The organism is Paracoccus indicus (genome assembly GCF_003056335.1).
Taxonomy (GTDB): Bacteria; Pseudomonadota; Alphaproteobacteria; order Rhodobacterales; family Rhodobacteraceae; genus Paracoccus; species Paracoccus indicus.
Genome location: NZ_PYWA01000006.1, coordinates 1 through 230,117 on the forward strand (window position 1 = coordinate 1; position 230,117 = coordinate 230,117).

Below are 230,117 nucleotides of genomic sequence, written 5' to 3' on the forward strand. Positions count from 1 at the left end.
TGACCCTCCTCACCCTGGCGCAACTCTCGGTTCTCCCGCTCCAGCGCCTTCATCTTCTCGGCCATGTCTGCCGGGATGCCAGCGCGCTTTCCGCTGTCGACCTCGGCCTTCTTGACCCACTCGTTCAGGGTCTGGGGCGCACAGCCGATCTTCGCGGGAATCGACATGACTGCCTGCCACCGCGATTCATGGCCACCCTCGTTATCAAAGACCAACCGCACCGCGCGTTCACGCACTTCGGGGGAAAACTTGTTCGTCGTCTTGCTCATGATGCTCCATCCTACTCAGGAGTTGGAGCCTCCGGCAAACCCGGCGCGGTTCAGGGAAGCGGCCACTTGCGTAGCGGAAGAACGAAAGGGCTGCAAGAGCGACCCAAGCCGTCATTTCAGCCGCTGGCAGCCTTTGCGTGAAATCTCCAGCGCTACCGGCTGCCGCCCCATACTGCGACCGCTGCGGCCTTCGACAGGTGCCGCCGGGGTCATTGCACCCGAGCAGGCCCCGCAAAGGCCCAATGGCGGGACAGCACGAAGGTCGAGGCTGCGGCGCATCCCGTGGACACGAAAACAGCGGCTTTGGCGTCAAGCGGACCCGTGATCAGCATCAGGAACAGCAGGGTTTCGTTGACCAAGAAACCGACAGCGGCCACCACGGCGAAGCGCCGCAGCGTCCTCGACGCCGCATCGCCATGACCGGCGAAGGTGAACAGGTGATGTCCCAGAAAGCTGACCATGAAGGCAATCGCGAAAGCGACCGCATTGCCGACAAGCGGCTGGACATCAAGCTGGATCAGCAGCATGGCCACGGCCAGATGGGCAAGCGTCGCCACGCCTCCGGTAAGGGCAAAACGCATAAACAAGCCTAGCATTCGGGCAAGGCCAGGATCGTGGTATCCTCGGCGATCACATAGCCCGGACGGCCCTTCACCTCACTGAAGACGCGGGCGAGGTATTCGCCCAGGACGCCGATCGACATCAACTGGATCCCGCTGAAGAAGAAGAGCGCCACTGCCAGCGTGGACCAACCCGGCACGTCATGGCCCAAAAACAGGGTGCGGCCGGCCAGAAACAGCCCGTAGAGAATTGACAGGCTGGCAAGCACCATCCCGATGCCGGTCCACATCCGCAAAGGCCAGTCGGTAAAAGCTGTCAGCCCGGTCATTCCCAGCTTCAGCAGTCGCGGGAAGCTGAACTTCGTGCTGCCACCGCCGCGCGGCTGAAGCTCGACAGGGATTGCGAGCGAGCGGAAGCCGACCCAGGCATAAAGCCCCTTCATGAAGCGGTTGCTTTCGGGCAGCGAACACAGCGCATCGACGACCTTGCGGTCCATTAGTCGGAAATCCCGCGCGCCCGCCGGCATGGGCACGTCGCTGCCGAAGTTCAGGAAACGATAGAAAGTGGCCGTGCAGCGGCGTTTCAACCAGCTTTCGTCATCACGATGGGCTCGCACGGCATAGACGATTTCATAGCCTTCGCGGTAATGTTCCAGCATCGTGTCGACATAGCGCAGGGGCTCTTGCAGATCGGCATCAAGGATCACCACGGCGCGGCCCGCTGCATGGCGAAGCCCGGCCATGATCGCCTGTTCCTTGCCGAAGTTGCGCGACAGGCGCAGCAGGCGCACGGGCACCTCCCAATGGCCGGATTCGACGAGGCTCAAGGTCTCATCGGTGCTGCCATCATCGACGACCAGGATTTCGGCATGCTGCACCAGCCTGCGTGCTTTACGCGACACGCGGGTCAGCGTTTCCGTGATCGTTTCCGCCTCGTTATAGGCCGGGATGACGAAGGACAGATCCGGGATGGCCGACCCGGGATCAGGCGCGGTCGACAGCAGGTTCGCTGTTTCGCGGTCGATGTCTTGCATGCGGCCCATCACTTCACCTCTTTGACGGGCTGCGTCACAAACAGCACATGCCGTCCATATTCGCCCATGTTCTCAAGCCGCAACCCTTCGGCCGTCGTCGTCATGGATGGCGGGACCGAGAATGCGGAGGGCGCATCACCGCCGGCCAACCGGGCGAAATCCGCCTCATCGATGGCCCGCGCCCGACCGTGCGAGTAAAACTCGGCCGAGAAGCTGCGTCCGCCCACGGTATAAAGCGGCGCGTCGGGATGTGCGGTCATCGCCGCGGCGACCAGCCCTTTGTCGGATTTCAGCCGCATTTGCTGCGGGGCAAAGACCAATCCGATGGTCAGCGCCAGAAACAACGAACACATCGCCAAGCCCGCAACCGTGAACCCGATCCGCGACGCGCGGGTGGGGCGCAGGCCAAGAACCTGTGGCAGCAGAACGACCAGCAGGATGGCCGCCGCCGGCAGGCCGGGCAGAACATAGGCCGCAAGGATGTTCGAGGCTGGCGTGAACAGCATCAGCGGCGACAGCGACCAGAGCAGCAGATAGACAAGCCAACCCGATCGGTCTCGCCGAAAGGCACCTGCAAGCCTCTTCGGCCGCGCCAGCAGCACTGCGGGGATCAGGCTCCATGGCAGGGCCGCCATCAGCCAGAACAGCCAGATGGTGCCCATCGCCTCTTGATGGCCCGATCCATAGAGATCGCCCTGCCAGCCGGGCGTCAAAAAGCGCTGAACATGTTCGCCGATCAAAAAGTAATGCAGAAAGCCGGGGGTCGCGATCTCGGCCGCAAGATACCACGGCACGATCAGCACCATCAGCAAAGCCATGCCGCCCGTCCAGGGCATGCGGCGCAGCACCCCCCAGTTCCAGGTTACCATCAGCCAAAGGGTGATGGGGATGGCGCACAGGACCACGGCCACAGGCCCCTTGGCCAGCATGCCGATTGCCAGTCCCAGAAACACGGCATAGCCCCAGTGGCTGTCCGGGTCCGTGATCGCCCGCCAGAACCCGATCATGACCAGCGTCGTGCCCAGAGTCATCGGCATATCGGTCATCACGAAGGCCGAAGCACCAAAGAACATGGCCATCGTCGCCAGCACAACCGTCGCCACAAGTGCCGTATTGGTCCCGACAGTATCGCGCACCCAAGCCCAGACCAGAAACAGTATCGCCAGCGCCGTCAGAAGAATCGGCAGGCGCGCTGCCGCCTCGGTCGTGCCAAAGACCTGCATCCCGGCGGCCGACAGCCATGTATGCAGCGGCGGCTTGCCCCAAAAGGGAACGCCATAATCGAATTGCGGGATCAGCCAGTTCCCGGTCTCGACCATCTTGCGGGCCATCTCGGCATAGCGCGCCTCCGTCGAGTCGGTGAAAGGGACTGCAAAAACCGCCCATAGCCGCAAGAGCGCAAAGGCCGACGCGAGGGCGATCAGAATTCGTCGCGTTGCTTGCTCAAGCTGCAGATCTGGCAGCGCGGGCAGCGGAAAAGATCGGTCTTTTTTGGGGACCGATATGCGGCCTGTTTCGGCCTCGTTCAATGTCATTCTTGGATCCTGCCCGATAGGCTTCTTTGTGATGTCGACCACTCCCTAGCAGTCGCGATCTGTCCGGGTGGTTGCCGGAACTATACCGATTGGTAATCTTTCGATCTCTTGACCCACGCGCGCATGTCGCTATGCCTTCGGGTCAGACAACAGAAAGCTGGTCCCATGCGTGTCCTTGTGGTCGAGGACCATGCCGAAACGGCGGAATATGTCACCTCCAGCCTGCAGGCGCAGGGCCATCTGGTCGATCATTGCAGCAATGGTCGCGAGGGGTTTCTGTCGGCGCTGGACAATCAATACGATGTCATGATTTTCGACCGGATGTTGCCTGGTCTGGACGGGCTGACACTCGTCAAATCCGTGCGGGGCGCAGGCGTCGAAACGCCGATCCTGATCCTCAGTGCCATGGATGGGATCGACGACCGGGTTCAGGGGCTGGAGGCCGGATCAGACGATTATCTGGTCAAGCCGTTTTCCTTTCAGGAATTGTCGGCCCGCTTGGCCGCCCTGACCCGAAGGCCCCCGCTGAGGGTCGAGGAAACCGTCCTTCAGGTTGCCGACCTGGAAATGAACCTGATCCGCCGCACGGTCGTGCGCGCAGGGGTGGCGCTGGACCTGCAACCACGCGAATTCAGTCTGCTGGAATATCTGATGCGCAATGCCGGTCGCGTCCTGACCCGCACGATGCTGCTGGAATCGGTCTGGGACTTCCACTTCGACCCCAAGACGAATGTCGTCGAAACTCATATCAGCCGCCTGCGCAACAAGATCGACAAACCCTTTGATACCGATCTGATCCACACGATCCGCGGTGCGGGTTACAGCCTTCATGGCTAGAGCCGCAGGTATATCGGGCTTTCTGCGCTCGACCTCGGCGCGGCTGTCGCTGCGTTTCGCGGTGCTTTATGCGGTCATCACGGCGTTGGTCCTTGGCTTGACCTATCACTTCGCGGATCGCGAGTTGAGACAATGGGTGGCGGATCAACTGGCCCAGGATGCGGTCGGCTTCGCGGACCTTTATCAAGGCGAAGGGCTGGATGCGGTTCAGGCCAAGTTGGCCGGATTCGCAGGATTCAATTTCGAGGATTACCGGATTTATCTGCTTGTCGATGCGGAGGGCCAGGTTCTGGCCGGAAACGTCGACGCCATCGATCTGTCGGGCGACAGCGGTTACATCCCCGTCGACGCAATCCATGCCCAAACGCCGCGCTATAAGGATGTCACCGGGTATCTGCTTCACTCGGTGCAACTCGGGCAGCATCGCCTGACGTTGGGCAGCAGCACCTATTACCAGGAGGAACTGCGCGAGGTTCTGGGTCGTGGGTTCCTTGCAGGCTTCGTCCTGATGCTCATGACGGGTCTTCTTGCGGGGGTCATTGTCGGGCATAGAACCGAGCGGCGGCTGACCCAGATTTCTGCCGCGCTGAAAGCGGTCTCTGACGGGCAACTGGATCGTCGCGTTCCGACCACGGGGGGCGATACCAACGACCTTGCGCGCATGGCGGATGACATCAACCGCACGATCGCCCAACTTGAGCGAATGGTCGATAGTCAGAAGCAGATCTCGGCCGACATCGCTCATGATCTGCGCACCCCCATGCAACGGCTTCGGCAAAGACTGGATGCGCTGCAAGCCGCGCCCGACCTGCCCGACCCGATCCGCAGCACTGTCGATGAAGCGCTCGAGATCGCCGATGATCTGATCGAGACCTTCCACGCCCTGCTGCGGATCGCCCAGATCGAGGCAGGCGCGCGCGCAGACCGCTTTGCCGATGCCGCGCTTGCGCCGATCCTTGAGCGTATCGAGGACGCCTATGGCGCCGTGGCCGAGGAAAACGGCCAGTTCCTGACGGTCGAGGTGACAGATCACGAAGGTCTGGTTCAGGGGGATCAGCAGCTTCTGACCCAGATGATCTCCAACCTGCTCGAGAACGCCCTGCGCCATTGTCCCGCCCAAACCAGAATCAACCTGTCGCTATCGCAGCTGGATGGCCGTGTCCTCCTCGAGGTTTCCGACAACGGCCCCGGCATCCCCGAGGGCGAACGCGACAAGGTCCTGCGCCGCTTCTATCGGCTGGAGAAAAGCCGCACGACACCGGGCAACGGCCTTGGTTTAAGCATGGTGAAGGCAATAGCCGAGCTGCATGGCGCAACATTGCATCTGGAAGATAATCACCCGGGCCTGCGCGTTCTGATCCTTTTCCCGCCGGCCAGTCGGAAGACGAGCTGACTGCGGATCACTGCCTTGACTGTCCGAAGGCAACTTCTGCAAGTCGGTGTAGCCGCTATGCAGAGATAGCAGACGTGCCGCCATCAATCCGTTGCCCTGTTTGCCCAGCCCCGGCATCTGGTGGATCAGGTTTAGAATGAACCTAACCGGATTCAGAAGACTATTCGTGGAGCCTGAGCCAGCTGTAGGTCTTGCGCTGGCGCGCGAAGTCGCATGCGGCCATGAAACCCATGCGTGGTTGATCGAGGCTGTGCGCATGGATGCTTGTTTCACTGCCTTTTATGGTCAACCGGTTCATCCGCACGACCTGGCCATCGGTCCCTGTGTTGCTTGGGTTTGGCCAGTCGGTGCTCAATCCCGTTTGCCTCACGGATCGTGTCAATGCTCGTCCACCGTGGATACGCGTTGCGCCGGTTCCGAGGCTGCCTAGCGTATGGACCGCCTGTCGGCTGCACCACGCCGCACCCGCTTCGGATTGTCCCGAGCTTCCGGCTCAACCTGGCGAACGAAGCCTGCGATCACTCGGGGCAGGCGATCGGACCGGTCGCTGGCACACACTTACTGTTGCAGGTCTGATTGTCTGCGCGGTCGTGGCGCTTTCGCAATGAACTCGCCCCGTGGGGCATCTTTCCGCTCCTTGGGAAGCACCAGACAATCAAACCCCGTCAGCATGCCCTTGGGCAGTACGACGCCCTCGGTCGGCTGTGCCGAACCTGGTTGATCGCAGGGGGCAAAACGCGCTTGCATGACGTCGCAGATGGCTTCCACCAGCGGCAGCGGGAAACCGACCGGGAAGTCCGCAAGCGTCGTTTCCAGCGCGGGGTCATGCGGAAAACCGCCGGGGCGCAATGCGATCCTGACTTCGGCACCCGGCATTCAACGCAGCGTAGCTCCCAATCCCGCGCATCCATAATCGTGCTGACCAGAAAAGCCCGAACCGTCAGGATCGCTCTATTCCAATGCCACGCCCGCACAGCAAGCGGTGTTGCGGATATGAGATCGCATCGCAGCGCGGGCGGTCTCAGGGTCGCGGCTTTCCAGCGCCTTCAGGATCGCCTGGTGTTCGGAAATGGACTGGCGCATGCGGACCGGATCGGTGTTCGGAATGGGCTGGCGCTGCGTCTCGCTGAGAAGGTGCTGCATGTCGGTGTAGATGCCCACCAACAAGCGGTTCGGGCACAGATCGGCGATGCCGCGGTGCAAGGCCAGATCTGCCTCGACATGGGCGACCAGATCGCCGCTTTGCCATGCCTGCTCGAATTTCTGCACCGATGCCGCCAGATCGGAGAGAGCTGCGGGCGTCATGACCGATGCGGCACAGGCAGACAGCTCTCCCTCGATCAGCAACCGCGTCTGGAAGACGTCGCGCAGATTATGCGCATTGTCGTAACGCCAGCCTGACCGTTCCGGTTGGTTGCTCGGGTCCAGCACGAAGGTCCCGCGCGCTGGCAGCGTCTGGATCAGGCCCAGGGTTTCAAGCGTCAGCAGCGCTTCCCGCAAGGTCGGACGCGACACGCACAGCTGTTCGGAGAGGATGCGCTGCGAGGGCAGCTTGTCCCCCGGCTTCAACTCGCCCGAGCGGATCATTTCCTGCAGTCTGCTTGCCACACCCTGCGCGACCGGCCCCTTATCCCACATCAACGACTTGCCTTTCCTTTTGGCAACCTTCTTCGAGCATCGCGAAGATCTGTCAATCCTATTGCAACAAAAGCGCTGCCATGCTCAAACTGGTCATACCGGTTTGTCCGGTCAATCCAAAAAAAGCAGCAACGGGGAGTTTGAAGTGACAGGATACAGCATCAGAACAGCAATGATGGCCACCGTCGTGGTCGCGGGAACCGGTTTGGCGGCGGCGGCGCAGGACACGCTGACGGTGGGCGCCAATATCGGCAATATCCCGTGGGAATTTCAGGATGAGTCCGGCGCATTCGTCGGCTTCGAGATCGACCTGGTCGCCGCCGTGGCAGATCGCTTGGGCGCAGAGGTCGAGACGGTGAACATCCCCTTCAACGGCCTCTTCTCGGCCGTGCAGTCGGGGCGCATCGACATCGCCACCTCCTCGATCACGATCACCGACGAGCGTCTTGAATCCGTCACCTTCGCCCAGCCCTATTATGACAGCGACCAGTCGCTGACCGCCCTGGCTGCGGGTCCGAAATCCCTGGAGGAGATGGAGGGCAGGGTGGTCGGCGTCGATACCGGCTCGACCGGGGACATGTGGGCAAGCGAGCATCAGGGCGAATACGGTTTTGCGGATATCCGGCGCTACGAAGGGTTGGCCCCGGCCATGCTGGACCTGACCGCAGGCCGCATCGACGGCTACATCTCGGACATTCCGGCACTGCAGTATTACGTCGTGGACAAGCCCGAGCTTGCCGTGGTCGAGCGTATCCCGACCGGCGAAACCTATTCGATGATGTTCGCCAAGGATGCCGAACTTGCCACGCAAGTGAATGCCGTCATCGACGATCTGAAGACCGAGGGCGTTCTGGCTGAGCTGCACGAAAAATGGTTCGGGGTCGCGCCGGACGAAGGCTCGTCCACCGTCTCCGTCCTGCCGATGCCGTCGCTGGACTGATCCGAAGCCCGGGTCCGGGTGCTTGCCGGGCCCGAAAGGACGTATATGGACATCTTTGAAACCTTCCTGAACGCCGAGGTGATGCGGCGGACCTTTCCGCTGCTGATGAAGGGGTTGTGGATCACGCTGCAACTGGGCGCGGCCAGCATCGTCGCCGGCTTGGCACTGGGTCTTGGCCTGGCCATGGCGCGGCTTTACGCACCCGCGCCGGCGCGCTTCCTGACGCGCGTCTATATCGATATCTTCCGCTCGATCCCGCTCTTGGTGCTGCTGATCATCGTCTATTACGCGCTGCCCTTCGTCGGCTTGCGGCTTTCGCCCTTCGCCTCGGCGATGACGGCGCTGACGCTGGTCTCGGGCGCCTACACTGCCGAGATATTCCGCGCAGGCATCGAGGCGATCCCCAAGGGCCAGTTCGAGGCATCGGCCGCGCTTGGCCTCAGCGGGCGGCAGACGATGTCCGACGTCGTCCTGCCGCAAGCGGTCCGCATCGTCATTCCGCCCCTGACCAACAATTCGATCAACGTGGTGAAGGACACGGCACTGGCCTCGGTCGTCGCGATGCCGGACCTGCTGAAACAGGCGACACAGGCGCAGGCCTTGTCCGCGAACCCCACACCGCTGATCGTGGCGGCGGCCATCTATGTGGCCTTCCTCTGGCCGCTGGTCGCGCTGGTGTCCCGCATGGAACGCCGCTTCGCGGCAAGGAGGCGCTGAGATGAAGAGCTTCGTCAGCATCCGCAATCTGCGAAAGTCCTATGGCACGTTCGAAGCCTTGCGGGGCATCGATCTGGATGTCGCCAAGGGCGAGGTGGTCTGCATCATCGGGCCTTCCGGCTCGGGCAAGTCGACGCTGATCCGATGCATCAACCGCCTCGAAGGTTTCTCGGCCGGCAGCGAGATCCGGGTGGACGGAACGCCCGTCACCTCGGGCCGGGCGCTGGCCAAGGTGCGCGCCGAGGTCGGGATGGTCTTCCAGTCCTTCAACCTCTTTCCACATCTGACCGTGCGCGAAAACGTCATGCTGGCACCGCGTCGGGTCCGCGGCACATCGCGCGCCGATGCGGGCACGCAGGCCGACCGCCTGCTGACCCGCGTGGGCATCGCAAGCCAGGCGGACAAATACCCCGAGCATCTGTCGGGCGGTCAGCAGCAGCGCGTCGCCATCGCCCGCGCGCTTGCCATGGAGCCGCAGGTGATGCTGTTCGACGAACCGACCAGCGCCCTCGACCCCGAGATGGTGGGCGAGGTGCTGGATGTCATGCGCGATCTGGCCCGCACCGGCGTGACCATGATCGTGGTGACCCACGAGATGGGCTTTGCAGCGCAGGTCGCGGATCGGGTGATCTTCATGGATGACGGACAGATCGTCGAACAAGGGCCGCCCGCACAGGTGCTGTCGGCCCCGCAGGAACCCCGCACGCGCAATTTCCTCGGCGCAGTGCTGAACCACTAAGGAAAGACCGAAAATGACACAGCTGGACATGGCCTGGGTGCAGGCGCAGTTTCCGGGCCTGACCTCGGATTGGGTATTCTTCGACAATGCCGGAGGCGCGCAGATCGCCCAGCCCGCGCTGGACCGGATGGTCGAATTCCTGACCCATCGCAACGTCCAGACGGGCGGCAGCTACGCGGTTTCGCAGGCCGCCGCCGAGGCGTTGATGACGGGCCGCAGGGCGGCTGCCACCCTGGTGAATGCCGCCCGCCCCGACGAGATCGTCTTCGGCCCCTCGACCACCGTTCTGATGGGCAACCTGATGCAGGCCATGCGCCGCCAGTTCGCGCCGGGCGACGAGGTGATCGTGACCATGGCGGATCACGAAAGCAACATCGGCCCGTGGCGGCGGCTGGAGGAGTTCGGCGTCACGATCAAGGTCTGGCCGCTGAACGCCGATACGATGGACCTGCAACTGAGCGATCTGGAACCGCTGATGACCGACCGGACGCGTCTGGTCTGCGTCACCCATGTGTCGAACATCCTGGGCAAGGTCCATCCGGTCGGCGATTTCGCACGGTTCATTCATGATCGTGGCGCCCTGATCTGCGTCGATGCCGTCGCCTATGCCCCGCACCGTCTGATCGATGTCCAGGCGTGGGACGTCGATTACTATGTCTTCAGCCTCTACAAGACCTATGGTCCGCATGGCGCGCTGATGTATGGCAAATACGACCTGCTGGCGGAATTGGACGGCCTCTATCACTACTTCTACGGCAAGGAGAAGGTGACCGCCAAGCTGGAGCCCGGCAATCCCAGCTATGAAGCCGCCTATGCCACCGATGGCATCCTGTCCTATCTGACGGGACTTGCCCGCCATCACGGCGCGGACGGCGATGACCGGACCCTGCTGACTGCGGCTTTCGACCTGATCACGGGGCAGGAGGATGCACTGACGGACCGACTTCTGGCCTGGCTGTCGGCGCGCAACGACTGTCGCATCATCGGCGAGGCCTCGAACAAAAACAGCACCCGCGTCCCCACGATCGCCTTCAAGTTCGACGACATGGATTCCGGCGTCGTGGCCCGCGCCATGGATGATTACGGCATCGCCATGCGCTTTGGCGATTTCCACTCGCGCCGGCTGGTCGAACATCTGGGCGAGGACGAGAACGGCGGCGTCCTGCGCGTCTCGATGGTGCATTACAACACGCCGGAACAGGTGGACCGCCTGACCGAGGCATTGGCGCAGATCGTCGCGCGCGAGGAAGCATGAGCGATCTGGACCTCGTCATCGCCGGCGGCACCGTGGTCACCGCTGCCGACAGCTACGCCGCCGATATCGGCGTCAGGGACGGGCGCATCGCCCAGATCGGCACCGGCCTGACAGGGGCCGAACGGATCGACGCCGCGGGTCTGCTGGTAATGCCGGGGGGGATCGACGCCCATGTGCATCTGGACCAGCCGACGGCCGATGGCACGGTCATGGCCGACGGCTTTGCCAGCGGCACCCGCTCGGCCGCGGCCGGGGGCAACACGACGGTCCTGCCCTTTGCGTTGCAGATCAAGGGCCAGTCCCTGCGCGCCTGCGTCGAGGACTATCGTCGCAAGGCCGATGGCAACTGCCACACCGATGTCGCCTTCCACCTGATCGTCAGCGATCCGACCCCGCCGGTCCTTGGGCAGGAACTACCCGCCCTGGTGCGCGACGGCTATACCTCGTTCAAGGTCTTCATGACCTATGACGACCTGGTTCTCAACGACGCCCAGTTGCTGGACGTCTTCGAGGTGGCACGCAGGGAACGCGCGCTTGTCATGGTCCATGCAGAGGGCCATGATGCCATCAAGCACCTGACCCGACGCCTGGAAGCGGGGGGTCATACGGCGCCATATTATCACGCCGAGGCCCATGCCCAGATCGCCGAACGCGAGGCGACGCATCGCGCCATCAGCCACGCGCAGCTGATCGATGTGCCGATCGTCATCGTTCACGTCTCGGGCCGCGAGCCGATGGAGCAGGTTCAATGGGCCCGCGCACGGGGCTTGAAGGTCTTTGCCGAGACCTGCCCGCAATATATCGCGCTGACCGCCGAGGATCTGCGAGGGCTGAACATGGATTTCGAGGGGGCCAAATATGTCTGCTCGCCCCCGCCGCGGGATGCGGACAGCCAGGCCGCGATCTGGCAGGGCCTGCGCGACGGCACCTTCGACATCTTCTCGTCCGACCATTGCCCCTTCCGCTTCGAGGGCGAGGCCAGCAAGGACAATCCACGCGCGCGCACCTCGTTCAAATGGGTGCCGAACGGTATTCCCGGCGTCGAGACCCGCCTGCCGATCCTGTTCTCCGAAGGCGTCGGCAAGGGCCGCATTAGCCTGCAGCGCTTCGTGGCCCTGACCTCGACCAACCCGGCGCGGCTCTACGGGCTCTATCCGCAAAAGGGCAGCATCGCGATCGGGGCGGATGCGGATCTGACGCTTTGGGACCCGCAGCTGACTCGTCGGATCAGCCAGGCCGATCTGAACCACGGCTGCGATTATACGCCCTATGAAGGGATGCAGATCACGGGCTGGCCCGTCAGGACGATCCTGCGAGGACAGACGATCGCGCTGGCGGGGCATCCGACAGGTGGCATATGCGGCCGGGAACTGAGCCGCGACATCAGCGATGTCTATGCAGACAGGGTCTGAAAGATCCTGGCCGAACTGATCCTTGGTTCGGCAGGTCATCCGCCCTAAGCCTCTTCGTCAGCTTGCCTGAAGCAGTGGTGTCGCTGTTTGACCCCGTCCAGACCCGGGAACTGGTCGAGCGGATTGGCGGCTTAGGTCCAGATAGAGGCTGCAAATGCGGGGTGGGTAGGGGCGCCATCCGTGTCCTTGACCGGCGATGTCCGCCGAACATGGGTGCCGCCACCTCAGGCGCCGATTGGAAAGCCGACGAAAGGGGATCAGCCCGCCCCCCTTTTCGCTTGGCAACCAGCTTGGCGTATGGGGTCTTCGCAAAACCACGCGTGGTCATACCGCTGGCCCAAGTTCCCGACTCAGATGCTCTTTGCCAAGTTCAGAGAACGAGTCGCACCGTCGAACTGTGGAACCGGATACCCGGTTCTCTCCATCCGGCATCGGTCGTCATGTCGAAGCCCTCTCATTCACCATAACCCCGGGTTAGAACCGCATCGATATGGATCAGGGCATCTTCCAGTGCGGCACGCCAGAAGGGCCAGTCATGGTTGCCCTCGGACACCTTAAAACGGTGGCGCAGCTTCGCCTCGCGGAGGATCAGGTGCAGGTCGGTCGTCGCCTCTAGGAAGGGGTCATCGGCACCGATGTCGAAATACATCCTTGGAACGCGCGCGAAGCGCGAGGCATCCGTTGCCGCGATCATGCTTTGCGGGCGAAGCAGTTCCCATTCATCGGTCAGGCGATCTGCTCCGGACAGGTCGGGACCAAGGACGGTGCCGAAGCGTGCGGCATAGGCCTGATCCGAGAGTTCCAGCAGTTGCTTGTCGGTCCTGAACGAGGCGCTGAGCGCGGCGATCCCCGCGAATTGGTCGGGGTGGCGCAACTGATAGACGGTGGCGGCCATGCCGCCCATCGAAATGCCAAGGATCGCCCGGGTGTCGGGGCTGGCAAGCGTGCGATAACGGCTTTCGATGCCGGGGATGAAGTCCTGCATGAACATCCGCTGCCACTGCTGCTTATCATCGGCATCATCCAGGAAATAGGTGGCCACGGCTTTCTCTGCGTCTCGGCGCCCGTCCGGGGCCACTGCAATCAGGGGCCTGATTCGCCCGGCAAGGATCAGGCGGTCCAGCGTCTGATCGATCCCCGCCAGCGTGAACCAGTCCGACGGTTGGCCCGTCCCCCCGCCATGAAGCAGATAGAGCACCGGGTATTCGCGCCCCTGATCCTGATAGCCCGGCGGCAGATAGACGGAATAGGCGACCGGCCGATCCAATGTGCTGCTTGGCAGGACGTTCTGCATGCGGACGTCGGCCCTTGATGGCGCGGCTGTCAGAAACAGGGCCGTCATGACGGCGATCAGGGTTTTGACGGGCATCCGACGCTCCTTCAGAAAATCAGCTTGTAGGACAGCGACAGGCTGCCCCCCAGCAAGCCCGGGCCCGGGTTCGACCCGCGGTTCCAAGGCCAGCGGTTGCTGCTGTAGTTGGAATAGTTGACCTGCATGCGATCGTTGACCTTGTAGCTGGCGGTATAGGTGTAATCAGGGTTCCAAGGTTCCTGCTTGCCCGAGGGATAGAGATAGGTCGTCAGCCCGACGCGCAGCTTTTCGGTCACCGACATTCCGCAGGCGAGGCTGAGCGATTCATTCGTCGGATTGGGCAGCCCGAACCCAAGCGAGCAATCGGCCGTCTTCTGCAAGGGCAGCGGCACCTTGGGCAGCTTGTAGCTGCCGCGGAAACTGCCATCCAGCAGCGACGAGACGATGTCCGAACCCGCGGCCGAGAACCTCGCGCTATAGCTGGAGTAGCTGATGTTCAGCTTGTCTGTGGCCTTGAAGTTGAAGGCATAGGTGAAGTCGGGATCCCAGGGCGCCTGCTGCCCCGAGATCGGGAAATGCACCAGCGCAAGGTTCATCGACAGGCGGTCGTTGATCCGGGCGGAACATCCCAGGCTGACCCGCAGCTTGCCATACCGCGTATCCTGGTTGCGATGATCCACGTATTGCAGGCCCGCGCCGGTGCTGATCGAACAGTTCAGGCGAAACCTCTGGGCCAGGGTCTGCGGCTTGTCCGGTTCTGGCTGGGGATCGGGTGCGCTTGTGCCCGTCGGCGCACGCGGGGTCCGGGGGGGCGTGTCGTCGCGTGCAGGCTGCGGCGCGGGCGCGACCGAAGGGCTGGCGGGGGGCGTGCATGCGTCGGGATAATAGGGATCAGGCTCGGTGCAATCGATGTCGCCCGACAGGAATGCCAGCGTGACCGCCGTTGCCGAGGGTTCCTCGGTCTCTTCGGTCTCTGGCAGGTCTTCCACCTCGGGGGGCGGCGGCTCGGCGGGATCCGTGGTGGGCTGCTGGGGTCCCTGCAAAGGCGGCGGCGGATCGGGAGCGGGGGGCGGCGGGGGCGGCGTTCCGCTGCCTGCCAGCACCCATTGCGCCAGATAGCGTGCCAGCCCCAGGCCGTCGATCTGTTCCGGCAACGCGGGCTTGGGTGCCCCGATGGCAGGAACCGTCATCAACACCCCGACATCGTTCGAGATCGAGCAGGATTGCGCCAGCGTGCAGCGGACTAGGTATTCGCCATAGGGCCGATCATCCTCGGCCAGCACGATGGCCGAACCATCGGGAAACAGGCGATAGCTCCAGCCGGACAGGCTGCCCGATTGCGCGCGCGACCATGCAAAGACATTGGGGGTGTCGGTCAGAACCTCCTGCGCGCCGGGCACGGCAGGATCGTCGGTTCGCACGATGTCCTGGCCGGGCAGGTCGAGCTGCCATGATAGCGGCGGCGAGGGGGGCAGGACCGGACCCGGCAACGGGTCGGCGCTTTGGGCGATGACCGGCTGCAGGCTGGCCCAGAACCCAACCGCGCCATACTGCACCATGCGCCTGATCCGCTTCATGCCCCTAGTCTTTGCACATCTTCGCGTTCAGGGCACGAATTGCTTCCTCGACGGCCAGCCCTGCGGCATCGGGCCCAAGGGCCGCTGCCAGGGCATTGCGCGTCCGGTTGCCCATGACGCCATCGTCTCCGCCCGGATCCTGTCCGTCTTCCGCCAGCAGTCGCTGCAGCGTCTGCACGGCCGAGGTGCCCGGCGTGATCCTGGACAATCCGCAATCGGCGTCGGGCAGGATCGTCGGGCCAAGATCGCCCGTTGGTTCGGCCGGGGTTGGCGCAGGCGTGGCCTGCGTGGGGTCCGGTACGGCCGAGGGGCGGTCGGCCTCGAAGTCGGGACCGGTCTGCGCGGTCGGCTGTGCCGGGTCGGGGGTCAGGGCGCGTTCTGCGCCCGCCGCCGTCGCCAGTGCCGCGCCCGATGACAGGCTGCGATCCTGATCGGTCACGCCCGCATCCTCGGGCAGGCCAAGATCGGCCTGCGGTGTATCGCGACGGAAATCCGCGGCAGTCACCGGCTGACCCAGCAGGCACCGGCCCAGTGCCGTCGCGACATCGGATGCCGTGGGGTCCGGCGTGCCCTTGGTTTCCAAGGCGCAGCTGTCGGCCTCGGGGTCGCAGAGCACGTCGATCTGCCACTGGGGGGCATCGCGGCTGTCGGCCAGGTTTGCCGTCAGATCGGGGAACAGCCTATAGGCGAAACCGGCGATCCGCCCTTGCTGCCACACCCCCGGATAGCGCGCGGAGGGCACATCCGCGTAATCCCGTTCAACCTGCTGCGCGCCCGGCAGAGGCATGTCGAACCCTTCGCCCACGCAGGGTTCGGCCAGCGCGGTTCCCGGCAGCATCAGCGCGGTGGCCGTGATCAGCGCCCTCATTTCGGCACCCGGATCAGCGGGCCGGTCGCCTTGAACGACAACGCGGCCAATACGACGGCATTGGTGTTCGCCGTGACCGAGCCGTTGACCCCGCCCGTCGTCTCGTAGATGCCCTCGGGCCAGCCCTTCTGCGGATCGACCAGCGGGGTGATGGCCTGCACCAGCTTGGCGGTGTATTCGGTGCCGAACAGCGCGTCCCACCCGAAGGCGGCCTTGGTCGCCATGGTCCTTCGGCTGTCAATACGTTCGCCCTGGAAGGTCAGCACCGCCCATTCCGCCCCCGCGCCCCAAACGGTGGCATAGGCGAAATAGGGTTCCTCGCTCAGGTGCGATTCCGTGACGGCGGTCAACTGGCCCGTCTGTTCGAAGCGCGCCTGCTGGGCCTTGTAGATGGCGGTGGCAAAGCGGTGCGAGCGGGCGTCGAAGCCGAATTCCAGCCCGTCGAACAGATAGGGTTCGCTGACGACGAAGGCGGGCGTGGTGGCGCGGTGCATGCGGGTATCGACCGGGATCGGCTGGTCCAGCACGGTGCGGATCATCAGGTTGTCGCGGACCTCATAGGCGCGATAGACGTCATAGCCGTGCAGCATCATCGCCTTGGCGGCGTATTGTTCGTATCCGACGCGGCCCTCCTGATCGTGGCGCACCTCGTTTCCGGCGATATTGGTGCCGATCAGCTCTCCGTCGCGCACCATGCGGTCCAGCGCCCATCGGTCCGTCACCGCCGCGATGGCCGGCGCCAGATCGGGATGTGCCTGCTGCGCCAGTCCGAATGCCGACATGATCCGCGCCACGTCCAGCGCCGACCATCCAAGCCCCAGATCGGACGGCTTGTTGGCGTAATCGACCAGCTCCTGCGTGCGGGTGTTGTAGGCCTTGTTGGGCAGGGCGTCCTCGAACAGGCGCATCTTGCCGATGCTGTCCAGCACCCGTGCGATGCGGTCGCGGGCCTCGGGGGCCTCAATCAGGGCCAAGCGTTCGGCCGAGAGGATCGCCACGATATAGGACCCGGTTTCCCACATGGTGGTCGAGGGATAGTTGTTGACCGAATTGGCAAGGCCCGTGGTGGCATCGGTGTTGTTGACGAAATAGGTCCAGGCGATGCGCGCATGTTCCAGATCCTGCGCGCTGCTTTCCCCCCTGACGGCCAGCGGCAGGGGGGTGATCTCGTCGAACGTCTGCATCAGGTCGTGCCCCCCTCCGGCGCCTCCCCGGGCGGAACGCTCGCCCAGATCTTCAAGCCATATCACCAGGAACAGGCCCGCGATCAGGCCGAGGATGAAGATGATATGTCCACGGGCGTGGACCAGGTTCCGGCGAAAGCCCATCAAGTTACCTCCGGGGTATCGTTTGTCGCGGATGGCTGCCAGATGGCGGCGCGGATGATGCCGGCCATGGCGATGCAGTTGTTCAGCCCCCACAAGGCATTGGTCACGACGCCGGTCGCGCTGTGGCCGGTATCGGCCAGAAGCAGCGCGCCCGCCCCCCAAAGCACCCCCGCCGCCGTCAATCCCACCACCGCCAGCTGCGCGCGCACCAGCTTCAGGAAGCGTCCGGCATTGCGGTCCTTGGGCGTGACCTTGAAGACGATGCGCTGACCACGCAGGACCGTCCAGATCGCGCGCAGCCCAAGCGGGAAGAAGGCCAGGTAGCTGGCCTTGGCGGCATATCCCGGAATGCCCCATGTCCCCACCATCATCGCCAGTTCAAGCGAGATGATGAAGGGAATGACGTGGACGTAGAACTGGTCGGAATAGGCCGACACCGGCGCGATCCCCGTGAACAGATAGACAACCGGCGCAAAGAGGAAGATCACGTTCCATATCGCCCCAAGATAGGAATAGAAGGTCGCCCCGTACATCAGCCGCTGCGGGATGGTCAGGCCCCGGCGGAACAGCGGGTTGTCGTTGACCAGGATGTCGACGCTGCCGCCGGCGTATTTGAAGCGCTGGATGGTCCAGGTCATCAGATCCTGCGGCGACAGCATCTTCGATTCGACGTAAGGGTGTTGCCAAGACTTCCAGCCGCGTTCGCGGTCCGAATGCAGCACGATCGACGTGAAGATGTCCTCCGAGACGTGGAAGCGATAGGGTGCCAGGATCTCGGCGCTGACGGCCTCGGTGCGGATGGCGTCCAGCAGGTCGGGGGCGACGTTGCGCTCGCGGGTTTCCAGGGTGATCTCTTCCTCGGCGGCGATGACGCGGCGTTCGACCTTGGCGCCGAAGGCGCGCAGGGCGGCCTCCATCACGGCCTCGCGGCGGTGGATCGATCCCGCGCCGCAGCAGAAGGATGCATTCACGCGGTTCCGGCGGCGCTGGATCACGTCATAGAACATCTGCGGGTCGTTGACGAAGGGATCGCGCCCGACCCACCATTCCCCGGCAACGCGTTCCACGGCATTGCCCAGCCTGCGGCCCCAGGTTCCGAGGCGATCCGACAGCACATCGGGCAGGCGGCGGCCCTGCGGCAGGTCGTAGAACCATTGCGGCGTCTGCACCCAGGCCATCTGCGGGTCGCGGAAATAACCCAGGGTGCGGGACAGCATGGTAGGGAAGGGCCGGGTATCCGCGTCGCAGATCAGCAGGAAGTCGCCCGCCGTCTGTTCCATCGCGTTGCGCAGGTTGCCGGCCTTGTAGCCTTCGTTGGTGTCGCGGGTGATATAGCCGACACCTTCCTCCGCGGCGACAGCGCGCATCTGGGGGCGCCGGCCATCGTCCATCACGTGGATGCGGATGTCGATGGGGTGCGGATATTCCATGGCCTTGGCGTCGATGATCCCAAGGCGCACCAGTTCGGGATCCTCGTCGTAGGTGGCGAACAGCACATCGACCGAGATCGGGCGGCCCGCCTCGGGCGAGGCGGGATCGACATCCTCGATCAGGGCGGGCGCGTCGCGCAGGCGGATCGGCTGATCGCGCCAGAGGTTGTAGACGAACAGCAGCAGCCCGACATAGGCCAGCGTCTCGGCGATGGCCAATGTCGCCGCGAACCACAGGGCTTCGGGGTTCAGCGACGCCGTCCAGCGCCAGACGATGTACCAGCCGCCGATCACCAGGGATATGGTTGCCAGAAACTGCCACAGCATTTCCCGACGGGGGGAATAGGGCAGCGGAGGGGGCGGGCGCCGATCCTCGAACGCGCGGAAATAGTCGTCGGTCATTCGGTGTTCATCCATTCGCCGTACCTTGGGCGCGGTTGCGCGCCCAAGGGGTCGGTCCAAGTCCGATCGTCCAGGCCGTCAGCCTGATGCGTTCCAGCAGCATCGAAAGCGCCAGCGCGGCGGGCAGCACCACGATGAAGCGGCTGACGACCAGAACCGAAGGCGTCATCATCCCCGCCAGACCCGTCTTGATCACGGCGATGTCGAAGAGGTCGATGATCAGCGGATGCACCAGGTAGACGCCGAAGGTGTATTTGGCCGCACGCGACCACTTGGGGGACCAGGTGCTGAACTGGCTGCCCATGAAGATGCAGAAGATCAGCAGCGGCATCAGGAAATGACCATAGTAGTCCCACCCCGACCGCACCGGGAACTGTCCCTGCAGCAGCGCATGGCCGAAGAAGGGCAGGGTCGCCAGGTAGGCCAGCGACACGAGGTAGAAGGCCCCGCGGCGGATCAGGCGGGTCTCTCCGCGCGGCAGTCCGTCCTTCCACAGGGAATAGAGCGCGAAGGCCGCCAGCCCATAGCCGATGTATCCCCAGACCTTGGCGATTCGGACAAGGTAGTCGCGCGCCAGGGGCGCGATGTCGATGGAATAGAGGAACGTTTGAACGTGATCCATCGCCCCCAGGGTCGCAAACAGCAGCACCCCCAGGATCGGATAGCGCAGGGCCAGCCGCATCACGGGATAGAACAGGAAGATCGCGAAGAGCGTCGGCAGGAAATGCATGTGATACTGCGACTTGCCCAGCAGGAAATAGGCCACCCAGGTCTTCAGTTGGGTGATCTGTTCCAGATATTGCGGCGCATAGTTGAAGGCCTGCGCCTTGACCAGGCGGAACAGCCCGTAGAACACCGTCCAGAAGGCGAAAGGCACCAGCAGCCGTTGCGCCTGCGTCAGGATCGCATCGCGATAGCTGGGGCGGTGGCGATCGATCCGCATCGCCATCAGGAACAGCGAGAAGAAGAAGAACATCTCGGATCCCGAGAATTCGCCGATGGAACGCAGCAGAACCGGGACCGCCCGTTCGCCGACGGTCGCATCGGGAAAGGGCCTGCCGGCGAAATCGGTGGTCGAATGGATCAGCACGACGCCCGCCGCCGCGCAGACGCGGTTGGCGTCGAACCAGACCATCCGCGATCCGGGTGCGCTCATGGTGCCACCTGTCCGGCGCGGCATTCGCGGGGCAGGACCAGGCGCGGTTCCGGCTTGGCGAAGACCTGCTCCTCGGGGCGGCAATCGGTGGCCGAGATGCCGGTGTCGCGATCCAGCGGCTTGCAGTACTTGAACTCTTCCCACGGAACGGCGGGCTTGATCTCGACCGCATCGGCGCAGGCGCAGCAGGTGACCTCGCGGACCATCGGCTCGGGCAGGCATTTGTTGGCGCGGATGTCGGTGCCCGAATAGGCCATGTCCCAGACCGAGGTGTTGGTGTTCTTGAACTGCATGATCGGCCCCTGCACCTTGTAGAGCAGGGCTGCCAGGATGATGCCGTTGTTGTTGGCGGTCTGCAGCGGGATATAGCCGTTGCCGTTCTCGTAGAGACCCTCGTAGAAGCCGCCATCCTCCTCGGACAGGTCGGCGACGGTCTCGAACAGCAGGTCGGTATAGGGCACGTCCCACAGCGCCCACATGCCGATGGCCGCCTTGGCGGCGACAGCGGCGCGATCGGGCTGATAGACGTCGCTCGGGTCCAGCGTGTTCCAGGGATAGCCGTCCGCGAAGATCGAGTCGTAGACGAAATAGGGTTTGCCCTCGACCTGGTGTTCGGACCGCGCGGTGATGATGCCGGTCTGTTCGAAGCGGCGCTGCTGGACAAGGAAGATGCGGTGCGCGAATTCGGCCCGCCAGCCCTGCGATGCCACGCCCGGCCCGTCGGGATCGTCGATGGGCAGGTCCCAGCCCATTTCCAGCCCGTCCAGCAGATAGCTTTCGGTCAGGACATAGTTCTGGTTGTGGAAGACCCGCGGGTCGCGACCGTCATATGGCACGTCGACGTCATAGATGTTGGTATAGGCCAGCGGCGCGGGGTCCAGCGCACCCGCCACGTCGAACCCCCAAAGCGCAAAGCCCTTGGCGGCATATTCCTCGTATCCCAAGCGGCCTTCCTGAACATAGCGGGTTTCGCCCTGGCCGTTCACGATGGACCCGAACAGCCGGCCGTCATCCTCGACGATGTTGCAGTAGTTCCAGCGCATCGGGACGTTGTCTACGCTGTTGGCCAGATAGGGATAGCGTTCCTTCAGGATGCGCAGCCAGACCAGCATGCGGCCCATGTCCAGCACGGAAAAGCCGACCTCGCCGGGCTGGTTGGCATAGTTCACCTTTTCGCCCGTCTCGGTGTTGTAGACCTTGTTCGGGGCCTCGCCGCGGTAAAGGTCCAGATTGCGCAGGGTGCTGATCAGCTTGGTCGCGCGCCGGTCGAATTCGCGCTTGTCGATGATGCCCAACTCATGCGCGGCCACCAGCGCGCTGATATAGGATGCGGTGTCCCACAGCGTCGTCGAGGGATAGGACCCCACCGCGTTCACCAGTCCCGTATCCGGCTGGAAACGCTTGACGAAATAGCTCCAGGCCGAACGGGCCATGGCCATCTCGCGCTCGGTCAGGGCGCCGTGGCGGCCAAAGTAGTCGCCTGCCGTCGGACGAGCCGAAAACATCAGGTCGCGCCGTTCCTGCGCGCCGGGATCCGTCAGCGCCTTGGGCAGTTCGGCGGAGGGCGCCGGCAGCGGCGTTTCGGCGGGGTCCGTATCGGGCTGGACCGCTTCGGACAGGGGCGTGTCCGGACCGGGATCGGCATCCTGCGACAGGGCCGGGTGGGAGAACCGATCCGTCGTCAGCAGGATCAGCACGAGGCAGGTCAGCACGGCAGAGCGTAGCAGAGGCATGACTATCCTTTCCAAGACGCCGCGGGCGATGCGGGCGGATCACGGTCCTGAAGCGCGGCCAGGCCCGCGCGCAGTTCCTGCATGTCGGCGATCAGGTCGTGCAGGGCCGCAGGGCTTTCCGAGGCGGCGTCCTCCAGCGTATCCAGCACGCGGGCGCGATCGGACAGTTCGGTGCATCCAAGCGTTGCGGCGATGCCCACCACGGAATGCAGCGACCTGCTGCGCTGCTGTGCTGCTGTCTCATCGGGCCCGGACGGTGCGGTGCCGCGCAGGACGGCCAGATGGCGGTCCAGATCCTCGATCGCGGCGGTCTGCATCAGGCGGGCGACCTCATCTCCGAACTCGGCGCGCAGTTCAGCCACGCGTTCGGCAAGCCGCGCCTGGTCGATGGGGTCGGGGCGGGGGGCAGGGGCCGGTGCGTGCAGCTGTTCGGCCACCCGCGCCGTCAGTCCCCTGCGGCGAAAGGTCAGCCCCGCGACCGCGATGGCCAGCATCAGCAGGCACAGGGCGATTGCGGCCGTTGCATTCATGGCGACGGATCCTTGTTGAAGACCATCTGCAGACGGTTGCCGCCCTCGCCCGGCTGGAACAGGACGTCGTCCGCCAGCATGCTGATCAGCGGGATGCCCCGTCCGCTTTCCGACATCTCGTCGATCTCATGGGGCTGGGGAACATTGTCATAGAGATCGTCCGGCGCGCGCGCACCGGCGTCGAAGATCACGACCCGCACGCGGTCGGGCTGCACGTCGATGGTGATGGCCACGGGCTTGTCCGGCGCGGGCGAGATGGCGTGCTGGACGGCGTTCGTCAGCGCCTCCATGACCGCGATCTCGAATGATGTCAGCTTGTCCTCGGACAGCGTGGGCGATGCCAGTTCCGTAAGCTGTGCGACCATTCCGTCAAGCTGATCCAGTTCGGTCGGCATGTGCAGGACCCGGGTCATCACAGCCGCTCGCTGAGTGCGGCCGCGGCGGCGGCGGAATCACGATAGGTCGGGAAGACCTTGTCCATCCGCGTGATGCGGAACATCTTCTCGACGCTGCCCGACAGGCCGCAGACGACGATCTCTCCGCGGTTGCCAAGGCGCTTGAGCACCCCGACCAGCGCCCCGATGGCCGAGGAATCCACGAACGACACCCCTGTCAGGTCGACGACCAGCCGGTATTCGCCCTTGTCGATCAGCTGCCACATCTCGTCCTTGAAGGTCGTGGCATTGGCTGCGGTCAACCTGTCCGTGGCGGGGTCGACCACGCAGATCTGCCCGTCGCCCCCTTGCTTAACCTTGATCATGCTGCGCGCATCCTTTCGCAAACGACGATCGACAGATCGTCCTCCAGTTGCGCCCCGCCACGCCATTGCAGCAGGGCATTCCTCATCTGGACGGGAATTTCCGACGCCTTCCGGTCCGTGGCGGTCAGGAACGCCTGCACCCCGTGGTCGTCGAAGGGTCGGCCCGCGGCGTCCTCGGCCTCGAGCGCGCCGTCCGAGACCAGGACCAGCAGGTGGTCGGATGGAAATTCGATCCGGTCCGTTTCGAAATCGACATCGGGCATCAGGGCCACCGGATAGCCGCCCCGCCCGACCGGATGGCATGCCCCCCCGGGGCCCAGCATGAAGCCCGAAGGATAGCCCGCCTGGCAGAAATGCAGCGTATCGGCCCCCTGGTCCAGAACCGCGCAGAACATGGTGAAATATTCCTCGCCGTCGCTTCGCCAGAAATGCCTGTTCAGGAAACGCACCAAGGCTGCCGGATCGGGCCGCCCCTGCGCATCCAGCGCCCGTTGGCGGAAAAGTTCGGCGGTCAGCATATGTCCGAGGGCCACCGACATCAGCGAGGCATGCACGCCGTGCCCGGCCACATCGATCGCATAGAGGCCAAGGAACCCCGGCGCCAGTTCGAAGTATCCGAACATGTCGCCCGCAAGGAAGTTCGAGGCCAGCAGCGCGGAATGGAAACGGCACCGGCCGATCTGGACAAGGGGGTCGGGCAGCATGCGGCGCTGTGCATCGGCGGCGGCGCGAAGATCACTTTCGATCCGTTCCTTGGCCGCAACAAGGTTCCGCTCTCGCTCGGCCAGGATCTCCTCATGCTCGATCAGCCGCCTGACCGATCTGATACGGGCTGTCAGGCTGACGGTATCCAAGGGCTTCGCCATGAAGTCGTCCACACCGGCTTCCAGCGCACGCTCGCGCTCGGGACGCTGGTTGCGGCCCGTCACCATCAGGATGTGGATGTAGAAACCGGTCTGCTTGGCTCGGATCCGACGTGTCAGTTCGATCCCGTCAAGGCCCGGCATGTCCAGGTCGCAAATCAGGATCTGGACATTCAGATCGGTCATCAATCTCAGCGCAGTGTCACCATTGTCAGCTTCATGCGGTTCATAGCCAAGCTTGCGCAGGATCGCCGATATGTATGCACGTTGAAGGCGATCATCGTCAACGACGACCACTTTGATGCCCGATTGCAGCAGAGCATGGTCAAAAGCCGACATTTCTTTCCAAGCACAATAAAACGATGATGTGATCCGACTTTAGCCAAAATTCTGTCCCATTGTAGGGTGAAATTTCTTCTAACGTGAAAAAATCACTGCAAAAATCTGCAAGTTTTGCCTGCGCAATAGTCAGTTCCGCGAGGAAGAAGCAATGCCAACACTACCAAGGGTTGTCCTGGCAGGGGGATTCACGTTCGATTCCAAGCATGGAGCAAACTTCTGTCTGCGATAAGGACCGGCTTGGCCCGAGACCTTATGTCGCGCCGGGAAGAGGCCTCCCCTGGTTGGTTTCATCCCCATCATTTGCGCTTGCAGTGAAGCAGACCCTTTGTCTGCCGCTTTGACTTCGGTCCGGATGTGCCAAGGTGCCATGGCGCGATCTGTTCAGGCAGTTAGGCATTCTCGACGCTGGATGTCGACCAGCCTCCGGGCGGTCCTCATGGCGGCTTGGAACAGGCGCAGGACCTTGCAGGGCCGTCTTCAAATGATCGAGCCGGTGAACGCGACGGGTTCGAGTGCAGCGGCCAGAATGATCCGCGCCCGGTATCAGGCAGAGGGCCTTGAATCGCAACGCGCGTCAGGGACGAAGGTCTGCGCCGATCAGAGTTGGCCACCGCCAGCTCCTCGATCGCCGGATGCGGATCCCGAACCCGAAGCTTGTCGATGACAGGTGGCTTGCGGCAGCCGCCTTCGAACACATCAGACACGCCATGCCGCAGTGCAGGTTTCCACTGTCTGGTCATCGTCGGATGCACGCCGAACCTGCTCGCTGGCTCCGACATCGGCGACATCATGCCTAAAGCCGCCGAGCGTCGCATCGGGAGATGCCACGCGCTTTCCGTGGTCAAGATGCCGGCCGACGACGGCTATACGCCACATGACGTGCATATCGTCGCTTGTCTTTTCTGGTTGCGCCTTGCTTCAGCCATCCTGGATGCCCCCGAGAGCAATGGCCTGCCAGAGGCATTTGCGTATGATCACGTCCGGATGGCACCGGCTCCAGATGCCTGAACCGTCCAGCGAATGTTGCAGGAAGTCACAGCACTGCGACCGGGTGGCGTCAGCTGCCTCCGGCCCCCACTGAAATGCGAAGAAAACGCCCGTGATAATGGCGGGCAACGCTCGTCCTTGGCATGATAAAATGGCGTTCTCCGCGAAGCTTCCGGTAACTGCATCGCACCGAAAATCGGATGTTCCGAACGGTCGGCTTGGGATGGTTGAAACGTGCCCGTGCGACCATCGTCGTTCAATCATCCGCCGGAAATACAGCCCTGCACCCAAGCGCGACCGCAAAGCGGTCGGAAGCGCCTCCAAGACCCTTACTGCGGTCACTTGTTAGGATCCAAGAGCAGTTCGTGTGCCAGTCCGGTCTGATCATATCCGAAACGGTTTTTGCCGAAGGCGGGCTGACCGTTCATCGCAGTCTCAGGCAATGCCTTTTGCGGTTCGGTGAACATGGCCCGATGCGATCCATTCACATCGACGGCGACATTACCGACAGGGTTTGCACGACAGCGGGACAAGATCGTGGACGGCCCTTCAGAAGTGGACCCCTTAATGGTTCTGCATCAGATGTCATGGCTGCTCGTCAGTTCCACGGGCACCGCCGTGGTCGGTGACGGCAGAGGTTGCATCGGTTGCCTCGTTCGTGGCGCCGATGGCCTGCGGCAGAACGGCGGACAGCTTCGATGGGGCGCGATGGTCGGTCAGCCGCGCGATGCGACCAGCCTGTCGGCCAGCAGCGCCGCCGAGGTCCGGTTGTCCACCCCCAGCTTCAGATAGATCTGCTCCAGATGCTTGTTCACGGTGCGTGCGCTGAGGTCCAGGATCTCGGCGATGTCGCGATTGGCCTTGCCTTGGGATAGCCACAGCAGGACCTCGGATTCGCGGGCTGTCAGGCCGAAATGCTGGGCCAGCGTCACCTCGGGGGACCGGGATTGCGCGCGCTCGATCCGGATCAGCAGGTCGCCCCTGCTGCTTCGCCCGGTGTAATGCAGGCCAAGCGCGCCCGTCTGCAGGGGCGGGGCATGGGACACGGGCTGTCCCGTCAGACGACCCAGCCATGCCAGCAGGTCACCTGCGGCTTGTCCATCGGTGGTCAGCAGACCGGCCTCGCCAAGGCTGGCCAGCGCGCCCGGCGAACCCCATGCGACCCGCCCGGACCCATCCACCGCAACCAGGGCGCGGTTCTGCACATCGAAGGCATCGCGCAGGTCGCGGATCTGGCGGGCGTTCAGGATATGGGTGGTCACGCGGGCGATGAGTTCGTCGACCTTGACCGGCTTGGTGACGTAATCGACGCCCCCGGCCTGCAATCCGCGGCGAACATCCTCTGAACCGGTAAGCCCGGTCATGAAGATGATCGGGGCATCGGTCATGACGGGGGCCGATTTCATCCGGCGACAAGTCTCGAAGCCGTCCATGCCGGGCATCATGGCATCCAGCAGGATGACGTCGGGATCGACGCGCCCCAGCAGGTCCAACGCGCGCTGGCCGTCGCGGGCCACGATGACGGTGGTGCCGCTTTCCTCGAGCGCCGTCGAGACCATCGCGACCGAGCCGGGATCATCGTCGACGATCAGCGCCATGGAGGCGATGGCCGCGTGGTCTCGGGTCATGCGTTCATCCACGTGTTCACGGTCTCCTCGATGGTCGTCAGGTCGTAGTCGTCCAGATACGCGCGCAAGCGGCGCGTCATGTCGGATGGGCCGCCCTGTTCGGTCTCGATCCGGTCCAGATGGGTTGCGACGCCGCGTGCGTGGCCGATGCGCGCGCTGGACAGCAGCCCTTCAAGGTCGAGCGGCAGAGGCGCGGGCGCGTCCTTTGTGGCGGGCGGCTGGCGGTCGTAGGTCAGGTCCAGCCGCAACAGGCTGGCGATCGTTTCGAGCATGTCGATCAGGGTATAGGGTTTGATGACGAAGCCGTCGTGGACCTTCATGTCACCCTGCACGGGCCGTGCTTCGGGCGCATGGCCGGTGCACATCAGGATGGGGGTCGTGTGGTGGGTGTGGTCGCGCAGCCATTGCGCAAGGCTGAGGCCGTCCTCGGCGGGCATGTCGACATCCAGAACGAACAGATCCGGCGTGACGTCGCCCAGCATGGCGCGCGCCCCATCCGCATCCGCAGCGCCCACGACGTTGAAGCCCATGGGGGAAAAGAAGCTGTCGAACAGGTTCAGGTGGTTCAGGTCGTCGTCCACGATCATCAGGGTCCGACGGCGGCCCGCATAGCCGGTGGGACGGACCTCCTCGTCCAGGTCGGCCTGCCTGCCGGGGCGGGCGGCATGGTCGGGCACCGAGGGCAGCATCAGGCGCACGCGAAAGCTGCTGCCGGTGCCGGGGGTGCTTTCGGCGGTGATCTCTCCGCCCAGGATGTCGACCAGCAGCTTGGTGATGGTCAGCCCCAGCCCCGATCCGCCCGGCTGCCGGTCGCCGCCGCGTTCGAAGGGCCGCCAGATGCGCTTCATCTGTTCGGGCGCGATGCCCTGTCCGGTATCGGTGATGACGATGGTGGCGACCTCGTTGCGATAGGAGAACGACATATCGACCGAGCCTTGCGCGGTATAGCGCACGGCGTTGGTCAGCAGGTTGATCAGGATCTGGCGCAGGCGCTTTTCGTCCGACATCACCCAGACAGGCAGGCTGCCGCTGGTGGTGATCGACAGCTGCAGGCCCTTCTGCGCGGCCTCTTCGCGAAACAGGGACCCGATCTGGTTCAGAAAACCGGGCAGGTTGATGCGTTCCCGCGCGATCTCGATCTGGCCGACCTCGATCTTCGAGATGTCCAGCAAACCTTCAACCAGCCCCGCCAGATGTTCGGACGACCTGCGGATGGTGCGCACAGCCTCGCGGCGGCGGGCGGGGATGTCGGGGTCGGCCTCGATGATCTGGGCAAAGCCGAAAATGGCGTTCAGCGGCGTGCGGATTTCATGGCTGAGACCGGCCAGATAGCGGGTCTTGGCGGTATTGGCGGCCTCGGCCTGTTCCTTGGCATCCTGCAGGGCTAGGTCGGTGCGCTTGTGCGCGCGGATTTCCTGCAGCAGGCGCAGCGTCTGGCGGTCGGCCTCGTCGCGGGCGTTGCGGCGGCTTTCGCGGCCCAGGATCAGCATCCAGATGCCGACGCCGATCAGCACCACGGCCCCGCAGAACAGCGCCCCCAGGATGGCGCTGAACCCCGGCGACATGCGCGCGCGATAGATGAAGGTCAGCAGCAGCGCCAGGGCCGCCACCGTCCCCGTGAAGCAGACCGAAAAGATCCCCGCCCGCGACAGAAGATGCTGGGCGACGGTGGGGGGCATGCTGCGTTCGATCGCGTGGCGGATGGTGGCGGGCGCGCGACCGTGCGGCTTGCAGCGGTCCCCGCACCCCCCCTCCAGCGAACAGCAGAGCGAGCAGATCTGACCCTCGATGAAGGGGCAGGTGGCCATGTCGGGCGCCTCGAAGGCATAGCCGCAGGTGTCGCAGACATGCCGCCCTTGGGTGAATTCCGACGGCTGGCGCGCGATGTAGAAGCGCCCGCCGCTGAGCCAGGCGATCAGCGGTGCCAGTGCGATGGCCGTGCCAAGCGCCACGAAGGCCGACAGCGCCCCCGCCACCTGACCCAGCAGCCCGTGACCGGCCATCAGCCCGACGGTCACCGCCCCCAGCATCGCGCCCAGACCCACGGGGTTCAGGTCATAGAGATAGGCCCTGCGGAACTCGATCCCCCTGGGGCTGAGGCCCAGGGGCTTGTTGATGACCAGATCGGCGAAGATCGCCCCGATCCAAGCCAGCGCCACGGTGGAATAGAAGCTGAGCGTCGCCTCGATGGCGTGAAAGACGCCGAACTGCATCAGCAGGAAGGCGATGGCCACGTTGAAGATCAGCCAGACGACGCGACCGGGATGGGCATGGGTCAGCCGCGAGAAGAAGTTCGACCAGGCGATCGAGCCTGCATAGGCGTTCGTAACGTTGATCTTCAGCTGGCACAGGATGATGAAGACGCCCGTCACCGCCAGCGCGATGCGCCCGTCCCCCAGGGCCAAGTCGAAGGCCGCGAAGTAAAGATGGGCGGGGTCGGTCAGATCCGCCGTCGCGGTGCCTGCCGAGATCGCAAGCACCGTCAGGAAGGACCCGGCCAGCATCTTCAGCCCGCCCAGGACCGCCCAACCGGGGCCCGCCGCGATGACCGCCGCCCACCAGCCGATGCGCTGTCGGCGGGTGACGGGCGCGGGAAGGAAGCGCAGGAAATCCACCTGCTCGCCGATCTGCGCGATCAGCGACAGCCCGATGGCCGATGCCGCACCGAAGGACAGCAGGGTCAGCTGCGACTGGCCATCCAGCCCCATGAAACCTGCCCAATCGACGTCGCCGCGTCCCATGACCGCGATCAGCACGAAGGGCAGCAGGTTCAGCGCCAGCCACGGGATCTGGGTCCAGGCCTGAAACCGCGAGATGCGCGAAAACCCGTGCACCACCAGCGGGATCACCACGACCGCCGATGCCATGTAGCCCACCCACAGCGGCACGCTGAAGCAGAACTGCAGCGCCAGCGCCAGGATCGCGGCCTCGAGCGCGAAGAAGATGAAGGTAAAGCTGGCGTAGATCAGCGACGTCAGAGTCGATCCCAGATATCCGAACCCCGCCCCCCGCGTCAGAAGGTCGATATCGACCCCGTAGCGCGCCGCGTAATAGGCGATGGGAAGGCCGGTGACGAACAGGATCGCGCAGACCGCCCCGATGGCCGCCGCCGCCGTCGCGAAGCCGAAGCCCAAGGTCAGCGCGGCCCCGATCGCCTCGAGCGCCAGGAACGAGATTGAACCGATCGCCGCGTTCGCCACCCATGCCGCAGACCAGCGCCGCGCCCGATGGGCGGTGAAGCGCAGGGCGAAATCCTCCAGCGTCTCATCGGCGACAAGGCGGTGGTATTCGCGCTTGACGGTGGTGGCGTGCAGCAGCTCGCTCATCCCGGGGACCCCTTTGCCATGCTCTCATGCAGCGCCGCTGCGGTCCTGGGCAGGGGTAAGGGGAAATTATGCGTAATCATATACGTCAATTGACGTATTCCGGAATGACGCTGCGCCGATCAACCTCTGGTCAACCACGATGTGAACCGACGAGGGCAACATGGCTGACAAGAAGACGTTCCCGATCAATCCGCTTTCCCGGCGCGCCATCCTGGCGGGCGGGGCCGCGCTTGGCGCGACGCTGTTCCTGCCGAAAGGACTGCGCGCGCAGGATTTCCCGACCGACCAGGTGAACACCACCGGGCTGGCCGTGACCGATGACACCGTGCAGGTGGGCATCCTGCATTCCATCAGCGGCACGATGTCCATTTCGGAAACCGGGTCGGTGCAGGCCGAGAAGCTGGCGATCGAGCAGATCAACGCCCAGGGCGGCGTCCTTGGCCGCAAGATCGAGACCATCCAGGAAGACGGCGCCTCGGATTGGCCGACCTTCGCGGAAAAGGCGCGCAAGCTGCTGGTCAACGACAAGGTGGCCAGCGTCATGGGCTGCTGGACCTCGGCCAGCCGCAAGGCCGTGCTGCCGGTCTTCGAACAATACAACGGCATGCTGTATTACCCGACCTTCTATGAAGGCTTGGAGGAAAGCCCCAACGTCATCTACACTGGCCAAGAAGCCACGCAGCAGATCATCGCGGGCCTTGACTGGGTCGCGCGCGAAAAGGGCGCCAAGTCCTTCTATCTGCTGGGGTCGGATTACATCTGGCCGCGCACCTCGAACAAGATCGCCCGCAAGCACATCGAGGACAAGCTGGGCGGCAAGGTCCTGGGCGAGGAATACTATCCCCTCGGCCACACCCAGTTCAATTCGGTCATCAACAAGATCCGCCTGAAGAAGCCCGACGTGATCTATGCCATCGTCGTCGGCGGATCGAACGTGGCCTTCTACAAGCAATTGAAGGCCGCCGGCATCGACATGACCGAGGAAGCGCCGCTGCTGCTGACCATTTCCGTGACCGAGGACGAGATCCGCGGCATCGGCGGCGAAAACATCGAAGGCGCCTATGCCTGCATGAAGTACTTCCAGTCGCTGGAGAACGAGAACAACCGCGAATTCGTCGCCGCCTTCAAGGAGATGTGGGGCGACGACATGGTCATCGGCGACGTCACGCAGGCGGCCTATCTGGGACCGTGGCTGTGGAAGGCCGCCGTCGAGAAGGCCGGGTCCTTCGACGTGGACAAGGTGCGCGAGGCCAGCCCCGGCATCGAGCTGGCCAGCGCCCCCGAAGGCTATGTCAAGATCCACGAGAACCATCACCTGTGGTCCAAGACCCGCGTGGGTCACGCCAAGGCGGACGGTCAATACGAGGTCGTCTTCGAGACCGGCGACCTGGTCGAGCCCGACCCCTTCCCCGAAGGCTATCAGTAAGCCCGCCCCGGCGGTCCGGCCAGGACCGCCGCCCACCCCCTTTTTCCAAGGAGAGTTCCGATGTTCTCGGACTATTCCCTGTCAGAGCTTGGCGCGATCTTCGCCATGCAGGGCTTTGCCGGGCTGATCCTGTTTTCGGTCTTCGTGCTGATGGCCCTTGGGCTTGCGATCATCTTCGGCCAGATGGGCGTCATCAACATGGCGCATGGCGAATTCATGATCCTGGGCGCCTATGTCACCTATCTGGTGTCGAACGCCTTCGCGGCCTACATGCCGGCGCTGTTCGGCGCCTATTTCTTCGTGGCGATGGTGCTGGCCTTCTGCGCCTCGGGGCTGTTGGGGATGGCGGTCGAATGGGCCATCATCCGGCATCTCTACAAGCGGCCGCTGGACACGCTGCTGGCGACCTGGGGTCTCAGCCTGATGCTGCAGCAGGCATTCCGGTCGCTGTTCGGCGCGCGCGAGGTCGGCGTCACGATCCCCGACTGGATGATGGGGTCGATGGCCGTGACCGACATGATCGAGGTGCCGATCAACGGCATCTTCGTCATGGTGCTGGCCTTGGGCATCTCGGCGGCGATCTATGTGATGATGTATCGGTCGGGCTGGGGTCGCCAGGTGCGTGCCGTGACGCAGAACCGCGTGATGGCGGGGGCCGTGGGCATCAACACCGAACGCACCGACCGCATGACCTTCGGCATCGGCTGCGGGGTCGCGGGCGTCGCGGGTGCGGCCTTCACCATGATCGGATCGACGGGGCCGACCTCGGGTCAGGCCTATATCGTGGACACCTTCCTTGTGGTGGTCTTCGGGGGCGCGGCCAGCCTGCTGGGCACGATCGCCTCGGCATTTTCCATCAGCCAGGCGCAGTCGATCCTTGAATTCTTCCTCTCGGGCTCGATGGCCAAGGTCATCACGCTGCTTGTGGTGGTCGGCATCCTGATGCTGCGCCCGCAGGGCCTGTTCGCCATGAAACTTCGGAAATGAGGGATCGGACAATGACCAGGACATCCTTCCTGAAGCGCGACGAGGCCGTGGGCCTTGCCATCCTGGCGCTGATCATCTTCGTGGTCTTTCCGGTCATGCTGGACGACTTCCGGCTGAACCTGTTCGGCAAATACCTGACCTATGCCTTCGTGGCGATCGGGTTGGTCCTGTGCTGGGGGGCGGGTGGCATCCTCAGCCTGGGGCAGGGGGTCTTCTTCGGGCTGGGGGGCTATTGCATGGCGATGTTCCTCAAGCTCGAGGCATCGACCCCCGAGGCGACGGCCATCCAGTCCACCCCCGGCATTCCGGACTTCATGGACTGGAACCAGATCACCGCTCTGCCGGTCTGGTGGCAGCCCTTCGACAGCTTCGCGCTGACGCTGGCCGCGATCCTGGTGGTGCCTGCCGCATTCGCCTTCGTCATCGGCTTCGCGATGTTCCGCCGCCGGGTCAGCGGGGTCTATTTCGCGATCATCACCCAAGCCATCGCGGCCATCGTGACGATCCTGATCATCGGCCAGCAGGGCTATACCGGCGGTGTGAACGGCATCACCGACCTGCGAACGCTGATGGGTTGGGACATCCGCCCCGACGGGGCCAAGACCGCGCTTTACTTCGTGAACGGCGTCCTGCTGTTCGTCTGCCTGCTGGTCGCCATGGCGATCCGCAAGTCCAAGTTCGGCCGCGTCCTGGTGGCCATGCGCGACGCCGAGGATCGGGTCCGCTTTTCCGGATACGACGTGGCCAGCTTCAAGATCTTCATCTTCTGCGTCGGCGCGATGATGGCATCCGTCGGGGGGGCGATGTTCACCCTGCAGGTCGGCTTCATGTCGCCCACCATCGTCGGCATCGTCCCTTCCATCGAGATGGTGATCTTCTGCGCGGTCGGCGGGCGTCATTCGCTGATGGGCGCGGTCTATGGCGCGCTTCTGGTGAACTGGGCCAAGACCACATTCTCGGAGAGCTTCCCCGATCTGTGGCTGTTCGGGCTGGGCGCGCTGTTCATCGCGGTGGTCATGGCGTTCCCCAACGGGCTGGCCGGTCTTTACGACGACTACGTCAAGCCCCGCCTGCCAATGCGCCGCACGGCCCCCGCCACCCAACCGCAGCCGGCAGAATAGGACAGCGATCATGCAGGAAAATCACAACTTTATCCTGGCGGTCGAGGATCTGACCGTGTCCTTCGACGGGTTCAAGGCGGTGGACGGCCTCAGCTTCTATATCGAGCCGAACGAATGCCGCGTCATCATCGGGCCGAACGGGGCGGGCAAGACGACGGTCCTGGACCTGATCTGCGGGCGCACCCGTGCCACCGCCGGTTCGATCGACTTCAAGGGTTCCGAACTGACCCGCATGCGCGAAGACCAGATCGTGCATGCAGGCGTGGGCCGCAAGTTCCAGACGCCCTCGGTCTATGAGGATCTGTCGGTCTTCGAGAACCTGGAAATCAGCTATCCGCGCGGACACACGGTCCTTGGCGCGCTGACCTTCCGGCGCGACGCCGAGGTCGAGGCTCGCATCCGCGACATCGCCGAGACGATCTTTCTGGGCGACATGCTGCAGGAACGCGCTGCCATCCTCAGCCATGGTCAGAAGCAGTGGCTGGAGATCGGGATGCTGCTGATCCAGGACCCGCAGCTGATGATGCTGGACGAACCCGTCGCGGGGATGTCGGTGGCCGAACGCAAGAAGACGGCCGAACTGCTGAACCGCATCATCCGCGACCGCGCGGTCATCGTGATCGAACACGACATGGGCTTTGTCGCCGACATCGCCACCCGCGTGACGGTGATGCACCAGGGCAAGCGCCTGTCGGAAGGGTCCATGGCCCATGTGCAGGCCGATCCCAAGGTCGTCGAAGTCTATCTGGGACATTGAGGAGCACATGATGCTGACCATCGAGAACCTGACATCGGGCTATGGCGAATCCGACGTGCTGCGCGGCCTGGACCTGCAGGTGCCCAAGGGGCAGATCGTGGCGATCATGGGGCGCAACGGCATGGGCAAGACGACCCTGATGAAATCGCTGATGGGCATCGTGCCCGCGACCGGCGGGACCATCACGGTGGACGACCGGCAGGTGGGGGGGCTGAAGTCCCACGCCCGCGTCGCCGGCGGTCTGGCCTATGTCCCGCAGGGCCGGCAGATCTTTTCCGCCATGACGGTCGAGGAGAACGTCGAGACGGGCCTGACCGTCACCGGCAAGAAGACCGTCCCCGCCGACATCTATGAATTGTTCCCCGTGCTGCTGGAAATGAAGCACCGGCGCGGCGGCAACCTGTCGGGCGGTCAGCAGCAACAGCTTGCCATCGCCCGCGCCCTGGCGTCCGACCCCAAGGTCCTGCTGCTGGACGAACCGACCGAAGGCATCCAGCCCTCGATCATCCGCGACATGGCCCGCACCCTGCGCCAGATCCGCGACGAACGCGGCCTGACCATCATCGTCTCGGAACAGGTGCTCAGCTTCGCGCTGGACGTGGCCGATCGCGTGATGGTGCTGGAAAAGGGCGCCTTCGTCCACGACAGCCCCCGCGCGGGCGTCGACGAGGCGCATGTCTCGAAATTCCTTTCCGTCTGAACCCGCAAGAAGAAGGAGGCCCGCCATGGCCGACACGCTGATTTCCGTCAATCTGAGCGAGAACCCCCATACCAACGAAGCCGTCCACAACCGCTGGCATTGCGACATCCCCATGGCCTGCTGGGTCGAACCGGGCGACGACTTCAAGGTCGAGACCTACGACTGGACCGGCGGTCAGATCGGCAACAATGACGATGCCTCGGACGTGCGCGACGTGGAACTGGAACAGGTCCACTATCTGTCCGGCCCCATCGGCGTGAAGGGTGCCGAGCCGGGCGACCTGCTGGTCGTCGACATCCTGGACATCGGCGCGAAAGAGGAGATGAACTGGGGCTTCAACGGCTTCTTTTCCAAGCAGAACGGCGGCGGCTTCCTGACCGATCACTTCCCCTCGGCCCAGAAGTCGATCTGGGACTTCGAGGGGATGTTCACCCGGTCGCGTCACATCCCCGGCGTGCGCTATGCGGGGCTGATCCATCCGGGCCTGATCGGCTGCCTGCCCGACCGCAAGATGCTGGACATGTGGAACGAGCGTGAGAAGGGGCTGGTCGCGACCGATCCCGACCGCGTGCCGGGGCTTGCGAACCTGCCCACCACGCAATCGGCCCATATGGGCAAGCTGAAGGGTGAGGCCCGCGACAAGGCCGCCGCCGAAGGTGCGCGCACGGTGCCGCCGCGCGAACACGGCGGCAATTGCGACATCAAGGACCTCAGCCGCGGGTCCAAGATCTATTTCCCGGTCTATGTCGACGGTGCGGGCCTTTCGATGGGCGATCTGCACTTCAGCCAGGGCGACGGCGAGATCACCTTCTGCGGCGCCATCGAGATGGCAGGCTGGCTGCACATCCGCGTCAGCCTGATCAAGGGCGGGATGGAGAAATACGCCATCCGTAACCCGATCTTCCGCCCCTCGCCCATCGTGCCCAAATACGACGACTTCCTGATCTTCGAAGGCATTAGCGTCGACGAGGGCGGCAAGCAGCATTACCTGGACGTGCATGTCGCCTATCGGCAGGCCTGCCTGAACGCGATCGAGTATCTGAAGAAGTTCGGCTATTCCGGCGCGCAGGCCTATTCGATCCTGGGGACGGCGCCGGTGCAGGGGCATATCTCGGGGGTGGTCGATGTGCCGAACGCCTGCGCGACGCTGTGGCTGCCCACCGACATCTTCGAGAACGGCTCGGCGCTGATGCCCTCGGTCGACGGTCCGACCAGGCTGGTCGACGGCTCGGTCGACATGCCCATCGCCCACGATCTGTGATGCAGCCGGGCCGCGCGGGGGATCGCGCGGCCCCATCCGCCCCGAAATGGAAGGAAAGCCCCATGCCCGTCTATGATTACGCCTGCCCCCAATGCGGCCCCTTCGAGGCGCTTGCCCCGATGTCGGCCTTTGCCGATCCCTGCGATTGCCCCGCCTGCGCGACGCGTGCACCCCGCGTGCTGCTGACCGCACCGCGGTTGGCCAAGATGGACGGGGGCCGCCGCACTGCCTTTGCCACCAACGAACGCAGCGCCGACAGCCCCAAGCGTCTCAGCAGTCACGGCCCCGGATGCGGCTGCTGTTCGGGCGGCAAGAAGAAGGCCAGCCGCACGCTGCACCGCCCGGACGGGTCGAAGTCGCTGACCGGTACGCGACCCTGGATGATCTCTCACTGAGCGATGACGAAAGGGCGTGACGCAGGCCGGTCGGTGACCGGCCTTTTGCCCGTTTTCAAAGGTCCCCTGTTTGCCGCCCATGGCAGAGACCCCTGCGGCCTGTTCCCGCAGCAATGGCGCACGTAAGCTGGGCGATGATCCGGCGACCGGCAAGGCCGGATCGGTGCATTGGCGATCCGTTCGGCCATACTTCGGGGGAATGCCATTGCAACGCAGGGTTGTGCGATTCCGCATGGATGTCGATGCTGTTCAGGAGGTGGCGAGGTGCGGGCAGGGGCATCGCGGCATCCCTCGGCACGGCGCCCAGAATACGCGTAATCAGCATGATTTGCATGCACATAAGCGCTTGTGCCGATTGCCTATGCTGCTGAACTTGCCGGCAATCCCGCCCGGGATGGCGGATATCCGCCCATTATCACGGGTACGTGACGTTCTCATGCATACTGGAAACTTAAGGCGAAACTAAACTTCAAATTGAACGTATCTGATGTTATGGGACGGTTAATCTTGGTTAAATCCATTTCCCCCCGCGCGAACTACCCTCCACAACTCTTCTTTCAGGGAACATGACATGGCAACCACCTTCAACGTTATCAATCTTGGCAGTTTCACCAACCTTGATGCAACAGAGGGTGGTCAGCCCGAAAATGCGCCCTTGCTGAACAACCAGACGTTCGGCAGCGCGGGCATCCCGCTTTACAACAGGATCCAGACCTTCGCGCCCGCAGGAAACGGACCGACCGGAACGGGTGGTTCGGCGGTCTACGATGGAAGGGGCGATCTCAACCAGTTCTCGATCAACGGCGGAGCAGTCCAGACGGTCGAGGCTTTTGCCGTCATTCCCGTGACGCTGACCTATGCCGATGGCACGACCGCCACGATTTCGGGTCGGGTCATGCAAAGCACCGATCTTCAGCTGTACCTGGTGCCGTCGGTCACGCAGGATGCGTCGCAGAACGCGTTGGAAGCCAAGCCGATCCAATCGTTGACCTTCGGCACATACACTCCGCCAGCGAACGGGAATGTGTCGGTGATGGCGGCCGATCGGGATCCGAACGAACTTGTTCCCGTGATAGATGGATCCGCCGGCAACGACACGATGAACGTCGGCTTCACGGATCTGTTGAACAGCAATGCGACCGTGCCCGCCATCGACGGCAACGCCAACTATATCTCGGGCGGGGCGGGGAATGACTCTATCGAGGGTGGCGGCGGCAACGACACCATTCTGGGCGGGGATGGCAACGACACGCTTCAGGGTGGCACGGGCGCCGACAGTCTTGTGGGCGGCGCGGGGTCGGATACGCTGGATTATTCCGAGAATACCGCAGGCATCAATGTCAACCTTGCCACCAACTCCGCTTCGGGCGGGACGGCGCAGGGCGACGTCATCAGCGGCTTCGAGAACGTCGTCGGCGGATCGGGGAACGATACGCTGACGCTGTCGAACACCGCCGGTCTGGCCGAAGGTGGCGCGGGCAACGATACGATCACGGGCGGTACGGGCAACGACACCCTGGATGGCGGCATCGGTGCGGATTCGCTTGTCGGCGGAGCGGGCAACGACAGCATGCTTGGCGGGGCAGGCGATGATACGCTGGACGGCGGTGACGGCGCGGACGTCATGCGCGGCGGCGACGGCAATGACACCTTCCTGAATGGCGGTGGCATCGGCAACGATACCGTGTTCGGTGGCGAAGGCGATGACATCTGGCGCGCCGGTGCCACCGACAGCGGCAGTGATCAGGTCTTCCTTGAAGGTGGCAACGACTTTGCCGAGGTCGGTTTCTTCACGCCTGGCACGCCCGAGATCCTGGACGGGGGTGACGGGCAGGATACCATAGCATTCGACGCGCCTGCCGCGGACGGATTCGGCATCGGCATCACGTTGAATGACGATGGTTCGGCCACGAACATCGGGTTCTCCCCCGAGTATGTCATCCGCAACTTCGAGAACGTCCGCGGCAACAGCGCGGCGAACGAGATCAACGGCAACTCGTCTGACAACGAACTGGTCGGCCTGGCCGGCAACGACACGATCACCGGCGGTGGCGGGAACGACACGCTGCTGGGGGGCGCGGACAACGACCTGCTGGACGGCGGCACGGGCAATGACACGTTGGATGGCGGCACGGGCAACGACACGCTGACCGGCGGCACCGGCGATGATGTGATCACCGGGGGAAGCGGCTCGGACAGCTTCGTCTATGCGGTCGGTGACGGCCTGGACACGATCACCGACTTCAACCAGAATGGCGAGACCCTGGGCGACGGCAATGCGATCGACAACGACTTCCTGGACCTGTCGCAATATTACGACAAGCTGGGCGAGATGCGTGCCGACCTTCTGGACGACGGGATCCTGAACCAGTCCAACAGCGTCGAGAACGGCGGGACGGTCGATTACAGCAACAACACCACCTTCGCCGCCAACCAGGGCATCGTGCTGACCGGCATCAACGATACCAACGTCAACCAGCTTCTGGCGGGCGAGACCACCGGCGTCGTCTGCTTTGCGCGCGGTTCGCTGATCGACACGCCCTCGGGGCAGGTCGCGATCGAGGACCTGCAGGCGGGTGATCCGGTCCGCACGATGGACCGCGGCTTTCAGGCGCTGCGCTGGATCGGCAGCCGCAAGCTTGATGCGATCGACCTGCAGCAGCACCCCAAGCTGCGTCCGGTCCGCATCAGGGCCGGTGCTTTGGGCCAGGGGCTGCCGGTGGCCGATCTGGTCGTCTCGCCCCAGCACCGCATCCTGGTCCGGTCCAGCATCGCCGAGCGCATGTTCGGCACGCAGGAGGTGCTGATCCCGGCCAACAAGCTGTTGATCCTGGACGGCATCGACGTTGACGAGGACGCGACCTCGGTCGAATACTTCCACATGCTTTTCGACCAGCATGAGATCGTCTTCGCCAATGGATCGGCCGCGGAAAGCCTGTTCACCGGCACCGAAGCGATGCGTTCGCTGTCCGATGAGGCCAAACGCGAGGTCTTCACCCTGTTCCCCGAGTTGGAGAACCCCGAGTTCGTCGCAGCGCCCGCCCGTCTGATCCCGCAAAAGGGCCGGGTCATGAAAAAGCTGGCCGAACGTCACCAGCAGAACCGCGCGCCCCTTTTCGGGTGATGCGCTGAAGGCAAAAGGGCGGTCGTCGCGACCGCCCTTTTGCAGCCATCAGCCGCCCCCGCGCACCTGCGGCGCTGATGCAGCGGCCTGCCGAGGTCGCGATGGACGCCATGCCACGGCGCTTTGGACATTGGCGGGCCATAATAGTTTGCCCCCTGACAGTGTGCCGCCACGGACGTCTGATCCGGCCTGCAAGTCGATCGACGACGGTCCTTCCCTCCGCCATCCCATTCAGCTCTGTCATATTTCTGTCATGAATCCGGGTACTTGATGCCCTTGCGGTTCGTCGCCCATTCGTGACATCATGACGTCATATCAATGGGTGTGCAGCGTGGCGAAAAACAAGATCGACAGTCCCAAATCCGACGACGCCAAAAAGGCGAACACGTCGCTGCGGCTTCACCGCAAGACCCTCAAGGCACTGAAGACGCGCGCCATCGAAGAGGACACGAGCGTGCAGAAAATCATCGAGGATCTGGTGAACGGCTATCTGAAGAAGACAGGGACGAAGAAGACATGAAGCAGCCGCAGCGCAGCATCATGGTGCTGACCGGCGATTTGCCCGATGCCGATCTGACCACAGGGATCGAGCCCCTGCGCCTTGAGGTGCGCAGCGATGGCGACACCGCCGCCTTCGAGGTTCTGGACACGCATGTCGGCTCGGTCCGCCAGGCGGATCAATTGCTGTTGCGGTCCGGCAAGCGGTTGACCGTGCTGTCGGGGGGCGACCATGTGGCGTCGCAGGATGCATTGCCAAAACACAGGTTCGTCGACGACCTTGATGATGGGCCGGTGAAATCCGCGTTGCAGCACGCTCCGCGCCTGCGCAGCCTGCTGAGCACGGGTGCCGGAACCATCAGCCATCGCGATATCTGGGTGAGGGATGACGATGACAAGACGCTGGCCCGCGCGCGGCTGACGACGCTTTCCCCCGAGGGGGACGGTCAGGCGATCACGATCACCGATCTGCAGCCGTTGCGAGGCTATGACAAGGCGATGGACTGGTTGCGCGCCCATCTTGCCGCCGTGGCGGAGAATGCGCCGACGGGTGCGTCGAACCTTGCCGACATGCTGTTTCCCGATCAGCCCCGATATGATGCCAAGCCCGATGTCGCGATCACCGCGGATGATACCGCCTGGCACACCGCGAACCGGATCATCGCCGCCTATCTGCGCGTGGCGCGCCTGAACGAGACCGGCATCATCGCCGACCATGATACCGAATTCCTGCACGACTATCGTGTGGCCCTGCGAAAGGTCCGCTCGGTCCTGAGCCTGTTCAAGGGTGCCTATTCGGATGACGCGACGGCGGCGTTCAAGGGCGCCGCCTCCGAACTGATGGCCCCGACGGGTCGGCTGCGGGATCTGGACGTCTATCTGCTGGCGCAGGACGATTATTTCGCGATGCTGCCCGAAACCCTGCACGATGGTCTGGAACTGATGTTCGGCATGTTCCGCAAGGAACGCCGCAAGGCCCATCGCAGCTTGTCGGCCCGCCTTGCCAGCGATGACTACGACAACATGATCCGTGCATTCCAGGCCGCAGTCGAGGATCCCGACAGGGCGGGCCAAGGCCCCGAGGCCCATGTCGGCATCGGCGATTTCGGCAGCCGGCTGATCTGGAAGCGATACCGCAAGGTCTGCCGCCTTGCCCGGACGATCACGGCCGATACCCCCGACGAACAGGTCCATGAACTGCGCATCCTGTGCAAGAAGCTGCGCTACCTGATGGAATTCTTCGCGCCGCTTTATCCGGCGTCGGCGGTGAAGCCGGTCCTGAAGCCCCTGAAGCGGCTGCAGGACAACTTGGGCCTTTTCAACGACTATTCGGTGCAGCAGGCGTTCCTGCAGGACTTTCTGGACCGACACGAACCGCTTGGTCACAAGCGGGATCTTGCATTGGCACAAAGCATCGGTGCCCTGATCGCGGTTCTGCACGAGCGCCAAAAGGAGGAGCGCGCGCGGATCATGACCAGCTTCTCGAAATTCGACGGTCCCGAGATCCGCTCGCGGTTCGGATCGTTGTTCCACGACAAGGAAACCTGAGATGAAGATCGTCGCGTGCTATTCGAACAAGGGGGGCGTCGGGAAGACGGCGGCCTCGGTCAACCTGGCCTATGCCTTTGCCGAGGCGGGCAACCGGGTGCTGCTGTGCGACCTGGACCCGCAGGGGGCCGCCAGCTTCTATTTCCGGGTGAAGCCATCCCAGAAGCTGCAGAACGAGGCCTTCTTCGAAGAAAGCAAGCAGGTGGCCAAGGCCATCCGCGGCAGCGACTATGAAAACCTGGACATCCTGCCGGCCAACATGACCTTCCGCGATTTCGACATCTTCCTGTCGCGGATGAAGAACAGCCGGTCGCGCCTGAAGAAGGCGATGAAGGCCGTCGGCGCAGACTATGACATCATCGTTCTGGACTGCCCGCCGAACATCTCGACCCTGTCGGAAAGCGTGTTGCAGGCGGCGGACCTGATCGTGGTGCCGGTCATTCCGACCACCCTGTCCGAACGGACTTTCGAACAGCTGCTGGAATTCGTCGAGGGTCAGGACGCGCTGAAGGTGTCAAAAAAGCAGATCGCGGCGTTCTTCTCGATGGTCCAGCGCCAGAAGGCGCTTCACGGTGAAACCATGACCCGCATGCGCGAAGCCTATCCCAAGCGAATGCTGGACGCGGTCCTGCCCTTTGCGACCGATGTCGAACGGATGGGCGTCAACCGCGCGCCGCTGCTGGCCTTTGCACCAGATCGTCCATCGGCAAAGGCCTACAGGGACGTGTTCCGGGAATTGCAGCAGCGGCTGAACAAGGATTGATGTCATGACGAAGGCGATCGAGATCGAACGCAAGTTCCTGGTGGCGACGATGCCCGACCTGTCGACAGCCAGCCGGTCCTCGCTGCGCCAGGGCTATCTGACCGTCCCCGAGGACTCGGTCGAGGTCCGGCTGCGCCAGTCCGACGATCGTTTCGTGCTCTGCGTGAAGACCGGCAGCGGCATCATCCGCGGTGAGCGCGAGATCGAGATCGACGGCAGGCAGTTCGACACGCTGTGGCCGCAGACCGAAGGACGGCGGATCGAGAAGACGCGGTGGACCGGCCCGCTGGACGACGGGCTGACCTTCGAGTTGGACGTCTTTGCCGGCGATCTGGAGCCGCTGGCCGTGGTCGAGGTCGAATTCGCCTCGGCGCAGCAGGCCGAGGCGTTCACCCCGCCCGACTGGTTCGGTCGCGATGTCAGCCTGGACAAGCGGTTCGGCAACAAGTCCCTGGCGATTTCCGGGGCGTCTTTCGTGAAGGACCTTCCCGATGCCTGAGAAACGCTATGGAGTCATCTGCCGGTTGCCTGGCACGAAGAAGATCGTCCTGGTCAGCCGACCTGACGGGAAGGAATGGATCCACCCCAAGGGACGCCGCATTCCGGGCATGTCGGGGCGCGACTCGGCCCGGCGCGAAGCCTATGAGGAGGCCGGCCTGAGGGGGCGGGTCCATTCCAAGCACAAGACGGTCGTCATCTGCCGCAGGGGTGGCAAGAAGATCCATCTGACGCTCTACCAGATGCGCGTGACCAAGGTGCTGAAGCGTTGGCCCGAAATGCGCAAGCGCGACAGGATCGTGATCTCGGCTGCCGCGGCTGCGAACCTGTTGCAATGCCCGGGCATGCGGAAGGGACTGCGCGATCTGGTTGGCAAGAAGGGCTAGCCGCTGGTAGACCGCAAGCCGGACCCGACGACCGGCGGTTTCTGCCAAGGCCCCAGACCAAAGAGGTTTCCATTGGCCATCGAGATCGAACGAAAGTTCCTTGTCCTTGGGGACGACTGGCGTGGCCAGGTTTCCAGGTCGCATCTGATCAAGGACTATCTGATTGCACGGTTCGAGACGGGCAAGGCGCGCATCCGGGATTGCGACGGCAAGGCGACGCTGACCGTCAAGGGCAACCGCACCGGCGTCTCGCGCAGCGAGTTCCACTTCGACCTGTCGCCCGATCAGGCCCGGGACATGATCGCCGAACTGCCCAGCTCTCCGGGGTTGGAGAAGCGCCGACACGAGGTTCTGTTCGCGGGGCTTCTGTGGGAGGTGGACGAATATTTCGGTCCCCTGTCGGGGCTGGTCACCTGCGATGTCGAACTGCCACACGAGCAGCACGATTTCTGCCGTCCCAGCTGGGCGGGCCCCGAGATCACCCACGACAGCCGATACAGCTCGGCCCAGCTGGCGCGCGCGATGCATGCGGACGGCTTCGAGCTGACCGAGTTCCTGACCGGCAGCTGATGGTCCGAAGCTGGTTCTGGTCCCGGTGCGGTTGGGGCATGCGTCCGACCCGACAGGTCGACACGCGTGGTTCGGCGGTGGAAAGATGACATGACCGCCGCGGGTGGTTCGGTTTTTTTCCGATGCCGGTGGTCGGAAGGTTCAGGGTGCCTGCCTCCTTGTCGAAGACCGATGCCCGACGGGCACCGACCGCGCGCTGAACAGATGTCTGTCGGACGATGGATGGTCTGCGTGGGCATCGCGAATTTTCCAGACTGTCAATGATGCGGGCTGACTGCCTTGGCATATCGGTTGGCGCGGCACTGCAAGAACTAACCCTATCGTCAATTTCCCGCGCTGCCGCTACGGAAACATGGTATGATGGGACATGGGACACGCGTTCCTTGCGGTCCTGAATTTCCATGCAGTGGCATGATCGGCAGCAAAGGGGAGGTTACCATGAAGAAGCATCTTTTGACGGCCGCCGGATGTCTGGCGCTGATGACGGTCCCGGCCTTGGCCCAGGATTGGACGGGGTTCTATGCCGGCGCCGGTATCGGGAAGATCGAGGTTGATACCAGCGTCGACGGCGTCAAGGAAAGCGACACCTCGTACGGCCTGCACGCCGGATACCGGTATGATGCCGGACAATGGGTCGTGGGCGGCGAATTCGAACACGACTGGACGGATATCGAACTGGTTCCCGGCGCCATAACAGTCGATCGCGTGATGCGCCTGAAGGCCACCGCCGGCTATGATTTCGGCCAGGCATTGGTCTATGTCGCCGCGGGTGCAGCGCAGGTCGATGTCGATGGGCTGGGCGACGAATGGGGCGGCTTCTACGGCATCGGCGCGGCCTATGCCTTCAGTCCAAGGGCCAACGTCAGCCTTGAACTGTTGGAGCACAACTTCTCGGACATCGGTGACAGCGGGATCGATGCCGACGCCTGGAGCGGCAACCTGCGAATGTCCTGGCGGTTCTGAGCGTCGGTCGAACGGACGGGATGATCTGTCTTCGCGGGCATGCCCAAACGCGGTCGGTCGGATTGACCGCCGCGGCATTTCCGGTCATGACGGTTCGCGATGGTTCCCGTGTCGGCCAAGGCTCCGACCGGGTGAAAAGGGAACGTGGTGCGGTGTAGCCATCAGGCGCCAAATCCACGACTGCCCCCGCAACTGTAAGCGGTGAGCCGACCCCATGATGCCACTGGCGCTGCACGCGCCGGGAAGGCGGGGAAGGCCGCGATCCGCGAGTCAGGAGACCTGCCATCATGATCGAAACCAACCCGGGCGGGGTGCCCCGGAGAAAGACCGCATGCGCCGAACCCCGGCAATGATCCAGCTTGACCGCTTGACGCGGCAGAGGCCAAGGCCACAGCCCTTGCCCTGCCGATGCGCCTTCTTCTGCCCCGTCCTTCGCATGATGAAGGACGACCATGAACCGACTGACCTTGGCCGCGCTGATCGCGCTGGCAGCGCCTGCCGCATTGGCTGCGCCGACCGAATATCCCCTGATCATCGACAATTGCGGGCACGGGCTGACCTTTCCGGCACGCCCCGACAACGTCGTCTCGATCGGGCAGACCACGACCGAGATCCTCTATGCCCTCGGGCAGGCCGACCGCATGGCGGGCACCGCATTGTGGTTCAACGATGTCCTGCCGCGTTTCGGGGAGCAGGACGCGAAGGTCGCGCGGATCAGCGACAATACTCCCAGCTTCGAGGGGGTGGTCGCCGAGCGCCCCGGCTTCGTTCCGACCATGTTCGAATGGATGATCGGTGAACAGGGCGCGGTCGGTACGCGCCAGCAGTTCGCCGATCTGGGCATTCCGGCCTATGTCATGCCGACCGATTGCCAAGGCAAGGACAACCTTGTCGGTGCAGACGGCACGCGCCTTGCGCCCTTCGACATCCAGACCCTGTGGGACGGCATCGACCAGATGGCGCAGGTGATGGACGCGCAGGATGCCGGCGATGCGCTGATCGCCGACCTCAAGTCCCGCGAGGCGGCGGTGGTCCGGCGTGCGGCGGCGATGGATCTGCCGGATGCCTCGGCGGCGGTCTGGTTCTCGTCGGCGGATCTGGAACTTGATCCCTATATGGCCGGGGCCATGGGCATTCCCGCGTGGATGCTGGATCGGTTGGGCCTGCGCAACGTCGTAACCTCGGACGAGGAATGGCCGACCGTGGGGTGGGAGACGATCGCCCGCGCCGACCCGTCCGTGATCGTGATCGCCCGCATGGACCGCCGCCGCTTTCCGGCCGACGACTTCGAGGCGAAGCTGCGGTTCCTGAAGTCCGATCCCGTCACCAGCCAGATGACCGCCGTCAGGGAGGGCCGCATCGTCATCCTCGACGCCGAGGCCATGCATCCCAGCATTCGCCTGATCGACGGATTGGAAGCGCTGGCCCAGGGCATGGACGGGCTGTCCCGGTGAGCGGCCATGTCGACGTGGCCGCGATCCGGCGGCCACGGGCTCCGGGTTGGATCTGGGCGGCGGCGCCGATCATGGCGGCGCCCCTGATCGGCGCCGCCTTGGGCGAAACGCCGATCCCCATCGCGACGGTCTGGCAGGCGCTGGCAAACCAGCTTTTCGGGGCGGGCTATCCGGTCGATCCCATCGATCAGGGGATCATCTGGTCCTATCGGCTGCCGCGCGCGCTGGTCGCCGGGGCCTGCGGGGCGGGACTGGCGATCTCGGGGCTGGTGCTGCAGACGCTGCTGCGCAACGCGCTGGCCGATCCCTATCTTCTGGGCATTTCGGCCGGGGCTTCGACCGGCGCGGTGCTGGTCGCCGTCGCGGGTCTGGGCGCGGCCTTTCTGCCGATGTCGGTCGGGGCGCTGCTGGGGGCGCTGGCGGCATTCGCGCTGGTCGCGGGGCTGGCGCGGCTTTCGGGCGGTGGCCCAAGCGCGCGGGGTGCCGCGCAGATCGTGCTGGCGGGCATTGCGGGGTCGCAGCTGTTCAACGCGCTGACCAGCTTCATCATCGCGCGCTCCGCCAGCGCCGAGCAGGCGCGGGGCATCATGTTCTGGCTGCTGGGCAACCTGTCGGGCGTCAGATGGGACGACGTCTGGCTGGCCGCTGCGGCGGTGACGGTCGCCTTGGTCACGGCGCTGTGGCATGTGCGGTCGCTGGACGCCTTTGCCTTCGGCACCGAATCCGCGGCCTCGCTTGGGGTGCCGGTGCGGCGGGTGCAGGGCATCCTGATCCTTGCGACGGCGGCGGCGACGGCGGTGCTGGTCTCGATCACCGGGGCCATCGGCTTCGTGGGGCTGGTGGTGCCGCATGCGGCGCGCTTTCTGGTCGGCAGCAGGCATGCGCGTCTGGTGCCGGTCTCGGCGCTGATCGGGATGGTCTTCCTGATTGCCGCCGATGTCATCGCACGCATGCTGGTGCCGGGCCAGACCCTGCCCATCGGCGTCGTGACGGCGCTTGTGGGGGCGCCGGCCTTCGCCATCATCCTGATCCGCGCGGGGTCCGCATCATGATGCTGCAAGCCATCGATCTGGGTCAAAGCCTGCGCGGTCGGGACGTGCTGGACGGCATCAGCCTGACAGTTGGTCCCGGTCAGGTGCTGGGGCTGGTCGGGCCGAACGGTTCGGGCAAATCCACCCTTCTGCGTCTTCTGGCGGGGCTGGTGCGGCCGGACCGTGGCCGCGTGCTGCTGGACGGGCAGCCGATGGCTGCGATGCCGCAACGTGGGATTGCCCGGCGGATGGCGCTGGTCGCGCAAAGCGCCGAGACCTCGGACCGCATCAGCGTCCGCGATGCGGTCGCCCTTGGCCGCACGCCATGGCTGGACGCCTTCAGGCCGTGGTCGGCCCGCGATGATGCCCATGTCGACCGCGCCCTGCGACGTGTCGATCTGGGCCATCTGGCCGATCGCGACTGGTCCACCCTGTCGGGAGGCGAACGTCAGCGCGCCCATATCGCGCGCGCCTTGGCTCAGGACCCGCAGATCCTGCTGCTGGACGAGCCGACGAACCATCTGGACATCCGGCACCAACTGTCGATCCTTGAACTGGTCGCCGGCCTTGGCATCGCGGTCGTGATCGCGCTGCACGACCTGAACCATGCGATGCATTGTGACCGGCTGGCCGTGCTGCAGGACGGCCAGCTGCAGGCGCTAGGGTCGCCGGAGAAAGTCCTCGACCCGGCGCTTCTGGCCCGCGTCTTCGGCGTGCGCGCCAGCGCCCTGATCGACCCGCATGACGGCAGTCGCGTCCTGCGCTTTCACCCATGTTGAGCTGACGAACGCTTCCAAGCGTTGCTTTTGTCCGTCGATGACCTCGGTTTGCAGGTCAATCAGGATGGTCGGCCTGCGTGCAAACATTTCGAACCCGCCATTCGTCGTGCGAGTTCGGGTGCTGCGCGGGGATGATCCGGCCAAGGCATCGCAAGCCGCCGGATCGCCCCTTGCCCTGCGTCATGCGGCTTCGGGGCTGCGCCGCCAGGCGGGGAAGGGGTCAGGCAGGGCGGTCCAGCCTGCGGGATGGTTGCCCCATTCCTCGCCCAGAAGGCAGGCGTCGAGGCGGGCGCGGATGCGGTCCTCATCCATGCCGGTGCCGATGAAGACCAGCTCCTGCCTCCGGTCGCCGAAGGGTTCGGACCAATGCGCGTCCAGATAGGCGCGTCCCTCGGGGTGGGTGGGCCAGCGATCCTGCGGGACCGAGGCCCACCATTGCCCCAGGGGACGAATCGTGGACAGCGCCCCGGCAAGCGAGAATTCGGCCACCCAATCGGGACGGGTGGCGACCCAGAAGTGCCCCTTGGCGCGGATCACGCCGGGCAGGGGGCCGTTCAGCAGCTCGTGGATCTTGCGCGGTTCGAAGGGCAGGCGGGCGCGATAGACGAAGCTGGCGACGCCGTATTCCTCGGTTTCCGGCGTATGGTCGGCGTGGCCGTAGAGTTCCTTGGCCCACATGGGGTGGGTATGGGCGCGATCGAAATCGAAAAGGCCGGTGTTCAGGATGTCGCGCGGTGCCACGCGGCTGTGATCGGTCTCGATGATGCGCGCATCGGCGTTCAGCGCGCGGATGATCTTGCGTGCCGCATCGACACGGGTCGCACCGGCATCGGCGCATTTGTTCAGCACGATCACATCGGCGAACTCCATCTGGTCGGTCAGCAGATCGACCAGCGTGCGGGCATCGCCCTCGCCCATGACCTCGCCCCGGTCCGAGAGGAAGTCGTGGCTGGAGAAGTCGGCCGTCAGGTTCACCGCGTCGACCACGGTGACCATCGTGTCCAGCCGTGCGACATCCGACAGGCTGTTGCCGGTTTCATCGGCAAATTCGAAGGTGGTGGCGACGGGCAGGGGTTCGCTGATCCCCGTGGATTCGATCAGTAGATAGTCGAAGCGCCCGGCCTGCGCCAAGCGGCGAACCTCGACCAGCAGATCCTCGCGCAGGGTGCAGCAGATGCAGCCGTTCGACATCTCGACCAGGGTTTCCTGGGTCTGCGACATGCCCCCCTCGGCGCGGATCAGGTCGGCGTCGATGTTCACCTCGGACATGTCGTTGACGATGACGGCAACGCGCAGCCCTTCGCGGTTGTTGAGGACGCCGTTCAGCAGCGTGGTTTTTCCAGCGCCCAGAAAGCCGGAAAGTACGGTGACGGGCAGGCGGGTATCTTGTGACATCATTCGTCCCCTTTTGCGGATCTAAGATGTAATAACATAACAATATTGCTGCCGTCCAGTGGGGGTACGCATGACGATCCTGGCTTGCGGTGGGACCGTTCGAACAAGGTCATCTCGGGGTGGTCGCAGGTGGGCCGGGCCCTCCGTCAGGTTGCGCGGACGTCTTGACGCTGCCGGAAAGAGCCGCAGGCATGGGGTCCGGACCCATGATCATTCGGGTCCGACCCCTTCGGCATCACTGCTCATGGCGGCAAGTTGACGGCTGGCAACTGCCATCATCAAGGGGCCGGTGCCCTTGGCGTCATCGGCCACCACCGGCTCGGTCAGGTAATAGCCGGGGGTGCCGTCGCGATAGACGCCTGAGAAACCGCCCAGACCCGCCACAAGGCAGATACCGCCGAACCCCGCGCCCGCGCCGTCGTGCTGCAGGCGCGATGCCAGGAAAGCCATCGCGCGATCGGCGGCACCGACGGCCCCGGGCAGGTCCTTCGCGGCATGCAGCGCATAGGCGAACATCGCCGAGGCCGAGCTTTCGGTATAATTGCCGGGCAGCTGCGGTTGGTCGATCACCTGCAGCCAGCCGCCATCCGGGCGTTGCAGACTGATGATGCGCGTCAGCAGGTCGCGCGTCGGACGTGCCAGCCCTGCGGCGGCGAAAGCATCCTGGCCGACCAAATGGGCGGTATCGACCAGCGCCATCGCCTGCCAGCCAAGCGCGCGCGCCCATGCCGATGGAGATTGCCCCGTCACGGGATCGGCCCAGTCCTGCGCGCCTGATGTGTCGCAACCGTGGGCGTAAAGCCCGTCGGGCCGCGCCGTCATCGTCAGCGCGTCGCGCAGCTGCGACACCGCATCCTGCACCAGCCGCTGATCGCCCTGCTGCTGCCCCAGCTGGATCTGGAACGGCAGCCCCATGTACAGCCCGTCCAGCCAGACCTGATGCGGATAGATGCGCTTGTGCCAATAGCTGCCGCCCGCCGTGCGGGGGTGGTTCGCAAGCTGTTCGCCCAAGCGCCCTGCCGCACGCATCCATCGCGGATCGCCCGTCCAGCGGTCCAGCGCGAAGAGGACCCGCCCCGAAAGGATGTTGTCGATGTTGTAATCCGTGGGGTCGTAATTCGCCAACCGGCCGTCGGGGTCGATTTGCGCCTGCGCCAGCCGCAGCAGGTGGTCGCGCCAGCGGTCCTCGCCTGTCGCCTCGAACAGCAGTTCCAGACCGCGATAGATGCAGCCGTCTTCATAGCACCAGGCGCCGCCCTTGTAGGGGCGGTATCGGGTGGCATAGGCGTCGAAATAGCTCAGCATGGCATGAAATCCTTGGCGGTCAGGGGGCCGTGGGGCAGGTCTGGCGGGGCGTCGATGGCGCAATGCTCGGCCAGGATGAAGGCGCCGCTAACGGGCATGATGCCGTCGGCCATCAGCGGGGGCGCGGGCGGCGCGGGGGCGAAGCTGGCCGTGACGTCGCGCAGGGTGACGCCCTGCACCGGTGCCTCGGGCAGACCGAGGCAGGCGGCCACGGCCAGCCGCACCCCTTCGGCATGCAGGCGCGTCACGGTGATGTCGCGGATCTGCGGGGTCAGCGGCGTGACGGGCAAGTGGGCGCGGGACTGGACCTGCAGGTCATGGCCGTCATGGTCGCAAAAGTAATGCGCGTTGATGGCCAGCACCGTATCGACATCCGTCATGTGGCAATCGGCGAGGGTGATGCGGGCCACCTCTCCGCCCCGCCCGCGGCGGGTCTTGATGCGCAGGCCACGGTCGGTCTGCGCCATGCGACAATGGCTGACATGGACATCGGTGACGCCGCCCGACATCTCGGATCCGATGACGACGCCGCCGTGGCCCCGCTCCATCAGGCAGTGGCGGATGGTGATGTTGCGGGTGGGGGCAAGGTGATCGCCATTGCCGTCGTCGCGCCGCTTGCCCGCCTTGATGGCGATGCAATCGTCGCCGGTCGAAAAGCGCAGGCCCTCGATGGTGACGCCCTGACAGCTTTCGGGGTTCAGCCCGTCTGTATTGGGGCTGTCGGGTGGGTTTTCGACGGTCATGGCCGCGAAGGTCAGGTCGCGCGAGCGATAGGGGTGGATCGTCCAGCTGGGCGAGTTGGCGACGGTCGGGCCAAGGACGGTGACGCCCTGACAGCCGACCAGATGCAGCAGCCTTGCGCGGCGTGCGCCGTTGTGGGTGTCCTTGGGCCATGACCACCAGTCGCCGCGCGACCCGCCGCCGTCGATGCGGCCCGGTCCGGCGATGGTGATGTTGCGGGCTTCCAGCGCGGTCAGGATGGCGCGGTGGCAGGTCTCGGGCAGACCCTCCCAGCTGCCGCCCTGGGTGGGGTCCAGCAGAGGCCAGCCGTCGCGATGGTCGGGGGCGGCCAGCTCTGCCCCCTCGGCCAGATAGAGATGGCGGTGCGACGGGATCAGCAGCGGCGCGACCTGCCAGCGCCCCGCAGGCACGATCAGCGTGCCGCCATCGGGCAGTGCGTCCAGCATCGCTTGGGCGCGGGTGGGATCGCGCAGCGTGACCGCCCCCGCGCAGGGCGGGGTGGTCAGCATCATGGGCGCGAAACCCTGAACCGCAATGCGCAGGGGGGTGCCGGGGGGCAGGTCGTGGAAGGGCGTCACCACGCGGTCGGTCGTGCCGCGACGGTCCAGATCCGGTCCGGTCAGATGCCAGTCCAGCGGTCGGGGCAGGTGATACAGCCCCCCCGGCACCGACAGGCGCAGGGCGACCGAGCGCGGCGTCGCCGCCACGAGATGCAATGTCATCGGATGCTCCTTGCGGGGTCCGGCGGCGCGGGGCCGCCGGATCATGGCGTGACGGGGATCAGCGGAAGCTGCGCAGGGCGCGGTCGATCTCGTCGATCATCTCGGCTGCGGCGTCATCGGGGCCGATCTGGTCATAGGCGACCGCCTCGAGGTAGTCGCCGAAGATGCCGCGCACCTTGGGGTGTTCGCTCAGGGGCGAGGGCACCGGCCCCTGTCCCTGCTGCACCAGGTCGTGGGCCGCGACGACATTGGCGTCGATCAGACCTTCGGCGGTCAGACGTTCGGCGGCGGTGCGGCTGGCGGGGATGCCGCGCGAATCCGACAGGATGTCGATGGCATCGGGATCGTTCAGCAGGCAGTCGATGATCTGGGCGGCGGCCTTGGGGTGCTGCGACCGCGCCGAGATCGCGAACAGCATCGAGGGCTTGCGATAGGTGCCGTCGTTCACCGCGCCCTCGACCTGCAGCATCGGCACCGGGACCAGTTCCTGATCGCCAAGCGGATCGGCGTATTTGGCATAGGCCGAGTCCCATTCGTAGGTGCCCGCGATCCGGCCCTCGGCCCAGGGGCGCATCTCGAACAGCTCGATGTTGCCTTCCGAGGCGACCTGCTGCCAGCTGCGGATGGTGCCATCCTCGACCAGCGACAGATAGAAGCGGATGCCCGCGGCCAGTTCCTCGGGGGTCCAGGCGACGGTGGTGGTTTCGGGGTCGATCAGATCCTTGCCCGTCATCTGCGTCACCGTGGTCGAGACGAGGAAGATCGCGTTCAACCCCTGCGCCTCGAAGGGCATGACGCCATCGCCCAGCTTGCCCGCCGCGGCGCGGACCTCGTCCCAGGTCGAGGGCAGCGGCAGGTTTGCGGCATCGAAGACGGTCTTGTTGAAGAAATAGACCGGCCCCGTCTCGGCCACGGGCAGGCCGTTCAAGACGCCGTTCATCTCTCCTCCGGCCAGCTGCTCGTCGGTCCATTGCGACAGGTCGATCGTGTCGGCATGATCGCGCAGATCGGCGAACCCCGTCCCATCGGGCGAGAAGAGCGGCAGCCACGGCCAGTTGATCTGCATGATGTCGGCCTCGGTCCGGCCTGCGATCTGGGTGGTGATGCGTTCCTGGTGGCCCGCCCATCCGGTGAATTCGGCGGCGACGGCATGGCCGTGCTTTTCGCCGCAGACGGCCAGCGCCTCTTGTGTCTGGGCGTGGCGGGCGTCGCCGCCCCACCATGACATGCGCAGGTCTTCGGCCTGCACCGCGCCAGCCAGCAGGCCGGTCGCAAGGATCGTCGTGGTCAACAGCTTCATCGGGTTCCCCTCCCTCAGTTCAGCACCGGCAGCGAGACATTCTCGTCCGCGCCGTCGAAGACATGTGCGCAGCCCGGTTCCGGGCTCAGCGTCACCTCGGCGCCGCGATCCAGCGCGGCGTAATCGGCGGCGGGCAGGACGGCGACCATGCGCGTGCCCGCCACGTCCAGATGCAGCACGACCTCATGGCCCATGAACTCGGCCCCCGCGACGCGTCCGCGCAGACCCGGCCCGGCGTTCAGGCGCAGATGCTGGGGGCGGATGCCCAGCCTTGCCGCGCCGGACCAGCCGCGCAGGCGGTCCATCAGCTCGGCGGGCAGGGTCAGGCTCTGGTCGCCCACGCGGAAGGTGGACCCCTCCAGCCGACCCTCGATCAGGTTCATCTCGGGGCTGCCGATGAAGCCCGCGACGAAGGCGTTGGCGGGGCGGTCGTAAAGCGTCTTTGGGTCGGCCACCTGCATGATGCGGCCGTCCTTCATCACGCAGATGCGGTCGCCCATGGTCATCGCCTCGGTCTGGTCGTGGGTGACATAGACCACGGTCGAGGGCATGCCCTCGTCCTTCAGGCGGCGGTGCAATTCGGTGATCCGGACCCGCATCGATGCCCGCAGCTTGGCGTCAAGGTTCGACAGCGGTTCGTCGAACAGAAAGACCTTGGGTTCCTTGATCAGCGCCCGGCCCAAGGCCACGCGCTGCGCCTGACCGCCCGAGAGTTCCTTGGGCAGGCGGTCCAGAAGCGGCTCGATTTCCAGGATGCGGGCGACCTCGGCGGTGCGGCGCTCGATCTCGGATCGGGATGCGCGTTGCAGGCGCAGCCCGAACGAGAGGTTCCGGCGCACCTTCATGTGCGGATAGAGCGCATAGTTCTGGAAGACCATCGCGATGCCGCGCTTGCCCGGTTGCAGGCGGTTCACGACCGTGTCGCCGATCATCACCTGCCCGCCGGTGATGCTTTCCAGCCCCGCGATCATGCGCAGCGTGGTCGATTTCGCACAGCCCGAGGGGCCGACGAGGACCATGAATTCCCCGTCACGGACGTCCAGGTTGATCCCGTGGACGGCCTTGAAGCTGTTGCCATAGGTCTTTTCAAGATTGCGGATCTGCAGACGAGCCATCGGATTATCCTTTCACCCCACCGGCAGAGATGCCTTCGATGAAGTATTTCTGGGCCATGAAGAAGACGACCAGCGCGGGCAGCAGCGCCAGGACCGACATCGACAGGATGCGGTTCCAGTCGAAGGCCTCGGTCGTGTCGATCGACAGTTTCAGCGCCAGGCTGACGGGGAACTTATCGACCGAGGACAGATAGATCAGCGGTCCAAGGAAGTCGTTCATGGTCCACATGAACTGGAACAGCATGACCGAGATCAGCGCCGGGACCAGCATCGGCACGACGATGTAGACCAGCGTCTGCAGGCTGTTGGCGCCGTCCACGCGGGCGGCTTCCTCCATGTCGCGGGGGATGGCGCGCAGGAACTGGACCAGCATGAAGACGAAGAAGGCGTCGCCCGCAAAGGCCGAGGGCACCCAGAGCGGCAGATAGCTGTCCAGCCAGCCCATGTCCCGGAACAGGATATATTGCGGGATGCGGGTGACGACGTTCGGCAGCAGCAGCGTCGCGATCAGCGTGGCGAACAGCACGCGCTTGAAGGGAAACTCGAAGCGGGCGAAGCCATAGGCGACCAGGGCGCAGGAAATGGCGGTGAAGATCGTCTTGGGCAGGATGATCAGGAAGGTGTTCCAGAAGAACCGCCCGAAGGTATAGGGCGTCGAGGTCTGCCATCCCTTCACGTAACCCTCCAGCGTGGGTTCGCGCGGGAGGAAGCCGATCGAGCCGAAGATCTCGGAGTTGGTCTTGAAGGACGCCCCGATCAGCCAGATCAGCGGATAGAGCATGATCAGCCCCACCACCGTCAGCAGCGTATAGCGGACGACGGCCTGCAGGCGGGCGGCGCGGATCTCTCGGGGCGGGACGGGGGTGGCGGGAATGGCGGTGGTGATATCGGCCATGTCAGCTCCTCTTGTCGCCGGCGTAATAGACCCACTTCCTCGACGACCAGAAGGCGATGACGGTCAGCGCCATGATGATCACGAAGAGCGCCCAGGCCATCGCCGAGGCATAGCCCATGTTGAAGTTCTTGAAGGCCTCGTCATAGATGTAGAGCGGCAGCAGATAGGTCGACTTCAGCGGCCCGCCCCCGGTGATGATGTAGGGGCCGTTGAATTCCTGGAACGCCTGGACCATCTGCATGATCAGGTTGAAGAAGATCACCGGCGTGATCAGCGGCAGGGTGATGTGCACGAAGCTGTGCCACTTGTTCGCCCCGTCGATGGCTGCGGCCTCATAGAGCGATTTGTCCACGGCCTGCAGGGCGGCCAGGAAGATCACCATGGCGGACCCGAACTGCCATGTGCGCAGCAGGCTGATGGTGAAGAGCGCGTTGACCGGATCGCCGAACCAGTTCAGCGGCTCGAGCCCGATGCCCGACAGCACCATGTTCACCAGCCCCGCATCCGCGAAGATATAGCGCCACAGCACCGCGATGGCGACCGAACCGCCCAGGATCGAGGGCACGTAATAGGCCGTCCTGAAGAACCCGATGGCGCGCAGCCGATAGTTCAGGATGACCGCGATGAACAGCGCGAAGGCCAGCTTCAGCGGCACCGTGATGAAGACGTATAGCAGCGTCACCCGCAGTGATCGCATGAAGGTTCGGTCGTTCAGCAGTTCTCGGAAATTGTCCAGCCCGGACCAGCTGGGAGATTGGATCAGGTTGTAGTCGGTAAAGCTGAGATAGAGCGAGCCGACAAACGGTATCGCGGTAAAGACCAGCAGCCCGATCAGATAGGGGGCAAGGTACAGCAGACCGATGCGCGGGCTTTCCATCACAGCCCCCCGCGAAGGCTGCATGGCCTTGGTTCTGGTTGCGTCATCAAATCGCTCCTCCCTCGATTCGAACGGCGTCGATCGCGACATGCGCCATCTGATCTGCTAGTATGCGGGTAATATGACGGGGTTGAATTGACGTTAATGCAGAAAATGATGGACGAAACCGAACATGATCACAGGGTGGCCGAAATCAGGGCCGGGGTCCTGGCCGGCATTCCGCCGCGCGCATTGGACCTGACACTGACGCGATCGGCCATCCGCATGCTGCATTCCCACAGCTGGTCCATCGACAAGGTCAACACCGTCCATGATCTGGTCGTCTGCCTTCAGGGTACGGGGGAATACATCATCCAGGACGAACGCATCCGCCTGACACCGGGCATGGCCATGCTGATCCCCGCGGGCACGCGCTTTCAGGGTCGCAACCCGGACCCCGACAAGGTCTATGTCGGACTTGCCCAGCACTTCCGGCTGGACCTGTTCGGACGTCACGACCTGCTGGGGCGGATGCGGCACAGGCGGGTCATCCGCTTTTCACGCTGGCCAATGATCGGGCCGCTGGTGCGCCATTACCGCGCCACCGCGCCCTCGGGTTCGACCACGTTGGTGATGCATCACGCCTTCATGGTCATCCTGACCGAATTCATCGAGGATGCCTTCATCGCCTGGACCACCCCGGGCGATGCGGCCCTGGATGAGACCGAGGGGCTGTCCATGGCCATCACCATGGCCGCCACCCAGATCGCCGCCGATCCGCTGCAACCGGGACTGGCCGAACGTGTCGTTTCCGCCGCCCCCTACAACGCCGAATACTTCCGGCGCGAGTTCCGCCGCAAGCTGGGCAGCACCCCTGTCAAATATCAGGAATTCAAGCGGATGGAGGTCGGCATGCAATTTCTGGAGGGTGGTTTCTCGGTCACCGAGACGGCCCACAGGTTGGGCTTCTCGGACAGCTACTACTTCTCGCGCCTCTTCAAGCGCCATATCGGCATCAGCCCGCGCGGGTGGCAGGATCAGGTCAGGCTGCGGCGCGACGGCCAATGGCCTCGTGGACAGGAGGATGGGCAGGTCATCTATCCCCTGCGCGACGATTGATGCCCGGGGGGCCGGATGCGGGGCACGGGAACCACCGCCATCGAGGGGTTCCCGATCGGCAGCCAGGCCTTGATGCATGCCCGAAGCGCATCTGGGTTGGCATTCAGGGATTGTATCGGGCTAAAGCGCCTGCTCGATTGAAGATGCCGCGAGACTCCGACATCGGCCGTCGGTCGCCGCAACACGCTGCAAATACCGGATGGAAAGCCGGTCGGCACTGGTCGCGCTTTGTTCAGAGGACTTCGCCAGCCAAGCCGCAATTCTCGACCGCGACAAGGCACGCGCTAACATGCTGCACAGCATGCAAAAAACCACCTTGCCCCCAGAACGATCCCCAAAAATTGTGGATATCTTGGGATATGTCGTCGTGACGGGACCTACAACTTCGTTGTCAATCGTCAAGGAATGCCAGATCGGGCGCGCCTGCTTTTCGCCCTGACGATCAATGGGGCTGCAAAAGCCCCTTGTCGACGGCGTCGAGGAAGTTGGCGATTTCGAGGGTCCGACGCTCGAAGGCGGCAATTTCGGCGTTCAGGCCCAACTGCCATGCAAGGTCGCTGCGCGTGGGCGATGCGTCGAGGTCGCGCAGACGGGCCGTCATATCCCTAAGGTCGCGTTGATCGCGGGCGAGTCCCTGATCGATGATGTCATCCGCCTGATGCATCGTCGAGGCGGCAATCTCGCCAAGCGACAGCTCGGGATGATACTGCACGCCCCAGAAGACGCCTTGCCCATGGCGGATCTCGGCGGCCTCGATCGGCGTATCGGGGTTGGCGGCCAAGGCGGTCCCGCCGGGGGGCAGGCGGGTCACGACGCTGGAATGCATCGCGGGCGCGGTCCACGTCGCTGGCCTGCCATCCAGCACCGGATGGCGCAGGCCCGCGTCCGTGCGGGTGATGTCGCGGGCAAAGGCGACCTCGGCGCCGGGGCGGCGCGGGCCGGTCGCGCCCCCTGCCGCCACCGCCGCGATCTGCAACCCCGCGCATGATCCGAAGGACGGCACGCCCGTCTGGAAGACCTGCGCCATGAAATGGGCGGCTGCGCGGGTTTCGGGGCTGTCCTCGTGCATCTGGATCGGAGAACCGGCGAAAATGATCCCCTTGTGTCGTGCCGGATCGGGGATTGCGCCCTCTTCAAGGCAGGACATCGTCTCTAGGCTGATCCCGGGGCGCAGACGCCGCAGCGCCGTGGCATAGCTTTCATGCGAGGCCTGTCCGGCATAGCTGCGACGCTCGGCCCGTTGGTCCGGTGTCTCGCTGCAGACGACGAGGATGATGGATGACAATGGGGGGCCTTTCACGACGGGAACGTCCCGGCACAACCGCCATAGGGGGCGATGCGTTCAACGGTGCGGCGATCGGCCACGTACGCGGCGTGTCCCAACGGGACCGCGGTGCCCGGGGATGCGCCCTTGGGCTGCCCGGCGACGGGCCGAACCGTTTGCTGGGCAGGGTGGCCCGCATTCATTCCAGCAGGTTCCGGATCACGGCGCGCGGTTTGCCATCCTCCTTCCACAGGTAGGCCAGCGTGATGGGCAGGCGGAAACGGCGTGGCCCGGCGGCGCCGGGGTTCAACCACAGCGTCGCATCCGTGTCTTCGATCCCGGGTTTGTGGGAATGGCCCGAGATGACGACGTCCCACCCCTCGGCCTTCGGATCGGCCTGAAGGGTCTTGCGGTCGTGGATCATGTGGATCTGCAACCCCCCGATCATCAGCGAGACCGCTTCCGGCAGGGCATCGGCCCAGGAACCGCGGTCGATATTGCCGCGGATCGCTGTCACCGGGGCGATCCGCCCCAGAACCTCAAGGTGGTCGGGGTCGCCGATATCGCCCGCGTGCAGAATGCGGTCGACCCCCTCAAGCGCCGCCAGCGCCTCGGGGCGCAGCAGGCCGTGGGTGTCGGAGATGACGCCGATGCATCCCTTGGGCGGCGTCTGGTCGAGGGTCGTCAAAACAGGCTCCTGTCACTGGTCCGGGGGTCAACGGCGTGGCCCGTATGGCGGTTCAGTCCCACCGTGAAGCCCCCCGAAAGGGACGCCGGGCCGATGCTCAGACCGCCTTGGATTGGTTCACGCGCTTCGACAGCGCCGCGTGGCCTTCCACGCGTTCAGAATAGCGGTCGGTCAGGGTATCCTTGATGTCGCGGGTCAGCAGGGTGAAGCGGACCAGCTCCTCCATGACGTCGACGATCCGGTCGTAATAGGGCGACGGCGTCATGCGCCCGTCCTAATCGAATTCATCCCAGGCCTTCGCCACCGAGGATTGGTTCGGGATGGTCAGCAGCCGCATCCAGCGGCCCAGGATGCGCAACTGATTGACGGTATTGAAGCTTTGGCTAACGCCGCAGACCTGCATCACCGCCAGCGTCTTGCCTTGCGTCGGGCGAACCCCGCCAAGGGACAGCGGGATCCAGTCGATCTGCGCCTTCATCACGCCGGTCATCGCACCGTGGCGTTCGGGCGAACACCAGACCATCCCCTCGGACCAGGTGACAAGGTCGCGCAGCTCGGCGACCTTGGGGTGATCTTCCGACGCGGCGTCGGGCAGCGGCAGGCTGGTCGGATCGAAGATGCGTGGTTCGGCCCCGAATGCCGTCAGCAGGCGCGCGGCCTCTTCGGTCGCGAAACGCGAGAAGCTGCGTTCGCGCAATGATCCATACAGCAGCAGGATGCGCGGCGGATGCGTGCTGCGCTTGGGCGGAAACAGGCTGTCGGCGTCGATGGACGGGGCGCAGGCGGGGTTCAGGTTCGGCAAATCAGTCAAGGATCTCTCCGGTTTCGTTCAGGATCATCTGTCCGTCCTCCTTGCAAAGCGGACCGTCCGGCAGGCGGTCCAGCAGCGGCAGCACGGTTTCGGACGGGCGGCAGAGGCGCACGCCCTTGGGCGAGGCGACGATGGGGCGGTTGACCAGCACGGGATGGGCCAGCATCGCGTCCAGGATCTGTTCGTCCGTGACCTCGGGTGCCAGCAGGCCCAGATCCGCCGCGGGCGACTTCGACGTGCGCAGGGCTTCGCGCGGGGTCAGATCGGCCGCCGCCAGCAGGGCCAGCAGCTGCGGTCGGGTCCAGCCTTGCGCCAGATAGTCGATGACGACGGGATCGGCCCCTGATGCCCGGATGAACCGAAGCACGTTGCGGGATGTGCCGCAGTCGGGGTTGTGATGGATGACGATCACGGATTGCCCCCCGGGAAATGGGCGCGGGTGCGGTTGGCAAAGGCGACCAGCGACAGCATCACCGGCACCTCGACAAGCACCCCGACCACGGTGGCCAAAGCTGCGCCCGAATTTAGCCCGAAGAGGCTGATGGCCACCGCGACGGCCAGCTCGAAGAAGTTCGACGTGCCGATCATCGCGCAGGGCGCCGCGATCCGGTGCGGCACGCGCATCAGCCATGCAGCGCCATAGCCTATGACAAAGATCAGATAGCTTTGGATCAGGATCGGCACGGCGATCAGCGCGATGATCGCGGGGCGGTCCAGGATCGTCTGTCCCTGCAACCCGAAGAGGATGGCGACCGTCGCGACAAGGCCGATCATCGACCAGGGCTTCACCCGGCCCGAGAACGCCTCGATCCGTGCGGTGCTGCCAAGGGCGCGCCGCGTCAGCAGCCCCGCCGTCAGCGGCAGCACGACATAAAGCACCGTCGCCAGAACCAGCGTCTGCCAAGGTACCACGATCTCGGTCACGCCCAGCAGCAGGGCGACGATGGGGGCGAAGGCGACGACCATGATGATGTCGTTTACCGAGACCTGCACCAGCGTATAGGTCGCATCCCCGCGCGTCAGCTGCGACCAGACGAAGACCATGGCGGTGCAGGGCGCGGCCCCCAGCAGGATCAGCCCGGCGATATATTGCTGCGCATCCTCGGGGGCGATCCAGGGGGCGAAGACATGATCGAAGAACAGCACCGCCAGCAGCGCCATGGTGAAGGGCTTGATCAGCCAGTTGACGGCAAGGGTGATCAGCAGGCCCTTGGGCTGTCGGAACGCCCCGCCGACCGAGGCGAAGTCGACGCCGACCATCATGGGATAGACCATCGCCCAGATCAGCACCGCGACGACAAGGTTGATCGAGGCGACCTCGGCCGCGGCGATCGCCTGCACCAGCCCGGGTGCCAAAACGCCCACGACCAGGCCCGCCACCATGGCCAGCCCCACCCACAGCGTCAGCCAGCGCTCGAATGTTCCCAAGGGCGTGGGCCGGTTCGATGTCATGTCGTTCATCACGGGTCGTCTTTCGTTTGTTCAGGGAAAAGGCGGGCGGCGGTTTGGGTCCAGGTTTCCGGGGACGGCCCGCGCAAGCAAGGCGTTCGATCAATCGGTCATCGGGTTCATATGTCCCCAAGCATTTTCAGGCGAAGGTCCTGCGGTGCCGCGCCTGACTGCACCGAAGCCCAGTCATTTCTATATTTCATGTTTATTAGAATAAATGGGACAGTGCAAGCGCGTCCTTGGCATCGGACATGGGCAGGCACAGCGTATCATCGCAGGACCGATGCGCGCTGGCCCGGCGCCCATTCCGCATCTGCCTTAATTACAGGCAGCGACGTCGAAACTTTGATCACAAGACTGCATCTGCACGAATTATATACTCGTCCCCGGAACGGCACGGTAGAAAACTCGATCATGATATATGAAGCGCAACCGCGCCGTCTGCCGGTCACGGAGGGGCGGTCGCTCTCTTGAACACGCAAGGAAGACACCGAATGTCAGAAGAGAACAAACTTGGTCCACCGATGACCGAACTGGACATCAGGACATCGACGAATGGCTTCTACAACGGATTTTCGACCTCGGTGGCCGTTCCGGCCAAGATCGTCATCTCGATCCTCGTTGTCTGGGCCATCTTCTGGCCCGTGCAATCCGGCGAGGTTCTGAACAACCTGAACGCCGTCATCCTGGACGCCTTCGCGGCCTGGTACATCTGGGTCGTGGCCTTCTTCCTGACCACATGCATCGCCCTGGCCCTCTGGCCGGCGGCTGGACGTCTGAACCTTGGGATCGAAGACGACAAGCCCGAGTTCAACAATTTCTCGTGGTTCTCGATGATGTTCGGGGCGGGGATCGGGGTCGGCATGCTGACCTGGGCCGTGGCCGAGCCGGTATCGCACTTCGGTTCCAACCCGCAGACGATCATGGGCCTGGCGACCGCGCAATCCGAGGACAACGTCCGCAACGCCTATCAGTGGTCGTTCCTGCACTGGGGCTTCAGTGCCTGGGCCTGCTATGCGATCTGCGGATTGTCGCTGGCCTTCTTCAGCTATCGCCGCGGCCTTCCGCTGACCATCCGGTCCGGCCTGACGCCGCTGTTCGGCACCGCCCTGGCAGGCCCCCTGGGGCATGTCATCGACGTCGTCGCGGTCGTCGCCACGATCCTTGGCGTCGCGCAGACCCTGGGCTTCGGCGTCGATCAGTTCGTCGCGGGCCTGACCCGCATCGGCATCGGCGGCATGGTGAACGACGAGGGTGGCGCATCAACTGTCGGCGTCATCGTCTCGCTGTTGGTCATCATGGGCCTTTCGACCCTGTCGGCCCTGTCCGGCGTCGGCAAGGGCATCAAGTGGCTGTCGAACCTGAACATGGTGCTGTCGATCATCCTGCTGGGCTTCTTCATCATCTTCGGTGCGACCTGGTTCGGCTTCAGCGCGATGTTCCTGGGCCTGTGGGATTACGTCATCGCCCTGCCCTGGATGAGCGTCAACGTCTTCCAGAGCGACGGCGTCGAGGGATCCGAGGCATTCCTGCTGGCGCAATGGCAGGGCTGGTGGCCGGTGTTCTACTGGGCCTGGTGGATCGCCTTCGCGCCCTTCGTCGGCCTGTTCCTTGCCCGCATCTCGCGCGGGCGGACCATCCGGGAATTCGTTCTGGGCGCGCTGATCGTGCCCGCGCTGATGTGCTTCGTCTGGTTTGCCTGGGCTGGCGGCACCGCCATCTACCTGGAACTCTACGAGGGTGCGAACGGTGTCATCCTGGACGCGGCGAATGGCGACAAGATCTTCGCCATGACCGAGTTCATGCTGTCCCCGGTCTCCGAGGCGCTTGCCTATGGCTTCGTTCTGCTGATCGTCGTGCTGCTGCTGACCTTCCTTGTCACCTCGGCGGACTCGGCGGTCCTGATCGTCAACACGATCAACGCGGCCGGCGACGAAGGCCCCAAGGCGCGTCCGCACATCCTGTTCTGGGGCATTGCCCTGGCGATGGTCGTGGCGGGTCTGCTGATCTCGGGCGGGACATCGGCGATCCAGACGGCGATGGTGATCGGCGCGCTGCCGTTCTCGGTCGTGATGGCGCTGATGACAGTGGCGCTGCTCAAGGCGATCTACAACGACACCCGCCGCGTGAAGGCAGGCGTGCCGACCACCTTCGACAACATCGAAGGCGCGACGGGCAACAGCAATCTGACCGACCAGTTTGCCGAATAGGCCGACGGGCAGACCAAAGGGGGCCGCCGTTTCGTTCGGCGGCCCTTTTTATAGGGGGGCCTGCCGGATCAAAGGGCGATCCCGGCCGGTTTGGACAGCGCCATCCATGCGTCGTATTGCGACAGGAAGACGCTTCCGTTCAGCTGATCCAGGAAATGCGTCTTGCGCAGGCGGTCCATGACCGGTCCCTTCACCTCGGACAGGTGCAGCCCGACACCCAGATCGCCAAGCCGATGGTTGATGGCCTCGAGGCTTTCGAGGGCCGAGTAGTCGATCTCGTTCACGGCCGAACACATCAGGATCACATGGCGCAGGGACCTGCCGTCGATCACCCGGTCCTGGATCAGATCCTCGAGGAACCTGGCGTTCACGAAATACAGGCTCTCGTCCACGCGCAGGGTCAGGATCTGGGCATCCGTGGCGACATCATGCCTGCTGATATTGCGGAAATGGTTGGTGCCGGGAATAAGCCCGACCTCGGCGACATGGGGCCTCGAGGTCTTGTAGAGGTGCAGCGCGATGGACAGGACCACCCCCGACGCGACGCCGATCTCGACCCCCAGGGTCAGTGTCACGAGGATGGTGGCGGCCACGGCGGTGAAATCGGTGCGCGAATAGGCCCAGGTCTTTCGCAGGATCGAGAAGTCCACGAGGCTGAGGACGGCGACCACGATCGTCGCGGCCAGCGTGGCATTGGGCAGGTAATAGACCAGCGGCGTCAGCGACAGCGCGGCGATGGCAAGGCCGATGGCGGTGAAGGCGCCCGCGGCCGGTGTCTCGGCGCCCGCGTCGAAGTTCACGACCGACCGCGCAAAGCCGCCGGTGACCGGATAGCCCCCGGTGAAGGCCGCGCCGATATTGGCGGCGCCAAGGCCGATCAGTTCCTGGTTCGGGTCGATGCGCTGGCGTTTCTTGGCCGCCAGCGTCTGCGCCACGGATATGGATTCCACGAAGCCGATGACCGAGATCAGGATCGCCGGGACCAGCAGCTGGCCGATCAGGTCGGGCGAAAGGCTGGGCAGGGTCAGCGGCGGCAGGGCCTGCGGCACCTGGCCCACGATCGAGACGCCGTGACCCGCCAGATCGAAACCCCATACGGCCAGCGTCGTCACCACGACCGCGGCCACCGGCCCCGCCTTGGCGATGATGTCTGCCAGAAGCGGCCCCGCGCCCATCCTGCGAAGCAGGGGCTTCAGCCCCTTGCGGACCCAGAACAGAAAGACCGTCGCCGTGACCCCGATGATCACGGTGATCGGGTTCGTCTGGCCCAGATGCGTCAGGATGGACCCCGCCATCTGGATCAGCGTATGGCCCCCGGCCTCGATGCCCAGGATGTGCTTCAGCTGGCTGGTGGCGATCAGGATGCCCGAGGCGGTGATGAACCCCGCGATCACCGGATGGCTGAGGAAGTTCGCCAGAAACCCCAAGCGAAAGATCCCCAGCAGCAACAGGATGCCGCCCGAAAGACCCGCCAGCGTCAGGGCGGCGACCGCATAACCCGCCGTTCCCTGCTGCGCCACCTGGCCCACCGCCGATGCCGTCAGCAGCGAGACGACCGCAACCGGCCCCACGGCCAGCGCCCGCGACGTGCCGAAGACCGCATAGAGCAGGATCGGCGCGATCGAGGCATAGATCCCCGCCTCGGGCGGCAATCCGGCAAGCAGCGCATAGGCCAGCGACTGCGGGATCAGCATGATTGTCACGATCACCGCCGCGACCAGGTCGTTCGTCAGCGCGGAACAGTCATAGGTCCGACCCCATGTGAGGATCGGCAGATAGCGGGTAAATCCTGGCTTCATCGCATTCTCTCTGGATTGTGGAAGAGGGGCGCAATTCCCGCGCCCCCTTCGCCCATGCATGGACCCAAGGGTCCGGACCGCCCCCGGGTCATTCGGCGGCGGTTCCCAGCCTTTCGGGCCTGGCCATCCATTCGTGTCCCCGCAGCATCGCCCGCCAATAGATCGGCGGCAGCAGCCTTTCCTTCAGGAACCACGCCGCGCGGCTTGGCCTTGTGCCGTCGATCAGGAAGGACGGAAAGCTTGGCTTGACCACCCCGCCATAGCCGAATTCGGCCAAGACGATCTTGCCGCGCTCGACCGTCAGCGGGCAAGAACCATAGCCGTCGTATTGGGCGACTGCCGATTTTCCCGCGATGTCGGCCACGATGTTCTCGGCCACCGTCGGTGCCTGCTTGCGCGCTGCGGCGGCGGTCTTGGCATTGGGCGCGTTCATCACGTCGCCAAGCGCCCAGATGTTGTCGAAGCTCTTGTGGCGCAGCGTCGCCTGGTCAACGTTGACCCAGCCTGCCGGATCGGCCAGCGGCGAGACGCGAATGAAGTCGGGCGCGCTTTGCGGCGGGCAGACATGCATCATGTCGAACGACATCTCCACGCGGCGCGGGTCTTTGTCGGGTTCGTTCACTTCGAAGGTGGCCTTCTTCGCCGGACCGTCGACCGCCACCAAGTTGTGGAAGAAATTCAGCGTCGCGTCGTATTTCCTGACATAGTCCATCAGCGCCGGGACATAGTCCTTGACCCCGAACAGCACCCCGCCCGCATTGCAGAAGCGGATGTCGATGTCCTTCAGGTGGCCGGATCGGTGCCAGTGATCGGCCGAAAGATACATGGCCTTCTGCGGTGCGCCTGCACATTTGATCGGCATGGGTGGCTGGGTGAAGATCGCGGTCCCGCCCCGCATCCGCTGGACCAGCTGCCAGGTATATGGCGCCAGGTCATAGCGGTAGTTCGACGTCACCCCGTTGCGGCCAAGCGTTTCCACAAGGCCCTCGACCTTGGCCCAATCCAGCTTCAGTCCCGGACAGACGACAAGCCGGTCGTATTTCACGACCCGGCAGCCATCGAGGATGACGGCATCCTTGCCGGGTTCGAATGCGGCGACGGCGGCCTTGATCCACTTGACCCCTTTCGGGATCAGGCTGCCCATCGTCCGCGCGGTTTCATGCGCCTCGAAGATGCCGCCGCCGACCATCGTCCAGCCCGGCTGGTAATAGTGGACCTCGGCGGGGTCGATGATCGCGATCCGAAGGTCCGGCCTGCGCGACCAAAGGCTTGCCGCGACCGCGATGCCCGCTGCACCCCCGCCGACGATGACGACCTGGAAATGCACGTCGCCCGTGTCGGTCGGGGTCTTGCCGCCGTTGGCGATGCGTCGCGCGACGCCGCTCATGTCATGGCCCGCCGCCTTGGTCATGGACAGGATCTGGGCAAGGGGGCGGTCCTTCGCCTCGTGCAGCGACCAGAGCGTGGCCGAACGTGTCCCCGTCCGGCAATAGGCCAGCACCGGACCCTGCATCTGTTCCAGGGCCATGCCGAAGTCTGCGACGTCCCGATCGGTCACCATGCCCGAGGTCACCGGAAGATAGCGCGCCTCGAGTCCGGCGGCCTTGGCGGCGGCCTCGATCTCCTCGAAGCTTTGCTGGTCCGCGCCTTCCCCGTCGGGGCGATTGCAGATGATGGCACGATAGCCCGCCGCCTTGATCGCCGGCATGTCCGCCGCCGCGATCTGCGGCGATACCGCGACCCATTGCGAGATCTTCCTCGGTTCCATGTTGCATTCCTCCCGTGTGGTATCGATCAGAGCCCGTTCAGCGGCACCTTCAGCATCGGCCTGCCGTCCTTGTCGGTCGGAACCTCGCCCGCGCGCATGTTGACCTGCAGCGACGGGATGATCAGCCGGGGCATGGCAAGGGTCGCATCGCGTTCGGTGCGGAACCTGACGAAATCCTCCTTCGTGCTGCCTTGGCCGACATGGATGTTATGGGCCTTTTCATCCGCCACGGTGGTTTCCCACTGGATGTCGCGTCCGTTCGGCCCGTAATCATGGCACATGAACAGCCGCATATCGCCGGGCAGGGACAGCACCTTCTGGATCGAGTCGTAGAGCGTCGCCGCATCGCCGCCCGGAAAATCGGCGCGGGCCGAGCCGCCGTCGGGCATGAACAGCGTGTCGCCGACGAAGGCCGCATCGCCCATGACATGCACCATGCAGGCGGGGGTATGACCGGGCGTATAAATGGCGAAGGCGGGCATGGTCCCGATCATGTAGGTATCGCCATCCTCGAACAGGCGGTCGAACTGGCTGCCGTCGCGCTGAAACTCGGTGCCCTCGTTGAAGACCTTGCCGAAGGTTTCCTGCACGACCATGATCTTGGCGCCGATGCCGATCTTGCCGCCCAGCTTCTGCTGGATATAGGGGGCGGCGGACAGGTGATCGGCGTGGACGTGGGTCTCGATGATCCATTCCAGTGTCAGGCCTTGGGATTGCACCTGCCGGATCAGCTCGTCCGCGTGGTCATAGGTGATCCGCCCGGCGGCATAGTCGATGTCCATCACGCTGTCGACGATGGCGCAGGACTGCGATGCCGGATCCTTCACGATATAGCTGATGGTGTTCGTGGCCTGGTCGAAGAAGGCCTGAACCTGGGGCTTGATGGTCATGTCGACGGGATAGGTCATGTCGTTCCTTCCTTGGATGAAAGGCATCTGTGGATCATCGGATGCTGCAACGGCTGTGAAGACGGCCCGCGTCTCAGCAGGCGCGGCATGTCCTGATGCCAAGCGCACCATAAAGCGGGCATATCCTGAACGCCGATGTCGCCAGCATCACGATGCCGATCAGGATCGCGCCGTATCTGAACAGGGGGCCGTCGAAGACAGGCAGGCCGCTTGCAAGGGCCAAATAAAGCAGGACCACCCCAACCACGGCGCGCAGCATCCGATCGATGGTTCCGACGTTGGTTTTCATGGCGTCCTCCGAGGCTGAAAGTTCACCATGGTTTATAACTTATAGGGCGGGGCTTCAGTGATAATGTCACCGAACGTCGATTTTCCACGCGGGTCCGCTAGGTGCTTGCGGCAAGGGACTGCAATGCGGGCTTGTCGAGGATCTCGATCCTTCCGCGCGACTGCATGATGAAGCCGCGCTTGTGGAAATCATGCAGCACGCGGGACACGACCTCGCGTGCGGTGCCCAGTTCGCTGGCGATCTGCGCATGGGTCGCGGCGATTTCCCGATCGCCGCCCGCAAGCGCAAGCAGCCGTTCGGCCAGCCTGACGTCGATCCGCCCGAAGGCGACGTCGTCGACGACGCGCAGAAGATCGATCAGCCGCCGCGAATAGGCCGCAAAGACGAAGTTGCGGAAGGTCGCTTCCCCGGCGACCAGGGCGTCGAAGGCCGGTCTGGACAGGACGACCAAGCTGATGTCGGTCTCGGCCAGGCCCTCGGCGTTATAAGCCTCTTCTGCCAGCATGCAGGCGGTCGTCAGCACGCAGCTTTCACCGGCATCGACACGATACAGGACGATGTCGCGACCGTTCCCCGATGTCTGCGACACGCGGATCGTTCCTTCCAGCAGAAACAGCAGGCTGTCGGGGATGTTCTGCGGACCGAAGACCTGCCGACCCTTGGGGTATCTGCGGATCTGCGCCACCTTCAGCAGCCGGTCGCGCACGGCACGCGGCAGGCTTCGGGTCCCTTGGAACTGCTCGGTCCAATCGCCGGTCTTCATCGCGTCCTCCGCATCGGGGACAGGATGCCGTCCTGCAGCGGCGCGATGCGGGACAGCAACTCATCCCTGTTCGAGGCGATATCGGCCAGCGTCAGACCATCCAGAACCGCCATGAAGGCGGCTGTCGCCTCGCGCAGCGCCCGCGACAGCTTGCAGATGCCGATCAGCGGGCAGGTGTTGCGGTCGGGGTTGAAGCATTCGACCAGTTCCAGCCGCCCTTCGGTCAGACGGATGACATCGCCTATGACGATATCCGCGGCAGGACGTGCCAGCGTGAAACCGCCACCCCTGCCGCGCCGGGTTTCCACGATCCCTGCCTGCCCCAGTTCGTGCACGATCTTCACGATGTGCGGCCGGGCCAAGCCGTGCACGCGGACAACGTCATCCACGCACACCAGGTCGGGCGACCGCAGCGCGGCAAGCTGCAGCGACCTGAGCGCATAGTTCGAATATGCCGTAAGCTTCATCCGCGACGCCCCGCAAAAGTTTCATCTCCAGTATGAGTTTGTTCCGAAAGGCTGGCAATGGTTCCGTATCGACGGGGCCACGGGCGAAGATGGCTGCCGGTGAGAAGACTGATATTGTTCCGCTCGATGATCGGTTCTTTTTCCGCCATCCGATCAGCCTTGGCCGTTACCTTGATGCGGAATCCTTCATGAGGGGCGTCCAGCCCATCGTGCGAAGCTGTGAATGCTCGCGGCGGATCACCCAAGGCGATCACGGCGTTCGTGGAAACTTAGGCAACGCGCATGGATTGAACAGGGTGAACCATCAGCCAGCCCATCTTGCGGGTGCTGGTCTGGAACAGGTTCGAAAGGAAGCACGATGCCACGCCATTCGATAAGGACCGCCCTGACGCTGATCGCTGCCCTCGCCTGCCTGCAGGCCGGACCGGCGGCGTCGCAGGATGCGGATCGGCTGACCGAACTGCGCAAGGCGGCCTTGGCGCGGACCAATGCGTCGCGGCAGGATGCCGGGCTGGGGTCGCTGTCGCGCAGCACGGTTCTGGATGACGCCGCGCAGGGCCATGCGGAAGACATGCTGAGGCGGGATTATTTCGATCACGTCTCGCCCGATGGGACAGAGCCCTTCGATCGTTTCCTTGATGCCGGCGGAAGCCGCTAGTCCGTCAGCGGCGAGAATATCGCCACCTGCACAGGGTGCGCGGTTCCTCCCGATACCGCCCGCGTGGATGCCTTTCACGAAGGTTGGATGGACAGTCCGGGTCATCGGAAGAACATCCTGACGGAGGGCTTCGACAGTTTCGGCTTCGGCGTGGCAAGCAGGAACGACACCGTCTATGCCGTCCAGACTTTCTCGGGTCCCGGGGATGACGGTGCCGCGGGTGATGCGCTGGCCGGAACGGAATTTCCGGGAACGGCACTGCGATTGGTGAATGATCGCCGCGCCAAGGCCGGACTGGAGCCGCTTGCCCGCGACGCAGGTCTGGAACAGGCGGCGCAAGGCATTCTACAGCAAGGCACCGAGACGCTGCCCGACGATATCTTCCGCTTTCTGCCAGAAGGTTCGACGGGGTGGACAAGCCTTCAGGCGCAGATGGCCGCAGCAGGTGGATCGGGCACGACGGTGACCGGGGAAGACCTGTCCACTGTCATCGCGGATTGGTCGGATGCTGCGGATGCGGAAAGCATCCTCGGCGGCGGCGCCGCGACCCACCTGGGGTTTGCCGCCGAGGCAGGCGACAACGGCCGCCTGTCGGTCGTCGCCCTGTTCGGCGCGAAATGACCGGCTGACCGACGGTACTCATCACCGACAGGCCAGCCGGGTTCCGGCATCCAGCTGCCGCAGAAACATACGGTGTGCAAAACCGGCGCCTGACGCACCATGCCATGAATGCGGATGCCGCGATCAGTACGTCGGGGCAAAAGCTCGCCATGTGTTGGCTGCAGGACGACCGTCAGATCGCCGATGGAACTGGCGAACCCCGAACCGCTTAATCAGCCCTGCCGTCGCGTGTGCCAGGCATGAAGTTGCCACAAGCTCATCGAAAAAACACCAAACCCGAGCGTTTCGGATCGAAAGCAACCCCCGCGGCCGCGAACCCCGCGGACGAAAGCATGGCGAATGGGCGGATGTCTTGGTTTTGATATTATCGGTCACCCGCTCATCAGTGCACTTATCACGCGATCTATAAGCCCTGCAAAATGAAAACCATTATTGTGAACGTAATTGGACCTCGATGACACGCGCGGCCGGCCGCATGACTGTTTCAGCTGACGAACATATTAGCAATTCCGGCAGTCTTGCGCCGATTTGGTTGATCTATGTTTGCCCTGGGAACATGGCGGCCAAGATGAAAGTTAATGGGCCATGGCAGCAAGATAATGCCAGGTGCTATTATCAAAATCAGGAAATGAACCATGTTCCATCATTCGAGCAAGCTTCAGTATCAGGTGCGCGTGGATCGCCCGGACCCTCAGTTCGCCAAGTTCCTGCAGCAGGCCATCGGCGGAGTCGAAGGTGAAATCCGTGTTGCAATGCAGTATTTCTTCCAGGCCATGGGCGCCCGTGGTGACAGCAAGTACCGCGACATGCTGATGATGACCGCAACCGAGGAATTGTCGCACATCGAATTTCTTGGTCATGCCGTGGCCCTGAACCTGGAAGGGGCACCGCTGACGGTTCAGGAAGAGGCCGCCAAGGACCCTGTCGTCAATGCGATCATGGGGGGTGCGAACCCGCGCCACATCCTGTCCTCGGGCCTGTCGGCGATGCCCGTCAACGCCAATGGCGTTCCCTTCGACATGAGCCACGTCTACGCCACCGGCAACTTGGCCGCCGACATGATGGCCAATGCCACGGCGGAAAGTGGCGGTCGCGTTCTGGCATCGCGTCTGTACAACATGACCGATGATGCCGGGATGAAGGACATGCTGTCCTTCCTGATCGCGCGGGACACGATGCACCAGCAGCAATGGCTGGCGGTGATCGAGGAATTGGGCGGTTGGGAAAAGGCCCTGCCGGTTCCGAACTCGACCCCGCAGGAGCATGAAGCAACCGAGCATTCCTATTACTTCCTGAACACCTCGCTGGACGAGCCGACCCCCGAAGGGCGCTGGACCTCGGGTCCGTCGCTGGACGGTGGCAGTGAATTCTCGGTCCGCGAAAAGCCCGAGCCCTTGGGACAGAAGCCCGATCTTGGCAAGGCGCGTCCGAACAGCGGCACGCAGGTCGAACAACAGTAATCCCATCAGCAGGAGGGAAGAATGCCGCGTGATAAGAGTGATTTCTCGCATAAGGATAGCGCCACCGACAGATCCGCGGGCGAAGGCGGTCTTCCCTCCGATGACGGCTACCTTCGGACGCAGGGTAAAGAACAGGGGCAATTGATCGGCAGCGCACTGGCGTTTCCGGTCATCGCGATCCTGGTGATCGCGGGCGCTATCCTCTGGTTCGCCCTAAGCTGATTTCACAGTTGCACGATATAAAAAGGACCATGACATGGCTACCACAGTTGGAACTGAAAGCGACTTCAAGGATCTGGTGACCAACTTGATCTATCTGGAACATGATGCAATTGCAGCCTATGACAGCACGATCGAGAAACTGTCCGATCCCTCGCTGTCGCAGCAGGTCATCCAGTTCCGCGACGACCATCAACAGCATCTGCGCGTCCTCAGGGACATCGCGGCCCAATCCGGGGCGACTTCGCCGAACGAGGGCGACATGAAGCAGATGCTGACGACGGGCAAGATCGCCTTGGCAAACCTGATGGGTGATGGCGCCATTCTGAAGGCGATGAAGACCAATGAGGATGACACCGTGACCGCCTACGAGAGGGCGCGCGACCATCAGGATGCCATCCCGGCATCACGTGAATTCTTTGCCAAGGCTCTTGCCGATGAACAGCGCCACCGCGAATGGATGCAGGGTACATCGGGACAGCTGTGAAGACACGGGGCATCCATGCTTGATGGATGCCCCCTCCTTATCTGACACGTGATGGTTGGATGAACTATGACCGGTATTCGTTCATAATTATCAAATGTGAGCGAAGAATAAACAGCTTCTTATCTCATCTTGCACAGTCGGTGCCGAAGAACATTCATTGGTTCTGATGAATAAGGTTGTATTCTAAAGAAGGTGCGGTTTGGTTGATTTCGCGGGGCTGTTTACTTTACATCAGCTCATTCGAAATTTCGAATGAGCTGCTATATTTGATTGTGGAAACTTTCGATTTCATATTTGTGCTCGGCGGATCAAGCATATAATGGCGTTGCGTAAGAATTTACGGGTATGCCTCGGCAAGACCTAATCGCTTTATGACAGCGCGAAGGGTAAGAGTATAAATCGCCACCTTGCTTGTATGGTCAAGACGATAAAAAGTAACCTCAGGCAGATCCATCATTGAGGACAGTGATTATCGTGAAAACGGCCTGTCGCTGATGCCCCCCTTCGATGACCAGCACGACGGTGCTATCGGTGCCATTTCTGGCGCGGCAGTCATGTTTCGGGCTGATGGTTCTCGCGCGGTGGAAACATTCGCCGGTATCGGTTCTCTTAGGCCCGGCTACCAATTGCCATCGTCTTGTTCGTTCAAGCAAGCCCTGATCCGCTGACAAGCATAGCGCGTATCAAGTCCAAGAGCACGGTCCATGCTCGATTCGTCTGCCCTCTTTCGACCTAAAGAACGATCCGAACCCAACCAACACCGTGATCGTTCAGATTCTGATCGTCACCGAACGTATCGCAGTCAACCTGCGCACAACCCAAGGTCAAATGATCGACGGCCTTTGGGCAAGCGCAGCCCAAGCATGAGGGTTCAGGAATGAAGACATATCTGCCGGCCGTGATACTGGGGTTTGCCCTGGGCGGGTTCTTCGATGGTGTGCTGCTGCATCAGATCCTTCAATGGCACCATCTTCTCAGCTTGGTGCCGGGCATCGACGACATGCGGATGCAGATCCTGTGGGACGGCTATTTCCACTTGGCGATGTATGTCGTGGCGCTGGTCGGGCTGATGGCCGTCTGGCGTCATCGGGCGGTGATCGGGCAGGATCCAAGACGGCGTCTCTGGGCGATGCTGCCGGTTGGTTTCGGTCTGTGGCACAGCATCGATGCGGTGCTTTCGCATTGGGTTCTGGGCATCCACCGCATCAAGGTGGACAGTGCGGTGCCGCTGGCATGGGATCTGGGTTGGCTGATCGGCTTTGGCATCCTTCCGGCCGCGGCAGGCTTGTACCTTGCGTTGGGTCCGCGCGGTCCGGGGCGGCCATTGGGCGGGATCGTCGCCCTGTTGTCGGCTCTGACCATCGGCATCGGCACATGGGCCGCACAACCACCCGCAAACAGCACGCTGACCTCGGTCGTCTTTAGTAAGTCCCTGTCCGAGGCGCAGATCCGCGAAAGGCTGGCCTCGGTCGGGGCTTCGGTCGTCTGGCAGGACGATGCCATGTCGATGGCCGTCGTGGACATGCCCGACGGCGGAGGGTGGCGTCTTTACGGGCAGGGTGCCTTGCTGGTCGCCGGTGCGGGGTTGCCCTCGGGCTGCTTCGGTTGGAGCCGCGCATGACCCGTCAAAGCGTCATCGGACGGGCGCAACGACATGGAACATCGGGCATCCTTGGAAGTTGTAGGCAACGATCCCTTCAACGCTGAAAACGAATGGTTCAGGAGACCGCGCATGACCGATTATCCCCATCCGCCCTTTCCCGAACAGGAACAAGAATTGCCCGGCAGCTTTCGCAAGATGGACCCTGTCCCTGATCATGGCGAACAGACATGGAAGGGCGCCAATCGCCTCGAGGGGCGCATCGCGCTGATCACCGGTGCCGACAGCGGTATCGGGCGGGCAGTGGCCATCGCCTTTGCCCGCGAGGGCGCCGACCTGGCCCTGGTGTGTCTGAACGAAGACGGCGATATGCAGGACACGGCCGAACTGGTGCGTCAGGCTGGACGCGAATGCCTGGTGATCAAGACCGACCTGTCCCAAGCGCAGAATTGCCGTGATGTGGTTGCACAGACCGTCGAACGCTTTGGCCGTATCGACATTCTGGTCAACAATGCCGCCCATCAGCGCAGCTTTGCGAAGATCGAGGATATCAGCGACGAGGAATGGCGCCATACCTTCGCCACGAACATCGACGCGATGTTCTATCTGACCAAGGCGGCCGTGGCACATATGGGCAGGGGGTCGGCCATCATCAATACGGCCTCGGTCAATTCGGATCAGCCCAACCCCCAGCTGCTGGCCTATGCCACGACCAAGGGCGCGATCCAGAATTTTACCGCAGGCATCGCGCAGATGCTGGCCGAACGCGGCATCCGCGCGAATGTCGTGGCACCCGGCCCCGTCTGGACGCCACTGATCCCGGCCAGTTTCCCGGGCGAGAAGGTCAGCAAGTTCGGCCAGAACTATCCCATGGCGCGACCGGCCCAGCCTGCCGAGCTGGCCTCGGCCTATGTGATGCTGGCCGAGCCGATGTCCAGTTACGTTTCCGGCGCCACCATTGCCGTCACCGGCGGACAGCCGATCATCTGAGGAGACCATCGTGACCAGAACACTTGCCTTGTTCGCAGCCCTTGCCGGGGCTGCGCTGCTGATCAGATCCTCGGCCCGCCACGGGGATGTCGGTGCACGGCGCCCCGTGCGTGATGCGGGTCCCGACCAGATGCGTGATCCGCCAAGGGAATGGACCGAAACGGATGAGCGGATGGATGAATCCTTCCCTGCCAGCGATCCCCCGGGTACCTATTGAGGTCCTCTGCTGCGGACCGACATGGCAGGCCGGGCGGCATCTGCAGCCTTGCCTGTCTTCGGGTCAGCGCGTGCGAGATATGGTCGATCGGGATTGGCTTGGCCTTGTCACGGCATGTCGATGCCCCATGTCGGGGGCAAATGGTGCCTTGCGACCCTGCACGGCAGGGCTTTGGTATCGGCAGGGTGAATGCGCCGGCCTGAAGCATTCAGAACCTTTCAACGCTCAGGTGGCATTCGGGCCAAGCCTCAGGGCGCGCAAGGCATTCAGAATGACGGCGACATCGATGACCTCTTGCAGCACCGCGCCCTGTACCGGGGCCAGGTACCCGAAGGCTGCCGCCACCATTCCGATGACCGACAGCCCGATCCCAGCCACGACACTTTGCAGGGCGATGCGCTTTGCCCCGCGCGCCACCAGAAGGCCGGGCAGAAGGCGGTCTAGACGATCCACCAGCAGGACAACGTCAGCGGCCTCGGCGCTGGCTGCGGCCCCGCGTGCGCCCATTGCGACGCCCACATCCGCCGCGGCCAGGGCGGGCGCATCGTTCACGCCGTCGCCCACCATCATCACCGGTCCGTTTGCGCGCTCTGTCAGAATCAGTTGCACCTTTCGGGCCGGTGTCAGATCGGCATGGACGGCATCCAGCGCCAGGCCCTTGGCCACGGCCATCGCGACCGACCGGTGGTCACCCGTGGCCAGAACGATCCGTCCGATGCCGTGACGGTGCAGCGCGCTCAGCAGCGCGGCGATCCCCGGTCGCAGGGCGTCCGCCATGACCAGCCAGCCTGCCGCCTGCCCATCGACCGCCACGGCCACCACGACCGCACCGGGTTCAGGCCGTGCCATATCCCAGGCAGCCACACCGGTGCGCGCCGCGACGAAATCCGTGCCGCCGACCACGACCGCGTGGCCATCCACAAGGCCGGTCACGCCCGCGCCCGGTGTTTCGACTACATTCGTGGGAACTGGCAGGACCGCCCCCTTCGTTCGCGCGGCGGTCACCACGGCCTGCGCCACCGGATGCTGGGACACCTGATCCAGCGCCGCCGCAAGAATGAGCACCCTTTCCTGATCGAACCCGTCTGCCGCACGGACGGAAACGAGCACCGGCCGCCCATCCGTCAGCGTGCCTGTCTTGTCTACGATCAGCGTCTTGACACGGGCCATCGCCTCAAGCGCCCTTGCACCCTTGATCAGCACGCCGAACCGGGCCGCGCGGGACATGCCTGCGACCAGCGCCACCGGAACGGCCAGGATCAAGGGGCAGGGCGTCGCCACGACCAGCACGGCCACCGCGCGGATCGGATCGCCGGTCAGCCACCAGGCGGCGCTTGCCAGAACCACCGTCACGACCAGAAAGACCAGTGAGAACCGGTCGGCCATGCGCGTCATCGGCGCCCGCGACGCCTGCGCTGCCCGGACCAGCCGCACGATCCCGGCATAGGTGCTGTCGGCCGCGCGATGGGTCGCGCACAGATCGAAGGCATCGCCCGCATTGGTCGCGCCGCTCAGCACGGTGGCACCGCGGGTCAGGCGGACGGGCAGCGACTCTCCGGTCAGGGCGGATTGATCCAGCACGGCCTGATCCGAGCCAAGCGTTCCGTCCACGGGCGCGACCTCGCCCCGGCGGATCATCAGCAGGTCGCCGGGGACGATATCGTCAAGCGGGACCGTTAGCAGCCCACCGTCGCGCTGCAGGGTGGCGGTTCGGGCCACGCGCGACAACAGGTCCGACATCTCGCGCCGGGCGCGGCCTTGGGCAAAGCTTTCCAGAAACGTCCCGCCCGCATACATGAGCGCGACGACGGCAGCTGCCAGGGCTTCACCGAAGATCAACGCCGCCGACATGGAGAGCGCGGCGACGATGTCGAGGCCGACCTCTCTTCGGGCGAGGCTGCTGATGATCTCGGCAATAAGGCCGGCCAGAACGGGGATGACGCCCATCGACCAAGCCAGCTTGGCCAGAGCGTCCTGATCCGCCGACCAAAGGGCAAACCCCGCTGCCAGACCCGATCCGGCAATGGCCAGCAGGCCGATCTTTAGACGGTCGCGGGCCATGATCGGCATCTTGCGTGGCGATCCTCTGTCAAGGCGGCTGTCGTTTCAGACGCCATTCAGCATCCCATGGCGGATCGGGCCCGTCATTGATGCAGGTCAACGGGGCACAGGCCGGGCCGCGTGCTTTGGGCGGCGGCGCAGTTCACGGTCTGCGGCAGTGGTCAGGGTTCACGCCGGTCGCATTCAGCGCCCAATCGGTCATCTGGCCGATCAACTGCCGAGCGGCGGTATCGAAGGCCGGGATCAGATGTGCGGTGCGGGTGCTTTTCACGGGAACCGTCGTGGCAAAGCGGCCACGGGCGACGACCCTCGCCTCCATTTCTTCGACCAGATGCGCATCGACGCTCAGACGGACCAGCGTGCCTTCGGGGGTCAGCGCGACATTGAAGTCGCGGATCTCGGTGATCATGGCGACGTCGCCCGACAGGCCAAGGGGCGCGCGACCGACATGATCGAAGCTGCCGGTCGCACCGAGGCTTTCGACCAGCAGGCGCTGCAACATCGCGGGCACCGTGTCCCCCCATTCCGCATCGGGCAGATACTGCGTCTGCAGCGCCGAGGGTCGGATCATGATGCGGTTGCTGTCCAGCGTGCCGCGCGTCTTGGGTGGTTCGATCACCAGTTCGCCCACGCGCGACCGGGGGCAGGTCAGGGCCGCTGGCGCGCGCAGCTCGAACAGGTCGCGGTCCGGTTCGCCCTGCAGCGCGGACAGCGCGCCGCAACCGGGCAGGGTGGCCGTGGCGGCGATCAGAAGGGCGGTGGGCAGGCGCATGGGGAACCTCATCTGCGAAACTCGGGCGTGCGGGGGCCGGACAGCAATTGCGCCGGATTGCGGCGCAGGGTCGAGACAAGCTGATCCATGTTCAGGACCAGCGCGCGCATGTCCTGCGACAGGCGGGTGATCTGTGGCAGGGTGTCGCCTGCGAAACTCTGGACCGGTCCGCGCGTCCCGTCCAGCACGTCGCGAAGCGAGGCGAAGGCCGATGCCGCGTTGTCGGATGCCGCACGCAATCCGGCACTGATCCGGGGCAGATCCTCGGGCAGGGTGGCCATCGCGTCGGCGACCGCGCCCAGGGTGATGCGCAGATCGTCGGCAAGGGGCGCCAGATCGCCCAATGTCCGCCGCGCACTTTCGAAGGCCCCGGTGCCGGCGGCCAGCGTCTTGTCCAGATCGTCCAGGCTGGATTGCCCCCTGTCCGCCAGATCGGCAAGGCTGGCCGCGCTGCGTTGCAGATCTTGCGTCAGAAGGGCCAGGTCGCGCTGGACATAGGCGTCCACCCGGTCCAGCGTCGTTTCTGCCTGCCCCGCCGCGTCGGACAAGCGGTCCAGCGTGAACGCCGCGCTGTCGCTCAGGCCGTCCATTCGGTCCCCGAAGGCGGCGATCCCGGTCGCGGCCTTGGAAATCGCATCCGTTGCCGCCGCCACATCGGCCAGGGTCCGGTCCAGATTGCCGCTGGAGCGTTCGACATTGTCCAGGATCGCGGCGACCCGCCCCTGGTTCCGCGGCCCCAGGATCTGGTTCAGCTGTTCGACCGCCAGCCCGAGGCGGGCGATGATCTGCGGTCCCTCATCCGTCAAAGTCTGCAGGGCCGACCTGCTGGAGGCGATGACGGGAACCTCCGGGGTGTCCATGTCGTGCAGCAAGGGCGCGCGCGCCGATCCCGCCGTGATCGCGACCAGAGCGACGCCGGTGACGCCCTGCACCTCCAGTGCGGCGGTGCTGTCGCTGCGGATCGGGGTATCCAGCGCGACCTCGATGCGGACACGCACGGGCAGGGGGTTTCCCGGGGCCAGGCGCATGTCCACCACCCGCCCGACCGGCAGACCGGCAAAGCGAACCTCGGATGCGGGACCAAGGCCCGACACCTCGGGGAAATAGACGTCGTAATAGGCGAACTGCCTGTCCAGCTGCAGCTGCGCGAACCACAGCACGAACCCCAGGATCCCCAGGAACCCGGCGATGGTGAAGGCGCCGATCAGCGCATAGTTGGCCTTGGTTTCCATGCGTCTAATCCTTGGCCGTGACGGCACGCGCACGCGGCCCGTGGAAATATTCGTGAACCCAAGGATGATCGACATCCAGCATCTGCGCCATCGTGCCGGTGGTCAGCACGCGGCGTTCGGCCAGGACCGCGACCCGGTCGCAGCAGGCATGCAGCGTGTCCAGATCATGGGTGACAAGGAACACCGACAGGTTCAGCGCATCGCGAAGTGTGACGATCAGCCGGTCGAATGCCGCAGCGCCGATAGGGTCCAGACCGGCGGTGGGTTCGTCCAGAAACAGGATTTCGGGGTCCAGGGCCAGGGCACGCGCAAGGCCCGCGCGCTTGCGCATGCCGCCCGACAGATCGGCGGGCATGTCGTCATTGGCCTTCCACGGCAGCCCTGCCATGCCGATCTTCAGTTCCGCCAGACCGCGGCGCTGCGCATCGGTCAAGCCCGGAACGGCGCGCAGGGGGACCTCGACGTTCTCTCGCACCGTCAGGGATGAAAACAGCGCGCCGTCCTGGAACATGACGCCCCACCGCTGTTCCAATGCGCGGCGGTCGGGTCCGGATAGCGTGCCGATGCGGTTGCCCAGCACGTCGATTGTTCCGGCGCGGACCGCATCCAATCCGACGATGGCCCGCAGCAGGACGGATTTGCCGGTGCCCGAACCCCCGACGACGCCCAGGATCTCGCCCCGGTTCAGGTCGAGGTCCAGCCCGTCGTGGACGACGTGGGTGCCGAACTGCGTGCGCAGGCCCCGCACCCGGACGACGGTTTCCACGGCATCATTCATAACCCCACCTGCGCAAAGAAGATCGAGAACGCCGCATCGGCAATGATCACCGCGAAGATCGCGCTGACCACCGCCGAGGAGGTCATCCGCCCCAGTGACTCCGCGTCCTTGCCGACCTGCATTCCCGCGTGACAGCCGATCACCCCGATGATCAGCGCAAAGATCGGCGCCTTGCCAAGGCCCACGACCGCATGGGTCACGCTGATATCGGCCAGCCGTGCCAGGAACACGGCGGGCGATATGCCCAGCTCGACCCATGACATCACCGCGCCGCCCAGCAGCCCGGCCACCGCCGAGATCAACCCCAGGATCGGCAGCATGACGACCAGCGCCAGAATACGCGGCAGGATCAGCACCCGGTCGGGGTCCAACCCCAGGGTGCGCATCGCGTCGATCTCCTGCCGCATCTTCATCGAGCCGATCGAGGCCGTCAGCGCCGATGCCGTGCGCCCCGCCACCACGATCGCGGTCAGCAGGATGCCCAACTCTCGCAGGATCGAGATGGCGATCAGGTCGACGACGAAGACCTCGGCCCCGAACTGGCGCAATTGTTCGGACCCCTGAAAGGCCAGCACCACCCCGATCAGGAAGGACATCACCGCAACGATGGGCACCGCGCGCAGTCCGGTTTCCTGCGCATGATGGACCAGCGCCGTCAGCGGAAACCGCGTCGGATGCCGTATCGTGCGGGCCAATGCGGCCAGCATCCGGCCCAGGTATTCGGCCAGTTGCAGCAGATAGAGGCCAGCACCCGTCACCAGCCGCCCTGTCGCCTGAAGCACGCGCCGCCATGTCGGAACGGCGGGTTTCGGTGCCTCGGCCCGGGGCAGGGCCGCCGTCACCGCGGCCAGAAGGTCCGCGTGTCGGGCCGACAGCCCGGTCAGATCGGCACCTGCCGCGCGGCGCCGCGCCAATTCCCAGGCACCCGCGGTGTCAAGCCGGACAAGGGCCGAAAGGTCGATCCGGGCATCGTCCTTTGCGTTCAGCCTGTGCAGCGTCCAGACGACCAGATCGCCCGACAGGATGACGCGATCATCCCCCGCCTCGACGCCCAGATGCTGAGTGGGTCGCATCACGCGCACCCTGCGTCGAAAGGTGGCGGGGCGGCAATCATGCTGGTCGCCCTTACCATATCCGTCGGGCCCGGACCCCGGCCACCGGACGGGGAACCGATCGTCATCCATGCCGGACCTTGCGCCGACCCGCGCGGCGCGCAAGCGTCAGCCGTGGCTGCCAACAGGCGGGGCATCGGTGGCCGGGACCGCGACGGACCCGCATCAATGGCACAGAAGAACCGGGCAGTCGCTCTGCTCGATCATCGTGCGGGTCGTTCCGCCGAAGACCACCTCGCGCAGGCGGGAATGGTCATAGGCGCCCATGACGATCAGGTCGCCGCCGGTTTCCTTGAAGCGCTGCATGATGGCCTTGGCGATCTCTTCGCCACCGCTTGGATATTGCTGGACGGCGACCTTGCACCCCTGATGTGTCAGCCATGCGGCCACGTCCGAGCCCGGGTTTTCCCCGTCACGGGCAGAGGTCATCACCGGATCGAACAGCGCCACGGTGACATCGCCGGCATCGCGCATGAACGGCATGGCGGCATGCACCGCGCGGGCCGAGGGTATGCCCGCCTTCCAGGCCAGAAAGACCGATGCGGGCTGCAGCGCTTTGGCCGAAGCCATCGCGTTCAGCATCACCCCGCCTGCCGACCGGAACAGGGCGGCGCGGACTACGTCGTCGAAGACGGAGGCATCATGGCGCAGGTCATTGCCGATGACGGTCAGGTCGCAGGTCAGCGCGGCGCGCGACACGGCCGCCGGCAGGATCGCAGGCTGACCGCTGGCGACGCGGACCTCGGCGCTGGTGCCTTGCTCTGTCAGATAGGCCGAGACCTGATCGCGCAGCTTGAACAGGGCGATGCTGGCCTCGTGGACCTCGGTCTGCCAGCCGTCGGGCAGGGAATAGGTTCCCCCCTCGCCAATGCCATAGGTATAGATCGGGATCTGCGGCATCACGCCGAGGATCAGGACGAACAGATGCAGGTTCCGATCGCGCGCGGCCTGCGTCAGCGGTTCCAGATCGGCAGGCTTGGCGGTGCGTCCCAGCACCACCAGAACGGTTGCATTCTTCATCGGGGTCATCCTTCACCAACTTGCCCGACCAGCATAGCGTATGGGCATTTCCGCATATTGATCTGCATCAACGGAAACGACGATTGGCGCGCCGCATCCCTTGGCGGGCTGTTCGCGGTTTTCCTTCATGCGTCAACGGGCCTGTGGGGACAGACCCGATGACCCATGAAAGTTGCATCGGTTGCCCAAGATTGCCGGTCACGGTTGGTGACAAGCTGAATCGCATGATCCTAGGGCGTCCGGTTTGGCTGATCGTCCGGTCAGTCGGATGGATTGACCAGGATCTTCACCTGGGATTTTTCAGCGACCAATGCCTCGAAACCCTGATCGACGATCTCTGCGATCGGGATGCGTTTGGTTACCAGCTTGTCGGCGCTGAAATAGCCCTGTGCCATCAGTGCCATGACGGCGGGATAGACATTCCGATAGGCGATGGTCCCCAGAAGCTGACGTTCCTTCAGGACGACGGTGTTGGGATGGAAGGCGGCATCACCTTCCCAGATCGAGACGATCAGCGTCTGCCCCTCGTGTCTTGTGCTGTCGATGCACTGTGGCAGGACGCGGGGCACGCCTGTGACCTCGAAGGCGACATGCGCGCCGCCCGTCGCCTCGCGGATCCTTGCGACGGGATCGTCCGTCGTCGGATCGATGGCCGTGGTCGCGCCCAGCTCCAACGCCTTGCGACGACGCTCGGGCGAGGGTTCGACTACATGGATCTGGGCCGCACCGGCCACGCGCAGGGCCTCGACCACCAGCAGGCCGATGGGTCCGGCGCCGAAGACGGCCGCGGTGTCGCCCGCCTTGATCCTGGACATGCGCACCGCGTGCAATGCCACGGCGGCAGGTTCGACCAGCGCGCCCTGTTCCATGGACAGGGCGTCGGGCATCTTGTGGACCATCCGCGCAGGGACCACCGAAACCTCGGCGAAACCGCCGTGGCCACCCGACAGACCGACGAACCCGAGGCTGTCGCAAAGGTTGTATTTCCCTTCCCGGCAGGCAGGGCATTGCCCGCAGGCGAAGATCGGCTCGACCGTCACGCGATCGCCGATGGCTAGTCCCGTGACCCCTCCGCCAAGCGAGGCGATGGTGCCGCAGTATTCATGCCCCATCGTGATGGGTGCCTTGTCGTGGCTGAGGGGGTGTTCCTGATCCACGGGGACGAAGATCGGTCCGGCCAGGTATTCGTGCAGATCACTGCCGCAGATGCCCGCCCATGCGACCTTGATCGCGACCTCGCCCGGACCGGGGGCGGGTGTCTCAGTGTCCTCGACGCGGATGTCCTTCACGCCATGCCAACGTGCTGCTTTCATTGTCAATCTCTTGTTCCTTGGGTGAAAGGGTCCCGCGGGTCCGACGGCCCGCGGGATGCGATCATGCGGTATGATGGACGTCCTGCAGGCCGTAGACCGGCGTCTCCAACCCCTCCATCCGGGCCTTCAGCTGCAACGCCAGATAGAGCGAGTAGTGGCGCGACTGGTGCAGGTTGCCACCGTGGAACCAAAGCTGGTCCTGCTGGGTCGGCTTCCACATGTTGCGCTGCTCGCCCTCCCACGGGCCGGGGTCCTTCGTCGTGTCGGACCCGAGGCCCCAGACCTTGCCGACCTTGTCGGCGACCTCCTGGCTGATCAGATCGGCGGCCCAGCCATTCATCGATCCGTAACCCGTCGCGAAGACGACCAGATCGGCGGGAAGGCGCGTGCCGTCCGACAGGACCACGGCATCGTCCTCGAAATGATCCACCTGTCCCTTGGCCAGTTTCACCTTGCCGTCGATGATCAGCTGGCTGGCCCCCACGTCGATGTAGTAACCGGACCCCCGGCGCAGATACTTCATGAACAGGCCAGACCCGTCGTCCCCCCAGTCCAGGTCGAAACCGGCCTTTTCCAGACCTGCATAGAAATCGGCGTCGCGTTCGCGCATCTTGTCGTAAAGCGGGATCTGGAATTCATGCATGATCTTGTAGGGCAGAGAGGCGAAGATCATGTCCGCCTTTTCCGTCGTGACGCCATTGGCCAGCGCTTCCTCGGAATAAAGGGCGCCAAGCCCGATCTCCATCAGCGAATCCGATCGCACGATATGGGTCGAGGACCGCTGGACCATCGTCACATCGGCATCGCCTTCCCAAAGCGCGGCACAGATGTCATGAGCCGAATTGTTCGATCCGATCACCACGACCTTCTTGCCGGCCCAGTCATCGGGGCCTTCGTGCCGCGAGGAATGCTGGATCACCCCCTTGAAGCCGTCCATGCCGGGAAATTGCGGCATGAAAGGCTTGCCCGACATGCCGGTGGCCAGGACCAGCTGCGTCGGTTGCAGGGTGACGGTCTGGCCGTCGCGGTCGACCTGAACCGTCCACTTGCCGGCCGCCTCGTCATAGGTGGCTTTTGTCACCTCGGACCGCGTCCAGTAGTTGATCTCCATGACCTTGGTATACATCTCCAGCCAGTCGCCCACCTTGTCCTTGGGCGTGAAGACCGGCCAGTTGTCCGGGAACTTCAGATAGGGCAGGTGGTCGTACCAGACCGGATCATGCAAACAGAGCGACTTGTAGCGGCTGCGCCACTGATCGCCGGGGCGGTCGTGCTTGTCCAGAACGATGGTGGGCACGTTCAGCTGGCGAAGTCGCGCGCCAAGTGCGATGCCGCCCTGTCCGCCGCCGATCACAAGCACATAGGGCTGCGTGCCATAGCCCAGATCGGCCTCCTCGGCCTGCCGGCGTTCCTTCCAGGACTTGCGGTTCTTCGCGGCGCCGTGTTCGGCGCCCATGGGGCGCCTGGTGCCGCGGTTCTCCTCGAAGCCCTTCAGTTCCTGCAGCGCGGTCAGCAAGGTCCAGATCTTGCCGTCGCGGATCCGCATCAGGCCCCAGCCACGGCCCGCCCTGGTTTCGAAGGTGATCCAGGCGGTGATGACGCCGTCTTCGTCCACGGGCATCTCGCCCGATTGGATCGCGAAACTTCCCGGGCGGGTGTGATCCAGCTGGTTCTGCAGCATGTCGGTCACGCCTGCGGGGCCTTCGACGGTCTTCAGGTTCCAGCTGACCGCCACCAGATCGCGCCAATAGCTGTCGGTCGCAAAAAGTGCGGCCACCCGGTCGATGTCGCCGCCCTCCAATGCGGCGTTCAGGTGGTCGAGCATATCTTGTGTCTGTGTGGTCGTCGTTGAATCAAGCATTGCAACTCCTCCTCCGTGCGCAGCTTGAGGGGAAGTATCGCCATGCAAAGGGGCGGCGATCCACATCGCCGCGCCGAATGATCGGGAAAAACAGACCGCTGCGCTGCGGCATGTTGCGTGCGCAACATTCGCGCAACCGCTCAGCCGGGGGCGCGCAATCCCGCCTTGCGGATCCGTCGCAGGATGGTGGACCGGTTCACCCCAAGGCGACGCGCGGCGCAGGCCATGTTCCATCCGCAGGCCTCGAGGATATCTTCCAGACCGTCCGAGGCATCCTCGTGCGGGGAAACGCCGTTCTGCAAAGCGGGGCCGTTGTCGGGCAGATCGGGCAGGTCGATGACCGGCCCGATGCAGAAGGCGACCGCGACATCCAGAACCTGCTCCAGTTCGCGGATGTTGCCGGGCCACCGCCGCCCCATCAACTCGGCCCGCGCCGAGGGCGACAGCCGCATCGCGCCCGCCGCATGGCGGCCCAGATGGCGCGAGATCAGCCAATCGAGATCACGGCGCATCCGCAGCGGCGGCATCGACAGGGTGCAGCCCGCAAGCCGGTGGAAGACCGGACGCGGCAGTCCAAGGTTCGCGGGATCGACGCAGGTCGTCGCAATGGTGCGCAGATCGGGCGTCTTGTCCAGAAGCCCACCAAGGGCGGCGGCCGTGTCCGGTTGCAGATCCTCGATCCGGCGCAGGTGCAGGGTGGTCGGCCCGACGACGTTCCTGCAGGCCTCGGCCAAGGCCCGAGGTTCCAGACCGGCGCAGACAAGCGAGATGAACCCCTGCGATTTGCTGGTCATGTGAATTGCCCGTGCCAGCCGCGTCTTGCCGGTGCCCGTCTCTCCGGCGATCAGCAGGGGCACCCGGCCCGGGGCCAGTCGTTCAGCCTGGGATAGCAGTTGCGCCATTGCAGGATCGCCCCCGGTCAGTCCGGCCAAAGCACCGTCCCGCCTGTTGTTCCGCAAGGGGGTGCGGGGGGCCTTGGGGGCGATGGCGTGACCGAACAGGCCGCCGCCGTCGCGCATCTGGATGACGCGTTCCTCGGTCGGACGATCGCGCATCAGGTCGGGCAGATCATCGATGCTGATGTCCAACACTTGATCGATCCGGCTGCCAAGGATCACGCTGTCCTTCGGAAACAAGTGCCGGGCCGCGCGGGTATAACCCAGCACACGGCCCGACCCGTCCAGCCGGACGGCGGCCTCGGGGTCGACGTCCAGAAATTCGGGGCTGGAGGACAGGCGCAGGACCCAATCCCGCGGGCTCTCGGCCATCAGGTTGGCCATCTCGACGCGGCGGGCGGCGGCGGTGACAAGGGTCATCGCCAGCTTCTGGCTGGTCTTGGGTGCGGGCGAACGCAACAGGGAGATATCAAGGACCGCCGCCAACTGTCCAAGGCTGTCGAAGATCGGCGCCGCCGTGCAGGACAGGGCGGTATGGGCATTGCCGAAGTGATCGTCCTGATGGACGGTGACAGGCGCCTGCGTCACGATGCAGGCACCGACCCCGCAGGTGCCGGCAAGACTCTCGGACCAGTTCGATCCAAGATAGAGGCCGGACCGACGCAGGTCGTCCGTGAAAAGATCGTCCCCGAAGAAATCGACGCAGACCCCTTTGGCATCGGTCAGAAGCAGCACGTAATTCTGTCCCGCAACCTGCCGGAACAGGGATTGCAGACCCGAACGCGCCGCGGCGATCAGCCATTCGGCCTGCTTGCGATGGTCGCGCAGCTCGGTCTCGGTCACGATATGGGCAGGATCATTGCGCATCGGGTCCATGCCGTAAACCTCGACGCATCGCCGCCACGATGCCGAGATGAAGCTGTCACGGTCCGTATGGTCACCCTCGAGGACCCGTCCGATCTCCTCTATGTGCCGAGCATCCCTGACCATATGCACCCCCCTTGGGTGAAAACCGTAGCACAGGGTCGTGCCGTCACCAGACAGACTTTGGCCTTGGTTTTCGGTTCGATCCCGTCGCGGGATCGTATTGACGCCTGTGACGCCGTTCCGGCGATATCCGCGCAGTAAGGGGTGCGTGCGGCACATGGTTCGAGGGGGCCAATTCCACCGAGCGCGCGAACCGGCGATCACGGCGTCGAATAGCCGGTGATTGCACATGCTGTAAAACCGTCAATGATGTCTAAAACTTGTTCATATCGGCACCGTATCGTGTATAAACAGAGGGCTATCTGATCCCGGGCGCGGCGGATATCTTGGGGAATTGTCAACCATGTTGATGTCGATCTTGTACCGCAGTCACGCCATCCTGGGTCGCGAAAGCCGTGCCGAACGGTCCATGCTGAACACGGTTCGGACCCTCAATCGCGCGGCGAAGATCACCGGGCATCTGCACCGAGAGGAAGATGTCTATTATCAATGGATCGAAGGACCTGTCGCGGCCGTCGAAGCGCTTCTGATCAGGCTGCAGCGTGATCCGCGCCATGCGGACTTCAGCCTTCTGGGAAGACAGATCACCACCCATCGGCAATTCGCCGACTGGTCGATGGGCTATTCCACCTCCAATGAGGGCGATCTTCTTGAATGGGCCATCCGCAACGGTTCTTCTTTGAAGGTCACCGATCCTGCGCAGATGGTCGCCTTTTTTCACGATCAGGCCCTGCGGAACGAGATCCGCGAAAGACCTGCCTTGTATCGTCACCTTCGTGACGCAGGGTCGGATACGGCGACTGCGATTGACCATCAGCAATAGGCCCGGCAAACATCACAGATGCCCGATGACAAGCTTCCATATCGCGACACCCGCCTTCCAGCGCCATTCCCGCTGGATTTCGACCTGGATGATGGACCGTGCCTTGTTTGCGGATCAACATTGGATGAGGAGTGGATCTGCCCGAACTGCGGCGAAGATCACTTCGACGGTGTCATGCTGCTGATCGGCTATGGCAAGGCGAAGATCCGCCAGGATCTGGACGCACGGCCATAGCTGGCCTGGATCGACGATGCCTTCCGTCCGCGGGCATGGCCCGACCCGCGCGGATGCCTGCCACAGCATGTCGTGACCGGCCCGCCATCCTGCCCATTGGCATTGGCGCAACGGCATATCGCATGAAATGATGGTCTGATGCCGTCATCCGCCTTCGCGGCATGGCGGACGGGCCCAAAGGTTGCCGGGATGCACCCCCCGAACCCTTGGGCCGGTCTGGCCGATTGTCTGGATATGGCCGCCCTATCCCAGGAACGCCATTTCGTTCTTCATGTGCCGCGCGACGAGTTTTTTCTGGTCGCGATTGGCAGGAATATAGAATGCCGGTTCGGGTTGGTAATCGATGTCCTGCACCTCGGGGAACAGGGAGATGATTTCCTCGCGCGCTTCGGCGGTGATCGCCTTCAAGGCCTCGGGTCCCGTGAACAGGCTTTCCGTCGGTGCACCTTCCGAAACGATGACCTCATGCCTGTCGAACAGGATGTGATAGTAATCGACGCTTGGCACCGTATCGTCGATGAAGATCCCCGGCAGTGCGGTCAGTTTGACCGCGGGTATCAGAACCTCTTCCTGGCCGAACATGCGCCTTGCAATCTTCGACTTCAGCAATACGCGGTGTTGACGCGAGACCAGCAGATCACGTTCGGGCAAGCCGTTTCCCATCGCCCCGGCCATGATCCTGACGGGCCGCAGCTTGGGATTGTTGGCCATCTCACGTTCGGTGACCGTCCTTGTCAGGATCAACCTGGGCGAAAGCTTCCGATCGTCATGGCTCATGACGATATCAAAGGGCGTCAGGTCCTCCACGGCTTTCTCACCGCCATCCGTCCGGATCATGGTTCCCGCAGCGAAGCAAGGCGGACTTAGTGCCACGACCGGCGTCGGGGTATTCCCGCTTACGGCGGTCGAGGAAACGAATGAGCCTGATTGCAGGATCTTTCCATCCGTGGGGGTAAAGAATATTTGCCCGTTATCAAGGTAGAATGTACTGCCGACGACGGTCACATCTCCGGATCCGGGAATGTTGACGGTCACGGTATCGCCGGGAAAGGACGCTGTGACCAATATCCCGTTGACCGTATCGCCTTGGCCGCTGCCGATCGTTCCGTCATCGTTCTGATCGATCAAGTCGAAATTGAACGTATTCAGGGTCGTCCCCGGCGGCGGCGGCGCGAAGGGATCGATTTCATAGAACTGATCAGTGTAGGAAGTCGGCATTCTTTCACCTCACATGTCGCAACTGATGCATTCGCATCGCGGCGCTTTCATGAGAGAATATGTTATAAGCTGATTTGATATAAGTTATCCTTCAGCATACCCGTCTGTCATATCAGATAGTTCTAACGCCACGTCGCAGTATTCATTCAGATGGAAAGCGGGTGCCTGACCATTGTCGCCATGCGAGGGGGCCGAAGTCGCCGAACCGCAGTCGCCGTCCCTTTGAATTTCCGTGCTGTTCTGGTTTGATGTACGATATGTGGCGCAAAGGGGCCGTCGTCGAACATCGGCTGTACTGCCATTCGCTATCCGTCGATGCAAGGGCACTGCGGGCCTGTCCGGCCCCAAGAACCGGCACCCCGTTCACAGGCTTACCGCCGAATCGTTCCGTATTTGCCTGTTCGGCGCATCGTAGCGACCTGCGACGATTTTAAACCTGCCGCATTGGATAATGCTGGTGATCGCGCCATAGGCCGGTCAATGTGCGTATGGAACGGGTGTCATGAAAGGCAGGGTACGAATGCCTGCGCCTTCCGGCGTAAACGTCATGCTCGGACCCGCACCGCTGTAAAGCGTTGGGAAATGCCTGTGGATCAGCATATTCGCCCTTTTCGCGATAGAAAATGATACCGCCAGTCGTGCAACCACCCACGTCCGGATGAGATCGCCGCCGGGCCCTGACTATTGCGGTGTCCATGCCGGGGCGCATCCATGCACGTAGTGAAACGAAGCCAATAGCTGATTTTGGTAGGTGAGCCATGGCATTGCGCTTTGGATCGAAAGTCGTCCGGCCTGAAGGCAAGCGAGGGTTATCCGGTGGCCCTGATGCAGGATTTGGGCAGACAGAGGCACGTCAGTTCGACGGTGAAGCCACGCGCGTGCATTCGCAACATTCCCATAAAAGTCCGGAAAGTGCAGTATTGATAGTTGCATAATCATGTTTATTCTATACTGCGACGTTAGGTCCGCGCCAACGAGCCGGGAACTCTGCGAGCGGGCAATATTGTCTGATCGCTTATCCCAGTTGCACGGCTCGACTTCGTATCAACAGGGGTGATGCGATGTGTGCGGGTTCCGGCAGGGAAACACAGGTCATGGCGCAGGGAGGGCTGAACTTGGCCGTCACCTCGGACCGCAACGTGAGGATGTGCGGTGAACATCTTCCACCAAACGCTGACAACGAAATCAGCCCCGGTGCCTTGGCAATCGCAACAACGGCGTCGACACCGAAGTAGCCTGTCGAGTGTCAACCGGGCAGCGTCACGATGATGGGGCCGCTGCGGGTGGTCACCACGGTGTGCTCGTATTGCACGACCGGCGCGGCGGGCTGGCTATAGAGGGTCCACTCGTCGCCGGCACCCGACCTTGCCCATCGGCCGCCGCGCGACAGGAACGGCTCGACCGTCAGCACAAGGCCATCGTGCATACGGCGTCTGTCGCCCTTGGTGGGCCATGTCGGAACCTCTTCGGGGTCTTCGTGCAGGGCCTGGCCCACGCCATGGCTTGCCAGGTTGCGGATCAGCGTATAGCCGCGCTTGGACGCGAAGGCGCCGATGGCATTGCCGATCCCGGCCAGCGGCTTGCCATGCCCCACCTGCGCGATACCGATCCGCATGGCGCGCTTTCCGTCCCGGCAGAGCCGGTCGATCTGCGGCTGGACCGACCCGAGGCAGAAGCTTGCTCCGGTATCGGCGAAGTAACCGTCGAATGACGCCGAAACGTCGATGTTGACCAGATCCCCTTCAGCCAGTCGACGCTGACCGGGGATGCCGTGTGCGATCTCCTCGTTGACGCTGATGCAGGTCGTGCCGGGGAAACCATAGGTGGTCCGGGGGGCCGAAAGCGCGCCTTCGCGTTCCAGCAGTTCCTGCCCGATGGCATCAAGTTCGCGCGTGGTCATGCCGGGCTCCATGGCGGCCGCCATCGACTGCATGGTGTTCGCGACGATCCTGCCGATCGTCTTCAGGCCATCCAGTTCATCTTGCTGCGTGATCGTCATCTGCGTTCCACCCGTCCCTTGGAGGCCTGGCAAGGTTTTAGCATCGACAAGCCGTTCTGTCCCGCCCTTTGGTCGGCGCGGCGGCATCGGGCAACGCCGACGTCCGCCATGCGGCCTTTCTTCACCGTGACGCTATGCCAGGGCGGTATCGATCCTGGGTTCCGCGCGGACAGCTCCGGCAATCAGGGCGATGGCGGCGAAACATGTGACGGCAAAGGAGACACCCTGCCCCGCCATCAGAAACCCGAAAAGCGGGGCGCCGACGGTCTGACCCACGGCGATCGTCAGAAAGCCTGTCATCAGCCCGGTCGCAGGTCGGTCGGGTAAGGCATGGATGCCCCAGACAAGGTAGACCCCCGTCAGCATCACATAGGCCGCGCCGAAGATGGCACCACCGACAAGCGTGGGAACGGGCCCCAGACCAAGGCCGACCGCCAGGATGCTGACCGCCATCAGGCCCAGAAAGGCCCGGTGGACGCGATCAAGCCCGAATTGTCCTACAAGCGTGCCCGCGAAGCCGCCCAGAAGCCCCCCTATTCCGATGCAGGCCCACAGAAGGCCGGTGCCGGTCGTTCCCCAGTCCAAGATCTGGGCCACGATCTGGCCGCCGAAGGACCAGAGCGCCGTGCTTGCGGCCCCCATCAGGAAGGATGCGCATATCAGGCGCAGAACCTTTCTCGTCATCGGCGGCAGGCCCCCCGCGCCACGACTGCCCGAGGCTTTGGGCAGCGCGATTGCGGCCAGGATGGCCAGGGCCAGTGCCATGACGGCAAAGGCGCCGAAGGCCAGCCGCCATTGCACGGTCATGGCAAGGGCAATCGGTCCCGACAGCGCCACCCCCGCGCTGACGCCGGCATTGATCACCGTGTTCGTCAGGTTCCGGCGACACTTGCCGACCTCTGCTGCCACCGCGGCGGCCAATGGCGGCGAAGCGAGGCCTGTGCTGGACCCCGAAATCATCACGGCCACGGCAAGGATCAGGGGCGATGGCGCCAGCGCGATGCCCGCCATGCCGACCGCCGCGACAAGGGCCGCGCAGACCGCGACTGCGCGTGCGCCGAAGCGCTCGGTCAGAATGGCCGAGGCGACGATGGCGATGCAGTAGCTGGCGAAGGATCCGCCCGAGATCACGCCACCAAGGGATGTGCCGATGCCAAGTTCGCTGTCGATCTGCGGCAGGAAGAGGCCGAATGCGAAGCGGGCGAAACCGTAGCAGACCGCGATGAGGGCGAAGCCGGTCGCGCCGATGCGAAGGGTCGGGCTCATCCGCGGGCGCTTTCCAGCAGGATAGCAGCCACCGCACGGGCCGCCGCGACGGCCTGCTGGCCGCGATAGACGGCGGCGTGGGTCGCGCCCTCGAAAAGGATCAGCATCTGTTCGGCAAGTGCAGGGTCATCCTGCCCAAGATCCTTGGCGACGACTTCGGCAATCCGCCGGTGGAAGGCATCCTTATGCGCGGCGACGGCATCGGCAATCTCTGGCGTGTCGCCGCCCGTTTCCGCGCGGGACCGTAGGAACAGGCAGCCCCTGCACCCTTCGACCCGCACCCAATCCTCGAGTGCGGCAAAGAGGGCGTCGACGGTCTGCACGTCAAGCCGGGCCATGAAGCGTCGATCCCTTTCGGTCAGCACGCGCGCCATCAGCGCGGCCTTGCTGCCGGCATGCTTGTAAAGCGTCCGGCTGGACATTCCCGCAGCCTCGGTCAGCCGGTCAATGCCGGTGGCCATATAGCCGTGCCGATCGAAAAGCTGCTCGGCGGTGGCGGTCAGTTTGCTGATCCTGTCCACGGGAACCTCCTGCTGGTGTTCATCGGGACCAATGTAAAACGATTGCTTTACTTTACAAGTGGGCCGCGGCCTTCATGTGCCCTGCCCCGGGTCGGGGCAGGCCTGATCGGGCGACATCTTGGCGGCCCCCGGTCACTTGCCGCCATGCCGGGACCGGCCGGTGACCATCGAGCGTACAGTGGTTTGGCTGTTCCCGCTTCGGGGAAGGCAAAGCGTTACAAAACCTTCACTTGGCAGGCGGGTTATATTTCATTAATTCATGCATCATGGAAACACAATTTCCAGACTGCCGGACCCGTGCGGCACCATCCGGTGATGGTCCGGATGCCCGCCGCCTGGCATGTCGCCCCTCGGCCCGATCCCGCTGGCCACGGCTGATCGGATGTCCGTTCAGCCGTGGCCGTCCCGTCATCTGCATGTCCGTCAATACAGGAACCGCCCCCATGTCCGACCGCAAATACAACGTCCTGTTCATCTGCGTGGGCAATTCCGCGCGATCCATCTTCGCCGAGTCGATCCTGCGGAAGGCGGCAGGCGATCGCTTTGTCGCATATTCCGCAGGCACCCGTCCCGGCAGCCAGCTGAACCCCTTTGCCGTCAAGGTTCTGCACGACAAGGGCCATGACACGTCACTGCTGCGTTCGAAGGATGTCTCCGAGTTCTCGCGGCCCGACGCCCCGCACTTCGACTTTGTCTTCACGGTTTGCAATCAGGCCGCGAACGAGGAATGTCCGGCGTGGGAGGGGCAGCCCGTCAGCGGTCACTGGGGCATGACCGATCCGGTCAAGGTCGAGGGTACCAATGCCGAAAAGGCGCTTGCCTTCCAGCAGGCATATGGCGCGCTGAAGAACCGCATCGAGGCATTCGTCGCCTTGCCGATCCAGAGCCTCGATCGCATCGCGTTGCAAGAGGCCGTGGACGACATCGGACGCACCGATCCCCGCACGGGGGCATGATCGCTGCGGGCATGCCCGCGCCGAAACCCCTTTGCCGACGATCGCCTTGATCATCTCGCAGGCTGGGGCCGCCGCCCGCAACGCCGTCGCCCTGCCCGCCTGATGCGGTTTGTTCGGCACGAAAGCCGCGAGCTGCCGGGCATGCCGTAAACGTCGCGCGGTGTTTTTGGGATGGGCCGGTGGGCCAGCGATCCAGCAGAATGGATGGGCCGCCCTGCCCCTGCCCCAAGCCATCGGCTGCAAAGCGCACGAACTGAGGCCGCGTCGGCGAGTGCGGCCCATCTGCCTTGCCGCCAAAGCATCAAAAAGAGGCAACTTCCCGCTGGAAATGCAAACCGCGCCTTTCCACCGGCCACGGTTCGTGAAAAAGGACAGGAAACAAGAGCGGTGCGCCCCCGAGTCGCGATCCGCCTGAAAAGCAGGAGCAGAGTTCGCCGTGTCAGTTCGAAACCCACGGTCCCGGCACAATCCGATGCCAACCAGCGTCGCCGCGTTTCAGGTGCGCGGGCGCTTTCTGACGGCATTGGTGCTTCGTATCGACAGCGAAGCCGCGGGCGATCAGTTCTATGGGCAGATCGACGACCAGCTGCTGAAGACGCCCCAGTTCTTCGCGGGCGCGCCGATGGTGCTGGATCTGGGGAATTCCGCGGGCTTCCGCGATGCCGATGCCATCCGCGATCTGGTGGACAATCTGCGGCAACGTGAACTGCGCGTCTTCGGGGTGCAGAACGCGCATGGCCTCGACCCGGCGACGCTGCAGACGTTGGGGCTGATCAATGTGACGACGGGGCGTGATGCCCCGCTGCCGCGCGACACGGGCCAGGTTGCGACGGCCACCGCATCGGCCGCAGCGCCGCGGGCGGTGGATAACAAGGTGATCCGGTCCACGGTCCGTTCGGGCCAGATGATCGTGGCGGAACACGGCGACCTGACGGTGATCGGATCGGTCGCCTCGGGGGCCGAGCTGATCGCGGCGGGCAACATCCACGTCTATGGTCCCCTGCGCGGTCGCGCCATGGCGGGCTGTCACGGCAACGAGAACGCGCATATCTTCTGCCAGAGCCTGAACGCCGAACTGGTCGCGATTGCCGGGCTCTACAAGACCAGCGAGACGCTTGACGCCGCCGTCGGCCAAGGCTGCACGCATATTTACCTTGAGGATGAGAAACTTCGCATGGAGGTGATCGCATGACGACAGAACCCAAGAAGAACCCGCCGCTTGGCCGGGTGATCGTGATTACCTCGGGGAAGGGCGGCGTCGGCAAGACGACCTCTTCGGCGGCCATTTCGGCGGGGCTGGCCAAGCAGGGCTTCAAGACGGTCGTCATCGACTTCGACGTGGGGCTGCGCAACCTGGACATGACCATGGGCTGCGAACGCCGCGTGGTCTTCGACTTCATCAACGTCATCCAGGGCGATGCCAAGCTGAAGCAGGCGCTGATCAAGGACAAGCGCGTCGATACCCTGTTCATCCTGCCCACCTCGCAGACCCGCGACAAGGATGCGCTGACCAAGGAGGGCGTCGACAAGGTCCTGACCGAGCTGCGGGCCGAGTTCGACTATATCATCTGCGACAGCCCTGCCGGTATCGAACACGGTGCGCAGATGGCCATGTATTTCGCCGATGAGGCCGTGGTCGTCACCAACCCCGAAGTGTCGTCCGTGCGCGACAGCGACCGCGTTCTGGGCCTGCTGAGCAGCCAGACCAAGCGCGCCGAAACCGAAGGCTCGGACCCGATCAAGGCGCAGGTCCTGATCACGCGCTACGACGAGACGCGCGTCGAGAACGGCGAGATGATGACCGTCGAGGACGTCCTGGAGATCCTGGCGGTGCCGCTGCTGGGTGTCGTTCCGGAAAGCAAGGCGATCCTGAAGGCCTCGAACGTCGGCACGCCGGTGGTGCTGGACGGCCCCTCGGCTGCGGCCCAGGCCTATGAGGATGCCGTGTCGCGCCTGACCGGGAAAGAGGTCGAGATGCGCATCCAGGGAGAGCGTCGTGCCGGCCTGTTCAAGCGGCTGTTTGGACGTGCGTCATGAGCCTGTTCAGTTTCACCCGCAAGAAGCAGCCCAAAAGCGCGCAGACGGCCAAGGATCGTCTGCAGATCCTTCTGGCGCATGAACGCAGCAGCAGTGGTGCCGCCGAGGCCGATTATCTGCCCATGCTGCAACGCGACATCGTGGCGGCGATCAGGAAATACGTCCCGATCGGGGATACCGACGTCGATGTCCGCATGGAACGCGGCGACCAGATGTCCAGCCTCGAGATCAATATCGATCTGCCGCGGATCGGCAAGTCCAAGGACAGCTGAGGGCCGTTCAGCGCCCTCACATCCCGCCCCGCGCCTTGATGCGGGACGTGCAGCCTGGGTGCCTGGGATCTGATGGCGTTCCGCGCGCGACGTGATGAAATCTGTCAGCTTGCATAAGCCGCGCCAGACCGGACCATCGGTCGGCGTTCCAATCCAATGGATGTTTCCTGCCACGCCGGGACTTCGGTCGGAACCATCGTCGGGCAACTACCGTGCCGAATGAAGGCATCTTCGCGACCAGCGGAAATTCGTCCCGCTGATTGGCTTCGGCTTCGGCCGCTTGGATCGACGGGTGGAAAGACCACCTGTTCGTCAGACGGAACACGGCCTTTCAGACGCGTCAGATCGAGCCGAGGTAATACCCGATGGCCTCCTCCAACTCCGTCTCTTCATAGCGGAAATGAGAACGTACGACCGTTTCCAGCTTGCGATAGGTGGCGGCGGCATCCGCAAAGTTCGCCTCGTTCGGATCTTCAACCAGCGCCTCTGCCGCGAGACCAAGACGGATGATCAACTCGTGCACCACCTCGTGCTCTGACAGAAGCTTGGCGACGACCGCGCGAAACATGCCTCCGCCCGCCGCTTCGATCCGGGGGAACATGTCGGCACCCTCGATGTCGTGGTGGAACTTCAGCACCTGGCATTCGTGCCCGCAGAGGTTTCCGAACGCCCGAAGGTTCTCGGCCATATCAAGCGAAAGCACGATGCGCTTCAGGTTCTGGGGCGGTGCGTCCCCCGCTTCGATACGCGCCAGCACTGCCGCGACCTGGGCCATCTCTGCCAGATAGTGACGGTGAATGGCCGCCAACTGACGACCTTGGCGACGGTGCATGTCCGTCGCACCGGGAACCTTCGGCGCATGTGGCCGGGCGGCTTCGTCGATGGTCAGGTCGTCCAGAGTGCGCGATGAAAGATCGTTCATGCTTGGCATCAAAGCCCCTGCCACCCCCAAGTCAAGGGCGGAAGCTTTGTGAAACGGGCGTTCGCCGTTCAGCTCGCGGGCCGTGGTTCGGCGTGGCGGCTTCGGGTTGCTTTCAGCTACAGGATACTGTCGCAGCAGCTTGGCCGACAAAAGCTGCAGCAGCGATCATGTTGCTGATCGTTTGGTTTCTAGGAGTCGCGGGCCTTCAAGGGCTGTCGAGCACGCTTATGAAGAATCCGATTCATCGATCAATCTTTTCGGATTATTCTTGCACTGTGCTCTTCATTGAACATTCCTCGTGCCAATCGCCTGTCATGGTCACTGCAATGTCGTCGGTATCTCTGTGCATCATGGCAGAAGACACGGTAAATTCGCACCGACATTCGCTTTCAGCTTTCCAGGATATGTCCCCCGATGGCGAGCCGCTGGACGTTGAAGGGGCGTCTAAACGCTTGCCATGCGCGACAGTGCCCGAAGGGTGCTATCTGGTCTGGGCATGTCTTCATGTTTCATTACGTCCCAAGAACGACCGCGATCCGTCACGGCATTTCACTTGTCGTGAAACGCCGGACCACTGAGCAGCGATGGTGCAGGTATCATGATGCGGAAACTGGAAGCCCAAGCTGCGAACTTCGCAGCCACTACGTTCTGGCTCGATGAGATGCGCAGGAGGATGCTTTTGGAAGACAATGCGTTCCGGGCGCACTCGGATTGGCTGCTTGCGGTGGCCGCCTCGGGCGCGACGCTGGTGATCATTGCCATCACGAGGCTGTATCTTTGACGATATCGGCGAAATCCCGGAACCCGGCACGGTGCAATGCTTTGTTGCGTCAGCCTTCCGCCTCGGCCAGCAAGCGCTCGATCAGTTCCACTGACGCTTCAGCCCGGGCGGCGTTGGGATAGTTCCGGTTTGCCAGAACCACCACGCCGATATTTTCGGACGGGACCATGGCAAGATAGGATCCGAAGCCGTTCGTCGAACCGGTCTTGTTCAGGAAGACGCTGCCGTCCAGTTGACGCGTCTGGACCTTCGTCATGGGCTGCTGTGACAAGGCCATCTCGGACGCGTTTCCGGCTGCCAGATCGGATGCATCCACCGGCCAGGGATAGCCTTCCCAGATCATGGCTTGCGTAAAATGGGCGGTTTCATATTCGGACAGGCGCGTTCGGGCAAGCGCGGCCGTCATCTCGTCCTCAAGCGCAACATTGCCCAGATGGGCATCAAGGAAGCGGGTCATGTCGACCACCGTCGACTTGATGCCATAGGCCTCGGCATCCAGCATGCCCGGATTGACCCGGATCGGACTGTCGTCGGTTCTGGAATAACCGAAGGCGTAATGCGCCATCCTGTCTGTGGGAACATCGATGAACGTGCTGTCCAGCCCCAATGCGGGCAAAAGCTCCTGCATCAGCGCATTCTGGTACGTCGTCCCGAACTGATCACCGCCGACCAGACCTAACAGACCGATGCTGACATTCGAGTAAGCCCGCAGCGAACCACTGTCGCCTTCGGGTTTCCAGTTGCGAAGATAGGCCATCAGCCTGTCGGTGTCCGTGACGTCATCGGGCACCTGCAAGGGCAGACCGCCGGTTGCATGGGCCGCAAGGTCGGACAGGGTCATCGCGTCGAAGGCGCTGCCCGTCAGGTCAGGAAACTCGGATGATACCGGCGCCCCCAGGGACAGCAGGCCCCGTTGTTCCGCCAAGGCCGCCAATGCCACGTTGAACAGCTTGCTGTTCGATCCCAGTTCGAACAGCGTGTCGCGATCCACCGGGCGGGCCGCCTTGCGGTCGGCCATGCCGTCCGTGAAGAAGAACCGCTCGCCGTCAAGCGTGACGCCGATCGCGATGCCGGGGATGTCGTATTCCTCGATGACGGGGCGAAAGACCTCTTCGCTGATCGTTCGGAAGGCCTGTTCCGTCAGCCCTTGGGCATGTGCCGGGGCGGCAAGCATCGCGGCTGCGATGCCAAGAGTTCGGGCGATGGACATTGCGGTCACCTTTCAGGTTGCGGTCTGCACGACAGGTTTCGGGCATAAGAAAATCTTGCCTCGCAGGGGTATTCCCGTCTTGCACGATCCGCAAAACATCGTTTCTTGGGGTATCGTTGAGAAATTCTCATGGATCGATCATGGACCGACCCAACATCCCACTTAATGCGCTTCGGGCATTCGAGGCCGCTGCACGCCACCTGACGCTGTCGAAGGCCGCTGTCGAACTATGCGTGACGCAGGCCGCGCTGAGCCATCAGATCCGCAACCTGGAGGACCGCCTTGGGGTGCGGCTGTTCAGGCGCGTGCCGCGAGGATTGGTCCTGACCCAAGAGGGTGCGGCCCTTGCGCCGGTCGTGACCAGTTCGCTTGACGCCATGGCGACGACACTCGACCGGTTTTCTGGCGGGCGATACCACGAGGCGCTGCACGTCGGCGTGGTCGCGACCTTTGCGACGGGTTGGCTGATCCCGCGACTGGCCGGTTTCGAGGCGGCACATCCCGAGGTGGACCTGCGCATCTTCGCCAACAACAATCGCGTCAGCATTCCGGGCGAAGGGCTTGATCTGGCCATCCGCTTCGGTGACGGATCCTGGCATGGGCTGCAGGCCGAACGCATCTTCGATGCTCCTTTGACGCCGATGTGCGCAGCGGATCGCGCCCAAGCGATCGCCTCGCCGGCCGACCTGCACCATCAGCCGCTGCTGCGGTCCTATCGGTCAAGCGAGTGGGAGCGGTGGTTCGAAGGCATGGGCCTTCCCTGCCCGCCCCTGCGCGGTCCGATGCTGGACAGTTCGATCGCCCTTGCCCAGATGGCCTCGCAGGGACAGGGGGTCGCCTTGCTGCCCGCCGCGCTTCTCACCCATTGGACGGAAACCGGCCGACTGGTGACGGTCTTCGACCATTCCATCGATGCCGGCGCCTATTGGCTGACGCGACTTCAGTCCAGGCCGGAAACCAGCGGCATGCGAAGTTTTCGGGAATGGCTGCACCAAGAGCTGCGGGACCAGCAGGCCGGGATCATCTGACCCCTGCGATTGCCGCCGAAACACGCAAGGCGGCGGGCCCATATGCCCGCGATCCACCGGCCTCTGTCGGGTCAAGCGCCGGATCAGCCTGTCCGGTACGGGTATCCGGCATTGGGGGCCAGGGCGCGGAATGACTGACGCGCTTGGCGGCAGTACATGTGATCGGCGGTGCTCGACCCCGTCAGGTATCCGCCCAGCCCGTCCGTTTGCCGACAGGAGGGCCCGCCGTCGTCGACCGCACCACCAGTTCCGCCGAAACCTCGGATACGGTCACGGGCATCTCGGGGTCCTGGATGCGGTCCAGCAGAACGCGGGCCAGCTTTCGACCAAGCCGATGCGGCGATACGGCCATGGTCGTCAGTGGCGGCGTCGCCACGGCTGCGTCCTGCACGTCGTCGAAACCGATCACCGACAGATCCTGCCCGGGCAGAAGCCCCTGCCGCTGAAGCCCAAGGCAGGCACCCAAGGCCACCATGTCGCCATTGCAGACGACGGCCGTCACCTCGGGGTGCGCGGCGCGAAGATGCTCGATCGCCTCGAGGCCCGCCAGCTTGTCGTTGGCCGAGTCCCAAACGATTGCCGGGCCAAGGTCGCGATCCTGCATGACACGGCGATAGCCCGAGATGCGATCCTCGCGCACCCGCGTCATGCCGATACCGCCCAGGTAGGCGATGTGACGGTGGTCCAGATCGGCCAGATAGGCGGTGGCCGTTGCCGTCGCCTCGGCGTTCCTGATGCCAACGTGATCGATCCTGTCGTTGACCCGCCGCAGGAAGGTGACGGTCGGAATGGCGTGCTTGGTCAGCATGTCGAAGGTTTCGTCGGGCGTGTCGATCGCGGGCACCCAAAGCAGCCCGCCCCGACCATGCCGGATGAAGGAATCCAGATGGCGTCCCTGCCTGATGGCGTCATCGCGGGTGTCCAGCACCGACACCAGGTAACCTTCGGCCTCGAGCAGATCGACGACGCCGCCGATCACCTCGGCGTTGAAGGGGTTGGCCAGCTGGTTGATCAGGAACCCGATCTCGCGGTTCTCGCCGGACCTCATCGAGGCAGCGCGTGAGTCCGGAATGTAGTGCAGTTCGTTCGCCGCCTTCAGCACCTTGTTGCGTGTCTCGGCCGAGATGCGCCCGGTGCCGCGCATCACCTGGCTGACGGTCGGGATCGAAACGCCCGCCGCCTGTGCGACGCTGGCCAGTGTCGGTTTCCTGCTCACGCCACTCCCTCGGTTGATAGAACGTTCAGGCTGCCGGGCCGCTGTTCTGCGAACATCTAGCGCAGAGTGGTCCCGAAAGCCAAGCGCGCCCTCGTTAATTTTTACTTGACCCAAGATATATCGTTATACCATAGTCAGGACAAGTCGGGTGAGTCGGCACGGGCCCCTCACATCGATCAGCGCCCAAGATGCCGTGGTGTCGTCGGGGTGCGGCCACGTTCCGACGGTTCAGACGAGGAGGTCTGGCCCGACAGTCCATTCTGGGAGGAAAGCATGAAGCTACGTTTCGAACTCGCCGGTGCCGTGTCGGGCATCGCCATCGTCTGCTCGGCCGTTGCGGCGCAGGCGGACGTCCTGTTCTGGTCGACCCAGGCCCGGCCCGCCGAAGAGGCGCAGGCCATGCGCGAGGTGGTGCTGTCCGGTTCCGACATCGCCGTCGATTACCAGCCGAACGAGACCGGCCCTTGGCTGACCCGCCTGCAGGCCGAAAGCCAGGCGGGCAGCGGGACCATCGGCCTGCTGGGATCGCTGCATGGCGATTTCGCCGCGCTCGACCCCGCCATGCTGGCACCCCTGGACGATCTTGGGCTTGCCGCCTCCAGCGAGACCTTCAACGAATTGTCGAAGCTGGGCACCGACACGATGAAATACATCCCCTGGATGCAGGCAAGCTATGTGATGGCGGCCAACAAGAAGGCGCTGCCCTATCTGCCCGAGGGTGCCGATATCGACGCGCTGACCTATGACCAGCTGATCGAATGGTCCGCGAACGTGCAGGAAGGCGAGGGCCGCCCGCTGTTCGGGTTCCCGGCGGGTCCGAAAGGACTGAAGCACCGGTTCTTCCAAGGCTATCTCTATCCTTCCTATACCGACGGCGTGGTGCGCACCTTCGCCTCGGCCGAGGCAGAGGCGGCATGGGAGAAGTTCCTAGAGCTGTGGGAGCACACGAATCCGGCTTCGACGAACTTCTCTTTCATGCAGGAGCAGTTGCTGTCGGATGACGCATGGATCGTCTTCGACCACACCTCGCGCCTAGCGCAGGCCTTTAACGAACGCCCCGACGATTTCGTGGCCTTCCCGGCACCTGCCGGTCCGACCGGGCGTGGCTTCATGCCGGTGCTGGCCGGTCTGGCCATCCCCGCGACCGCTGCCGACATGGAGTCGTCGAAGGCCGTCCTCGACTACATGATGCAGCCCGAGACCCAGATCGCCACCCTGCGCGCCACCAACTTCTTCCCGGTGGTCGAGGTCGAACTGCCCGATGATCTGCCGCCCGCCGTCCAGGCCACCGGCGCCGCCATCGCCACCATGAGCGCCGCCGAGGATGCCAATCCCGGTCTGCTGCCCGCGGGTCTTGGCGATCAGGGCGGCGAGTTCGACCGCGTCTTCGTCGACACGTTCGAGCGTATCGTCCTGGCACGCCAGCCGATCCGCGCCGTTCTGGACGACCAGAAGACCCGCCTGAACGACATCATGCAGGAAACCGGCGCGCCCTGCTGGGCGCCCGATGCGGCCTCGGAAGGCCCCTGCCCGGTCGAATGATCCCGACCGCCCGCGCCTGACGCGACCCCGCCCGGGCCATTCACGGTCCGGGCACCCCCCGAAAATCTGACCGGAGCGATGCGATGAACGCGCGACTGCTTCCCTATGTCCTGATCCTGCCGGTGACGGTCTTCCTGTGCATCTTCTTCCTTTACCCATTCGTGCTGGTCGCCCAGCAGGCCTTCGGCTCCGACACGGGGTGGTCGCTTGACAACTTCCGCGACGTGGTCAGCCACTGGAAGTTCTCGATCTCGCTGTGGAACACGCTGCTGCTTGCCGCTGTCGTCGTGCCGGTCCAGCTGGCGCTGTCGCTGCTGATGGCCACCATGGTCAGCAAGATGAAGCGGGGGCGCGATCTCGTCCTCTATGTCTGGACGATCCCCTTGGGCATCTCTGACCTTGCGGCGGGCATCATCTGGCTGGCGATCTTCGAACAGTCGGGCTTCCTCAACTCGATGATGCATGGGCTGGGCTTCATCGACGCGCCGATGAACTTCATTTCCTATCAGAACATGACGATGGTCTTTATCGCCATCGCCCTTGCCGAGATCTGGCGCGCCACGGCCATCATGCTGGTGATCCTTGTGGCGGGCATCGGGCTGATCCCCAAGGAATATTACGAGGCCGCCGAGGTCTTCGGCGCATCGCCCTGGAAGCGGTTCCTGAAGATCACGCTGCCGCTGCTGCGTCCCTCGCTGCAGACCGCGCTGGTGCTGCGGGTCATCCTGGCATTCGAGGTCTTCGCCGTCGTCGCGGCGCTTGGCGGCACACTGTTCCCGGTGCTGATGGGCGAGACCTATTCCTATCAGTTCGACCTGTCCAACAGCGGCGCGGCAGCGGCCATCGCGCTGATCATCCTCGCCATCTCGATCGCCTCGACGCTTGTCATCCTGCGCGCCCTGCGCGTCCCGAAAGGAGCCACGATATGACCGCCGCAACCGATGCGCCCCAGATCGATGCCCGTCGCAGCGGACGCTGGCTCTATATCGCATCCGTCGTCCTGCTCTGTGCCTGGGTGCTGGTTCCGCTGTACTTCCTGTTCATCAACACGCTGTCCTCGCCCGAGACGGTGAACAGCTTTCCCAAGGGGTTCGTCCCCGAGTTCGACTTCGGCAGCCTCAGGTTCTTTGCGGGCTTCCAGGGGATGATCGATGCGCTCTACAACTCGGTGCTGGTCGCGGTGCTGACGATGATCATGTCGATCCTGATCGGCGCCCCCGCGGGCTATGCCCTGTCGCGCTTCGATTTCCGCGGCAAGGAACTGTTCCGCATGCTGATCCTGCTGACGCGGGCCTTCCCGCTGCCGCTTCTGGCGCTGCCGCTGGCGGTGCTGTTCATCCGGGTGGGCCTGGACGACACGGTCTTCGGTCTGGCACTGGTCCATACCACGCTGGCCATCCCCTTCGCTGTGCTGATCACCTTCTCGCTGTTCTCCGGCATCCCGATCGAGCTGGAGGAGGCCGCATGGACGCTTGGCTGCACGCGCCTCGGCGCCTTCACCAAGGTCGTCCTGCCGTTGATCCTGCCGGGCATCACCGCATCCGCGATCTTCGCCTTCGTGATCTCGTGGAACGAGGTCTTCGCCGCCGCCGTCCTGACCATCGAAAACCGCACCCTGCCGGCCTTCCTGCTGCAGAGCCTGGCGGAAAGCCCGCTGCATCTGAAGTTCGCGGGCGGCTTCATCCTGGTCGTCCCGGCGCTGATCTTCATCTTTGCCGTCCGCAAGTACCTCTTTGCCATGTGGGGCATCGCCAACCGCTGAGGCGGGGCGTATTCGAAAGGAGCCAAGTCAATGGCCGAAATTCAGATCAAGAATGTCGCCAAGACCTTCGGGGCATATCAGGCCCTGCACGACATCAACCTGACCATCGCGGACCAGGAATTCATGGTCCTGCTGGGCGCATCGGGCTGCGGCAAGACCACGCTGCTGCGCATCATCGCCGGGCTGGAAACCGCCACGACCGGAGAGGTCTGGATCGGTGGGCGCCGCGTCGATCACCTGGCCCCCAAGGACCGCGGCATCGCGATGGTCTTCCAGAACTATGCCGTCTTTCCGCATCTGACGGTCTTCGAGAACATCGGCTTCGGTCTGCGGATGGCCAAGATGCCCAACGCCGAGGTCACCCGCCGCGTCGAACGCGTTGCATCGCTGATGCATATCGAACAGCTGCTCAAGCGGTATTCGGGCGAACTGTCCGGCGGTCAGCGCCAGCGCGTCGCCGTGGCCCGCGCTTTGGCGATGGAGCCGGACGTAATCCTGATGGACGAACCGCTGTCGAACCTCGATGCGCTGCTGCGTCTGGAAATGCGCGCCGAGCTGAAGGGCGTTCTGGCCGAAAGCAAGACCACCGCGATCTATGTCACCCACGACCAGGTCGAGGCCATGAGCCTGGCCGACCGGATCAGCGTCATGCACCAGGGCAAGATCGTACAGGCCGCATCGCCCATCGAGGTCTATCGCAACCCCGCCGCGCATTTCGTCGCCTCGTTCATCGGCAACCCGCCGATGAACTTCCTGCGCGCCGAGCCTGCCGGAAGCGGCAAGTGGAAGGTGGCGGGCGAGACGGTCGACGGCCCGGTCAGCGCCGCCACGCCGCTGCAACTCGCAATCCGCCCCGAGGACATGCGCCTTGCCGATGACGGGCTGAAGGCCCGCGTCAAGCTGGTCGAGCCGCTCGGCGCGCATCTGCTGGTCACCTGCGACGTGGACGGCACGATGATCCGCGCCGTTCTGGACAGCGATCTGACCGTCAAGGTCGGCGATGTCCTGACCCTTGCCCCCCAGCCCGACCGCGTGCGCTGGTTCGACCCCCAATCCACCCTTGCCGTTGCCTGAGGCCCCTTCATGTCCGACACAATGATCACCGCCGCCCGCGCCATCCTGGCGCAAAACGACCGCGGCACCTATACCGTGCCGACGCAGGGGCTGTATCCGTTCCAGTGGAACTGGGACAGCTGCCTCAGCGCCATCGGCTTCGGCCATTTCGACGAGGCCCGCGCCTGGACCGAGATCGAGACCCTGTTCGCCCATCAGTGGGATGACGGCATGGTGCCGCACATCATCTTCCACGAATTCGACGACGGCTATTTCCCCGGTCCCGGCGTGTGGAAGACCGGACGCGAGGTTCCCACCACCGGCATCACCCAGCCCGCGGTGGCAGGCTTTGCCGTGCGGCGCCTGTTCGAACGCGCCCGCGACAGCGACATGGCCCGCAGCCGCGCCCGCGCGCTGTTGCCCAAGATCGCCGCCTGGCACGACTGGTTCTTCCGTTGTCGCGATCCGCAGGGCACCGGGCTGGTGGCCATCATCCACCCGTGGGAATCCGGTCGCGACAATTCGGTTGACTGGGACGCAGCCCTTGACCGCGTGCCGACCGAAGGGGTCGAGCCCTTCACCCGTCGCGACACCCAGCATGCCAACCCCGCCCATCGCCCCACCGACGATCAGTACAACCGCTTCATCTGGCTGGTGCAGCATTTCCGCGACATGGGGTGGGACAATGCGAAACTGCACGATGCCTCGCCCTTCCGGGTGGTCGATCCGGGCTTCAATGCCATCCTGATCCGCGCCTGCGCCGATCTGGCATGGCTGGCCCATGCGCTGGACATGCCCGAGATCGCCGCCCGCGCCCAGATGCAGGCGGACAAGGGCATCGCGGCCATGGAGACGCTGTGGAGCGATACGCATGGCCAATATCTCTGCTTCGACCGTGCCATCGGCGCGCTGGTGCCAAGCCCGTCCATCGGCGGTCTGCTGGCAGCCTTCGCCGCCATCCCGCAGGACCGTGCCGCCGCCATCGCGCAGCGCATCGCGACCCTTGGCGAAAAGCTGCCCCACCTCGTGCCCAGCCATGACCCTTCGGCGCCGGAATATGACGGCAAACGCTATTGGCGCGGCCCCATCTGGCTGATCGTCAACTACATGATCGCCGACGGCCTTTCCGCGGCGGGCCAGACGGCGGTGGCCGAACGCATCGTCAAGGACAGCCTGCGCCTGATCGATCAGGGCGGATTTGCCGAATATTACGACCCCATCACGGGCGAGGGCTGCGGCGGCGGCAGCTTCACATGGACCGCCGCCATGGTGATCGAATTCCTGACCGGCGAAAGACAGCCCGCATGAAGCGCTCTGAGATCAACGATATTCTTGCGTCGGCGGACGAGATGATCCGCCGCCACGGATTTGCCCTGCCGCCTTTCGCCTATTGGTCACCCGAGGAGTTCAGGGCCAAGGCCGATACGGCACGCCATCTGATCGACACGCGTTGCGGATGGGACATTACCGACTATGGCGCGGGCGATTTTCAGGGGATGGGGCTGTTCCTGTTCACCCTGCGCAACGGTCTGCTGTCGGATCTGCGGCAAGGCGGCGGCATGTGCTATGCCGAAAAGCTGCTGATCTCGCGGCAGGATCAGATCAGCCCGATGCACACCCATGCGCTGAAGGCCGAAGACATCATCAACCGCGGCGGCGCGACGCTGGTGGTCGAGCTGTTCGGTTCGGACGATCATGGCGCCTTCGCCGAGGATCGCGGCGGCACGGTCTGGTGCGACGGCATCCGGCGCGATTTCGCGCCCGGCGAGAAACTGCGTCTTGCCCCCGGTGAAAGCGTGACCCTGCGCCCCGGCGACTGGCATGCCTTCTGGGGCGAGGGCGGCGACGTCCTGATCGGCGAGGTCAGCACCGTCAACGATGATGAGACCGATAACATCTTCCGCGATCCCATCGGTCGTTTCGCCACCATTAAGGAAGATACCGCCCCCGTGCATCTGCTGGTCAGCGATTACGCCGCAAGGCTGGGTTGATCGATGGATACGAATGCTGTCCTTGCCGATCCACGGGGCTTCCTGACGCGGCTTTTCGACTGCGCCGTCGCGGTCGCCGATCCCATGCGGGTTGTGGCCGCCCATCTGCCACCGCGGCCCAGGGGGCGACTGGTGGTGATCGGCGCGGGCAAGGCCAGCGCGCGCATGGCCGAGGCGGTCGAGGCGCATTACGGACCATGCGAGGGTCTGGTCATCACGCGATACGGCTATGGCAGGCCCTGCGAAGGGATCGAGATCGTCGAGGCCGCGCATCCCGTCCCCGACGCGGCGGGCGAGGCGGCAACTCAGCGCATGTTGGATCTTGTGTCCGGCCTTGGCCCCGACGATCTGGTGCTGGCCCTGATTTCGGGGGGCGGATCGGCCCTGCTGTGTGCCCCCACCGACGGCCTGACGCTGGATGACAAGATCGCGGTCAATCAGGCGCTTCTGGCCTCCGGTGCGCCGATCGGCGAGATGAACCTGGTGCGCAAGCATCTCAGCCGGGTCAAGGGCGGGCAACTGGCCGCCGCCTGCCATCCCGCGCGCCTGCTGACGCTGCTGATCTCGGATGTGCCGGGCGACGATCCGGCGGCGATCGCCTCGGGGCCCACGGTGGGCGAGGCGTCGACGGCCAAGGACGCCCTGGCGATCCTGGACGACAGGCGGATTTCGATGCCGGCGGCGGTGCGTGCTATGCTGGAACGCGGATCATCGGTCCTGACCCCCGACGATCCCCGATTGAGCCGCGCAACCACCCGGATCATTGCAGCCCCGTCACAGTCGCTGGACGCTGCCGCGCAGGTGGCAAGGGCCGCAGGCATCGAGACGCGCATTCTGGGGGATGCGCTGGAAGGCGAGGCGCGGATGCTGGGTGCGGAACATGCGGCGATGGGACTGGACCTGCGTGCCGAGGCCGCAAGGCTGGGCCGTCCGATCATTCTGCTGTCGGGTGGCGAATGCACGGTGACGCGGCAGGGTGACGGCATCGGTGGTCCGAATGCGGAATACGCGCTTGCCGCCGCCATCGCCTTGCATGGCCAGAGGGGTGTCCACGTGTTGGCCTGCGATACCGATGGCGTCGACGGCGCGGCAGAGGTGGCCGGTGCCTATGCCGACCCCACGACGTTGGATCGGGCCGGACAGCGCGGCATCGATGCGGGGAACGCGCTGGCACGCAACGACGCGCACGGGTTCTTCGGCGCGGTCGATGGCAGCATCGTCACGGGTCCGACCTTGACGAACGTCAACGATTTCAGGGCCGTGCTTGTGCTGCCATAGTGGATCGGGCGTTTTCTGGGAACGGACCGGCACGGCCTTTCCCCAAGGCTTCCCGCCCACCATGCGCCTTTTCTTGGGCAAGGGTCCGGCAACTGCTGAACCCTATCTTCGATCCATGGTTCGCCAGGCATATGATGACCGGGACGGGCGATTGTCTGGTGGCGATCTGCCAAGGTTTCGCGTTCTGGCTTTCCGGATCGACGGCTTTATCAGCCAGAGGCACCGTAATTGCGGCGCTGCCGATACGTGGAAACGCCTTTGCCTTGCTGATCGCGCATGCGATGCCCTTGCCGATCAGCCCTCTCCCTGCCGAATACGAAACTCTGATCGCCGCTTTGGCTGGAACGGTCACCATGCAAAGGATCGGGCAATACGGCGGCATATTGGCCGATCCTTCGTGCAGTCGTCTTGGCAGTTTGGCGCAGGTCGGACGCGCTGATGCCGCCTTGTGCCATAGCGGCCAAGGGTCCTCTTGCCAAGACTGCCGGCACCGCTATCGGGCCTGCACTCCGACTGCCGAGATCAAGACCATCGCCCACGAAACGATCAAGACAGCCGAAAGATCAAAAACGGGATGTCCAGATCGGTGGCGACGCAAGTGAGGCTTTAAGTCTCGGGACGGTCGGCAATCCAGCCCCCCCCACATGGTCGATGATGGGGAACGGCATCCTGCCACGGTGTCGGGGCAGCCTGTCTGGTCACAGCTCGATCACGACCTTTCCAAGGGCCTGACCGCTTTTCAGATGGGTATAGGCGGCGCCGGTTTCCGGGATGGCGAAGCGGGTGTCATCCAGCAGCGGCTCGACCACCCCCGCATCGACCAGATCTGCCAGTTGCGCCAGGATCCGGCCATGCGCGGCGCGGTTCACGTCGTGCAGCATCGGCAGCAGCATGAAGACGACATGCAGCGACAGTCCCTTGAAATGCGCGGGGCTCAGGTCGATCTCGGACAGGGCCACGGTCGTGACGACATGGACGTTCAGCGAAGCGGCCGCGAACGAGTTGGTCAGGTTCGCCCCGCCCACCGTATCGAAGATCGCATCGAAGCCCTTGCCGTCGGTGTCGCGGGCCACGTAATCCTCGACCGCCGTGGTCCTGAAATCGACCGGCTTGGCGCCATAGCCCCCGATCACCTGCATCTGCGCGTCACCGCTGCCGGTGGCCGTGACTTCGGCACCCATGCGTCGCGCCAGCTGGACGGCCAGATGGCCCACCCCGCCCGCGCCGCCGTGCACAAGCACCTTCTGACCTGCGCCCACGCCCGCGCGGTGCAGACCCTCCCATGCGGTGATGCCGACCAGCGGCAGGGCGGCGGCCTGACGCATCGACAGGCCTTGCGGTTTCTTCGCGATCAGCCGGGCGTCGGCGGGCATGTATTCGGCCAGCGCACCCTGAAGATCGGCCAGCCCGCCCGCGCAGCCGTAAACCTCATCGCCAATGGCGAATTCCGTGACGCCTTCGCCCAGTTCCTCGACGGTGCCGGCGAAATCCATGCCCAGGATGGCGGGCAAGGCAGGCGACAGCGGCAGGTCCCCGCCCATGTCCTTGATCATCGTGTCGATGGTGTTGACGCTGGTCGCCTTGATGCGGACGATCACATGGCCGGGCTTGGCGCTTGGACGGGGAACCTCGACCTCGTGGAAGCTGGCGTCGGGGCCGTATTCGCTCAGGATCATGGCTTTCATGTCTTTATCCTTTCAAAGGTCTGCAAGAAGGGTGTCGATCCGGGCCGCGACGGATGCGACCTCGGTTTCGCGATAGCGCGGGGCAAGCCTGCAGGCGTCGTTGTCGTAGTAACGGCCCGTGGTATCGGCGAATTCATCCGACAGCGCGGCGCGGACAAGGATATCCACGCCGATGTTCAGGTCGTTCCCCGAGGTGCCGAAGCCCTCGCGCACCATGCGCGTCGCCAGCAGGGACGCAGGGTTCACCGCCAGCGACACGGGGCCGTCCGGGTGGGCATCGCCGAAGGCCTGGTTCCACAGCGTGATGGCCAGCTTGCTTTGGGCATAGGCCTCCATGTGGTCCAGGGGCCGCCTGCCTTCCAGCGCGTCGATGTCCACGCGGGCCTGTGCCGCCGAGGACAGGTGGACGATGCGGCCCGTTCGCGGGATCACCGGCAGAAGCCGCTGCGCCAGAAGCGCCGAGGCCACCGTGTTCACGGCAAAGCGAACATCCAGACCGCCCGCCCGCGTCTGCGCGGTCCTGAAGACCCCCGCGTTGTTGATCAGCACGTCGATCCGCTGATGGTCGGCCAGAAGGCGGTCGGCCATCGCGGCGACCTGCGCCAGGTCCGACAGATCGGCCTGCTGCGTGGTCACGGTGGCACCGGTCCGGCGCAGGGCTGCGGCGGTCTGATCCAGCTTTGCCGCATCGCGGCCATGGACGATCAGCGTGTGACCCTGTTCCGCCAGGGCCTGCGCGGTGGCGCGGCCCAGGCCCTGCGTGGCGCCGGTGATCAGGATGGTCTTCATGGGTATCCTCCTTCAGTGGAAATGCGGCAGCACGTCGTGGGCCAACTGGTCCAGCGTCTGGTTGATCGGCGCGCGGTTGAAGCGCAGGTTCAGGGCAACGTGGTTGACGCCCATCGCCCGCAGCTGCTTCAGATGGGCCGTCAGCCAGCGATGCCCTGCGCGAAAGCCCAGATGGATGGGTTGCGGCCCTTCGTCGGGGTCTGCGGCAAGGTCGATGTAGAGCGGCTGCAGCACGGGTTTAGGGGGCTGTCCAAGGTCGTCCAGACGCGCCCGCCAGTCGGACAGCACCTGATGCTGCATCTGCATGGGGCGCGGATAGGTCATCCAGCCGTCGCCATGCTGCGCGATCCAGTCGGGCGACTGCCTGCTGGAGCCGGTGATCAGCAGGGGCAGCCTGCCGCCCCGCGGCTTGGGCAACATCTCGATCGTGCCATCGGTGCGCCCGAAGCGGTTGTCGATGCGCGGGGCGGTGCTGCCCATCGCGCGGATATAGTCGATGGCCGCGCGAAAGGCCTCGCCCCGATCGTCGAAATCGGCGTTCATGGCCGGGTATTCGTCGGGCCGGTCGCCCGATGCGACGCCCAGGATCACGCGCCCGCCGGACAGCTGGTCCACGCTGGCCGCGGCCTTGGCCACATGGGCCGGATGGCGCAGCGGCAGGACGACCGAGGACACCCCAAGCGCGATCCGCGATGTCTGCGCGGCCAGATAGCCCAGATAGACGAAGGGGTCGTAAAGCTGCCCCGCATCCCCGAAGCCCGGAACGTCGAAGGGAACGTCCCGCAACCAGGCGGCCCGAAAGCCAAGCGCCTCGGCCAGTTGCACGCGGGCCGGATGGTCCGACATGTCCGGCACCCTGCTGTCGGGATAGGCGGCGATCGGCACCACCAGACCAAGGCTGAGACGTCCGGCACGAAATGTCTGGTCATAGCCGCGATTGATCCGGGCAAAGCCGTCGATATTGTCACGCATGGGCGCCGCTCCTTGGTCGGTGGTGGCGATCAGGCAAGGTCGTCCTTGCCCTCGATCAGCCAGTGGAAGCTTTCCGAACCGGCCTGACGCGCCTTCAGATGCGGCACATATTCCCGATCGGCGATGAAAGCCTTGGCCGCTTCCTCCGAGGGCCATTCGATCAGCACGCGCAATCCCGCCGTGCGCCCCTGACCTTCGATCTGTTCGTGGCGCGCGTTGCGGGCCAGGAACCTGCCGCCATGGCGGGCCAATGCCGTCTTGGCTGCCGAGAGATAGCCGGGGATCCAGTCTTCGCTGGTCGGGGTCACTTCAAGCACGGAATAATAGGTCACGATCGCTTCCTTTCGATGGTTCGGGCGATGTCAGGCAGACAGACCCGGCAGGACCTGCTTGCCGATGACACGGCCGCTTTCCTGCCGTTCATGGGCCTCGGTCAGGCTCTGCACGGTCAGTTCGTCGGCGCGTTCGGTGACGGTGGACACCAGCGACCCTGCATCCAACATCCGGGACACGCGGTTCAGCAGGTCGCGCTGCGCTTCCATGTCGGTTCCGAACATCGAACGGGTGAACATGAACTCCCACGAGATGCTCAGCGCCTTGGGTTTGGCGGAGGTGATGTCCAGCGCCTGCGGATCGTCGATCAGCGCGATATGGCCGCGCGGGGCGATCAGCTCGACGATGGCGGGCCAATGCTGGTCGGTGGCCGTCAGACCCGCGACATAGGTGGGCGACAGCCCCAGGTCGCGCAGCTGCGCCACCATGTCGCCGCGGTGGTCGATGACGTGATCGGCCCCCATGCGACGCACCCAATCCTGCGTTTCCGGGCGCGAGGCCGTGGCGATCACGGTCAGCCCCGTCAACCGCTTGGCCAGCTGGATCAGGATCGAGCCGACACCCCCCGCACCGCCGATGACCAGCAGGCTTTGCCCCTGCCCGCCGCCCTCGGTCAGGCGGAAGCTGTCGAACAGCATTTCCCACGCGGTGATCGAGGTCAGCGGCATGCCGGCGGCCTCGGGGAACCCGAGGCTTGCGGGCTTGCGACCGACGATGCGTTCGTCAACTGCGTGAAATTCCGCGTTGGTGCCCGCGCGGGTCACGTCGCCGGCATAGAAGACTTCGTCCCCGACGGCATGGCCCGTCACCTCGGCGCCGATGGCCACCACCACGCCTGCTGCGTCAAAGCCCAGGATGTCGAAACCCGCAGGGCCGCGTGCCGCCCGCAGCTTGACGTCGACCGGATTGACCGAGATGCCCTTGACCGCGACGATCAGGTCGCGCGGGCCGGGTTCGGGGCGCGCGACCTGCTGCATGGTCAGGACGTCTGCGGGGCCGGTGTTGTGATAGCCAATGGCTTTCATGATGGTGATCCTTACTGTCTTTTGTCCCCCAACAGATACAGCTTTGTTTTTTTATAAAAACGGTGCATATCCGACTTCAGTTTTCCGTTTTGCGAGATAATGGAATGGATACCGAGATCCTGCGCCTGTTCGTTGCCGCGGCCGAACGGCTGAACATCTCGGCTGCGGGACGCAGCCTGGGGCTGGCCCCGGCCATTGCCAGCGCGCGACTTGCCAAGCTGGAACACGAGCTGGGCGCCGAGCTGTTGCACCGCACCACGCGCAAGGTGTCCCTGTCGCAAGAGGGCGCGGCCTTCCTGCCCTATGCGCGCGACATCCTTGCCCAATCCGAAGCCGCACGCGCCGCGCTTGGGCTGGACGCCGACAAGCCGTCGGGCATCCTGCGCTTTGCCGCACCCAGCAGCTTTGCCCAGCTGCACATCATGCCGCTGCTGCCGGAATTCCATGCCCTCTATCCCGACATCGTTCTGGATCTGCGCCTGTCCGACACCCGCTTCGACCTGATCGAGGGCAGCTTCGATCTGGCCCTGCGCAGCGCACCCTTGCAGGACAGCAGCCTGCGTGGTCGCAAGCTGGGCGACGACATGCGCATCCTTTGTGCCGCGCCCGATTACCTTGCACGGCGCGGCACGCCCGCCACCCCCGAGGATCTGCAGGGCCACGACCTTCTGTCATGGACCAGCACCGCCCCCCGCGACCTGATATCGGATGGCAAACGCTTCACGCTGGACCCGAAAACGATGCACTGCCGCACGATCATCGACGACGGCGCATCGCAGCGCATCGCCACGGTCGCGGGCGGCGGCATCTCGATCAATTCGGTCTGGAGCGTCGCGCATGACCTTCGTGCGGGCCGCCTCGTGCAGATCCTGCCACGGTGGGAGTTGGCGGGCGCATCGGTCCTGTGGCTGATCTATCCGCGGTCGAACGTGCTGACGCCGAAGGTCCGATGCTTCATGGATTTCATCCTGGGGGCCCGATTGCCCGACCGCTGGCTGCTTTGCCCCGATGGAAAGGCGTGACGGGGCCGGCGACGCTCAGCGACGGGTCAGCGAAGCCAGCGCCACCCCCAGGACCGACATCAGCGCCAAGGCCGCGACCGGGGTCAGCACGGCCAGCGGCGCGCGTTCCACATAGGGCAGCGCATCGGCAAGGATCAGCCCCCATTCCGGCGCGGGCGGACGGGCGCCCAACCCCAGGAACCCAAGCGCCGCCAGCGCCAGCGCGTTGCCGGGCAGGCGCAGCATCGCGTGCCGCAGCACCGGTCCGAAGACCGCGGGAAGGATCGACCGCGGGACGATGCGCAGCGGCCCGACGCCCAGGATCGGGGCAATGCGGACATGGGGCTGCGCGCGGGCCTCGGTCACCAGCGCGGCGGTATGGGCCGCAAGGGGCGCCCATGCGACGGCGGTGACCGCGATCAGGGCGCCCGTCGCGCTTGGCCCCATGGCCGCCACCACGATCAGCGCGGCGATGGTGGGGGGCGTGGCCTTCGTCACCTCGATCAGGCCGATGGCGATCCGGGGCATCAGCCCCATCGCCAGCCCGATAACCAGCGACAGGAACGTCGCGATCGCCGCCATCCCGATGGTCGACATCGCCCCATGCGCCACGCGCGCCAGCACGTCCCGCCCCACCGCATCGGCCCCAAGCGGCAGCGCCAGGTCCGGCGGCTGCAGCCTGACGAACTGCGAGGCATAGGGATCGCGCGGCAGTCCCGCCGCGATCAGCACGATCAGCACGACGACCACCGACACGGGGATCAACCAAAGACGACGATCCGCGGGCATGGGCGCGATCTGCGGCACGGGCAGCGCGCCCATGTGCAGCGCCCGGCCCAGCAGGGCGACACGGACAAGGTTCGCAAGCACCCCGATCAGCAAGGCGTTCAGCAGCAGAATCAGGATGCCCGCCTGCAACGCCGGCAGATCCTGCGCCGAGGCTGCCCCCAGCACCGCGCGACCAAGCCCGGGGATCGAGAACACCTGCTCGACCGCGATCGCGCCCCCGGTCATTGCGACCATGATCATCCCGACCTGCGGCATCAGGGCGGGCAGGCTGCGGCGCAGGACGGCGCGGGCGATCTGGCCACGGGTGAAGCCCGCGACCGCCCAGCTGGCGATCCAGCGTTCGTGAAACGTCGCCGCCACCGCGTTCGACAGAAGTCGTCCAAGAAGACCGCCCCCCGGCAATCCAAGCGCCAGGGCGGGCAGCACCATATGCGACCAGCTGCTCCAGCCATAGGGAGGGAACCACCCCAGCCAGACCGAGAAGACGACGAGGAACAGCGCCGACAGCATGAACTCGGGCATCGCGGTCAGCCCGGCGGCGACCGCCCCCGAGGACCGCGTGTCCCGCCCGCCAAGCCCGCGCCGCAGCGTGGGCCAGCACAGCAGGGACGCCGTCGCCAATGCCACCCCGAAGGCCGCCGCCATCAGCGCCAGCGACACGCCAAGCGCCTGCATCATCCCCGGCAGGACCGGCCCGCCCGAGATCCAGGACATGCCCCAATCGCCCCGCAGCACGCCCGCGAACCAGTCCAGCATGTGCTGCACCGGCCCCGAGGCCAGTCCCAGCCTGTCGCGGATCGCGTCCAGCGCCTCGGGGGTGGCGTTCTGTTCGCCCATCCGCGCGCGCAGAATGCTGACGGCCGGGTCGCGCCCCGAGATCCAGGGCAGCATCCCGACCAGCATCATGACGGCAATCAGCGTCACCCCGCGCGACAGCGCGGGGGTCAGTCGGTTCAGGGTCCGGGTCATTCCGTCAGCGTCGTATGCTCGGTCACGATCCGGCGTTCGCGCGGGTCGCGCTCGGCGCCCGCGACGCCGGGCTGTTCGCCCTGCATGACGCGTTCGTGCAGCATGGGGATGGCGGCGTCGGTGGCCAGGATCGCGGCCTCGGCCTCGATGATGGCGCGGCGGCGGTCATCGCCCGGAACGGTCGTGGCGGCCTTTTCCAGCGCGGCATCGACGCCCGGATCGCAAAGCTGCGCGATGTTGAACGAGCCGTCGCATGAAAAATCGCTGACCATGTAGGACACCGGATCGCCCGAATCCAGCATCGTGGCACGTGACAGGATGAAGATGTCGAAGGCCCCGGCCAGCGCGTCGGCCTCGATGAAGGAATATTCGCGCACGTCCTGCGTGACCGTGAACCCCGCCTGCGTCAGCTGCTGGGCGACCATGATGGCGACCTCGGGCAGTTCGGCGCGGTCGGTGAAGGTGCCGATGGTGATGGGCGTGCCGTTCGGCGCCGCAGCTTCGGCGTGATCGACCGGCTGTCGCATCCCGTCCGCCCAGGGCAGCGCAGGTCCCAGCAGTCCGCGCGCCTGATCCGCGCGACCTTCATAGACGGTGCGGACGATGGCGGCGCGGTCCACGGCCTCGCGCACGGCGGCGCGCAGCGCAGGGTCGGCCAGCGGCCCCTTGCGGGTGTTGACGTAAAGCGTGTTGGTGCGCGGCATCGGCACCTCGTGGATCAGCGCGGGGTCGATCAGGGCCGCTTGGCTGACCGGGACCGCCTCGACGATGTCGGCGCTGCCGGTGCGCAGGGCCGCGCCGCGCGCGGTGCCGTCGCCGACATAATCCGCATCGATGCCCGCCAGCTTGGCGCGTTCGCCCCAATAACCGTCAAAGCGGTCCAGATGCGCGCTGCTAACACCGTTGATCTGCGTCAGCACGAAGGGGCCGGTCCCCGCGCGGGTCGGAACGACGGTGCCATCCTCGCGGTAGGCCGCCTTGGCCAGGATCGCCAGCTGCGGGCTGGACAGGCGGTTCGGCACCAGCGGATCGTTCGCCTTTGTCCGCACGATCACCGCGTCGCCATCCACCTCGACCGTCATCTCGACCCCGTCGAGGATGCGCGGCTTCGGCACGGCCTGCGTCGCCGCGATCAGCGATGCCGCCACCCGTTCGGGCGTCAGGTCGGTGCCGTCGTGGAACTTGACCCCCTGGCGGATGACAAACCGCCAGCTGTTGTCGTCCAGCCGGTCCCATTCGGTGGCAAGAAATGGCTGCGGTTCGCCGTCGGCATTCAGGCGCACCAGCGTTTCGGCGGTCGACCAGCGCGACAGCTTGAATGCGTCGTCGGTCAGCGGGTTCAGCCCGGACCGCGGCGGTTGCAGCATCGCAAGGCCGATGCGCGGATCCTCGGCTTGTGCGGCGCTGGTAAGCGTCAGGCCGACAAGTGCGGCGGCAATCAGTGTCGTCTTCATGGGGGTCCTTTCCTCAGGCCACCGCCCTGATCGGCGGGGCGGCATTCAGCAATTCACGGGTCATGGGATGATGTGGGTCGCGCATCAGGTCGGCGATGGGGCGGTCTTCGACAAGGTGGCCCCGGTCCATGACCATCGCCCGGTCGCACAGCCCCGCCACGACCGAGATGTCGTGCGAGACCATCAGGATGCCGGTGCCGTGCAGGTCCGACAGATGCCGCAGCACATCGACCACCTGCGCCCGGATCGTCATGTCCAGACCGCTGACGGGTTCGTCCATCAGCAGCAGTCCGGGCCGGCAGGCGATGGCACGGGCAATCGCCACACGCTGCGCCTGTCCGCCCGACAGTTCGTCGGGGCGGCGGCCGAGGAAGCGATGGTCCAGCCCCACGCCGTCCAAGGCTTCCATGGCACGGCGGGCGTGGTCGCCCTCGACCCGCAGCCGCGCCAGAGGTTCGGCGACGATCCGCGCCACGGTCATGCGCGGTTCAAGCGAGGCGACCGGGTCCTGCGGGACGTATTGCACCGCGCGGCGATACCAGCGCAGGGACAAGGCCGATCCCGCGATCACGGGACGATCCTGACAGCGGATCGCGCCGCTCTGCCCGGCTTCCAGCGCCAGAAGGCAGCGCAGCAGGCTGGATTTCCCCGACCCCGATGCGCCGATCAACCCGACCCTTTCGCCCGCCGCCAGATCGAAGCCCAGATCGTGCAGCGCCCGCAGCGGTGCCGCGCGGCGCAGGAACCGGCGTGGGGCCGGATAGGACAGGCAAAGCCCGCGAACCGACAGGAAGCTCATGCAAAAAGCCTTTCGCAGGCGATGCCGCATTCGGCAGCCGATGCGATCAGCCGCTGCGTATGCGCGTGCCGGGGGGCCGAGACGATGCGGGGCATCGGGGCATCCTCGACCACGCGGCCCCCCTGGATCACCAGCGCGCGGTCGCACAGATGCGCCGCCGCGTGCAGATCATGGGTGATGAACAAAAGCCCCGGCCCCCCCGGGCGCGACGTCACATCGCGCAGCAGTCGCAGGATCTGCGCCTGCGTGACCACGTCCAACGCCGAGGTCGCCTCATCCGCGATGATGACGGGCGCGTCGCAGGCCAGGGCAAGCGCGATGCAGACGCGCTGCCGCTGACCGCCCGAAAGCTGGGGCGATGTCCGCATCAGCACCTGTTCGGGTTCGAACAGGCCCACCCTGTCCAGCAGATCGCAGGCGGCGGTTCTGGCGCCAAGGCGGGTGGCCCCTGCACGACGCAGCGGTTGTTCAAGCTGGTAGCCGATCGTGGCAATCGGGTTCAGCGCTGCCAGGCTGTCCTGCATCACCATCGCGGGACGCGCATGCGCAGGGCGGCGCAGGGCCGGCAGATGGGTGACATCGACGCCGCCGACCTCGATCAGTCCGGTGACCTGGGCATGTGGCGGCAAGATACCCAGTGCCGCGCGGGCCGTCATCGACTTGCCGGACCCGGATTCGCCCAGCAGCGCCACCCGCGCCCCCTGCTGCAAGCTGATATTGACACCCTCCAGGATCCGGCTGCCCCCCAGGGACACGGAAAGATCACGGATGGAAAGAACGGCGGTCAGGGTCACGGTATCTCGCTCGGCATCGGAGGCGTGCGTGATATGATAACGTATCTTTCGGGTCAATGGGCGTTGCGGAATGGGGTCGGGATACCAAGGGCCATTCCCGGTGCGCTGCCGATGGCCGTCATGACGGCGGTCAACGCGACTCGGGGGGTGGCATCTGACGACCGGTGCCGGACAGGCGCAAACGTCTGAAATAGGACGCAAAATACGCTGTCCGGCGGCGTTGTCCATCCAAGGTTCGCCTCAAATCTGTGCGGCGCTGTCATTGGCTGATTAATTTTTACGCTTCCACCAAGATTCACGCTCCATGAAATTAAAAGCCAAAATTTCATTTGGCATTCGTGAAAAATCTGCCGCATATTTCACGAAGACGCCCGATGAACCGCCTGCAAGCGGGGAACGGACGCGCAGACACCTTGCTGGAGTGGGAATGATAGGCAGCGACATCAGAGCTTTGCGCACAGCGCGAAACCTGACTCTGAAGGAGTTGGCCGAGGCGCTTGATCGTTCGATCGGTTGGATCAGCCAGGTCGAACGCGACCTGTCCGAACCGACGATGAAGGATCTGCGCGCGATGGCCCGCATCTTCGAGGTGCCGCTGTCGATGTTCTTCGGCGCGACCGACGGCCCCGAGGAAGAGCGTGGCCACGTGGTCCGTTCCGGTGCCCGCCGCGAGATCGGGGAACGTGACGAAGGGCTGGTCGAGTCCCTCGTCTCGCCCGATCTGACCGACGACTTCGAGGTGATCCACTCGACCTTCCTGCCGGGCAGCGCGCTGGACGCACCCAAGCAGCGTGCAACCACCGAAGTCGCCTACCTCGTTTCCGGGCGGCTCGACATCTTCATCGGCGAACAGCGGTTCACCATCGAGGCGGGCGACAGCTTCCGCATCAAGGGCGCCGAATACCGCTGGTCCAATCCCTACGACGACCCCGCCTGCGCGATCTGGGTCATTTCACCCCCTGTCTATTGAGGTTTCATCATGGCTCTTCCCTCGACTGCTCGCGTGGTCATCATCGGCGGCGGTGTCGTCGGCACCTCGGCGCTCTATCATCTTGCCAAGGCGGGCTGGACCGACTGCGTCCTTCTGGAAAAGAACGAGCTGACGGCGGGTTCGACCTGGCACGCGGCGGGCAACTGCCCGAACTTCGCCGCCAACTACGGCGTCATGAACATGCAGCGCTATGGTCTGGCGATGTATCGCGACCTTGCCGACGAGGTCGACTATCCCATCAACTATCACATCACCGGCGCGGTTCGCCTGGCGCATACGCATGAACGGATGATGGAATTCGAACGCGTCCGCGACATGGCCGCCCAGATGGGCCTGACCATGGACATGTGCACGCCCGACGAACTGCAGGGCCACATGCCCTTCATGGAAACCCACGATCTGGAAGGCGGTCTGTGGGATCCTCTGGACGGCGACATCGATCCCAGCCAGGTGACGCAGGCGCTGGCCAAGGGTGCGCGCGCACTTGGTGCCACCATCGCCCGCTTCACCCCCGCGACCGGCGTCAGCCGCGAGAACGGCGAATGGGTCGTGCATACCGAAAAGGGCAACATCCGTTGCGAATACGTGGTGAACGCCGCCGGATATTATGCCGCCCGCGTCGGCGAATGGTTCCTGCCGCATGGTGGTCGCGACGTCCCGCTGACGGTCATGAGCCACCAGTATTTCCTGACCGAGGCGATCCCCGAGATCAAGGCATGGTCCGAGAAGAACGGCCGCAAGGTGCCGATGCTGCGCGACGTCGACAGCTCGTACTACCTGCGGCAGGACACCTATTCGCTGAACCTTGGCCCGTACGAGCGCAACTGCAAGGTTGGCTGGGCATCGGGCAAGGAAATGCCCGAGGACTTCAGCTTCCAGCTGTATCCCGATGATCTGGACCGTCTGGAATGGTACATCATGGACGCGATGGAACGCGTGCCGCTGCTGGGCAGCCAAGGCGTCCAGCGCAACATCAACGGCCCCATCCCCTATGCCCCCGACGGCCTGCCCATGATCGGCCCGATGCCCGGCGTGCCCAATGCCTTCGAGGCCCACAGCTTCACCTTCGGCATCGCGCAGGGTGGCGGTGCAGGCAAGGTGCTGTCGGAATGGATCATGCACGGCTATACCGAATGGGACATGTGGTCCGTCGATCCGCGCCGCTTCACCGACCATGCCGATGCGGATTTCACCACCGCCAAGGTGATCGAGACCTATGGTCACGAATACGCCATGCATTTCCCCCATCACGAATGGCCCGCGGGTCGCGACAAGAAGCAGTCGCCCAACCACGATCGCCTGCTGGCCGACGGCGCGCAGATGGGTGCCTACAACGGGTGGGAACGGGCGAACTGGTTCGCCAAGGACGGCGACGACACCTCCGAGGATGCGACCCATACCTGGGATCGCAACGGTCCATGGCAGGCCCGCGTCCGTGAAGAGGTGCTGGCGGTCCGCGACGGTGCGGGGGTCATCGACCTTGCAGGTTTCTCGCGCTTCGGCGTGTCGGGTGAAGGTGCCGCCGAGGCGCTGCGCGGTCTGATTACGGGCGCCCTGCCCAAGGTCGGCCGAATGAACCTGGTCTATGTCTCGGACGCCCGCGGTCATGTGCTGACGGAAATGTCCTGCATCCGCCATGGCGAGGACGACTTCACCCTGATGACCGCGGCCGTGGCGCTGTGGCACGACGGCGAGATCCTGAAGGCCGCCATGCCCGACACCGTGACGGTCACCGACAAGACCCGCGACGTGGTCGGCATGCTGGTCACCGGGCCCAAGGCGCGCGACGTGCTGTCGGGCATCAGCGATGCGGACCTGACCCTCGGGTGGCTGACCCATCAGCAGGCCACCGTGGCAGGCAAACCCGCGATGCTGGCACGCGTGTCCTTCGCCGGGGAACTGGGATGGGAGGTGCATTGCGCGCCCCAGGATGCCGCCGCGGTCTATGCCGCCATCCGCGATGCGGGCGCCACGCCCTTCGGCATGTTCGCGCTGAACGCCATGCGGATCGAAAAGGGCTATCTGACCTGGAAGGGCGATCTGTCCGCCGATTACACCCTGTTCGAGACCGGTCTGGGTCGCTTCGTCAAGCTGGACAAGCCGCAGGACTTCCCCGGCAAGGCCGCGCTGCGCGATGCCCAGCAGCCCCCCGCCAAACGGCTGGTGTCGCTGACGGTCGAGACCGGCCAGCAGGACGCGCCCTACATGGCCAGCGTCATGGATGGCGACACCCTGGTCGGCGTGGTGCTGTCGTCGGCCTATGGCCACCGGGTCGAGGCGGCCATCGCGCTGGCGATGCTGGATGCCTCGGTCCCGGCGGGCGCGACCGTCGAGGTGGTCGTCTATGGCCAGCGGCTGAGCGCGACCGTCAACGAAAGCCCCTGCCTGTGGGATGCGGACAACGCCCGCATCCGCGCCTGACCCCGGATCTGAAAGGACGCCCCCATGGCTCTCCCCCCTGAACGCGCCCGCGTCGTGATCGTCGGCGGCGGTGTGATCGGCTGCTCTGTCGCCTATCACCTGACACAACTTGGCTGGACTGATGTCGTGCTGCTGGAACGCAAGCAGCTGACCTCGGGGACGACCTGGCATGCGGCGGGGCTGATCGCCCAGCTGCGCGCCACCAAGAACATGACCAAGCTGGCGAAATACTCGCAGGAACTCTATGGCAAGCTGGAGGAGGAGACCGGTGTCGCCACCGGCTTCCGCCGCAACGGCTCGATCACGGTCGCGCTGTCCGAGGAACGGCGCGAGGAGATCCTGCGCCAGGCCTCGATGGCCCGCGCCTTCGGTGTCGAGGTCGAGGAGATCAGCCCGACCGAACTGAAGTCCCGCTATCCGCATGTCAACATCGACGACGTCAAGGCCGCCGTCTATCTGGACAAGGACGGACAGGGCGACCCGGCCAACATCGCGCTGGCGCTGGCCAAGGGCGCGAAGATGCGCGGCGCGCAGATCATCGAGCGCACCAAGGTCACGGGCTTCGGCCGCGACGGCCGCCGCATCAACAGCGTGTCCTGGCAGGCCGAGACCGGCGAAAGCGGCACCATCGAATGCGACATGGTCGTGAACTGCGCGGGCATGTGGGGCCATGAGGTCGGCCGCCAGATGGGCGTCAACGTGCCCCTGCACGCCTGCGAGCATTTCTACATCGTCACCGACACCATCCCCGGCCTGACCCAGCTGCCCACCCTGCGCGTCCCCGAGGAATGCGCCTATTACAAGGAGGATGCCGGCAAGCTGCTGCTGGGTGCCTTCGAGCCCGTGGCCAAGCCCTGGGGCATGAAGGGCATCTCGGAGGATTTCGAGTTCGACCAGCTGCCCGAGGATTTCGACCACTTCGAACCGATCCTGGAACAGGCGGTCAACCGCATGCCGCTACTGGCCGAAGCCGGCATCCATACCTTCTTCAACGGCCCCGAAAGCTTCACCCCCGACGACGCCTATCACCTTGGCCTTGCACCGGGGATGGACAATGTCTGGGTCGCCGCGGGCTTCAACTCGATCGGCATCCAGTCGGCGGGGGGCGCGGGTTCGGCGCTGGCATCCTGGATGGACACCGGCGAAAAGCCCTTCGATCTGGGCGATGTGGACATTGCGCGGATGCAGCCGTTCCAAGGCAACAAGACCTATCTGTTCGAACGGTCCAAGGAAACGCTCGGCCTGCTTTATGCCGATCACTTCCCCTATCGGCAAAAGGCGACCGCCCGCGGCATCCGCCGTTCGGCCCTGCACGAGGCGCTGCTGCGTGAAGGTGCGGTCATGGGCGAGCTGGCCGGATGGGAACGCGCCAACTGGTTCGCGGACGAAGGCCAGACGCCGGAATACGAATACAGCTGGAAGCGCCAGAACTGGTTCGACAATGCCGCCCGCGAACATAGTGCCATCCGCGAGAACGTCGGCCTCTACGACATGTCCTCCTTCGGCAAGATCCGCGTCGAAGGCCCCGATGCCGAAGCCTTCCTGAACCGCGTCGCCGCATCCGACCTGTCGGTGCCCGTGGGCAAGATCGTCTACAGCCAGCTTCTGAACGCCTCGGGCGGGATCGAGGCGGATGTTACCATCACCCGCCTTTCGGAAACCGCCTATCTGGTCGTCACCCCCGCCGCGACGCGGCTGGCCGATCAGGAATGGCTGCGCCGCCACACGGGCGACTTCCGCGTCACCCTGTTCGACGCGACGGCCTCGGAAGCGGTGATCTGCGTCATGGGTCCGCGGTCGCGCGATCTGCTGAACCGCGTGTCGCCCAACGACTTCTCGAACGAGGCCAACCCCTTCGGCACCGCGCAGGAGATCGAGATCGGCATGGGCCTGGCCCGTGCGCATCGCGTCACCTATGTCGGTGAACTGGGGTGGGAGCTTTACGTCAGCACCGACATGGCCGCCCATGTCTTCGAGGTGCTGCGCGAGGCGGGCCGCGATCTGGACGCCAAGCTGTGCGGGCTGCACATGATGGACAGCTGCCGCATCGAGAAGGGCTTCCGCCACTTCGGGCACGACATCTCGTCCGAGGACCACATCCTGGAAGCGGGCCTGGGCTTCGCGATCAAGAAGACCGGCGTGGACTTCATCGGCCGCGATGCGGTGCAGCGCAAGCGCGACACGGGACTGCAGAACCGGCTGGTCCAGTTCAAGCTGACCGATCCCGAACCGATGCTGTATCATGCCGAACCCATCGTTCGCGACAGTGCCATCGTGGGCTATCTGTCGTCGGGCGCCTATGGCCACCATCTGGGCGCAGCGATGGGCATGGGCTATGTCCCCTGCCCCGGCCAGTCGGTCCAGGACGTTCTCGGCTCGACCTACGAGATCGAGGTCGCGGGACGCCGCATCCGCGCCGAGGCCTCGCTCAAGCCCTTCTACGACCCGAAATCGGAACGCGTGAAGGTCTGACCTTCACGCCCCACAACCCCTCAACAGGAGCACGCAAGAGATGAAAATCCTCGTCCCCGTCAAGCGCGTGATCGATTACAACGTCAAGGTCCGGGTCAAATCGGATGGCAGCGGTGTCGATCTGGCCAACGTCAAGATGTCGATGAACCCCTTCGACGAAATCTCGGTCGAACAGGCGATCCGCCTGAAGGAGGCCGGGATCGCCACCGAGGTGGTCGTCGTCTCGGTCGGCGAGAAGAAGGCCCAGGAGATCCTGCGCACCGCCCTGGCCATGGGCGCGGATCGCGCCATTCTGGTCGAGGCCGACACCGGCGACGACATCGAGCCGCTGACCGTCGCCAAGATCCTGGCCAAGGTCGTCGCCGACGAGGCCCCGGAACTGGTGATCGCGGGCAAGCAGGCCATCGACAACGACATGAACGCCACCGGCCAGATGCTGGCCGCGCTGCTGGGCTGGGGTCAGGCGACCTTCGCATCCCAGGTCGATGTCGCCGACGGCAAGGCATCGGTCACGCGCGAGGTCGACGGCGGCCTGCAGACGGTGTCCGTCAAGCTGCCCGCGGTGATCACCACCGACCTGCGCCTGAACGAGCCGCGCTATGCTTCGCTGCCCAACATCATGAAGGCGAAGAAGAAACCGCTCGAGGAAAAGACCGCCGCGGATTACGGCGTCGATCTTTCGCCGCGCCTCAAGGTGCTGGCGACCGAGGAACCGGCAGGCCGCGCGGCGGGGATCGTCGTCGGTTCGGTCGATGAACTGATGGGCAAACTCAAGGAACAGGGGCTGGTGTGATGGCTGTACTTCTTTTGGCAGAGATGGCGGGCGGCGCGCTGGCGCTGGATGCGACCGCCAAGGCCGTCACGGCGGCGGCGAAGCTGGGCGATGTGACCGCGCTGGTTTGCGGCCCGAAATCAGCGGCCGAGATCGCCGCGACCATCGAGGGCGTCTCCAAGGTCCTGGTCTGCGAGGATGCGGCCGTGGCCCACGGGCTGGCCGAAAACGTGACCCGGCTGATCCTGGACCAGGCGCAGGGCTTCACCCATATCGTCGCACCGGCGGGCAATTCCGGTCGCAACATCCTGCCGCGCGTGGCGGCCCTGCTTGATGCGATGGTGATGACCGACGTGACCGAGGTGATCGCCCCCGACACCTTCAAGCGGCCCATCTATGCGGGCAACGCCATCCAGACCGTCCAGTCGCTGGACCCGGTCAAGGTCCTGTCGATCCGCACCACCGGCTTCGACGCCGCCGGCACCGGCGCGGCAGCACCCGTCGAAACGGTCGCGCTCTCTGCTGTGTCTGACCTCAGCGCCCATGTCGAGGACAAGGTCGTCTCCTCGGACCGCCCCGAGCTGACCTCGGCCAAGGTGGTGGTCTCGGGCGGTCGCGGCATCGGCTCCGAGGAGAACTTCGCCCTCGTCTCGTCGCTTGCCGACAAGCTGGGCGCAGCGGTCGGCGCATCGCGCGCGGCGGTGGATTCGGGCTTTGCCTCGAACGATCTGCAGGTCGGCCAGACCGGCAAGGTCGTGGCGCCCGATCTTTATATCGCGGTCGGCATCTCGGGGGCGATCCAGCATCTTGCGGGCATGAAGGACAGCAAGGTCATCGTCGCCATCAACAAGGACGTGGACGCGCCGATCTTCCAGGTCGCGGACTATGGCCTGGTCGCCGATCTGTTCGACGCCGTGCCCGCCCTGACCGAGGCGGTCTGATCCATGGGCGCGCAGCTGATAGACGGCAAGGCCTATGCGCAGGCGGTCCGAACCCGCGTCGGTCTGCGCGTCCGCGAACTGGTGGCCGAAACCGGGCAGACCCCCGGTCTGGCCGTGGTGCTGGTCGGGCATGATCCGGCCTCCGAGATCTATGTCAGGTCCAAGGGCAAGCAGGCGGTCGAGGCCGGCATGGCCTCGTTCGAGCACCGCCTGCCTGCCGACACCAGCGCCGAGACCCTGCTGGGCGTGATCGCCCAGCTGAACGAGGACAAGAACGTCCACGGCATCCTGGTGCAGCTGCCGCTGCCCGCGCATCTCGATGCACGCGCCGTCATCAACGCCATCTCTCCGCAGAAGGATGTGGACGGGTTCCACATCTCGAACGTCGGGATGGTGGGCACGGGACAGGATGCCATCGTTCCCTGCACGCCCCTTGGCTGCATGATGATGCTGCGCACCCTGCACGACGATTTCCGCGGCAAGACGGCGCTGGTCATCGGGCATTCCAACGTGGTCGGCAAGCCGATGGCCCGGCTGCTGCTGAATGCCGACTGCACGGTGATGGTGGCCCACAAGTCATCGACCAACATCCCCGAACTGGCCCGGATGGCCGACATCATCGTGGCCGCCGCGGGCGTTCCGGGCCTGGTCAAGGCCGATTGGATCAAGCCCGACGCCACCGTCATCGACGTGGGCATCAACCGCATCCCCGCCCCCGATCTGGGCCCCGACAAGACCCGCATCACGGGCGACGTCGACTTCGACAACGCGCGCAGCGTCGCGGGTGCCATCACCCCCGTGCCGGGCGGGGTCGGGCCGATGACCATCGCCTGCCTGCTGGCCAATACGCTCTCTGCCTTCTGCCACCTGCTCGGACTGCCCGAGAGGCCGATTTCTCTTGAACACCAGGAACCGACATGACCAAGTTCTGCCTGACCGTCACCTGCCCGTCGCGGCGCGGGATCGTTGCCGCGATCTCGACCTTCCTTGCCGATCACGCCTGCAACATCACCGACAGCGCCCAGTTCGATGACCAGGAAACCGGCCAGTTCTTCATGCGCATCAGCTTCATCCCCGAAGAGGGTGCGGCGCTGGAAACGCTGCAGGGCGGTTTCGCCGCGATCGCCGAAGACATGCAGATGACCTATGCCTTCCACGACGAGGCCGAGAAGATGAAGGTCGTCATCATGGTGTCGCGCTTCGGTCACTGCCTGAACGACCTGCTGTATCGCGTGAAGATCGGCGCGCTGCCGGTCGAGGTCGTGGCGGTCATCTCGAACCACATGGACTACCAGAAGGTCGTGGTGAACGCGGACATCCCGTTCCACTGCATCAAGGTCACCAAGGACAACAAGCCCAAGGCCGAGGCCGCGATCATGAAGGTGGTCGAGGATACCGGCGCCGAGCTGATCGTCCTGGCGCGCTACATGCAGATCCTCAGCGACGAGATGTGCCAGAAGATGTCGGGGCGGATCATCAACATCCACCATTCCTTCCTGCCCAGCTTCAAGGGCGCGAACCCCTACAAGCAGGCCTATGAACGGGGCGTCAAGCTGATCGGGGCAACCAGCCACTATGTCACCGCCGACCTGGACGAAGGCCCGATCATCGAACAGGACACGGTGCGCATCACCCATGCCCAGAGCGCCGCGGACTATGTCTCGCTTGGTCGCGACGTCGAGGCGCAGGTCCTGGCCCGCGCCATCCACGCCCACGCCCATCACCGCGCCTTCCTGAACGGCAACAAGACGGTGGTCTTTCCGGCCTCGCCCGACAGCTTCTCGTCCGAACGGATGGGCTGACACGCGCCCGCAATACTGGACCTACAAAGAGAGGGGATTGGACCTAAGCGCAGGTCCGATCCCGCGCTACCCAGAACAGACCGCGTGACCCCAAGCGCCCAAGGATGAATGTTTCCATGACAACACCGCTCCAGACCCCCGAAGATGCCATCGCAGCCTATGCCGGCATCAACCTGATCGGCAACGACCGCGTCCCTTCGGGCGCATCGCTTGACGTGAAGAACCCGGCCACGGGCGCCGTGATCGGCAAGGCCGCCGCCAGCGATGCTGCCGAAACCGCCGCCGCGGTGGATTGCGCCAAGGCCGCGCAGGTGGCCTGGGCACAGGTCCCGGCCCGTGATCGCGGCAAGGCGGTGGCCGCCGCCGCACGCGCCGTCGCCGCACAGGCCGAACTGATCGCGCAGGTCCTGGCCCGCGAAACCGGCAAGGCGATCCGCACCGAATGCCGGGGCGAGATTGCCGTCGCCGCCGACATCGTGGAATTCTATGGCGGTCTGGGGTCCGAGCTGAAGGGCCAGACCGTTCCCTACAACCCGCGCATGCTGACCATGACCACCCGCGAACCCCTGGGCGTCGTGGCGGCCATCGTGCCGTGGAACGTCCCGCTGGTGCTGTTTGCGCTGAAGGTCGGACCTGCGCTGGTCGCGGGCAACACGGTCGTCGTCAAATCGTCCGAGGAGGCGCCTTTCGCCACCTATCTGATGGCCGAACTGATGATGCAGCATCTGCCCGCGGGCGTGCTGAACGTCGTGAACGGCACCGGGGCGGATTGCGGCAACGCCCTGACCAGTCATCCCGACGTGGCCAAGATCACCTTCACCGGATCGGAGGCCGTGGGCGAGACCATCAACAAGATCGGCGCTGGCCGGATCATCCCCGTCTCGTTGGAGCTGGGCGGCAAATCCGCCATGATCGTCTGCGCGGATGCGGATCTGGACAAGGCCGTGGCGGGCGCGATCTCGGGGATGCGCTTCACGCGGCAGGGGCAAAGCTGCACGGCGGCCAGCCGCATATATGTCCATGAAACCCTGCACGACGCCTTCATGCAGCAGCTTGGCGCGGCGCTGGACAAGCTGGTCATCGGCGACCCCCTGGACGAGGCGACGGATGTCGGCACTGTCATCAACGCCAAGCAGGTCGCCACGATCAACGCCTATGTCGCCAAGGCCGAGGCGACCCCCGGCGCTGCCGTCCACCGCTATGGCCGGCTGCCCGAAGATGCGGCGCTGTCGCCCGACCTCTTTGCCCAGCCCACGATCCTGACGGGCCTGCCCGACGATCACCCCTGCGTCATGGAGGAGATCTTCGGACCCGTGGCCGTGGTACAGGCCTGGTCGGATTACGAGACGGTCATGCGGCTGGCCAATTCGACCCACTACGGGCTGGCGGCCTCGGTCTGGACCAGCAGCCTGTCCACCGCGCTGGACAGCACGGCACGCCTGAACGCGGGCTATGTGCAGGTGAACCAGAACCTGACGATCCAGCCCAACGTGTCCTACGGCGGCTTCGGGCGTTCGGGTCAGGGCAAGGAGGCCTCGCTCGAGGCGATGGTCGAACATTTCACCCGGTCGAAGACCATCGTGATGAACTTCGATTGATGCGGCACCGATGCCTGATATCATGATCCTGGCCGCGGCGACGCTGGCGGCCGGCTTTCTGCGGGGCGTGACCGGTTTCGGTTTCGCCCTTGCTGCCGTTCCGCTCTACTCGCTCAGCATGCCGCCGCTGCAGGCGGTGATCCTGGCCCAGATGCTGCAGATTGCCGCGGCCCCCGTCGATTTCCTGCAGGTCCGCCGCCACCTCGAGGGGCGCACGCTGGCGCTGCTTTGCGCCGGTGCGCTGGTCTGCACGCCGATCGGGGCCTTCTTCGCGCTGCGGCTGCAACCGGACCTGCTGCGGTTGCTGATCGCGGTGGTGGTGCTGATGGGCTTGGTGGCGCTTCTGGCGCGCTTCACCGTTCGTGCGGGACGCGGGCCCGCGATGGTGGCAGGGGCGGTGGCCGGGCTTCTGGGCGGCCTGGCGGCCATGCCCGGCCCGCCCGCCGTGGCCTATTTCCTTGGCCGCGGCGCGGACAAGCGGGTCAGCCGCGCATCGCTGCTGCTGTTCTTCGCCTTCACGGCCTGCGTCGCGCTTGGTTCCCTGGCCATCGCCTCGGACGTGCTGCATTGGGACATGCTTCTGCGTGCCGCCAGCGCCTGGCCGATGATGATCCTTGGCACATGGGCCGGCACCCGCCTGTTCGAGAGACTGGGCGAGGGCCATTACCGCAAGGCAGCCCTTGCCGTGCTGTTCCTTTCGGCAATCCTGACCGGTGCGAAGGGCCTCGCCGGTCTGATCTGATCCCGGCTGCCGCGCCCGACAGGTCGCGGCAGCCAAGGCCATCCCCCCACCCATCCGTCGCCGACCGAATGCGCATCGCCCCCCATGGCAGATGCGCGTTGATCATTTGAACCCAAGGGGCGGGGCATCCGTCTGCACCACGCCGAACGGTTCATCACCGCCCTTGGGAAACAAGCCACCACAAACGAAAAGCGCCACCCCGCAAGGGATGGCGCCTTTCCTTGAGCAGCTGTCGGGTCGTGTCAGGAACGGCCCTTCCAAGGAACCAGCACGGCTTCGGCCTTGCGCATCATGATGTCGATGGCGAAACCGATGACGCCGATGATGACGATGCCCATCATGACGATATCCGTGGACTGGAACTTGGATGCGGCCACGATCATCTTGCCTGCGCCCTTCTCGGCGGCGACCAGTTCGGCGGCGACCACGGTGCCCCAGCAGACGCCCATGGCGACACGGGCACCGGTGAAGATCTCGGGCAGCGAGTTCGGCACGATCACATGGCGCAGCACCTGCCACTTGGATGCGCCGAGCGAATAGGCGGCATGGACCTTGGTGATGTTCACGCCCGAGACACCCGCCCGGGCCGAGATGATCATCACCCAAAGCGCGGCCAGGAACAGCAGGACGATCTTGCCCTGTTCGCCGATGCCGAACCAGATGATGACCAGCGGGATCAGCGCCAGCGGCGGCACGGGGCGCATGAACTCGACGATGGGATCGAACCAGCCGCGCGCCCAACCCGACAGGCCCATGGCATAGCCCAGGGGGATGCCGACCAGCGATCCCAGCACGAAGCCCGCTGCCACGCGCCACAGCGACCAGCCGACATGTTCCCACAGCGAGACGTTCTGATAGCCGTTCTTCGCGATATTGAAGAACTGGCCCACCACCGCCTCGGGCGAGGGCATCCAGATCGGCTCCATCTGCAGCCCCTTGTCGGGCGTGAAGTTCAACGAGCCCTTGCCCGTCATCACCACGCGGCCATGGGGGACCGAGACCGCCTCGCCGGGTGCGATGGGCTGGCCCGCGACCGAGACGATGCGCGCGTCATCACCGTCGTTGCGCTGCGGGCTGATCAGCACCGACCGCCATGCAGCCACGGTGGCGGTATCGCTGGTGACAAAGCCGGTCGCGGGGCCGGGTTCGGGATCATCCGCACCGATGCCCGCATCATGCACGGTCACGGTCACGGTGCCCTGCCCCGTGCTGCCGTCCGGCGCCTCGGCGGTGTATTCGAAGGATGTCGTGCCCGTATAGGGCCCCGGCACATGGATCGGCACCAGCTTCGATCCGGTGAAGGCACCCCAGACCAGGAACACGACCAGCAGCGACAGCACCGATGCGATGCGGTCGGGCCTGACCGCGCTTTCATCGCCGAATGTCACCGTCTTGAGCGAGGTGAAATCGCGCATCTGTCCCACGCGTCGGCGGATCAGCGTGATCGCGAAGGCCGCGCCGAAGAACAGCGCGACATAGGTGAAAAGTATCAACAGTCCTGTCATTTCAGTGTTCCGCCCCACCCATGATTTCTTCTTCCATTTCCCAGATCATTCCGAGGATCTCGTTCTTCATCTCTCCGAACTGCGGGTCTTCCTTGACGCTGCGCAGATCGCCGCCCACGGCCTTGTCGGCGAAGGGCAGTCTGTATTCGCGGTGAATGCGCCCCGGGCGCGGCGCCATGACAAGCAGCCGTTCGCCCAGCAGCAGCGCCTCATCGACCGAATGGGTGATGAGGATGATGGTCTTGCCGGTCTCCTTCCACAGCTTCAGCACAAGGCCCTGCATCTTTTCGCGGGTCAGCGCATCCAGCGCGCCCAGGGGTTCGTCCATCAGGATCACGTCGGGATCATTGGCAAGGCAGCGGGCCAGGGCCACGCGCTGCTGCATGCCGCCGGACAGTTCATAGACCGCCTTGTTCTTGAAGGCGCGCAGGCCGACCTTCTCCAGAAGGTTCTCGGTGATGGTGTTGCGATCGGGTTCGGGCATGCCCTTCATGCGCAGGCCGAAGTCGACGTTGTTGCGGACATCCATCCATTCGAACAGGGCGCCCTTCTGGAACACCATGCCGCGTTCGGACCCGGGTCCGGTCACGGGGCGGCCGTTCAGGAAGACATGGCCGTCGGTCTGCGACAGAAAGCCTGCAAGGATGTTCAGCAGCGTGGACTTGCCGCAGCCCGACGGACCGAGGACCGAGATCAGCTCGCCCTTCTGGATGTCGAGCGACACGTCCTGCAGCGCCTGAACATGTCCGCCCTTGGGCAGATCGAAACGCATGGACAGGTTGTCGATGCTGAGAAATGACATGAGGACGGTCCCCCTTCGTGAAGTTGAATTGCCGGCGGGCCTTGCGACCCGCCGGTCAGATGGTCTTACTGGCCTGCAAGGACCGCCCGCAGGGGGCCGGTGTTGACGGCGTTCTCATAGCTGTCCAGGGCCGTATCGATGCTGCCGGCCTCGACGAAGACGTCGGCCACGCCCTTCATGAAGGACGCGGCATTTCCGCCCAGCCACTTCGGCGACAGCTGCTCCTCGACCGAGGGGAACGAGAAGGTCGAGATCGAGGCTTCGGCGGCCTCGGTCGACATGCCGGCCTCGGTGGCGATCTTCTCCAGCATCTCGGGGGATTTGGTCTCGTTCCACTCGGCGTTGTACTTGGCCGTGACGGCCAGGAAATCCGACACCATGTCCGCGTTCTCGATGGCGAAGTCGGTCGAGGTCGAGGTGACGTCGAAGACGAGGATGCCCAGTTCCTCCTTCTCGGCACCGGTCAGCAGCACGTTGCCGTGTTCCTTCATGCGGGCCAGGCCGCCGCCATAGCCGCAGGCGAAATCGACCGCGCCCTGCGCCAGTGCCGCGGCACCATCCGTCGGCGCCATGTCGACCACCGTCATCGAGGCGACATCGACGCCGAAATGCTCCATCTGGCGCAGGAAGCCGTAATAGGCGGCGGTGCCAAGCGGCACGGCGACCTTCTTGCCTGCCAGTTCGTCCGCGCTGTCCTTGTCGATCTCCAGCATGGTGGCCGCGACGCAGTTGTCGTTCTCGGAATAGCTGACGGCCACGTCGACGACCTGCAACGGCTGCCCGGCCGAGGCCGCGACGACGAAGGGCGGCACGCCCTGGCTGATCGAGATCTGCACATCGCCCGAGGCCATGGCCGCCGACATGGCGGTGCCCGTCTCGAAGGCGACCCAGTTGACGTTCGTGCCCAGTGCCTCGTCATAGGCACCATCGGCCTTGGCGGCCAGGAAGGGCATCGGCCATTCCAGGAAATATCCCACGGTCAGGTCCTGCGCCGCGGCGGATTGTGCACTCAGCGCCAGCGCGGCACCGGTCATCAGTTTGGCAAGGGTCTTCATGATCGTATCTCCGTTGTTGGATTGCGAACCGCATCACCGAGATCCGTGGATCTTGCTGCCCACCTACCGACGCCCGCGGCCTGATCCGACAAGACATCGGCTTTGACGCCCGCCTCAACGTCCCTGCACAACCGGACCTATCGAATTGGTTAAACTGGCCCTAACCGAATGCCCTTTGTGTTGAATACTTGGGCGGGAAACCTGCCGATGGGTCAATTGCGGCCCAAAGACCGGATCCCTCCTCCACCGCTCCCCGAAAGGTCCGCGCAATGAACAGCATCACGCCCCCGAACGATTTCACCGACATCGTCCGCGCCGATCGTGCCCATGTCTGGCACCACATGACCCAGCACAAGGCACATGAAACCGTCGACCCCACCGTGATGGTCGAGGGCAAGGGCATGCGGGTCTGGGATGCCCGCGGCCGCGAACACCTGGACGCCGTCTCGGGCGGTGTCTGGACGGTCAACGTCGGCTATGGCCGCGCCAGCATCGGTCAGGCCATCGCCGAGCAGGTGACCAAGATGAACTATTTCGCCGGCAGCGCGGGGTCGATCCCCGGTGCCCGCTTCGCCGAGCGGCTGATCGAGAAGATGCCCGGCATGAGCCGCGTCTATTACGTCAACTCGGGTTCCGAGGCGAACGAGAAGGCGTTCAAGATGGTGCGCCAGATCGCCCACAAGCGGTTCGGTGGCAAGAAGCACAAGATCCTGTTCCGCGAACGCGACTATCACGGTTCGACCATCGCCACGATCTCGGCCGGCGGTCAGCCCGAACGGAACGAGGGCTACGGCCCCTTCGCACCGGGCTTCGTCCAGGTGCCCCACTGCCTTGAATACCGCGCCCAGTGGGACGTCGAGAACTATGGCGAACGCGCCGCCGACGCCATCGAGGAGGTCATCCTGCGCGAAGGTCCCGACACCATCGGCGCGCTGTGCCTGGAACCGGTGACGGCGGGTGGCGGCGTCATCACCCCGCCCAAGGGCTATTGGCAGCGCGTGCGCGAGATCTGCGACCGCTACGACATCCTGCTGCACATCGACGAGGTCGTCTGCGGCGTCGGTCGCACCGGCACGTGGTTCGGCTATCAGCATTACGGCATCCAGCCCGACATGGTGACGATGGCCAAGGGCGTGGCCTCGGGCTATGCCGCCATCGCCTGCCTCGTCACCACCGAGGAGGTCTTCGACCGCTTCAAGGACGATGCCGCCGATCCCATGAGCTTTTTCCGCGACATCTCGACCTTCGGTGGCTGCACGGGCGGTCCCGCAGCCGCGCTGGAAAACATGGCGATCATCGAGAACGAAGGCCTGCTGGCCAATACCACCGCAATGGGCACGCGGCTGATGAACAACCTGCACGCGCTGGCCGAACGCCATCCGGTGATCGGCGACGTGCGCGGGCTCGGCCTCTTCTGCGGTGCCGAACTGGTGGCCGATCGCGCCAGCAAGGAACCCGTCCCCGAGGCGCATGTGAAGGCCGTGGTGGCCGACTGCATGGCGCAGGGCGTCATCATCGGCGCCACCTCGCGGGCGCTGCCGGGGTTGAACAACACCCTGTGCCTGGCACCTGCCCTGATCGCGACGCCCGACGACATCGATGCCATCACCGATGCCATCGGCGGCGCATTGGGCCGCGTCTTCGCCTGACCGAAAGGGGTTTGCGAGGGGGACGTCGCGCGCATAATCTGGGGCGCGACGCCCCTGCCCCGAAGGAAGCCCATTGCCCATCCCGCCCGAGATCTTTCTGCTTCCCCACGGCAGCACGGCCACGCTGCAGCAGCAGATCCAGCAGATCGTAGCCGATGCCATCGTCACGGGCCGCTGTTCCCCCGGTGAACGCCTGCCCTCGTCGCGCCGCCTGGCCCAGCATCTGGGCGTGTCGCGGATCACGGTGACGCTGGCCTACAGCGACCTCGTGTCGAACGAATACCTGCACGCCCGCGGCGGTTCGGGATTCTACGTCTCGGAAAACGCGCCGCGGCGTCCGGCCTATGACGACGCCCCGCATGACAAGGCGACCGGCATCGAATGGCAGCGCCGCCTTCGCAAGGGCATCCCCGAGCGTGACGACATCCTGCGCCCCCCGAACTGGAGCGATTATCGCTATCCCTTCATCTATGGCCAGTCCGACACCGACCTCTTCGATCACGCCAACTGGCGGAAATGCGCGATGCAGGCGATGGGGCGCAAGGATTTCGACAGCCTGACGCGCGACACCTATCAGCAGGACGACCCGCTGCTGGTCGAATACATCCTGCGTCACATCCTGCCGCGGAGGGGCATCCACGCCACGCCCGACGAGCTGATCGTGACCATGGGCAGCCAGAACGCCCTGTGGATGATCGCGCATCTGCTGTTGGACCAATCGCCCCGCACGGTGGTCGAGAACCCCTGCTATCCCGGTCTGCGCAAGATCTTCGACCAGAAGGGGGTCGTCGTCACCTCGGTCGATGTCGATGACGACGGCCTGCCGCCCGAGGATCTGCCCCGCGAATGCGACCTGGTCTTCACCACGCCCAGCCACCAGGCCCCGACCAATGCCACAATGCCCCTCTCCCGGCGCAAGGCGCTGCTGGAGCGTGCCGAGCGCGACGATTTCCTTGTCGTCGAGGACGACTACGAATTCGAGATCTCGTTTCTCCGCTCACCCTCGCCCGCGCTGAAGTCGATGGACCGACAGGGGCGCGTCATCTACGTCAGCTCGTTCTCCAAGTCGATCTTCCCGGGGCTCAGGCTGGGCTACATCGTCGCGGCGCCCGAACTGATCCGCGAGGTCCGCAGGTTGCGATCCGTCGTCCTGCGCCACCCGCCAAGCCACCTGCAGCGCACCACCGCCTATTTCCTGTCGCTTGGCCATTTCGACAGCCAGCTTCACCGCATGACACGTGTCTATGCCCAACGGCGGGCCATCATGGAAAAAGGGCTGCAGGACCTGGGGATCGGTCGCGTGCGTCCCGGCGCATCCGGCGGATCGTCCTTCTGGATCGAGGCTCCGCCCGGCATCGACACGTCGAACCTGGCCATGAAGCTGCGCGGCCAATCGGTGCTGATCGAACCGGGACAGGCCTTCTTTGCCCGCAGGTCACCCGACACGTCGCACTATCGCCTTGCCTATTCGACCATCCCGACCAACCGCATCCAGGCCGGGATGGAACTGATCGCCGCGGCCCTGTCCTCCACGCGCCGCGGGGCCTAGGGCTTTGACCGTGAAAGCCATATCGAACGGGGGTGATCTGGTGCCAAAAGCGCCCGCATCCTGCGCCAGTCGAACAGGTATCGAAAGACGTGAGGAATGTCTTTTTTACTATGCTATATCATAGGCTTGACGGGACTATTTAACATAGCATCGACGTCGCCGCACATGGCCACGATCTCCTCCCGCAAGACCTTGCGGCACAGGTTCAACTCATCGGCGCGGATGAATTCATCGGCACGATGCGCGCGTTCGATCCGCCCAGGACCGCAGATGACCGAGGGGATGCCCGCCGCAGCGAAAAGCCCCGCCTCGGTGCCATAGCTGACGGCCTGCACGACCTGCCGCCCCGAGCGGTTCGCCAAGCGATGGGCCAGCGAGGGGTCCGCGGCCTTGCGCAGCGCAGGGTATGCGGCAAGGACGCGATGCGCCGCACCGGTCGGAAAATCGGCCAGAATATCCGTGATGACGGCTTCGGGCGGGTGATCGGGGATGCCCCGCGCCTCGATCAGAACCGTCGCGCGGTCGGGGATGATGTTGACGGCGGTGCCGCCCGCGATGACACCGGCCTGCAAGGTCGAACAGGGGGGATCGAAGCTGTCGTCGAACGGACCCTCTTCACGCAGCAGCCGGGCCATTTCCTCGACCCGCAGGGCAAATCGCGCGGCGGCATAGATCGCGTTCTGGCCCCGCGCGGGGTCCGAGCTGTGGCCGGGGCGGCCCGCGAATGTCACCTCGACCGTCTGCTTGCCTTTATGCGCCAGGACCGGGGCCATGTCCGAAGGCTCGCCCACGATGCAGGCCAGGGGCGGGGCGATCAGGTCGGGCAGGCGCGCGATCAGATGCGGCACCCCCTGACAGCCGATCTCCTCGTCGCAGGAAATGGCAAGATGCACGGGCCGCTGCAGGTCCATGGCCAGCAGATCGGGCACCAGATGCAGCATCACCGCCAGAAAGCCCTTCATGTCGCTGGTGCCGCGCCCGACCAGCCGGTCGCCTTGCGCCGTCAGCCGGAACGGATCGCTGGACCACTGCTGACCCTCGGCCGAGACGACATCGCCATGCCCCGACAGCATGATGCCGGGCACATCCGTCGGACCGATGCTGGCCAGAATGTTCCAGCGCCCCTCGGGCGTCGGAAGGCGGTGCAGCGTCACGCCGGGGCGGTCCAGATGCGCGCAGATGGCATCGGTGATGGCATCGTTCGGCGTGCCCGGCAGCGAGGGGATGGCCACCAGTTCGGCCAGGATATCGGTCAGCGTCATCGGGTTCTCCTTTCCCGCAGTCTGCGCGGTGGCGGGCGCAGATGCTGCCGAAGACGGGGGGGCGGAACGGGACAATCCACCGTGCGGGGCGGGAAAGCGCATGAAAACTGCTTGCCGCCCTGCCCTAGTCTGGCGCTGCAACAAACCGGAAGCCCGCCATGCCCCCAAGTTTCGACCCCGACAGCATCGACCTTCCCCTTGGCCATGTGATCGATGGCAAGCTGGTTCCGGCCAAGGGCGAGCTGCCGATCTTCCGCCCCTCGGACGGGGTCGAACACGGCGCCTGCCCCCTGGCCGATGCCGCGATGGTCGATCGCGCTGTGGAAAGCGCGCGCCATGCGCAGGCGGCGGGATGGGGTGCCGCGACGCCGCGCGACCGGACCCGCGCCCTGCACCGTTGGGCCGATCTGATCGAGGCCGACGCCCCCATTCTTGCACCGCTGGAGGCGCTGTCATCCACCCGCCCCGTGGCGCAACTGGCCCAAGGCGACATCGCCGTCACCGCCGAACAGATCCGCTTCTTCGCCGAGATGGCCGACAAGGAGGGCGGCGATCTGGCCCCCACCCGCGATGCCTCGCTTGGGATGACCGTCACCGAGCCTTACGGCGTCGTCGGCGCGATCACGCCGTGGAACTTCCCGATCTCGATGGCGGGGTGGAAGCTGGGTCCGGCGCTGGCGGCAGGCAATGCCGTGGTGCTGAAACCGTCCGAGATGACGCCCTTTTCCACCATCCGGATGGCGCTGCTGGCGGTGCAGGCGGGCATCCCGGCAGGACTGGTCAACGTGGTTCTGGGCGACGGTCCGGTGACAGGCAACGCCATTATCGGTCATCCGGATGTGGCCAAGGTCAGCTTCACCGGCTCGACCGGCGCGGGGCAGGCCATCATGGGCAATGTCGCCCGCACCGGCATGAAGCCCATGACGCTGGAACTGGGCGGCAAATCGCCCCAGATCGTCTTTGACGATGCCGATCTTGATCTGGCGGCGGATGCCATCGCGCGGTCCATCATCTTCAACGCCGGTCAGGCCTGCGTGGCGGGCAGCCGGGTCATCGCCGACAATCGCATCCTGGCCGACCTTGCCGCGCGGCTGGTGGCGCGGATGGTGCCCGACCGTCCCGGCCCGACATGGGATGCCGATACGGGCTATGCACCGATCATCTCGGACCGTCAGCTGCGGCGGATCGGCGGCATCGTGGATGATGCCGTGGCGCAGGGTGCGACGCTGCTGACCGGCGGTGCGGCCATGGACCGCCCGGGCTATTTCTATGCGCCGACCTTGCTGGCCGATGTCGCCCCCGACAGCCCCGCCATCCTGCAGGAGATCTTTGGGCCCGTCCTGACGATCCAGGGCTTCGACGACGAGGATCAGGCCATGGCCCTGTCGGACCACCCGACCTATGGCCTCTGCGCGGGCATCTTTACACGGGACCTGTCGCGGGCCATGCGTGCGATGCGGCGGGTCCGGGCAGGCACGGTCTGGGTCAACCGCTATGGGCGGTCGCGCGACCACATCCTGCCCACCGGTGGCTATCGCCAATCCGGCATCGGCAAGGATCTGGGCCGCGAGGCCTATCACGCCAACCGCCAGTCCAAGACCGTGCTGATCGACATCTGAGGAGCTTTCCATGACCCACCGCATCGCCCTGATCCCCGGAGACGGCATCGGCATTCCCGTGACCGAGGCCGCAATGCGCGTGGTCGCGGCCAGCGGCGCCGATGTCCGGACCGAAACCTTCCCCTGGTCCTGCGACCACTACCTGCAGCATGGACGGATGATGCCCGAAGACGGGATCGAGACCCTGCGCGGCTTCGATGCCATCTTCCTGGGCGCGGTCGGCTGGCCCGCCCGCGTGCCCGACAGCGTGTCGCTGCACGGTCTGCTGCTGCCGATCCGCAAGGCCTTCGTCCAATATGCTAACATCCGCCCCCACCGCCTGCTGGAGGGCGTCGAAGGCCCACTAAAGACGCGCGATTTCGATATCCTCTGCATCCGCGAAAACACCGAAGGCGAATATTCCGGCGCCGGTGGGCGCGTCCACCAAGGCACCTCCGAGGAAGTCGCGGTCGAGACCTCGATCTTCACCCGCGCGGGCGTCGAACGCATCCTGCGCTTCGGCTTCGAACAGGCGCGGGCGCGGCGCGGCAAGCTGGCCTCGGTCACGAAATCCAATGCGCAACGCCACAGCATGGTCTTCTGGGACGAGGTCACGGACGAGCTGGCCGCCGAATACCCGGACGTGGCCGTCACCCGCTATCACATCGACGCCATGTGCGCGCGCATGGTGATGGCGCCCGAGACGCTGGACGTGGTCGTGGCCTCGAACCTCTTTGGCGACATCCTGACGGATCTGGGCGCGGCCATACAGGGTGGCCTCGGCTTTGCGGCCTCGGCGAATATCGACCCGACGCGCAAGAACCCGTCGATGTTCGAACCCGTCCACGGCTCGGCCCCCGACATCGCCGATCAGGGCATCGCGAACCCCATGGCGGCCTTCTGGTCGGCGGCGATGATGCTGGACCATCTGGGCCAGACCGATCCCGCCGCCCGCATCATGGCTGCGTTGGAGGCCACGACCGCACGCGGCATCGGCACCCATGCCGGACGCGATACCACCGACGCCATCACACAAGCCGTTCTGACCCATCTGGAGGACTGACCATGACGATCCACGCCCCCATCCGCCACCTGGCCGACCCGGACCTGATGCGCCAGCAGGCGCTGATCGGGGGGCGTTGGGTCGATGCCGACAATGGCGCGACGGTCGAGGTGACCGACCCCGCCACGGGGACCGTCCTTGGCACGGTTCCCGACATCACGGGCGACCAGACCCGCGCGGCCATCACTGCCGCCGATGCGGCCTTTGCCGACTGGCGCCGCCGCCCCTCGGCCGAACGCGCCGACCTGCTGATGGCATGGCACGACCTGATGGTCGCCGCGACAGACGACCTGGCGATGATCCTGACGCTGGAACAGGGCAAGCCCCTAGCCGAGGCACGCGGCGAGATCGCCTATGGCGCCAGCTTCATCAAGTGGTTCGCCGAGGAAGCCCGCCGGATCGAGGGGCAGATCATCCCCGCCCCCACCGACGACCGCCGCATCCTGGCGATGAAGGAACCGGTCGGCGTCTCGGCCATCATCACGCCGTGGAACTTCCCGAACGCGATGATTACCCGCAAGGTCGGCCCCGCGCTGGCCGCGGGCTGCACGGTGGTCGTCAAGCCGTCGGAGTTCACACCCTTCTCGGCCCTGGCACTCGGGGTCTTGGCCGAACGGGCGGGCATTCCCGCCGGCGTCATCAACATCGTCACCGGCATGCCTGCGGCGATCGGGGGCGCGTTGACCGAAAGCGCCACGGTCCGCAAGCTGTCCTTCACCGGCTCGACCCGCGTGGGGTCGATGCTGATGGGGCAATGCGCCCCGACCGTCAAGCGCCTGTCGCTGGAGTTGGGCGGCAACGCGCCCTTCATCGTCTTCGACGACGCCGATCTGGATGCTGCGGTCGACGGGGTCATCGCCGCCAAGTTCCGCAATGGCGGGCAGACCTGCGTCTGCGCGAACCGCATCTTCGTGCAGGACGGCGTGCATGACGCCTTCGTCGAACGGCTCTCGGCAAAAGTTGCGGCGATAAAGGTCGGCCCCGGCACCGATGCCGACACCCAGATCGGCCCGATGATCAATATGGCCGCGCTGGACAAGATCCGCGACCACATCACGGATGCCACCGCCAAGGGCGCATCCATCGCAGCCCAGGCTACGGCACCCGACGGCCAATACGCCCGTCCCACCGTCCTGACAGGTGCCACCACCGACATGCGCCTTGCATCCGAGGAAACCTTCGGCCCCGTAGCCCCCATCTTCCGCTTCACCGCCGAGGCCGAGGCCGTCGATGCCGCCAACGCCACCCCCTTCGGGCTGGCCGCCTATTTCTACACCGCCGACCTGAAACGCGCCTTCCGCGTGGGCGAGGCGCTGGAGTTCGGCATGGTCGGTCTGAACACAGGTGCGCTCAGCATGGCGGTCTCGCCCTTCGGCGGGGTCAAGCAGTCGGGTCTGGGCCGCGAGGGCGCGCGCGCCGGGATCGAGGAGTACTTGGAAACCAAGGCCTTCCACATGGCCGGCATCTGAAGCGCGACGGGGGTTCCCCAAGGGGCCCGCGGCCCCTTGGGCGTGGGGGTGCGGGGGAGCCCGGCTCCCCCGCCCTTCCCCTCAACCGACGATCACATAGATCTTGCGCACCGTCTCGATCGTCTTCCACACGCCGCGATAGCCGGGCTTCATCACGAAGCTGTCGCCCTTGCGAAAGATCCGGGGCGGATGACCTTCCTCGGTCATCTCGATCACGCCTTCCAGCAGGTGGCAGAACTCGAACATCTCGCCCTTGATGGAATGGTTCTCGCCCGGGGTGGCCTGCCAGATGCCGGTGCGGATCTTGCCGTCATTCGTATCGTCGAAGGCCCAGGTCAGGAAATCGGGATCCCCCGCGATCAGCTTTTCAGGCGCGCATTTGGCTGCCACCGGTTCCCCGGCCTCGGCCATGTCGATCTTCTTCAGCAAAGTCATCAGCTTACCTTGTCCTTCATCTTGTAATACATGCCCACCAGCGGCAGGAACCACGGTTTGCCCGAATGCATCGGCACCGCCTGCCACGGCAGATCCTGCCAGGGGTTCGCACGCGCGCGTTTCATCATCCGGTCGGCCATGATCTCGCCCATATGGGTCGCGACCTGCGCGCCATGCCCCGAATAGCCCATCGAGAACCACAGCCCCTCGGCCTGCCCCGCGCGGGGAAAGCGATCGGCGGTCATGTCCACCAGCCCGCCCCAGCAATAGTCGATGCCGACATCGCCCAGCTGAGGGAACACCTCGGCCAAAGCCGCCTTCAGCACCGCGCCGCTGCGGGCATCCGACCGCTGGTCCGAGCGGGCCGAGAACCGCGCCCGTCCGCCCCAGATCAACCGCCGGTCGGGCGTCAGCCGGAAATAGTTTCCGATGTTCATCGAATTCACGAAAGTCCGGTCCCCCGGTACGCTGCCTGCGATCTGAGCCTCTGTCAGTGGCTCGGTGGCGATGATGAAGCTGCCGACAGGCACGATCCGCCGGCGGAACCACGGGAAGGCGTCGCCCGTATAGGCCCCCGTCGCCAGCAGCACCTGCCCCGCCGTCACGGAACCGCGCGACGTCTCCAGCCGCCAGCCGGCCCCGTGGCGCGTCCGCCCCGTGACCCGCGCGTCCTGGAAGACCACCGCGCCCCGGCGCACCGCCGCATGGGCCAGCCCGATCACGAACTGCCCCATATGCATCATCGCGCTCTTGCGCTGCAGCATGCCGCCGTGAAAGGCGTCGCTGACCACCTCGGACCGGATGGCGTCGCGGTCCAGCCATGCGGTGTCGGGGTCAACCTCGCGGTGGACGGCCTCGAAGTTGCGGCGCAGGCCGTCGACATGGCCGGGCTTCGAGGCCAGCTTCAACTTGCCCGAGCGGCGGAACCCGCAATCAATGCCTTCCTCGGCGATGATGCGTTCGATCGTGTCGATGCCCGCATCGAAGGCGCGATACAGCTCGCGCGCCTTATCCGCCCCGAACCGCACCATCGCGGCGGGATAGCCATGCGCGATGCCGTTGTTCAGATGCCCGCCATTGCGCCCCGAGGCCCCGGCCCCGACGGTTGCGGCTTCCAGCACGACGACGGATTTCCCCTCCATCGCCAGCCTGCGCGCCGCACCAAGGCCCGTGAAGCCCGCACCGATGACGGCGACGTCATAGTCGCCCAAAACCGGTCCCGTCGCGGCCCCATCGAAGGGCGGCGCGCTGTCCTGCCAATAGGGGACGTGTTTCACAGCCCGAAGACCCCCGGCAGCCCGCCGATATCGGCGATCTCGGTATAGCCGTAATAGGGGTTGGCAGGCTCATGACCGCGATTGACCCAGACCTTCTGGTCGATCCCCATGTCATGGGCGGTCATCAGGTCGTAGCGGAACGAGGACGACACATGGCAGATGTCCTTGGGCCCGCAGCCCAGCTTCTGCAGCATGTATTCGAAACCGTTCATCTGCGGCTTGTAGCTGCCCGTCTCCTCGGCGGTGATGACCATGTGGAAGGGCGCGCCCAGCTTTTCCACGTTCGACATGATCTGGCTTTTCATCGCGTTCGACAGGATGACCAGCGGGATTTCCTTGGCGACCTTGGCCAGGCCCGCGGGCACGTCGGGATGCGGACCCCAGGTCGGGACCTCATCATAGATGCGGGTCGCATCCTCGGGGCGGAATTGCACGCCATTGGCGCGGCAGGTGCGTTCCAGCGCGTTGTGGACGACCTCGGCATAGGGTTTCCAGGCCCCCAGAACCTCGTCCAGGCGATAGGCGGCGAAGTTCTTGATGAACTGCACCATCGCCGGTTCGGACAGGGTTTGGCCATAGATGCGTCGCGCGGCACCCGCCATGTCGAAATGGGTCAGCGTGCCGTAGCAGTCGAAGGTGATGAACTTGGGGCGGATGGACATGACGATGGCCTCTGGTTGATCTGCGTTGATCCCAGCCTAGGTGCGTCTTGCAGGACGCACGCACCGCATTCGCGCACCCGCAAGGCAGATTGCACCGTAATGGCCGCGGCCCACCGCAGGATATGTCACAGGCGGGCCGCCGGATCCCCTGTCCGGCCGCCATGTCACGGCCAGTCCGACCGCATGCACGGCATATCCTGCGGCGCCCCCATGGGCGAACGGCGCAAGATTGTGCCGCGCGCCGGTCAAAAGCCGCAGATGCCGCGCATTCCGCGCCAGACTGGCCCGACACCACCCGGAGGCCCCATGTCCGTCACCCTGTCCCTTGCCCCCTTCGCGCCCGAACATCTGCCGGGGGCGCTGGCCCTGTCGCAGGCCGAAAGCTGGCCCCACCGCCCCGAGGATTGGGCCCTGCTCCTGTCGCTCAGCCATGGCGTCGTGGCGCTGAATGACGGTCAGGTCGCGGGAACGGCGCTGGTCACACGCTTCGGCGATGTCGGGCTGGTCAACATGATCATCGTCGGCGCGGCCCTGCGGGGTCGGGGCCTTGGGCGCAAGCTGGTCGAGGGTGCGATGGCCACCGCGCCGGTTCCCGAATACCGCCTGGTCGCGACCGAGGCGGGGTTGCCCCTTTACCGAAAGATGGGTTTCGTGCCGACCGGCCAGATCGCGCAGCATCAGGGCATCCTCGCCCCGGTTGCCCGACCCGGCGACGTCGCATGGGCAGGGGCCGAAGACGCCCCGGCATTGGCGGCGCTGGACCGCCTGGCCACCGGCATGGACCGCCGCCCGCTGATCGACGCCCTGCTGCAACACGGGCGCATCGCCACGCGCCACCAAGGGGGGCGCATCACGGCCTGGGCCGCCATTCGCCCCTTCGGCCGCGGCCTGGTGGCGGGTCCGGTCATCGCGCCGGACGCGGATACTGCGAAGGGCCTGCTGGCCGATGTCATGGCGGACCACCCCGGCGCCTTCCTGCGCGTCGACACGCAAGCCGACAGCGGCCTGTCGCCATGGCTTGAAACGCTGAACCTGAAGCGCGCAGGGGGCGGCATTGCCATGTCGACCGCTCCGCGCGACGATGCCGAACCCATCCGCAGCTTTGCCCTCGCCGCTCAGGCGCTAGGTTGAAAGGACCCGTCATGCTTGCCAATTCCCTGATCGAACTGGACCGCGCCCACCTGATCCATCCCGTCGCCAGCTGGCGCGGCCACGAGGAGGCGGGCATGCGCCTGCTGACCCATGGCCAAGGCGCGATCGTCCGCGACGCCGAGGGCCGCGAACTGATCGACGGCTTCGCGGGCCTGTGGTGCGTCAACGCGGGCTATGGCCAGCCAAGCGTCATCGAGGCGGCGACCCGGCAGATGACCGACCTGTGCTATGCCACCGGCTATTTCGGGCTGGGATCCGAACCCGCCGTCCGCCTGGCCGCGCGTCTGGCCGAGGCCGCGCCCGGCGATCTGGACCACGTCTATTTCACGCTTGGCGGATCGGATGCCATCGACAGCACGGTCCGCTTCGTGCGCTATTACTGGCACGCGCGCGGGATGCCGTCCAAGCAGCATTTCATCTCGGTCCAGCAGGGGTATCACGGGTCGTCCACCGCCGGGGCCGGGCTGACCGCCCTGCCCGCCTTCCATGCGGGCTTCGGCGTGCCCTACGACTGGCAGCACAAGATCCCGACGCATGACCTCTATCGCAACCCGGTCGGGTCCAAGCCGCACGACGTCATCGCCGCATCGCGCCAGCACCTGCTGGACAAGGTCGAGGCGCTTGGCGGCCCCGAGCATGTCGCCGCCTTTTATGTCGAGCCGATCCAGGGGTCTGGCGGCGTGCTGGTCCCGCCCGCGGGCTGGATGAAGGCGATGCGCGATCTGTGCAGCGAACTGGACATCCTGTTCATCGCCGATGAGGTCATCACCGCCTTCGGCCGCACCGGACCGCTGTTCGCCTGCGCGGACGAAGGCATCGTGCCGGACTTCATCACCACGGCCAAGGGTCTGACCTCGGGCTATGTGCCGATGGGGGCGGTCTTCATGTCCGACCGCGTCTATCAGGTGATCGCGGACGGGGCGGGCAAGGCCGCCGTGGGCCACGGCCAGACCTATTCCGCGCACCCGGTCTCGGCGGCGGTCGGGCTGGCGGTGCTGGACCTTTACCAGGGTGGCCTCCTGGAGAATGGACGCCTCATGGGCGAACGTTTACAGTCGGGGTTGGCCTCGCTGGCCGATCACCCGCTGGTGGGCGACGTGCGCGGACGCGGCATGCTGGCCGCGATCGAGCTGGTGACCGACAAACACGCCAAGACCCGCCTGCCCGCCGAAGCCGACCCCGCGACCCGCATCTTCGACCGTGCCTGGGACAACGGGCTGGTGGTGCGGGCCTTTGGCTGGGGGGTGATGGGCTATGCCCCGCCGCTGTGCTGCACCGCGGATCAGATCGACCGGATCGTCGAGCGGACGCGCAAGGTGCTGGACCTGACGCTTGATGACCCCGACATCCGCAAGGCGATGCGCTGATGGCGGTCCTCTATCGGTCCGACCCGACCAGGGGCGAGGTCTATGCCCGCGTCTTCGCCCAAAGCCTGCCCGCCATGCCCTTCCATATCGGCAGCGCCCCCGATCCTGCGGCGGTGGAATACATGATCACCTGGACGCCGCCCGCCGATCTGTCGGCCTATCCGAACCTGCGGCTGATCTTTTCCGTGGGGGCCGGGGTCGATCAGTTCGACATGTCGGCCCTGCCCCCGCAGGTGGGCGTCGTGCGGATGATGGAACCGGGCATCGCGCAGCAGATGGCGCAGATGGCCGCGATGGCGGTCCTGTCGCTGCATCGCGACATGCCCGCCTATCTGTCACAGGCACGGCAGGGGCGCTGGCAGGCCCTGACGACCCGTGACGCGGGGCGGACCCGCGTCGGTGTCATGGGCCTGGGCCAGTTGGGTCGCGCGGTGCTGGCGGGGCTGGCGCCATTCGGCTTCGATCTTGCAGGCTACAACCGCAGCCCACGCGACATCGCGGGCGTGGATTGCACGACCGATCTTGCCGCCTTCCTGGCGGGCAGCGACATCGTGGTCTGCCTGCTGCCACTGACGGATGAAACGCGGGGCATCCTGAACGACGCCTTCTTCGCCGCACTGCCTGACGGCGCGCATCTGGTCCATCTGGGCCGGGGCGCGCAGCTGGATGTCGCGGCGCTTGGCCGCGCGCTGGAGGGGCGGCTGGCCTCGGCCTGGCTGGATGTGACCGACCCCGAGCCCCTGCCGCAGGATCATTGGCTGTGGTCGCACCCCCGCGTCATCGTGACCCCCCATGTCGCCAGCCAGACCGATGCGGCACAGGGCGCGGCGCATGTCGTCGCGGGCATTCGCGCGGACCGCGCGGGGCAGGATGCGCCGGGGCTGGTCGATCGCGACCGCGGCTACTGAGATGCCGCGATGCGCCCCCGTTGCGGAACATTCTGCGGCGGGGGACCCAAATTCAACGTTTTCGATGGCGCGCATGGCGCGACACTGGGGTCCATGGCGGCACATGCCCGCCACCTGACCGGGCCGAGGGCGGATCAACCGCCACGCCCGTGCCGCGGCGAAAGCGTCGCACGTATTTCGCAGGAAGCGCCGCACTGGCGCGACCCATCACAACAGGGATGACCGGAATGACCGACAAGATCACCAACTGGACCCGCAAGGACGATGCGATGGTCGAGGATGCCATCCGCCGCGGCGCAAGCCGGCGCGACCTGCTGCGCATGTTCATGCTGGGCGGCGTCGCGATGGCGTCGGGCGGCGCGATCCTGGGGCGCGCGGGCGCGGCCGTGGCGCAGACCCCCGTCATGGGCGGCCACCTGCGTGCCGCCGCCTGGTCATCCTCGACCGCCGACACGCTGGACCCCGCGACGGGTTCGGGGGCCACGGATTACGTCCGCGCCTGCGCCTATTACAACCGCCTGACCAATCTCGACGAACACGGCAAGCTGGTGATGGAACTGGCCGATGCCGTCGAATCCGACGACGCCAAGGTCTGGACCGTGACGCTGAAGTCGGGCGTGACCTTCCACGACGGCAAGACCATGACCGCAGACGACGTGGTCTATTCGATGATGCGCCACAAGGACCCCGCGACCGGTTCCAAGGTCGCCGCCATGGCCGAACAGATCAGCGAGGTGCGGGCCGAGAACCCGACCACGGTCCGCATCACCCTGGCCGCCCCCAATGCCGATCTGCCCAACATCCTGGCACTGCACCATTTCATGATCGTGGCCGATGGCACCACCGACTTCAGCAAGGGCAACGGCACCGGCGCCTTCGTGTCGCAGGACTTCCAGCCGGGCGTCCGCTCGCTTGGTGTCCGCAACGAGGATTACTTCGGCCAGAAGGCCAATATCGAAAGCTTCGAGTATTTTGCCATCTCGGACGACAATGCCCGCATCAACGCGGTGCTGTCGGGCGACATCCAGCTGGGTGCCTCGATCAAGCCGCAGTTCATCCGCATGGTCGAAGGTCAGCCGGGCGTCGTGATGTCGCGGACCACCTCGGGCAATTATACCAACCTCAACATCCGGCTGGACCTGTCGCCGGGCGACAAGGCGGGCTTTGCCGAGGGCATGAAATACCTGCTGAACCGCGAACTGATCCAGAAGTCGGCCCTGCGCGGCCTGGCCGAGATCGGCAACGACCAGCCCATCGCGCCCAACAGCCCCTTCCACAACGCCGATCTGAAGGCGCGCGAATACGACCCCGAGCGCGCCAGGTCGCTGTTCGACAAGGCGGGCCTGCTGGGTCAGCGCATCGAGGTCATCAGCTCGGACGCGGCATCCTCGGCCAACGACATGGCGATGATCCTGCAGCAGTCCGGATCCGAGATCGGGATGAACTTCGACGTCCAGCGGGTGCCTTCGGACGGATACTGGTCGAACTACTGGCTGAAATCCCCGGTCCACTTCGGCAACATCAATCCGCGTCCGACGCCCGACATCCTGTTCTCGCTGCTCTATGCCTCGGACGCCCCGTGGAACGAAAGCCAGTACAAGTCCGAGAAGTTCGACAGCATGCTGGTCGAAGCGCGCGGAGAGCTGGACTTTGCCCGCCGCAAGGAGATCTACGACCAGATGCAGGTCATGATCGCCAACGAGGCGGGCACCGCCATCCCGCTGTTCCTGTCGAACGTCGACGTTCATACCGACAAGCTGCACGGCCTTCGCCCCAGCCCCCTTGGCGGGCAGATGGGCTATGACTTCGCCAAGCATGTCTGGCTGACCGCCTGATCCCACCCGAAGGGTCCGCGCGTCCCGCGGGCCCTTCCCCAGCCCCCCGGAGACGCGCATGAACCCGCAGGTCCTGACCCTTATCCTTGGCCGCATCGGCGTGGCGGTGGTGACGTTGCTGATCGTCAGCCTGATCGTCTTCGCCGCCACCGAGATGCTGCCGGGCGACGTGGTCCAGATACTTCTGGGCCAGGCCGCCACACCCGAAGCCGTCGCAGGCCTGCGTCAGGCGATGAACCTGGACCAGCCCGCCATCATGCGGTTCGCGGGATGGCTGGGCGGGCTGGCGCAGGGGGACCTGGGCCATTCCTATGCCAACCGCATGGCCGTGGCCGAGCTGATCGGTGGCCGGCTTGCCAACACCCTGAAGCTGGCGGCGCTGACGGCCGGTTTCTCGGTCCCCATCGCGCTGATGCTGGGCATCACCACCGCCATCTGGCGCGGCAGCCTGTTCGACCGCGCGGTCAGCAGCATCGTCGTCGCGGTCATCTCGGTCCCCGAGTTCCTGGTGGCCACGCTGGCAGTGCTGGTCTTCGCGGTCTGGCTGGGCTGGCTGCCTGCCCTGTCCTTCGGGGGCGACACCTCGGACATCTGGGCGGTGCTGCGGGCCTACGCCATGCCGGTCATCACGCTGTCCTTCGTCGTCTCGGCCCAGATGATCCGCATGACCCGCGCCGCCGTCATCGAGACGCTGAAGGCCCCCTATGTGGAAATGGCCTTCCTGAAGGGCGCGTCCCGGTCGCGGATGGTGCTGCGCCATGCGCTGCCCAATGCCATCGGCCCCATTGTGAACGCCATGGCGCTGTCGCTGTCCTACCTGCTGGGCGGCGTCATCATCGTCGAGACGATCTTCAACTATCCCGGCATCGCCAAGCTGATGGTCGATGCGGTCTCGACCCGTGACCTGCCGCTGATCCAAGGGTGCGCGATGATCTTCTGCCTGGGTTACCTGACCCTCATCACCATCGCCGATGTCGTGGCGATCCTGGCAAATCCGAGGTTGCGTCACTGATGTCCCAAGCCCTGTCCCTTCGCAACCTTTCGCCCCGCAACATGGGCTGGCATGTCAGCCCCGTGGGCGTTCTGGCCGCCTGCGTCATCGCCTTCTGGGCCGTCATGGCGATGGTCGGCCCCTGGATCGCCCCCCACCCGCCGGGCCAGATCGTCGATTACGATTTCTTCGGCCCCCTGTCGGCAGAATACCCCCTGGGCACCGACTATCTGGGGCGGGACATGCTGTCGCGCGTCCTGGCGGGTGCGCGCTTCACCGTGGGCATATCGCTTGCGGCGGTGATGCTGGCCTGCACGGCGGGCATCGTACTGGGCATGGCCGCGGCGGTGCTTGGCGGCTGGACCGATACCGCGATCAGCCGGGTGCTGGATGCGGTCAGCTCGATCCCGTCGAAGCTGTTCGGTCTGGTCGTCGTGGCGGCCATCGGGTCCAGCATTCCGGTGCTGATCGGGGTGCTGGCGGTGGTCTATACGCCGGGGTCCTATCGCTTTGCCCGCGCGCTGGCCGTGAACGTCAACACGATGGATTACGTCACCGTGGCGCGCGCGCGGGGCGAACGCACAGCCTATCTGATCCGGGCCGAGATCATGCCCAACATCCTGGGTCCGGTGCTGGCCGACATGGGCCTGCGCTTCGTCTTCATCGTGCTGATGCTGTCGGGCCTGTCCTTCCTTGGCCTCGGCGTGCAGCCGCCCAACGCCGATTGGGGGTCGCTGGTACGCGAGAACATGGGCGGGCTGTCCTTCGGTGCGCCCGCGGTCATCATGCCCTCGATCGCCATCGCCACGCTGACGATCAGCGTCAACCTGCTGATTGACAACCTGCCCACCCGTATCCGCGACAGGAGCGAATGATGACCCTAGCCCAGATCCGCGACCTGCGCGTTGGCGCGACCACCGACAGCGGCCGCAAGGTCCAGATCATCCGCGGCGTGTCGCTGGACATCGCCCCGGGCGAGATCGTGGCCCTGATCGGCGAATCCGGCAGCGGCAAGACCACCATCGCCCTGTCGCTGATGGGTCATTGCCGCCCCGGCTGTCATATCGCGTCGGGGTCGGTGATGGTGGACGGGGTCGACATGGCGACCGCGCCCGAACGCCAGCGCGCCGCCCTGCGCGGCACGACGGTGGCCTATGTCCCGCAAAGCGCCGCCGCCGCCTTCAACCCCGCGACCCGGCTGATCGACCAGGTGATCGAGGTCGCCCGCATCCACGACCTGATGCCCATGGACCAGGCCCGCGCCAAGGCCGTCGAGGTCTTCCGCGCCCTGGCCCTGCCCGATCCCGAAACCATCGGCGACCGCTATCCGCACCAGGTCTCGGGCGGGCAGCTGCAGCGTCTGGCCGCCGCGATGGCGCTGATCGGCGACCCCAAGCTGGTCATCTTCGACGAACCCACGACCGCGCTGGACGTCACCACCCAGATCGAGGTGCTGCGGGCCTTCAAGTCGGTGATGAAGGCCGGCGGCATGGCGGGCGTCTATGTCAGCCACGACCTGGCCGTCGTGGCCCAGATTGCCGACCGCATCGTCGTCCTGAAGGGCGGCGAGGTGCAGGAGGAAGGCACCGCCGACCAGATCCTGCATCGCGCCACTCATCCCTATACGAAATCGCTGCTGGCGGCCTTTCATCCCGCCCCCCGCGCGACCGCCGTCGCCCCTTCCAAGACCGTCGCCGCGCTGGAGGTGCAGAACGTCACCGCCGGTTACGGCATGGGGCGGGACGGGCAACCGCGCAAGATCGCGCTGGAAAACGTCAGCTGCCGGCTGGACAAGGGCCGCAACCTGGGCGTCATCGGTGAATCCGGCAGCGGGAAATCGACCCTAGCGCGCGCCATCGCAGGGCTTCTGCCGCCGGTCAAGGGTCGGATCATGCTGGACGGCCACCTGATGGAGCCCTCATCGCGCGCCCGCAGCAAGGAGGATCTGCGCCGCCTTCAGATCGTCTTCCAGCTGGCCGACACGGCGCTCAATCCGGCGCAATCCGTGGGCGACATCATCGGGCGGCCGCTGACCTTCTATCACGGCACCAAGGGGGCCGCGCGCCAAGCGCGGGTGGCCCAGCTTCTGGACATGGTGCGCCTGCCCCAGGCCATGCGCCACCGCCTGCCGGGCGAACTGTCGGGCGGCCAGAAGCAGCGCGTCAACCTGGCCCGCGCGCTGGCCGCCGACCCCGAGGTGATCCTCTGCGACGAGATCACCTCGGCGCTGGATACCGTGGTCGCCGCCTCGGTGATCGAGCTGCTGAAGGACCTGCAACGCGATCTGAACCTGTCCTATGTCTTCATCAGCCACGACCTGTCCACGGTCGAGGCGATCTGCGACGAGGTGATGGTCATGCACCATGGCCGCGTCGTCGAGACCCTGCCCGCCGACCGGCTGACGCAGGCGCGCGATCCCTATTCCAAGCTGCTCTTTTCGTCGGTGCCGCAGCTGGATACCGGTTGGCTGGACCGCATGCCGCTGCGTGCCGCCATCTAGAGGTCGAAGAGGTTCTGCAGCGGCAGATGCGACTTGGCGAAGGGCGTCTTGATGACGACAAAGCTGAAATACTTGTCGATGCCGACCTCGGCATCGATCAACCGCTCCATCACGGCCTGATAGTCGCTGATGCCCGCGGTCACGAATTTGACCAGATAGTCGTAGCCCCCCGACACCAGGTGGCATTCGACGGCCTCGTCGATCTTCTCCAGCGCCTGCTGGAAGCGCGCAAAGTCGATCTGGCGGTGGTTCTTCAGCGTCACCTCGGTGAAGACGGTCAGCGTGGGGCCCAGCTTGGCGACATCGATCTGCGCGGAATAGCCGGTGATGTAACCCGCCTGCTGCAGTTTCTTGACCCGCATCAGGCAGGGACTGGGGGACAGATGGACCAGGTCGGCCAGCTCGACGTTGGTGATGCGGCCATTCTTCTGCAACTCGTGCAGGATGCGGATATCGATGCGGTCCAGTTTCATCGCGGCCCCTTCGTTTCGATCCCCATTGCCTTAGCAGGATCTGCGGTGATCTCAATCGCGGATGGGGTGCGCGATGGCCCGTCGGGGCGTTTTTCCCGATGTTGCCCAATGCTGCCGCAGGTGGCAGACCATGCAGCACGTCATGCTGCCGAACGATCGAATGCGGCAGATCCGGCGGATGATATCGGGCAGTATGTCCCCAGATAGGAGAACCCGATGCCCGCACCCCTGATGCAGATCCAATCGACCCCCGACCTGCCCGCCGCCGCCGATGTCGTCGTGATCGGCGGCGGCATCGTTGGGTGCTCGACCGCCTATTATCTGGCGCGCAAGGGCGTGAAGGTCGCCCTGATCGAGAAGGGCCGCGTGGGCGCCGAACAGTCCAGCCGCAACTGGGGCTGGTGCCGCCAGCAGAACCGCGACGCGCGCGAACTGCCCATGGCGACCCGCAGCCTGGACCTGTGGCAGGCGATGGCCGCCGACATCGGCGAGGATCCGGGCTTTCGCCGCTGCGGGCTGCTGTATCTGTCCGACGACGCGGCCGAGATCGAGGGCTGGGCGCGCTGGCGCGACATGGCGCGCGGAATGGGCGTGACGACCCATATGCTGGATGCGGCGCAGGCGGCGGACCGCGGGCGCGCCACGGGCAAGTCGTGGAAAGGCGGCGTCTTTTCGCCCGACGACGGCATCGCGGACCCGTCGCGGGCCTGTCCGGTCATCGCGCGCGGCATCATCGCCGCAGGCGGCACGGTCCACCAGATGTGCGCCGCCCGCGGGCTCGATGTGTCGGGCGGGCGGGTGTCGGGCGTCGTCACCGAACATGGCACGATCGCCACCTCTGCCGTGGTGATGGCGGGGGGTGCCTGGGCGTCGTCCTTCTGCAACCAGTTGGGCGTGGCCTTCCCGCAGGCTTCGGTGCGATCCTCGATCATGACGGTCATGCCCGGTGTCGAGGGGCCCGATGCCCTGCACACGGGGCGCGTCTCGCTGACCAGGCGTGGCGACGGGGGGTATGCGCTGGCCATCTCCGGGGCGGCGCGGGTCGACCCGACACCGCAGCAGATCGCCCATGCCCGTCACTTCCTGCCGATGTTCGCCAAACGCTGGCGCATCCTGCGTCCCGGCGGGATGCAGGGATGGCGATCAGGGCATGAAACGCGTGCCAAATGGCGTCTGGATGCCCCGACCCCGATGGAGCGGATGCGCATCCTCGATCCCGCGCCCGACCGGCGGGCCCTTCGCCGCATCTTGTCGCGCGCGGCCCAACTGATCCCCGCCATCGCCAATGCGCCGGTTCAGGCCACATGGGCGGGCTATATCGACAGCACCCCGGACGGGGTTCCCGCCATCGGCGAAACGCGGCTGCCCGGACTGGTACTGGCCGCCGGGTTCAGCGGCCACGGCTTCGGCATCGGTCCCGGCGCGGGCGAGATGATCGCCGACATGGTCACGGGGGCGAAACCCGTTCTGGACCCGACCGCCTATCACCCCGCGCGGTTCGCGCAGGGCAGCTGGGGCAAGGTGTCCGAGTTCTAGCCGATGGCCTGATTGGCAAGCCCGAAGACATGCGCGTCCGGATCGACCGGCCGCGGATTGCCCAGGGCCATCGTCGTGACGGTATCATGCGCCTGCAGCCCGCAGGCGTTCAGCAGATCGACCAGATCGCCCCCCGTCTCGCGCGTGTCGATGCGCAGGAACTGCCCCCGGTTCGCCGCCAGATGCGGACCGGTCACCGCCGCCGCATCCCGGGCAGATCCGGCCACGATGGGTCCCACGACCCGCCCTCGCCCAAACCGACGGCACAGCGCATATCCGGTGATCAGACCTGCTTCCTCGATCACGGTCCCGGTGGATTGGTCCAACAGCAGGTCCAGCGCCTGCCTGCGATGGGCGGTATAGGCGCGGCTGTCCAGGGCATGCACGGCATCACGATCCTCGGGACGCATCGGACGGACCTGCGGGTCAGGCGCGGGACTGTCGGTGACGATGCCCTGATGCTGCCAGACGGTCAGCCCCGGCTTGAACCCAAGCGACAGATACAGCCGGAAGGCCGCGCGTGTCGCATTCAGCCCCAGATCGCGACTGCCCGTCTGCGACAGGATCTGGTCCATCATCCAACGCGCCGCCCCGCGTTCCTGCAGTCGAGGCGTCGTGATCACCATGCCCAGCATCGCCAGGTCGTCGGCGACCGGAAACCACATGGCCGAGCCGAATGGCCGCCCGATCTCGTCGGTCAGGAAGATCCCGCTGCCCAAGCGCAGGGCGGTGCCCCAATCCTCGGCCCGGTGCATCCAGCCCACGGCGACCGACAGTTCATGCAGCAGCGGAATGTCGTCGGGGGTCATGGCCCGCGGCTCCAACGCGAAACTGTCTATCATCCGGCTCTTCGAATCGACCACTGGCATATCCTCTTTTCCCAAGGGCAGGATGGCCGATCCGACACCGCATTTTCCGCTGCATTCCGCATCGCGGCAGCAGAAGTCACGCCCTGCATCACCCGGACACCTCCCTTCCGGATGCGAACCCGCCAGATCGGATGCCGTTCCGAAGCTGGCATCGCGACCCCGGCGGGATCGCAGCAGCGGACATCGGTTCCCCCTGCCGTGCAGTCACGACCCTGCGACCGTTGGCAGCACCCGCAGGAACCCTTGGCGGCGACGTCCGTTGTGGAAACCGAACATCAAGGAGATTTCACATGGATGACGACCGCGTCTGGAGTTTCGAGGAAAGTCTCTGGCAAGCCTCCGAGGAACGCTATCACGAGAATGTCGACGCCGAATGCGTCATGGCCCTCAGCCACGCCCCATACCTGTTCCAGGGTCAGGCCGCGACCGATGCGGTTTCCGGAACGCCGGAATGGGACGAGGTCAGCTTCTCGAACCGGAAGATCTCGCGCCCTGAAGAGGGGCTGATCGTCGTCGGATACGAGGTGAAGGCCCAGAAGGCGGATGTCTGTTACAATGCCGCCTGCACCTCGGTCTATCGCCGGAAGGCGCATGAGGATTGGACGGTCGTGCAGCACGCACAGGTCGCCAAGCCCGAGGTCGAAGAAGCCGACTGAACCAAAAGCACCATGCCCCCGCCCCTTCGCGCATTTGTCGAAGGGGCGGGGGTTCTTGCTGCCAGCGCTGCGTCGTGTCGTCAGATTGGTCCGGGTCGTGTCCACGGAACGTCTTCCCGGAATGGCCCGATGCCGCAGGCCGCATCTGCCCCAAGACAGCCAAGGTAGCAGCGCGAAACCTGCGGCACTCCGAAGTCCGGTTATCCTGCAGCCACTCCCAACAAGAGGCGCTTGTCACGGCATCGGAAGATATGAGCGGCGACGCCACCCTTTGGGAACGACAGGCGGTATGGGACGTTCGCTCATGAAGATTGCAATCGAGCGAGCCACATGTCGGACAAAGCAGAACACCCCGTCGCCATCGTCACCGGAGCGGACTCGGGCATCGGGCGCGCCACGGCGCTGGCCTTGGCTCAGGCCGGACATGACATCGTCATCACCTATCACAGCGATGCCGAAGGGGCGCGGGATACGGCATCCGACATCCAGAACACTGGCCGCAGCGCCCATGTCTTGCAATGCGACCAGAGCGATCCGCAGCAAATCGAGGCCATGTTCCGCCAGCTGGACGATCAGGGCATCACGGCGCGCGTGCTGGTCAACAACGCGGGCATCGACCTCAGCGGGACGCGGGTCACAGGGATGGATGACGACCATTGGACCAAGACCATCGCCACCGATCTGACCGGCCCTTTCATGCTGGCGCGAGCCTTCGCACAGCGCCTTCGACAGCCGCAAGGCGCGCGGATCATCAACGTCAGCTCCATCCACGAGGACGTGGCCCGCATCGGCTCGGCCGCTTATGACGCGGCCAAGGGCGGGCTGCGGATGCTGACGCGTACCATGGCACTGGAGCTGGCCGAGCAGGGCGTCACGGTGAACAATGTCGCCCCCGGCATGATCATGACGCCCATCAACCAAGAAGCCGCCGACGACCCCGAGCTGCGTCGCCGGATGGAAAGCCATATCCCCCTGCGCCGCGCCGGCAAGCCCGAGGAGGTGGCCGCCCTGATCGCCTTCCTCGCCTCGGATGCGGCATCCTATATCACCGGCCAAAGCTTCTTCATCGACGGCGGCCTCTCGATCAACCTTGGGCAGGGGGCGTAAGATGATGCAGCGCGACGGGGACGGCTTTTTGCCGTTGCAGGGCTATGCGGCCCTTGGCGACGGGCGCGCAGTGGCGCTCAGCGGGATGGACGGGGCGATCGATTGGTGGTGCGTCCCCAACATGGACAGCCCGCCCCTGTTCGACCGCCTGCTGGTCGGCGCGGAAACGCTGGAGAACGGCGCCCGCTCGGGGCATTTCACCGTCACCGCGCGGGGCGCCACCAAGGTCACGCGCCAATACCGCGAGGACAGCAACGTCCTTGAGACGCGCTTCCAGACCGAAAGCGGCGTGGCCATCGTGACGGAATCGCTGAACAGCTTCACCGCCGGACGGCTTCCCTGGGCCGAACTAGCCCGCCGGATCGAGGTGACAGAAGGCGAGGTCGGCTTCGACATCGTCCTGCAACTCAGCCACCGTTCCGGCAGCCGCAGCCCCCACATGAGCAGCACCGGCCCGCATGAGACCTTTCACGTCGGATCGGTTCTGGGCATGTTCCTGCACGGCGACCGCGTCACCATCACCGACCGCGATGACGACCGCATGGACGCCGAACTGACCCTGAAAGCGGGCGAGCGGGAAATCCTTGCCATCGTCGCGGGCGCGAACGAACCGCTGGTCGTCCCCACCCTTGCCGAGATCGACCACCGCATCGACCTGTCCGATCAGGAATGGCGCGACTGGTGCCACGAGATCGCGCTGGACACGCCCGACAGGTCGTTCCTGCTGCGGCAGGCGCTGGCGCTGAAGCTGCTGATCTATTCGCCCAGTGGCGCGATCGCGGCTGCGGCGACGACATCGCTGCCTGAACGCATCGGCGGGGACAAGAACTATGACTATCGCTTCGCTTGGGTCAGGGATGCGGGCTATATCATCGCCTCGTTCCTGCGCTTGGGGATCAAGGCCGAATCCAAGGCGGCGCTGACCTGGCTGCTGAACCAGCTTTGCGCCCACGGCACCCGCGTCTGCTTCGCTCTCGAAGGCGGTGTGACCGAGCAGATGGACGAGATCCCCGTCCCCGGCTATCGCAATTCCCGCCCCGTGCTGCGCGGCAACCGCGCGGCCAAGCAGCATCAGCACGGCGTCTATGGCGACATCTTCGAGACGGTCTCGGTCTTCACCCAGGCCGGCAACCTGATCGACCCCCGCAGCGCCGAGACCCTGTCGCATCTGGCCGACGAATGCGCCGACCGCTGGAAGGAAAAGGACAGCGGCATCTGGGAACTGCCCGAACTGCAGCATTACACCATGTCCAAGATCAGCTGCTGGCAGGCGCTGAACCGCGCGGTCGAACTCGCCGATGCGGGCCAGCTGCCCACCACCTGCCGCGACCGCTGGAGCCGCGAACGCGACCGCATTGCGCGATGGATCGACGCGAACTGCTGGGACGAGGATCTGGGCGCCTATGTCATGCACCCCGGCACGCGCAGGCTGGACGCGGCGCTGATCCTTGCGGTTCGCTTCGAATACGACGGTCGCGACCGTCTGGTGAAGACGCTGGATGCCATCGACCGCCAGCTTGGGGCGGGCGGGCATCTGCATTATCGCTATAGTGGCATGGACCAGGAGGAGGGGTGCTTCCTGGCCTGTTCCTTCTGGATGGTCGAGGCCCGGACCCTGCTGGGACAGCACGATCAGGCCCGCGCCCTGATGGACGGATTGCGCGAAACCGTGGGCGATATGCCCGGCATCCTGCCCGAGATGATCGACCCCGACAGCGGCGATTGGCTGGGCAACATGCCCCAGGGCCTCAGCCATCTGGCGGCGCTGCAGGCGACGCTGACGCTGATCAAGGCGTAGGGCGAGGGCTGACACGAACCGCCAATGCAAAGGGGGGTGGCCACATGACGCGGCCACCCCCTTCTTCTTGCCGTGCCGGCTGCCTCAGAACAGCAGCGGCGGGATGATCCCCTCGGGCAGGCGCAGGGTCATGGCCCAGGTGATACCGCTGATGAAGCCCACCGCGCCTAGCGTCATCAGCGCTGCCGGAACGGGGCGTGCCTTGCCCGCCAGGATCAGGAACAGCGGGAAGAAGACGGCCATCGCCGGCACGAAGCCGATCAGCCAGACAAGACCCACGACCGCGGCGAAGATCGCCAGGTACTTCTCGCGTCCGGACCAGGTGCGGGACACGGTGGCGGATGCGTCGTCGTCGTGGATCTCGGCCACCTTGCCACGGCGGATGTTGAACGCCACGGCCAGCGCCCCCAGCAGGGCGATGACCCCGATGGTCATCGGGAAGACCATCGCAAGGAAGCTGAGCCCGAAGCTTTCGAACAGGCAATAGGCCGCGATGGCGATCAGCACGCCCGCAAAGGTCATCTGGCGTCCGCGCGTCTGCTGGTCGGCCACGTCGCTGTTGCCCTCGGACGAGATCTCGGCGCCGAAGCGCAGGCCCAGAAAGACCGAAACGACGGTGATCAGCGCGATGATGATGACGCCGGGACGCATCACCCAGTCCATGCCATAGAACTGCACGGCCTGATACAGATAGCCCTCGGCCCCCGGTGCCAGCACGAAGCCGATCAGCAGCGCGGGACGCGGCCAGCCGAAGCGGCGCATGTAGATGCCGACCCCGCCCATGATGATCAGCGCCACCAGATCGGCCATCGACCGCGAGGCCTGGAAGGCCGCGAACATGGCGATCATCACCATGAAGGGCGCCAGATAGACGAAGGGCACCTGCGTCAGCCGCGCGACCTGCCGGGCCAGAAGGACGCAAAGCCCCGCCCCCACGACGTTCGCAAGCGCCAGCGACCAGATGATGGTATAGGTGACGTCCAGCCGCGTTTCCACCATGGTGACGCCGGGCTGGATGCCCAGCAGCACCATGCCGCCCAGGAACACCGCCATCGAGCCGGACCCCGGCACGCCGAACAGCAGCGTCGGCACCAAGGCGCCGCCCTGACAGGCGTTGTTAGCGCTTTCGGGGGCGATGACGCCGCGCACGTCGCCCTTGCCGAAGCGGCTGCGATCCTTGCTGGTCTGGACGACATGGCTGTAGGCAATCCAATCGACCACCGCGCCACCCAGGCCCGGCAGCGCGCCGATCGCGCAGCCAAGGCTGGCGCAGCGGGCGACCAGCCAGGGGTGGGCAAAGACGTCGCGCACGCCTTTCATCCAGCCTCCGCCCAAGGGGGTGCTGTCGGAAATGGCAGTGCCGCGCTTCAGCAGGTCGATGATCTCGGGGATGGCGAAAAGGCCCATGGCGACGACCACCAGCGGCACACCGTCATAGAGATAGTCGGTCCCCATGGTCATGCGCGCCTCGCCGGTGGCGGGGGCGGTGCCGATGGTGCCGATGATCAGGCCAAGGCCCGCCGCGGCGATGCCCTTGGTCAGGCTGCGCCCCGACAGGACCGCGACCATCGACAGGCCGAACAGCGTCAGCATGAACAGTTCGGCCGAGGAAAAGGACAGCACCAGCGGCCGGGCGATGACGATGGCGACCGACAGAACCAGCGCGCCGATGATGCCGCCCAGCAGCGAACTGGTGAAGGCCGCAGACAGAGCCCGCGCCGCCTCGCCGCGCTTGGCCATGGGGAAGCCGTCCAGCACCGTCGCCTGGCTGGCACTGGAACCGGGGATGCCCATCATGACGGATGTGAAGGTGTCCCCCGTGGGGATCACGGCAACCATGCCGATCAGCATGCCCAATGCGGCCGTCGGCTCCATCCCGTAAAGGAACGGCAAGAGGATCGACATGCCGGCAATGCCGCCGAGGCCGGGCAGGATGCCCACGACCAGGCCGACCAGGACCCCCAAAACAAGAAAGCTCAGGTGTCCGATGGACATGACTTGGCTTAGCGCCGTGATGGCGACGTCGAACATGGTGGTTAACTCCCCCCGTTAATGCGTGCGGCGGGGCCGCGAAGGCCCCGCGCGGTGTTTCAGAAGCGGACGCCGTAATCCTCGGACAGCCAGGTGGTCAGGTATTCGCGGATCGCGGGATCGACGGTCAGCGCGGCCTTGAGGGCGGCATCCGCCTCTTCGCCGACCAGCTGTTCGTAGGCGCCCAGCTCCTCGCCCGCGCGTTCGCGGAAATCGGGGGCCTCGACGATGTCGCGGGCGGCCTGCGAATAGGTCTCGATGATCTCGGCGGGAACGTCGTTGGGCAGCACGACCATCTTCTGCAGCGAATAGCCCGCGATCATCAGGGCCTTCCAAGCCTCGAAGGCCTCGCCCTCGGGGGCGGCGCCGGTGGCTTCGGTGAAGAACTCGACGAAGGTCGGCAGGTCGGGGAAGGACGGGTCACGCGACACGGTGCCGTCGGCATCGACCACGCCCATCGAGAAGAGCGGCACGGCCTTGCCGCTTTCCACCAGCGGGACGACGCTGCTGAGATAGGCCGAGCTGGTCTGGAAGTCGATGCCCGCCTCGCCGCGTTCGAAGGCCAGGCGGCCCGCGCCGCGGCTTTCCATGCCGAAGACCGGGCGGATGTTCATGCCCATCATCTTCATCGCCAGCAGGACCGGCATTTCCAGCGCGGTCGCGCCCTGGCTGGCAAAGCGGATCTCTTCGGATTTCAGGGTTTCCAGACCCTCGGGGCCGGTGACGCCGTATTTCGGATCGGCATAGACGACGCCGCCCGTCGGGGACGCCAGAACCGCCGTCCAATCGGCATAGTCGTAACGGACGCGCGGATCGCCCAGGATGGCCGGATACTGGGTCGAGGCCGAGGTGCCCAGGATCGACAGGCCGTCGTGGCTGGCGCGGTTGGCGAACTGGTTCGCGCCGGTGATCGATCCGCCGCCGGGCACGTTCAGTACCACGACGTTGGGCTGACCGGGCAGGGCATCGGCCAGCTGCGGCGCGAAGAAGCGTGCCCAGACATCGGTGCCACCACCGACGCCGAAGGGGATGGTCCATTCGACCGTCTCACCGGCGAAATCCTGGGCCGCCAAGGCCTGGGGCAGCGACAGCATGGCCACGGCCCCCAGCAGGGTGGCGCGCAGCGGGTTCAAGAGATATTTCATGTGGGTTTCCTCCTTGTTGGTCTTTTTGGTCTTGTCGTCGATGCGATCAGGCAGCGTGATCGCGGACCAGGACATGGCCCTCGAACAGCCGACGCGCGGTGCGGATCACCATGGCACGGGTGACGACGCCGGTATCGGGGTCCTGTTCGATTTCGACCGGGGTCTGTCCCGATGGGTGTTCGATGATCAGGCGGCGACGCCCGTCGGCATCGACCTCGGGCAGCCGCGCCAGGCGGTGCGCGATGGTGCCGGGGGTGCAGCAGGCGGACGCGATGCAGACCGCGCCGGTGATGGCCACCGCCGTATGGCAGGAATGCGGCATGAAATAGCGCGCGGTGATGGTGCCCTCGCCCGCAGGGGGGCTGAGCAGGATCGGCTTTGGGATGACCATCTGCGAGACATCGCCCAACCCCATCAACTGGCCCGCCTGCAGGCGCAGGGCCTCAAGCCGGGTCATGAAGTCGCGGTCGGCGTCGAATTGGGCGGGGGCTTCCTTGCCGGTCTTGCCGAAGCTGGCGGCATCGGCCAGCATCGCCGCCACCGCCATGTCGAAGAGCGAGACCTCGACATCGCCGATCATCTGGCTGGGCACATCCGACGGCAACAGCTTGCCCGTCTTGGAGCCTGCCGCATCCAGAAAGGCCATGCGCACGGGGGCCGCGGTTCCGGGCACGCCCGCGATGGCGAAATCGCCTTCGTAATCGACGACGCCGCCGGGGGTCTGGATGATCGCCTCGACCCGCTTGCCGGTGTTCACGTTGAAGATGGTCAGGCGCGTCTCGGGGTCGGTGGCCTTGACCAGCCCCTGCTCGATGGCGAAGGGGCCGACCGCCGACAGCATGTTGCCGCAGTTGGGCGCGGTATCGACCAGCGCCTTTTCGACATTCACCTGCGCGAAAAGATAATCCACGTCGGCATCCGCGCGCGCCGAAGGCCCCACGATGGCCACCTTGCTGGTCAGGGGGTTGCCGCCGCCGATCCCGTCGATCTGCAGCGGATGCCCCGAACCCATTGCCGAGATCAGCACCGCGTCGCGCGCTTCGGTCCGGGCGGGCAGATCGCTTGCCAGGAAGAAGGGGCCGCGCGATGTGCCGCCTCTCATCAGGACGCAGGGAAGTTTTTGCATGGCTTGGCCTTCATGGCTGATCCGGGCGGATGCCCCTTGGGGTGGATCAGACTTGCCAGAGGAAAAGGAATGTGTGAAATGCAATGATCGGAACGATTATTGCGTTGCAAACATGAATATCGACCTCGAAGATCTGCGCGCCTTCGTGGCAACTGCCGAAATGCAAAGCTTCAGTGCCGCCGCAGACAGCATTCACTTGTCGCAACCGGCGCTGACGCGGCGCATCCAAAAGCTCGAATCGGTGGTGGGGGTGCCGCTTCTGGAACGCACGACGCGGCGGGTGTCGCTGACGGCGGTGGGGCGGGACTTCCTGCCGCGTGCGCGCCGCCTGCTGGACGATCTGGAAACATCGCTGATGTCGGTGCGCGAGATTGCCGAAAAGCGCTCGGGGCTGGTCAGCATCGCCTGTATTCCCACCGCGGCCTATTACTTCCTGCCCGATGTCATCAGCGCCTTTACCGCCGAATTCCCCGCGATCCGCTTTCGCATCATGGACGCGGGCGCGAACGAGGTCCTGCAAAGCGTCCTGAACCGCGAGGTGGACTTCGGCATCACGCTTCTGGGCGCCGACGATCCCGAGGTGGCCTTCGATCCGCTGATCGAGGAACCCTTCCTGCTGGCCTGCAGGCGCGATCATCCGCTGGCAGAGCGATCCTCGGTCAGCTGGGCCGAGCTGGCGGACCATCGCTTCGTCACCGTCGGACGGTCCAGCGGCAACCGGCTGATCATGGATCTGGCGCTGGCGCGCGCCAACGTCCGGCCCCGCCCCTTCTTCGAGGTTCAGCACCTGTCCACGTCGCTTGGCCTGGTCGAGGCCGGCCTGGGGGTCGCGGCCCTGCCCCGCATGGCGCTGCCCGCGGGACCGCATCACACCATCGCCACCGTGCCGCTGACCGCGCCGGACGTGACGCGGACGGTCGGCGTGGTCAGGGTGCCCGGCTCGCGCCGATCACCCGCTGCCGAACAATTCTATGCCATGCTGCTCAATCGCTGGCAGGTCTGAGCCCCCGTCGCGATGATCGCGCGTGCCGACATGGCGATGTCGGCACGCGTTGGGTCATGGCATGGTGATCGACGTCGGTTCGTCGATATCCTCTGCCTTGCAGTATCCGGACAGGATGTCGCTTTTCGCAGGGTCCGCCCAAGCCTGATTGTCGGCGTCGAAGACGATCGGCTTGATGTAGTCGACGGGATCGACCAGCCAATGCAGGCGCGGACGATCCTTGGCCGGAATGCCCATAAGGTCCAGCTGGTTCACATAGCCGGCATAGACCGACAGCGACGATCCCTCGCGCGCGCGCGAACCGGTGGTGATGTGGTTCGGGATATAGATCCGCGGCTTGATCGCCTGCTGATACATGATCAGGTCGCGCAATCCGTTGTTGTCGAAGTTCCCCGTCGCCGCCGTTCCCAGCTGGACATCGGTCGGGCCAAGCGCCTCCAGCAGTTCGACGATCCGCTGACCGTCCTCGGGGGTGCCTTCCCAGCCATTGCCCTTGCCTTCCTTCAGGGCGCCGGCGGTGTTGTGGAACACGAACGAAAAATTGCTGCCGTCGCGCAGCATGAAGCTGAAGAACAGCGACTCGGGACCGCCGGGCGCGCCGGGGGTGGTTTGCGTGTTGAACTGACCCTCGGACGGTTCGAAGTTTTCCGGCATGTTGCGCGGGTTCGGCCATTGCTCGGTTCCCGCCGGGAACAGGTATTCGTCGCGTTCGTCGACGATGATCTCGACCGGGGTGGGCGGGAATTCATGGTCGGGATCGACGGCGACGGAATGCAGGTGCCGAAAGGCGACGGTGCAGGCCTGCGGTTCCAGGAACGGCAACCGCAGGACCTGCGTGCCGGGTGTCGATCCGGCGGTGGTGACGGTCTGGCAATCGACCTTGGCGCCTTCGGGGATGGCACGTTCGGGGACCTGCATCACCAATGGGTCCGCGACCATCCGTGCCAGATCCGTCTGCATGGTGCCGCAGGTCTCCTCGGTCGCATAGACGACCGCCCCGGTCTTGGCGGCGATATAGGCGGCATTGTCGGCGTGGTCGCCATGACCGTGACCCAGCAGGATCGCCTCGGGGTTCAGGTTGACCAGATCGGCGATCACGAGGGGCGTGCGTCCCGGTTCGACCTCTTGCCGGGTCATGTAGCTGTCCAGCATGAAGACGCGCCCCTCGACCGAGGCTGCGAAGCTGGAAGCCGACAGCCACGAGAAGATGACCTTGTCGGCGGGGGTGTCACCGGACTGCGGGTCCACGTTCTCTTGCCCGAAGATCAGCTGACGTGCGGCGATCATCTGCGGTGTCTCGACCGCGACCGCTGGTGTCATCGTCAGGGCCGTGCCGATCAGCATCGCGCCCGCTGCAAGGAATTTCATGACAATCTCCTCCTGTTCAATGGCCGGTCCGAGGGTCGGACGGCAGGCAGGGCGCGATCCTCCCGAACGGGCCCCGCAGGCCTTAGCCTAGGCGCGGATGGGGGCGGGACGCAGGTTCGATAATCAATATTCGCTTGCGATATAATCTGCACGATGTGCAAAGCCAGCCGGATGCCAGAAGGGCGGCTGCATTGCTGCAACCGCCCTTTCGCGTGGTTTCCCTCGACCTCAGAACTCGGCGTTCACCGCAAGGAACAGCGACCGGCCATCGATGACGGTGTTGAAATCGGCGCTGTCGATCTGGCGGTCGAACAGGTTGCGGATCTGCCCGTCCAGCGTCACGCGGTCGTTCACGCGATACTGCGCGCCGACATCGGCCAGGGTATAGGCCTTGTAGGTCTCGGCCCCGTCGCGTCCGGCGACTTCCTCCTCGCCGTTGTAGGTGATGCTGGCCCAGAGCGACAGGCTGTCGGTCTTTTGCCAATCACCCCGCAGACTGGCCTTGTGGCGGGGCGTGCGGGTCAGGGGCAGGCCCTCGTTCTCGCCGTTCTCCTGTTCTGAATCGGTGAAGGTGTAATTCCCCGACAGGGTGACGTCATTGCCCAACAGGGCGCGGCCCGTCAGTTCCACCCCGGAAATCCGGGCCTTGCCGATGTTGTAATATTCATACTGCTCGTAGGTGACGCCATCCAGATCGATGGTCCCGCCGGTATCGCGACTGTCGATCTTGTTCTTGAAATCGGTGTGGAAGGCCGTGGCGCTGAACCGGTAATCGGGACCGTCATAGCGCATGCCCAGCTCGACGCTGGTGCTTTCCTCGGGCGAAAGGCCGGGGGTGCCGACGATCACGGCGCGGCGCTGGTTCGTCAGGAAATAGTAATCCTCGGCCGATTGGCGCAATTCGGGCGTGCGATAGCCGGTGGCGATGCCGCCGGTCAGGAACAGGTCCGGACGCAGCTGATAGACGGCATGGATGCGCGGCGTCAGCTTTCCGCCGAAGCGCTCGTCGTCGGTCCAGCGCGCACCACCCGTCAGCGACAGGTCGGGCGTCACCTGCCAGACATCCTCGGCAAAGACCGCCACCTGCCGGTTCGAGAACGAGAACTGGTCCTCGGACTGCAGGCCGGGGTTCTGATCGCGCAGGCGCGACTCCTGGAGCTGCGCGCCAAGGGTGACGTCATGTGTGCCCGCGGCCTCGAAGCTGCGATCGGCCTTCAGGTCAAGCGTAGTGTTGGCGATCTCGGGGCGGCGGGACGATCCTTCGGTCTCGCGCGAGCCTTCTTCCCAGTTCAGCACCGCCTCGCTGGACCAGTCGCCGATCATCTGCTGGTAACCAAGCGACAGCGTGTCGCGACGGTTGACGCGCGTGACCTCGTCGGGGTCGGTGATGCGGGTGCGGCCGGCCTCGAAGGTCATGTTGCGGGTCGCATCGGGCGCCCATGTCAGCCGCGCGCGCAGGTCGTTGATGTCACGCTTGCCGGGGCCATCCTCGCGCCCCGATCCGTCGCGTTCATATCGGCGCCCCCAAAGCTGCGCCGACCAGTCGGTGCCAAGCGGCGTTCCGGTATAGAAGGACAGCTGCCGGTCGCCCGCATCGTCGCTGTGCTGGGGAAGCGTGCCCTCGACCCGCAGGCTGCCCTCGGGGGCGGTGACGCCCTTGCGGGTGATGATGTTGACCACGCCGCCCATGGCATCGGAACCATAAAGCGCCGACATCGGGCCGCGCACGACCTCGATCCGTTCGATGGCCTGGGCGGGCGGGATGTAATACTGCTCGATCCCGCCCGATCCGTTGGTGCGCGCCTCGCGCGTGCCCTGCCGTTTGCCGTCGACCAGGATCAGCGTGTATTCGCCCGGCAGCCCCCGGATCGAGATGTTCTGCCCGTCCGCCGTCCCGCTGGTGCTGACACCGGCGGTGTCGCGCAGGATCTGAGTCAGATCGCCCGTCGGCCCCTTGCGCAGTTCCTCGCCCTGGATGACTGTCACGCTGGCGGGTGCGGTCGCTAGGGTCTGCTCGACCCCGCTGGCCGACAGGACAATCGGTTCAAGAAGGACGGGTTCGACATCCTGCGCGGCGGCGGGAATGGCGATGGTCGTGCCCAGAAGGGCGGCGTGCAGGGATCTGATCATATCGAAGAACCTTGGTGGTATCGCAGTGGTCGGGATCAATCGGCCGTGTCGAAACGCGCGGCCTGCGCAAGGGCGCATTGTTCCAGAACGGTGAAAAGGGCCAGGCCGCGGGGGCCCATGACGAAGGGGTGGGGCGCATCGGGGCCGCGTTCCGCCAGTTCCGCCATCAGCCTGTCCGATCCGTCGCGGCGGACATGGTTCGACAGGACGACATCGACGCCCTCGGCCTTGGCGCGGTTGCGTGCCATGGCCGCGGCCTCGGCATAATCGCGGAAGATCCCGGCATCGGGGCCAAAGTTGAACCCTGCCCCGCCCCACAGGACGGCCTTATGCGTCTGGCCCCCGTCCGACAGCGGAAGGATCGGGGAGATCGTTCCCGGCGTATGACCGGGGGTGATCATTACCTCAAGCGTGCCGTTGCCGGTCGGAATGCGCTGCCCCTCGGCCACGACCTGCCCGCGCTCGGGCGCGGCGCCAAAGCGCGGATGCGGGGGGGTGCGTTCGGCCAGCTGCCAATCCGCCTCGGACATGGCGATGGGGACGCCCAGCTTTTCGGACAGGAAGGTCGCCCCGCCGAAGTGGTCGCCATGCGCGTGGGTGACCAGGATCATCCGGATGGCGGTGGGGTCCAGACCCAGCTTTTCCATGCCGCCCAGAACGTCACGCTCGGCTTCCTCGGCGGTGTTGAGGCTGTCGATCAGCACATAGCCGTCCGCGGACCCGTAGAGCCATGCCGAGACCGAGCGGTTCCCCACGAACCAGAGGTTGTCGAAGACCTGCATCGGCGGCAGGGGATCACGGGCTTCGGCCCGGGGCTTCCTGTCGCCGCCCTTGTGGTCGTGGCCGCGCGTGCTGCGGTCGCGCGGCGCATTCACGTCACGGATGTGCATGTCCAGATCGCAGAGATCCGCGAAGCCCGGGAAATCGGCAGCGGCGGCCAGTCCGGCCTCGGCATGCGCTTGCGCGTCCTGTGCCGCCAGCGGAGTGGCCAGAAGAAGCAGGGCCGTCGAGACGGCAGCGAATGGAATGAGACGCATGGCAAGCCCTTGAGGTAATGCGCGACAGGATTTTGGCTGGCGTTTCACGGCTTGCTGCGCATGCGCTTAGATCAGGATGAATGCCCGCACAACCTCGTGATCGCGCGTCAGGGGCGTTTTTCGCGGTTGATGCCGGTTGTCGGGCATGAAAAATCCGCCGCGATCCTTCGATCGCGGCGGCCAGGGGTTCGATGGCGCCTCAGGCGTCGTTCTTGCGGCGCTGGAACAGCATCAGGCCGCCGCCGATGACGATGCCGATCAGGTCGGTCAGAAGTCCCGCGTCCAGCATGCCAAGCGCGGCCGCGATCAACATGATCCGGATCGGCCAGCCGATGCGGCCGAAGAACCAGCCGATGATCCCCGACGACAGCAGATAGATGCCGAAAAGCGCCGAGACGGTGACATGGATGGTATCCAGCCAGTCGCCCTGCATCAGCAATGCGTCCGAGAAGAAGAACATATAGGGCACGACGAAGGCCGCCAGCCCGATGCGGAAGCTCTCCATGCTGGTCTTCATCGGGTCCGATTGCGCCAGTGCCGCACCCGCATAGGCCGCCAAGGCAACGGGCGGGGTGATGGCCGACATGACCGCAAAGTAGAAGATGAAGAAATGCGCCGTCAGCGGATCGACACCAAGGTTGATCAGCCCCGGCGCGATGACCGATGCCGCCACCGCATAGGCTGCGGTCGTCGGCATGCCCATCCCCAGGATCACCGCCACCAGCATCGAGAACATCATCGCCAGCAGCTGCGACTGGTCCGCGATCCCCAGCAGCAGCGCGGAAAACCGCGTCCCGATGCCAGTCAGGGCGATGACGCCGACGATGATGCCCGCCGCGGCACAGACGGCCACCAGTTGCAGCACCATCCGCGCGCCGATGTCCAACGCGTGGAACAGCTGGCGCGGACCCATGCGATTGGGCGTCAGCCAGGATACGACCGCCGCCGTGATCATCGCCAGCGTGCCGCAGCGGATCACCGAATAGCCAAGGAACAGCGCCCAGATCAGCACGATGATCGGCGCGAACAGATAAGCCTGCCGCAGCAGGGCGCCCAGCTTCGGCAGGGCGGACCGCGGCAGGCCCACCATCTTGAACCGCTGCGCCATCAGGTCGACCATGAAAAAGATACTGGCAAAATACAGCAATGACGGGATCAATGCGGCCCAGATGATGTCGTTGTAGGGAATGCCGGTGATCTCGGCCATGATGAAGGCGCCCGCGCCCATGATCGGCGGCATGATCTGCCCGCCCGAGGAGGCCGCGGCCTCGACCGCCGCGGAAGTCTGGGCGCGATAGCCGACCTTCTTCATCAGCGGGATCGTCAGCGAACCGGTCGACACGACGTTGCCCGCGCTGGTGCCGTTGATCATCCCCATCAGGCCCGATGCGAAGACTGCGACCTTGGCCGGTCCACCACGCTTGTGGCCCGCCGCGGCAAAGGCCACGTTCACGAAATAGGCGCCGACATGGGTGGCCTGAAGGAAGGCCGCGAAGATCACGAACAGCACGATATAGGTCGAGGAAATCGCGATCGGCGCGCTGAGGATGCCGTTGTCGGTGAAGATGTAGGAAAAGAAGCGCTTGGGCGTATAGCCCGAATGGCTGAATATGCCGGGCATCCATGGGCCGGCAAAGGCATAGACGACGAAGACCGCCGAGATGATGACCAGCGCAAGGCCCGCCATCCGGCGCACGCCTTCCAGGATCAGGATCACGCCGGTGATGGCCGCCCACATGTCGCCCGGCTGCGCCATGGGCATCCCCGCCCGCATCTGCAGCGCCCGCGCGAAATAGATGACGTAACCGATCGAGGCCAGCGTCGCGATGGCCAGCAGCGCATCGCCCGCCGACCAGATGCCGGGGCGGCGATCCTTCGCGACCCAGCCATGCACCACCGCCAGCGCCGTGCCCACGGTCAGCGGAATGCCGAAGGTGCCGATGGTCCAGGCGGGGGGCAATGCCTCGCCGCGCAGCCACCAGTTGCCCCAGATGACCGCAATGGCCAGGGCGCCATAGAGGATCCCCGCCCCCGCCGCGAACAGCAGCGGCTTCGACAGCGGATGTCCGGCCTTGTCCTCCTTTTCGGGATCGAGGCCATAGGCTCCGAACAGCAGGAAGCCAAGCGCAAGCCCCCCGCCAAGGTGCAGCAGGCGGTATGTCCAGGTCTCGAGCGGGTAGACGTTCATCACCAGCAGGTGGAACAGCGAGTAGGCTGCGCAGGCGATCGCGATGATCATGTGGCGCGAACCGGTGAACACACGCTGGTTGCCCGCAGGCGGTTCGTCGTCCACGGCCGCCGTGGCGACCACCGGACTGGTCAGGTCGTCAAGCCGGTCCGATTCAGGGATAGTCGGGCTGGAAGTTGTCATCACGTCACCGAATGTCGGAAGGGATCAGTGTCGCGGGCGGATCTGCCCGCGACAGAGTTGACCTGGCTGGTTCAGCGCAGGTCTTCGGGGATGGTGATGCCGATTTCCTCATAGTAGCGGACGGCGCCCGGGTGGAAGGGCATGAAGTTGTTGGTGTCCCAGTTCTCGGCCAGGGTCTCGACCGCCGAGGCGTGCAGCTGCTTCATGCGGTCGTTGTCCTCAAGCGCCAGCTTGGTGATCTCATAGGCCAGGGTTTCAGGCATGTCCTGATGGGCGATGGCGAAGTTCCACATCGAGACCGAGGCCACATCCTCGTCCTGCCCCTCGTAGGTCCCGGCGGGAATGGTGAAATCCTGCATCGAGGGCGCGGATTCCTTGAAGGTCGCCACATCCTCGTCCGACAGCGGCAGGAAGGTCACGTCGTTCTGGATGGCCAGTTCGCTGAAGGCGCTGGTGGGCAGGCCCGCGGCATAGACGAAGGCGTCGATCAGCCCGTCGGCCAGCTGGCCCGCACCGTCCGAACCGCCCGCAAAGCTGGCGTTCACGTCGATGCCCGCGGTTTCGAAGTAACGCTGCCAATAGGTCGCCGAGGTGCCCGATGCCGGCCCCAGGTTCACGCGCTTGCCATCCAGGTCGCTGATCGATTCGATCCCCGAGGACGACAGCACCACCGCCTGCAGCGGCGTCTGATACATCGGGAATAGCGCGCGCAGGTTGCCCGCCTCGGTGCCCGGCATCAGTTCGTTCTGACCCTGCATGGCCTCTTGCGCGGGGCCGGTGGTGGTGAAGCCCAGCAGCGTTTCGCCGGTTTCGACCAGCACGACGTTCTGGACCGGACCGCCGGTGATCTCGACGCTGGTCGGCAGGTCCAGCTGTTCCCCGATGATCGAGCCGAGACCCGAACCCCACACGAAATAGGTCCCCCCCTGCGACCCGGTCGAGATGCTGAGGCTGGACGGCCAGTCGGCGCGGTCCTGCGCGAATGCCGGAACGGCCGCGATGGTGGTGGCGGCAAGCATGGCATAGGTAAAGGTCTTCATCGTCAATTCTCCTCCCATGGTCTTTATCCCGCATCGCCTCTTTGGCGCGATGCGTTGACGAACAGCATGACATGGCCGATGGATCGTCACATACAGTTGGAAGAGTATATTAAAAAACGATATAATCAGGCAGTCTGCTCGATCTCGGACAGATGGCGGTCCAAGGTCTCGAGGATGATGTCGCGCTGCGGATCACGCGTGCCCCGCGTCCAGGCCGCCGCCAGGACCAGCTTGGAACGGGTCGTGCCGTCGGGAATGGCCAGGCGAACGAAGCGCACCCCCGGGACCGTGATGCGCGCGGTCCAGCGTGGCACGATGGCGAGGCCGGTTCCTGTCGCCACGAGGTTGACGATGGTGTGCTTTTCCTCGGCGACCTGCGCGATCCGCGCGGTCAGGCCCGCATCCAGGAACAGCTTGATGGTCAGATCGTGGGAATGCGGACGCGACCGCCGGTCGGGCACGATCAGGGGGGCGTCGGCCAGATCGGTGACGGCGATCTGGTCGCGGTCGGCCAGGGGATGATCGGCAGGCAGCGCCACCACCGCGGTCTCGAAGAACAGCGTGCGGAAGTTGATGCGGCGGTCGCGCGTGTCGGGCGGTCGGCAGAAGACGATGTCCAGGCTGCCGCTCAGCAGGCGGGGCAGCAGGTGGATGGTCTTCTGCTCGATCAACTGGACCTCGATGCCCGGATGCTCCTCGCGCAGGAACTGCAAAAGCTGCGGCATCATGCCGGCGGCGGCGCTGTCGATGGCGCCCACGCGCAGGACCGGGGCCGTGGACTTGCGGATGCCGCGGATCTTCTCCTCCAGCGACTCGGCCTGGGTGATGATGGCGCGGACATCCTCAAGGATGGCCTCGCCTGCCTCGGTCAGCGACACGCTGCGGGTGGTGCGTTGGAACAGCTTGGTATCCAGCTGCTCCTCCAACAGCCGGACCTGCCGCCCCAATGAAGCCGGCAGCATCCCCATCGATTGGGCCGCGCGTCCGAAGTGCAATTCCTCGGCTGCGGCGACGAAACATTTGAGATGAGAGATATCCATGAATGCTCTCTGAAAATTGACGAATTATAACATTATGTAATATAAATGCGCCAAGGAATGAATTCCAGCGTTGTCACGCCGATCTGCCGCAAGGATAAGGCAGAGGTCACCCGTCCGGCGCCCGGACGACACCGTCAACCCGCCGGCCCTTTTCGTTCGCGCCGGATGCGAGGTCAAAAGTGAAGCACCTGATGACAGCCGTTCTTTCAACCCTTGTCGCGACCGCCGCCCATGCCGAGGTGATCCCGGACGTCGCCTATGACGACAAGGAACGCACCACGCTGGATCTCTATCTGCCCGATGGCGTCAAGGATGCGCCGCTGGTGCTGTTCATCCACGGCGGACGCTGGATGCGCAACGACAAGGATCAGGTCAACCTGCTGGACCGGGCCGAGGCGCTGAATGCCGCAGGCATCGCCGTCGCTTCGATGAATTACACCTATTCCACGCAGGCAATCTGGCCCGCGCAGCGTGACGATGTCGCCACCGCGATGAAATTCCTGGCCGATCATGGCGCGGAATACGGTTACGACCCTGATCACATGGCCGTTTGGGGCCAAAGCTCGGGTGCGCATATGGCGCTTTGGGCGGGCATCCTGTCCACGCAGACTGATATCCCCGACCTGGATGCTGTCGTGGCCTGGTATGCACCCTCGGATCTGACGCAAATCGCCAGCGACAGGCTGGACGACGACGTGCCCGGCGGGAACGAGGTCTCGGACGAGCCGACCCCGGAAGCCCGCCTGATCGGCGGCGCGATCGATACCCACCCCGAACTGGCAAAGGCGGCCAGCCCGCTTGCCGCGATCGAGGATCTGCCCGATGACGTCGCCTATCCGCCGACCATGCTGATGCATGGCGATCAGGATGTCGTCGTCTCGCCCCTGCAAAGCCAGCGGCTGATCAAGGCCCTGCAGGCACGGGGAACCGAGGCGAGCCTGACCATGGTCGAAGGCGCCAGCCACGGCGGCCCCCTGTTCGCCCCCAAGGTCCCGCAGGTGGTCGAATTTCTGACCAAGCGGTTCGGTCTGGACTGAGCCCGGCGCGGATCAGAGGATCAGGATCGCCCTGAAGTCGTTCACGTTCGTCAGCGTCGGTCCGGTCCGCACCAGCGTTCCCAAGGCATCGAAGAAGCTGTAACTGTCGTGGCGCGCCAGGTAGTCGCGCGACCGCAGGCCCAACGCAGCAGCATCCTGCAACGTCGAGGGTGCGATGACCGCCCCTGCCGCATCCTCGGTTCCGTCGATGCCATCGGTATCCACGGCAAGCGCGTGGATGCCGGGATGACCGTTCAGGGCCTGTGCCAAGGCCAGCAGGAATTCGGTGTTGCGCCCGCCACGGCCGGGGGGCGTGTCGCCGATGGTCACGGTCCCCTCTCCGCCTGAAAGCAGGACCACCGGCGCGGGCGCAGGGGTGCCGTGACGCGCGGCTGAACGGGCGATCCCCGCCATCACGACGCCGATCTGCGCGGCCTCTCCCTCCAGCGCGTCGCCCAGAAGGACCGGGGTCACGCCGGCTTTGCGCGCAACCTCGGCCGCGGCTTCCAGCGACATCTGGGGTGTGGCGATCATGCGATAATCGACGGGGAAGTCTTCCTGTCGCGCCGCATCCACCGACAGGATCTGACGCGCCGCGGCAGGCAGCCCAGGTCCCAGCCTTTCGATCAGATGCGACAGGTCCTCGGTCCCCGAAGGGTCGGGAACCGTCGGGCCCGACGCGATGGCCGCCGGATCATCCCCCGGCACGTCCGAGATCGCCAGGGTCACGACCCGCGCGGGCAATGCCGCCCGTGCCAGCCCGCCGCCCTTGACCTGCGACAGCCTGCGCCGCACGCGGTTCATGTCGTCGATGGCAAGCCCCGAAGCCAGCAGCAGCTTGTTCACCGCGATCTTGTCGTCCAGCGTCAGGGGCGCGACCGGCAGGCTCAGCAGCGCCGATCCCCCACCCGAGATCAGGGCCAGAACCAGATCGTCCGGCCCTGCCGTCCGCACCATGTCCATGATGCGGGCGGCGGCATCCATGCCCGCCTGATCGGGAACGGGGTGCGAGGCCTCGCGGACCTCGATCCGCTCGGTCGGAACGGCATGGCCATAGCGCGTCACGACCAGGCCCGACAAATCGACGTCGGGCCAGGCCTTTTCCACGGCCCGGGCCATGGCGGCGGCGGATTTCCCCGCCCCCACCACCAGGCAGCGCCCCTTAGGCTTTTCGGGCAGATGGCGGGCCAGAACCGTGGCAGGGTCCGCTGCCGCGATGGCGGCATCCATCATCTGCAGCAGCAGGCTGCCCGCATCATCTTCCCGCATGGTCATGCTCAGATGTTGTCGCCGCGAATGGCGTCGCAGACGGCATCCGTGACCTGCTGGGTGTTGGCATCACCACCGACATCGGGCGTCATCACGCCATCGGCACAGACCTTCTCGACAGCGCGCATCAGGCGCGTGGCGGCATCGCCCTCGCCCAGGTGCTCCAGCATCTGCGCGGCGGTCCAGAAGGTGGCCACCGGGTTCGCGATGCCTTTGCCGGCGATGTCGAAGGCCGAGCCGTGGATCGGTTCGAACATCGAGGGATAGCGACGCTCGGGGTCGATGTTGGCCGTGGGCGCGACGCCGAGCGAACCCGCCAGCGCACCTGCCAGATCCGAAAGGATGTCGGCATGCAGGTTGGTGGCGACGATGGTATCCAGGCTTTTCGGGTCCTTGACCATGCGCACGGTCATGGCATCGACCAGCATCTTGTCCCATTTGACGTCGGGGAATTCCTTGGACACCTCTGCGGCGATCTCGTCCCACATGACCATGCCGAAGCGCTGCGCGTTCGACTTGGTCACCACGGTCAGGAACTTGCGCGGACGCGATTGCGCCAGCTTGAAGGCATAGCGCATGATCCGCGTGACGCCGACACGGGTGAAGATCGAAACCTCGGTGCCGACCTCTTCGGGCATGCCCTTGTGGGCGCGACCGCCATGGCCGGAATATTCGCCTTCCGAGTTCTCGCGCACGATGACCCAGTCCAGGTCGCCGGGGCCGACATGTTCCAGCGGGGACTTGATGCCGGGCAGGATCTTGGTCGGGCGGACGTTGGCGTATTGGTCGAAGCCCTGGCAGATCGGCAGACGCAGACCCCAGAGCGTGATGTGATCGGGGACGTCGGGCGCACCGACGGCACCGAAGAAGATGGCGTCGAAGGCCTTCAGCTGTTCGGGGCCGTCTTCGGGCATCAGCGCGCCGGTCTTCTTGTAGCGCTCCGAGCTCCAGTCGAATTCGGTGACGTCGAAGGTGAAGCCTCCGTCGCGGCGGGCCAGTGCCTCGAGCGCCTGCAGACCTGCGGCGATGACCTCGGGGCCGATTCCATCGGCCGGAATTGCGGCAATCTTATAGGTTTTCACAATCTGCTCCTCGTCTGATTTCAGCTGTTGGAAAGCCTGTCCAAGGTTGTCGTCCATCATTGCGCAGTCCTCCCGTTCGCAGCGCCGGACGGCGCGTTGCAGGGGCAGGTTAGGAACGGGACGAGGCCGAAGCAATTTTCAGATATTTATATAAGTTCCAGATATAATGATGAACCGCCGGAGGGATATGTCGGGATTTCAGCGGCTTGCAACCCCGCTTGCCCCTCTGCCAGCCTGCATATGCGCGCATAGGATAAGCCAGGTGCCGAACCGGCATTAGATACGATCCGTATATAATCTTTGCGCAGTGGAATTTCACATCGTGCAAGCAGATGTTCTGCCATCTGAGCTGCGTCGCCAGACGAACGCTTGGGGAGGGAAGCCTGAGGAGGAGGATTTCCATGAACATGCCAGCATTGCCGCTGCACCCGTGCATCATGGGCGCATGCATGCCCCGGTCGGGCTAGACCCGCCAATCCCCGACAATCCGACGCCCGCTTTCGCCACTGCTCCGGTGGCTTTTCGTCCATGGGCGGTCCACCGATCGCCCACGACCTTGGGAGGAAACCATGAGTCCGACAAGCATCACCCTGCTGCTGCTGTTATTTGCCGTCGTCATGTTCATCTGGGAACGGATCCCGCTGGCCCTGACGGCGATGATCGTCTGCCTGGCCCTGGCCATCACCGGAGTCCTGAGCCCCGCCGAAGCCTTCGAGGGTTTCGTCAACAGCAACGTCATCCTTTTCGTCGCCATGTTCATCATCGGCGGCGCCCTGTTCCAGACCGGCATGGCCAGCGAGATCGGCGGCCTGGTCACCCGGTTCGCCCGGACGGAACGGCAGCTTGTGGTCGCCATCATGCTGATCACCGGCCTGATGTCTGGCCTGCTGTCGAACACCGGCACCGCCGCCGTCCTGATCCCCGTGGTCATCGGCATCGCCAGCCGTTCCGGCTTCGCCCGTTCGCGGCTGCTGCTGCCGATCGTCTTCGCGGCGGCCATGGGCGGCAATCTCAGCCTGATCGGCGCCCCCGGCAACCTGATCGCGCAGGCGGCGCTTGAACCCCAGGGGCTCAGCTTCGGCTTCTTCGAATACGGCTATATCGGCCTGCCGATCCTGCTGGCGGGCATCCTGTTCATGGCCACCATCGGCCTGCGCCTGCTGCCCGACCACAAGGTCGAGGGCGAAAGCCAGCCGGTGACCAAGGCCGAGGCCGCAACCCCCGAGGTGCCGCGGTGGAAGAAGAACGCCGCCCTTGCGGTCCTGATCGTCACCGTGCTGGGCATGGTCTTCGAAAGCCGGATCGGCATCCGCCTGCATGTGACCGGTGCCATCGGCGCGGCGGCCCTCGTGCTGCTGGGGGTCGTGACCGAAAAGCAGGCCTATCAGTCGATCGACGCGCGGACCATCTTCCTGTTTGGCGGCATCCTGTCGCTGGCCACCGCGATGGAGACGACGGGCGCAGGCACCGCCGTGGCGAATGCCGTCCTTGGCCTGATGGGACCCGACACGCCGATGTTCGTCATCATGCTGGCGATCTTCCTGATTGCCGTGGCACTGACGAACTTCATGTCGAACACGGCGACGACGGCCCTGTTGGTTCCGATCGGGCTGTCGATCTCGACCACGATCGGGGCCGATCCGCGCGCCGTCCTGATGGCCATCGTCATCGGCGGGTCGCTGGCCTATGCGACGCCCATCGGGATGCCCGCCAACGTCATGGTCCTTGGACCGGGGGGATATACCTTCAAGGATTACGCAAAGGCGGGCGTGCCGCTGATCCTGGTTTCGACGGTCGTCAGCATGACCCTGCTGCCGATCCTGTTCCCCTTCTTCCCATAAGGGTCTGAAACCGCTGCGGCCGCGGGCAATTGTCCCGCGGTCGCACGACCTTGCAGCCTCTGCTCAGACGATGCCGCCGCCGCCGCCCTGCACCTTGGGGCGTTTCGCGGCGACTTGGGCCCGATAGCCGGCGGCGCGATAGGTCGCCACCGGGTCGATGGCACCGCCCGCGCGTTTCCGCGCCATGGCCAGGATCGGATCGACATCGGTCCGGAAGGCCGCCCGCAGCGTGGCCGAGGCCATCAGCGCATCGTTGTCATCCTGGAACCCCGCCAGCGCGGCACGGTCGACAAGCGAGGCCTGCACGAAGGCGCGCTGGATCTCGATGGCAGAGATCATCAGGCTCTCGATGGGGTCGGTGACGTTGTGGCTCTGGTCGATCATATGCGACAGGTCCAGCCCCCTGGCTTCGGCATCGACCAGCTCGTTCCAGACCAGGAACAGGCGATAGGGCTCGATCGTGCCGGCATCCAGATCGTCGTCGCCGTATTTTGAATCGTTGAAGTGGAAGCCGCCCAGCTTGCCCGCGTGGATCAGGCGGGACACGATCATCTCGATGTTCACATTGGGGGCGTGGTGGCCCAGATCGACCAGGCACATGGCCTTATCGCCCAATTCCTGCGCGGTCAGCAGCGATGTGCCCCAATCCTGCACCACCGTCGAATAGAACGCCGGTTCATAGATCTTGTGTTCCGAGAACAGCCGCCAATCCTCGGGCAGCCCGGCATAGATCTGCTGCATCGAAGCCAGATAGCGGTCGAACTGGCGCCCCATATGGGTCTGGCCGGGAAAGTTCGAACCATCCCCGATCCAGACGGTCAGCGCCCTGGAACCCAGCCTGTGCCCGATCTCGATGCATTCGAGGTTGTGTTCCACCGCCTGCGCCCGCGTTTCCGCCGAGACATGCGAGAGCGAGCCGAACTTGTAGCTGTGCCCGTCGCCCGTGTCGCTGAAGGTGTTGGAGTTCATCGCGTCGAACCCCAGCCCGACCTGCTGCGCCTTGGCCAGCAGATCCGAAGGCTCGGCCCTGTCCCAGGGGATGTGCAGCGAGACGGTGGGTGTGGCCTGTGTCAGCTGGTGGATCACGCCGCAATCGTCCAGCTTGTCGAAGATGTGGGCGGGTTCCCCCGGACCCGGAAAGCGGGCAAAGCGGGTGCCGCCGGTGCCGGTGCCCCAGCTGGGGGCGGCCACGGCAAAGCGTGCCGCCCTTTCGGTCATGGCCTCGATGTCGATGCCGCCGCGCGCCAGCCTTGCGCCCAAGGCGTCGTAATCGGCGCGCAGGTCGGCATCGCGGGCCGCGTTCTCGGCAGCGATGATGTCGCTGGAAATCATGTCATCCTCCCATCGGCGCGATTGCGGGGGCGCCGGCCCTATCTGGATATCACGCGGTGTCCGGGTCAGCGCGTGAAGGCTTCCTTGTTGCCCGCGTCGACATTGATGATGTTGCCGGTCGATTTGGCCGAACGGTCCGAGGCCAGGAAATAGGCGGCCTCGGCGATATCCTCGGGCAGGACCGCGCGTTTCAGCAGGCTGCGCTGGCGATACATCTCCTCGAGGCCGTCCTTGTCGGTGCCATAGGTCGAGGCGCGCTGATCCAGCCATTCGCCTTCCCAGATGCGGCTGCCGCGCAGGACGGCGTCGGGGTTGACGACGTTGACGCGGATGCCCGCCTCGGCGCCTTCCAGCGCCAGGCAGCGGGCCAGATGGATCTCGGATGCCTTGGCGGTGCAATAGGCGGCGGCATTCGGGCTGGCGGCCAACCCGTTCTTCGAGGCGACGAAGACGACCGCGCCGCCGATGCCCTGCGCCCGGAAGATGCCGAAGGCCGCGCGCGAGACAAGGAAATACCCGGTCGAGAGGATCGCCATGTTGCGGTTCCACAGATCCAGCGTGGTCTCCTCGATGGGCGCGGAGGAGGCGATGCCCGCGTTGGACACCAGGATGTCGATGCCGCCGAATTCCACCGCCAGATCGTCATGGGCCGCAGTCACCGCCGCCTCGTCGGTGACGTTCATCTGGACGGTCCGCACGACATCCGCACCGTGGCGATCCGACAATGCCGTGGCGGCGCTGTCCAGGGCGGCCTCGTCGATGTCGGCCAGCATCACGCAGGCGCCTTCGGATAGGAAGCGTTCGGCGGTGGCCATGCCGATGCCGCCCGCACCACCGGTGACCAGCGCCACGCGCCCCGCCAGCGATTTCGGCTTGGGCATGCGCTGCAGCTTGGCTTCCTCGAGCAGCCAGTATTCGATGTCGAAGGCCTCCTGCTCGGGCAGGCCGCAGTATTCCGACACGCTGGAGGCACCGCGCATGACGTTGATCGCATTGACATAGAACTCGGCCGAGATGCGCGCCGTCGCCTTGTCCTTGGCGAAGGTGATCATGCCCACGCCCGGCACAAGGTAGACCACGGCATTCGGGTCGCGCATCGCCGGGCTGTCGGCACGCTTGCAACGGTCGTAATAGGCCGCGTAGTTCTCGCGATAGGCGGCGATCTGATCGGACAGCCCCGCCAGCACCTGATCCAGGTTTTCGCGGGCGGGATCGAAGTCCACGACCAGCGGACGGATCTTGGTGCGCAGGAAGTGGTCCGGACATGACGTCCCCAGGGCGGCCAGATCCGGCATGTCGCGGGCATTGACGAATTCCAGCACCGCATCGCTGTCGTCGAAATGGCCGACCATATGCTGGTTGCCGGACACGAAGCCGCGGATGGCGGGCATCAGCCGGGCCGCCACGGCGCGACGCGCATCGGTGGGCAACGCATCGTGGACCGCGCCGCCGAAGACCGGTTTGCCCTTGGTCTCGCCCTCGAAGAAATCGATGGCGCGGTTGATGATGGCCAGGGTCAGCTCATAGCATTCCTTGGCGTCATCGGCCCAGGTGAACAGCCCGTGCGATTCGAGGATGACGCCCTTGGCATCGGGATTGTCGATGCAGAATTTCTCAAGCCACAGCCCCAGTTCGTAGCCCGGCTTCTTCCACGGCAGCCAGCCGATCTGATCGCCGAAGACCCGACGCGTCAGTTCCTGCGAATTCTTCGAGGCGGCGATGGCGATGATCGCATCGGGGTGCATGTGGTCGACATGCGCCTTCGGGACATAGGCGTGCAGCGGCGTGTCGATGGATGCCGCGCGCGGGTTCAGGTTGAAGGTGCAATGGGGCAGCAGGGCGACCATCTCATCCTCATGTTCGACGCCGCGGTATTTGCCCTTCAGCGCGCGCAGCCTGTCCATGTACAGCGTCGCGAAGCCGTCCATCCGGATCGAGCCGACATCCCCGCCCGACCCCTTGACCCAAAGCACCTCGGCCTGGTCGCCCGTCAGCGGATCGGCCTGCATGACCTTGGCCGAGGTATTGCCGCCCCCGTAATTCGTGATGCGCTTGTCCGACCCCAGAAGGTTCGACCGATACAGCAGCTTTTCAGGCTCGCTCATCCCGGCGGCACGGGTGTCGTCCCACAGCGAATGCAACTGGCCGTGCAATTTCTGGTCAAGACTGGTCATCGGTATTCTCCTCCGGGTGGGCGATCTGTAGTGACAGGTCTTCCGCAAAACTGAAGCCGACACCGCCGACTGTCAATCATTATCGATCATTTGCAATCATAACTGATCTAAAATGATTGACAGTGATCGAACAACCCCGCAATGTTCCCGAAGGAGGAGCGCGATGCACGAGAAAGAACGCCAGAGGATCATCCTGTCGGCCATCGAGGACCGCCCCGTCGTCATGGTGGCGGAACTCTGTGCCCTGACAGGCGCATCCGAGGCGACGATCCGGCGCGACATCGCCACGCTGGATACGATGAAGCAGCTGCGCCGGGTGCGGGGCGGGGCCGAGGCGCTGAACCCCAACGACGTTCCGGCGCTGGCGGGCAGGCCGTTTTCCATCAATGAAACGATCATGATCGAGCAGAAACGCGCAATCGCCCGCGCGGCGGTCGAATTGTGCAGGGACGGCGATCCGATCATCATCAACGGCGGGACGACGACCTTCCAGATGGTGCATCCGCTGGCCTCGCGCCGGTTGCAGGTCTTCACCAACTCGTTTCCCATCGCGGAACATCTACTGAAGCATTCGCGCAATACGATCACCCTCTCGGGGGGGACGATCTATCGCGAACAGAACATCATCCTGTCGCCCTTCGACAATGACGTGACCCGCAACTTCTATGCGCGGCGCATGTTCATGGGCGCGCAGGGCGTCGGCCCGCTTGGGTTGATGGAGGCCGATCCGCTGCTGATCCAGGCCGAGCAGAAGCTGATCGGCCAGGCGGACGAGCTGGTGCTGCTGGTGGATTCGACCAAGTTCGACAACCGATCCTCGCTGGTGCTTTGCGGGCTGGACCGGATCGACGTGCTGATCACCGACGAGGGGATCAGCGACCGCGCCGCCGCCATGGTGGAAGGTGCGGACGTGAAGCTGATCGTGGCGACATCCGCCCCGACGAGGGAGAGAGCGGCCGCCGGCTGACCGGCTGCCGAACAGGGGAGGTTCAAGGGGAGGACATGATGAACCGTATCTTGCAACTGACGATGACGGCGGCCATGGCGACCGGGCTGATGGCCCAGGGTGCCGCGGCCGAGGACATGCGCATCGCGCTTGTGGCCAAGGCGCTTGGCATCGGCTTCTTCGAGGCGGCCGCCAAGGGCGCCGAGGAAGCCGCAGGGGAATTGGGCGGGGTCCAGATCATCTATACCGGCCCGACCGACACCACCGCCGAGGGCCAGATCGAGGTGATCAATTCGCTGATCGCCCAACGCGTCGATGCCATCGCGATTTCCGCCAATGACACCGACGCGCTGGTGCCGACGCTGAAGAAGGCCATGCAGCGCGGCATCACCGTGATCAGCTGGGACAGCGGCGTGGCCGAGGACGGGCGGCTGGCGCATCTGAACCCATCCTCGAACCCGCTGATCGGGAACATGATCATCAAGTTGGCCGCCGATGAACTGCCCGAGGGCGGGCAGGTCGGGCTGCTGTCGGCCACCACCACCTCGACCAACCAGAACATCTGGATCGAGGAGATGATGAAGGTCATGGGCGACTATCCGGGGATCGAGGTCGTCGGCACCGTCTATGGCGACGATCTGGCCGACAAGTCCTATCGCGAGGCGCAGGGCCTGATGCAATCCCACCCCGATCTGGACGCGATCATCGCGCCGACCTCGGTCGGGATCGTGGCAGCGGCGCAGGCGGTCGTGGATGCGGGCAAGGTCGGAGAAGTCAACGTGACCGGTCTGGGCCTGCCCTCGGAAATGGCGGGGGCCATCGAAAGCGGGGCGTCGAAAAGCTTTGCGATCTGGAACCCGATCGACCTGGGGTATTCCGCGACGATCATGGCCTATCACCTGGCCAAGGGCGATGCCCAGGCCGAACCCGGCGCGGAAATCCAGATCGGGCGCATGGGAACGGTGACGCTGGACGAGACGAACTCGGCCGCGATGGCGGATCCCTTCGTCTATGACGCCGGCAACATCGACGACTTCAAGGACATCTTCTGATCCTTGCGTCGCGGCGGCGCATCACGGCGCCGCCCTTTTCCAGCCATTCACCCTGACGACAGGCGAGGTTCAGATGAACGAACGCTCTGCGGCGGCCGGGCAGCCCGTGCTTGCGCTTGATGCCATCACCAAGACCTTTCCCGGCGTCAAGGCGCTGGACGGCGTGCACCTGGAGCTGCACGCTGGACAGGTCACCGCCCTTGTCGGCGAAAACGGGGCCGGGAAGTCGACGGTGGTCAAGACCCTGACCGGCATCTATCAGCCCGACGGCGGGCGCATCCTGATGGACGGGGCCGAGGTTCGCTTCCCGTCCGCGCAGGCGGCCGCCGATCAGGGCGTCACTGCCATCCACCAGGAAACCGTGCTGTTCGACGAGCTGAGCGTGGCCGAGAACATCTTTCTGGGCCATGCCCCGCGCGGGCGCTTCGGCCTGATCGACACCAAGGCGATGCGCCGAAAGGCCCAATCCCTGCTGGACGGCATCGGCGCCGGTATCGATGCCGGGGCGCGGCTGAAGGACCTCGGCATCGCCTCGCGCCACCTGGTGGCAATCGCGCGCGCCTTGTCGGTCGATGCCCGCGTGGTGATCATGGACGAACCCACCGCCGCGCTGAGCCAGAAGGAGATCGAGGAGCTTTACGTTCTGGTCGAGACCCTCAAGGCGCAGGGCAAGGCGATCCTGTTCATCAGCCACAAGTTCGACGAGATCTTCCGCATCGCCGACCGCTGGTGCGTCTTCCGCGACGGGCAGTTCGCCGGGCAGGGCCTGATGTCCGAGATGGACGAAGGCAGACTGGTCCAGATGATGGTGGGCCGCTCGGTCGACCAGATCTATCCCAAGCGCGCGCCCGTCATCGGCGACGAGGTTCTGAAGGTCGTGGGATACTGCCATCCGACCGAATTCGACGACATCGGCTTTACCCTGCGCAGGGGCGAGATCCTGGGCTTCTATGGCCTGGTCGGCGCGGGCCGGTCGGAATTCATGCAGAGCCTGATCGGCATCACCCGGCCCACCAAGGGCGTCACGCGGGTCGAGGGGACCATCAGGGTGATCCGATCCCCCGCCGACGCGATCGCCGCTGGCATCGTCTATGTCCCCGAGGATCGCGGCAAGCAGGGGGCCATCCTGGACATGCCCATCTTCCAGAACGTGACGCTGCCGTCGTTGGGAAAGACATCGCGGTCGGGCTTCACCCGGATGGCGCAGGAATTCGCGCTGGCGCGGCGCTATGTCGAACGGCTGGACCTGCGCGCGGCCTCGCTGGACACGCGCGTGGGCGCCCTGTCGGGCGGCAACCAGCAGAAGGTCGTCATCGCCAAATGGCTGGCGACGCAGCCCAAGGTCATCATCCTGGACGAGCCGACCAAGGGCATCGACATCGGGTCCAAGGCCGCCGTCCACGACTTCATGTCCGAATTGGCGGCCGAGGGACTGTCGGTGATCATGGTCTCATCCGAGATCCCCGAGATCATGGGCATGTCCGACCGCGTCATCGTCATGCGCGAGGGCCGCATCGCCGCCCAGCTGCAGGGCGACGACCTGACCCCCGAAACCCTTGTCCGCCACGCCGCGGGCATCACCGACAGCGCAAGGGGGCAAGCCGCATGAGCATGCTGAAATCGCGCGAGGCGAACCTGACGGGCGCCATCCTGCTGCTGCTGGCGCTGATCGCCACGCGCTTTCCGGGCTTCGTCGCCCCGGCGAACCTGATGGCCGTCTTCAACGACACCTCGCCGCTGATGATCCTGGCGCTTGGCCAGATGGTCGTCATCCTGACCCGCTGCATCGATCTGTCGGTGGCGGCCAACCTGGCGCTGACGGGCATGATCTGCGCCATGCTGAACGTCGCCTTTCCCGGCCTGCCCGTCGCGGTCATCCTGATCGTGGCACTGGCCTGCGGGGCGGTGATGGGCGCGGTGAACGGCCTTCTGGTCTGGAAGCTGGCCATCCCGCCCATCGTCGTGACGCTTGGGACGATGACCATCTATCGCGGCATCATTTTCCTGCTGTCGGATGGCGCATGGATCAACAGCCACGAGATGTCGGCAAGTTTCACCGGCTTTCCGCGCACCCCGATCCTGGGCCTGCCGGTGCTGGGATGGCTGGCGATTATTGTGACGGCGGGCATGGCGCTGATCATGGCGCGCACGCCCATGGGCCGCAGCTTCTATGCCGCGGGCAACAACCCCCATGCCGCCGTCTATACCGGCATCGACGTGGGGCGGGCGCAGTTCCGGGCCTTCGTCATCTCGGGGACGCTGGCGGGGCTGGCGGGCTATCTGTGGATCTCGCGCTATGCGGTCGCCTATGTCGATATCGCCGGCGGGTTCGAGCTGGACGTCGTGGCCGCCTGCGTCATCGGCGGCGTGTCCATCGCAGGCGGCGTCGGCACGGTCCTTGGCACCATCCTGGGGGCGCTGTTCCTGGGGGTGATCAAGAACGCGCTGCCGGTGGTCGACATCTCGCCCTTCTGGCAGCTGGCGATCTCGGGGGCGGCGATCCTGGTGGCCGTGACCTTCAATTCACGGTCGGGCCGTTCGCGCGGGCGGATCATCCTGAAATCGGCGGGGCAGGGGACATGAGCATCACCACGACCACGAACCGCAGGATCCCCGACCAGCTGACCAGTCCCGTCAGCCGCGTGCTGAGAAGCTGGGAAAGCCTGCTGCTGCTGGTGGCGGTCTTCATCTTCACCCTGAACAGCTTCGCCTCGCCCTATTTCCTGGATCCCTGGAACCTGTCGGACGCGACCTTCAACTTCACCGAGAAGGCGATGATCGCCTTTGCCATGGCCTTGTTGATCATCGCGGGCGAGATCGACCTGTCGGTCGCCGCCATCATCGCGCTGGCCTCCACCGCGATGGGGCTTGTGATGCAGGCGGGTTTCGGGACCCCGGTCATCGTGCTGACGGGGCTGGCGACCGGCCTGATCTGCGGCGGGTTCAACGGGTTGATGGTCACGCGCCTTGGGCTGCCCTCGATCGTCGTGACCATCGGCACCATGAGCCTGTTTCGCGGCATCAGCTTCATCATCCTGGGCGATGGCGCCTTCCGCGGCTATCCCGACAGCTTCGCGGTCTTCGGGCAGGGCTATGCCTTCTGGGTGATCACGGTCGAATTCGTGATCTTCGCGCTGCTGGCGGTGGTCTATGCCGTCATCCTGCACCGGACGAACTTTGGCCGCGCGGTCTTCGCGGTCGGCAACAACCCCACGGCGGCGCTGTTTTCCGGCATCCGGGTGGCGCGGGTCAAGATGATCCTGTTCCTGCTGACCGGGCTGATGTCGGGGCTGGCGGCGGTCTGCCTGACCTCGCGCCTCGGATCGACCCGGTCGTCCATCGCCAGCGGGATGGAGCTGGAGGTCGTCACCATGGTCGTCCTTGGCGGCGTGAACATCCTGGGCGGGTCGGGCACCATCGGCGGCGTGGTGATCGCGGCCTTCGTGATGGGGCTGGTGACCTTCGGGCTGGGTTTGCTGAACGTGCCGGGCATCGTCATGTCGATCTTCATCGGGCTGCTGCTGATCGGGGTGATCGCCCTGCCGCGGCTGTGGTCCAGAATAAGGAGCAGGTGATGGAGAAATACGCCTTCCGCATGGTCCTGAACCCCGGCTGCCTTGAGGAATACCGCCGTCGCCATGACGCGATCTGGCCCGAGCTGGTCGCGCTGCTGCGGGATGCCGGGGTGCAGGACTACTCGATCCACCACGACCCCGAAACGAACGCGCTGTTCGGTGTCCTGTGGCGCAGGTCCGATCACGGCATGGCCGCCCTTGTCGATGAACCCGTGATGCGCCGCTGGTGGGATCACATGGCCGACCTGATGCAGACGCACCCCGACAACCGCCCGCGTCAGATCGAGCTTGATACCGTCTTCATGATGCCATGACCGAACCCCATGCCCGCCATGTCGCGGTGATCGACGTCGGCAAGACCAATGCCAAGCTGGCGCTGGTCGATGGCCGGACCCTGCGCGAGATCGCGGTGGTCACGCGCCCCAACCGCGTGCTGCCCGGCCCGCCCTGGCCCAGCTTTGACCTGGAGGGGCATTGGGCCTTCTTCCTCGATCACCTGAGCGCCTTTCAGGCCGAATACGGGATCGACGCCATCGCGGTCACGACCCATGGCGCCAGTGCGGTCCTGCTGGATCGCGAAGGCGGGTTGGCCGTGCCCATGCTGGATTACGAACACGACGGACCGGACAGCTTGGCCGCGGCCTATGACGCCATCCGCCCGCCCTTTACCCAGACCGGTTCCCCGCGCCTGCCGCTTGGGCTGAACCTTGGCGCGCAGCTGTTCTGGCAGTTCGAGAGCGACCCGGGGCTGCGGGACCGGGTGGCGCATGTGGTGACCTATCCGCAGTTCTGGGGCTTTCGCCTGACGGGGCAGCTGGCGACGGATGTGACCTCGCTTGGGTGCCATACCGATCTGTGGGACCCGCATCGGGGGGCGTTTTCGCCGCTGGTCGAACGGCTGGATCTGACCCGCAAGATCGCGCCCGCTCGTCGCGCGGATGCGGTGCTGGGGACGATCAGCGCCGATATCGCCGCGCGCACCGGCATGTCGCCGCAGGTTCCCGTCACCTGCGGGATCCATGACAGCAATGCCTCGCTCTATCCGCATATCCTGTCGCAGCGGGCACCGTTCTCCGTCGTCTCGACCGGGACCTGGGTGATCGCCATGGCGGTAGGGGGCGATGCGCCGGTGCTGGACCCGGCCCGCGACACCTTGGTGAACGTGAATGCGCTTGGACAGCCCGTCCCCTCGGCCCGCTTCATGGGGGGCCGCGAATACGAGGTCATCCGCGACGGCTGCGATGCCATCCCCACCCCCGCCGACCGCGCCGAGGTTCTGGCGGGCCTCGCCCTGCTGCCCTCGGTCGTCAATGACAGCGGGCCGTTCCAGACCCGCCGCCACGCTTGGACCCGCCAGCCCACGACCGATGGTGCGCGGATGCTGGCGCTGTCGTGGTACCTGGCGTTGATGACCGATACCTGCCTGTCGCTTGCCGGCGCCAGGGGTCCCGTCATCGTCGAGGGCCCCTTTGCCCGCAACGCCGATTTCACCGCCATGCTGGCCGCCCTTCGGCCCGAGGTCCGCATCGCGGCCTCGGCCACGGGGACCAGCGTCGGGGCAGCAATGCTGGCAGGGCTGGATGCGCCCCCGCCCCGGACAATGCCCGTGACCTGCGCCGACCCCGCACCGATGCGCGCCTATGCGGCGCGATGGGCCCAGCATGTGAAAGACCTCGAATGCGATTGAACAACTGCCATAATTTCCATGATTTCCGGCACCTTGCGCAGCGACGCTTGCCGCGGCCCATCTTCGATTACATCGACGGCGGGGCCGACGACGAACTGACCCTGCGCCGCAACAGCGAAAGCTTCGCGCGCTGCGATCTGGTGCCCAACGTCCTGCGCGGCGTGTCCGAGGTCGATCTGTCGACCACTGTCATGGGCCAGAAGATCGATCTGCCGGTCTATCTGTCGCCGACCGCCTTGCAGCGGCTGTTCCACCACCGGGGCGAACGCGCCACCGCCGCGGCGGCCGAGCGTTTCGGGACGATGTTCGGGGTCTCGTCCCTGGGCACCGTCTCTATGGCCGAGCTTTCGGAAAGGCACGCGAACCCGCAGGTCTATCAGTTCTATTTCCATCGCGACCGGGGATTGAACTCTGCCATGATGCAGGCGGCCAAGGACAGCGGGATCAACGTCATGATGCTGACGGTGGACAGCATCACCGGCGGCAATCGCGAACGCGACCTGCGCAGCGGCTTTTCGATCCCCTTCCGTCTGACACCGGCCGGCATCGCCCAGTTCGGGTTGAAGCCTGCATGGGGCCTGAACTATCTGCTGCGCGAGCGCTTTTCCCTGCCGCAACTGGATGCGCATATCGACATGAAGGGCGACGCGCTGACCATAGGGCGCTATTTCACTGAGATGCTGGACCCCTCGATGAACTGGGACGATGTCGCAGGCATGGTCGCGGAATGGGGCGGCCCCTTCTGTCTGAAAGGCATCATGAGCGTCGAGGACGCCCGCCGCGCCGCCGATATCGGATGCGCGGGGATCGTGCTGTCGAACCACGGAGGTCTTCAGCTGGACGGGTCGCGCACCGCCTTCGATCAGCTGGACGAGATCGTGCAGGCCGTCGGCGACCGGATGGACATCATGATCGACGGCGGCGTCCAGCGCGGAACCCATGTCCTGAAGGCGCTGGCGCTTGGGGCCAAGGCCGTGGGGCTGGGGCGCGCCTATCTTTATGCGCTGGCGGCGGCCGGACAGCCGGGGGTCGAACGGATGCTGGCGCAGATGACCGCCGAGATCACCCGCGACATGCGCCTGATGGGGGTCAGGAACATCCGCGAGCTGACCCCGCAGATGCTGCGCTTTCGCTAGGCTGCCGCGATGCCTGTCCGGGGCATCGCGGGATGCGGGTCATTCGACCTCGGGCAGCAGCGCGGTCAGGAACCCCAGGAACAGCAGCAGGGACAGATAGTTGAACACCTGCTGCATGCCGATCATGTCGGCCAGCCCGCCCAAGGCCGCCGCGCCCAAGGCCCCGACCCCGAAGGCAAAACCGAAGACGAAGCCCGCCACCATGCCCACTTTCTGCGGCATCAGCTCTTGCGCATAGACCACGATGGCGGAAAAGGCCGAAGACAGGATCAGCCCGACCGCTATGCTGAGCGCGACCGCACCGGCAAGGTTAGCATGCGGCAACAGCAGGGCGAACGGCAGGGCGCCCACGATGGACACCCAGATCACCCTGCGCCGCCCGATCCTGTCGCCGATGGGACCGCCGGCGAATGTCCCAAGCGCCACGGCGCCCAGGAAGATGAACAGGATGGTCTGCGCCTGCCGGATCTCAAGCCCGAAGCGTTCGATCAGGAAGAAGGCGTAATAGCTTTTGAAGGTCTCGATATAGACGAATTTGCTGAGCAGCAGGGCTCCGATGACGGCGAAGGCCAGGATCAGGCGCGACCGTGGCAACCGGGGGCCTGCGGCCATCGGCGTCCCGGCAGCCTTCAGCGCCTTCTGGTGATCGGTGAACCAGGCGGCGATGCGGATCAGGATCATCACCCCGACGACCGCCAGCAGGCCGAACCAGACGGTGCTGATCTGCCCCAGGGGCAGCACGAAAAGCGCCGCCGCCAGCGGACCGAGGGCCGTCCCCGTGTTGCCACCGACCTGGAAGCTGGACTGGGCAAAGCCGTATCGGCCGCCCGACGCCATGCGACACACGCGCGAGGCCTCGGGGTGGAACAGCGCCGATCCGATGCCCAGCACCGCCGATGCCGCCAGCAGCAGACCGAACGAATTGGCCAGCCCCAGCATCAGGACGCCCACCGCCACCACCGCCATCGAAATCGCCAGCATGTACTGTTTGGGCCTCAGGTCGCCGTAAAGCCCCATGATCGGCTGCAGCACGCAGGCGGTGATCTGCTGGGCCAGCGTCAACAGCCCCAGCTGGAAATAGCTGAGCGCGTATTCCGATTTCAGCACGGGATAAAGCGCCGGCAGCAGGAACTGGATCAGATCGTTGATCAGATGGGTGCCGCTGACGGCAAGCACGACGGAATAGGATGTCGGTAGCGACAACTGGCGATGGGCGGTCATGGCGGTCCTGCTATTGATCGGTCGTTCGGCCCGTCTTTCCCTTGGGGTCAAGACGACGGGCCGTGTGCATCATGACCGATCACGGGTTGCCTTGCGCGCAAGTTATGCTTGATCTGGGGTGTAGAAAATCTGCTGGATCACGATGTCATTCACCCGCCGTTCCCTGCCGCCGCTGAACGCCCTGCGCGCCTTCGAGGTCTCGGGTCGTCACCTCAACTTTCGCGCCGCATCCGAGGAGCTGGGCGTGACCCAAGGCGCCGTGGCCCAGCAGGTCCGCCTGCTGGAGGATCACCTGGGCATGGCGTTGTTCGACCGCCTGCCGCGGGGTCTGGCGCTGACGGACCAGGGGCGGGCCTATCTGGCGGATCTGTCGCGCGCCTTCGACCTGCTGACCACGGCGACCGACCGCCTGCAGAACCGCGCCGGGGTGGTGACCATCAGCGTCACGCCGACCTTCGCCACGCGGATGCTGATCCCGCAGCTGTCCGCCCTGCAGGCCGCCCTGCCCTTCGTCGAACTGCGCACGGTGGCGACGACCTCCGTTTCGGACTTCGACCGCGACCGGATCGACCTGGCGGTGCGCGAAACCCGCCCCCCCTTTCCCCATGGGATCGAGGCCCGCTTCCTGTTTTCGCAGACGCTGGCACTGGTCGCCAGCCCGCATCTGATCGGCGGCCGGGAAAGCGCATCGGTCAAGGAACGGATCGCGGGGCTGCCCCTGCTGCATGACGCCTATGGCTATTGGTCGCGGTTCTTCGCCACCGATGAAAAGCTGCCCGGGGCGACCTTCAACCAGACATCCCTGGCGCTGGAAGCGGCATTGGCCGGGCAAGGGGTGGCCATCGCCTGCCATGCCTTCGTCGCAGCCGACTTGGCGGAAGGGCGCCTGATCGACTTGGGCAGCCCCGGCTTCGACGCCGACACCGGCTTTTACCTGCTGCGCAAGCGATCGCCGCATCCGGGCAGCGCCGCCGATGCCGTCTGGTCGTGGTGCATCGGGCAATACGGCCGGGACTAGGCCGCAGGACGCCGAGCGCTAGCGATAGCCGAGCGCGGCCGAGGCACCGCGTCCGGCCTCAAGCAGCAGGGCGACATATTCGGGCTTGCGCGTCTCGTCGAAACGGACCAGCGGGAAGGCGATGCTGATGGCGGCCACGGAACGTCCGGCGTGATCCATCACCGGCACCGCCATGCAGCGGACGCCGGCCTCGCTTTCCTCGATCTCCTCGGCATAGCCGCGGGCGCGGGTGGCATCCAGTTCGGCCCGCAGGGCGTCGGGATCGGTGATGGTGCGCGGGGCCAGCTTGCGCAGGTCCATCGCGGCCAGCCTCTCGTCGATCTCGGCCTTGTCGCGGAAGGCCAGCAGCGCCTTGCCAAGCGACGTCGAATGCAGCGGATTGCGCCGGCCAAGGGTGGATTGCATCGACAGCCCATAGGCGCTGTCGTACTTGTGGATATAGGCCACGCGCTGATCGCTGTCGTCCATCACGCCAAGGTTGATGGATTCACCCGTGGCGCGCGACAGGCGACCCATTTCCCGGTCGCAGCATTTCAGCAGATCCTCTTGTCCCCGCAGCACGCGCGCGCCAAGGCCGAACAGCTTCAGCGTCAGCCCATAGCGGTCGGTCTCGGGCTCCTGCTCGACATAGCCCAGATCGACCATGGTCTGCAGCAGCCTGTGCGCCGTCGTCTTCGAGGTCATCGCCCGCTGCGCGATGTCGGCCAAGGGTGCGCGCCGTGTCTCGGCCAGCGATTCAAGCACCGCAAAGACCTTCAGCACGGCGGCAGCATTTTCGGTCTTGGGGGGTCTAGGGGCCATGCCGATGTTCCTGAAATTTCGGAACACCATTCTGTAAAAACACCGACGATCTGTCAATATGGCGTATCACCCTGTGATTGCTGAGGTTTCAGTGGATCCAAAAAACTGTTGATTTATGAAACGTGCCATGCTGATCTCATTTCCGGAACGCCGTTCCGAAATTACCAACGGAGAATCGACCATGCACCCGCTGCTGCGCCAGAAAGACCATTTCATCTCTCGCGCAGAGGTCGGCGGCCTGATCGAGCGGCTGGCCGACAACCTGGTGAACATCACCGATACGACCGGCGAATTCCTGCTGCGGCTGGAGGATGGGCGCGTCATCGACACCAAGGGCTGGGCGGGATGGGAATGGACCCATGGCATCGGGCTCTATGGCCTGCTGCAATACTGGCAGCAGACCGGCAGCGATCGCGCCATGGGGATCATCCGCGACTGGTTCGACGCCCGACTGGCCGAGGGCACGCCCACCAAGAACATCAACACCGTCGCCCCCTTCCTGACGCTGGCGCATCTTTACGAACGCGACCGCAACCCGGTCTGGCTGCCCTATCTGGACACCTGGGCCGAATGGGTCATGCACGACATGCCGCGCACCCGTCAGGGCGGGTTGCAGCATATCGTCTACAACAGCGTGAACGACCAGCAGATCTGGGACGACACGCTGATGATGTCGGTCATGCCGCTGGCCAAGATCGGGCTGGTGCTGAACCGCCCCGATTACGTCGAGGAGGCGAAATACCAGTTCCTGCTGCACGCCCAGTATCTGGCCGACACGCGGTCGGGCCTGTGGTTCCACGGATGGACCTTCGACGGCGACCACAACTTCGCGCGCGCGCTCTGGGCGCGGGGGAACAGCTGGATCACCATCGTCATCCCCGAATTCATCGAGCTGCTGGACCTGCCCCAAGGCGATCCGACACGCCGCCACCTGCTGTCGCTGTTCGAACGCCAGGCGGCAGCGCTGAAGGCCACGCAGGACAACAGCGGCCTGTGGCACACGCTGCTGGACGATCCCGACAGCTACCTCGAGGCCTCGGCCACGGCGGGCTTCGCATACGGGCTGCTGAAAGGCGTGCGCAAACGCTATCTGCCCGCCGAATACGCCCCCGTGGCCGAACGCGCGATCCGCGCCGTGATCGACAACATCAGCCCCGAGGGCGAATTGCGGAACGTGTCATTCGGCACCGCCATGGGCAGCGACCTTGATTATTACCGCCAGATCCCGCGCACCTCGATGCCCTACGGGCAGGCGATGGCGATGCTGGCGCTGGCCGAATACCTGCGCGGCTATATCTGACCGCGCCTGTCCTTGGAGGAGGAGACACCATGACAAGACTGATCCCGATGACGGCCATGGCGCTGGTCCTTGCCAGCGCCGCACAGGCCGAGACGCTGCGCTTCGGCTATGCCCAGAACGCCACCCCCACCGTCGAGGCGATGCAGAAATTCGCAGCCCTGGTCGAGGAAAAGACCGGCGGCGAGGTCACCGTGCAGTTCTTCCCCGACGGCCAGCTGGGCGGCGAGCGCGAGATGGTCGAGATGGTGCAGGGCGGCGCGCTGGACATGACCAAGGTCTCGGGCGGGCTGCTGGAAAGCTTTGCGCCGGTCTATGGCGTCTTTCCGATGCCCTATCTGTTCGACGATCAGGACCATTTCTATCGCGTGATGGACGATGCCGCGATCATGGAGCCGATCTATCAATCCACCGCCGATCTGGGCTTCACGGGGCTGACCTATTACAACTCGGGGGCGCGGAACTTCTATACCTCGAAGACGCCGGTGATGGCGGTCGAGGATCTGAAGGGTCTGAAGATCCGCGTGCTGCAAAGCCCCACCGCCATCCGCATGACCGAGCTTCTGGGCGCGACCCCCGTCGCCATGGGCCAGGCCGAGGTCTATACCTCGCTTCAGCAGGGCGTGCTGGACGGGGCCGAGAACAATGAATTCGCCCTGACCATCGCCCGCCACGCCGAGGTCGCCAAGCACTACAGCTATGACGGTCACACCCGCATCCCCGACATCCTGCTGATCGGCACTGCCGCCATGGATCGCCTGACCGAGGATCAGCGAAGCGCCGTGACGCAGGCCGCCGTCGAATCCACCGACTTCCACAAGACGGTCTGGGACGACGCGGTCGAAGCCGCCGCGACCGAGGCCAAGGATGATTTCGGCATGGAGTTCCACCAGCCCGACATCGCCCCCTTCCGCGAGGCCGTCGCCCCCATCTATGACGAGCTGGACGACACGAACGCCGCCGTGGTGGACCAGATCCGCGCCGCCGGGGGCGCCTGATGGACCGGCTGCGGCGCATGATCGACCTGACCCTCGGGTCGCTGTGCTGCGGCCTTGTCCTGATCCTGGTGGCCGTCCTGGTCTGGCAGGTCTTCAGCCGCTATGCGCTGAACGCGCCATCCTCGGTGACCGAGGAGATCCTGCGCTATGGCGTCATCTGGATGTCGCTTCTGGGCGCGGCCTATGCCACGGGCCGCGGCGGCCACATGAGCGTGGACATGCTGCGCGACCGCCTGTCGCCGCGTGGCCGGTTGCTGCTGGATGCCCTTGTGGCACTGGCCTTCTTGGCATTTGCGGGCATCGTGCTGATCTGGGGTGGCATGAAGGGCGTGACCATCGCCGCCAGCCAGACCAGCGCGGTCATGCGCATCCCCATGTCATGGGTCTATCTGGCGCTGCCTGTCAGCGGGGCGGTGATGATCCTCTATGCCGTCCTGAACCTTGCCGATCTGGCGCGGGGCCGCAGCCGTCACGCGGATGCGCAGACCCAGGCCGAACTGATGGGGGAATAGTCGATGGCCGGACCCGCCAGCCTGATCCTGATCTCGGTCTTCGCTATACTGACGGCGCTTGGCATCCCGCTGGCGCTGTCCATCACGGCGGCGGCCATCGCGGCGGTGCTGCTGGTGCTGCCCTTGGACATGGCGCTGTTCACCGCAGCCCAGAAGATGCTGGCCAGCCTGGACAGTTTCACCCTGCTGGCGGTGCCCTTCTTCATCCTGTCGGGCGTCGTCATGAATTCGGGCGGCATCGCCGTCCGGCTGGTCGATTTCGCCAAGCTGATCGCGGGGCGCATCCCCGGATCGCTGGCCCAGACCAATATCGCGGGCAACATGCTGTTCGGCGCCATCTCGGGGTCGGCCATCGCGGCCTCGACCTCGATCGGGGGCGTCATGGTTCCCATGCAGAAGCGCGAGGGTTATGATCCGGGCTTTGCCGCGGCGGTGAACATCGCCAGTGCGCCCACGGGCATGCTGATCCCGCCCTCGACGGCCTTCATCATCTATTCGCTGGTGGCGGGGGGCGCCTCGATCAGCGCGCTGTTTCTGGGCGGCGCGGTGGCAGGCGCGTTTTGGGGGATCGGGATGATGATCCTGACGGGCATCATCGCCCGCAGGCGCGGATGGCCCGTGGCCCAGGGCATCGGCGCGCGCGACGCGCTGCGGGTGATCGGACGCGCCATCCCCAGCCTGATGCTGATCGTGCTGATCATCGGCGGCATCATGCTGGGCATCGTCACCGCGGTCGAGGCATCGGGCATCGCCGTCGTCTATACGCTGCTGCTGGCCTTCGTGATCCACCGCACCGTGCCGCTGCGCGCCCTGCCCGGCTTCCTGATCGAGACGGTGCAGATGACCGGCGCGATCATGCTGCTGCTGGCGGCCTCGGCGGCGCTCAGCTTCGCGATGGCCTTTACGGGGATCCCCGCGGCGGTGACGGCGATCATTCTTGCGATATCCGAGGATCCGGTGATGGTCATGCTGATTGTCAACCTGCTGCTGCTGGTCGTCGGCTGCTTCATGGACATGGGACCGGCCATCCTGATCTTCACGCCGATCCTGCTGCCCATCGCGCAGAAGGTCGGCTATGACCCGGTGCATTTCGGCGTCGTGATGATCTTCAACCTGGCCATCGGCACGATCACGCCCCCGGTCGGCACCGGCCTCTTCGTCGGCGCCAGCGTCGCCCGCGTCAAGGTCGATGCTGCGGTCCGCGCCCTTGGCCCCTTCTACCTGCTGCTGCTGGTGGTCCTGATGCTGGTCACCTATCTGCCCGCGCTGACCATGTGGCTGCCCCGGCATTTCGGGCTTTGACGATTTCGACGTGACAGCGGGCGCCGCTTGGGGCTGAATGGCCCTGCGGTGCCTGCCGCATGATCGGGATGGTGGCATGAACGACGTCAAGCGCAGGATGGCGGTGTTTTTCGATGCCGACCACTATGCGGCGCAAATCGGCGATGCCAAGCAGAGGGGGCTTGGTCACTACCTCCGCCAGGGCGAGGCGCAGGGCCACGATCCAGGCCCCTATTTCGCAGCGCAATTCTACAAGCGGCGCTATCCCGATTGGGCTGATCAGGGCGCGACCACCGCGCTGCAGGATCTGGTCGCGCGCAGCCTTGCGGGACAGATGCGCCAGCCCCACCCGCTGATTGACCCGGCCTGGTATCTGGCGCATCATCCCGATCTGGCGGCTGTCGGGGCGCAGGCGGCGGTGCATTTCGCGCTGCATGGCGATGATGACGGGCGGTCCCCCTCGGCGGGTTTCGATGCAGGGTTCTATCGCCAGTGCTACATGCCGCTGAACGCCGCCGCCCCCTTCCGCCACTATGTCACCCAAGGCGCGGCGCGCGGTTTCCTGCCCTGCCCGCCTGCCGCCATGACGCCCGAGGACAGCAGCCGACGTTTCGGCCAGATGCTGAGCGGCCTTTCCGCGCCGCTGTTGCTGGTGGCGAATGATGCCCAGCAGGCGGGCGTTCCGCTCCTGACGCTGCAGATCGCCCAAGCGGCGGCAGCGCGCGGCTGGCAGCCCGTCTTCGTCCTGCTGCGGGCCGGGCCGTTGCTGTCGGCGTTCCAGGCGCAGGGACCCGTCGCGATCATGGCCGAGGGCTGGGACATCCAAGGCATCGCCCACGCCATGTCGCCGGGCATGCCCGCCATCGTGAACACGGCCGCCGCAGCCGGGCTGACCGCCGATCTGGCCCCCGGACGCCCCTGCCTGCAGATGCTGCACGAGATGCCGGAGTTTCTGCGCGACCACGGCCTGATGCCCGCGATCCGCGACGCGGCTGCGGCGGGGGCAAGGATCATCGTCTCGATGCCCGCCATGGCGCGAAATCTGGCCGATGATATCGGTGATGCGATGCTGACCATTCAGCCGGGGCTGGTTGCGGAGCATACGCCACTGTCATCCTTTCGCGCACGGCGAAGCGCCCGGACGAGGGGTGGCGACGGGCCGGTCTTCATCGGCGCCGGCCATGCCGATCACCGCAAGGGGTTCGACCTGTTCATCGAGGCCGCACAGGCGATTGCCGCCGAACGCGGCGATGCGCGCTTCGTCTGGCTGGGCGCGGTGGACCCTTGGGCGCAGGGGTTGGCCGACAAGGCGATCTTGGGCGGGCTGGATCTGACCCTGCCGGGCTTCGTTCAGGATGCGCTGGCATGGTATCATGCGTCTGATGTCTATCTGCTGACCTCACGCCAGGATCCCGGTCCTGCAACGGTGATGCATGCCGCAAGGGTCGGCACCCCCTTCGTAGGCTATGCCGCCGACATCGGTCTGCGCGGGGTCGCGGATGATTTCGGGCAGTTCATCCCCCCCGGCGATCGGGACGCTTTCGTGCGCACCGCCCTTGACATGGCCGACCGTCCGCGCCGCCGCGATCTGCGCCGCGAGGTGGTGCGCAGGTCCGATTTCGACCGTTATGTCGATGCGCTTCTGGCGCTGCTCAGCCCTGATCCAGCAGGCGGTTGAGCGTCTTCCACCGCTCGACGGGCATGGCCGGATTGCCGATCATCCGTGCCCCCGCCGGAACGTCGCGGGTCACCACGGCCCCGACGCCGATGATCGCGCCATCCCCGATCCGCAGCGGACGATCGGGGGTCCCGTTGCCGATGACCGCATGGGGCGCAATGTTGACGCCGCTGCCGATCTGGACATGCCCCAAGACGCTGCAATGGATGTTCAGATTGGTGAAATCGCCGATCTGAACGTCATGGGCCACGATGGTCGCCAGCACCTGCACGGCCCTGCCGATGCGGACGTTGGGACCGATCCTGACATGAGGCACGGTGACCGATCCAGCGCCGTAATCCACCGCAGGATCGACATGGGTCTGACCGCCGCAACTGGCCGTGGCAAGGGTCGCATCCTCTTGTTCCAAGCGTGCGACGATCCGCTCTCGCAGGGTGGTGCTGCCCGGGGTGACCAGCACCGGCAGGTCGGGATAAAGCCGCAGCCGGTCGTCCGAGGTGATCACAGGCACCTGCAGCAGCGGATGGGTGAAGCCGTGATCGATGTCGTCGATGACCGCGCGCACCCGCACGCGGCCCTGCCAGCGATCTTCCAGCCCGCGCAGGATCATCATGCTGTGGCCCCGCGATCCGAAGACCACGATCTCGTCGAACTCAGAGGTCGATTTCATCGCAGACCTTTCTTGCTGCTGCGGCCATGCGGTCGACATCCCGGTCCGTGACCCCGGAATGCAGTGGCAGGCAGATAAATTCAGGCGCGACATCGGGGGCAATCGCGGGCCCGCCCGTGGTCGCGATGAGGCTGTCGGGCAGCATCGTCCCCGGACCGCACAACAAGGGGAAGTGGTCGCGGGCGTGGATACCCGCCTCGGCCAGGTGGAACATCAGGCGCGGGCGCAGCGCGGCGGGCATGCGCAGCGGGTAATAGATCATGCTGTCGCTGGCCCCCTTGCGGTTGGGATGGATGGACACCCGGGACAAGCCACCAAAGGCGTCATCATAGAGCGCCCGCAACCGGATGCGTGTGGCGATTTCGGCGTCCAGCTTGTCCAGAACCGACAGACCCGTGGCCGCCTGCGCCTCGGACATCTTGGCGTTGATGCCGGGCATGACCATGCGTCCCGCCTCCAGCCCGAAATTGCGCATCCGGACCATGCGGTCGGCCTGCCGACCCGGAAGGGCGACGGCACCGCCTTCGCCGGTGTGCATCAGCTTGGTCGCATGCAGCGAAAACGCCGAGGCGTCGCCCCATTCCGCGATGGGTCTGCCATCCAGCGTCAGGCCGAAGGCATGGGCCGCGTCATAGACCAGCCACAGCCCGTGCCGCGCGGCCAGATCGCCCATCTGGCCGACATCGCAGGGCACGCCGAAGAAATGCACCGGCAGGATGGCCGCCGTGCGTGGCGTGATGGCGCGTTCGACCGCATCGGGGCACAGAGACAGCGTCACCGGATCGATATCGGCAAAGACCGGCTTGAAGCCGCACCACAGGATCGCCTGCACCGTGGCGGCAAAGCTTAAGGGCGTGGTGATCACCTCGGACCCTTCGGGAAGGTCGCCCATGCGCAGCGCCATCATCAGCGCCATCGTGCCCGATGACACCAGCCGCACCGTCCCCCCGCCGATCAGCGGCATCAGCCGCCGTTCCAGCCGTTCGTGCAGGATGCCGCCATTGCTGAGCCAACCGGCCGTCACCGCCTCGGACATCAAATGCGCGATCTGCTGCGGATCGGGCATGATGGGGCGGCCGAAGGTGACCAGCGCGTCAGCTTTCATCGAACTCTCCGGCCAGAAGGGCGGCGCGGACATCGCCGTTGCAGGTCCGGCGCTGCTGGAACGGCTTGAACTGGTTCACGCCGCGCCCCGCCACCGGCAGCATCCGCAGGTCTTGCGCTGCGCAGCACACGCCGATCATGCGTTCGATCGCATGGGCCAACGTGCCGTCGACCTGCCCCAGTTCGGGCGGGAAATGGTCGGGCGTCAGACCCAGGTCCAGCAACGGGCGGATCGCATCGACCCGCGCCCAGAACATCGACCCGGCGGGAAAGCGCAGGCGGGTGTCGTCAGGCAAGGCATCGCCCAGCCCCATGCGATGGGCGACTTCCCGGGCGATGTCGAAGTTGTCGCCCCAATGCGCCGCGCCGATGACATTGCGGAAGATGACCGGAGCGACGATGCCCAGCTGCGCGATGTCGTCGAACATGGACAGGATGCGGTTGATCTCGTCACGGCGGGGCAGCAGGCAGTCCAGGTTGTGGGTCAGCCAATCGTCCAGCCGGTCGGAATGGACCGAGCGCTTGCCGTGCAGATGCAGCACGATGTCATGGTCGTCATGTCGGTCGGCGAAGCCCACGAACTTGGGGCAGATGTCGCGGCCACGGTTCGCCATCACGCGGATCTCTGCATCGGGCAGGACCTGCTTCAGCCGTGCGGCCTTGGCCTCGGTATCGGTCGAGACATAGAGCCGCATCGGCGCATCGATCCGCGACAGGCGATCGGCGAAGACGGGCGCAAGCTCGTCGTAATACAGGTGCAGAAAGACGCCCACGGGGCGTTTCAGCGGCACGGGCGCCCGTCGTGGCCACAGGCGCAGATGCCGCTTCAACGGGTCGCGCAGGTAATGATCGGGGCTGCCATGCCACAGCGGCTCGTTGCGCATGATGCGGATCATGTTCGCATCGCGCTGCGCGGGGTGCTGCAGCGCGTGATGTGCGCCCGATCCCTTGGCGACCGCCTCCAGCAGGCGTTGCGCACGGGCGGCGGGGCGTTCCATGGTCCGGGTCAGATCGGTGGCATGCGGGTCCATGGCGGCGGCCTGCGCGATCCGCAGATCGGCCATCAGCGCATGAATGACGCCCTGGGTTTCGGGCGGGGCGGGCGGGGTTGCGGGGGTGGGTTCCGGCCCTGCCAAGGCGGCGGCGATCCTGCTGATCTGCAGGGCGGCCTGCGCCATCCCCTTCTGCTGTTCCCTGGCCGAGCGTTCCGGGGCGACCAGATCCGGCATCGGCTGCGGGTCGGGTCCGCGGGCAAAGGCGAAGGGGGCAACCGTCCCCGCCGCGACCAGATCACCCGCCATCGCGATCAGGCGGCCCGCCACCCCGTCGAAGCCGAAATCACGCGCCACCCGACGGTGAAGGTCCAGGCGCTGCTGCATGTCGGCGGGCGGGCCCTGCAGAGCGGCGGTCAGCATCCGGCCCAGCTCCTCGGTCGTTCCCGCCTGCATCAGTTCGGGGATGTCGGGTGCCTGAAACCCCTCGATCAGGTCCGAGACGACGACCGCCCCCGCGGCCAAGGCGTCGAAGCTGCGATTGCTCATGATCCCCTGCTCGATCATGGTCGGCATGTGTGAATTCAGGATCACCCGCGCCGAGGCGTAAAGCCCCGGCAACTGTCCGGGCGGAACGCGTTCGCCCTTCCAGCAGCGATCGGGGATCACGCCCTGCCATCCGGGGCCATGGACATGCACGTCGAAGCCCAGCTTGATGGCATTGGTCACCAGACGGCGGCGGGCGCGGGGCGCATAGGCCCCCACGAACAGGACGGGGATCGTTTCCGCCGAAGCCGGGCGATGGGACGGGTGGAAGCGCCGGGTGTTCGTGGCCTGATGCATCAGGCGGGCATCCAGACCGCTGCGGGCAAGATCGGCTGCCTGGCGTGCCGAGGCGCTCAGCACCAGCTGGAACCGGCCCAGCATCTGCGGACAGGCAAAGGTCGCGGGGCTGATCATCCAGCTGATGTTGGCGATGCCGGGGGTCGCATCCTCAAGATGCGGGCCGTTGATCTTCAGGTGGACGGCCGGCCCCTCCACGGGCTTCGGGTCCTCACCGCGCGTCAGGATCGTGGCCTGCGCGCCCTGCAGCGCCAGCGCCTCGGCCAGATCGCGGGCAAAGAAGACGTCGCCCCATCGTTCGGCCCCCGCACGGGTGCTGTTGGTGGTGATGTGGAAATGCACGTTCGGCCTGCACCCGCGTTGATGAAGCAGTCTGGATCCCATCAGGCATCGCATGACATCCCGACGCAACCCCGCCGTTGAAAAAGGCGCCGCACCCCGGTGCAGCGCCCCCTGACGATCGACATCCCGCATCCCGACACGCGATGTGCCGGGGTGCAGGGCCGGTCACATGACCAGCGGCTTGTCGTTCCGGGCGTGGCGCACGGCCAGCTTGCGGCCCATCCGTCCCGAGGCCAGCGGACGCGCCGAGACCGCCGTGTAGTCCATGTCGCGCAGTTCGGGGAACAGGGCGAAGACCTCCTCGAGCGCGGCGGCACCGATCGAACGAAGCGCCTCGGGTCCGGTGAACAGCGTTTCGGTCAGCGCACCATCCGACAGGACAACCTCGTGGCGTTCGAACAGCATGTGGAAATATTCCACCTCGGCGTCGTCACGAACGATGTCAATGCCGTCCAGCTGGCACAGTTGCTTGGCCGCAACCAGGACCTCGTCCGTGCCGAACATCTTCTGCGCGATGCCCGAGCGGACAAGGACGCGGTGCTGCGGCGAAACCGTCAGGTCACGTTCGGGGGTGTTCGCCCCCAAGGCCCCGCGGCGAATGCGGATCGGGCGCAGTTCGGGCGTCAGGTTCAGTTCGACCGACCCGACGACGCGGCTGCCGATCCAGCGGATGGGCTGCATGCCGTTGTCGGCGGTCCAGACCATGTCGCCCTGTTGCAGATCCTCGACGGCCACCTGACCGCGGTCGGTGGTGATCATGGTTCCGCGCGTGAAACAGGGAACGAACACCCCGCTTTGGTCCACAGTGGCATCCGCGTAAAGCGTCAGCGTCGCGTTCACGGTGCCAGTGATCTGGGTCAACAAGCCGGGTGCTCCGTCCGGGTAGATCAGAAAGGTTCCGCCGGAAGTTCCCCTGACCAGAATGACGGGATATTGAACCAGTGACCCGGTGACCAAGCCACCCAACTGGCCGACACCGACAACCGTGGCGCCTGTCAGGTTGGGGGCCGTCACGAGCGGGTCGGACAGTGTGTTTGCAAGCCCTCCATCACGATTGAAACCGATCGTTTCGGTTCTTTCGATGAAGTCGTCGGCATCATTGTCTGTTGCTTGCACGTCTCCGGCAGCCGTAAACAGCGACCCGACGTTCAATGGGACCTGGTATGTCACCTGGTTCTGACCGTTGAAATCGATATTGTTGGCAGGAAGGCCCAAGACACCCACCCTCTGCATGCCGACATTTTCTAACGTGAATGCCATGTCGCATCCTCCTTGACAAAAACTGACCGCACCGAACGGCGGCGGTCAGAACGCGATACTGTGTCATGGATATGCGCGCGCCCTGTGGCGGGTCTTTGCGCGTTGAACCGTTCCAGACGTTTTACATCGAGTTCATGGTCCGACGTTGCCTGATTAACGATGATTCAGGAAGCTAAATTTTTAGAATCTTGGCGAATAATTAATTTATTTCTGTTCCATGTTTATACATAAAGAAAATCTGGATGATTCTGTTCAATCCGTCATCATCAACACAACTTATTCTTGCATAGATTTTTGAATCTTGGGCCCAAGTATTTGCATATGATGCATTTCGGGACAGGCCGAAGCTGCTTGCCGCCCCGATCCGCTGAACAGGCCAGTGCCAGACAGGATGACGGGCCTGACAGCCGCAGCGGTGCGGGCCATATCCGGGCCTCACATCACCGGATGACAAAGCCCTGATCGGTACGACGACGGGTCGCGAACCGTGCGGGCGTCACCTCCGCCGCATAGATATGTCCAAGCATATCAATCGCTGAGGTAATCGTCCTGTTCCGCGGCCGCCCCCAGGTGCTTCGACTTGTCCCAGCCCGACCATTCGATCAGTTCGGACAGATCCTCGGGGTCCGGGCGCATGGCGTTGATCGTGCAGACCGCGCGGGCCCTGGCGCGGATGCATTCGCCGACAAGCTCGTTCGGGACATGCTGGCCCGGGCGCAGGTTCATGTCGCGCAAGGCAATCTCGGACATGTCGAGACGCATGCCGCCATAGATCAGGACATAGGTCATAAAAGCCCCCAGACAGCTGAACGATTTACACAGCGATATTATTGCCGATTCTCTTTCGCAATGTAAGCCCTCGGCTCGGAACTGCTACAAGGATGCATTCCGCAGCCCGAAGAACAGGCAACCGATTAATGTTATTGTGCAGACTTTATAAATGAAATGCCCGTGCAAGACTTCATGATTTTGTAAAACGGCTGATATCAAGATCCGGCGTCCGGACGTCCGGACGTCCGCAGGACCGCAGCGGCGCGTCGCCCCACGTCACCCTATCAACCTGAAGTGGTGACGACGCGATGTTCTGGCACGTCTTGTTGACCTTAAGTCATGCGGGAAGGTCACCGTCATGAAAAATATACATAAAATCTTAACTTTCCCTATCTGACTGTAATCCCGCTGCAAATCTGGCTGTATCGCGGTGAAAACTTTCATGGACAGGTGGAGATCACGGTTGCATGATCTGCAAATTGACAGGGCGGCGGGGCGCGCGGGCGATCTCTGCCGACAACAAGAAATGCAGCCGTCATTACCTTCAGTTGCAAGACAGGGAAGAGAAACCATGCCGAATCCAGGCCAGACCCAGAACCAGTGGTGGATCAACGACCAATCGCCCGATGATCCCTTTGGCAAGAGCGACGATTACGAAGCCTTCCTCGATTACGTCGGTGCGCTGCGCCGCGACCTGACGCCCGCCATCGCCGCCGAACCGCTGCGGATCAACGTGTCCGAGCTGAACGACCACCCCGATTACCAGGCGGCGGCGGTTGGCGCGCTGACCATGTGGTCCTCGGTCACGCCCATGACGTTCGAGATCGTCTATGACGCCCCCTTCGACCCCACGACCGACTGGATGGAGGTCGTCAGCCCCGAGCTGGGCGAGCAAAGCGACGGCAGCGCCTTTTCCAGCAACCGCTATGTCAGCATCGGCCAGCGGTTCCACGACACCGAGCCGAACAAGACCGACATCGGCGGCTATGTCTTCGACAGCTTCGTGCATGAATTCGGCCATGAATTCGGGCTGAACCACCCCGGTCTTTACAACTACAGCGGCCCGGGCGGTGTGCAGATCAACTATCTGAACAACGCCACGTGGAGCTATGACCGCCAGCAATACAGCGTCATGTCCTATTTCGACGGCATCGACGTGGGCGAACGGTCCAGCTGGTCGGCCGTGACGCCCCTGATGGCCGATATCGAGGCGATCAACCGCCGCTTCTTCTCGACCGTGGACGAGGACGGGGTGAGAACCTTCCAGAAGATCGACCTGAACACCGGTGACAACACCTATGGCTTCGGCAGCAGCGAATACGGCTATCTGCTGACCTCGTCGGGGATGCAGCACGACATCGGCTTCGTCATCCACGACACGGGCGGCACGGATACGATCGACTTCTCCGGCTCGACCGCCGGCACCATCCTTGACCTGCGCGCCGGTGAATTTTCCAGCGTGAACGGGCACCGCAACAACGTCTCGATCTATGCGGGCCATAACGACGATGCGACCGAATATTACATCGAGAACGGCATCGGCAGCCAGTTCGACGACGTGCTGATCGGGAATGACGGCAACAACATCCTGGACGGTCGCGAAGGCGCCGACAGCATGGCGGGCTATGGCGGCGACGACATCTATTACGTGGATTCCATCGACGACATCGTGCGCGAGGAAAAGGACGGCGGCTTCGACACGGTGGTCCTGCTGTCGCGCGACCTGAACATCCGCAAGATCGCCAATGTCGAACGCATCATCTATGCTGATGAATCCTCGCTGCAGGCGGCGGGCATGTCCGACGACGGCCCCGCGCCGGTCATCGGGGACACCACGCTGGACAGCATCATCTTCGGCGAGGATACCGCCGACACGCTGGACGGCGGTGCGGGCAGCAACACCATCTATGGCATGGGCGGCGACGACCTGATCATCGGCGGGCGCGATTCACTGGCCAGCCGCGACATCAACAACACCATCCCCGTGTCCCAGCTGGAGGATCAGACCGAAAGCGACGATGGCGGTGACGCGCTGTTTGGCGGCGACGGCAATGACACCATCTTCGGCGGGGCAGGCAACGATATCCTGAACGGCGGCGACGGCGACGACATGCTGTCGGGTCAGGAGGGCATCGACGTCTTCATCGGCGGCGCGGGCATCGACACGGTCGATTACAGCCACGAAAGCCCCTTCCAGCTGATCGTGAACCTGGAAACCAACGTTGCCAGCGGCGGCACCGCCTCGGGCGACACCTTCTATGGGATCGAGAACCTGATCGGGTCCGACGACCGCATCGACCGCTTCATCGGCACGGCTGACGACAACCACTTCTGGGGTCGCGGCGGCGGCGACTTCTTCAACGGCGGCGACGGCAACGACACGCTGGACGGCGGCAACGACGGCGACATCCTCTATGGCGAGGGCGGCGACGACGTGCTGATCGGCGGCGCGGGGCAGGATTACCTGCACGGCGGCGACGGCAACGACACCATCGTCTATGCCGACAGCGAGACCGGCGTCACCGTCGATCTGGCCGCAGGCACCGCCAATGGCGGCGAGGCTGACGGCCCGGTCCAGATCGTGGGTCGCGGCACGCTGATCCGCCACGACATCATCGTCGATGTGGAAAACGTCGTCGGCTCGGCCCATGACGACCGGCTGATCGGCACGGGTGGCGTGAACGAGCTGATCGGCGGCGCGGGCAACGACACGCTGACGGGTGGCGGCGGGTCCGACATCCTGAACGGCGGGGCGGGCAACGACACGGCGGATTACTCTGACGCGAACCGTGGCATCCGCCTGATGCTGGACCGCAGCGGCAATGGCGGCGACCGCTACATCTCGATCGAGAACCTCTCGGGGACGGGCTTCAAGGACCGCATCACCGGGGATGACGGCGCGAACGTCCTGACCGGACAGGGCGGCGACGACATCATCAAGGGCGGCGCCGGCAACGACACGCTGCTGGGCGATTTCGGCGACCGTGAGAACGCCGTGCCGCGCCCCGGCATGGGCAGCGGCTATGCCACGCTTGGCGCGGATGCGGGCAACAACTCGATCCAGACGGCCTTCGACATTTCGGACAACTTCTCGCTGGCGGATGACCCCGACATCTTCGACGCGACCACGGTGCTGCACACCACGGTCAATGCCACGGGCAACGGCCAGGGCGGCTATTACAGCATCGACCTGGCCGCGGGCACCGTCATCACCATCGACATCGACGGCATCGCCGATCCGGGCGTCCACGACAGCTGGGTCCGCCTGCTGGACGCCGAGGGCAATATCGTCGCCCAGAACGACGACGGCGGTGGCGATCCCGGGTCGAACAGCACCCGTGATTCCAGCACCGTCTTCGTGGCGCAGGAAACCGGCACCTATTACATCGTCGAGGGCAGCTGGTCGCCCGACGCCCCCGGCGACGGCTGGTCGGAGACCATCCCCGAGGGGTCGGAATACAAGCTGAACGTCTCGGTCGATTTCCCGCCGGCCCCGGAACAGCCGGGCGAGGCGGGCGACGACAAGCTGCGCGGCGGTGCGGGGGCCGACCTGCTGGATGGCGGGCTTGGCATGGACACGCTGTCGGGCGACGCGGGCGCGGACAGCTTCCGCTTCTCGACCGCGCTTGGGGATGACAACGTCGACCGGATCACCGATTTCGGCAATGGCGCCGACCTGATCCTGCTGGATGATTTCATCTTCACCGACCTTGGCGGCACGGGCGCCCTGTCGGCGGATGTCTTCGTCAGCAGCGATGCGGGCCTGTCCTTCGATGCCGACGACCGCATCATCTATGACAGCAGCACCGGCGCGCTGTCCTATGATGCCGATGGCACGGGCGAGATGGCGGCGATCCAGTTCGCACAGCTTTCCGCCTCGCTGAACCTGTCGGCATCCGACTTCGTGATCGCCTGAGAGGTGACAGAAGGGGGGCATCCGTGCTCCCCTTCGCCAAGCCATGCCGAAGGGAGCCAAGATGACCCTGCCGATCACCCGCCGCGTCCTGTTGCTGGGCACAGGGGCCGCCGTCATGCTGACCGCGGCCGGTGGGCCACCCCGCGACCTGCGCGTGGTTCTGGAAATGGTCGATGGCGGCCCCATGCCCAAGGGCCGGATCGAGGTCTTTCTGCGCGACCCCGCCCGCCCCGACGACCCGCGCCTTGCCAAGGCCAAGGTGCAGGTCATCGGGACGGGCAAGGATCACAGGATCGCCGTCGATATTCCCCTGCAGGACGCGCCCGACATGACGCCGACCCTGCAGGTCGTGGCGCAGATGTCGCGCAAGGACGGCTGGCTGCTGGCCCGAGGCAGCGCGGGCGTCGCCACGGATCAGCAGCCAACCGTCATTCTGCATCAGGTCGTCTATTGACCCGTCAGCACGCCCGCCAGTGAAGCGGATATCGGGATCAGCGGCGTCGCTGTGGCTTGGAAATCGTGATAGAGATCCTCGCGCGTGGGATAGACGAGGCCGCTGAGGTGGCCGCTGGCGTCGACCTCGTGCCGCCAGCCGCCCGCGTCATGGTCGATCAGCCGATCCGCGATGAAGTCCCAGGCTTGGCGATAGACCGCCTCGAAGCGCGGCTTGCCGGTGCGGCGGTGCAGCATCAGCGCGGTATTGGCCAGTTCCGCCTGCACCCAATAGGCCCGCACCGGAACCGAGACCGAGCCGTCGAAGCCGACGGTATAGACCATCCCCGGCTGCCCGTCGGGCGCCCAGCCCAGCTCGACCGCGCGGTCGAACAGCGCGACCGCATCCGTCGGCAGCCATTCCATCGCCGGACGTCCGGCCTTGCGGCAGGCGGCCTCGACCTTCAGGGCAAGTCCCGCCCATTCGGCGTGATGCCCCGGCGTCAGGCCGAAGGGGCGCGTGTCGTCGGTGGGCTGATCGGCGCCGTAATGGGGCAGCAGCGTCCAGTCGGCGGCGAAATGTTCCGGCAGCAAGCCGTCGTTCGCCGCCGGAATGTCGTGGCAGAAACGGCGGGCCAGCGCGATGGCGCGGTCCAGCCAGCGCGGATCGCCCGTGGCATCCGAGAGCGCCAGGCAGGCCTCGGTCGTGTGCATGTTGCAATTCGCGCCGCGATAGGCCTCGGGGTCGGACCAATCGGCCGCGAAGGAGGGCTGCATCGAGGCCTCTTCCTCGATCCAGAAATGGCTGTCGATGACCTTGATGGCGGCCTGCATCAGTTCCTGACCGCGCGGCAAGCGGGCCATGGTGGCCGTCGCCCCGGCAAGCGCCACGAAGGCATGCAGATAGGCCTTCTTGCGCGAGGGTCCGCTGGCATCCGCGAACCAGCCGTCCGCATCATGGTCGCGCAGCGGGCCGTCCAGCAGAGCGTCGATGCCGTGGCTGGCCAGCACCGAGGCGCCGGGGATGCCCATGATCGTGGCCAGCCCATAGCAATGGACCTTGCGCGCGGTGATGATGCCCTGCGGCACCTCGTCGACCAGAAGGCCGTCGTTGCCAAGCGTGGCAAAGCCCCCCGGCACGCGGGCGCGGGCATAGTGGTGCAGCAGGCGACGACCCTCGGCGCGCAGCCATTCGCCGTGGTCCGCGCGATCGGCCCAAGCGGTGGGGGCGTGCGGATCATCCATTGGCAATCATGCCCCCGTTCACATGCAGGGTCTGGCCGGTCACGAAGCTGCTGTCCTGACAGGCGAGGAACACATAGGCCGGACCCAGCTCGCGCGGCTGCCCCATGCGACCCATGGGCGAGGACATCTCCTTCAGCATCTTCTTGTCGAAATCCTTGAAGACCAGCTGGATCTCGGTCGCGACGGGGCCGGGGGCGACCTGGTTCACGCGGATGCCACGATCCAGCAGCTCCAGTGCAAGGGCGCGGGTATAGGCGACGATGGCCCCCTTGGTCGTGGTATAGGGCACCAGCGCGGCATTGCCGACGAAGGCATTGACCGAGGTGGTGTTGATGATGCTGGCGCCTTCGGACATATGCTCCAGCGCGGCGCGGGTGGTATAGAAGATGCCGTTCATGTTGACATCAAAATGCTTCTGCCAGTCGGCGTCCGAGATCTCGGACTGGCTGTGATAGGGCTTCTGCATGCCCGCGTTGTTCACCAGAACGTCGATGCCGCCCCATGCCTTGACGACGGCGGCGACGGTGGCCGCGCAATCCTCGGCGCTGCCGGTGTCGCCCTGCAGGACCAGCGCCTCGGCGCCCTCGGCCTTTATGCCCTTGCGGGTTTCCTCGGCGCTTTCGGCGTCCTCGTGATAGAGGATGGCGACGCGGGCGCCTTCGCGGGCCATGTGCAGGGCCACGGCGCGGCCGATGCCGCTGTCGCCGCCGGTGATCAGCACGCGCTTGTCCGTCAGCTTGCCCGCGCCCTTGTAGGCGTCGGTGATGTATTCCACGGGCGGCAAGAGGTCATCGAGTTCTTCGCTCATCACGGTCTCCTTGGGTTTCGGCCCATCGGGTCGTTCGTCGTATCCGCGACACGTCGCTGCGTGTCTGCGGCTTTCCAACGGGCGGTTTTCCACCGCGGTTCCCTAAAAAATTCTGCTTTGCGGATAGGAAAGCGATTGATAAGGCTAATGATTTCCATGATGCTGAAATTCCAGCATCGCCAAGGCTCACCATGATCCAATCCGTGTCCCGCGCACTCCATCTTCTTGAAATTCTGGCACGTGCGGGGGGATCGGCGCGGCTGAAGGAAATTTCCGAAACCGCCGCGCTGACGGTGCCCACGACGCATAATTTGCTGAACACGCTGGTGGCGCTTGGCTATGTCCGGCGGCGGCAGGGGGATACGCGCTATCACCTGGGCGACCGCATCCTGAACATCGCGCGGGTCGCCGGCAACGACGCCCAACTGCGCGAACGCCTGCGGCCCACGCTGAAAAAGCTGTATGACGCCACGCAAGAGACGGTCTTTCTTGCCGTCCCCTCGGGGGATGAGATCTATTTCCTGGATGCCATCGAAAGCCGCAAGCTGCTGCACGTCGCGGCGCAGCCGGGCGAAAGGGTCGGCATGACCGGATCGGCCATCGGCCAGCTTTTCCTGGCCCATAACGCATCGCTTCGTGCCCGCACTGATGTGCCGCCCGGGATCAGGGACGAATTGGACCGGATCGCGCGCGACGGCTATGCCGTCGATCACGAGCGGGTCTTCGACGGCATCGCCGCCGTCGCGGTGCCCTTGATCGAGGATGGCGAGATGCTGGCCGGTTTCGGCGTGGCCGCCCCCGGCAACCGCCTGACGCCCGACCTATTTCCGTCACTGGCGGCGCGGATGCATCAGATCATCGCGGACCATGCCTAGGGGCGGCAGCCGGACGCCGGGAAGACGTCAGACAAAGCCCTTGTCGCGGGCGATCATCGCGGCCTCGGTCCGGTTGCGGGCATCCAGCTTGCGGCAGAGGGTCTTGACGTGCAGCTTGACCGTCACCTCCTGCAGCTCAAGCTGGCTGGCAATTTCCTTGTTGGACAGGGCTTCCATCAACCCGCGCAGAACCTGCTTTTCCCGCACCGACAGACCGGCATCGAATTCCGACTGCGAGGGATCGTCCCTGCCCGTCATGAAGCTCAGCGGGGCATAAACCTCGCCCGCGGCCATGAAGCGCACGGCATTGACCAGCGATTTGACCGGCAGCGTCTTGGGCAGGAACCCGATGGCCCCTGCATCCAGCGCCTGTTCGGCCACCAATCGCGACGCCGTCCCCGAGATGATGCCGACCGGCTTTCCACCATTGGCCACCATCGCCTTTGCCAACCCTTGCAGGCCGCGCATTCCCGGCATGGTGTAATCCAGCAGGACCAGATCGAAGGGCCCGTCGCGGTCGATCAGATCAAGCGCCTCGTCCAGGTTGGCGGCAGGGACGGTCTGCGTGCCGCCATCGGCATCAAGAAACATCCGGACGCTTTCGCGCACCATGTCATGGTCGTCGGCGATCAGGATGTTCATGGTCATGAGCGACGGCTCCTTACTGGGAAATGGGACTTTGGTACCAGCGAAACTAACCGATCCCCGCATGCCGACATAGAGAATAGTGAATATAACACGCGCAACTATCCCGATGCCCCGGCGGCTATCCCATCGCAGAGCGGCCATATGCCTCTGCACGTTTTGGGCGCCGGCCATATTCTGGCAAACAGGGTTTTTGAGCGCCGGGTACCATGAACCAAGGCAATCCCCGGTCCGCGACACTATCCGCAACCAAGGAGACGGATATGCCGTCCTGCCAGTCCCCATCACGATGCGGCAACAAGGCCATGCTGGCATTGCCCATCGTGGCGACGATCGCCCTGGCGGCATTTCTGGTCTTCGGCATCAGCGACAGCATCCGCAATCTGGGCGGCGCGCAGCGCGACAACTCGGGGTGGTTCTATGCCCAGATGGAGGTCGACTTCCTCAAGCTGGAACGCGCGCTGGACCGTGCCGAGGCGGGTGATGCGGCGACGCTGAAGACCCTGCGCCAACGCTTCGACGTCTTCTACAGCCGCGTCAGGATCGCCGAGCGGCGCCACGGGCCGGACTGGCACACGCCCGATATCGACAGGATCCGGCAGATGCTGAACGCGCTGGCCCCGCTGGTCGACGGTGACGACGCGACCCTTGCGGACGGCCTGCCGAGCTTTGCCGGCCAGCTGGCGGCCATCGCCCCCCTGCCCCGGCTGATCGCGCAGGATGCGATCGCCCAGACCGCGACCAGCGCCGCGTCCGAGCGGGAGCGGATCGTCCACCTGGTCGAGATGCTGGCGGCGGCCATCACGCTGGTGACCGCGGGAATGATGCTGCTGACGGTATGCCTGGCGCGTCAGACCCGCACCTTGCGCGCCGCCATCGATGACGCTCGTGACAAGCAGTTGCGCCTGGAAACGACGCTGCGGGCATCGCTTGATGCGATCATGGTCGTCGACGATCACGGCATCATCCGCGATTACAACGGCTCGGCCGCCAAGATCTTCGGCTATGGCCATGACGAGGCGGTGGGCCGCGATTTCATCGACCTGATGATCCCCCCGCATCTGCGCGAGGAACAACGCGCGATCGTGGCGCGGTTCCGGCGCACGAACCAGACCCGCATCGCCGACGAGGGCCGCCGCGAATACGAGATGATGGACCGCGACGGGCGCGTCTTCCCCGCCGAGATCTCGATTTCCCTGGCGCGGACCGAGGCGGGGCCGCTGTTCGTGTCCTACATCCGCGACATCACCGAAAAGCGGCAGAAGGAACAGGAGATGCTGAAGGCCCGCGATGCCGCGGTCGAGGCCTATCGCGAAAAATCCCGTTTCTTCGCCGTGATGAGCCATGAGATGCGCACCCCCATGAACGGCGTCATGGCGGCGCTGCAGCTTCTGCGCAACAGCCGTCTGGATGAACAGCAGCGACGCTATCTGCAGGCGGCGCTGACCTCGGGGGATATCCTGCTGGACCACATCAACGACGTTCTGGCCATCGAGCGCAGCGAGATCGAGGATCAGGACCGCCCCCGCGAGGCCTGCGACCTGTCCGAGCTGACCTTTCACATCCACCACATGATGCAGCCGCTGGCCGCAGCATCCGATATCGAATTCGACCTGAACCAACAGGGCTTGGACGACAGGCTGGTCGATATCGATGCGCGCGCCTTGCGGCAGGTGCTGGTGAACCTTCTGAGCAATGCCATCAAGTTCGCGCCGGGGCGACAGATCACCCTGCGGGCGGGCTATGTGACGGCGGATGGCCAGGATCACGCCCGCTTCGAGGTGATCGACACGGGCGACGGCATCTCGGAGGCCAACATCGCCAGGATCTTCGACGATTTCGTGTCACTGGACAGCCGTTACGAACGGCGCACCGGCGGAACGGGCCTGGGCCTTGGCATCGCGCGCCGCCTGGTGCGGAACATGGGCGGTGAGATCGGCTGCGAGTCGACCCCCGGACAGGGCGCGCGCTTTCATTTCCAGATCCCCGCCAGGACGATCCCGCGCGATCAGGCGGAACAATCGGACGGCCCGGCAGCGCCCTTGGCCGAAACGCGTCCGCTGGACCTGCTGGTCGTCGATGACAATGCCATCAACCGCGACCTGCTGGGGGCGATGCTGCTGGGCATGGGACACCGGGTCGCCTATGCCGAAGGCGGCCCGCAAGCCATCGAAAGCGCCGCAGCCGCGCGGTTCGACGCGATCCTGATGGATATCTCGATGCCCGGGATGAACGGGATGCAGGCCACTCGGGCCATCCGTTCGGCGGGCGGGCCGAACAGGACCACGCCGATCATTCCGGTCACCGCCCATGCCCTTGCGGGTGAACGAGAGGAGTTCACCAAGGCCGGGATGACCGGCTTCATTCGCAAGCCCATCGACATGACGGGACTGGACGACACGCTGCGCCAGATCGTCGGGCCCCGAACGTCGAATACCCCTGCCCCTTTGCCGGAAGTGCGCAAGGGGGAAGACGACCTGATCGACCCCGACCAATGGTCGCAACTGACCGATCTGCTGTCGCGCGATGCATTGGCCGACCGGATCGCCAGGATCACCACCCAGGTCGAGACGGATCTGCACCTGCTGATGACGTCCGAGACGACCGATGACATGCGCGCCAAGGCGCATGAAATGGCAGGCATGTGCGGCATGTTCGGCGCCCTGCGGCTGCACGGGCTGCTGTCCTCGGTCGAGGAAGCCTGCAAGACGGGCCATGCGGCATGGGCCAGGCAGCTGCTGGACCATCTGCCCACGACCTGGCAAGAGACCCGCGACGCCTGGCAAGCCGAACTGGCGGACTGAACCGGAACTGCCCCCAATGATTTCGCATCGGTGATTCCCCCCCCCCACAGGGGGGCCGATCGCCGTGGCTGTCCCGACCCGTTTCCATCGGGACAGTCGCCCCATCCATCGGCATAGAGATGGCGTGAGAGCCTGTCAGCGCTATGCCAAAGGTCCCCTGATTACCCTGCTGCACACGCGCAAGTGAAGGCGTCGCGTCCTATCGTGAAGGCACGAAGGGAAGCGGAAACATGCAACATTCAACTGGAAAATGGCGGAAAGGCGCGGCGGCGTCGATCATTTCCGCACTGCTGCTGGGAGCCTGCACGCAGGCCATAGAACCAGCCAGGCCGGTCCAGCCTCTGGTCGGCCCCCCGGTCACCGACAATGTGACCCCCTACAGCATCTGCCTGGCGGCCCTGGCCGCCAATCCGAAACCGAACCGCCCGACCTTCGCGGTCGGACAGATAAGCGACAAGACGGGCAAGATGGCCTACGATCTGATCAACGACAGCACCGAGCTGTCGCAGGGCGTGTCGGAAATGGTCATCAGCGCCCTGTTCAGGACAAAGCAGGTGAACCTTGCCGAACGGCTGGACCCAAGGGTCGCCTTGGCCGAACAGCAGCTGATCCAGCAGGACCTGATCAAGCAACCGACACGTCCGGTCGACGTGGCCCCCGCGCACTTCCTGGTGCTGGGTGCCCTGACCGAGCTGAACTACAACATCCAGTCCGGCGGCGAACGTCTTTACGTCGCCGGCGTCGGTGGCAGCCGCCGCGTGGCCGTCATCAACGTCGGGCTGGACCTGCGACTGGTGGATATGGCCAGCCTCGGCACCGTCTATGTCACCAGCCTTCAGAAACAGATCATCGGCGTCGAGAGCGAGGCGGGCATCTTCCGCTTCTTCGGCGACCAATTCGTGGAATTCGACGCCGGCAAGGTTCGCAACGAACCGCTTCAGCTTGGCGTGCGATCGGTGGTGGAGATGGCCGTCTACCAGATCCTCACCGAAGGTCTCGGGCTGCCAGCCGAACGGAAGCAAGGCTGCGCACCCGGGGGGGGATACCCCCAACCGTCCGAAGCCCGGACGACAAACGCTTCAACAGGAGAGAAGACATGAAAACGCAACTGAGCATCTCGGCACTGGTCCTGGCCATCGCAAGCCCCGCGTTCGCCTTTGACAGCGTCACCTGGACCTGGGACGCGACCGTCCTGTCCGATGTCACCACGGGCGCGGTCAGCGATGTCACCGTGGCCCCCACCGGTCTGGAACAGATCGAAAGCGATCAGACGGCACTGGGCGATTTCACCGCCCTCGGTTCGACCACCGGGGTGACGAACGACATCGTCAATCTGAGCGGGCTGGCGCTGGACGATGTGGCGGCCGTGAATACCAGCGCCAGCGCCTTGGGCAACAGCGCCTCGCTCAACTCGGATGTCTCGACCCAGTTCGACAGCACGCAGCTTTACGGCGGTGCCAACCTCGCCGTCGGAACCGGGCTGACGGGTGGCTTGGTCGACGTGTCGGTGCCCGGTCTGCTGACCTCGACCGCCACCACCAACGCGATCGTCAATGCCACCGTCGACAACACCGCGACGGGTGTGGCCAACAACCTGACGGCGGATCTGACCACGATCTCGGATCAGGATGCCTTCATGATCGGCAACAACGTCCAGACCGCCTATGCCGTCGGCACCTCGACCTCGACGGTCGATCTGGTCAGCTTCACCGATGTCAACGACCTGGGGACGCTGGTCGATCCGGCCGTTTCCTCGGTTGCGACCTCGATCGGCAACAACATCGGCGTGACGATCGACGGCATCAACTAAGCGCATTCCCCATGCGGGGGATCCGCTTTCCAAAACCACCGCATCGGGATAGGCGGTCCGGCCACGCAATCCGGACCGCCGCCCCCGAAGCCCGAACAAGAGGTTCAGACGATGAAGGGCATCGTGATGCTATGCGCCTGCTTGTCGGCGGGCACCGGCTGTCTTACAGGCGAGACGATCTTCGTCACGGGGGCACGCCCGTGGAATTTCCCGCCTCGAAGCCGCGAAAACCACCTGCGCCTGCAGATGACCGGCCCCGATGCGGGACGCGTGCAGGCCGGGGTGCTGCCGGGGGGAGCGACCTCAGGTGTGGCAGGCTACAACATCCAGTCCAATTCCTATGCGATCGGCAACTGGATCCAGGTCGACATGCATCTTGGCGACGGCTCGGAGGGGTTGATCATGATCGAGAACCACCAGACCAACGACGGCACGCAGCACGCGGTCTCGGACGTGCTGGACCAGCTGATCGAGAGCTACGAAGACTGATCGCCCCCAAGGGCCACGCATCGACCCCCGCCATCCACCATGGCGGGGGTCGATGCGTGGCGGGGTCGGCACGGGCCCGGTGCAATGGAACATCCGGTGGCATAGCGAAAGTGCCGGATGGACATGGTCGCGGGCGAACGAACTGCCGGACCATCCCGATGCGCCCACCTGCAACGACCCGCTTCAGGCTAGGATCCTGGCCAAGGCATTCACCTGGAAAGCGGATCCGGACCATGACCCAAGATGCAAGCCCCCGCCGCCGCGCCTTTCTTGCCGGCATCCTGTCCTGCACGGCGGGTTTGGCCGTGACGCCCGCCTTCGGCAACATGCTGCGATTGTCCAACGGGCGGCTGAACATGCAATCCTCGCATACGGGTGAACGGATCGACATAAGGTTCCGGTCCGCAGCCGGCTATGACGGCGACGCCCTGCGTGCCATCGACCGTTTCCTGCGCGACTGGCGTACGGGCGAAAGCATGCCCTATGACATCCGCACCATCGAGGTGCTGAGCGCGATCCACAACCAGCTGGGCACACGCGACCCCTATCTGCTGACCTCGGCCTTCCGGTCGCCAAGCACGAACATGATGCTGCGCAGCAGGGGCATCGGTGCGGCCAAGAATTCGTTCCACCTGCGGGCGCAGGCGGTCGATATCGTCCAGCCGGGCGTGGCCGTCGACAGGATCGCCGAGGTCGCAAGGATCTGTGGTGCGGGTGGCATCGGCTGCTATCGGCGCAAAGGCTTCGTCCACGTCGATTGCGGCCCGCGGCGCGCCTGGCACGGATGACCCCGTTTCCGAACCCTGGTTGCCTTAAGGGGCAAGAAGATTTTCGGTTCGCGATGATCTGTACGCCCTTGACCTCTTGCTGGATGCAGCCTGTTTGAACCTGATGTCTTGCTGCCATGACAGACGAACGGAGTACGGTCGGGCGATCCCCGCGGGGGTAGTCAGCGCCCCATCCAGCCGCCGTCGACGACCAAAATCTCGCCGTTGACATAGTCCGACGCTGCCGAGGCCAGAAACACGACCGGACCCGCAAAATCGCGGGGTGTCCCCCAACGGCCACGGGGGATCCGCTCCAGAATGGCTTTGGAACGCGCCTCGTCATCCTGCAAGGCTTGCGTGTTGTCGGTGGCGATATAGCCCGGCGCGATGGCATTGACGTTCACGCCCTTGTCCGACCATTCGTTGGCCAGCGCCTTCGTCAGCTGACCGATACCGCCTTTCGATGCGGCATATCCGGGCACCGTGATCCCGCCCTGAAACGTCAGCAGCGAGGCCGTGAAGATGATCTTGCCCTGCCCGCGTTCGATCATCCCACGGCCGATTTCACGCGACAGGATGAATTGGGCCGAGAGGTTCACCTCGATCACCTCGTCCCACCAGTCGTCGGGGTGTTCCGCCGCCGGTCTGCGTTTGATCGTTCCGGCGTTGTTGACCAGAATATCGGGGGCGATGCCGTCTGCCTCGATCTGCGCGGCAAAGGCGCGCACGGCCTGCCGATCGCTGAAGTCGCATCGATACGCGCGAAATTTCCGGCCAAGCGCAGTGACTGCGCGCTCGACCTCGGACCCTGATGGTTCCAGCGAGGCGCTGACACCGACGATATCGGCGCCCGCCTCGGCCAGCGCCTCGGCCATGCCGCGACCGATGCCACGCTTGCAGCCGGTGACAAGGACGGTCTTGCCCGTCAGGTCGAAGCTGGACAGGACGTTCATGCGAAATCTCCGATCTTGATCAGGCTTTTCAATGCGGTCGGGCTGCTGTCGAGCGACTCGAATGCGCCCTGGATGTCCGACAGCGGGCTGACAACGGTGATGATGGTCTTGGCATCGATCCGACCCTCGGCGACCAGCTTGATCGCCTTTTCATAGTCCTGGGGTTCATAGACGCGCGCCCCGATCAGCTGCAGTTCGCGCCAGAAGAACTGGAACATGTCGATCTGCGGTTTCTTGGCGTGGATCGCGACCATGACGATCCGCGCACGCGTGGCCGCCACCGCCGTCATCGCATCGACGCCGGGCTGCGAACCCGACACCTCGAAGACGACATCCGCGCCCTTGGTGCCGGTCCGGTCCTCGATCGAGGCCTTCAGATCGACCTCGGACGGGTCGATGGTCTCGAAGCCCAGCTTGGCCGCGATCGCCAGGCGGGTCTTGTTCACCTCGGAGATGATCACCTTCCCGCCGGCCGCACGGGCGACCATTGCCACCAGAACGCCGATGGGGCCGCCGCCGATGACAACCACATCCTCGCCCGGGGCGACGGCGGCCATGCGCACGTCGTGGCAGGCGACGGCCACCGGCTCGATCAATGCCGCATGGTCCAGGCGCATGTCCTCGGGCAGGATATGCAGGGTATGGGCCGGCGCGTTCCACAGTTCCTGCATGGCGCCGTCGGTATCCAGCCCCAGGAATTTCTGCTCGTGGCAGATGTGGCCATGGCCGCGCTGACAGGCAGGGCATTGGCCGCAGGGGTCCAGTGGCCGGACGACGACCTTTTGGCCGGGCTGCACATTGGTGACGCCCTCGCCCACGGCCTCGACAACGCCCGACATCTCGTGGCCGACGATCCGGTTCATCCCGACGCGGGCATCCATGTTCCCATGGAACACGTGCATGTCCGTGCCACAGATCCCGCAATAGGCGATGCGCAATTGTGCCTGTCCGGGACCGGGGGCCGGAACCTCGGTCGGTTCGACCTGAAAACTGCGGTTGCCCCGATAGAAGGCGGCTTGAATCGTGGTCATTTCAACAATTCCTCATGTGCGGCGGTCAATTTGGCCCAATCGAATTCGACGCCGATACCCGGCGCGTCCGGCGCGATGGCACGGTGATCCTCAACGACCAGCGGTCGGCGGGTATAGCGGTCGATCGGGAACGAGTGGATCTCGATCCAGCCGGCGTTCGGCTGTCCCGAAACAAGGCTGACGTGCAGTTCCTGCATCCCGTGGCTGCAGACCGGCATGTCATGCGCCTGTGCCAGCCGTGCAACCTGAAGCCATCCGGTGATGCCGCCGCAATTGCTGGCGTCGGGCTGGATGAAGCCCAGTCCTGCGTCGGCAAGCGCGTATTCGAATTCATGGATGGTGTGCAGGTTTTCCCCCATCGCCAGCGGAATGGCCGAGGCCTGGGCGATCCTGCCGTAACCCTTGTAGTCATCCGGTATGGTGGGTTCCTCGAACCAGGTGATGTCATAGGGCGCGAAGGCCTGCGCTGCCTGGATCGCCTGATCGACCGACATCGAATAATTCGCGTCCACCATGAAGGTCACATCGGGCCCGATCAGTTCACGCACGGCACGCACACGCGCGACATCCTGTTCCAGTGTCGGTTGGCCGATCTTGATCTTGACCCCGTCGAACCCCGCGGCCAGATAGCCCGAGATCTGGTCCAGCAGCTTGGGCAGCGGAAAGTTCAGATCGATCCCGCCCGCATAGGCCCGGCAACGATCCGACGCGCCGCCCGCCATCTTCCACAGGGGCTGTCCGGTCCGTTTGCCGCGCAGGTCCCACAGCGCGATATCCACCGCCGAAATGGCGAAGGAGGCGATCCCGCCGCGCCCGACGTAGTGGACGTGCCATTGCATGGCCTCGTAAAGATCCTCGACCGCCTCTGCGTCCTGTCCGATCAGCAAGGGCGCCAGATCGTCCTCGATCATCGCCACGATGGACCGACCGCCCTTGCCGCCGGTATAGGTATAGCCCGTGCCCGCGGACCCATCCTCCAGCGTGACCGTGGCGGTGATCAGCTGGAAATGCGTATGGTCGCCATGCTTGGCATCGGTCAGCACTTCGGCCAGCGGAACGTTAAACATCCGGACCCGGATGTCTTTGATGTCTGCCATGTCAGGAAAGCTCCTTTTGGGTGGTGCGCGACAGCCGGCTTTGCAGCAGAATGACGGCCAGCAGGAACGCGCCCCGGATCACCATCTGCCAATATGCGCTGAGGCTGATGACACCGCGCCCGTTCTCGAAATTCAGGATGTTGAACACCAGGCCCAGCAAAAGCGCGCCCGCGACGGTGGCCAGAACCGACCCCATCCCGCCGGTCAGCAAGGTGCCGCCCACCACGACCGAGGCGATGGCCGACAGTTCCCAGCCAATCCCCTCGAGTGGTTGCCCGGCACCAAAGCCCGAGGCCAGAAACACACCGGCCAGTCCGGCACAGGCACCGCTGAGCATGTAGACGAAGCATTTGGCACGGCGGACATTCAGGCCCATCATGGTGGCGGCATCCTCGCCCCCGCCGATGGCCAGGGTGGTGCGTCCCAAGGATGTCCGTTCCAGCACGATCCACAATGCGACGACGACCACGGCGGTGATGATGGCGGTCCATGGGAAGATGTCCCAGACCTTGCCCATGCCAAGCCGCGTGAAATTCGACCCCCAATCGACCGAGATCGTCTGCGCCCCCGAAATGACCAGCGCACCGCCCTTGGCCCCCAGCATCGTGGCCAGCGTGGCGATGAAGGGCGGAATGCGCATCGCCACCACGAAGAATGCGTTCAGCGCGCCGATGGCCAACCCCGACAGAACCGCACCGGGCAGCGCCACCTGCATGCCATAGGGCGACAGATAGGCCGCGACGACCGAGGTGAAGGCCGCCACCGATCCCACGGACAAATCGATTCCGCCGGTCAGGATGACGAAGCACATGCCGACCGAGATGACGATGAACATCGCGTTGTAGTTGAGGAAAGAGGATATGTTGTAGGCGCCGCCGAAATTCTCGTAGCGCAGCAGGCTGAAGATGATCAGCGCGATCAGGGCCGCCCAGACTCCGGCGGAATGGCTACCACCGCGCAGGTAACGGCGCAGATCAAGAGACGCGATATCGCCCATCGGTTACTCCTTCCAGCCTTGTTGCAGATAGACGGCGGCGATGATGATCGCGGCCTTGGCGATCAGGGCGACCTCATCGGCGATGCCATTGGCCAGCAGGGTGTATTTCACCAACTGGATGATCACCGCGCCCAGGATCGCGCCAAAGATCGGCGCGCGTCCGCCCTGCAGCAGCGTGCCGCCGACCACCGCCGCGGCGATGGCGTCCAGCTCCATCAGGTTGCCGATCCGCGCCGCATCCGAGGCGGAATTGATGGCCACGACGATCAGACCGGCCAGCCCCGCAAGCCCCGAACAGATGACATAGGCACCGATCTTGACGCGGCGCACCGGAAGGCCCGACATCCGCGCCGCGCGTTCGTTGCCGCCGACGGCCAGCAGCTGCCGCCCGAAGATGGATCTGGTCACCACCCATGTCAGCACGACGGCGATCGCCAGCACCAGCCAGCCCTGAAACGGCAGGCCCAGCACGCGCCCGGTCCCCAGATAGCTGAAAGCAGGATTGGAAAACGTCTGCAGGTTGCCGTTCGTCAGCACCTGCGCCAACCCGCGCCCCGAGATGAACAGGATCAGCGTGGCGACAATCGGTTGCACGCCAAAGCAACTGACCAGCATGCCGTTGAAGACCCCGCAGAACAGCGCGACCAGGACCGGCACGACGATCGATGCGGCAAGACCCAGACCCGGATTGGCCTGCGCGAAATCCGACAGGAAGATCAGCGGAGCCAATGCGCCGGCCAGCGCCATGACAGCGCCTACGCTGAGGTCGATGCCCCCCGTCGCGATCACCAGCGTCATGCCCATGGCGACAATCGCGATGGTGGCCATCTGGCTGATGTTTACGAACAGTGTCTGCGCCTGAAAGAAGTTCGGCGTGACGATTAGGTTGAAGGCCAGGATCACGACCAGCGCGATCAGCGCCCCGTGGCGCGCCGGATCGAAGCGGGAATGGATCATCGTCGGATCGCTCATGCCGCCGCCCCCTTGTCGTGGTGATGCGCGATGGCATTGATCAGCGCATCCTGCGTGACGCCGGGATTGTGCAGTTCGGCCACGGACCGGCCATCCTGCAACACGACGATGCGGTCCGCGCCCTCGACCAGTTCCTCGAATTCGGAACTGATCAGCAGAACGGCCAATCCCTTGGCCACTTGATCGCGGATGATCGACTGGATCTCGAACTTGGCACCGACATCGACACCGCGAGTCGGTTCGTCCAGGATCAGGATTTCAGGGTCCAGTGCCAGCCAGCGCGCCAGCAGCACCTTTTGCTGATTGCCGCCCGACAATTCGCGAATGGGTTGTTCCATGCCCGCGGTCTTGATCTGCAGTGCCGTGATGTAATGCTGGGCGATCTGGCGTTCGCGGAGGCGGTCGATGGCACCGGCCTTCCGCAATTTCGGCAGGATCGCCAGTGTGATGTTCTCGCGGACCGACAGGTGCGGGATGATGCCGTCCACCTTGCGGTCCTCGGTCAGAAAGCCGATCCGCTGCGCGATGGCCTTCGCGGGACTGTCCAGCGCGACGCCGTCGTGGTGGTGAACCGCGCCCCCTGTCAGCGGGTCCAGCCCGAACAGGGCGCGGGCGGCCTCGGTCCGGCCCGATCCCAACAGACCGCCCAGACCGACGATCTCGCCTTGGCGAATGTCCAGCGCGATGCCGCGCAACCCGGTGCGGGTGCGCAGCCCATCGGCCTGCAGCAGCGTCCGGCCCGGTTCGGATGTCCCGCCCGACAGTGCCGTCAGTCCCGCAGCTTGGATTTCGCCCGCATCACGGCCCAGCATTTCGGTGATCAGCCCCAGCTTCGTGGTTCCGGCAACGTCATGCGTGGCCACGGTCCGCCCGTCGCGCATCACCGTCACGCGGTCGCAGATGCGGTACAACTCATCCAGAAAATGCGAGATGTAGAGGACCGCGACCCCATCGTCCTTCAGCCCCCGCACGACCGAAAACAGGGTCTCGATCTCCTGGTCGTCCAGCGAGGAGGTCGCCTCGTCCATGATCACCAAGCGGGCGTTCAGCGATACCGCACGTGCGATGACCACCAGTTGCTGGATCGCGGTCGAATAGCGGCCCAAGGGCAGCGTGACATCGATATCGACGCCGAAACGCGTCAGGATCTGCCGGGTGCGGGCATGGGCGGCCTTCCAGTCGATCAGCCCAAGACGGCTGCGCGGCTCGTATCCCATGATGACATTCTCGGTCACGCTGCGCAGGGGAACCAGGCTCAGTTCCTGATAGATCGTGGCGATCCCGGCATCCTGCGCCTCGCGCGGGCCTGCGATGGCCAGATCGTGTCCCGACATGCGCACGACGCCCGCGTCGCGGCGATAGACCCCGGTCAGGATCTTGATCAGAGTGGATTTTCCGGCGCCGTTCTGGCCGATGATGGCATGAACTTCGCCAGGGCGGATCGACAGACTGGCGTCGCGCAAGGCGGCGACACCGGCAAAACTCTTGCCGATACCTGTCATTTCAATCAGATCGGTCATGGACATTGCTTCCGTGGCTGAGGTGGGCCGAAGGAAGTGATCCCTTCGGCCGATGCGCGCTTAGTAAGCTTCGTCGATGTGATCGGCGGCATTGTCGGCGGTGAAGATCCGGTCTTCGACCTCGACCCAGCCAGGGATCTCTTCGCCGGCGGCGTATTTCTGCATCACCTCGCAGGCCAGCGGCCCGAAGAAGGGCGAGCTTTCGACCGTGACACCCATCTTGCCGTCGATGATCGCCTGCAGCGCATCGCGCGTCCCGTCGATGGAGACGATGGTCACATCCTCGCCGGGTTTGCGGCCGGCCAGTTCCAATGCCTGGATCGCACCGATCGCCATTTCGTCGTTATGGGCATAGACGACGTTCACATCGGGATGCGCCTGCAGCAGCGTCTCCATGACCTGGCGGCCCATGTCGCGGGCAAAGTCACCGGTCTGGCTGGCGACGATTTCGAAACGGTCGTCTTCGGCGATACGCTCGTCGAAACCCTGCTTGCGGTCGTTGGCGGGCGAGGAACCGGTGGTGCCCTCCAGCTCGACGATGACGCCCTTGTCACCTTCAAAGTTCTCGATCAGCCATTCGGCGGCGCGTC

At 64.9% G+C, this 230,117-nt stretch carries 202 protein-coding genes, 3 pseudogenes and 1 riboswitch (1 of these 206 running past the window's edge); of the genes and pseudogenes, 103 read left to right on the forward strand and 102 right to left on the reverse strand.

Going from position 1 to position 230,117, the window contains the following annotated elements:
- The 4 genes from DDE75_RS10810 to DDE75_RS10825 form a co-directional block, all read right to left on the reverse strand.
- Window positions 1-269, reverse strand: a 269-nt coding sequence (locus DDE75_RS10810; RefSeq protein ID WP_162798991.1) for a transposase, incomplete at its 3' end; no start/stop codon positions are given.
- Between the two features lie 209 nt (window positions 270-478).
- Window positions 479-850, reverse strand: coding sequence for a GtrA family protein (locus DDE75_RS10815; protein ID WP_162798992.1), 372 nt, complete (start codon window positions 848-850; stop codon window positions 479-481).
- An 8-nt stretch (window positions 851-858) separates the two neighbouring features.
- Window positions 859-1,872 carry a glycosyltransferase family 2 protein gene (locus tag DDE75_RS10820; RefSeq protein WP_245894703.1) on the reverse strand — a complete coding sequence of 338 codons (1,014 nt, stop codon included), beginning with the start codon at window positions 1,870-1,872 and terminating at the stop codon, window positions 859-861.
- Window positions 1,872-3,257, reverse strand: coding sequence for an ArnT family glycosyltransferase (locus DDE75_RS10825; protein ID WP_272482569.1), 1,386 nt, complete (start codon window positions 3,255-3,257; stop codon window positions 1,872-1,874). The genes DDE75_RS10820 and DDE75_RS10825 overlap by 1 nt, the downstream gene beginning before the upstream one ends.
- A 306-nt stretch (window positions 3,258-3,563) precedes the next feature.
- Between DDE75_RS10825 and DDE75_RS10830 the strand changes: the two genes are divergently transcribed.
- Together DDE75_RS10830 and DDE75_RS10835 are read left to right on the forward strand one after the other, a co-directional pair.
- Window positions 3,564-4,235: a winged helix-turn-helix domain-containing protein gene (locus DDE75_RS10830; RefSeq protein ID WP_108502414.1), complete on the forward strand. Its 672-nt coding sequence runs from the start codon at window positions 3,564-3,566 to the stop codon at window positions 4,233-4,235.
- A 97-nt stretch (window positions 4,236-4,332) separates the two neighbouring features.
- The gene (locus tag DDE75_RS10835; RefSeq protein ID WP_245894705.1) at window positions 4,333-5,628 is read left to right on the forward strand and encodes a HAMP domain-containing sensor histidine kinase; all 1,296 of its coding nucleotides are present in this window, start codon (window positions 4,333-4,335) and stop codon (window positions 5,626-5,628) included.
- A gap of 558 nt (window positions 5,629-6,186) precedes the next feature.
- Here the strand turns inward: DDE75_RS10835 and DDE75_RS10840 are convergent.
- Both DDE75_RS10840 and DDE75_RS10845 read right to left on the reverse strand, forming a co-directional pair.
- Window positions 6,187-6,504 (reverse strand): hypothetical protein, encoded by a 318-nt coding sequence (locus DDE75_RS10840; protein ID WP_108502415.1) that lies wholly within the window; start codon window positions 6,502-6,504, stop codon window positions 6,187-6,189.
- A 75-nt stretch (window positions 6,505-6,579) separates the two neighbouring features.
- A complete protein-coding gene (locus tag DDE75_RS10845; RefSeq protein WP_108502416.1) occupies window positions 6,580-7,266 on the reverse strand; it encodes a FadR/GntR family transcriptional regulator in 687 nt (228 codons plus the stop codon).
- Window positions 7,267-7,441: 175 nt separating this feature from the next.
- Here DDE75_RS10845 and DDE75_RS10850 point away from each other — a divergent pair, with 175 nt between their 5' ends.
- From DDE75_RS10850 to hydA, 5 genes are read left to right on the forward strand one after another with little or no spacing between them, the layout of a single operon-like run.
- Window positions 7,442-8,206, forward strand: coding sequence for a transporter substrate-binding domain-containing protein (locus tag DDE75_RS10850; RefSeq protein ID WP_245894706.1), 765 nt, complete (start codon window positions 7,442-7,444; stop codon window positions 8,204-8,206).
- 45 nt (window positions 8,207-8,251) lie between these two features.
- Complete coding sequence (locus DDE75_RS10855) at window positions 8,252-8,923, forward strand: amino acid ABC transporter permease (protein ID WP_108502418.1); 672 nt, start codon at window positions 8,252-8,254, stop codon at window positions 8,921-8,923.
- 1 nt (window position 8,924) lies between these two features.
- Window positions 8,925-9,662, forward strand: a complete 738-nt coding sequence (locus DDE75_RS10860) for an amino acid ABC transporter ATP-binding protein (protein WP_108502419.1) — start codon at window positions 8,925-8,927, stop codon at window positions 9,660-9,662.
- A gap of 13 nt (window positions 9,663-9,675) precedes the next feature.
- Window positions 9,676-10,917, forward strand: coding sequence for a cysteine desulfurase-like protein (locus DDE75_RS10865; RefSeq protein ID WP_245894707.1), 1,242 nt, complete (start codon window positions 9,676-9,678; stop codon window positions 10,915-10,917).
- Entirely contained in the window at window positions 10,914-12,329 is a 1,416-nt protein-coding gene (gene hydA, locus DDE75_RS10870; protein WP_108502421.1) for a dihydropyrimidinase, read from the forward strand. Before DDE75_RS10865 ends, hydA begins: the two co-directional genes overlap by 4 nt.
- Window positions 12,330-12,783: 454 nt before the next feature.
- Here hydA and DDE75_RS10875 read toward each other — a convergent pair whose 3' ends face one another.
- From DDE75_RS10875 to DDE75_RS10925, 11 genes are read right to left on the reverse strand one after another with little or no spacing between them, the layout of a single operon-like run.
- On the reverse strand, window positions 12,784-13,698 hold the full coding sequence (locus DDE75_RS10875; RefSeq protein WP_108502422.1) for an alpha/beta hydrolase: 915 nt from the start codon (window positions 13,696-13,698) through the stop codon (window positions 12,784-12,786).
- Between the two features lie 11 nt (window positions 13,699-13,709).
- A complete protein-coding gene (locus DDE75_RS10880) occupies window positions 13,710-15,218 on the reverse strand; it encodes a hypothetical protein (RefSeq protein ID WP_108502423.1) in 1,509 nt (502 codons plus the stop codon).
- Between the two features lie 4 nt (window positions 15,219-15,222).
- A complete protein-coding gene (locus DDE75_RS10885; protein WP_108502424.1) occupies window positions 15,223-16,086 on the reverse strand; it encodes a hypothetical protein in 864 nt (287 codons plus the stop codon).
- Window positions 16,083-17,414 (reverse strand): DUF3131 domain-containing protein, encoded by a 1,332-nt coding sequence (locus DDE75_RS10890; RefSeq protein ID WP_108502425.1) that lies wholly within the window; start codon window positions 17,412-17,414, stop codon window positions 16,083-16,085. The genes DDE75_RS10885 and DDE75_RS10890 overlap by 4 nt, the downstream gene beginning before the upstream one ends.
- Window positions 17,414-19,261: a glycosyltransferase family 2 protein gene (locus tag DDE75_RS10895; RefSeq protein WP_245894708.1), complete on the reverse strand. Its 1,848-nt coding sequence runs from the start codon at window positions 19,259-19,261 to the stop codon at window positions 17,414-17,416. Before DDE75_RS10895 ends, DDE75_RS10890 begins: the two co-directional genes overlap by 1 nt.
- Entirely contained in the window at window positions 19,254-20,402 is a 1,149-nt protein-coding gene (locus tag DDE75_RS10900) for an acyltransferase (protein WP_108502426.1), read from the reverse strand. Before DDE75_RS10900 ends, DDE75_RS10895 begins: the two co-directional genes overlap by 8 nt.
- Window positions 20,399-22,135 (reverse strand): DUF3131 domain-containing protein, encoded by a 1,737-nt coding sequence (locus DDE75_RS10905; RefSeq protein ID WP_108502427.1) that lies wholly within the window; start codon window positions 22,133-22,135, stop codon window positions 20,399-20,401. Before DDE75_RS10905 ends, DDE75_RS10900 begins: the two co-directional genes overlap by 4 nt.
- A gap of 2 nt (window positions 22,136-22,137) precedes the next feature.
- Entirely contained in the window at window positions 22,138-22,665 is a 528-nt protein-coding gene (locus DDE75_RS10910; RefSeq protein ID WP_108502428.1) for an Hpt domain-containing protein, read from the reverse strand.
- Complete coding sequence (locus tag DDE75_RS10915) at window positions 22,662-23,078, reverse strand: ATP-binding protein (protein ID WP_162798994.1); 417 nt, start codon at window positions 23,076-23,078, stop codon at window positions 22,662-22,664. The genes DDE75_RS10910 and DDE75_RS10915 overlap by 4 nt, the downstream gene beginning before the upstream one ends.
- The gene (locus DDE75_RS10920) at window positions 23,078-23,425 is read right to left on the reverse strand and encodes an STAS domain-containing protein (RefSeq protein ID WP_108502430.1); all 348 of its coding nucleotides are present in this window, start codon (window positions 23,423-23,425) and stop codon (window positions 23,078-23,080) included. The genes DDE75_RS10915 and DDE75_RS10920 overlap by 1 nt, the downstream gene beginning before the upstream one ends.
- A complete protein-coding gene (locus DDE75_RS10925) occupies window positions 23,422-24,627 on the reverse strand; it encodes a PP2C family protein-serine/threonine phosphatase (RefSeq protein WP_108502431.1) in 1,206 nt (401 codons plus the stop codon). The genes DDE75_RS10920 and DDE75_RS10925 overlap by 4 nt, the downstream gene beginning before the upstream one ends.
- A 663-nt stretch (window positions 24,628-25,290) precedes the next feature.
- On the opposite strand from DDE75_RS10925, the gene DDE75_RS17280 reads away from it, so the two are divergent.
- Window positions 25,291-25,638: a hypothetical protein gene (locus DDE75_RS17280; RefSeq protein WP_162798996.1), complete on the forward strand. Its 348-nt coding sequence runs from the start codon at window positions 25,291-25,293 to the stop codon at window positions 25,636-25,638.
- A 695-nt stretch (window positions 25,639-26,333) separates the two neighbouring features.
- Here DDE75_RS17280 and DDE75_RS10935 read toward each other — a convergent pair.
- Window positions 26,334-27,245 carry a response regulator transcription factor gene (locus tag DDE75_RS10935; RefSeq protein ID WP_108502433.1) on the reverse strand — a complete coding sequence of 304 codons (912 nt, stop codon included), beginning with the start codon at window positions 27,243-27,245 and terminating at the stop codon, window positions 26,334-26,336.
- Window positions 27,242-30,571, reverse strand: coding sequence for an ATP-binding protein (locus DDE75_RS10940; RefSeq protein ID WP_108502434.1), 3,330 nt, complete (start codon window positions 30,569-30,571; stop codon window positions 27,242-27,244). Before DDE75_RS10940 ends, DDE75_RS10935 begins: the two co-directional genes overlap by 4 nt.
- A gap of 160 nt (window positions 30,572-30,731) precedes the next feature.
- On the opposite strand from DDE75_RS10940, the gene urtA reads away from it, so the two are divergent.
- The 18 genes from urtA (at window position 30,732) to DDE75_RS11030 (ending at window position 48,832) form a co-directional block, all read left to right on the forward strand.
- Window positions 30,732-31,997, forward strand: a complete 1,266-nt coding sequence (gene urtA / locus DDE75_RS10945) for an urea ABC transporter substrate-binding protein (protein ID WP_108502435.1) — start codon at window positions 30,732-30,734, stop codon at window positions 31,995-31,997.
- Window positions 31,998-32,057: 60 nt separating this feature from the next.
- Window positions 32,058-32,984 (forward strand): urea ABC transporter permease subunit UrtB, encoded by a 927-nt coding sequence (gene urtB, locus DDE75_RS10950; protein WP_108502436.1) that lies wholly within the window; start codon window positions 32,058-32,060, stop codon window positions 32,982-32,984.
- Window positions 32,985-32,995: 11 nt separating this feature from the next.
- The gene (gene urtC, locus DDE75_RS10955; protein WP_108502437.1) at window positions 32,996-34,105 is read left to right on the forward strand and encodes an urea ABC transporter permease subunit UrtC; all 1,110 of its coding nucleotides are present in this window, start codon (window positions 32,996-32,998) and stop codon (window positions 34,103-34,105) included.
- Window positions 34,106-34,115: 10 nt separating this feature from the next.
- Window positions 34,116-34,862, forward strand: a complete 747-nt coding sequence (gene urtD / locus DDE75_RS10960; RefSeq protein WP_108502438.1) for an urea ABC transporter ATP-binding protein UrtD — start codon at window positions 34,116-34,118, stop codon at window positions 34,860-34,862.
- A gap of 10 nt (window positions 34,863-34,872) precedes the next feature.
- Window positions 34,873-35,562, forward strand: coding sequence for an urea ABC transporter ATP-binding subunit UrtE (urtE, locus tag DDE75_RS10965; RefSeq protein WP_108502683.1), 690 nt, complete (start codon window positions 34,873-34,875; stop codon window positions 35,560-35,562).
- Window positions 35,563-35,587: 25 nt separating this feature from the next.
- The gene (gene fmdA / locus DDE75_RS10970) at window positions 35,588-36,823 is read left to right on the forward strand and encodes a formamidase (protein WP_108502439.1); all 1,236 of its coding nucleotides are present in this window, start codon (window positions 35,588-35,590) and stop codon (window positions 36,821-36,823) included.
- A 62-nt stretch (window positions 36,824-36,885) separates the two neighbouring features.
- Window positions 36,886-37,218: an FmdB family zinc ribbon protein gene (locus tag DDE75_RS10975; protein ID WP_108502684.1), complete on the forward strand. Its 333-nt coding sequence runs from the start codon at window positions 36,886-36,888 to the stop codon at window positions 37,216-37,218.
- Between the two features lie 571 nt (window positions 37,219-37,789).
- Window positions 37,790-40,342, forward strand: coding sequence for a Hint domain-containing protein (locus DDE75_RS10980; RefSeq protein ID WP_108502440.1), 2,553 nt, complete (start codon window positions 37,790-37,792; stop codon window positions 40,340-40,342).
- 304 nt (window positions 40,343-40,646) lie between these two features.
- The gene (locus DDE75_RS10985) at window positions 40,647-40,862 is read left to right on the forward strand and encodes a hypothetical protein (RefSeq protein WP_170310945.1); all 216 of its coding nucleotides are present in this window, start codon (window positions 40,647-40,649) and stop codon (window positions 40,860-40,862) included.
- A complete protein-coding gene (locus DDE75_RS10990; RefSeq protein ID WP_108502441.1) occupies window positions 40,859-42,388 on the forward strand; it encodes a CHAD domain-containing protein in 1,530 nt (509 codons plus the stop codon). Before DDE75_RS10985 ends, DDE75_RS10990 begins: the two co-directional genes overlap by 4 nt.
- A gap of 1 nt (window position 42,389) precedes the next feature.
- The gene (locus DDE75_RS10995) at window positions 42,390-43,151 is read left to right on the forward strand and encodes a ParA family protein (RefSeq protein WP_108502442.1); all 762 of its coding nucleotides are present in this window, start codon (window positions 42,390-42,392) and stop codon (window positions 43,149-43,151) included.
- Window positions 43,152-43,155: 4 nt separating this feature from the next.
- The gene (locus tag DDE75_RS11000; RefSeq protein WP_108502443.1) at window positions 43,156-43,650 is read left to right on the forward strand and encodes a CYTH domain-containing protein; all 495 of its coding nucleotides are present in this window, start codon (window positions 43,156-43,158) and stop codon (window positions 43,648-43,650) included.
- Window positions 43,643-44,035, forward strand: a complete 393-nt coding sequence (locus DDE75_RS11005) for an NUDIX hydrolase (protein WP_108502444.1) — start codon at window positions 43,643-43,645, stop codon at window positions 44,033-44,035. Before DDE75_RS11000 ends, DDE75_RS11005 begins: the two co-directional genes overlap by 8 nt.
- A 72-nt stretch (window positions 44,036-44,107) precedes the next feature.
- Window positions 44,108-44,605, forward strand: a complete 498-nt coding sequence (locus DDE75_RS11010; protein ID WP_162798997.1) for a CYTH domain-containing protein — start codon at window positions 44,108-44,110, stop codon at window positions 44,603-44,605.
- 438 nt (window positions 44,606-45,043) lie between these two features.
- Window positions 45,044-45,568 (forward strand): porin family protein, encoded by a 525-nt coding sequence (locus DDE75_RS11015; protein ID WP_162798998.1) that lies wholly within the window; start codon window positions 45,044-45,046, stop codon window positions 45,566-45,568.
- 83 nt (window positions 45,569-45,651) lie between these two features.
- A riboswitch (cobalamin riboswitch) is annotated at window positions 45,652-45,869 on the forward strand.
- A gap of 151 nt (window positions 45,870-46,020) precedes the next feature.
- Complete coding sequence (locus DDE75_RS11020) at window positions 46,021-47,022, forward strand: ABC transporter substrate-binding protein (protein ID WP_108502447.1); 1,002 nt, start codon at window positions 46,021-46,023, stop codon at window positions 47,020-47,022.
- Window positions 47,019-48,074: a FecCD family ABC transporter permease gene (locus tag DDE75_RS11025; protein ID WP_418304183.1), complete on the forward strand. Its 1,056-nt coding sequence runs from the start codon at window positions 47,019-47,021 to the stop codon at window positions 48,072-48,074. Before DDE75_RS11020 ends, DDE75_RS11025 begins: the two co-directional genes overlap by 4 nt.
- Window positions 48,071-48,832: an ABC transporter ATP-binding protein gene (locus DDE75_RS11030; protein ID WP_108502448.1), complete on the forward strand. Its 762-nt coding sequence runs from the start codon at window positions 48,071-48,073 to the stop codon at window positions 48,830-48,832. Before DDE75_RS11025 ends, DDE75_RS11030 begins: the two co-directional genes overlap by 4 nt.
- 180 nt (window positions 48,833-49,012) lie before the next feature.
- Here the strand turns inward: DDE75_RS11030 and DDE75_RS11035 are convergent, their stop codons facing one another.
- From DDE75_RS11035 to DDE75_RS11065, 7 genes are all read right to left on the reverse strand, one after another.
- On the reverse strand, window positions 49,013-50,227 hold the full coding sequence (locus tag DDE75_RS11035; protein ID WP_211659334.1) for a GTP-binding protein: 1,215 nt from the start codon (window positions 50,225-50,227) through the stop codon (window positions 49,013-49,015).
- 210 nt (window positions 50,228-50,437) lie between these two features.
- Entirely contained in the window at window positions 50,438-51,532 is a 1,095-nt protein-coding gene (locus DDE75_RS11040) for a glycoside hydrolase family 88/105 protein (protein WP_108502450.1), read from the reverse strand.
- On the reverse strand, window positions 51,526-52,995 hold the full coding sequence (gene pglA / locus DDE75_RS11045) for a polygalacturonase PglA (protein WP_162798999.1): 1,470 nt from the start codon (window positions 52,993-52,995) through the stop codon (window positions 51,526-51,528). The genes DDE75_RS11040 and pglA overlap by 7 nt, the downstream gene beginning before the upstream one ends.
- Window positions 52,996-53,053: 58 nt before the next feature.
- Window positions 53,054-54,295, reverse strand: a complete 1,242-nt coding sequence (locus DDE75_RS11050; protein WP_108502452.1) for an ABC transporter substrate-binding protein — start codon at window positions 54,293-54,295, stop codon at window positions 53,054-53,056.
- Between the two features lie 14 nt (window positions 54,296-54,309).
- Entirely contained in the window at window positions 54,310-55,410 is a 1,101-nt protein-coding gene (locus tag DDE75_RS11055) for an ABC transporter ATP-binding protein (protein WP_108502453.1), read from the reverse strand.
- Between the two features lie 4 nt (window positions 55,411-55,414).
- Window positions 55,415-56,305: a carbohydrate ABC transporter permease gene (locus DDE75_RS11060; RefSeq protein WP_108502454.1), complete on the reverse strand. Its 891-nt coding sequence runs from the start codon at window positions 56,303-56,305 to the stop codon at window positions 55,415-55,417.
- 1 nt (window position 56,306) lies between these two features.
- A complete protein-coding gene (locus tag DDE75_RS11065; protein ID WP_108502455.1) occupies window positions 56,307-57,182 on the reverse strand; it encodes a carbohydrate ABC transporter permease in 876 nt (291 codons plus the stop codon).
- 156 nt (window positions 57,183-57,338) lie between these two features.
- Between DDE75_RS11065 and DDE75_RS11070 the strand changes: the two genes are divergently transcribed.
- On the forward strand, window positions 57,339-58,280 hold the full coding sequence (locus DDE75_RS11070) for an AraC family transcriptional regulator (RefSeq protein WP_245894709.1): 942 nt from the start codon (window positions 57,339-57,341) through the stop codon (window positions 58,278-58,280).
- Between the two features lie 442 nt (window positions 58,281-58,722).
- Here DDE75_RS11070 and DDE75_RS11075 read toward each other — a convergent pair whose 3' ends face one another.
- The 5 genes and pseudogenes from DDE75_RS11075 to arsB form a co-directional block, all read right to left on the reverse strand.
- Entirely contained in the window at window positions 58,723-59,565 is an 843-nt protein-coding gene (locus tag DDE75_RS11075) for a type 1 glutamine amidotransferase (RefSeq protein ID WP_108502456.1), read from the reverse strand.
- Window positions 59,566-59,743: 178 nt separating this feature from the next.
- Window positions 59,744-60,232, reverse strand: coding sequence for a metallophosphoesterase family protein (locus DDE75_RS11080; protein ID WP_170310946.1), 489 nt, complete (start codon window positions 60,230-60,232; stop codon window positions 59,744-59,746).
- A gap of 97 nt (window positions 60,233-60,329) precedes the next feature.
- Window positions 60,330-61,043, reverse strand: a pseudogene (arsH, locus tag DDE75_RS11085) (arsenical resistance protein ArsH).
- Entirely contained in the window at window positions 61,036-61,455 is a 420-nt protein-coding gene (arsC, locus tag DDE75_RS11090; protein ID WP_108502457.1) for an arsenate reductase (glutaredoxin), read from the reverse strand. The pseudogene arsH and the gene arsC overlap by 8 nt, the downstream one beginning before the upstream one ends.
- The gene (arsB, locus tag DDE75_RS11095) at window positions 61,452-62,504 is read right to left on the reverse strand and encodes an ACR3 family arsenite efflux transporter (protein ID WP_108502458.1); all 1,053 of its coding nucleotides are present in this window, start codon (window positions 62,502-62,504) and stop codon (window positions 61,452-61,454) included. The genes arsC and arsB overlap by 4 nt, the downstream gene beginning before the upstream one ends.
- Window positions 62,505-62,986: 482 nt before the next feature.
- Between arsB and DDE75_RS11100 the strand changes: the two genes are divergently transcribed.
- Window positions 62,987-64,702 (forward strand): BCCT family transporter, encoded by a 1,716-nt coding sequence (locus tag DDE75_RS11100; RefSeq protein WP_170310947.1) that lies wholly within the window; start codon window positions 62,987-62,989, stop codon window positions 64,700-64,702.
- Between the two features lie 68 nt (window positions 64,703-64,770).
- Here DDE75_RS11100 and DDE75_RS11105 read toward each other — a convergent pair whose 3' ends face one another.
- The 7 genes from DDE75_RS11105 to DDE75_RS17285 all read right to left on the reverse strand — a co-directional run bounded on the left by DDE75_RS11105 (window position 64,771) and on the right by DDE75_RS17285 (window position 70,950).
- Entirely contained in the window at window positions 64,771-66,501 is a 1,731-nt protein-coding gene (locus tag DDE75_RS11105; RefSeq protein WP_108502460.1) for a SulP family inorganic anion transporter, read from the reverse strand.
- A gap of 88 nt (window positions 66,502-66,589) precedes the next feature.
- Window positions 66,590-68,269 (reverse strand): bifunctional protein tyrosine phosphatase family protein/NAD(P)/FAD-dependent oxidoreductase, encoded by a 1,680-nt coding sequence (locus DDE75_RS11110; protein ID WP_108502461.1) that lies wholly within the window; start codon window positions 68,267-68,269, stop codon window positions 66,590-66,592.
- A 26-nt stretch (window positions 68,270-68,295) separates the two neighbouring features.
- Window positions 68,296-69,177, reverse strand: coding sequence for an MBL fold metallo-hydrolase (locus tag DDE75_RS11115; protein WP_108502689.1), 882 nt, complete (start codon window positions 69,175-69,177; stop codon window positions 68,296-68,298).
- 73 nt (window positions 69,178-69,250) lie between these two features.
- Window positions 69,251-69,466 (reverse strand): YgaP family membrane protein, encoded by a 216-nt coding sequence (locus DDE75_RS11120; RefSeq protein ID WP_108502462.1) that lies wholly within the window; start codon window positions 69,464-69,466, stop codon window positions 69,251-69,253.
- A 97-nt stretch (window positions 69,467-69,563) separates the two neighbouring features.
- Window positions 69,564-70,229, reverse strand: coding sequence for a Crp/Fnr family transcriptional regulator (locus DDE75_RS11125; protein ID WP_108502463.1), 666 nt, complete (start codon window positions 70,227-70,229; stop codon window positions 69,564-69,566).
- Window positions 70,226-70,696, reverse strand: coding sequence for an RrF2 family transcriptional regulator (locus DDE75_RS11130; RefSeq protein ID WP_108502464.1), 471 nt, complete (start codon window positions 70,694-70,696; stop codon window positions 70,226-70,228). Before DDE75_RS11130 ends, DDE75_RS11125 begins: the two co-directional genes overlap by 4 nt.
- Complete coding sequence (locus DDE75_RS17285) at window positions 70,693-70,950, reverse strand: hypothetical protein (protein WP_162799000.1); 258 nt, start codon at window positions 70,948-70,950, stop codon at window positions 70,693-70,695. Before DDE75_RS17285 ends, DDE75_RS11130 begins: the two co-directional genes overlap by 4 nt.
- A gap of 104 nt (window positions 70,951-71,054) precedes the next feature.
- Here DDE75_RS17285 and DDE75_RS11135 point away from each other — a divergent pair.
- The 8 genes and pseudogenes from DDE75_RS11135 to DDE75_RS11170 form a co-directional block, all read left to right on the forward strand.
- A pseudogene (locus DDE75_RS11135) lies at window positions 71,055-71,534 on the forward strand (CAP domain-containing protein); the annotation flags it as partial.
- 87 nt (window positions 71,535-71,621) lie between these two features.
- Window positions 71,622-71,975, forward strand: coding sequence for a CAP domain-containing protein (locus tag DDE75_RS11140; protein ID WP_245894732.1), 354 nt, complete (start codon window positions 71,622-71,624; stop codon window positions 71,973-71,975).
- A 635-nt stretch (window positions 71,976-72,610) separates the two neighbouring features.
- Complete coding sequence (locus DDE75_RS11145) at window positions 72,611-73,435, forward strand: manganese catalase family protein (RefSeq protein ID WP_108502466.1); 825 nt, start codon at window positions 72,611-72,613, stop codon at window positions 73,433-73,435.
- A gap of 21 nt (window positions 73,436-73,456) precedes the next feature.
- The gene (locus tag DDE75_RS11150; protein WP_108502467.1) at window positions 73,457-73,657 is read left to right on the forward strand and encodes a hypothetical protein; all 201 of its coding nucleotides are present in this window, start codon (window positions 73,457-73,459) and stop codon (window positions 73,655-73,657) included.
- A gap of 34 nt (window positions 73,658-73,691) precedes the next feature.
- Complete coding sequence (locus tag DDE75_RS11155) at window positions 73,692-74,141, forward strand: DUF892 family protein (RefSeq protein ID WP_108502468.1); 450 nt, start codon at window positions 73,692-73,694, stop codon at window positions 74,139-74,141.
- An 877-nt stretch (window positions 74,142-75,018) separates the two neighbouring features.
- Window positions 75,019-75,762 (forward strand): DUF2243 domain-containing protein, encoded by a 744-nt coding sequence (locus tag DDE75_RS11160; protein ID WP_108502469.1) that lies wholly within the window; start codon window positions 75,019-75,021, stop codon window positions 75,760-75,762.
- Window positions 75,763-75,873: 111 nt separating this feature from the next.
- Complete coding sequence (locus DDE75_RS11165; protein ID WP_108502691.1) at window positions 75,874-76,731, forward strand: SDR family oxidoreductase; 858 nt, start codon at window positions 75,874-75,876, stop codon at window positions 76,729-76,731.
- Window positions 76,732-76,741: 10 nt separating this feature from the next.
- Window positions 76,742-76,948 (forward strand): hypothetical protein, encoded by a 207-nt coding sequence (locus DDE75_RS11170; RefSeq protein WP_245894710.1) that lies wholly within the window; start codon window positions 76,742-76,744, stop codon window positions 76,946-76,948.
- 225 nt (window positions 76,949-77,173) lie between these two features.
- Here DDE75_RS11170 and DDE75_RS11175 read toward each other — a convergent pair whose 3' ends face one another.
- The 9 genes from DDE75_RS11175 to DDE75_RS11215 form a co-directional block, all read right to left on the reverse strand.
- Window positions 77,174-79,009 (reverse strand): heavy metal translocating P-type ATPase, encoded by a 1,836-nt coding sequence (locus DDE75_RS11175; RefSeq protein ID WP_108502692.1) that lies wholly within the window; start codon window positions 79,007-79,009, stop codon window positions 77,174-77,176.
- A 142-nt stretch (window positions 79,010-79,151) separates the two neighbouring features.
- Window positions 79,152-79,781 (reverse strand): ABC-type transport auxiliary lipoprotein family protein, encoded by a 630-nt coding sequence (locus tag DDE75_RS11180; protein ID WP_108502693.1) that lies wholly within the window; start codon window positions 79,779-79,781, stop codon window positions 79,152-79,154.
- An 8-nt stretch (window positions 79,782-79,789) separates the two neighbouring features.
- Window positions 79,790-81,013, reverse strand: coding sequence for an MlaD family protein (locus tag DDE75_RS11185; RefSeq protein WP_108502471.1), 1,224 nt, complete (start codon window positions 81,011-81,013; stop codon window positions 79,790-79,792).
- Window positions 81,014-81,017: 4 nt separating this feature from the next.
- Window positions 81,018-81,791, reverse strand: coding sequence for an ABC transporter ATP-binding protein (locus DDE75_RS11190; RefSeq protein ID WP_108502472.1), 774 nt, complete (start codon window positions 81,789-81,791; stop codon window positions 81,018-81,020).
- Window positions 81,788-82,864, reverse strand: coding sequence for an MlaE family ABC transporter permease (locus tag DDE75_RS11195; protein WP_108502694.1), 1,077 nt, complete (start codon window positions 82,862-82,864; stop codon window positions 81,788-81,790). Before DDE75_RS11195 ends, DDE75_RS11190 begins: the two co-directional genes overlap by 4 nt.
- A 204-nt stretch (window positions 82,865-83,068) precedes the next feature.
- Window positions 83,069-83,923 (reverse strand): universal stress protein, encoded by an 855-nt coding sequence (locus tag DDE75_RS11200; RefSeq protein WP_162799002.1) that lies wholly within the window; start codon window positions 83,921-83,923, stop codon window positions 83,069-83,071.
- A 260-nt stretch (window positions 83,924-84,183) separates the two neighbouring features.
- Window positions 84,184-85,236, reverse strand: a complete 1,053-nt coding sequence (locus tag DDE75_RS11205) for a 2,3-butanediol dehydrogenase (RefSeq protein ID WP_108502474.1) — start codon at window positions 85,234-85,236, stop codon at window positions 84,184-84,186.
- Window positions 85,237-85,297: 61 nt separating this feature from the next.
- Complete coding sequence (locus DDE75_RS11210) at window positions 85,298-87,097, reverse strand: NAD(P)/FAD-dependent oxidoreductase (protein WP_108502475.1); 1,800 nt, start codon at window positions 87,095-87,097, stop codon at window positions 85,298-85,300.
- Between the two features lie 140 nt (window positions 87,098-87,237).
- A complete protein-coding gene (locus DDE75_RS11215) occupies window positions 87,238-88,983 on the reverse strand; it encodes a sigma-54-dependent Fis family transcriptional regulator (protein WP_108502476.1) in 1,746 nt (581 codons plus the stop codon).
- Between the two features lie 340 nt (window positions 88,984-89,323).
- On the opposite strand from DDE75_RS11215, the gene DDE75_RS11220 reads away from it, so the two are divergent.
- The gene (locus tag DDE75_RS11220) at window positions 89,324-89,803 is read left to right on the forward strand and encodes a BLUF domain-containing protein (protein ID WP_108502477.1); all 480 of its coding nucleotides are present in this window, start codon (window positions 89,324-89,326) and stop codon (window positions 89,801-89,803) included.
- Window positions 89,804-89,821: 18 nt separating this feature from the next.
- Window positions 89,822-90,037 carry a hypothetical protein gene (locus DDE75_RS11225; RefSeq protein WP_108502478.1) on the forward strand — a complete coding sequence of 72 codons (216 nt, stop codon included), beginning with the start codon at window positions 89,822-89,824 and terminating at the stop codon, window positions 90,035-90,037.
- A gap of 243 nt (window positions 90,038-90,280) precedes the next feature.
- Here the strand turns inward: DDE75_RS11225 and DDE75_RS11230 are convergent, their stop codons facing one another.
- The 4 genes from DDE75_RS11230 to DDE75_RS11245 form a co-directional block, all read right to left on the reverse strand.
- Window positions 90,281-91,255: a Hint domain-containing protein gene (locus DDE75_RS11230; RefSeq protein ID WP_108502479.1), complete on the reverse strand. Its 975-nt coding sequence runs from the start codon at window positions 91,253-91,255 to the stop codon at window positions 90,281-90,283.
- Window positions 91,256-92,501: 1,246 nt separating this feature from the next.
- Window positions 92,502-93,254, reverse strand: a complete 753-nt coding sequence (gene map, locus DDE75_RS11235; RefSeq protein ID WP_108502480.1) for a type I methionyl aminopeptidase — start codon at window positions 93,252-93,254, stop codon at window positions 92,502-92,504.
- Window positions 93,255-93,386: 132 nt separating this feature from the next.
- On the reverse strand, window positions 93,387-94,520 hold the full coding sequence (locus DDE75_RS11240; protein ID WP_108502481.1) for an MFS transporter: 1,134 nt from the start codon (window positions 94,518-94,520) through the stop codon (window positions 93,387-93,389).
- Window positions 94,517-95,041, reverse strand: a complete 525-nt coding sequence (locus tag DDE75_RS11245) for a TetR/AcrR family transcriptional regulator (protein WP_108502482.1) — start codon at window positions 95,039-95,041, stop codon at window positions 94,517-94,519. Before DDE75_RS11245 ends, DDE75_RS11240 begins: the two co-directional genes overlap by 4 nt.
- Window positions 95,042-95,436: 395 nt before the next feature.
- Between DDE75_RS11245 and DDE75_RS11250 the strand changes: the two are divergent.
- The 4 genes and pseudogenes from DDE75_RS11250 to minE all read left to right on the forward strand — a co-directional run.
- A pseudogene (locus tag DDE75_RS11250) lies at window positions 95,437-95,997 on the forward strand (arsenate reductase ArsC); the annotation flags it as partial.
- Window positions 95,998-96,469: 472 nt separating this feature from the next.
- Complete coding sequence (gene minC, locus DDE75_RS11255; RefSeq protein WP_108502484.1) at window positions 96,470-97,189, forward strand: septum site-determining protein MinC; 720 nt, start codon at window positions 96,470-96,472, stop codon at window positions 97,187-97,189.
- Window positions 97,186-98,034, forward strand: coding sequence for a septum site-determining protein MinD (gene minD, locus DDE75_RS11260; RefSeq protein WP_108502485.1), 849 nt, complete (start codon window positions 97,186-97,188; stop codon window positions 98,032-98,034). Before minC ends, minD begins: the two co-directional genes overlap by 4 nt.
- A complete protein-coding gene (gene minE, locus DDE75_RS11265; RefSeq protein WP_170310948.1) occupies window positions 98,031-98,306 on the forward strand; it encodes a cell division topological specificity factor MinE in 276 nt (91 codons plus the stop codon). The genes minD and minE overlap by 4 nt, the downstream gene beginning before the upstream one ends.
- Window positions 98,307-98,646: 340 nt before the next feature.
- On the opposite strand, the gene DDE75_RS11270 is transcribed toward minE, so the two are convergent.
- Complete coding sequence (locus DDE75_RS11270) at window positions 98,647-99,378, reverse strand: hemerythrin domain-containing protein (RefSeq protein ID WP_162799003.1); 732 nt, start codon at window positions 99,376-99,378, stop codon at window positions 98,647-98,649.
- 451 nt (window positions 99,379-99,829) lie between these two features.
- On the opposite strand from DDE75_RS11270, the gene DDE75_RS11275 reads away from it, so the two are divergent.
- Entirely contained in the window at window positions 99,830-100,009 is a 180-nt protein-coding gene (locus DDE75_RS11275) for a hypothetical protein (protein ID WP_162799004.1), read from the forward strand.
- 49 nt (window positions 100,010-100,058) lie between these two features.
- Here DDE75_RS11275 and ampC read toward each other — a convergent pair whose 3' ends face one another.
- Window positions 100,059-101,219 carry a class C beta-lactamase gene (gene ampC / locus DDE75_RS11280; RefSeq protein ID WP_170310949.1) on the reverse strand — a complete coding sequence of 387 codons (1,161 nt, stop codon included), beginning with the start codon at window positions 101,217-101,219 and terminating at the stop codon, window positions 100,059-100,061.
- Window positions 101,220-101,359: 140 nt separating this feature from the next.
- Here ampC and DDE75_RS11285 point away from each other — a divergent pair, with 140 nt between their 5' ends.
- On the forward strand, window positions 101,360-102,247 hold the full coding sequence (locus DDE75_RS11285) for a LysR family transcriptional regulator (protein ID WP_108502489.1): 888 nt from the start codon (window positions 101,360-101,362) through the stop codon (window positions 102,245-102,247).
- 181 nt (window positions 102,248-102,428) lie between these two features.
- Here the strand turns inward: DDE75_RS11285 and DDE75_RS11290 are convergent, their stop codons facing one another.
- Window positions 102,429-103,463, reverse strand: a complete 1,035-nt coding sequence (locus DDE75_RS11290; protein WP_108502490.1) for a LacI family DNA-binding transcriptional regulator — start codon at window positions 103,461-103,463, stop codon at window positions 102,429-102,431.
- Between the two features lie 273 nt (window positions 103,464-103,736).
- Between DDE75_RS11290 and DDE75_RS11295 the strand changes: the two genes are divergently transcribed.
- The 8 genes from DDE75_RS11295 (at window position 103,737) to DDE75_RS17290 (ending at window position 111,691) form a co-directional block, all read left to right on the forward strand.
- Window positions 103,737-105,005 carry an ABC transporter substrate-binding protein gene (locus DDE75_RS11295; RefSeq protein ID WP_108502491.1) on the forward strand — a complete coding sequence of 423 codons (1,269 nt, stop codon included), beginning with the start codon at window positions 103,737-103,739 and terminating at the stop codon, window positions 105,003-105,005.
- Between the two features lie 83 nt (window positions 105,006-105,088).
- On the forward strand, window positions 105,089-105,934 hold the full coding sequence (locus DDE75_RS11300; RefSeq protein ID WP_108502492.1) for a carbohydrate ABC transporter permease: 846 nt from the start codon (window positions 105,089-105,091) through the stop codon (window positions 105,932-105,934).
- Window positions 105,931-106,767, forward strand: coding sequence for a carbohydrate ABC transporter permease (locus DDE75_RS11305; protein WP_108502493.1), 837 nt, complete (start codon window positions 105,931-105,933; stop codon window positions 106,765-106,767). The genes DDE75_RS11300 and DDE75_RS11305 overlap by 4 nt, the downstream gene beginning before the upstream one ends.
- A gap of 30 nt (window positions 106,768-106,797) precedes the next feature.
- A complete protein-coding gene (locus DDE75_RS11310) occupies window positions 106,798-107,841 on the forward strand; it encodes an ABC transporter ATP-binding protein (protein WP_108502494.1) in 1,044 nt (347 codons plus the stop codon).
- A gap of 9 nt (window positions 107,842-107,850) precedes the next feature.
- Window positions 107,851-109,128, forward strand: coding sequence for an MGH1-like glycoside hydrolase domain-containing protein (locus DDE75_RS11315; protein WP_108502495.1), 1,278 nt, complete (start codon window positions 107,851-107,853; stop codon window positions 109,126-109,128).
- A complete protein-coding gene (locus tag DDE75_RS11320; RefSeq protein ID WP_108502496.1) occupies window positions 109,125-109,811 on the forward strand; it encodes a D-lyxose/D-mannose family sugar isomerase in 687 nt (228 codons plus the stop codon). Before DDE75_RS11315 ends, DDE75_RS11320 begins: the two co-directional genes overlap by 4 nt.
- A 3-nt stretch (window positions 109,812-109,814) precedes the next feature.
- Entirely contained in the window at window positions 109,815-111,089 is a 1,275-nt protein-coding gene (locus DDE75_RS11325; RefSeq protein ID WP_108502497.1) for a glycerate kinase type-2 family protein, read from the forward strand.
- Between the two features lie 131 nt (window positions 111,090-111,220).
- A complete protein-coding gene (locus DDE75_RS17290) occupies window positions 111,221-111,691 on the forward strand; it encodes a hypothetical protein (protein ID WP_211659335.1) in 471 nt (156 codons plus the stop codon).
- A gap of 96 nt (window positions 111,692-111,787) precedes the next feature.
- On the opposite strand, the gene DDE75_RS11330 is transcribed toward DDE75_RS17290, so the two are convergent.
- Genes DDE75_RS11330 through DDE75_RS11350 form a run of 5 tightly spaced genes read right to left on the reverse strand, consistent with a single transcriptional unit; the run spans window position 111,788 to window position 115,893 of the window.
- A complete protein-coding gene (locus DDE75_RS11330; protein WP_108502498.1) occupies window positions 111,788-112,774 on the reverse strand; it encodes a zinc-dependent alcohol dehydrogenase family protein in 987 nt (328 codons plus the stop codon).
- A 12-nt stretch (window positions 112,775-112,786) separates the two neighbouring features.
- On the reverse strand, window positions 112,787-113,563 hold the full coding sequence (locus tag DDE75_RS11335) for an SDR family NAD(P)-dependent oxidoreductase (protein ID WP_108502499.1): 777 nt from the start codon (window positions 113,561-113,563) through the stop codon (window positions 112,787-112,789).
- Window positions 113,564-113,575: 12 nt separating this feature from the next.
- Window positions 113,576-114,535 (reverse strand): LLM class oxidoreductase, encoded by a 960-nt coding sequence (locus DDE75_RS11340; protein WP_108502500.1) that lies wholly within the window; start codon window positions 114,533-114,535, stop codon window positions 113,576-113,578.
- Window positions 114,536-114,564: 29 nt separating this feature from the next.
- Complete coding sequence (locus DDE75_RS11345) at window positions 114,565-114,867, reverse strand: DUF1330 domain-containing protein (RefSeq protein ID WP_170310950.1); 303 nt, start codon at window positions 114,865-114,867, stop codon at window positions 114,565-114,567.
- Window positions 114,868-114,897: 30 nt separating this feature from the next.
- A complete protein-coding gene (locus tag DDE75_RS11350; protein WP_108502502.1) occupies window positions 114,898-115,893 on the reverse strand; it encodes a zinc-binding alcohol dehydrogenase family protein in 996 nt (331 codons plus the stop codon).
- 104 nt (window positions 115,894-115,997) lie between these two features.
- On the opposite strand from DDE75_RS11350, the gene DDE75_RS11355 reads away from it, so the two are divergent.
- Entirely contained in the window at window positions 115,998-116,915 is a 918-nt protein-coding gene (locus DDE75_RS11355) for a LysR family transcriptional regulator (RefSeq protein ID WP_108502503.1), read from the forward strand.
- A gap of 15 nt (window positions 116,916-116,930) precedes the next feature.
- On the opposite strand, the gene DDE75_RS11360 is transcribed toward DDE75_RS11355, so the two are convergent.
- From DDE75_RS11360 to DDE75_RS11375, 4 genes are read right to left on the reverse strand one after another with little or no spacing between them, the layout of a single operon-like run.
- The gene (locus tag DDE75_RS11360) at window positions 116,931-118,652 is read right to left on the reverse strand and encodes an ABC transporter permease subunit (protein ID WP_108502504.1); all 1,722 of its coding nucleotides are present in this window, start codon (window positions 118,650-118,652) and stop codon (window positions 116,931-116,933) included.
- A complete protein-coding gene (locus DDE75_RS11365) occupies window positions 118,649-120,106 on the reverse strand; it encodes an ABC transporter substrate-binding protein (RefSeq protein ID WP_108502505.1) in 1,458 nt (485 codons plus the stop codon). The genes DDE75_RS11360 and DDE75_RS11365 overlap by 4 nt, the downstream gene beginning before the upstream one ends.
- A gap of 13 nt (window positions 120,107-120,119) precedes the next feature.
- Window positions 120,120-120,905, reverse strand: a complete 786-nt coding sequence (locus DDE75_RS11370) for an ABC transporter ATP-binding protein (protein ID WP_211659336.1) — start codon at window positions 120,903-120,905, stop codon at window positions 120,120-120,122.
- The gene (locus DDE75_RS11375; protein ID WP_162799006.1) at window positions 120,902-121,699 is read right to left on the reverse strand and encodes an ATP-binding cassette domain-containing protein; all 798 of its coding nucleotides are present in this window, start codon (window positions 121,697-121,699) and stop codon (window positions 120,902-120,904) included. Before DDE75_RS11375 ends, DDE75_RS11370 begins: the two co-directional genes overlap by 4 nt.
- A 427-nt stretch (window positions 121,700-122,126) precedes the next feature.
- Here DDE75_RS11375 and DDE75_RS11380 point away from each other — a divergent pair, with 427 nt between their 5' ends.
- The 9 genes from DDE75_RS11380 to DDE75_RS11420 all read left to right on the forward strand — a co-directional run bounded on the left by DDE75_RS11380 (window position 122,127) and on the right by DDE75_RS11420 (window position 133,438).
- A complete protein-coding gene (locus DDE75_RS11380; RefSeq protein ID WP_108502508.1) occupies window positions 122,127-122,669 on the forward strand; it encodes a helix-turn-helix domain-containing protein in 543 nt (180 codons plus the stop codon).
- Window positions 122,670-122,675: 6 nt separating this feature from the next.
- A complete protein-coding gene (locus tag DDE75_RS11385) occupies window positions 122,676-125,111 on the forward strand; it encodes a GcvT family protein (RefSeq protein ID WP_108502509.1) in 2,436 nt (811 codons plus the stop codon).
- A gap of 24 nt (window positions 125,112-125,135) precedes the next feature.
- A complete protein-coding gene (locus DDE75_RS11390; protein WP_108502510.1) occupies window positions 125,136-127,583 on the forward strand; it encodes a GcvT family protein in 2,448 nt (815 codons plus the stop codon).
- Window positions 127,584-127,623: 40 nt separating this feature from the next.
- Window positions 127,624-128,376 carry an electron transfer flavoprotein subunit beta/FixA family protein gene (locus tag DDE75_RS11395; protein ID WP_108502511.1) on the forward strand — a complete coding sequence of 251 codons (753 nt, stop codon included), beginning with the start codon at window positions 127,624-127,626 and terminating at the stop codon, window positions 128,374-128,376.
- On the forward strand, window positions 128,376-129,296 hold the full coding sequence (locus DDE75_RS11400) for an electron transfer flavoprotein subunit alpha/FixB family protein (RefSeq protein WP_108502512.1): 921 nt from the start codon (window positions 128,376-128,378) through the stop codon (window positions 129,294-129,296). Before DDE75_RS11395 ends, DDE75_RS11400 begins: the two co-directional genes overlap by 1 nt.
- A gap of 3 nt (window positions 129,297-129,299) precedes the next feature.
- Entirely contained in the window at window positions 129,300-130,217 is a 918-nt protein-coding gene (gene folD, locus DDE75_RS11405; RefSeq protein ID WP_108502513.1) for a bifunctional methylenetetrahydrofolate dehydrogenase/methenyltetrahydrofolate cyclohydrolase FolD, read from the forward strand.
- Window positions 130,214-131,098 carry a formyltetrahydrofolate deformylase gene (gene purU, locus DDE75_RS11410; protein WP_108502514.1) on the forward strand — a complete coding sequence of 295 codons (885 nt, stop codon included), beginning with the start codon at window positions 130,214-130,216 and terminating at the stop codon, window positions 131,096-131,098. The genes folD and purU overlap by 4 nt, the downstream gene beginning before the upstream one ends.
- A gap of 116 nt (window positions 131,099-131,214) precedes the next feature.
- Entirely contained in the window at window positions 131,215-132,696 is a 1,482-nt protein-coding gene (locus DDE75_RS11415) for an aldehyde dehydrogenase family protein (protein WP_245894712.1), read from the forward strand.
- A gap of 10 nt (window positions 132,697-132,706) precedes the next feature.
- Window positions 132,707-133,438, forward strand: a complete 732-nt coding sequence (locus tag DDE75_RS11420) for a sulfite exporter TauE/SafE family protein (RefSeq protein ID WP_108502516.1) — start codon at window positions 132,707-132,709, stop codon at window positions 133,436-133,438.
- A 242-nt stretch (window positions 133,439-133,680) separates the two neighbouring features.
- Here DDE75_RS11420 and DDE75_RS11425 read toward each other — a convergent pair whose 3' ends face one another.
- From DDE75_RS11425 to DDE75_RS11435, 3 genes are all read right to left on the reverse strand, one after another.
- Entirely contained in the window at window positions 133,681-134,934 is a 1,254-nt protein-coding gene (locus DDE75_RS11425) for an ABC transporter permease (RefSeq protein WP_211659342.1), read from the reverse strand.
- Window positions 134,935-134,944: 10 nt separating this feature from the next.
- The gene (locus DDE75_RS11430) at window positions 134,945-135,745 is read right to left on the reverse strand and encodes a taurine ABC transporter ATP-binding protein (RefSeq protein ID WP_108502518.1); all 801 of its coding nucleotides are present in this window, start codon (window positions 135,743-135,745) and stop codon (window positions 134,945-134,947) included.
- 65 nt (window positions 135,746-135,810) lie between these two features.
- A complete protein-coding gene (locus tag DDE75_RS11435; protein ID WP_108502519.1) occupies window positions 135,811-136,800 on the reverse strand; it encodes a taurine ABC transporter substrate-binding protein in 990 nt (329 codons plus the stop codon).
- 269 nt (window positions 136,801-137,069) lie between these two features.
- On the opposite strand from DDE75_RS11435, the gene DDE75_RS11440 reads away from it, so the two are divergent.
- Together DDE75_RS11440 and pdxR are read left to right on the forward strand one after the other, a co-directional pair.
- Window positions 137,070-138,449 (forward strand): aminotransferase family protein, encoded by a 1,380-nt coding sequence (locus tag DDE75_RS11440; RefSeq protein ID WP_108502520.1) that lies wholly within the window; start codon window positions 137,070-137,072, stop codon window positions 138,447-138,449.
- Between the two features lie 73 nt (window positions 138,450-138,522).
- Window positions 138,523-139,998 (forward strand): MocR-like pyridoxine biosynthesis transcription factor PdxR, encoded by a 1,476-nt coding sequence (gene pdxR / locus DDE75_RS11445; RefSeq protein ID WP_108502521.1) that lies wholly within the window; start codon window positions 138,523-138,525, stop codon window positions 139,996-139,998.
- Window positions 139,999-140,111: 113 nt separating this feature from the next.
- On the opposite strand, the gene argE is transcribed toward pdxR, so the two are convergent.
- A complete protein-coding gene (gene argE / locus DDE75_RS11450) occupies window positions 140,112-141,260 on the reverse strand; it encodes an acetylornithine deacetylase (protein WP_108502522.1) in 1,149 nt (382 codons plus the stop codon).
- 158 nt (window positions 141,261-141,418) lie between these two features.
- Here argE and DDE75_RS11455 point away from each other — a divergent pair, with 158 nt between their 5' ends.
- The 3 genes from DDE75_RS11455 to DDE75_RS11465 are packed head-to-tail and all read left to right on the forward strand — an operon-like array spanning window position 141,419 to window position 145,390.
- Window positions 141,419-142,879 carry an aldehyde dehydrogenase family protein gene (locus tag DDE75_RS11455; protein ID WP_108502523.1) on the forward strand — a complete coding sequence of 487 codons (1,461 nt, stop codon included), beginning with the start codon at window positions 141,419-141,421 and terminating at the stop codon, window positions 142,877-142,879.
- Window positions 142,880-142,889: 10 nt separating this feature from the next.
- On the forward strand, window positions 142,890-143,921 hold the full coding sequence (locus DDE75_RS11460; RefSeq protein WP_108502524.1) for a tartrate dehydrogenase: 1,032 nt from the start codon (window positions 142,890-142,892) through the stop codon (window positions 143,919-143,921).
- Between the two features lie 2 nt (window positions 143,922-143,923).
- The gene (locus DDE75_RS11465) at window positions 143,924-145,390 is read left to right on the forward strand and encodes an NAD-dependent succinate-semialdehyde dehydrogenase (RefSeq protein ID WP_108502525.1); all 1,467 of its coding nucleotides are present in this window, start codon (window positions 143,924-143,926) and stop codon (window positions 145,388-145,390) included.
- An 81-nt stretch (window positions 145,391-145,471) separates the two neighbouring features.
- On the opposite strand, the gene DDE75_RS11470 is transcribed toward DDE75_RS11465, so the two are convergent.
- The 3 genes from DDE75_RS11470 to DDE75_RS11480 are packed head-to-tail and all read right to left on the reverse strand — an operon-like array spanning window position 145,472 to window position 147,764.
- On the reverse strand, window positions 145,472-145,825 hold the full coding sequence (locus DDE75_RS11470; protein WP_108502526.1) for a cupin domain-containing protein: 354 nt from the start codon (window positions 145,823-145,825) through the stop codon (window positions 145,472-145,474).
- Window positions 145,825-147,102, reverse strand: coding sequence for an NAD(P)/FAD-dependent oxidoreductase (locus tag DDE75_RS11475; RefSeq protein WP_108502527.1), 1,278 nt, complete (start codon window positions 147,100-147,102; stop codon window positions 145,825-145,827). Before DDE75_RS11475 ends, DDE75_RS11470 begins: the two co-directional genes overlap by 1 nt.
- Window positions 147,099-147,764, reverse strand: coding sequence for a haloacid dehalogenase type II (locus DDE75_RS11480; RefSeq protein WP_108502528.1), 666 nt, complete (start codon window positions 147,762-147,764; stop codon window positions 147,099-147,101). The genes DDE75_RS11475 and DDE75_RS11480 overlap by 4 nt, the downstream gene beginning before the upstream one ends.
- A gap of 306 nt (window positions 147,765-148,070) precedes the next feature.
- Between DDE75_RS11480 and DDE75_RS11485 the strand changes: the two genes are divergently transcribed.
- The 7 genes from DDE75_RS11485 to DDE75_RS11515 all read left to right on the forward strand — a co-directional run bounded on the left by DDE75_RS11485 (window position 148,071) and on the right by DDE75_RS11515 (window position 156,517).
- Window positions 148,071-148,895: a GNAT family N-acetyltransferase gene (locus DDE75_RS11485; protein WP_108502529.1), complete on the forward strand. Its 825-nt coding sequence runs from the start codon at window positions 148,071-148,073 to the stop codon at window positions 148,893-148,895.
- An 11-nt stretch (window positions 148,896-148,906) separates the two neighbouring features.
- Window positions 148,907-150,283: an aminotransferase class III-fold pyridoxal phosphate-dependent enzyme gene (locus DDE75_RS11490; protein WP_108502530.1), complete on the forward strand. Its 1,377-nt coding sequence runs from the start codon at window positions 148,907-148,909 to the stop codon at window positions 150,281-150,283.
- Window positions 150,283-151,191: a 2-hydroxyacid dehydrogenase gene (locus DDE75_RS11495; RefSeq protein WP_108502531.1), complete on the forward strand. Its 909-nt coding sequence runs from the start codon at window positions 150,283-150,285 to the stop codon at window positions 151,189-151,191. The genes DDE75_RS11490 and DDE75_RS11495 overlap by 1 nt, the downstream gene beginning before the upstream one ends.
- A gap of 227 nt (window positions 151,192-151,418) precedes the next feature.
- Window positions 151,419-153,026: an ABC transporter substrate-binding protein gene (locus DDE75_RS11500; protein WP_108502532.1), complete on the forward strand. Its 1,608-nt coding sequence runs from the start codon at window positions 151,419-151,421 to the stop codon at window positions 153,024-153,026.
- A 58-nt stretch (window positions 153,027-153,084) separates the two neighbouring features.
- On the forward strand, window positions 153,085-154,038 hold the full coding sequence (locus tag DDE75_RS11505; RefSeq protein ID WP_108502533.1) for an ABC transporter permease: 954 nt from the start codon (window positions 153,085-153,087) through the stop codon (window positions 154,036-154,038).
- Window positions 154,039-154,079: 41 nt separating this feature from the next.
- Window positions 154,080-154,892: an ABC transporter permease gene (locus DDE75_RS11510; RefSeq protein WP_472462638.1), complete on the forward strand. Its 813-nt coding sequence runs from the start codon at window positions 154,080-154,082 to the stop codon at window positions 154,890-154,892.
- A complete protein-coding gene (locus DDE75_RS11515) occupies window positions 154,889-156,517 on the forward strand; it encodes an ABC transporter ATP-binding protein (protein ID WP_108502534.1) in 1,629 nt (542 codons plus the stop codon). The genes DDE75_RS11510 and DDE75_RS11515 overlap by 4 nt, the downstream gene beginning before the upstream one ends.
- On the opposite strand, the gene DDE75_RS11520 is transcribed toward DDE75_RS11515, so the two are convergent.
- On the reverse strand, window positions 156,514-156,990 hold the full coding sequence (locus tag DDE75_RS11520) for an Lrp/AsnC family transcriptional regulator (RefSeq protein ID WP_108502535.1): 477 nt from the start codon (window positions 156,988-156,990) through the stop codon (window positions 156,514-156,516). The two genes, DDE75_RS11515 and DDE75_RS11520, sit on opposite strands and share 4 nt — an antisense overlap.
- 216 nt (window positions 156,991-157,206) lie before the next feature.
- Here DDE75_RS11520 and DDE75_RS11525 point away from each other — a divergent pair, with 216 nt between their 5' ends.
- Window positions 157,207-158,526: an NAD(P)/FAD-dependent oxidoreductase gene (locus DDE75_RS11525; protein ID WP_108502536.1), complete on the forward strand. Its 1,320-nt coding sequence runs from the start codon at window positions 157,207-157,209 to the stop codon at window positions 158,524-158,526.
- Here the strand turns inward: DDE75_RS11525 and DDE75_RS11530 are convergent.
- Window positions 158,523-159,389, reverse strand: a complete 867-nt coding sequence (locus DDE75_RS11530; protein ID WP_108502537.1) for a GNAT family N-acetyltransferase — start codon at window positions 159,387-159,389, stop codon at window positions 158,523-158,525. The two genes, DDE75_RS11525 and DDE75_RS11530, sit on opposite strands and share 4 nt — an antisense overlap.
- A 296-nt stretch (window positions 159,390-159,685) precedes the next feature.
- Between DDE75_RS11530 and DDE75_RS11535 the strand changes: the two genes are divergently transcribed.
- The 3 genes from DDE75_RS11535 (at window position 159,686) to DDE75_RS11545 (ending at window position 162,956) form a co-directional block, all read left to right on the forward strand.
- Entirely contained in the window at window positions 159,686-160,051 is a 366-nt protein-coding gene (locus DDE75_RS11535; protein ID WP_108502538.1) for a DUF4440 domain-containing protein, read from the forward strand.
- 330 nt (window positions 160,052-160,381) lie between these two features.
- Window positions 160,382-161,158 carry an SDR family oxidoreductase gene (locus DDE75_RS11540; RefSeq protein WP_108502539.1) on the forward strand — a complete coding sequence of 259 codons (777 nt, stop codon included), beginning with the start codon at window positions 160,382-160,384 and terminating at the stop codon, window positions 161,156-161,158.
- A gap of 1 nt (window position 161,159) precedes the next feature.
- Window positions 161,160-162,956, forward strand: a complete 1,797-nt coding sequence (locus tag DDE75_RS11545) for a glycoside hydrolase family 15 protein (RefSeq protein ID WP_108502540.1) — start codon at window positions 161,160-161,162, stop codon at window positions 162,954-162,956.
- Window positions 162,957-163,040: 84 nt separating this feature from the next.
- Here DDE75_RS11545 and DDE75_RS11550 read toward each other — a convergent pair whose 3' ends face one another.
- Genes DDE75_RS11550 through DDE75_RS11560 form a run of 3 tightly spaced genes read right to left on the reverse strand, consistent with a single transcriptional unit; the run spans window position 163,041 to window position 167,258 of the window.
- The gene (locus tag DDE75_RS11550; RefSeq protein ID WP_108502541.1) at window positions 163,041-164,987 is read right to left on the reverse strand and encodes a tripartite tricarboxylate transporter permease; all 1,947 of its coding nucleotides are present in this window, start codon (window positions 164,985-164,987) and stop codon (window positions 163,041-163,043) included.
- Window positions 164,988-165,046: 59 nt separating this feature from the next.
- Window positions 165,047-166,132: a Bug family tripartite tricarboxylate transporter substrate binding protein gene (locus DDE75_RS11555; RefSeq protein ID WP_108502697.1), complete on the reverse strand. Its 1,086-nt coding sequence runs from the start codon at window positions 166,130-166,132 to the stop codon at window positions 165,047-165,049.
- 46 nt (window positions 166,133-166,178) lie between these two features.
- Window positions 166,179-167,258 carry a 4-oxalomesaconate tautomerase gene (locus tag DDE75_RS11560; protein ID WP_108502542.1) on the reverse strand — a complete coding sequence of 360 codons (1,080 nt, stop codon included), beginning with the start codon at window positions 167,256-167,258 and terminating at the stop codon, window positions 166,179-166,181.
- 112 nt (window positions 167,259-167,370) lie between these two features.
- Between DDE75_RS11560 and DDE75_RS11565 the strand changes: the two genes are divergently transcribed.
- Window positions 167,371-168,261: a LysR family transcriptional regulator gene (locus DDE75_RS11565; protein WP_170310952.1), complete on the forward strand. Its 891-nt coding sequence runs from the start codon at window positions 167,371-167,373 to the stop codon at window positions 168,259-168,261.
- Window positions 168,262-168,315: 54 nt separating this feature from the next.
- Here the strand turns inward: DDE75_RS11565 and DDE75_RS11570 are convergent, their stop codons facing one another.
- The 6 genes from DDE75_RS11570 to DDE75_RS11595 form a co-directional block, all read right to left on the reverse strand.
- Entirely contained in the window at window positions 168,316-169,629 is a 1,314-nt protein-coding gene (locus tag DDE75_RS11570) for an MBL fold metallo-hydrolase (RefSeq protein WP_108502544.1), read from the reverse strand.
- A gap of 228 nt (window positions 169,630-169,857) precedes the next feature.
- Entirely contained in the window at window positions 169,858-171,759 is a 1,902-nt protein-coding gene (locus DDE75_RS11575; protein WP_162799007.1) for a TonB-dependent receptor domain-containing protein, read from the reverse strand.
- Between the two features lie 35 nt (window positions 171,760-171,794).
- Complete coding sequence (locus tag DDE75_RS11580; protein WP_108502546.1) at window positions 171,795-172,796, reverse strand: MBL fold metallo-hydrolase; 1,002 nt, start codon at window positions 172,794-172,796, stop codon at window positions 171,795-171,797.
- 199 nt (window positions 172,797-172,995) lie between these two features.
- Window positions 172,996-175,167, reverse strand: coding sequence for a TRAP transporter permease (locus DDE75_RS11585; protein ID WP_108502547.1), 2,172 nt, complete (start codon window positions 175,165-175,167; stop codon window positions 172,996-172,998).
- A 71-nt stretch (window positions 175,168-175,238) separates the two neighbouring features.
- Window positions 175,239-176,207 (reverse strand): TAXI family TRAP transporter solute-binding subunit, encoded by a 969-nt coding sequence (locus tag DDE75_RS11590; RefSeq protein WP_108502548.1) that lies wholly within the window; start codon window positions 176,205-176,207, stop codon window positions 175,239-175,241.
- A 125-nt stretch (window positions 176,208-176,332) separates the two neighbouring features.
- Entirely contained in the window at window positions 176,333-177,247 is a 915-nt protein-coding gene (locus DDE75_RS11595) for a LysR family transcriptional regulator (RefSeq protein WP_108502549.1), read from the reverse strand.
- 191 nt (window positions 177,248-177,438) lie between these two features.
- On the opposite strand from DDE75_RS11595, the gene DDE75_RS11600 reads away from it, so the two are divergent.
- Window positions 177,439-178,284, forward strand: coding sequence for an alpha/beta hydrolase (locus DDE75_RS11600; RefSeq protein WP_108502698.1), 846 nt, complete (start codon window positions 177,439-177,441; stop codon window positions 178,282-178,284).
- A 12-nt stretch (window positions 178,285-178,296) separates the two neighbouring features.
- Here the strand turns inward: DDE75_RS11600 and DDE75_RS11605 are convergent, their stop codons facing one another.
- Window positions 178,297-179,553 carry a glycerate kinase type-2 family protein gene (locus DDE75_RS11605; protein WP_108502699.1) on the reverse strand — a complete coding sequence of 419 codons (1,257 nt, stop codon included), beginning with the start codon at window positions 179,551-179,553 and terminating at the stop codon, window positions 178,297-178,299.
- An 8-nt stretch (window positions 179,554-179,561) separates the two neighbouring features.
- Window positions 179,562-180,695: a tartrate dehydrogenase gene (locus DDE75_RS11610; protein ID WP_272482570.1), complete on the reverse strand. Its 1,134-nt coding sequence runs from the start codon at window positions 180,693-180,695 to the stop codon at window positions 179,562-179,564.
- A 509-nt stretch (window positions 180,696-181,204) separates the two neighbouring features.
- Here DDE75_RS11610 and DDE75_RS11615 point away from each other — a divergent pair.
- Window positions 181,205-182,476, forward strand: a complete 1,272-nt coding sequence (locus DDE75_RS11615; protein WP_108502550.1) for an SLC13 family permease — start codon at window positions 181,205-181,207, stop codon at window positions 182,474-182,476.
- 63 nt (window positions 182,477-182,539) lie between these two features.
- On the opposite strand, the gene rhaI is transcribed toward DDE75_RS11615, so the two are convergent.
- Together rhaI and DDE75_RS11625 are read right to left on the reverse strand one after the other, a co-directional pair.
- Window positions 182,540-183,808: an L-rhamnose catabolism isomerase gene (gene rhaI / locus DDE75_RS11620; RefSeq protein WP_108502551.1), complete on the reverse strand. Its 1,269-nt coding sequence runs from the start codon at window positions 183,806-183,808 to the stop codon at window positions 182,540-182,542.
- Window positions 183,809-183,873: 65 nt separating this feature from the next.
- Window positions 183,874-185,982, reverse strand: coding sequence for a bifunctional rhamnulose-1-phosphate aldolase/short-chain dehydrogenase (locus DDE75_RS11625; protein WP_108502552.1), 2,109 nt, complete (start codon window positions 185,980-185,982; stop codon window positions 183,874-183,876).
- A gap of 163 nt (window positions 185,983-186,145) precedes the next feature.
- Here DDE75_RS11625 and DDE75_RS11630 point away from each other — a divergent pair, with 163 nt between their 5' ends.
- From DDE75_RS11630 to DDE75_RS11665, 8 genes are all read left to right on the forward strand, one after another.
- Window positions 186,146-186,949, forward strand: a complete 804-nt coding sequence (locus tag DDE75_RS11630; protein WP_108502553.1) for a DeoR/GlpR family DNA-binding transcription regulator — start codon at window positions 186,146-186,148, stop codon at window positions 186,947-186,949.
- 62 nt (window positions 186,950-187,011) lie between these two features.
- Window positions 187,012-187,980: a rhamnose ABC transporter substrate-binding protein gene (rhaS, locus tag DDE75_RS11635; protein ID WP_418304184.1), complete on the forward strand. Its 969-nt coding sequence runs from the start codon at window positions 187,012-187,014 to the stop codon at window positions 187,978-187,980.
- Window positions 187,981-188,053: 73 nt separating this feature from the next.
- The gene (locus tag DDE75_RS11640) at window positions 188,054-189,589 is read left to right on the forward strand and encodes a sugar ABC transporter ATP-binding protein (protein ID WP_108502554.1); all 1,536 of its coding nucleotides are present in this window, start codon (window positions 188,054-188,056) and stop codon (window positions 189,587-189,589) included.
- Window positions 189,586-190,563: an ABC transporter permease gene (locus DDE75_RS11645; RefSeq protein WP_108502555.1), complete on the forward strand. Its 978-nt coding sequence runs from the start codon at window positions 189,586-189,588 to the stop codon at window positions 190,561-190,563. Before DDE75_RS11640 ends, DDE75_RS11645 begins: the two co-directional genes overlap by 4 nt.
- The gene (locus DDE75_RS11650; protein ID WP_108502556.1) at window positions 190,560-191,555 is read left to right on the forward strand and encodes an ABC transporter permease; all 996 of its coding nucleotides are present in this window, start codon (window positions 190,560-190,562) and stop codon (window positions 191,553-191,555) included. The genes DDE75_RS11645 and DDE75_RS11650 overlap by 4 nt, the downstream gene beginning before the upstream one ends.
- Complete coding sequence (locus tag DDE75_RS11655; protein WP_108502557.1) at window positions 191,555-191,869, forward strand: L-rhamnose mutarotase; 315 nt, start codon at window positions 191,555-191,557, stop codon at window positions 191,867-191,869. Before DDE75_RS11650 ends, DDE75_RS11655 begins: the two co-directional genes overlap by 1 nt.
- Entirely contained in the window at window positions 191,866-193,242 is a 1,377-nt protein-coding gene (locus DDE75_RS11660; protein WP_108502558.1) for an FGGY-family carbohydrate kinase, read from the forward strand. Before DDE75_RS11655 ends, DDE75_RS11660 begins: the two co-directional genes overlap by 4 nt.
- Before the next feature lie 47 nt (window positions 193,243-193,289).
- Window positions 193,290-194,378 (forward strand): alpha-hydroxy acid oxidase, encoded by a 1,089-nt coding sequence (locus DDE75_RS11665; protein ID WP_245894714.1) that lies wholly within the window; start codon window positions 193,290-193,292, stop codon window positions 194,376-194,378.
- A 39-nt stretch (window positions 194,379-194,417) separates the two neighbouring features.
- Here DDE75_RS11665 and DDE75_RS11670 read toward each other — a convergent pair whose 3' ends face one another.
- The gene (locus tag DDE75_RS11670) at window positions 194,418-195,599 is read right to left on the reverse strand and encodes an MFS transporter (protein ID WP_108502560.1); all 1,182 of its coding nucleotides are present in this window, start codon (window positions 195,597-195,599) and stop codon (window positions 194,418-194,420) included.
- A 142-nt stretch (window positions 195,600-195,741) separates the two neighbouring features.
- On the opposite strand from DDE75_RS11670, the gene DDE75_RS11675 reads away from it, so the two are divergent.
- Window positions 195,742-196,617 (forward strand): LysR substrate-binding domain-containing protein, encoded by an 876-nt coding sequence (locus DDE75_RS11675; RefSeq protein WP_108502561.1) that lies wholly within the window; start codon window positions 195,742-195,744, stop codon window positions 196,615-196,617.
- A gap of 18 nt (window positions 196,618-196,635) precedes the next feature.
- On the opposite strand, the gene kdgR is transcribed toward DDE75_RS11675, so the two are convergent.
- Entirely contained in the window at window positions 196,636-197,418 is a 783-nt protein-coding gene (kdgR, locus tag DDE75_RS11680) for a DNA-binding transcriptional regulator KdgR (protein WP_108502702.1), read from the reverse strand.
- Window positions 197,419-197,545: 127 nt separating this feature from the next.
- Between kdgR and bglB the strand changes: the two genes are divergently transcribed.
- The 5 genes from bglB to DDE75_RS11705 all read left to right on the forward strand — a co-directional run bounded on the left by bglB (window position 197,546) and on the right by DDE75_RS11705 (window position 203,184).
- Entirely contained in the window at window positions 197,546-198,718 is a 1,173-nt protein-coding gene (gene bglB / locus DDE75_RS11685) for a beta-galactosidase BglB (protein WP_245894715.1), read from the forward strand.
- 29 nt (window positions 198,719-198,747) lie between these two features.
- On the forward strand, window positions 198,748-199,713 hold the full coding sequence (locus tag DDE75_RS11690; RefSeq protein WP_108502562.1) for a TRAP transporter substrate-binding protein: 966 nt from the start codon (window positions 198,748-198,750) through the stop codon (window positions 199,711-199,713).
- A complete protein-coding gene (locus DDE75_RS11695; RefSeq protein WP_108502563.1) occupies window positions 199,713-200,225 on the forward strand; it encodes a TRAP transporter small permease in 513 nt (170 codons plus the stop codon). The genes DDE75_RS11690 and DDE75_RS11695 overlap by 1 nt, the downstream gene beginning before the upstream one ends.
- 3 nt (window positions 200,226-200,228) lie before the next feature.
- The gene (locus tag DDE75_RS11700; protein ID WP_108502564.1) at window positions 200,229-201,527 is read left to right on the forward strand and encodes a TRAP transporter large permease; all 1,299 of its coding nucleotides are present in this window, start codon (window positions 200,229-200,231) and stop codon (window positions 201,525-201,527) included.
- Between the two features lie 76 nt (window positions 201,528-201,603).
- The gene (locus DDE75_RS11705; RefSeq protein ID WP_162799008.1) at window positions 201,604-203,184 is read left to right on the forward strand and encodes a glycosyltransferase; all 1,581 of its coding nucleotides are present in this window, start codon (window positions 201,604-201,606) and stop codon (window positions 203,182-203,184) included.
- Here the strand turns inward: DDE75_RS11705 and DDE75_RS17765 are convergent.
- The 5 genes from DDE75_RS17765 to DDE75_RS11730 all read right to left on the reverse strand — a co-directional run bounded on the left by DDE75_RS17765 (window position 203,159) and on the right by DDE75_RS11730 (window position 209,184).
- Window positions 203,159-203,854 (reverse strand): LbetaH domain-containing protein, encoded by a 696-nt coding sequence (locus tag DDE75_RS17765; RefSeq protein ID WP_108502566.1) that lies wholly within the window; start codon window positions 203,852-203,854, stop codon window positions 203,159-203,161. The two genes, DDE75_RS11705 and DDE75_RS17765, sit on opposite strands and share 26 nt — an antisense overlap.
- A complete protein-coding gene (locus tag DDE75_RS11715) occupies window positions 203,838-204,959 on the reverse strand; it encodes a DegT/DnrJ/EryC1/StrS family aminotransferase (protein ID WP_108502567.1) in 1,122 nt (373 codons plus the stop codon). The genes DDE75_RS17765 and DDE75_RS11715 overlap by 17 nt, the downstream gene beginning before the upstream one ends.
- The gene (locus DDE75_RS11720; RefSeq protein ID WP_162799009.1) at window positions 204,949-207,135 is read right to left on the reverse strand and encodes a rhamnan synthesis F family protein; all 2,187 of its coding nucleotides are present in this window, start codon (window positions 207,133-207,135) and stop codon (window positions 204,949-204,951) included. Before DDE75_RS11720 ends, DDE75_RS11715 begins: the two co-directional genes overlap by 11 nt.
- A 165-nt stretch (window positions 207,136-207,300) precedes the next feature.
- On the reverse strand, window positions 207,301-207,996 hold the full coding sequence (locus DDE75_RS11725; protein ID WP_245894716.1) for a Hint domain-containing protein: 696 nt from the start codon (window positions 207,994-207,996) through the stop codon (window positions 207,301-207,303).
- Window positions 207,997-208,923: 927 nt separating this feature from the next.
- Window positions 208,924-209,184 (reverse strand): hypothetical protein, encoded by a 261-nt coding sequence (locus tag DDE75_RS11730; RefSeq protein ID WP_108502570.1) that lies wholly within the window; start codon window positions 209,182-209,184, stop codon window positions 208,924-208,926.
- Between the two features lie 553 nt (window positions 209,185-209,737).
- Here DDE75_RS11730 and DDE75_RS11735 point away from each other — a divergent pair.
- Together DDE75_RS11735 and DDE75_RS11740 are read left to right on the forward strand one after the other, a co-directional pair.
- Window positions 209,738-213,082: a M10 family metallopeptidase C-terminal domain-containing protein gene (locus tag DDE75_RS11735; RefSeq protein ID WP_108502571.1), complete on the forward strand. Its 3,345-nt coding sequence runs from the start codon at window positions 209,738-209,740 to the stop codon at window positions 213,080-213,082.
- A 61-nt stretch (window positions 213,083-213,143) separates the two neighbouring features.
- A complete protein-coding gene (locus DDE75_RS11740; protein WP_162799010.1) occupies window positions 213,144-213,536 on the forward strand; it encodes a hypothetical protein in 393 nt (130 codons plus the stop codon).
- On the opposite strand, the gene DDE75_RS11745 is transcribed toward DDE75_RS11740, so the two are convergent.
- Together DDE75_RS11745 and DDE75_RS11750 are read right to left on the reverse strand one after the other, a co-directional pair.
- Entirely contained in the window at window positions 213,530-214,759 is a 1,230-nt protein-coding gene (locus DDE75_RS11745) for an AGE family epimerase/isomerase (protein WP_108502573.1), read from the reverse strand. The two genes, DDE75_RS11740 and DDE75_RS11745, sit on opposite strands and share 7 nt — an antisense overlap.
- A complete protein-coding gene (locus DDE75_RS11750) occupies window positions 214,752-215,567 on the reverse strand; it encodes an SDR family oxidoreductase (RefSeq protein WP_108502574.1) in 816 nt (271 codons plus the stop codon). The genes DDE75_RS11745 and DDE75_RS11750 overlap by 8 nt, the downstream gene beginning before the upstream one ends.
- A 203-nt stretch (window positions 215,568-215,770) precedes the next feature.
- Between DDE75_RS11750 and DDE75_RS11755 the strand changes: the two genes are divergently transcribed.
- A complete protein-coding gene (locus tag DDE75_RS11755; protein ID WP_211659337.1) occupies window positions 215,771-216,442 on the forward strand; it encodes an IclR family transcriptional regulator in 672 nt (223 codons plus the stop codon).
- Between the two features lie 27 nt (window positions 216,443-216,469).
- Here the strand turns inward: DDE75_RS11755 and DDE75_RS11760 are convergent, their stop codons facing one another.
- Window positions 216,470-217,090 carry a response regulator transcription factor gene (locus tag DDE75_RS11760; protein ID WP_108502576.1) on the reverse strand — a complete coding sequence of 207 codons (621 nt, stop codon included), beginning with the start codon at window positions 217,088-217,090 and terminating at the stop codon, window positions 216,470-216,472.
- Window positions 217,091-217,392: 302 nt separating this feature from the next.
- Here DDE75_RS11760 and DDE75_RS11765 point away from each other — a divergent pair, with 302 nt between their 5' ends.
- From DDE75_RS11765 to DDE75_RS17300, 5 genes are all read left to right on the forward strand, one after another.
- Window positions 217,393-219,891, forward strand: a complete 2,499-nt coding sequence (locus DDE75_RS11765) for a hybrid sensor histidine kinase/response regulator (RefSeq protein ID WP_162799011.1) — start codon at window positions 217,393-217,395, stop codon at window positions 219,889-219,891.
- A gap of 230 nt (window positions 219,892-220,121) precedes the next feature.
- Window positions 220,122-220,991 carry a CsgG/HfaB family protein gene (locus DDE75_RS11770; protein ID WP_108502578.1) on the forward strand — a complete coding sequence of 290 codons (870 nt, stop codon included), beginning with the start codon at window positions 220,122-220,124 and terminating at the stop codon, window positions 220,989-220,991.
- A complete protein-coding gene (locus tag DDE75_RS11775; protein WP_108502579.1) occupies window positions 220,988-221,701 on the forward strand; it encodes a hypothetical protein in 714 nt (237 codons plus the stop codon). Before DDE75_RS11770 ends, DDE75_RS11775 begins: the two co-directional genes overlap by 4 nt.
- Window positions 221,702-221,812: 111 nt before the next feature.
- A complete protein-coding gene (locus DDE75_RS17295) occupies window positions 221,813-222,190 on the forward strand; it encodes a hypothetical protein (protein ID WP_162799012.1) in 378 nt (125 codons plus the stop codon).
- Between the two features lie 233 nt (window positions 222,191-222,423).
- Window positions 222,424-222,978, forward strand: a complete 555-nt coding sequence (locus tag DDE75_RS17300) for a YcbK family protein (protein ID WP_162799013.1) — start codon at window positions 222,424-222,426, stop codon at window positions 222,976-222,978.
- Window positions 222,979-223,139: 161 nt separating this feature from the next.
- Here DDE75_RS17300 and DDE75_RS11785 read toward each other — a convergent pair whose 3' ends face one another.
- The 7 genes in view from DDE75_RS11785 to DDE75_RS11815 are tightly spaced (at most 60 nt apart) and all read right to left on the reverse strand, a layout consistent with a single transcriptional unit that may run on beyond the window.
- Window positions 223,140-223,910 (reverse strand): SDR family oxidoreductase, encoded by a 771-nt coding sequence (locus DDE75_RS11785; protein ID WP_108502581.1) that lies wholly within the window; start codon window positions 223,908-223,910, stop codon window positions 223,140-223,142.
- Window positions 223,907-224,941 carry a zinc-dependent alcohol dehydrogenase gene (locus tag DDE75_RS11790; RefSeq protein ID WP_108502582.1) on the reverse strand — a complete coding sequence of 345 codons (1,035 nt, stop codon included), beginning with the start codon at window positions 224,939-224,941 and terminating at the stop codon, window positions 223,907-223,909. Before DDE75_RS11790 ends, DDE75_RS11785 begins: the two co-directional genes overlap by 4 nt.
- The gene (locus DDE75_RS11795; RefSeq protein WP_108502583.1) at window positions 224,938-226,038 is read right to left on the reverse strand and encodes a mandelate racemase/muconate lactonizing enzyme family protein; all 1,101 of its coding nucleotides are present in this window, start codon (window positions 226,036-226,038) and stop codon (window positions 224,938-224,940) included. Before DDE75_RS11795 ends, DDE75_RS11790 begins: the two co-directional genes overlap by 4 nt.
- 1 nt (window position 226,039) lies before the next feature.
- The gene (locus tag DDE75_RS11800) at window positions 226,040-227,035 is read right to left on the reverse strand and encodes an ABC transporter permease (RefSeq protein ID WP_108502584.1); all 996 of its coding nucleotides are present in this window, start codon (window positions 227,033-227,035) and stop codon (window positions 226,040-226,042) included.
- Window positions 227,036-227,038: 3 nt separating this feature from the next.
- A complete protein-coding gene (locus DDE75_RS11805) occupies window positions 227,039-228,007 on the reverse strand; it encodes an ABC transporter permease (protein ID WP_108502585.1) in 969 nt (322 codons plus the stop codon).
- Window positions 228,004-229,527 (reverse strand): sugar ABC transporter ATP-binding protein, encoded by a 1,524-nt coding sequence (locus DDE75_RS11810; protein ID WP_245894717.1) that lies wholly within the window; start codon window positions 229,525-229,527, stop codon window positions 228,004-228,006. Before DDE75_RS11810 ends, DDE75_RS11805 begins: the two co-directional genes overlap by 4 nt.
- 60 nt (window positions 229,528-229,587) lie before the next feature.
- Window positions 229,588-230,117, reverse strand: partial view of an ABC transporter substrate-binding protein gene (locus tag DDE75_RS11815; RefSeq protein WP_108502586.1) — the 3' portion only. The gene runs 439 nt beyond the window's last position; only the last 530 of its 969 coding nucleotides appear in the window; its start codon lies off the right edge, out of view; the stop codon is at window positions 229,588-229,590.

What these genes read in the sequence shown, in the direction of transcription:
- DDE75_RS10815 (WP_162798992.1), bottom strand. Translation starts at nt 850, where the DNA reads ATGCGTTTTGCCCTTACCGGAGGCGTGGCGACGCTTGCCCATCTGGCC.
- DDE75_RS10820 (WP_245894703.1), bottom strand. Translation starts at nt 1,872, where the DNA reads ATGGGCCGCATGCAAGACATCGACCGCGAAACAGCGAACCTGCTGTCG.
- DDE75_RS10830 (WP_108502414.1), top strand. Translation starts at nt 3,564, where the DNA reads ATGCGTGTCCTTGTGGTCGAGGACCATGCCGAAACGGCGGAATATGTC.
- DDE75_RS10840 (WP_108502415.1), bottom strand. Translation starts at nt 6,504, where the DNA reads ATGCCGGGTGCCGAAGTCAGGATCGCATTGCGCCCCGGCGGTTTTCCG.
- DDE75_RS10845 (WP_108502416.1), bottom strand. Translation starts at nt 7,266, where the DNA reads ATGTGGGATAAGGGGCCGGTCGCGCAGGGTGTGGCAAGCAGACTGCAG.
- DDE75_RS10850 (WP_245894706.1), top strand. Translation starts at nt 7,442, where the DNA reads ATGGCCACCGTCGTGGTCGCGGGAACCGGTTTGGCGGCGGCGGCGCAG.
- DDE75_RS10855 (WP_108502418.1), top strand. Translation starts at nt 8,252, where the DNA reads ATGGACATCTTTGAAACCTTCCTGAACGCCGAGGTGATGCGGCGGACC.
- DDE75_RS10860 (WP_108502419.1), top strand. Translation starts at nt 8,925, where the DNA reads ATGAAGAGCTTCGTCAGCATCCGCAATCTGCGAAAGTCCTATGGCACG.
- DDE75_RS10865 (WP_245894707.1), top strand. Translation starts at nt 9,676, where the DNA reads ATGACACAGCTGGACATGGCCTGGGTGCAGGCGCAGTTTCCGGGCCTG.
- hydA (WP_108502421.1), top strand. Translation starts at nt 10,914, where the DNA reads ATGAGCGATCTGGACCTCGTCATCGCCGGCGGCACCGTGGTCACCGCT.
- DDE75_RS10875 (WP_108502422.1), bottom strand. Translation starts at nt 13,698, where the DNA reads ATGCCCGTCAAAACCCTGATCGCCGTCATGACGGCCCTGTTTCTGACA.
- DDE75_RS10880 (WP_108502423.1), bottom strand. Translation starts at nt 15,218, where the DNA reads ATGAAGCGGATCAGGCGCATGGTGCAGTATGGCGCGGTTGGGTTCTGG.
- DDE75_RS10885 (WP_108502424.1), bottom strand. Translation starts at nt 16,086, where the DNA reads ATGAGGGCGCTGATCACGGCCACCGCGCTGATGCTGCCGGGAACCGCG.
- DDE75_RS10890 (WP_108502425.1), bottom strand. Translation starts at nt 17,414, where the DNA reads ATGGGCTTTCGCCGGAACCTGGTCCACGCCCGTGGACATATCATCTTC.
- DDE75_RS10895 (WP_245894708.1), bottom strand. Translation starts at nt 19,261, where the DNA reads ATGGATGAACACCGAATGACCGACGACTATTTCCGCGCGTTCGAGGAT.
- DDE75_RS10900 (WP_108502426.1), bottom strand. Translation starts at nt 20,402, where the DNA reads ATGAGCGCACCCGGATCGCGGATGGTCTGGTTCGACGCCAACCGCGTC.
- DDE75_RS10905 (WP_108502427.1), bottom strand. Translation starts at nt 22,135, where the DNA reads ATGCCTCTGCTACGCTCTGCCGTGCTGACCTGCCTCGTGCTGATCCTG.
- DDE75_RS10910 (WP_108502428.1), bottom strand. Translation starts at nt 22,665, where the DNA reads ATGAATGCAACGGCCGCAATCGCCCTGTGCCTGCTGATGCTGGCCATC.
- DDE75_RS10915 (WP_162798994.1), bottom strand. Translation starts at nt 23,078, where the DNA reads ATGACCCGGGTCCTGCACATGCCGACCGAACTGGATCAGCTTGACGGA.
- DDE75_RS10920 (WP_108502430.1), bottom strand. Translation starts at nt 23,425, where the DNA reads ATGATCAAGGTTAAGCAAGGGGGCGACGGGCAGATCTGCGTGGTCGAC.
- DDE75_RS10925 (WP_108502431.1), bottom strand. Translation starts at nt 24,627, where the DNA reads ATGTCGGCTTTTGACCATGCTCTGCTGCAATCGGGCATCAAAGTGGTC.
- DDE75_RS17280 (WP_162798996.1), top strand. Translation starts at nt 25,291, where the DNA reads ATGACAGGTGGCTTGCGGCAGCCGCCTTCGAACACATCAGACACGCCA.
- DDE75_RS10935 (WP_108502433.1), bottom strand. Translation starts at nt 27,245, where the DNA reads ATGACCCGAGACCACGCGGCCATCGCCTCCATGGCGCTGATCGTCGAC.
- DDE75_RS10940 (WP_108502434.1), bottom strand. Translation starts at nt 30,571, where the DNA reads ATGAGCGAGCTGCTGCACGCCACCACCGTCAAGCGCGAATACCACCGC.
- urtA (WP_108502435.1), top strand. Translation starts at nt 30,732, where the DNA reads ATGGCTGACAAGAAGACGTTCCCGATCAATCCGCTTTCCCGGCGCGCC.
- urtB (WP_108502436.1), top strand. Translation starts at nt 32,058, where the DNA reads ATGTTCTCGGACTATTCCCTGTCAGAGCTTGGCGCGATCTTCGCCATG.
- urtC (WP_108502437.1), top strand. Translation starts at nt 32,996, where the DNA reads ATGACCAGGACATCCTTCCTGAAGCGCGACGAGGCCGTGGGCCTTGCC.
- urtD (WP_108502438.1), top strand. Translation starts at nt 34,116, where the DNA reads ATGCAGGAAAATCACAACTTTATCCTGGCGGTCGAGGATCTGACCGTG.
- urtE (WP_108502683.1), top strand. Translation starts at nt 34,873, where the DNA reads ATGCTGACCATCGAGAACCTGACATCGGGCTATGGCGAATCCGACGTG.
- fmdA (WP_108502439.1), top strand. Translation starts at nt 35,588, where the DNA reads ATGGCCGACACGCTGATTTCCGTCAATCTGAGCGAGAACCCCCATACC.
- DDE75_RS10975 (WP_108502684.1), top strand. Translation starts at nt 36,886, where the DNA reads ATGCCCGTCTATGATTACGCCTGCCCCCAATGCGGCCCCTTCGAGGCG.
- DDE75_RS10980 (WP_108502440.1), top strand. Translation starts at nt 37,790, where the DNA reads ATGGCAACCACCTTCAACGTTATCAATCTTGGCAGTTTCACCAACCTT.
- DDE75_RS10985 (WP_170310945.1), top strand. Translation starts at nt 40,647, where the DNA reads ATGACGTCATATCAATGGGTGTGCAGCGTGGCGAAAAACAAGATCGAC.
- DDE75_RS10990 (WP_108502441.1), top strand. Translation starts at nt 40,859, where the DNA reads ATGAAGCAGCCGCAGCGCAGCATCATGGTGCTGACCGGCGATTTGCCC.
- DDE75_RS10995 (WP_108502442.1), top strand. Translation starts at nt 42,390, where the DNA reads ATGAAGATCGTCGCGTGCTATTCGAACAAGGGGGGCGTCGGGAAGACG.
- DDE75_RS11000 (WP_108502443.1), top strand. Translation starts at nt 43,156, where the DNA reads ATGACGAAGGCGATCGAGATCGAACGCAAGTTCCTGGTGGCGACGATG.
- DDE75_RS11005 (WP_108502444.1), top strand. Translation starts at nt 43,643, where the DNA reads ATGCCTGAGAAACGCTATGGAGTCATCTGCCGGTTGCCTGGCACGAAG.
- DDE75_RS11015 (WP_162798998.1), top strand. Translation starts at nt 45,044, where the DNA reads ATGAAGAAGCATCTTTTGACGGCCGCCGGATGTCTGGCGCTGATGACG.
- DDE75_RS11020 (WP_108502447.1), top strand. Translation starts at nt 46,021, where the DNA reads ATGAACCGACTGACCTTGGCCGCGCTGATCGCGCTGGCAGCGCCTGCC.
- DDE75_RS11030 (WP_108502448.1), top strand. Translation starts at nt 48,071, where the DNA reads ATGATGCTGCAAGCCATCGATCTGGGTCAAAGCCTGCGCGGTCGGGAC.
- DDE75_RS11035 (WP_211659334.1), bottom strand. Translation starts at nt 50,227, where the DNA reads ATGTCACAAGATACCCGCCTGCCCGTCACCGTACTTTCCGGCTTTCTG.
- DDE75_RS11040 (WP_108502450.1), bottom strand. Translation starts at nt 51,532, where the DNA reads ATGCTGAGCTATTTCGACGCCTATGCCACCCGATACCGCCCCTACAAG.
- pglA (WP_162798999.1), bottom strand. Translation starts at nt 52,995, where the DNA reads ATGACATTGCATCTCGTGGCGGCGACGCCGCGCTCGGTCGCCCTGCGC.
- DDE75_RS11050 (WP_108502452.1), bottom strand. Translation starts at nt 54,295, where the DNA reads ATGAAGCTGTTGACCACGACGATCCTTGCGACCGGCCTGCTGGCTGGC.
- DDE75_RS11055 (WP_108502453.1), bottom strand. Translation starts at nt 55,410, where the DNA reads ATGGCTCGTCTGCAGATCCGCAATCTTGAAAAGACCTATGGCAACAGC.
- DDE75_RS11060 (WP_108502454.1), bottom strand. Translation starts at nt 56,305, where the DNA reads ATGGCCGATATCACCACCGCCATTCCCGCCACCCCCGTCCCGCCCCGA.
- DDE75_RS11065 (WP_108502455.1), bottom strand. Translation starts at nt 57,182, where the DNA reads ATGGAAAGCCCGCGCATCGGTCTGCTGTACCTTGCCCCCTATCTGATC.
- DDE75_RS11070 (WP_245894709.1), top strand. Translation starts at nt 57,339, where the DNA reads ATGGACGAAACCGAACATGATCACAGGGTGGCCGAAATCAGGGCCGGG.
- arsB (WP_108502458.1), bottom strand. Translation starts at nt 62,504, where the DNA reads ATGAACGACATGACATCGAACCGGCCCACGCCCTTGGGAACATTCGAG.
- DDE75_RS11100 (WP_170310947.1), top strand. Translation starts at nt 62,987, where the DNA reads ATGTCAGAAGAGAACAAACTTGGTCCACCGATGACCGAACTGGACATC.
- DDE75_RS11105 (WP_108502460.1), bottom strand. Translation starts at nt 66,501, where the DNA reads ATGAAGCCAGGATTTACCCGCTATCTGCCGATCCTCACATGGGGTCGG.
- DDE75_RS11110 (WP_108502461.1), bottom strand. Translation starts at nt 68,269, where the DNA reads ATGGAACCGAGGAAGATCTCGCAATGGGTCGCGGTATCGCCGCAGATC.
- DDE75_RS11115 (WP_108502689.1), bottom strand. Translation starts at nt 69,177, where the DNA reads ATGACCTATCCCGTCGACATGACCATCAAGCCCCAGGTTCAGGCCTTC.
- DDE75_RS11120 (WP_108502462.1), bottom strand. Translation starts at nt 69,466, where the DNA reads ATGAAAACCAACGTCGGAACCATCGATCGGATGCTGCGCGCCGTGGTT.
- DDE75_RS11125 (WP_108502463.1), bottom strand. Translation starts at nt 70,229, where the DNA reads ATGAAGACCGGCGATTGGACCGAGCAGTTCCAAGGGACCCGAAGCCTG.
- DDE75_RS11130 (WP_108502464.1), bottom strand. Translation starts at nt 70,696, where the DNA reads ATGAAGCTTACGGCATATTCGAACTATGCGCTCAGGTCGCTGCAGCTT.
- DDE75_RS11145 (WP_108502466.1), top strand. Translation starts at nt 72,611, where the DNA reads ATGTTCCATCATTCGAGCAAGCTTCAGTATCAGGTGCGCGTGGATCGC.
- DDE75_RS11150 (WP_108502467.1), top strand. Translation starts at nt 73,457, where the DNA reads ATGCCGCGTGATAAGAGTGATTTCTCGCATAAGGATAGCGCCACCGAC.
- DDE75_RS11155 (WP_108502468.1), top strand. Translation starts at nt 73,692, where the DNA reads ATGGCTACCACAGTTGGAACTGAAAGCGACTTCAAGGATCTGGTGACC.
- DDE75_RS11160 (WP_108502469.1), top strand. Translation starts at nt 75,019, where the DNA reads ATGAAGACATATCTGCCGGCCGTGATACTGGGGTTTGCCCTGGGCGGG.
- DDE75_RS11165 (WP_108502691.1), top strand. Translation starts at nt 75,874, where the DNA reads ATGACCGATTATCCCCATCCGCCCTTTCCCGAACAGGAACAAGAATTG.
- DDE75_RS11175 (WP_108502692.1), bottom strand. Translation starts at nt 79,009, where the DNA reads ATGGCCCGCGACCGTCTAAAGATCGGCCTGCTGGCCATTGCCGGATCG.
- DDE75_RS11180 (WP_108502693.1), bottom strand. Translation starts at nt 79,781, where the DNA reads ATGCGCCTGCCCACCGCCCTTCTGATCGCCGCCACGGCCACCCTGCCC.
- DDE75_RS11185 (WP_108502471.1), bottom strand. Translation starts at nt 81,013, where the DNA reads ATGGAAACCAAGGCCAACTATGCGCTGATCGGCGCCTTCACCATCGCC.
- DDE75_RS11190 (WP_108502472.1), bottom strand. Translation starts at nt 81,791, where the DNA reads ATGAATGATGCCGTGGAAACCGTCGTCCGGGTGCGGGGCCTGCGCACG.
- DDE75_RS11195 (WP_108502694.1), bottom strand. Translation starts at nt 82,864, where the DNA reads ATGCGACCCACTCAGCATCTGGGCGTCGAGGCGGGGGATGATCGCGTC.
- DDE75_RS11200 (WP_162799002.1), bottom strand. Translation starts at nt 83,923, where the DNA reads ATGAAGAATGCAACCGTTCTGGTGGTGCTGGGACGCACCGCCAAGCCT.
- DDE75_RS11205 (WP_108502474.1), bottom strand. Translation starts at nt 85,236, where the DNA reads ATGAAAGCAGCACGTTGGCATGGCGTGAAGGACATCCGCGTCGAGGAC.
- DDE75_RS11210 (WP_108502475.1), bottom strand. Translation starts at nt 87,097, where the DNA reads ATGCTTGATTCAACGACGACCACACAGACACAAGATATGCTCGACCAC.
- DDE75_RS11215 (WP_108502476.1), bottom strand. Translation starts at nt 88,983, where the DNA reads ATGGTCAGGGATGCTCGGCACATAGAGGAGATCGGACGGGTCCTCGAG.
- DDE75_RS11220 (WP_108502477.1), top strand. Translation starts at nt 89,324, where the DNA reads ATGTTGATGTCGATCTTGTACCGCAGTCACGCCATCCTGGGTCGCGAA.
- DDE75_RS11225 (WP_108502478.1), top strand. Translation starts at nt 89,822, where the DNA reads ATGCCCGATGACAAGCTTCCATATCGCGACACCCGCCTTCCAGCGCCA.
- DDE75_RS11230 (WP_108502479.1), bottom strand. Translation starts at nt 91,255, where the DNA reads ATGCCGACTTCCTACACTGATCAGTTCTATGAAATCGATCCCTTCGCG.
- map (WP_108502480.1), bottom strand. Translation starts at nt 93,254, where the DNA reads ATGACGATCACGCAGCAAGATGAACTGGATGGCCTGAAGACGATCGGC.
- DDE75_RS11240 (WP_108502481.1), bottom strand. Translation starts at nt 94,520, where the DNA reads ATGAGCCCGACCCTTCGCATCGGCGCGACCGGCTTCGCCCTCATCGCG.
- minC (WP_108502484.1), top strand. Translation starts at nt 96,470, where the DNA reads ATGCCAACCAGCGTCGCCGCGTTTCAGGTGCGCGGGCGCTTTCTGACG.
- minD (WP_108502485.1), top strand. Translation starts at nt 97,186, where the DNA reads ATGACGACAGAACCCAAGAAGAACCCGCCGCTTGGCCGGGTGATCGTG.
- minE (WP_170310948.1), top strand. Translation starts at nt 98,031, where the DNA reads ATGAGCCTGTTCAGTTTCACCCGCAAGAAGCAGCCCAAAAGCGCGCAG.
- DDE75_RS11275 (WP_162799004.1), top strand. Translation starts at nt 99,830, where the DNA reads ATGCGGAAACTGGAAGCCCAAGCTGCGAACTTCGCAGCCACTACGTTC.
- ampC (WP_170310949.1), bottom strand. Translation starts at nt 101,219, where the DNA reads ATGTCCATCGCCCGAACTCTTGGCATCGCAGCCGCGATGCTTGCCGCC.
- DDE75_RS11285 (WP_108502489.1), top strand. Translation starts at nt 101,360, where the DNA reads ATGGACCGACCCAACATCCCACTTAATGCGCTTCGGGCATTCGAGGCC.
- DDE75_RS11295 (WP_108502491.1), top strand. Translation starts at nt 103,737, where the DNA reads ATGAAGCTACGTTTCGAACTCGCCGGTGCCGTGTCGGGCATCGCCATC.
- DDE75_RS11300 (WP_108502492.1), top strand. Translation starts at nt 105,089, where the DNA reads ATGAACGCGCGACTGCTTCCCTATGTCCTGATCCTGCCGGTGACGGTC.
- DDE75_RS11305 (WP_108502493.1), top strand. Translation starts at nt 105,931, where the DNA reads ATGACCGCCGCAACCGATGCGCCCCAGATCGATGCCCGTCGCAGCGGA.
- DDE75_RS11310 (WP_108502494.1), top strand. Translation starts at nt 106,798, where the DNA reads ATGGCCGAAATTCAGATCAAGAATGTCGCCAAGACCTTCGGGGCATAT.
- DDE75_RS11315 (WP_108502495.1), top strand. Translation starts at nt 107,851, where the DNA reads ATGTCCGACACAATGATCACCGCCGCCCGCGCCATCCTGGCGCAAAAC.
- DDE75_RS11320 (WP_108502496.1), top strand. Translation starts at nt 109,125, where the DNA reads ATGAAGCGCTCTGAGATCAACGATATTCTTGCGTCGGCGGACGAGATG.
- DDE75_RS11325 (WP_108502497.1), top strand. Translation starts at nt 109,815, where the DNA reads ATGGATACGAATGCTGTCCTTGCCGATCCACGGGGCTTCCTGACGCGG.
- DDE75_RS17290 (WP_211659335.1), top strand. Translation starts at nt 111,221, where the DNA reads ATGATGACCGGGACGGGCGATTGTCTGGTGGCGATCTGCCAAGGTTTC.
- DDE75_RS11330 (WP_108502498.1), bottom strand. Translation starts at nt 112,774, where the DNA reads ATGAAAGCCATGATCCTGAGCGAATACGGCCCCGACGCCAGCTTCCAC.
- DDE75_RS11335 (WP_108502499.1), bottom strand. Translation starts at nt 113,563, where the DNA reads ATGAAGACCATCCTGATCACCGGCGCCACGCAGGGCCTGGGCCGCGCC.
- DDE75_RS11340 (WP_108502500.1), bottom strand. Translation starts at nt 114,535, where the DNA reads ATGCGTGACAATATCGACGGCTTTGCCCGGATCAATCGCGGCTATGAC.
- DDE75_RS11350 (WP_108502502.1), bottom strand. Translation starts at nt 115,893, where the DNA reads ATGAAAGCCATTGGCTATCACAACACCGGCCCCGCAGACGTCCTGACC.
- DDE75_RS11355 (WP_108502503.1), top strand. Translation starts at nt 115,998, where the DNA reads ATGGATACCGAGATCCTGCGCCTGTTCGTTGCCGCGGCCGAACGGCTG.
- DDE75_RS11360 (WP_108502504.1), bottom strand. Translation starts at nt 118,652, where the DNA reads ATGACCCGGACCCTGAACCGACTGACCCCCGCGCTGTCGCGCGGGGTG.
- DDE75_RS11365 (WP_108502505.1), bottom strand. Translation starts at nt 120,106, where the DNA reads ATGAAGACGACACTGATTGCCGCCGCACTTGTCGGCCTGACGCTTACC.
- DDE75_RS11370 (WP_211659336.1), bottom strand. Translation starts at nt 120,905, where the DNA reads ATGAGCTTCCTGTCGGTTCGCGGGCTTTGCCTGTCCTATCCGGCCCCA.
- DDE75_RS11380 (WP_108502508.1), top strand. Translation starts at nt 122,127, where the DNA reads ATGATAGGCAGCGACATCAGAGCTTTGCGCACAGCGCGAAACCTGACT.
- DDE75_RS11390 (WP_108502510.1), top strand. Translation starts at nt 125,136, where the DNA reads ATGGCTCTCCCCCCTGAACGCGCCCGCGTCGTGATCGTCGGCGGCGGT.
- DDE75_RS11395 (WP_108502511.1), top strand. Translation starts at nt 127,624, where the DNA reads ATGAAAATCCTCGTCCCCGTCAAGCGCGTGATCGATTACAACGTCAAG.
- DDE75_RS11400 (WP_108502512.1), top strand. Translation starts at nt 128,376, where the DNA reads ATGGCTGTACTTCTTTTGGCAGAGATGGCGGGCGGCGCGCTGGCGCTG.
- folD (WP_108502513.1), top strand. Translation starts at nt 129,300, where the DNA reads ATGGGCGCGCAGCTGATAGACGGCAAGGCCTATGCGCAGGCGGTCCGA.
- purU (WP_108502514.1), top strand. Translation starts at nt 130,214, where the DNA reads ATGACCAAGTTCTGCCTGACCGTCACCTGCCCGTCGCGGCGCGGGATC.
- DDE75_RS11415 (WP_245894712.1), top strand. Translation starts at nt 131,215, where the DNA reads ATGACAACACCGCTCCAGACCCCCGAAGATGCCATCGCAGCCTATGCC.
- DDE75_RS11420 (WP_108502516.1), top strand. Translation starts at nt 132,707, where the DNA reads ATGCCTGATATCATGATCCTGGCCGCGGCGACGCTGGCGGCCGGCTTT.
- DDE75_RS11430 (WP_108502518.1), bottom strand. Translation starts at nt 135,745, where the DNA reads ATGTCATTTCTCAGCATCGACAACCTGTCCATGCGTTTCGATCTGCCC.
- DDE75_RS11435 (WP_108502519.1), bottom strand. Translation starts at nt 136,800, where the DNA reads ATGAAGACCCTTGCCAAACTGATGACCGGTGCCGCGCTGGCGCTGAGT.
- DDE75_RS11440 (WP_108502520.1), top strand. Translation starts at nt 137,070, where the DNA reads ATGAACAGCATCACGCCCCCGAACGATTTCACCGACATCGTCCGCGCC.
- argE (WP_108502522.1), bottom strand. Translation starts at nt 141,260, where the DNA reads ATGACGCTGACCGATATCCTGGCCGAACTGGTGGCCATCCCCTCGCTG.
- DDE75_RS11455 (WP_108502523.1), top strand. Translation starts at nt 141,419, where the DNA reads ATGCCCCCAAGTTTCGACCCCGACAGCATCGACCTTCCCCTTGGCCAT.
- DDE75_RS11460 (WP_108502524.1), top strand. Translation starts at nt 142,890, where the DNA reads ATGACCCACCGCATCGCCCTGATCCCCGGAGACGGCATCGGCATTCCC.
- DDE75_RS11465 (WP_108502525.1), top strand. Translation starts at nt 143,924, where the DNA reads ATGACGATCCACGCCCCCATCCGCCACCTGGCCGACCCGGACCTGATG.
- DDE75_RS11470 (WP_108502526.1), bottom strand. Translation starts at nt 145,825, where the DNA reads ATGACTTTGCTGAAGAAGATCGACATGGCCGAGGCCGGGGAACCGGTG.
- DDE75_RS11480 (WP_108502528.1), bottom strand. Translation starts at nt 147,764, where the DNA reads ATGTCCATCCGCCCCAAGTTCATCACCTTCGACTGCTACGGCACGCTG.
- DDE75_RS11485 (WP_108502529.1), top strand. Translation starts at nt 148,071, where the DNA reads ATGTCCGTCACCCTGTCCCTTGCCCCCTTCGCGCCCGAACATCTGCCG.
- DDE75_RS11490 (WP_108502530.1), top strand. Translation starts at nt 148,907, where the DNA reads ATGCTTGCCAATTCCCTGATCGAACTGGACCGCGCCCACCTGATCCAT.
- DDE75_RS11495 (WP_108502531.1), top strand. Translation starts at nt 150,283, where the DNA reads ATGGCGGTCCTCTATCGGTCCGACCCGACCAGGGGCGAGGTCTATGCC.
- DDE75_RS11500 (WP_108502532.1), top strand. Translation starts at nt 151,419, where the DNA reads ATGACCGACAAGATCACCAACTGGACCCGCAAGGACGATGCGATGGTC.
- DDE75_RS11505 (WP_108502533.1), top strand. Translation starts at nt 153,085, where the DNA reads ATGAACCCGCAGGTCCTGACCCTTATCCTTGGCCGCATCGGCGTGGCG.
- DDE75_RS11510 (WP_472462638.1), top strand. Translation starts at nt 154,080, where the DNA reads ATGGGCTGGCATGTCAGCCCCGTGGGCGTTCTGGCCGCCTGCGTCATC.
- DDE75_RS11515 (WP_108502534.1), top strand. Translation starts at nt 154,889, where the DNA reads ATGATGACCCTAGCCCAGATCCGCGACCTGCGCGTTGGCGCGACCACC.
- DDE75_RS11520 (WP_108502535.1), bottom strand. Translation starts at nt 156,990, where the DNA reads ATGAAACTGGACCGCATCGATATCCGCATCCTGCACGAGTTGCAGAAG.
- DDE75_RS11525 (WP_108502536.1), top strand. Translation starts at nt 157,207, where the DNA reads ATGCCCGCACCCCTGATGCAGATCCAATCGACCCCCGACCTGCCCGCC.
- DDE75_RS11535 (WP_108502538.1), top strand. Translation starts at nt 159,686, where the DNA reads ATGGATGACGACCGCGTCTGGAGTTTCGAGGAAAGTCTCTGGCAAGCC.
- DDE75_RS11540 (WP_108502539.1), top strand. Translation starts at nt 160,382, where the DNA reads ATGTCGGACAAAGCAGAACACCCCGTCGCCATCGTCACCGGAGCGGAC.
- DDE75_RS11545 (WP_108502540.1), top strand. Translation starts at nt 161,160, where the DNA reads ATGATGCAGCGCGACGGGGACGGCTTTTTGCCGTTGCAGGGCTATGCG.
- DDE75_RS11550 (WP_108502541.1), bottom strand. Translation starts at nt 164,987, where the DNA reads ATGTTCGACGTCGCCATCACGGCGCTAAGCCAAGTCATGTCCATCGGA.
- DDE75_RS11555 (WP_108502697.1), bottom strand. Translation starts at nt 166,132, where the DNA reads ATGAAATATCTCTTGAACCCGCTGCGCGCCACCCTGCTGGGGGCCGTG.
- DDE75_RS11560 (WP_108502542.1), bottom strand. Translation starts at nt 167,258, where the DNA reads ATGCAAAAACTTCCCTGCGTCCTGATGAGAGGCGGCACATCGCGCGGC.
- DDE75_RS11565 (WP_170310952.1), top strand. Translation starts at nt 167,371, where the DNA reads ATGAATATCGACCTCGAAGATCTGCGCGCCTTCGTGGCAACTGCCGAA.
- DDE75_RS11570 (WP_108502544.1), bottom strand. Translation starts at nt 169,629, where the DNA reads ATGAAATTCCTTGCAGCGGGCGCGATGCTGATCGGCACGGCCCTGACG.
- DDE75_RS11575 (WP_162799007.1), bottom strand. Translation starts at nt 171,759, where the DNA reads ATGATCAGATCCCTGCACGCCGCCCTTCTGGGCACGACCATCGCCATT.
- DDE75_RS11580 (WP_108502546.1), bottom strand. Translation starts at nt 172,796, where the DNA reads ATGCGTCTCATTCCATTCGCTGCCGTCTCGACGGCCCTGCTTCTTCTG.
- DDE75_RS11585 (WP_108502547.1), bottom strand. Translation starts at nt 175,167, where the DNA reads ATGACAACTTCCAGCCCGACTATCCCTGAATCGGACCGGCTTGACGAC.
- DDE75_RS11590 (WP_108502548.1), bottom strand. Translation starts at nt 176,207, where the DNA reads ATGAAGACCTTTACCTATGCCATGCTTGCCGCCACCACCATCGCGGCC.
- DDE75_RS11595 (WP_108502549.1), bottom strand. Translation starts at nt 177,247, where the DNA reads ATGGATATCTCTCATCTCAAATGTTTCGTCGCCGCAGCCGAGGAATTG.
- DDE75_RS11600 (WP_108502698.1), top strand. Translation starts at nt 177,439, where the DNA reads ATGACAGCCGTTCTTTCAACCCTTGTCGCGACCGCCGCCCATGCCGAG.
- DDE75_RS11605 (WP_108502699.1), bottom strand. Translation starts at nt 179,553, where the DNA reads ATGCGGGAAGATGATGCGGGCAGCCTGCTGCTGCAGATGATGGATGCC.
- DDE75_RS11610 (WP_272482570.1), bottom strand. Translation starts at nt 180,695, where the DNA reads ATGATGGACGACAACCTTGGACAGGCTTTCCAACAGCTGAAATCAGAC.
- DDE75_RS11615 (WP_108502550.1), top strand. Translation starts at nt 181,205, where the DNA reads ATGAGTCCGACAAGCATCACCCTGCTGCTGCTGTTATTTGCCGTCGTC.
- rhaI (WP_108502551.1), bottom strand. Translation starts at nt 183,808, where the DNA reads ATGATTTCCAGCGACATCATCGCTGCCGAGAACGCGGCCCGCGATGCC.
- DDE75_RS11625 (WP_108502552.1), bottom strand. Translation starts at nt 185,982, where the DNA reads ATGACCAGTCTTGACCAGAAATTGCACGGCCAGTTGCATTCGCTGTGG.
- DDE75_RS11630 (WP_108502553.1), top strand. Translation starts at nt 186,146, where the DNA reads ATGCACGAGAAAGAACGCCAGAGGATCATCCTGTCGGCCATCGAGGAC.
- rhaS (WP_418304184.1), top strand. Translation starts at nt 187,012, where the DNA reads ATGACGGCGGCCATGGCGACCGGGCTGATGGCCCAGGGTGCCGCGGCC.
- DDE75_RS11640 (WP_108502554.1), top strand. Translation starts at nt 188,054, where the DNA reads ATGAACGAACGCTCTGCGGCGGCCGGGCAGCCCGTGCTTGCGCTTGAT.
- DDE75_RS11645 (WP_108502555.1), top strand. Translation starts at nt 189,586, where the DNA reads ATGAGCATGCTGAAATCGCGCGAGGCGAACCTGACGGGCGCCATCCTG.
- DDE75_RS11650 (WP_108502556.1), top strand. Translation starts at nt 190,560, where the DNA reads ATGAGCATCACCACGACCACGAACCGCAGGATCCCCGACCAGCTGACC.
- DDE75_RS11655 (WP_108502557.1), top strand. Translation starts at nt 191,555, where the DNA reads ATGGAGAAATACGCCTTCCGCATGGTCCTGAACCCCGGCTGCCTTGAG.
- DDE75_RS11660 (WP_108502558.1), top strand. Translation starts at nt 191,866, where the DNA reads ATGACCGAACCCCATGCCCGCCATGTCGCGGTGATCGACGTCGGCAAG.
- DDE75_RS11670 (WP_108502560.1), bottom strand. Translation starts at nt 195,599, where the DNA reads ATGACCGCCCATCGCCAGTTGTCGCTACCGACATCCTATTCCGTCGTG.
- DDE75_RS11675 (WP_108502561.1), top strand. Translation starts at nt 195,742, where the DNA reads ATGTCATTCACCCGCCGTTCCCTGCCGCCGCTGAACGCCCTGCGCGCC.
- kdgR (WP_108502702.1), bottom strand. Translation starts at nt 197,418, where the DNA reads ATGGCCCCTAGACCCCCCAAGACCGAAAATGCTGCCGCCGTGCTGAAG.
- bglB (WP_245894715.1), top strand. Translation starts at nt 197,546, where the DNA reads ATGCTGATCTCATTTCCGGAACGCCGTTCCGAAATTACCAACGGAGAA.
- DDE75_RS11690 (WP_108502562.1), top strand. Translation starts at nt 198,748, where the DNA reads ATGACAAGACTGATCCCGATGACGGCCATGGCGCTGGTCCTTGCCAGC.
- DDE75_RS11695 (WP_108502563.1), top strand. Translation starts at nt 199,713, where the DNA reads ATGGACCGGCTGCGGCGCATGATCGACCTGACCCTCGGGTCGCTGTGC.
- DDE75_RS11700 (WP_108502564.1), top strand. Translation starts at nt 200,229, where the DNA reads ATGGCCGGACCCGCCAGCCTGATCCTGATCTCGGTCTTCGCTATACTG.
- DDE75_RS11705 (WP_162799008.1), top strand. Translation starts at nt 201,604, where the DNA reads ATGAACGACGTCAAGCGCAGGATGGCGGTGTTTTTCGATGCCGACCAC.
- DDE75_RS17765 (WP_108502566.1), bottom strand. Translation starts at nt 203,854, where the DNA reads ATGAAATCGACCTCTGAGTTCGACGAGATCGTGGTCTTCGGATCGCGG.
- DDE75_RS11715 (WP_108502567.1), bottom strand. Translation starts at nt 204,959, where the DNA reads ATGAAAGCTGACGCGCTGGTCACCTTCGGCCGCCCCATCATGCCCGAT.
- DDE75_RS11730 (WP_108502570.1), bottom strand. Translation starts at nt 209,184, where the DNA reads ATGACCTATGTCCTGATCTATGGCGGCATGCGTCTCGACATGTCCGAG.
- DDE75_RS11735 (WP_108502571.1), top strand. Translation starts at nt 209,738, where the DNA reads ATGCCGAATCCAGGCCAGACCCAGAACCAGTGGTGGATCAACGACCAA.
- DDE75_RS11740 (WP_162799010.1), top strand. Translation starts at nt 213,144, where the DNA reads ATGACCCTGCCGATCACCCGCCGCGTCCTGTTGCTGGGCACAGGGGCC.
- DDE75_RS11745 (WP_108502573.1), bottom strand. Translation starts at nt 214,759, where the DNA reads ATGGATGATCCGCACGCCCCCACCGCTTGGGCCGATCGCGCGGACCAC.
- DDE75_RS11750 (WP_108502574.1), bottom strand. Translation starts at nt 215,567, where the DNA reads ATGAGCGAAGAACTCGATGACCTCTTGCCGCCCGTGGAATACATCACC.
- DDE75_RS11760 (WP_108502576.1), bottom strand. Translation starts at nt 217,090, where the DNA reads ATGACCATGAACATCCTGATCGCCGACGACCATGACATGGTGCGCGAA.
- DDE75_RS11765 (WP_162799011.1), top strand. Translation starts at nt 217,393, where the DNA reads ATGCTGGCATTGCCCATCGTGGCGACGATCGCCCTGGCGGCATTTCTG.
- DDE75_RS11770 (WP_108502578.1), top strand. Translation starts at nt 220,122, where the DNA reads ATGCAACATTCAACTGGAAAATGGCGGAAAGGCGCGGCGGCGTCGATC.
- DDE75_RS11775 (WP_108502579.1), top strand. Translation starts at nt 220,988, where the DNA reads ATGAAAACGCAACTGAGCATCTCGGCACTGGTCCTGGCCATCGCAAGC.
- DDE75_RS17295 (WP_162799012.1), top strand. Translation starts at nt 221,813, where the DNA reads ATGAAGGGCATCGTGATGCTATGCGCCTGCTTGTCGGCGGGCACCGGC.
- DDE75_RS17300 (WP_162799013.1), top strand. Translation starts at nt 222,424, where the DNA reads ATGACCCAAGATGCAAGCCCCCGCCGCCGCGCCTTTCTTGCCGGCATC.
- DDE75_RS11785 (WP_108502581.1), bottom strand. Translation starts at nt 223,910, where the DNA reads ATGAACGTCCTGTCCAGCTTCGACCTGACGGGCAAGACCGTCCTTGTC.
- DDE75_RS11790 (WP_108502582.1), bottom strand. Translation starts at nt 224,941, where the DNA reads ATGACCACGATTCAAGCCGCCTTCTATCGGGGCAACCGCAGTTTTCAG.
- DDE75_RS11795 (WP_108502583.1), bottom strand. Translation starts at nt 226,038, where the DNA reads ATGGCAGACATCAAAGACATCCGGGTCCGGATGTTTAACGTTCCGCTG.
- DDE75_RS11800 (WP_108502584.1), bottom strand. Translation starts at nt 227,035, where the DNA reads ATGGGCGATATCGCGTCTCTTGATCTGCGCCGTTACCTGCGCGGTGGT.
- DDE75_RS11805 (WP_108502585.1), bottom strand. Translation starts at nt 228,007, where the DNA reads ATGAGCGATCCGACGATGATCCATTCCCGCTTCGATCCGGCGCGCCAC.
- DDE75_RS11810 (WP_245894717.1), bottom strand. Translation starts at nt 229,527, where the DNA reads ATGACCGATCTGATTGAAATGACAGGTATCGGCAAGAGTTTTGCCGGT.